We start from the raw sequence: 230,686 nt of genomic DNA on the forward strand, positions 1-230,686 counted from the left end.
TCGGCGAGACCGAGAATCGCGGCACCGAAGTGCACTTCATGGCCGACGAAACGATTTTCGGTTTGGTCGAATATCACTACGACATCCTCGCCAAGCGGATTCGCGAGCTTTCGTTCTTGAACAACGGCGTGCGGATTCGCTTGACCGATCAGCGTTCGGGCAAGGAAGACGATTTCGCGCTGGCCGGCGGCGTGAAGGGTTTCGTCGAGTTCATCAACAAGACGAAGCAAGTGCTGCATCCGACGATTTTCCATATCAACGGCGAGAAAGAAGGCGTGGGTGTGGAAGTGGCGATGCAGTGGAACGACAGCTACAACGAGAGCGTGCTCTGCTTCACGAACAACATTCCGCAGCGTGACGGCGGAACGCACTTGACCGGGTTGCGTGCGGCGATGACGCGCGTGATCAACAAGTACATCGGCGATCACGAGATCGCCAAGAAGGCGAAGGTCGAGACGTCGGGCGACGACATGCGCGAGGGTTTGTCGTGCGTGCTGTCGGTGAAGGTGCCCGAGCCGAAGTTCAGCTCGCAGACGAAGGACAAGCTCGTTTCGTCGGAAGTGCGTGCGCCGGTGGAAGAGGTCGTGGCCAAGGCGCTCGAAGAGTTTCTGCTCGAAACGCCGAACGACGCGAAGATCATTTGCGGCAAGATCGTCGACGCGGCGCGTGCGCGCGATGCGGCGCGTAAAGCGCGTGAAATGACGCGGCGTAAGGGCGTGCTCGACGGCGTTGGGCTGCCGGGTAAGCTGGCCGATTGCCAAGAGAAGGATCCGGCGAAGTCGGAGATTTACATCGTCGAGGGTGACTCGGCAGGCGGTTCGGCCAAGCAAGGGCGCGATCGTAAATTCCAAGCGATCTTGCCGCTGCGCGGCAAGGTGCTCAACGTCGAGAAGGCGCGCTACGACAAGCTGCTTTCCTCGGAGCAGATCGTGACGTTGATCACGGCGCTCGGGTGCGGCATCGGCAAGGAAGACTACAACCTCGATAAGCTGCGCTATCACCGCATCATCATCATGACCGACGCGGACGTGGACGGTGCGCACATCCGCACGCTGCTGTTGACGTTCTTCTATCGTCAGATGCCGGAGATGATCGAGCGCGGCTATATCTATATCGCGCAGCCGCCGCTGTATAAGGTCAAGGCCGGTAAGGACGAGCGGTATCTGAAGGACGGCGCCGAATTGAATGCGCATATGCTGCGGTTGGCATTGCAGGGTTCGGAACTGATGCCTGCGGAAGGTGCGGCGCCGATTGCTGGGGATGCGCTTGGGGAACTGGCGCGGTCTTACCTGCTGGCGCAAGCCGTGGTGGAGCGGTTGAGCCGGCTCTATGACGCGCAGGCGCTTGAAGCCGTGATGGACGGCGTGGCGATCGACTTGTCGAGCGAGGCGGGTGCGGAGGCTTCAGCCAAGGCGCTCGAAGCGGCGTTGCAGAACGATCCGTTGAAGCCGGAAGTGCGCGCGTATGCGATGTATGACGGCGTGCGCGAGTTGCACTCGATTTGCATCGAGCGCCGGCATCACGGGAATGTAAAGAAATCGGTTATCGATGCGGACTTCTTGCTGACTGCTGATTATCAGCAGCTTGTGAATACGGCGAATACGTTCAAGGGGCTTATCGGTCTTAATGCGCTGATCAAGCGCGGCGAACGCAGCATGGCAGTGTCGGACTTCAAGAGCGCGATGCGGTGGCTGATCGCGGATGCCGAGCGGAATGTTTCGAAGCAGCGGTATAAGGGGCTCGGCGAGATGAACCCCGAGCAGCTGTGGGAAACGACGATGGATCCGAACGTGCGGCGGTTGCTGCGTGTGCAGATTGAGGACGCGATTGCGGCTGACGGGATCTTTACTACGCTCATGGGTGATGAGGTTGAGCCGCGGCGCGCGTTTATCGAGAGCAATGCGCTACGGGCGGGGAATATTGATGTTTGAGGGGGAGGCGGGGGCCTTGAGTTGAGCGTTTGGGCAACCCCCTCAACCAACACCGGAAAGAACGGCGGCCGCCTCATCGAGGGTGGCCGTTTTTTTAATGACCCTGACCCAAGAAATAGGCCGGTTCAAAAGTGGAGAAATTCGGCATGATGTGTCCAAGTGGGAATCAGATTGCCGACTCCGCGAACCTATGAAAAGACGGTGGTGAAGCAACGCTTACGCCTCAGGTGTGGTAGGTACGGATGCGCGCAGCAATGTTGCGAGAAGACGACTAGCCGATTCGCTGACCATAGCCACTGAAGCCAACGGCCATCGGTCGATTCGATGTTACGGTGGGGGCTCGGTTTGCGCATTCGTCGTTATACGTCAGCATGGCTGTGGATTGGCTCATGGCTCTGGGCGGCGGGTCCGCTAACCATAGGACTGACCGTCCTGCTACCGTTATCCCCGCTCCCACCGCCTTCGCTTCATTGCCTCTTCCAACATTCCAAGTGTGAGTGACCGTCCACCCAGCGATTCGCGCGCTTTCGCACTGAACGGAGACTTCAACGCAGCCAGTACTACGTCGCGCGTTCGCATATTTGCCGATGGGACGTAGTAGGCAACGTCGAAATCGCTTAGGTCAACATGGAACCGCTCGCCCCATGTACGCATAACATCAACTATTTTGGGCGGCTCCCAATCGAGGTCGTGATATAGATCCATATCGCGAGTCAATTTTTCGTCTATACCAAGCACACCGGGGGCGCGTACTTCGCGTATAAACCGCTGTAGTTGTAGCCATGCATCGTCCATTACAAACGATCCTCTTGCTTCACACGCCGATTGTATTCGACGACCGTTTTGTACCCGATCATTCCTACGTCGGTAGCTGTAATGACCCACCCGACGCCAGGGATGGCCCGACCCACGAATACGCCGATATGGTTGGTAAGTTTCACTCGCAGTAGTGCCACACTGGTCCAGGACGTGAAAGTTGGCAAGATACGGTGCTTTATCTCGTAGGGCAACAGTGAGCGAGATAGCTTCGATGCAATCGAAGTACCTTTCACCGCGCCGGCGAATTTTCCTCGCGTGGAAAGGAGCCGTGAACCGGCGAGGATCATTGCGACGCCCACCGCGTCGCTAACTCCTAGCTCACTCATGGTTTCGTCCACCGCGATCAAGAAGAACAGCTCGACAGGCGAGAGATCAGTGTGTATTCCGAATGTATATGTGTTTGGCATATCGGCGCGCAGGGTTAAACGGATCGCGAGAATAGCGCAGAAACATAATGCCTACAATTGGTGCCGTGTCGATATTGCAGTTGCTAGCTGCCATATAGAGCGGTCAGAATATCTCATAAAAAATGACTATCTCGTTTGTCTCATTGAATCATATTGCATCTTTGCGCTGATGATCTCAATTAGTGATACGCCCATAGGTAAGCGATGAAGGTGCCCACGAGCACTGCCGTAGCGCCATAGATCGTCGGCTTGTTTCGTAGGACATCGAGCTTTGATGCAGACGGTTCATTCTCACCATCGAGGTCCCAGTAGTCGATGCCCGGGTCGCCGGTGAGATTGATAAGGAGCAACAAGGCTGCACAGATGAAGAGTACGAAAAGCACTCCGAGTATTGGCGATGACATTTTTCTGCATTTTTCTTAGTCGTTCATCCTGCGTATGAAAACAAGTAATTGTTCTTGAAGCAAGCCGGTTCGGACTTCAGTCGCAGATGCTCGCAGATCACCCCTCCCCCACCCTGGCGAAACGAGACAACCCCTGTTTCGCCAGAAACCGCTCGATCTCCACCAACAGTGCAAGCGGCGTTTCGTTCATCGGATAGTACCCGGTGTTTTTCAGTACCTCGACCGAGGCGCGTCGATACCGTCGCAAATACGTCTGACCTTGCCCCTGTTTCGCGAATCCCATAGCTGAGAGCTTTATGCGGCTCGCCCCTGCTGAGCGGCGAACCAGTTTTTCTCGAACGTCATGGGGCTGACGTAGTCGAGCGTCGAGTGTAGCCGGCGCGAATTATAAAAGCCAAGCCAGTCGACGATTTCATCCATTGCAGCACGCCGCGTCACGAAGTGCCGACCATGCAGGCGTGCGACTTTCAGCGAACCCCATAGGCTTTCGGTTGGCGCATTATCCCAACAGTCGCCACGCCGGCTCATTGAGGAACGCATACCGTACGCTCTTAGCGAGTCCTGGAAGAGCCCGCTGCAATACTGACTGCCCCTGTCGCTATGGACGATGACGCCAGCGTCTGGGCGGCGCCGGAACCACGCCATACGCAGCGCGTCGGTGACCAGTTCTGCTTTCATGTGTGACTGCATCGACCAGCCCACCACCTGTCTGCTGAACAGGTCGATGATGACCGCCAGATAAACCCAGCCTTCGGCCGTCGCACAGTACGTGATGTCGCTTGTCCAGACCTGATTCGGCGCCGTCGCCGTAAAGTTGCGCGCCAACAAGTTCGGCGCCACCGGCAGGTTGTGGTTCGAGTTCGTCGTCGCGATGTATTTGCGCTTGTGCCGGGCCCGGATACCATGCTGTGCCATCAGTTTGCGTACACGCTCCTTGCCAACGCGAACGCCGCGTGCAACCAGCTCTTTCCACATGCGCGGCCAGCCGTACTCGCCTTTGACCTCTGCGTGAATCGCCTTGATATGCGCCAGCAGCGCATCGTCGCTTACGCGGCTTCGGCGGGGCTTGTCCTGCGCGGTACGTTGCCGCCGCTGATGAAAGCCGCTAGGGCTCACATCGAGCACCTCGCACAGCACCGAAATCGGCCAGTGATGGCGATTGCGCTCGATGAACGCGTACTTCACGTCGACTCCTTCGCGAAGTACGCGCACGCTTTTTTTAAAATATCGCGCTCCATCTTTAAGCGTGCAACTTCGGCGCGCAGCCTCGACAGTTCCATCTGCTCCGGGCTCACCGGCTTTGTGCCGGCCCCGCCAAGCTTGCCTTCCTGCTCAGCCTTCAGCCAGTTGGAAATCGACTGCGCCGGTAAATCCAGCGTCGCGGCGACCGCCGCAACGCTCTGACCGGCCTTGACCAGCCGAACCGCTTCCAGCTTGAATTCGAGCGTGTAGCGCGCCCGCGTCGTCTTGTTCATCTTCTTGACTCTCCTTGCTTGAGTTTAAACGCTCAGCAAGGGATTCGTTTTGCGGGGGCAAGCTCAGTCTTCTCCATCAACGCCGCGTTGAACGTAGGATCGTGCTCACCGACGAGCACCAAGACCTGATGCGTCGCGGCGATTGGCTCGCTGAAGTCCGTACCGGCCCAAGCGTGAAGATAAGCCGCGAACGCATCGGGCGATGACGTTGCCATCGAATACGCCGCTTTCCATTCAATCCATGAGCTAGGCAACCTTCCGCCGGTACTCCGATCGATGATCGCTTTGCGAATATCTTTGCTACCAGCCGCCACCTCCAAGCAACGCGCGACCTCGTCTCATTCTGAGAAAGCCCCCATTGGCCACCCCCCTCAGCCATTGCATCCGAGCCGCGTCGATGCAATGATCCCCGACGCGAGCAACATCACCTTACCCGGAAAACCATCATGATTTCGCACGTTTGCCTCGGCGTGAACGAGTTCGATCGCGCTTTCGCCTTCCATTCGGCCGTCATGTCCGCGCTAGGGCATGAACTGAAATTTTGCGAGCGCGATAAACCGTGGGCAGGTTGGATGGCCAAGGATAAGCCTCGACCGCTTTTCGTGATCGGCCGCCCCTTTAATGGCGACGCGGCACAAGCGGGGAATGGGCAGATGGTGAGCCTGCTCGCGATCGATCGAAAGACTGTCGACGCCGCATATGACGCGGCCCTCGCGAACGGCGGAATCTGCGAAGGCGCCCCTGGCCTTCGGCCGCAGTACCACGCCGACTACTACGGCGCCTATTTCCGCGATCCGGACGGCAACAAGCTTTGCGTCTGCTGTCACGATCCGGTCTCCGAGTAGCGGTGAAACAAAGACCCGCATCGACCGCCTTCAAGAAAAAGCGACCCCCTTAAATCAAGCGCCCGCCGCCGTCCACGTGCAGGACTTCTCCCGTGATGAACCCGCCCGTGAGCAACAGGCCAACGGCTTGAGCGATATCGTCCGGGCAGCCGATGCGCCGCGTCGGCAAGCTCGCGGCGGCCGTCGCCAGTGCCTCTTGTTTCGCTTCCCCGAAAAAGCTATCGAGTAGCGGTGTATCCACGAGTCCCGGCGATACGGCGTTGACGCGAATCGGTGCAAGTTCGAGGGCAAGCGAGCGCACGATCGCTTCGACAGCCGCGACGGCGCCGGCGAGAATTGCGCCTCGATACGTGGGCCGTTCGGCCAACAAACCCGACGTCAACACGATCGACCCCGTCGGCCGTAGTCGGTCGAGCGCCGCGCGTACCATGGCAAGCGGCCCGACCAGCCGTTCCTCCGCCGCCCAGCGTAAATCTTCGGCGGTACTCTCGCGCAGCGTTTTTAGCGACGCGGTGCCGGCCGTAATCACCAAATGGTCGATCTCCGGCAGCGAACCGAAAAGCGCCCCAAACGTCGCGCTCTGGTGCAGATCGCCGACACACTGCCGCGCGCCTCCGATTTCGTCGGCCGCTCGCCGCAGTCGCTCCGCATCGCGCCCGATCAACGTCACTTCAGCGCCGGCACGCGCTACCAGCCGAGCCACGGCTAGCCCAATCCCGGACGTGCCGCCAACCACGGTCACATGCCGTCCCTCGAGCGCCGAACTCATGCCAATCATCTCGTCATTCATCATATTCTCCAATCGATAAAAGAAGAGAAGTCATGATGTGCGGTACCGGAAAGGAAGAGAACGCACCGATGATCAATGATCATCATCGATTTATTTGATAGATTCCGGCCTATGGACCTTCTTCTAGCCATGCGCGTATTCGTGCGCGTCGTCGAATGCGGAGGACTCTCCGCGGCCGGACGCGACTTGGGGCTCGGCCAACCCGCCGTCAGCGAGCGTCTGCGTCAATTGGAGCGGCACTTGGGCGCGCGGTTGCTCGATCGAAACACGCGCTCTGTGAACGTCACCGATATCGGCGCGGTGTTTTATACGCATGCCAAGACGGCGCTCGATGCCGCCGACGAAGCGGCGGCGAGCGTCACGTCGTTCAACCGCCAATTGCGCGGCACGCTGCGCGTCGCCGCGCCGCATGCGCTTGGCGAACTCTTGCTGCCGCCGTTGTTGGCGACGCTTCAGCAGCGGCATCCCGAGCTGTCGATCGACTTGATCTTGAACGACCGTTTCGTCGATCCCGTGATCGAGGGCGTCGATGTATCGATCCGAGTCGGCCGGCTCGGCGAGGGCAACTTCGTGGCGCGTCCGCTCGGCCACGTGCGTCGGCTCTTGCTGGCGTCGCCGACGTATCTAGAGCAGGCCGGCTCACCCGCGTCGCCGGCAGCGCTCGCCACCCATCCGTTCGTCCACATCGATGGACTCGCTCGCGACGGAAAGCTGCACCTCGAAGACCCCGACGGCACGCCCGTCACCGCGCACGTGCGCAGCGCCTGGCGTTGCAATCACTGGCGGCCGCTACTCGCGGCGTTGCTTGCCGGCAATGGAATCGGCGTGCTGCATCGGCCGGTGTGCCGCAGCGAAATCGCAACGGGACAGCTCGTGCCGGTGTTGCCAGATCATCGACTATCCGATCTCCCCGTGCATGCGATCTACCCGTCATCGCGGAGGGCGCCGGCTAAGACCGCCACCGTCGTGGCCTGGCTGGAGTCGCAGTTGCCGGCAATGCTCGCAGAAGACGGCCCGCTCGCGGAACGCGCTTAGCGAACAAACGAGGCGCACCGACGTGCATAGCGATCACCATCGATCAGACCCACAGCCGATACATCCAAAAGGACTCGTCTTCCCCGAAGCGCTCAGCGAACTCGCTCGGCGAAAACCCCGTGGTGCGTTTGACGGCACGGCTCAAATGCGCCTGGTCGGAGAAACCTTCGTCCAGGGCGAGCGTGGCCCAGTCCAACGGTTGTCCCGTCTCATAGCGTTCGCGCGCGCTGAAAAACAGGCTTTCAGTTTTGACGAGCGATTGCCACTCGCGCAATGAGCGTCCACTAAACGCTTTGACGCGTCGCTCCACCTGACGCGGTCCATGCGTCCGGCCCCACTCGCGGGCCTGCCAAGCAAGGCGCTGGACCCAGTAACGGCCCGCTTCCCGCAGCGACGAATGGCCCGAGCCGCCTCTGACCTTTCGCCACGGCTCTGCTAAATGCTGTTGCAGTACGGATAGCGAAGCGGCGTCGGTTTGCGTCGCCAAAAACGCGTCCAGAAACGGGCGCCACGCGGGTCCCATCAACGGCTCGGCCGGAACGACCGTATCTTGGATGACGGACAAGTCGATGCCAAACAATGCGCGCGCCGCATCGGCTTCGAAACAAATCATGCCGGCCCGTCCGCTATTGCGCGCCCAACTCGCCATCGGCCCGGACTGGCTTCCCGACAACGTGAAGGCGCAGTCGAACGGCCGCCAAGTTGCGGCGTTCGGCCCGCTCTCGATCACGCCGACGTCAACCCCTTGGTCCCAAGAAAGGCATACGAGCGGCGACGCAGGGAAGTGAGTCAGCCGCTGGGCATCGGTCAGCACGAAGCCGCGCGTGTCGCGGCACGCGATAGCCACAACGGCGCCTTGCAACGCGGGCGGCGGCGGGTAGAGCCGAGCATGCGGACGCTCGCGACCGTTGCCCGCAAGCGGCGCGCGCATCCACGGATCGGGGCAAAGCTGCGCGGTAGGTAAGTCGACAGGAAACATGAGCGCCGAGTATAGGGAAAGTGGAACATGCGCGTCCGTGACGTTTGCGTTCAAGACGCGGCGCGGCGCTTGGCTAATCATATCGGGCAAACGAAGCTACACTACAAACCGCGATCAAGAGGCCATCGGTAGACGACTATGAACTCGCCATCCTCCTCCCGCTGCCCGGTGCATCACGATGCCCCATCGTCGACGACGGCGTCCTCGCCGTCGACGCCGAAGCAACCGCTCGGCGTTTGGCCGCCCGGACCCTTCTGTATCACCGGATGGGGTCTATTAAACCAAATGTCGCGCGATATGCTCGGCACGCTATCCGAATGGAAGCGGCGGTTCGGCGATGTCGTGCATTTGCGCATTCTTCCTTCGCATGCCGTCGTCGTCACCGATCCCGAACTCATGCGCGATTTACTCGTTACGCATCACGACGCATTGGTTCGCTGGGAACGCGCAAGAAACGTGTTCGCTCAGGTGCATGGCAACAGTGTGCTCGTGGCCGAGGGCGAAACATGGCGCACGAAACGCCATGCCATGCAGCCGAGTTTTTCCCCGAAGGCGGTGCAAGTCTTTTTGCCGACGATCGCCGATACCGTCGCACAGACGCTTGCGCATTGGCCCGCGCGCGATTCGCATTGGTCGATCGAAAGCGAGCTCACGTCGCTCACGATGGACGTCATCATGCGGATGACGTTTTCGAGCGGCGTCGGCAGCGATGCGCGTATTGCGGAAGAAGCGATACGCGTGACGAGCGTGGCGGTGAACAAGGAATTCTTCTGGCCCGTGCGCTCGCCCGATTGGGTGCCTTGGAAGCGCGAGAAGCGGCGCGCGATTGCCGACTTAGATGGCCTGGTCAGACGTCACTTGCAGGCGCGGTTGATCATGCCGCCCGATACTTGGCCCGACGATCTGCTGACGATGCTGCTCAAACTGCACAAGGAAAATCCTTCGGCATGGCCGCTCGAAGCGGTGCGCGACGAATGTATGACGACATTCTTGGCCGGCCATGAAACAACCGCGGCCGCGCTCGTCTGGTGGGCCTGGTGCATGGCGTCGAATCCGGTCGCGCAAACGGCCGCGCGCGAAGAGGTTCGGCGCGTCTTGCAAGGCCGTGCACCCACGGCCCAAACGCTTCCGTCGATGCAATATCTCACGCAGACGATCAAGGAAGCCTTGCGTCTTTATCCAGTCGTGCCGGTGTTGCTGGGTCGCGTGACGACGAAGACGGTTCCGCTAGGGCAATGGCAGGTGCCCGCAGGCGCGATGTTCATGTTGCCGGTGCAACTCATGCATCACGATCCACGATGGTTTCCGGAGCCGGAGGTCTTTCGGCCCGAGCGTTTCGCACCGGATGCGCCGGAATTGCCGCGCGGGGTTTATATGCCGTTCGGCACGGGGCCTCGCGTCTGTTTGGGACAGAACCTCGCGATGGCCGAAATGACGGTGATCGCCGCCATGCTGTTGCAGCGCTTCGATCTATCGGTTCCGGAGGGAATGGCGGCGCCGCGTCCGACACATAATGTCACGTTGCGACCGGCGGAGCCGATGCAGTTGGCTATTACCGAAGTCGAATCGGCATAAGCGCCGATTTAAGCGCCGGCACAACGGCCTACTATCGACGGCGAGCATGCACGGGTTCACCGCGCGGCTCGCCATATGCAGAAAGCTCGCGGCAATCGCTCGCCGCGAGCATCGAGACGATCACTCGCCCGTCAGCGTGAACGTAGGTTGCCGATAGCCGATGCCGGCTCGCGACAACTTCGGCAGTTCGCGCTCTTTCAGCACGGTGGCAAAGCCGGCCCAGTCGCCATTGAGCGAAGCCATGTCGACGTGGTGCGTCACGCCCAGTTCATACGTGACGCCCGCCGCGTACGGCAACTCCCAGTCCGCCTGGTGCCATGCGCGCTCGGCCAACGCCAGCAAGCGCGGATACACCATGTATTCGAGGAAGCGGTCGTTGCGCATCACCTCGCCCCACGCTTGGCCCTGCATGCCGTGGATGGCCGGCGCGTCTCCCGTGCCCGTCACCGAGAACGGGGCGCCGTTGCGGTCGCCGAACACTTCGGCGTTTTGCGGCAGGTTCTGCGGCGCGAACGAGAAGACCTTGTACTCGTCGGTCGCGTGCGAACCCCAGTAATAGCCGCGTTCACGTGGATTGAGCGTGTACGGGAAGTCGAAGTACAGGTAATCGGGCAGCGCGAGCACCGGCTCGAACCCCTTCGCGGCGTAGTTGCGCGCACTATCGGCCGCGCCCCAGAACACCGTATCCCAGATCGCCGCAATCACATGACGCGTCGAGAAGTCGGACGCACCGTTGGCACCGCTCAAGCCGTCTTCCCACGCCGCCATCGTATCGATGCCGTTCGCGGCGACTTGGGCGCTCACTTGCTTCGCCATCCGCGTCGGCAACTCGTCGGTCGACTTGATCTCGCCACGCTGGATCAGTGCCATACAGGCCGGCGAACGTGCCCACGGTTTGTCCTGAATGGCGAGGTTGACGCGGCCCTTGCCGGGATCGGTGCCGTTCAAGGCTTGGAAGCCGCCGCCGAGGAAGATGTTCTTCGCCTCGTCGCCGCCGAACTGCCACGTGCGCAACGGCACCTGCGCATCCGCGTACATCGACGCAATCTCGTGGATCACCTTGCCCGTGAAGTTCAACGCGCCCGGCACGCACGGATTGATGTCGCTATGCCGATCGTAGAACTGCACGGTCGTCACGTTCGTCGTGTCCTGCGGATCGAGCAGTCGGTATTGCGTCGCCTCTTGTTCGCGACCTTGCGCATGAAGCCGGCGATAGCGCGCCTCCATCGACATCACGGCCGCGCGGGCATGCGCGGGCATATCGATTTCGGGGATCACTTGAATGAAGTGATCGGACGCGTAGCGCAGCAAGTCGACGAATTGATCGCGCGTCAGATAGCCGCCGCCCGATTGATTCTCGGGGCCCGACGCAAGCTCCGGCAGCAGGCATCGCGTTTCGCTCGGGTCGAAGCAGCGGCGTCCGCCGACTGCGGTCAACTCCGGCAGACCCGGGATCTCGATGCGCCAGCCTTCGTCGTCGGAGAGATGCAAATGCAAGCGGTTGAGCTTGTAGGCGCTCATTTGGTCGATGAGGCGACGCAGCGTCGGCGGATGCTTGAAGTTGCGTGCTAGGTCGACCTGCATGCCTCGATACGGGAAGCGCGGCGCGTCTTCCACCTGCATCGCCGGAATACTGCCGCCGCCGGCCGGCACCAAGGAGTACAACGTCTGCACGCCATAGTAGACGCCGGCCGGATCGTCGCCTTCGATGTATGCGCCGCGCGCGCTGATCGTGAGCCGATAGCCGCCGGAAATGGCGATGTCGGCAGGTAGCCGCTTCGGCGCGACGATGCCGACTACGGGCGTGCGCGAGTCGTCGAGACCGAGCGTCTGGGCGCGGTCGCGCAGCGCTTGCACTTGTCCCATCGAGAGACCCGCCAGCGTCAGTTGCACGCCGTGCAGGTCGAGCGCACCTGGCAGCGCGCGCTCGCGTTTCACGCTCGGCAGGGCGCGGTAGGCAACCGGCTGTGCCGCGACGGGCGGCGCATTGCCTGTCGAGTTGTTCTGCGCATCGGCGGGGAGGGAGACGACATAGCGCGTTTCGTCGTCGGTGTCGTTGAACGTGAGGATGGCCGGCGGCGCGCCGTCGACGGCGACGAACGTGCGCGGCAGCAGATCGCTGTAGCGCAGATACCAATATTCGGCGACGAACGGCAGCGTCACGCTTTGGCCGACCGGCAAAATGAGCTTGCCGGGCAGCGGCGTGATCGCATAGAGATCGCCGGTTAGGTGCTCCAGCTTGAAGGCTGGGTTATCCAGCTTCAGTATCCGGCGAATACTGTGGATGTAGAGCTTCCACCCGCCGGCCCAGATGGTCTTGCTGCCTTGGTTCGTCAGGATCAGCCGGCCCGTCGCACACGATGCCCCGTCCGCGCCGAGGTCGGCGCAGGGCACCCCGGCCGCGTTGGCGTGATTGTTGTCGATGGCCACGCGCAGCGCGAGACTGCTGGCGAGAAATGCCGTCAGCGCCGCGGGGCTTTTGGCGGTGTCGGCGGTAGGTCCTTGGCTCGTCGCGAGCGACGCCGCCTGGGCCACGGGCGGCAAGACCGCCGCGGCCGCGGCAAGCAAGCCGACGCCCACGAAATGCGCAATGCGATTCATAAAGTCTCCTCGGAAAAAAACGGCGATACGACGCCGTTCGATTACGTCGCTGCTATCGGGTCTTTCAAGGAAGCGGAAGCGCTACTGCTGAGATGAGGCGACGAGTCGTCCTCGTCCCGACCGGCCAAGGTGGGGGCGGTGACCGATCAATGCAGGATCTTAGGTGGACTTTGATTGGTATTCAAGTGGCATTAATTTGGAGGCAAATTGGTATTTAATGCCGATCGAACCGGAGGGTGCGCGCGGAGGGGATGTAAAAGAGTGGAACGGGCGTTTTAATGCAGCAGGGAAGGCGCCGGGCATGACGGCGCTCTGGAGCGGACTGCGTTGGCAACGCAGTCGTCCAAGATGGTGAGAGCGATCTGCCGGCGCCGGCCGGCGTCTCGACTGCCTGACTAAATCAATCCTCGCGCCGCCAGATTCCGATACAGCGCGCGTACGCCGAAACGCCACGGCGCGATGTCGGTCGAGAGCCGTACGGTATTGACGAGCGCACCCAACGCCGGCGTCGAAATCGTGACGAGATCGCCGAGGTGATGCGTGAATCCGCCGCCCGCCGTATCGCGATCTTTGATCGGCGAGAACATCGTCCCGAGAAACAGCATGAAGCCGTCGGGATACTGGTGATGCGCGCCGCAAGTCTGCGACACGAGATCCAACGGATCGCGGCTGATCTCGCGCATATGGCTCACACCCTCGAGCACGAAGCCGTCTTCGCCTTCGATCAGCAGCGAAACGCTGGCCTCGCGAATCGCGTCGATCGTGAAGTCGCCGTCGAACAAACGGACGAACGGTCCGATCGCGCAGGAGCCGTTGTTGTCTTTCGCCTTACCGAGCAGCAGCGCGGAACGGCCCTCGATATCGCGCAAATTGACGTCGTTGCCCAGTGTCGCACCCACCGCTCGTCCGGCCGCATTGACGGCCAGCACGACCTCCGGCTCGGGATTGTTCCAAGCCGATGTCGGGTACAAGCCCACTTCGGCACCGAAGCCCACCGCCGACATCGGCTGCGACTTCGTGAACACTTCGGCGTCTTCGCCGATGCCCACTTCCATATATTGCGACCAGGCCCCTCGGCGCTTGAGCTCGTCCTTGAGCCGCATGGCGGCCGCCGAACCCGGCTTGATCTTGGCGAGGTCGGTCCCGATCAACTCACGCAACGAAGAACGGATATCGGCCGCGCGGCCGGGATCGCCGCCGGCCTGCTCTTCGATCACGCGTTCGAGCAAGCTGACCGCAAAGGTGACGCCGCATGCTTTGATCGCTTGCACGTCGCAAGGCGCGAGCAAGCGCGTCGCGGTCTGCTCTTGCGGCTGCATCGCGTTTCGCAATAGTTCGTCGGCATGTCCCAGCAACTCGCCCGGGACCGAACGTGCAACGGCGGCGGCGTCGTCGCGGTCGAATAGGTCGCTTGTCGTCGGCGCGCTGGCCGTGATGTCGAAGACCTGTCCGTTGCGGATGACGACGACGGACGGCCCATTGTGGGGCGAGCCGCGCCAGACTCGCCCGACGAGCAGTGCGCGGCCGAGGTCCGAGGGCAGACAAGAAGCGGGATCGATGGGCATGGAGAGCAGCTCTCGCGGTAAAGGAAACGGTGGTCTCGGTATCAGTGCGAATGGCGCGGATCGCCGCGCGTCTCGATCACTTTCAGATAGAGCGTGGCGGGCTCGAGGCACCCGCCCGTCGAAAGCTGTCCGACGAATTGCCGGTAGATTTCTTGCCACGGGGTTTGCGACGGCGGCACGCTCGGCGCGGCCTCCTCGCGGCGGCGCGCGAGTTCGGCTTCGTCGACGAGCAGCTCGACGCGCCGCGCATTGAGATCGACGCGCACGCGATCGCCCGTGCGCATCAGCGCGAGACCCCCGCCGGCCGCCGATTCGGGCGACATGTTCAGAATCGAAGGGCTCGCCGACGTGCCGCTTTGCCGTCCATCGCCCATGCAAGGCAACGATGTCACGCCGCGCTTGACGAGCTCGGCGGGCGGCGCCATGTTGACGACTTCGGCGCTGCCGGGATAGCCGAGCGTGCCGCAGCCGCGCATGACGAGGATGCATTGTTCGTCGATGTTGAGCGAAGGATCGTCGATGCGGGCCCGATAGTCCTCGGGGCCGTCGAACACGACGGCGCGCGCCTCGAATGCGTTCTCGGCGCCCGGCTCGCTGAGGTATGCGCTGCGAAACGCCTCGCCGACCACCGACATCTTGATGATCGCGCTATCGAAGAAGTTGCCCGAGAGCACGATGAAGCCCGCGCCGTGTTTCAACGGTTCGGAGAACGAACGAATGACGTCGCCGTCGGCAGCGGGCGCTTGCTCGACAATCTCGCCGATGCGCAGGCCCGAGACGGTCGCGCACTCGCCATGCACCAGGCCTGCCTCGGCAAGCTGACGCAATACGGCCGGCACGCCGCCCGCGCGATGAAAGCTCTCGCCGAGGTATTCGCCGGCCGGCATGCAATTGGCGAGCAACGGCACATCGGCGCCGAGGCGCTGCCAATCGTCGAGCGAAAGCGGCACCCCGATATGCCGGGCGATAGCGATCAAATGCGGCGGGCAGTTCGTCGATGCACCGAGCGCCGATGCCACGACGATCGCATTCTCGAAGGCTTCGCGCGTCAGGATGTGAGAAGGGCGCACGTCGTCGTGCACGAGTTCGACGATCCGTTTGCCCGTTGCATACGCCATCTGTCCGCGTTCGCGATAGGCAGCCGGAATCGAGGCGCAGCCGGGTAGCGACATGCCGAGTGCTTCGGCAAGGCTATTCATCGACAACGCGGTGCCCATCGTATTGCAATGGCCGATCGACGGCGAGGCCGCCGCGGTGAGCCGCATGAAGCCTTCGTAGTCGATGTCGCCCGCGGCGAGCAAGTTGCGAGCGTGCCAAATGACGGTGCCCGAGCCGACACGCTTTCCCTCGAACCAGCCGTCGAGCATCGGGCCGCCCGACAGGACGATCGCGGGGAGGTCGACGGTGGCGGCGGCCATGAGGCAGGCGGGCGTGGTCTTGTCGCAGCCGGTCGTGAGCACGACACCGTCGAGCGGATAGCCGTGCAAGATTTCGACGAGCCCGAGATAAGCGAGATTCCGGTCGAGCGCGGCTGTGGGCCGGCGGCTCTGCTCGGCCAGCGGATGAACGGGAAACTCCATCGGAATGCCGCCTGCGTCTCGAATCCCGGCCTTCGTGCGTTCGGCCAACTCGATGTGATGGCGATTGCACGGCGCAAGATCGCTCCCCGTCTGCGCAATGCCGATGATCGGTCGGCCCGATTGCAACTCCTCGCGCGTTAGTCCGTAATTCATGAAACGTTCGACATACAGCGCCGTCATGTCGGCGTGACTCGGGTCGTCGAACCAGTTTTGGCTGCGCAACCTGCGCGAGGGTTTCGTTGACATAAACCTTTCGTTCTCCTAATCGTTACGGCGCGCGTTAGCCGGCACTCACGAGGCCGCGCGTGACGACGTTTTGCGGCAAGCCGGGCACGGGCGTGCGGAACATGAACAAGCCGCCGGCCAAGGTTTCGCGCTCGCGCTTGACCGGGCTCAATCCTTTCATCGCCGTCGTTACGTAGGCCGTGCGCAGATCGTCGCCGCCGAATACGAGCTTGGTGATGTTGGAGCAGGGGAAGGCGACAGTGTCGATCTGCTTGCCTTCGCGCGAGTAGCGTTCGATGCAGCCACCGTTGAAAAGCGCGACCCAGACGCATCCTTCGGCGTCGATCGCCATGCCGTCGGGATACGCGGATCCTTGCAGTTTCACGAATACGCGCTTGTTCGAGAGCTTGCCCTCGTCGTCCACGTCGGACGCGTAGATCGTCTGCCCGCGCGTGTCGGTGTGATAGAGCGTGCGTCCGTCGGGACTCATCGCCGGGCCGTTCGCGATGTCGTAGCCGTCGTCACGCCGCTCCAGCGTACCGGCGTCGTTCACGCGATAAAGCGCCCCCGTCGGCGCTTGTTCCTCGTCGTCCATCGTACCGAACCAGAGGTATCCACGCGGGTCGCAAAAACCGTCGTTCAGACGATTGGTCGTTCTTTCTCGTTCGACCTCCATGAGTTTGTCGAACGTGCCTACGCGCGCATCGAATCGATAAAGGCCTTTGCGCAGGCCGCACACGAACGTGTCATCGGATGCCGGAATGATGAAACCTGGTTCGCTCGGGGCGGGCCAGGTCATCGTCTCGTGCGTGGCGGCGATATAACGGTGTACCTGCTTGCGCTTGATGTCGACGAAATAAACGGCTTTCTCCGTCTTGCTCCAGACGGGCCCTTCGCCCAATTCGGCGCCCAAGGGCCAGATACATTCGGGTGAAATCATGAGGATGCTCCGTACCATCCCGCATCGACGAAGTACTCGCGTCCCGAGCATCGCGAGCCGTCGTCCGATGCGAGAAACAAGGCCATTCGAGCGACATGCTCGGGCTCGACCCGCTCGGGTAGGCATTGGTCGGCTACGAGCTTCGCCTCGCTTTCGGGCGATTGCCACAGTTTCATCTGCCTCGGCGTACGTACCGCACCTGGGATGATCGCGTTGACGCGAATCCCGAAGGGGCCGAGTTCACGGGCGAGTGCGCGGGTCATGCCTTCGATGCCGGCTTTGGCCGTCATATAAATCGAAAGACTCGGCAGCGCGCGGTGCCACGATATGGAACCGAGGTTCAGAATCACTCCGTTGCCCGCAGTCTTCATGCCGGACGCAGCGATTTGCGCGCAAAAAAATTGGTGCCGCAAGTTCACGGCGATTCGCTCGTCCCAATAGGCGGGCGTGATCTCGCCGAAGTCGTGACGGTCGTCGTTGGCCGCATTGTTCACGAGAACGTCGATCGTGCCGGCTTGCTCGCGAATTGAAGCAAATACTTGCTCGATCGCGGAAATATCGCGCAGATCGCACCGGTAAAAAGTGGGCGGATGTGCGCAAACGCGTAGCTTTTCGGCAAGCAACTGGGAATCGGCCTCGGCGATGTCGAGGAAAAACACGCGGGCGCCTTGCGCGGCGAACGCTTCGACGAATGCGGCGCCGATGCCGCTCCCGCCTCCCGTGACGACGACGGTTTTATCGACCAAGCTCGGATAGTGGGCGTACGACATGCGAAATTCCACGTTTGAAGAAAATGCCGGCCGTGCCTGATGCATTAGGCCCTATGCGTCATCCGCATCGTGGCCGGCCGGGCGAGTTTGGGATTGGGTCAGCGCCGGTTCGTGCGCGACACGACGTCGATCCATACGGCCACGACCAGGATCGCGCCTTTGGCGATCATTTGCCAGTAGGCGTCGACGTCGAGCATCGACATTCCGTTGTCCAAGCTGGCCATGACCAATGCGCCGACGAGTGCGCCGTAGACGGTGCCCGAGCCGCCGCGCATCGACGTGCCGCCGATGAAGCACGCGGCGATGGCGTCGAGCTCGCCCATGTTGCCCGCCGACGGCGAGCCGGCTGCGAGCCGCGCCGTATTGACGATCCCGGCGAACGCGCACATGAGGCCCATCAACGCGAAAATCGCGAGCTTGACGCGGTTCGTGTCGACGCCGGACAAGCGCGTCGCTTCGAGATTGGACCCGACGGCGTAAATGCGGCGGCCGAAGACGGTTTGCGTCGCCACCCAGGTGAAGACGCCGAGCATGACCAGCACGAGCAGCACGGGTACCGGGATGCCGCCGTAGTCGTTGAGCGTCGCGACGAACCCGACGATGATGGCCGCGGCGGCCGCGATTTTTGCGGCGTCTTGCCAGAGCGGGACTACCGGCAATTCATAACGGCGCCGGTTGCCGCGGTTGCGCACCGTCACGAACGCGAGCACGGCGATCAGCAGCAGAGCGAGGGCATTGCCCGCGAGGCGAGGCAGATAGCCTTGGCCGAGGAAGACGAATCCATCGGAGACCGGCGCGATCGTCGAGCCGCCCGTAATGCCGAGCAACACGCCGCGATAGGCAAGCATGCCGCCCAAGCCGACGATGAACGAGGGCACGCGCCGGTAGGTGGACAGCCAGCCGTTGAACAAGCCCGCCGCGATGCCGAGCACGAGCACGACGGGGATCGTCGCCGCGAGCGGCCAGCCATGGTTCATATCGAGGATCGCGGCGATCCCGCCGAGCAACCCTAGTAGCGAGCCGACCGACAAGTCGATTTCACCGGCGATGATGACGAAGACCATGCCGCAGGCGAGCATGCCGCTGATCGCCATTTGCCGCAGCAAATTCGATAGATTGCGCGGCGTGGCGAAGGCGCCGTGCGTGAGGACCGTGAAAAACAGCCAAATCAGCGCAACCGCGATGAGCAGCGCCAGGATCTTGTAGCGGGCGAACCATTGGCGAATGCGGTCGGCGCCGGCGGGGCCCGAAGTGCCGGCCGGGCGGGCGGGGGAAAGGTCCGGTGTCATACGGATGCTGTCTCGTTGGGTTGGGCGGCCCCGGCCCGGATGGCGGGCTCGATGGCGGCCGTCAGAATGGCCTCTTGCGTGAGGCCGTCGTTGGCGAAATCGCCGCGCAGTTCGCCCTCGCCCATGACGAGGACTCGGTCGGCGAGGCCGAGCACCTCGGGCAACTCCGACGACACCACGACGATCGCCATCCCTTGTTTGGCCAACGCGAAGATGAGCTTGTAGATCTCGAATTTCGCGCCGACGTCCACGCCGCGGGTCGGCTCGTCGAGGATCAGCACTTTCGGCTCGGTGAGCAGCACGCGTGTGAGCACGGCTTTTTGCTGATTGCCGCCCGACAGATGGGCGATCGGTAGCAGCGGATGGGCGGCGCGCACCGAAAGCTGCTTCATCGATTTGTGAATCGTGTCGAGTTCGGCGGCCGCATCGATCGCGCCGCGCTTGACGAAGCGTTGCAGCACGGACAGCGTGATGTTGTGCCCCACGCCAAGCTCGGGAACGATGCCGTGGGCCTTGCGGTCCTCGGGCACCATGCCGATCCCGGCGCGGATCGCGTCGCCGGGCGAGCGTATCGGCACGGGGCGGCCTTCGATCGAGACTTGTGCGTGGTGCGTGCCGGGATAGGCGCCGAAAATCGCCTGCATGAGTTCGGTGCGGCCCGAGCCAACGAGCCCGGCCACGCCGAGGATCTCGCCGCGCCGCACATGGAACGTGACGTCGTCCACCCGCTTACGGCGCGGGTTCGTTACATCGATGCAGGTGACGTTGCGCGCTTGCAGCACGACTTCGCCGACGACATGCGGCTCGCGCGGAAACAGATTCGTGATCTCGCGCCCCACCATCAGCGCGACGATGCGCGCGGACGGCATCTGCGAGAGCGGCGCCGTTTCCACATGCCGGCCGTCGCGGATCACGCTGACCGTATCGCAGACGGCTTGCACTTCCTCGAGCTTGTGCGAGATGTAAATGCAGGCGACGCCGCGCTGCTTCAGGTCGCGCACGATGTCGATGAGGACGCGCGTCTCCGCTGCCGTCAGCGAGGACGACGGTTCGTCGAGGATCAAGAGCCGCGCTTGCTTGTTGAGCGCCTTGGCGATTTCGATCAACTGCCGATGCCCGCCGCCGAAATTCATGACGGGCTGCGCGACGTTGATGCCCTCGATGCCCAGTTCTTTGAGCAATGCGTCGGCGCGCTGATGCATCGCCGCGTAGTTCATGCGTCCGCCGGGCAGCGTGATCTCGTTGCCGAGAAAAATGTTCTCCGCCACGGACAACTCGGGCACCAGCATCAATTCCTGGTGAATGATGACGATGCCCGCGCGCTCGGTATCGCGCACGTTCGATGCGCGCAACGGCTGACCGTCCCAGACGATCTCGCCGTCCCAAGTGCCGTGCGGGTAGACGCCGGAGACGATTTTCATCAGCGTCGATTTGCCTGCGCCGTTTTCGCCGCATAGGCCCAGGCATTCGCCGGGCCGAACCGACAGGTCGATGCCGTCGAGCGCCTTTACGCCTGAGAACGTCTTGACGATGCCGCGCAGCGACAGCAACGGTTCTGATTGCACCATGCGTCTCGTTCCTTTTCCGATTCGGGGATGCGCGGCGCCCGAAGGCGGGTGCCGCGCATGGTCCGGCGTTTATTGGCCCGAGAGCTGCGCTTGCGTGTAGAAACCATCTTTGACGACGACGTCGACGTTCTTCTTCGTCAACACGATCGGTTGCAGCAACACCGTATCGACCTTCTTCTTGCCGTTGTCGTACTGCGCGTTGAACGCGGGCTTGGTGCCCTGGGCCAGATCGACGGCAAGCTTCGCCGCTTCGGATGCGATCAGCTTGATGGGCTTATAGACGGTCATCGTCTGCGTGCCGGCGATGACGCGCTTGACGGCCGCGAGATCGGCGTCCTGGCCCGAGACCGGTACCTTGCCTGCGAGCTTTTGCGCGGCCAACGCCTGGATCGCGCCGCCGGCCGTGCCGTCGTTCGAGGCGACGATGGCGTCGATCTTGTTGTTGTTGGCGGTCAGCGCGTCCTCGACGATGCGCAGCGCCGTCGAAGCGTTCCACTCCGGCACCCATTGCTGGCCGACGACCTTGATCGCGCCGCTGTCGATCGCCGGTTGGAGCACCTTGAGCTGGCCTTCGCGCAGCATCTTCGCGTTGTTGTCCGTCGGCGCGCCGCCGAGCAGGAAGTAGTTACCCTTCGGTTGCGCGTCGAAGACGCCCTTGGCTTGCAGCTCGCCGACCTTTTCGTTGTCGAACGAAATGTAGGCGTCCACGTCGGCATCTAGGATCAGGCGGTCATAGGACACGACTTTGATGCCGGCCTTTTTCGCTTCCGCCACGACGTTGCCGAGCGTCTTCGAATTGAACGGCACGATCACGATGACGTCGACGCCGCGCGAGATCAGGTTTTCGATCTGCGAGATCTGCCGCTCTTCGCTAGCATCGGCCGATTGCACCGAGACGGTTGCCCCGAGCTTTTTCGCGGCGGCGACGAAGTAGTCGCGATCGCGCGCCCAGCGCTCGACGCGCAGGTCGTCGATGCAAAAGCCGATGACGGGATGGTCCTTGCTTGCGTGCGCGAGCGGCGCCGCGAGCGTCAAGCCCGCAAGAACCGCGCTCGCGACGAACGAGCCTAAAATGGAACGACGCTTTGCGAATGCCATGTCTCCACTCCTGTCTTATATATTGGGCGTCGCTGTTGGCCGACGATGCGGCGCGTGTGCGCGGCGACTCGCACGCACGCAATGAGGGTGCCGCCGGGACGCCGCGAGCTCGGGCGGCCGGTTGTCGGAGTGCGGCCATGGTGCAGCGGCGCGGCACGCGCCACAATTGCGAAATTGCGCAGCGGCGATAACGTTTCTTGCCGACGCGTGGCGAAGATGGCGGCAGGCGCACCATTCGCGCCTAAAATCGCGGAAGGCGTCGTGGGGACAAGCGGCGAAGCGAAAGCGGGCAGTAACAACCGGCATCGACCGGCAACGATCGATAGGAGACGACACCATGCTCTACGCCGCCAGGGCTGCGCGAGATAGCGCGAGCTTGCGACGATGACGAGGGCGAGCGCCCCCGCGCCGCAAAAGGCGCATCGCATCGCGCTGCTGTTCAATGCGAACAAGGTCTACGACCGCGAGATCATCACGGGCGTCGGCCAGTATTTGCTGTCGACGCGCGTCGGCTGGAATCTGTTTCTGGAAGAGGACTTCCGCTGCCGGCTCGGCGGTATCGAGCGCTTCGACGGCGACGGCATCATCGCCGATTTCGACGACCCGGCCGTGTGCGAAGCGTTGGCCGATTGTCCGCTCCCCGTCGTGGCCGTGGGCTCGTCGTTCGAGGATCCGTCCCACTATCCGGACAATGTGCCGTATATCGCCACCGACAACGTCAAGCTCGTTTCGCTCGCTTATACCCATTTGATCGGCGCCGGTTTGCGGCACTTCGCGCTTTATAGCCTGCCGCTTTCGAACGAACACCGCTGGGCGCACCAGCGCGAACTCGCGTTCGCAAGCCTGCGCGAAGCGGACGGCCGCACGCGCGAGCAGATCGATGCCGAGATCTATCGTGGACTGTCCACGAGCGCACCCACCTGGAATCAGGCGATCGAACAATTGACGAGCTGGCTTCATGCGCTGCCCAAGCCGGTCGGCATCATCGCCGTCACCGACGCCCGCGCGCGGCAGTTGTTGCAGGCTTGTTTGATCGCGGGCATTCCGGTGCCGGAGGACGTGGCGATCATCGGCATCGACAACGATCCGCTCACGCGAACGTTGACGCGCATTCCGCTTTCGTCGGTGATCCAAGGTACCGAGGAAATGGGTCGCACGGCCGCACACATGCTGCACCAGATGTTGCACGGCGCGCGCTTCCCGGGGCGCACGATTTTAGTGCCGCCCGTCGGCATCAACGTGCTCGATTCGACGAAGCATCAACCGCTTGCGAGTCCTTACGTGGCGAGAGCCCGGCATTTCATCCGCCAGTACGCCTGCCAGGGCATTCGTACGGAACAAGTGGCCGACTACGTTGGCGTATCGCGCTCCTCGCTCGAAGAGCATTTCCGCCGCGAGCTCAGTTGCACGGTGCATCAAGAGATTCTTCGGCAAAAGCTCGATGCGGCTAAGGCGCTGCTCGTCAAAGGCGACGTATCGAGCGCGGATGTGGCCGTTCGCTGTGGTTTCAAGTCGGTCCAGTATTTGCATGCGGTGTTTCGCCGCGAGCTCGGCTGCACGCCGCGCGAGTTCCAAGCGCGCTCGACCGCTCACGAGCCGGTTTGAGCGCATGGACCGCGCCTTTCGCCCTTCATTTCCAACTTCTCGAGCCTATGATCAGCACTGCTAAGTTGTCGCACGAACCTTGGGGCACGCTACCCGACGGACGATCTGTCCACCTGTTCACACTGCGCAACGCGCACGGCATGCGCGTGTCGATCAGCGAACTCGGCGCGACGCTCGTTTCGTGGCACGCGCCCGATCGCGCGGGACGGCTCGGCGACATCCTGCTTGGGCACGACACGCCTGCCGAATACTGGGACGCGAAAAGCTATATGGGCGCGCTCGTCGGCCGCTGGGCCAATCGCATCGCCGATGGGCGCTTCACGCTCGACGGCATCGCCTATACGGTCGATCGCAACGAGGGTAGCAATTCGCTGCACGGCGGAACGGCGGGTTTTCATCGCGCGTTTTGGACGGCGCGCGAGGACGACGGCGCGCTCGTGTTCTCGCTCGATTCGGAAGAGGGCGACGCGGGCTTCCCCGGCAATGTGCAGGCGCAAGTGCGCTACACGCTCGACGACGACGGCGAATTGACGATCGATTATTCGGCGCGTACCGACGCGCCCACGCCGCTTAACCTAACGAGTCACGGCTACTTCAACCTGACGGCGCAAGCGGGAGCCGACATCAAAGGTCACGTGCTCTCGATCGACGCCGATGCTTTCTTCGAGGTCGACCCCACGTTGATTCCGATCCGGCAAGTCGCCGTGGCGGGCAACGCGTTCGACTTTCGCGAGGCGGCGCCGATCGGGGCGCGGCTCGAGTGGCCGCATGAGCAGCTTTCGCTCGCGCGCGGTTTCGATCATTGCTATGTGCTGCGCGAGCCGCAAGGCTTGGGAGAGCGGGCCGTGCGCGAGGTGGCGCGGCTATACGATCCCGCAAGCGGGCGCGAAATGACGGTATCGACCGATCAGCGCGGCTTGCAGTTCTACACGGGCAATTACCTCGAGGGTGTCCCGGGACGTCATGCTCGCACTTATGCGCGCTACGCGGGCCTTTGCCTCGAGGCCGGCGGTTTTCCGAACCAAATCAATATGGCCGATCGCGAGGACGTCATCTCGCGACCCGAAAAACCGTATCGCCAGGTGACGCGGTATCGCGTCGGCGTCCTCGACTGACGGGCCATGCCCCGGCGGCACTGCGGCTACGAGACGCACACATACCGGCAGACTTCATGGTCCGTGCGTACGCCGGGATGCTCGCGCGTGGCCTGCCAAAGCGGCGAGGCGCCGACATTGCCGTCGTGTCCATGATGACCGCGCGCGGCGGCGCGGCGGTGCGCTTGGGCATCGGTCCAACGGGCGAAGTTCAACACGTGGGCTTCGTCGCGCGTGGCGAAGAAATTCGCTGAGATGAGACCGTCGGGCGGCTCGGCATCGCCGTTCAGGGCGAGCGTCACCCTATCGATCCAACTCGCTTGGATGATGGCGCTGGGCTTTTCGAGCGATTGCCGCACCACGACGAGGCATTCTCCGGGGCCGCTGCGCCCGGAACTCCACCCGCCGGCCGGCACGGCCACATCGACCCAGTGTGCGACGGCCTGCGCGGCCAGCGGTTCGATGGCGCGGGCAATGGCGTCGACGACGGTGCGCTCGGCCGCCTCGAAGCGACTGACGCGCCAAGCGGCGACGAAAAGTAGGGCGTTGGCGTCCGTATCTCGGTAGACATCGGCCAGTGTTCCGGTCGGCACGGTGCGGGCATGTTCGATCAACGAGGGCATCGCGCGCTCGAGCGCCTCGCGCGATGCGAAAACGACGCGGCCTGCGGCGAGCAGGCGGATATCCGGGTCAATAGGGTTGAAGCGGTTCGACAGGGGCGACATGAGCTTTTTCCTCCTCCGTTGCATTACGTTACCGCGTCTTGGCGATGCCTGCCGTACACATCGCTCGCTTTCGTTGACCGGCCCTCATTTGACAACCCTGTAACGCTCGCGTAAATTTCGCGCACGCGTCGGGAGAGCGCGCTCGCGGTAGGGTTTTTAGGCCCGCCGGGACGCCGCCGAAGGGGCACACCCACAAACTCTCAGGCAAAAGGACCGACCGCGTCGAAAGACCTGTTCGCACAGGTGTTTTCGCACTCTGGAGAGTGGCGGTAGTTCGTGGCGGCGCACCGGAAAAGACCGGCCCTTGCGCGCCTGAGCAAGCCGCCCACCGAAGGGGCGCGCGTCGAGCGGGATACGGAAATACGTCCCCGCCGGCGCAATCTCTCAGGTACCGAGGACAGAGGGGGCATGCATCGCATTCGTCGCAGGCATTTGAGCCCGCGCGCGTCGACTGGCATGGCCCTTTTTGTTTTCGCGAAACCTATGCGCGCCGAGGCTCCCATGACCGAACTGAAACAGACTCCCCTGAATGCCGCTCACCGTGCGCTGAATGCGCGCATGGTCGATTTCGGCGGCTGGGACATGCCCGTCAATTACGGCTCGCAGATCGACGAACACCACGCCGTGCGTACCGACGCGGGCATGTTCGACGTGTCCCATATGTGTGCGGTCGATGTCGCGGGCGCGCAGGCGCGTGCCTTCTTCGAATGCGCGATCGCCAACAACGTCGGTAAGCTCCAGACGCCGGGCCGTGCCCTGTATTCGTGCATGCTCAACGAAGACGGCGGCGTCATCGACGATTTGATCGTCTACTTTTTCTCCGACGATTTTTTCCGCGTCGTCGTCAATGCCGGCACGGCCGATAAAGATATCGCCTGGTTCAACGCGTTGAACGCCGAGCGCGGCTTCGGCCTGTCGATCACGCCCCGGCGCGATTTGGCGATCGTGGCCGTTCAGGGTCCGAACGCTCGCGCCAAGGTTTGGCAAGTGCTGCCGTCGGTACGCGAAGCGACCGAGCCGCTCAAGCCGTTCAACGCCGCGCGCGTCGACGCGGCGCCCTACGGCGAACTGACCCTGGCGCGCACGGGCTACACCGGTGAGGACGGCTTCGAGATCATCGTGCCGGCCGCCCACGTCGTCGCGCTGTGGCAAGCGCTGGCGGGCGCGGGCGTGCGGCCCTGCGGGCTCGGCGCGCGCGATACGCTTCGCCTCGAAGCCGGCATGAATTTGTATGGCCAAGACATGGACGAAAAGGTCTCGCCGCTCGACGCCGGGCTGGCCTGGACCGTCGACCTGAGCGCGCCGCGCGCGTTCGTCGGCCGCGCCGCGCTGGAGCGCGACGGGGCGCGTCAAGAATTCGTCGGGCTCATCCTACAAAAAGAGAACGGCAAGGCAGGCGGCGTGCTGCGCGCGCATCAGAAAGTCGTGACGCCGCACGGCGACGGCGAAATCACGAGCGGCACGTTCTCGCCGACGATGCAAGAATCGATCGCATTTGCGCGCGTGCCGAAAGGCGTGCGTCCGGGCGATGTCGTGCAAGTCCAAATCCGGGACAAAGCGTTGCCCGCAAGCGTGGTAAAACTGCCGTTCGTGCGAGGCGGCAAGGTGCTCGTCGCCTAAGGGGCGGCCCGCGCGCGAAGCTGAAAACCTTATCGATCCCATTCCAACGCATCCACCCAATCACTAGGAGTCCCAAATGAGCAACGTTCCGGCCGAGCTGAAATACACCGACGAACACGAGTGGATCAGAGCCGAAGCCGACGGCACCGTGGCGGTGGGGATCACCGATCACGCGCAAGCGACGCTCGGCGACATCGTCTTTCTCGAATTGCCCGAAGTCGGCAAGGAAATCAAAGCCGGCGATGCAGTCGGCGTCGTCGAATCGGTCAAAGCCGCATCGGACATCTACGCCCCCGTGACGGGCGAGATCGTTGCCGTCAACGACGAGATCGTCGACTCGCCCGAGGAAGTCAACGGGGACGCCTACGGCAGCTGGCTGTTCAAGGTGAAGCTCGCGGACGCGGCCTCGGTCGATAGCCTGCTCGACGCTGCCGCCTACGAAAAGCTTATCGGCTGACCCTTCCCCTTCGTTTTTGCCGCGCGGCGGTTCGGCGCGTTTGACGCCGAACCGCCGCGCACCACAAGCCGCCTTATCATGAAACTCGAACACCCGGATCGTCTGATGAACCGCTCCCCTCTCTCGCTTGCCGCGCTCGAAGTGCACGACGCCTTCGCCGAGCGGCACATCGGCCCGGACGGCGCCGACCAGCACAAGATGCTGGAGGTGCTCGGTTTCGAGTCGCGCGCCGCGTTGATCGACGCGGTGATCCCGAGTGCGATCCGTCGCACCGATCCGCTGCCGCTCGGCCCGTTCGCCGAGCCGCGCAGCGAGGCCGAGGCGCTTGCGCGCCTGCGCGAACTCGCGGACAAGAACGAGGTGTTCCGTTCCTATATCGGGCAGGGCTACTACAACACGCATACGCCGGCCGTGATCCTGCGTAACGTGCTCGAGAATCCGGCCTGGTACACGGCCTACACGCCCTATCAGCCGGAAATCTCGCAGGGCCGGCTCGAGGCGCTGCTCAACTTTCAGCAGATGATCGGCGATCTGACCGGTCTCGGCATCGCGAATGCGTCGCTGCTCGACGAAGCGACGGCGGCCGCCGAAGCCATGACGCTGCTGCAACGCTCGAGCAAGTCGAAATCGACCGTGTTCTACGTCGCCGACGACGTGCTGCCGCAAACGATCGAAGTCGTGCGCACGCGCGCCGAGCCGATCGGCATCGACGTGCGCGTCGGTCCGGCCGATGACGCGGCGAGCGCTGGGGCGTTCGGCGTGCTGCTCCAATATCCGGGCGCGAACGGCGACGTGCGCGACTATCGCGCGCTGGCCGAAGCCGTTCATGCGGCGGGCGGCCACGTCGTCGTCGCGGCCGATCTGCTCTCGCTCACGCTGCTCACGCCGCCGGGCGAATGGGGCGCCGACGTGGCCGTGGGCACGTCGCAGCGTTTCGGCGTGCCGGTGGGTTTCGGCGGCCCGCACGCGGCCTACATGGCCGTGCGCGACGAATTCAAGCGGCAAATGCCGGGGCGCCTCGTCGGCGTGACCATCGACGCCCAAGGCAAGAGCGCGCTGCGCCTCGCGCTGCAAACGCGCGAGCAGCACATTCGCCGCGAAAAAGCCACGTCCAATGTCTGCACGGCGCAAGCGCTGCTCGCGATCATGGCGAGCATGTATGCCGTCTATCATGGCCCGCAAGGCTTGAAGACGATCGCACAGCGCGTGCATCGCGTCGCCGCGCTGCTTGCAGCGGGGGTGAAGCAACTCGGTTACACGCTCGTCAACGACACGTTCTTCGATACGCTGACGATCGAGACGGGCGCGCGCACGGCGGCCGTCCATGACGCCGCGAAGCGGATGCGAATCAATCTGCGCCGCGTGAGCGATACGCGCATCGGCGTTTCGGTGGATGAAACGACGAAGCGCGCCGACCTCGCCGATCTGCTCGCCTTGTTCGCGAACGCAGCCGGCGCGATCGACGTGCCGCACGTCGATGCACTCGACACGGCGCTTACGCGTGCCGAAGAGCAAGGGCTAAGCGGTGCGTCGCTGCCGCCGTCGCTCGCACGCACGAGCGCTTATCTCACGCACCACGTTTTCAATCGTCACCATTCGGAGACGGAAATGCTGCGCTATCTGCGCAGCCTCGCCGATAAGGACCTCGCGCTCGATCGCTCGATGATCCCGCTCGGTTCGTGCACGATGAAACTGAACGCGACCTCGGAAATGCTGCCGGTCACCTGGCCCGAGTTTTCGCAGATCCATCCGTTCGCCCCGGCAGAGCAGACGGTCGGCTATCGCGAGATGATCGACCAACTCGAACAGATGCTCGTGGCGGCGACAGGCTACGCGGCGGTCTCGCTGCAACCGAACGCGGGCTCGCAAGGCGAATACGCTGGGCTGCTCATCATCCACGCCTATCACGCATCGCGCGGCGAAGGCCACCGCGACGTCTGCCTGATTCCGGCATCGGCGCACGGCACGAACCCGGCGTCGGCCCAGATGGCGGGTATGAAGGTCGTCGTGGTCGGCTGCGACGAGCAAGGCAACGTCGACATCGAAGACTTGAAGGCGAAGGCGGCCGAGCATGCGGCCAAGTTGGCCGCGATCATGATCACCTATCCGTCCACGCACGGCGTCTTCGAAGCCAACGTGCGCGAAATCTGCGAGATCGTGCACGCGGCCGGCGGCCAGGTGTACGTGGACGGCGCGAACATGAACGCGATGGTCGGCCTCACGGCGCCGGGGCAATTCGGCGGCGACGTGTCGCATTTGAATTTGCACAAGACGTTCTGCATCCCGCACGGCGGCGGCGGCCCGGGCGTAGGTCCGGTTGCGGTCGGCCCCCATTTGGCGCAATTCCTGCCGAACCAGACGTCCACGGGTTATCGCCGCGCCGACAGCGGCATCGGCGCCGTCTCGGCGGCCCCGTACGGCTCGGCTTCGATTCTGCCGATTTCGTGGATGTATATCGCCATGATGGGAGCGAAGAATCTGACGGCGGCCACGGAGGTCGCGATCCTCAACGCGAACTACGTGGCCAAGCGTTTGGCGCCGCACTATCCGGTGCTCTACTCGGGCCCCGGCGGGTTGGTCGCGCACGAATGCATTCTCGATTTGCGTCCGATCAAGGACGCGAGCGGCATCACCGTGGACGACGTCGCCAAGCGTCTGGCCGACTACGGCTTCCACGCGCCGACGATGAGCTTCCCGGTGCCGGGCACGCTGATGGTCGAGCCGACCGAATCGGAATCGAAAGAGGAACTCGATCGTTTCATCGAAGCGATGATTGCGATTCGCGAGGAGATCCGCGCCGTCGAAGACGGCCGCGCCGATCGCGAGGACAATCCGCTCAAGCATGCGCCGCATACGGCGGCGGTCGTGACGGCGAACGAATGGCCGCATGCGTACTCGCGCGAGAGCGCCGCGTACCCGTTGCCCTCGCTCGCCCAGCGTAAGTACTGGCCGCCCGTCGGCCGCGCGGACAACGCCTATGGCGACCGCAATTTGTTCTGCTCCTGCGTGCCTGTCGCCGACTACGCCTAACGGTGCAGCCGTGAGCCCCACGGCGCGAGCCGTCGGCGCGACGACGAACGATCGCAGCCCTTGCCGCGCCTCGGCGTGTGCTTGGGCGCGTCGTTCGTCGCGAATCCCGGTACCATCTCATCCCGCGACCAAGCCAACGAAGGAGCGACCGATGGGGCAAAAGGTGCCGACAGCGATGGCATGTCTGCCGAGCGTGCAACGAACAGCATTGAGTGTGCGTCGCCGCGAACGGACGGAGCCGGTGGGTGAACATGGCCCGACGCTCGTCAAGCCGCGGCCGGGCGGTGCGTCGTTCGCGGCCTGGCTGATCGCGTGCGCGGGCGTGCTCGCGCCGCTGCACGCCGCGCGTGCGGCGATGAACTTTTGCGCGGCGCCGGCCATGCAAACGAGCGAGCGCACGAGCGCCGCGCCGGCCGTGCAAGCGTTGATGAAGAGCGTGGCAGCACGGCTGAACGATCAGCCGAAGCCGCTTGCCCGTCTCCATACCGAAGGCACGCTGCCGCACGAAGGGATTTACGATCAGAGCGTCGAAGCGGAGAAAGAGCTCGAGCTCATGCGCGATGCGGCGCTCGTTTGGCGAGCGGGCGGCGACGAGCGGTATCTGCGCCTCGTCGATCGTTTCTTGCTGGCGTGGGCCACGACCTATCAGCCGAGTTTCAATCCGATCGACGAAACGCATTTCGATTCGATGATCCTGGCTTACGACTTGACCGCGAGCGCATTGCCCGTGAAAACGCGCAACGCGACGGCCGCGTTCATCGCGAAGCTCGCGAATGGGTATGTCGCGCAAGTCGATGCACAACCTCGGCCTTTAAGCGGGACTTATCGCAACAATTGGCAGAGTCATCGCGTCAAGCTGATCGCGATGGCGGCTTTCACGCTCGACGATCGCAAGCTGATCAACACGGCGCAGCGGCTCTTCGTCGAGCAGATCGGTACGAACATTGCGCCCGACGGCGCGACGGTGGATTTTGCCGAGCGCGATGCGCTGCATTACGTGGCCTACGACTTGCAGCCGCTTGTGGAGGCGGCACTATCGGCGCGGCGTCACAACCGCAATTGGCTCGCGCTGCGCGCGCCGAACGGCGCGACGCTTGCGCAAGCGCTCGATTGGCTCGTCCCTTACGCACTCGGCCAGAAATCGCACGAGGAATTCGTTCATTCGAATGTGCCTTTCGACGCCAAGCGGCGCCAGGCGGGCTTGCCGGGCTACTCGGGCGAATGGGACCCGAAGAGTTCGGCGCAATTGTTTCATCTTGCCGCGCGGCTGTCCGGCCGCTACGCGGGCGTCGCGCAGCGCATCGCGCCGATGCCGCCCGCCTGGCTGTCGGTCTGTCTGCCGTTGCCGGCGAGATAACGAATCCGCGCGCCGTGCCGGGAGCCGGGCTTGCCGCGTCTTGAGCGGTGCAACCGGCGCTTCGGGCGGGCGCGCATACTTATCAACCCGGGGCGCGTACATCGCCCCGATTAGTGTGTGGAGCAACAATGGCTGTTAGCGTTTTCGACCTCTTCAAAATCGGCATCGGCCCTTCGAGCTCGCATACGGTCGGGCCGATGCGCGCCGCGCTGCTGTTCGTGCAGGGGCTCGAACGCGACGGCTTGCTTGCCCAGTGCGCCTCGGTCAAGGTGGAGCTGTACGGTTCGCTCGGCGCGACGGGCAAGGGCCACGGGACGGATCGCGGCGTCATGCTGGGTCTGATCGGCGATGCGCCCGATACGGTCGATCCGTCGACGATCGCGGCACGGCTCGATGCCGTTCAGAAGTCGCGCCGGCTCGCCCTTCACGGCACACATGAAATCGGCTTCGTACCGAAGGAGCAGATCGCCTTTTATCGGCAGGCGCTGCCCGAGCATCCGAACGGGATGAAGCTGCGCGCGGCGGACGTGGCCGGCGCGGTGCTGCGCGAGGCGACGTATCTGTCGGTCGGCGGCGGTTTCGTCGTGACGGCCGGCGCGCCCAACACGAAGGTGCTGCAAGCGGCCGATCAACGCGCGCATCCGTTCAGCACCGGCAACGAACTGCTCGCCATGTGCGCATCGACAGGCAAGTCGATCGCGCAACTCATGTGGGACAACGAGCGCGTATGGCATACCGAAGCGCAAACGCGCGAAGGCTTGCTGAAGATTTGGGACGTGATGCAATCGTGCGTGGCGCGCGGTTGCGGGATCGGCAATGCCGATGCCGACGAGACGCTGCCCGGACCGTTCCAAGTCAAGCGCCGTGCGCCGCAGCTCTATCGCGCGCTCTCGGGTAATCCTGAGCAGGCGTTGCGCGATCCGTTGTCGATGGTCGATTGGATCAATCTGTACGCGATCGCCGTCAACGAGGAGAACGCGGCGGGCGGGCGTGTGGTTACGGCGCCGACGAACGGCGCGGCCGGTATCGTGCCGGCCGTTTTGCACTATTACACGCGCTTCGTCCCTGGGGCGAACGAGCAAGGCGTCATCGACTTCTTGATGACGGCCGCCGCGATCGGCATCCTCTACAAGTTGAACGCGTCGATCTCCGGCGCCGAAGTGGGCTGTCAGGGCGAGGTGGGCGTGGCCTGCTCGATGGCGGCCGGCGCTTTGGCCGCGGTCATGGGCGGCACGCCGAAGCAAGTCGAGAACGCGGCCGAGATCGGCATGGAGCACAACCTCGGGCTCACGTGCGATCCGGTGGGCGGCATGGTGCAGATTCCGTGCATCGAGCGCAACGCGATGGCGGCGGTCAAGGCCGTCAACGCCGCGCGTATGGCGCTGCGCGGCGACGGCAGCCACTACGTATCGCTCGATTCGGTCATCAAGACGATGCGCGAGACGGGCGCCGATATGAAAACCAAGTACAAAGAGACCTCGCGCGGTGGGCTCGCCGTCAATATCGTCGAGTGCTGAGTTCGGCGGCTCGGCTGGTGGCGGAAATCGCCTTCGGCCGATCGGCCTATCGTCGTTCCGCGTCCCTTTCTGGCTGTTCGGCCTCCGCATTCCCGCAGTGACAGCCCCGTCACGTCAGGCGTAAGCTGTCGGCGCCGTCTCTCGCGATTCGCTTGTCAGTCGTTCCCGATCGAACAACAAACTATAGCCAGTCAGGAGGTTGCCGCACTATGTCGAATGTCGCCGATACCGCCAACGTGACCGGAGCGCGGTTACTCGTCGATGCGCTCATCACGCACGGCGTCGACCGCGTTTTCAGCGTACCGGGCGAGAGCTTTCTCGCCGTGCTCGATACGCTCCACGACGAAACGCAGCGCATCAGTACGATCGTTTGCCGGCATGAGGCGGGCACGGCCAATATGGCCGAGGCGACCGGCAAACTGACGGGCCGCCCCGGCGTGGCCATCGTCACGCGCGGGCCGGGCGCCACCCATGCATCGATCGGCGTCCACACCGCATTTCAAGACTCGACGCCGATGATCTTGCTCATCGGCCAATGCGCGCGCGATCACCTCGATCGCGAAGCGTTTCAAGAGATCGACTATCGGCGCATGTTCGGCCAGATGGCGAAATGGGTCGCCCAAATCGACGATGCGCGCCGCATCCCCGAATATCTGAGTCACGCGTTTCACACGGCCTGCTCGGGCCGGCCGGGCCCCGTCGTCTTGGCGCTGCCCGAAGACATGCTCACCGACGTAGTGCCTCGCACAGCCGGCGCGCCGCGTTTTCAGCGCGTGGCTGCTTCGCCCTCGACCGCGCAGATCGAGCACCTTCGTCAGTTGCTCGACAAAGCGCAGCGGCCCATGGTGATCGCGGGCGGCAGCGGTTGGAGCGAACAAGCCTGTGCCGATCTGCGACGGTTCGTCGAGACCTGGCAGTTGCCGATCGGCTGCGCGTTCCGCTATCAAGATACGATCGACAACGACCATCCGAACTATGCCGGCGACGTGGGTCTCGGCATCAATCCGGCCCTTGCGCAGCGCATTCGCGACGCCGATCTCTTGCTCGTGATCGGTCCGCGTCTCGGGGAAGCGACCACGGGCGGTTACACGTTGCTCGATATTCCGAAAACCCGGCAAACGCTGGTGCACGTCCACCAAGGGGCGGAAGAATTGGGCCGCGTTTATGCGGCCGATTTGCCGATCGTCTCGGGCATGCCCGAAATGGCCGGCGCGTTGGCTGCGCTCGAACCGCGCACGGCGCCTGCTTGGTCCGGCACGGCGCAGCAAGCGCATCGCGCCTACCTCGAATGGCGCGCGCCGCGGCCGATGCTCGGCGACGTACAGCTCGGCGAAATCATGGCGCAACTGCGCGAGCGGCTACCGGCCGATAGCATCGTGACGAACGGCGCAGGCAACTACGCGATCTGGCTGCATCGGCATTTCGCTTATCGGCAGTGGCGCACGCAGCTTGCGCCGACGAGCGGGGCGATGGGCTACGGCGTGCCGGCGGCCATCGCGGCAAAAGCGATGTACCCGCAGCGGACCGTCGTCGCCTTCGCGGGCGACGGTTGCTTCATGATGTCGTCGCAAGAACTCGCGACGGCAATGCAGTACGGCTTGAACGTGGTCTTCGTCGTCGTCAACAACGCGCACTTCGGCACGATCCGCATGCATCAGGAACGGCACTATCCGGGGCGCACGCACGGCACGGGGCTCACGAATCCGGACTTCGCCGCGTTTGCGCGCTCGTTCGGGGCGCACGGCGAAACGGTCGAGCGTACGGCCGACTTCTTGCCGGCGTTCGAGCGATGCGTCGCGAGCGGTCTGCCGGCGCTGATCGAAATTCGCGTGCCCAAGGAAGTCAGTACGCCGGCGGCCACGCTCGACGACATTCGCGAGCAAGGCCGGCGCGCACGTGCTGCGACAGTGAAGTAGCCCGTGGGGCATCCTCGCGTTCGGCTATCGCGCGATTGGCTCGACGACGCGGTCAGTGCCCCCGATAAAGCGAGCGCTGATTGTCGGAGAGATCGAACGCACGCGAGGGCGCATGCGGGAACACCGGTATCCGCATCAGCGGTGCGATCAACAAGCGCGGCAGCGTAAAGACGATGGCCGGTGCGTGGACCGATGCGGCACGCGGCGGATGCCGCCGCCGATTCGCGGCTCCGCGCCGAACGGTGTGAGCGCGCGCATGTTGAACGCCCGCGCTTGGTGCTTGCCGAGAGACGGACGGCGGCTCGTTCGGCCGAAGGATCTCGGGCTGCGTAACCGGCGGCGGTGCGTCGGGCGGCTGCGGATCGCTTTGAGCCGGCGGCGCCGGGCGCTCGATTTGTCCGCTGAAGCTTTTGTCGGCCGATGGCTCGGGCTGGCGCGTCGTATCGCGATCGGCGCTTATCGCATCGCTCGTTGCCAATTCGACGGGCGTGGCATCGCTCTTGCCTGCTTGCTCCGGCGTGGAGGGCGCGCTGGCGGGTGAGAACGGAGTGACAGCGCCGGGCGCGGCTACGCTCGCCGGTCTCGTTTCGGCCGGATGCGCGCGTGATGGTTGACTTTGGCTAGGCAGCTGCCTAGCCGCGGGCGCGGCTTTCGCTCTTGGCGGGCTTGCAATCGAATGCCCAACGCGCGTTTGTCTTCTCGAAGCATGCTCGCGACGCAGCCGCGCCGCGTCGGCTTCGCCGTCCGCATGCGCGTTCGCGATCTGCTCGGACAGTAGCGGCATCAAGGCTGACGATAGCGGCACACGTGTCGTCGCCGGATCGGCCGGTACGGCATTCCCCGCTCCATCAAGCATGGGACTTGGGCGACCGGTCGCGCTCGCTCGATCGCCGGCTTCATAGTCAACCCGTTCCGTCACCGTCATGTAGCCGGCGAACGCGCCGACGATCACGGCCAGTAGCAAGCCGGTACCGAAGCTCAAGCCCCAGCGCCGGGCGCCGTTTGCATCGGCGCTCGTCCAATGCCTCGGCAGAAATTCTCCGAACGAAGATCGACGTGCGCGCTCGGCGTCGCGAATGGGCGGCGCGTCCGTCCGGGTCGGCTCGGCGCAGCTTGCCTTCTCCGAGGCGTCAGGCGGCAGGGCCGCGCGGCACGAGGGCTGTCGTGCGCGATCGGGAAATCGAGAAATCGGTGGGGGACGCATGATGTCGAATAAACGACCCGCCGGCCGCTGCGCAATCGCGCCGACGCGCCTATCCTGGCGACTATGTGGCGTTGCGCGCACGCCGGCAATCGGTGGCGGTGTGTCGGCGTGCGTTGGCCAACATACGATCGCGTCGCGACCGTTCTTCATGTGAGTGATCGACAGCCACTTGCCACGAGAAGACGAGCATGAACAACCGGTGCGCGCATCGATGGCTGACGAGCCTGGCGATGGCGCAGGTCCTCACGGCGTCGGCCCAGACGCCGGCTCCAGCCTCACCGCCGCCTTGCGCGCCGGCGCTTTCGGTGACGGATGTCCAACCCCGGTTCCGATTCGAACGAGATTGCGGTATCGACGCTCACCGGCTCGAACGCTTCGCGGCCGATGCCACGCGCGCGGCGTATCGTGCGCATCTGCCGGGAAGCCAGCGCGTCGCTTTCGCGAAGGCGGCCGATTGGCTATTCGACGCGATGCCCGAACAAGGATTCGACGCCGTCGCACCGATCGTGCTGGCCATAGCCACGCGAAGCAGGGCGGGGGAGGACGTCGATTTCGTCGGCCTTGCGCATGCCTGGACGGCACGATACGCGTTGTTGCGTTGGCGAACGCGCATGATGTGGACCGACGATCCGCTCGAGCCGCGCGTCGATGCCGCGCTCGCCGCGCTGGATTTGGACGGTGCGGCCAAGCTGATCGCCGCCGAGCTCGCCGAGCCCGGGGCGCCGGACGATCTGATTGCCGCGCGCAGCTTCGCCGCGGGGATCGTCGAGTGGTTGCGGTTCTTGCCCATGCGCGCGCTGACTTTCATTCGCGTGGCTCACGTGTTGCGGCCCGACGATCTCGGCGTCACCGAGCTCTACGGGGACCTACTTTTCGAGGCGCATCTACTCGAGCAAGGACAGCCGGTCTACGAATCGCTCGTGCTGCGCTACCAGGTGCTTGCGCACGGCAAGCCCGAGCGCTGGCAGCCCGCTTTTGCGGGCGCGCTGGCCAAGCTCGGGCGTTTATATGCCGCCCTATCGCTACCGGCCGACGCGGAAATGGCCGACTTGCGCGCGCTCGGGATCTATTGGCGCCTAGCGCGCGAGCAGCCTGGTCGCTTTGGGCCGACTGTCGCCGATTTGCTCGGCGAGTTGGGTGCGCTGTATCGTGATGCCGACCAGCCGAGCGATGCCATCGATGCCTACCGCGAGGCGCTCAAGCTCGAGCGTGTGCTCGTGCGGCATGACGCCCAAAACTTCACGGCGGATTTGGCGACGACGCTGAACGATCTCGGCGTCTTGTACGCGACGGCGCATCGCACCGACGAAGCACGCGACGCGTACGCGGAAGCGCTCGACCTGCAACGTTCGCTCGTCAGACAAAACCCGTTGGCCTATGAGTCTGCACTGGCTCGGACCTTAAACAATTTAGGCAACCTAGACAGCGACGCAGGCCAGTTAGCCCAAGCGGAGCAAGCCTATGGCGAAGCGCTCGCCATTCGTCGCAAGCTCGCGCATGAAAGCCCCACGCACGGTGCGCCCGAAGTTGCGCGCACGCTGACGAACCTCGGCGTGTTGTACCGACGACAGGGCAGATCGTTGCAGGCCGAGCGGGCGTACCGCGAGGCGCTGCGCACGTTGGCATCGTTCGAGACCGCAGCGCCGGGCACTTTCGATGCGGAGCGTGCCCGCACGCTGAACAATCTCGGCGTGCTTTTGAGCAAGGTGCGCCGTTTGCGTGAAGCGGAATCGGTGTACCGGCGCGCAGTTGCGCTCTACGGCACGCTCACGAAAAAGCAGCCGGCCGTCTATCGAAGCGACTATGTGCGCGTACTAGGCAATCTCGCGAAGCTGTACGACGAGACGGGACGCAAGCGCGAAGCACAAGCCGTGCTGAAAACGATGGCCAAGGTACAGCACGATGCGGCTGAATCGTCGTGACGCGCTCAAGTTTTGCGTCGGCGCTCGGCTTTGTCCCTAGGGGGTACGTAACGCCAGGTCAACAATACGAGAAAGGCGAATAGGACGTACGCCACCGTAAACACCCACATCGGCAATTCATAGTAGAGAAGCCGCCCGAGCCAGTACTGGATAAAGCCTTGCGGGCCCACGTGGCCCGTACGCAGCCAATCTTCGAGCATCGTCGACGGGCACGGGATGTCGAGCGCGGCAAGCAGGGCGACGACGCCGATCGCCGCCAGATGGACGAACCGAAAGCGCCGTTCTCGCACCCACGCCCAGCCGCACGCGGCGCCAAGCCAGATCGCGGCGAATCCCCCGACGATGAACGCCGCGAGGCATGCATGCAACACGAGGACGGCGTCGGCTAGGACAGTCATGACGGTCGAGACGATCGGCAGGAGCGACGGATGCCGGTCAGTATCGCACCGCGAGCGCCCGGCAATCCCGCCCATCCGTTGCGGCAAAGCGATTGCCTCGCGCGTGGCCATTGGCCATTGCGCGATCGCGCCGTCGCGGGTAGGCTGTCGAACAGTCGACTGTCCGCTTACGTGGCATCGACAATCGTCGGCCGCCGCCGTTCTCGGCGAGCCGCTCAACTCTTCACCGATTCGACATCGATGACTCATTGCATGCGCCCGCGCGGCCTCGTATCCCGCATCTCCGGCTCCAATGCCGGCGCGGGGCGCATCGCTTCGTCGAATGTCGTCGTGCATGTGCATGCCGGCTCGCCTCCCCCGCCGAGGCAAGTCGTAGTCGGCATCGCCGCGCCTCCGATGGCGCGCGGCGCTTAAACGCCGACTTTCCGGTTCGCCCACGCTCAAGCGTCGAGTTCCGCGTTCGTCCGAACGCCGGGCGCGCACGTGCGTGGGTCCGATGCACACTTGCACAGGTGACTTTCAGATGAATTCCATTCGGGCCGCGCTGGCGGCTTACGGTACGACCTCGCTTTTTGTTTTGCTATGGAGCAGCGGTGCGATCTTTGCCGAACTCGGCATCCGGCATGCGCCGGCCTTCGCCTTTCTGCTGATGCGCTTTGCGCTTGCCGGCGCCGTGCTTGGGCTCGTCGGGCTGTGGCGACGGCGCTGGCTTCCGGCGCGCGGGACGCGGTGGCGCGTCGCATTGACCGGCGCGCTGCTCACGGGCGGCTACTCGATCTGCTATTTGCTTGCACTCGCACGCGGGCTGACGCCGGGGCTTTTGGCGACGATCCTCGGCGCGCAACCGATCCTGACGATGCTGGCCACCGAGCGGCGTCACTCGCCGCGCCGGCTGGCGGGGCTTGCGATCGCGCTCGTCGGCTTGGCGCTGGTCGTTCATCCAGGCGGGAACGCGGCGGCGAGTTCGGTCGGCGGTGCGGTGCTCGGACTGGCGGCGCTCGGTTGCATGACCGTCGGCGCGATCTTTCAGAAGCGCATCGCCCAGGCACCGATCGACGTGCTACCGCTGCAAAACGCCGTCGGCCTGGTCATGTGCGCGGCGATCGCCCCGACCATGCCGCTCGCGTTTCGGCCGGACGCGACGCTCGTCGTGTCGGTGCTGTGGCTCGCGCTCGTGATCTCCGTTTTCGCGCAGTTGCTGTTCTATCGATTGGTGCAACGCGGCGATCTCGTGAATGTGACGAGCCTGTTCTATCTCGTGCCGATCGTGACGGCGCTCATGGACTACGTTTTTCTCGGCAATCGCTTGCGGCTCGGGGAAGTCGCCGGCATGGCGGCGATTTTGAGCGGGCTTGCGCTCGTGCTGAGTGCCGATCGCAAACTGAAGGCATCGGTCGGCACATAGTCGTTGTCTGACGAAGGACGGGCGCACCGCGGCGGACGGCTACAATGGCGCACCGGTGCGTCCCTCACTCATTCGATTCATGTCCAACGCTGCTCGCGCCGATCTGCTCGGCCCCCTGCTGAAAAGTGTTTCCCGCTCGTTTTATTTGACGTTGAACGTCTTGCCCGGGGCAATGCGCGACCCGGTCGGCCTGGCGTATCTGCTCGCGCGGGCCGCCGACACGATCGCCGACACCTCGCTCATCGAGCCCGCGCGCCGGTTATCGCTGCTGCTGGCGCTGCGCGCCGCCGTGGGCGGCGACCGCAGCGAGGAAACGGCCGCCGCGATTCGCAGCATTGCCGGCGAGGTGGCCGCCACGCAGGCACTGCCCGACGAGAAGCGCTTGCTCGAAACGCTCGACGCGGCGCTCGCGCTGCTCGACGAGCTCGAACCGGCCGATCGCGATGCCGTGCGCGACATCGTAGCCACGCTCACGACGGGCATGGAGTTCGACTTGCAAACATTTCCGTCCGAGGATTCGGGGGCGGTCGCCGCGCTGACGGATATGGCCGAGCTCGATCGCTACACGTACCTCGTTGCCGGATGCGTCGGGGAGTTTTGGACGAAGATGACCTGCGCGCATGTGCCGGGCACCTTCGCCGAACCGGCCGAGACTGTGATTGCGCGCGGCGTGCGCTTCGGCAAGGCGCTCCAGTTGACGAACATCCTACGAGACTGCGCGAAAGATCTGCGTATCGGCCGCTGCTATTTGCCCGAGCCGCTGTTGACAAGGCACGGGCTCACCGTCGAATCGATGATGGCGCCCGATGGTTCGTTGCGTGCGCGTCCCGTCCTCGTCGAGTTGATGGCGACGGCGCTTGCGCACTATCGCGCCGCGGCCGACTACACGTTCTCGATCCCGCGCCTGTCGGTACGCCTGCGTCTGGCTTGTTTGTGGCCGATTCTGATTGGACTCAAGACGCTGCGTTTGCTCGCGGCCAACGAAGCCTGGCTCGATCCGGCCCATATCTCGAAGGTGAGCCGCAACGACGTCTACCGGCTGGTCGCGGGCTCGACCGCCGTCGTTTGCTTCGACAGCGTGCTGCGCCGATGGATCGAACGCATGATGCGCGAGATCGAAGCGACGCTCGGTACGACCGTTATTGCGTGATTGAGCAGACAATGCGCGGTTTGCGGCGCATCACGACGAAGCATGAAATAATCGATTCATCCGCGCGACTGGCGCCGTGAGATGGAGCACACCATCGGGAAGCGCGGGGACGAAGGTGAATGCGCGTTTTTCGCGAGCGCCTTGGTCGACGGATCCGCCGCGCGCCTGGGCATGCAAGGCCTGCCATCAATCCATCGTCGATCGAGGAGAAGCAATGCCCACGTCCGGTTCTCTACTCGCGTTCGGTCTCGTCGCGCTCGGTATCGCGCTGACGCCCGGTCCCAACATGATTTATCTCGTGTCGCGCTCGCTTTGCCAGGGGCGAGCCGCGGGCATGATTTCGCTCGGAGGCGTGGCGCTTGGCTTCGTCTTCTATATGGTCAGCACGGCCTGCGGGATCACCGCGCTGCTGATGGCCGTGCCGTTCGCCTACGACGCGCTGCGTCTCGGCGGCGCGCTCTATTTGGTCTATCTGGCGTGGCAGGCTTTGAAGCCGGGCGGCCGTTCGCCGTTCGAGGTGCGGGATTTGCCCGCCGATAGCCCGCGCAAGCTTTTCGTCATGGGCTTCGTGACCAACTTGCTCAATCCGAAAATCGCCGTCCTGTACCTATCGCTGCTGCCGCAATTCATCGATCCGCACCGTGGCAGCGTGCTTGCGCAGTCGCTGACGCTCGGCAGCCTGCAAATCGCAGCGAGCCTCGCGGTGAACACGGTCGTGGCGATGATGGCCGGTTCGATCGCGGCGTTTCTCGCGGGCCGTCCGAGTTGGGTGATGGTGCAACGCTGGATCATGGGTACCGTGCTTGCCGGCCTTGCCGTTCGGATGGCGACCCAGGCGCGGCGCTGAGCCGAACGATCGAGGGGCCGGCCTTCGATTCGGCTCCCACGGTTGGAAAAAAACGCGGCACGCCTTTCGGCGATGCCGCGTTTTTTAATGGCAGCGCGTGCCGTTGCTACTTCAATAGCCAATCGCCCGTGCGGCGCCGTCCAGTTCTTGATTGATGACGCGCTGCTCGTCGGCTGAAATACCGCCACCGTGTTGGCCCGCCATGTCGCCCGTTTCTTGGCGGATTACGTCCAGCCGATGGTGCAGCGCAGCGCCGGTAGGCGGCGGATAGTAGCCCTGGTCGACGCGTTGATCGATGCGGCGGCTCAGATTGTCGATTCGCTCGTCCACTTCGGCGCGCCGTGCAAGTTCGGCCTCGTGCGGATTGGGCCGGACCACGGGGGGCGGCGGCGGCGGGGGCGGGGGATGCCGCCGCGGCGGCGGCGGTGTGACGACACACGCCGCTAGCGTGGAAACCAGCGCGCAATAAACGAGTGCGCGAATCGAGCGTTGCATCCCATTCTCCTTGTGCTTATGCATGGGTTTTAGTGTGTGGGCGGACCATCGTGGTCTCGCGATAACAAACGTCCGGCATGCCGAGCTCGATGACATACCGGCTCAAAATCTTGCATTGGCGGGTTACGCTCAAGCCGGCAGGCGTACGAAGGGCAGCCGCTTGCCTTCGCGCGCGCTTTCGTTTGCGAGTTCGATGATCGTCATGACGTCGACGGCGTCTTGCGGCGATACCGGGAACGGCGTCCCGTTCGTTGCGGCCGTCGATACCGCGCGATAGAAGTCGACATAGGCCCCGTCGCGCGTCGGCACGGTACGTTCGACTTCGCGTTCGCCCTCTAGTGCACGCAGCGTGCCCGCGGCGTTGCCGCCGCCGAAGCCCGGCTGGCCGGGCCGTAGCCCCGCTTTGAGTTGGTCTTCCTGCGTGTCGAGCCCTGTTTTTACATAGCTGCCGCGCGTACCGTGCACGGTGTAGCGCGGCGGCTCGATCGCCACCAACGCGCTCGCGTGCAAGAGGACTTCCTTGTCCGGATAGCCGAGCAGCACGTGCACGTAGTCGGGTGCGCTCGCGTGGTCGCGGTGTTGCTTGACCGTTGCGTAGACCGATTCGGGGGCGCCGAACAAGGCGAGAGCTTGGTCGATCAGGTGCGGGCCGAGGTCGAACAGCAGGCCGCCGCCGCGCGACGCTTGCTCGCGCCAACGCTGGCGTACTTCCGGCCGGAAACGATCGAAGTGCGATTCGAAGTGGACGACACGCCCCAGCGCGCCGCTTTCGATGAGCTCGCGCAGCGTCATGAAGTCGCCGTCCCAACGGCGATTGTGAAACGGTGCGAACAGGACGCCGCGCTCGCGCGCTAGCCGAGCGAGGGTGCGGGCTTCGTCGGAGGTGAGCGTCACGGGCTTGTCGACGACGACGTGCTTGCCCGCAGCGAGCACTTTCGCCGCAAGTTCGTAGTGCGTGTCGTTAGGGGTGGCGATGACGACGCATTCGACCTCGCTGGAGGCGATCAGTGCGTCGATATCGGCGACGATTTCGGCGTCGGGATAATCGGCGAGCGCGCGTTCGCGCTGACTGGTGGCGATTGCGGTGATGCGGGCGTAAGGCGTGGCGGGTGCCTCCGGCGGCGCCCCGCAGTGATCGATGACGGGCGCGTGAAACGTTGCGCCCGCGTATCCGTAGCCCATCAAACCGATTTTCAACGTGCAAGCCATGCGTGCTTTCCTCCGCGTGACGACATAGGGACGCCCCGGCGAGCCTGCGCTTCCGTCATCGAATGACGAGCGGCCGGCGAGCCGTGCGACGGCGAGAGAGTCGAACATTGTGGCACGCATCGGGACGGGGAGGAACCGATCCCATTCGGTCAGACCTGCCGACGCGCCCATCCGTGTTAACATCGCGCACTCGCCTTCACGGCTTCGTGCGCCGCATTCGCTACAGCATGGATGCGTGCTCCGCCAACCTCGTTACACCCATCCACAGACGATGTCCGCAGGATTGAATCCCGCCCAGAGCGAAGCGGTGCGCTATCTCGACGGCCCGTGCCTCGTGCTTGCCGGTGCCGGCAGCGGCAAGACGCGCGTGATCACGCAGAAGATCGCCCACCTGATCGAGAACAAAGGCTTCGAGCCGCGTCATATCGCGGCCGTGACCTTCACGAACAAAGCCGCCGCGGAAATGCGCGAGCGGGTCGGCAAGCTGCTCGAAGGCAAGACACTGACGACTCCCGGTAAAGAGGGTCGGAAAGTCCCCGTCAATCAGCTGACGGTGTGTACGTTCCACTCGCTGGGCGTTCAGATCTTGCGGCAGGAAGCCGAGCATTTGGGACTCAAGCCCCAATTTTCGATCATGGATTCCGACGACTGCTTCGGCATGATCCAGGAGCAGGTGGGCTCGACCGATAAGGGCTTCATTCGGAAGATCCAATCGATCATTTCGCTGTGGAAAAACGGCATGATCGATCCGGCCACCGCTGCGACGATTGCTGCGGATGAGGACGAACATCAGGCCGCGATCGTCTACCGGAACTACGTTGCGACGCTGCACGCCTATCAGGCCGTCGATTTCGATGATCTGATCCGTCTGCCTACCGAGCTGTTCAGACAGAACGAGGCCGTGCGCGACCGATGGCAGAACAAGTTGCGCTATCTGCTGATCGACGAGTACCAGGACACGAACGCGTGCCAGTACGAACTGGTGAAGCTGCTGGCGGGGCCCCGTGCGGCCTTCACGGCCGTCGGCGACGACGACCAGGCGATCTACGGGTGGCGCGGCGCGACGCTCGAGAACCTGGCGCAGCTCGGCAAGGACTTCCCGAAACTGCATCTGATCAAGCTCGAGCAGAATTACCGCTCGACGGTGCGGATTCTGACGGCGGCCAACAACGTCATCGCCAACAACCCGAAGCTGTTCGAGAAGAAGCTGTGGTCCGAACACGGCATGGGCGACACGATTACGGTGACGCAGTGCAACGATGAGGAGCACGAGGCGGAATCGGTCGTGTTCCGGCTGTCGGCCCACAAGTTCGAGCGGCGTACGCAGTTTCGCGACTATGCGATCTTGTATCGGGGCAATTTTCAGGCGCGGATCTTCGAACAGGTGCTGCGCCGGGAACGTATCCCGTATGTGATTTCGGGCGGCCAGTCGTTCTTCGACAAGGCGGAGATCAAGGACATCTGCGCCTATTTGCGGTTGATCGCGAACCCGGACGACGATCCTGCGTTCATCCGCGCGATCACCACGCCGCGGCGCGGGATCGGCAACACGACGCTCGAAGCGCTCGGCTCGTTCGCGGGGCAGGCGAAGGTGTCGTTGTTCGAGGCGGTCTATATGGGCGGGATCGAAGCGCGGTTGTCCGCGCGGCAGGTCGAGCCGTTGCGTGTGTTCTGCGATTTCATGCAGCGCATCGCCGACCGCGCGACGAAGGATGCCGCTACGACGTTGCTCGACGATCTCATGGACGCGATCCATTACGAGGCGTATCTCTACGATACGTTCGACGAGCGCCAGGCGCAGTCGCGCTGGCAAAACGTTCTCGAATTTCTCGAATGGCTCAAGCGCAAGGGTACGAAGCCCGAGCCGGAGCAGGCCGAGGACGGCGAAGCGAGCGGTTTCGACAATGCCGACGGCTTGGCCGACACGGGTAAGAACCTGCTCGGATTGATCCAGACCGTGGCGTTGATGTCGATGCTCGAAGGCAAGGAAGAGGATCCCGATGCCGTGCGATTGTCGACGGTGCATGCGTCGAAGGGGCTCGAGTACCCGCACGTGTTTCTCGTGGGGGTGGAGGAAGGGATCATGCCGCACCGCGGCGGCGCGGACGACGAGCCGATCGACGATTCGCGGATCGAGGAAGAGCGGCGCTTGATGTATGTCGCGATCACGCGTGCGCAGCGCAGCTTGCATTTGAACTGGTGCAAGAAGCGCAAACGGGCGCGCGAGACGGTGGTGTGCGAGCCCTCGCGGTTCATTCCCGAAATGGGATTGGACGAGGCGCCGCCGCCTACGCCCGAAGAAGCGCCGATGACGCCGAAAGACCGGCTGGCCAGCCTGAAGGCGTTGTTGCAGAAGCCTTGATGCGAGGCTGACGGGTTGCCCGTTTGGCGTTTTAGCGACGATAGAGAAAGTGCAGAAGGCCCCGATGCGTTCGTTCGCTCGGGGCCTTTCGCTTTCGCCGTCTACCTTTTGGCGCTAGGCGTTTCGCTGCCGTTTATTTGGCCGCGCTGACCATATAGTCGACGGCCGCTTTGACGTCGTCGTCGGAGGCGTTCGAGCCCCCTTTGGGCGGCATATTGCCTTTGCCGTGCAGGGCGTAGTTATAGACGACGTCCATGGGATCCTTGAGCCGCGGTGCCCAATCGTCCTTGTTCCCGAATTTCGGGGCGCCGAGCACGCCGGCGGCGTGGCAAGCCTGACACACTTGCGTGTAGAGCGCTTTGCCGGCTTGGGCCTTATCGGCTCCGCCCGACGCCGACGCCGGGGCGGGCGCACTGGGCAGAGCGGCGATGGCGGCGGCCGCTTGGTCGTTCACCATGCCGGTGCTGGCGACGGGACTTTGCGCCGCCGATGCGCCGGACGCCGGCTCGGCCGTCTGCGTGGCGGTCGCGCCGGCGGCGGGGGCGGCCGGTTCCGGGAAGCTGGCGCCGGAATGATCGGCCATGTAGACGACGGCGCGGGCGATCTCGTAATCGCTGTAGTCGTCGGGGCTCGTACCGCCGCGCGGCGGCATGGCGTTCTTGCCGTGCAGGGCGGATTGCAGCAACGCCGCGTAGCCTTGCGCGATACGCGGCGCCCAGTCGCCGTTGTTGCCGAACTTGGGTGCGCCGGCTGCACCGGGGGTGTGGCAGGTGGTGCAAACGGCCTTGAAGACTTCCTCGCCGGTTTTGTAGACGTGCGGTGCGTTCGGATTGCGCACGTCGACTTGGGCGAGAGGGGCGATGCGCTTGGCGACGGTGGCGTCGGCCAGGCCGTCGGTTCCGGCGCCTGAGCGTTCGGACTGATTGACGTAGTACGCGAGCAGCCAGATGACGATGATCGGGATGGCGAACGCCGCGATGACGGCAGCGATTAGCTGGCCGGGCGTTTTGATCGGGGCTCCGTGTGGTGCTTCGCTCATGCTTGTCTCGTCTCCCGGGAATATTGTTGGTGAGCGGTAACAGCGCGACGGCAACAGCAACAGCTAAAACCTGAAACGGCTAAGTCGGCATCGACTTAATTAATTCGATCAAACACGGGTCGATTATAGACTCAAGGTTTTGGCGTACGCGAGCGGGGCGGTGGGGGTGAGGGGGCCGCGTTTACCCGGGTTGGCACGTTTTTGCGATAAGGGGCTTGGTGGACGCGATAGGCGAAACCGGGTATCCTCTCGGTCTCGCTCGGCGCCGCGCTCTCAAGCTGCGACGCCGCACGCGCTGAAGCGCCCGTAGCTCAATGGATAGAGTACTGCCCTCCGAAGGCAGGGGTTGCTGGTTCGATCCCAGCCGGGCGCGCCAAAAGTCTTCGGTATATCAATGGCTTGGCGAATCGCGCGACATCTGCGTCGCTGTCGTACGGAAATCGTACGGAAATGCCCCGCCCTCTCATCCTTCCCATGAAGCCCGACTTTCCGCTACCCTCCGGCGACGAAAGCTGCTTTTTGCAACTGGTTTCAAAAAGCGTCGCAGTCCAAGAGATTGACCGGCGAGCCACGCTTCCATGACACGAAACTTGCCTTACGTCGGCCACCGCGAAGCCCCTCTACAGAGGTTAGACAAAGCTGCACAAATCCAGCGGGAACAGCGTACGAACCTATTGAGAGACAAGGCTCGAAAACTCGGGTTGCCGGAATCTGGCCTCGAAGGGTTCGTTTATAGCCTGGGTCCGTGTCTTCTCGGCGTCGAAAAACCGGCGTCACCGGAGGTTGTCGAGGCGCACCTACGGTTACAAAGCGCTGCGCACGAGCTGCACAGGGCAATCGACATCAAAATGAAAAGACAAACCACGATAGAAGTTCTATCGATGGCAGAAGGAGCACGAGAAAAAGAACGATCATCGATCTGTTGATCTTGTCGCGCAGAGAAAACCATACTGCGATAGCAATCGTCGCGAGCCACCCTGCTAGACAGTAAAAGGAAAGCTGCACGCTTGGTGACAACGTGCCTCCGCCAAAGTCGATTTCCCTCCAGGCTCCCCTTCGTAGCCATCCAGATAGCAGGATCAGCGCAAACTGACAAATGCATAGAGCAATGTAGCGCTTCTTCACTGGTCCGCCTGCTTCGGGTAGGAGTTCTTCGTTGCAAGCCGTTTAGACTTTTCCACGACGGCGTCCAACTCAGCCGGTGTTACCGGCGTCGGGAACCATCGCGGGTCATGGGCCAGAATTCCGATGGATTCGAGTACATCGGCTACGTTCGATGAGCAACTGTTGTTCACGATGCTGTACGTGCTGCTGTTCGGGTGGGCGCGCTTGAACTCTCTGTCCACAGCGACGCGCCGCTGTAACTCCGCCTTCATCTTTGCCTTCTCGGCGGGAGATACCCGAAGCACCAAGCCAACGTTATCGCGCCACAAGTTTCCGGCGGTGCGGATCGATCCGTTGGTCAAGTGAACAGTGCCGCCGTAGAAATACGTGTGCCTGTCGATCTCCACGTATTCTTCGTGCGCGCGGCTGTAGACGGTCCCATCGATGTCGATAGCTACGTGCCCAAACTGCGAGCCCATACTATGCAGGCGGGAATCGCTGACAATGACCTCGACGGTTGTTGAATCTACGGTAATAGCTTTGGCTGATGCGTCGGATCTCGGTGTCGTAGTTTTCGTTCCTACCAACCGATACTTCGCCCCGTCGGGGGACGCGTGAATCTGTTCAGGCATGGTTATCCTGCGAGGTATACGTTGACGTTTTCTTTGGCTGCCGTGGACGATAGCAAGTGCGTGTGCCCCTGCTGGTCGGTTACCCCGTACTCGAACTCGCCGTTCGTCCGTTCCATCGCATATGCCGCGCCGCTGATCGGCTCGCCGCGTTGATCTCGCAACACATACCGATCGTTGAACTCATTGAGTTCGCTTGATGCGGTGTCGCTGATCTGGCTTGCGAAGGCGGCCGCGCTAGTCGCACCGAACGCGGGGGACTCACATGTCCCCTTTGTCTCGACATCATCGTCGCACCAGGACTCGCCGGAGAGCGCTGCGACGATCTTTGGGGGCGTTGAGCATCGACACAAGACTATGTCGCCATGGGCGGCCGTTTCACCCATGAAGTTCAGCCGCGTGGGGCCGCCGGCTTTTGCGATGGTGCCAGTACTTTTACACGCCTGACAGAAAGCCGTCTTGCCGATCAACGCCACCTGATGCCCGGCATCGCCGAAGGTGAAGACGGGACCGGAATAAGCGAGGATTTCGCCTCCTCGTTCAAGTTTATCGCCTACGCAGGCGATTCTCCGCAACATAACTGATTCCTCGAAGCAGCATGAAAGCCATTGGAGTGGGGGCGGCGCTCCTGAGCGACGGACGGCGCCGCTGTTGAAGCCATCGTCGGATGGCTCTCCAACTGTGGCGTGATTTCTCTGTCGGATTTGCTAACGGGCCACTACATCCCCGTCATTCCTGACTTTCGGGAGGGGACGTAGTGCGGGTCGAGGAAACCTGGAATCGCGGGCGAGTCTTCATAGCGCACTATCTCAAATTCGCGATTGAGCGTATCGACTATCTGGTCGCCGTTACTTACATGACTGCCCACGATCGCGAGAGGCTTCCCGTTATCGATGGCCGCGAATCCGGCACCAGACGTGATGGTTGCGGTGGTGCCATCGGGATAGCGGACTTCGTCACCGACGCGCGCCACGCGGCAGTCTCCGCTGCAACAAATTTGCGACGAGGCAACGTGTACTGTGCCGCCGGCAATTGTTCGTGAACCAAGCGTCGCCACGAGGTGCCGGGCGACGATGCGTCGTGCGCTCGCAGGTTGGAATTCGTTGCTAGCAACGGTCGCCTCGGGGGCGACGTTATTGTTTTTCATCAGTTTCTCTCAGGTCGAAAACGCGGAGTGCCGGTCAGTTTGCCGGCTCTCTCGCGGTCAGGCAGTGAGAATTATCTCGGTGAGTGCCGAGAAGATGCAACTTGCCGAGTTGTGCCGATCGACGAATCATGCTGGAAGGTGACACGCAGCGTTGTTGGCTTGAAACGGGGTGATGTGCGAACTTATGTGACGGTGCGGCTTGCCGATGGTGTTCAGGAATCGACAGTAAAGCGGGAGCGAAGCTGTTTTCGGCCGCTATCAATTTCGTTCGCATCGAATACGACCACGTCGAGCTGGCGAATCCGGTTCAGCAACTCCGACTGGACGGTGGGTGGCATCGGGTTCGGTGGCTAACTCGATCTCAGGCTATGTCATTGATTTCTGCGGCCCAGGCGTACGCTCGGCGCCCACACTTGCCGAACTTCGTGCGTCTCGCCCTTAACACTGGTTGCCGGAAGAACGAGCCGCTGGGGCTTGAGTGGGAGCGCGTCGACTTTGAGCGCGCGTGCTTTCGTCTTGAGCCGGAACATACAAAGGGCGGCAAGCGTCGGCTTGTACCGTTAAAGGAAATGGCAATGTCGGCGCTTGCTGACCAGCGCGAATGGGTTGGACGGAATTTTTCCGGGTCGCATTGGGTGTTCCCATCGTCATGGGTCATTGGGCGTACTAGGACAATACAGAAGGGCTTCGCTGCCGCGTGCGAACGAGCTGGGATGGAAAACTTCCGCATCCATGACTTGCGACACAAATTCGCGTCCTGGTTGGTTATGGACGGCGTTTCCCTCTACGTCGTCAAGGACTTGCTCGGGCATTCGTCGATATCGGTGACGGAACGCTATGCCCAACTGTCCCCCGATCAGGGGTGGTTGGCGGTCCAGCAACTGCTGGTGTTCTGAGGATCTGGCGAGAAAGCGCCGAATCCCGTAATATGATGAAAGCACGTCTTTACACTATGTGTAAAGACTGTATTTGACTGTTTTGAAGTCTTGCCCTACACTGAGTTCCCATGGATGTTGAATTCGACGATGACGACCTAGACCGGCTTGAGACAGACGCCTCGTTCACCGCTGGGTTCGCGCAGGAGATCGTTCGCGCCTATCGAAAGCGCATGCAGCAGATTCGTGCAGCGCCTGACGAGCGCGACTTTTACGCGGTCAGGGCACTCAATTTTGAGAAGTTGCGAGGTAATCGGGAGGGACAGTATTCGATCCGGCTTAATTCGCAATGGCGGTTGATTCTTGAGCTTCGCGGGGCTCATCCATGCAAGATCGTCGCGATCGTTGAGATAGTTGATTACCACTAGTATTGGAGAGGTTATGAACGTACGCGTACCTGCTGAAGTGTTTCCGCCGGGTGAGTTCCTGCGGGAAGAGCTGGAGGCGCGGGAGTGGACACAACAAGAACTGGCCGACATTTTGGATAGGCCACCGCGTCTTGTTAATGAGATCATTGCGGGCCGGAGGGCGATTACGCCGGAAACGGCGCGTGGCTTGGCGGATGCGTTTGGCACGTCCGCAGAATATTGGATGAACCTTGAGAGCCAATACCAGCTTTCTAAGGTGAAAGTACCCAATGACAGTGTCGCACGTAAGGCGCGCCTATATGGCAAGTTTCCGGTCCGTGAGATGGTGCGTCGGGGCTGGATAATTAGTTCTGAGAATCTACAGCTGGTTGAGCGACGGTTCTGCGATTTTTTCGGCATCACGAGTTTGGACGATGATCCCGAGTTGTGCCACGCTGCGAAAAAGACTGACGTCGCTGCGGGGGTTAGTCCGCTTCAGCTTGCTTGGTTGTTCCGAGTTAAGGCGATGGCAGCGCAGCAAAAGGTCCCCACGTATTCGCGGGATAAGCTGCTAAGTGCGATAGAGCAAATGCGGCAACTCACGTGTGCCCCGGAAGAGGCTCGGCACGTTCCCCGCTTGCTGGCTGAGGCAGGTGTTCGGTTGGCCTTTGTCGAGCCTATTTCTGGGTCGAAGATGGATGGTGCTTGCTTTTGGCTTGATGATAAAAAGCCGGTGGTCGGTATGACGCTGCGCTTTGATCGCATTGACAATTTTTGGTTTGTTCTCCGACATGAGTTGGAGCACGTGTTACGTGAGGATGCGAAAGATAGCGGTGGCATAGTTGATAACGATGTGGGCGCGGCGGACGACGAGCTGCCAGAGTACGAGGTGCTTGCAAATAAAGCCGGTGCCGATTTTTGCGTCTCTACGGCTCAGCTCGATAATTTTGTCGCACGGGTGCAACCGTACTTTTCGGAGCAGAAGATTTTGCAATTTGCTCAGCGTATCGGCGTGCATCCGGGGTTGGTGGTTGGGCAGTTGCAGCGCAGGCTAGGACGGCACGACTTTCTGCGCAAACATCAAGTGAAGATACGTGCCTGTGTTCTTCCGTCGGCAGACGTCGATGGATGGGGTACTGTCTCTTAATTGATCGGAGCGGCGATGTCAGCGTACGCAAATCAGGTAAAAGCATTTCTGGAGCGCTATCAACGCGAAGTCGGTGGCGATGGGCTATTGGACTCGCACGAAGTTGCAGCCTGGGCCTATAAGAATGGTTTGTACAAGCCAAATGTCCGGACAGTCATTGATGCGATTGCTGCTGACATTGCGCAAGTGTGGCGCGAAGAGTACAGGACTGACGAGCTTGGACAACGCTATCGGGCTAAGCATGCGGTGCGGGGGAAGCGGGGTGACAAGAACTTGTCGCTTTGGGCCGACATCGACGACGATCGTGCGCCTCGCAGCCACTTTGTTCGGTCGTTTGCTCAGCGGCGGCAGCAGATTGTAGGGGACTGCTTTCAACTTCAGACGGACGTAGATGTTTATAACGCGAAGCACTCGGAGCAGGAACCGATCCAGCTAATTCTGGACTTCACGTACGACGTTGAGGAGTTGCAGTTGCCCTATAAGGGGAGCAAAGCGGCTTGACGGCACGCTAAACACGGTCGGCCGACGGAAGAAACGAGTAGCTAGGCGGGGGCGTCTATGGCACGCATTTATCGGACGGTAAGCCACGTCGACGGATGGACAGGGCTACCGCTCCGGCGGAGGCGCGGTTGGCAATGGGGAGCCGAATGCTACCGGTTGATTGCTCGCCAAGTACTGCGCGCAACGCGTGTGCTGCTACTTTTTTAAGCACGCGAAGAATTGCCGGACCGGAATACTGCCCTCCGAAGGCAGGGGTTGCTGGTTCGATCCCAGCCGGGCGCGCCAACTATGCTGCCACCATTCCCATTCGGGACCGCGTTTACCGATCAGTGTGGACCCAGTCTTCAACGCGTAAGCCGGGCACTCGCTCGAATTCCCGAACGTTATTTGTCACCAGGATCATGCCCTGCGATCGGGCATGACCGGCAATCATCTGGTCATAGGGGCCAATCGGTTTGCCGATCTTTTGCAACTCGGCTCTGAGTTGGCCGCTATGCATGGCAGCCTCGTGGTGATATGCCAAGACATCCAGCCGGGCCGCAAAACCTTCGACGACAGCCAGATTTTTCTCCGGCGACGCGGACTTTTCCGCGCCGTAGATCAATTCCATCAAGGTGATCGTGCTGATACAGAGCTGGCTGTGATGGCGATTGAACGCGTCGCGAACCTTGTGGGGCTTGTTCTTGATGGTGAAGATGCAAAATTTCGTATCGAGCATGTACTTGAGCATCACAAACCCTCGCGCTCCTGATCGCCCGGTTGGTCGCGCTCGGCCATGAAGTCTGCGCTCACTTCTTCACCATCAAACCAGCTATCCCACGATTCCCCAGCGGGCGTGAGTATGCGCGTGCGGCCGATGGCCACCACATCGACCCGCTTCACATCGTCAGGGAGCGCCACGGACTTGGGCAGGCGCACCGCCTGGCTGCGGTTGCTTTTGAAGATGGCACCTCGCTCCACGATCGACTCCTCCGTATATGTCAAGCGTATATCCAAGTGCAATGCTATATCGGCATATGTCAGTGGGATATACCATGCTGTTCTCGTAGATAAAACACCGAAGGCAGGGGTTGCTGGTTCGATCCCAGCCGGGCGCGCCAAAATTCGACGTGATTCCAGGCCGATGACACCTGGCGAAATCAAGGCCCTCAGGCGAACGCCAAGGGCCTATTTTCATTTCGGCCGCCGTCGGAAACCCCACCTCGTGCGCCGCGCGGCGGACAAAGCGGCGGAATCGAGAATGGTCCAGACGCAACCCGTACGAAGCGGTCAAGGCAAGTACCGATGAACTCGACCGTCAGTTCCACGGCGACCGGGCATCAAATCAGAACGAGTGGCTCATTCCGAGGCGCATAAGCGTCTGGCTGCGTGACGACGACGACAGTCCGTTTCCCGCATCGCCAACAGAGGCAGTCGCAGCGATCACGTTCCCATAGGCATCAAGCGTATTGCCGCTTGCACGTTGATAACCGACGAGAGCATACAGTTCCGTTCGCTTCGAGAGCGTGTAGAACGCGGCAAGGTTGCCCTGGTGATACGTTGCCGGCGAGGCGTTTGCAGCCGGCGCATTCGCATGCGTATAGCCGTACGAAATTCCGGTACGCAGGGTCGGCGTCCATTGATACATCGCCAGTACGGCGCCGCTATCGAACTTGATGGTCTTTGCGAACTGCGAGAACGAACCCGGCGTGTACTCGGTGTGGCTGTACTGAGCGCCAAGTGTCGTTGCGCCGATCCGGTAGGTCGCCGAGGTCGCGATGATCGAACGCGACTTCGCGCTTGCGTAGCCTGCGTTGATCGAAGAGCCGAATGCGGAATCAGACGATCCGGTCCACGCACCCACCGTCGAGCCATCGTTGCGTGCATTTGCGTAGGCAATGCCCCAGGTCAGCGGACCGCCTTTGTACTGAACGCCCAAGCCGAGCGAGCCTTGTTGCGTGAAGCTACCCGCGACGCCGCCGAGTGCGTAGAGCGCCTCGCCCGTCCAACCGCCAAAGGTGGGCGACCTGTACTTGATCGCGTTGTTCACACGTGAGCTGTGGTCGAGGTTGTCGACGTCTCCCGGCGTTGCAGCCACGCCGCTCATGATTGCCGTGCCCCCCACCGAACCGACCAGATCGATCAGTGGATCGTACTGGCGCCCGAGCGTGAGCGTGCCGTACGTCTTGTCTTTCAGCCCCACGTAGGCGTGACGTCCGAACATCCGTGAACCTTGGCCCAGTGTGCCGTTCGCGACCGAGAAGCCGTTTTCAAGGCGGAAAATCGCAGAGAGCCCCTGGCCGAGATCCTCTTCGCCCAGCAGGCCCCAGCGGCTGCCCGTCCAGGTGCCGCTATACAGGCCATATGCATCGTGGCCGGTGAGCACGGCGGGCTTGCCGGCCTTGCCCGCCGAGGTCGCGGTGGCCGCGTTGCTGACGTAGCCGAGGCCGGCATCGACGACCCCGTAGAGCGTCACGCTGGATTCGGCCTGCGCCTGCGACGTGACGAAAGCCAGTGCCGCGCCCGCGGCGAGCATGGAGAAACGGACGCGCAAAACGGTCTTGCTTTTCATGGTGGTCTCTTACGATCTAAGTAGTGCGGTGGTTGAGCGCTGCGGTTTATTCGTCGGAGGCATGCGGCCCGGTCGGCACCTGCGGCGCTGCGGTGAGCGCGGCGCGCAGGTCATGGGGCGAATCGGTCATCACGGCGTCAATGCCTAGCGCTGTCGCGCGCTCATAGTCACTAGGCGTCTCGATACCGAACGCGACCACTTTCACGTCGCCGCGGGACTTGAAGCATCGAACCGCGGCCTGCGTCCACCAATGCGCGTCGACCTTCGAGATGCCCGCGCCGAGCGTGTAATGCTCGACGACCTCGACTTGCCGATGAAACTCGATGCCAACCCAGGTGCCGGGAGCGGGCGGCGTGTCGCAGCGTTCGTTGAACGCCAACTGCACGAGGCGCTGTCGCGTCGCATCGCGCGATTCGAACAACCGGGCTTGCGGATAGCGGCTCATTAGTGCCGTGGCATCGGCGTCGGTCGAATACAGGCGCACGCGCGGCCACGCATGCGCCTCGTCGAGCACCCTCGCCACGGCCTCAACGAGGGGCGCGACGGGCGTCTGTTTCATGTCGAGCATGATCGGCACGTTCGGCGGGACGGCCTGGAGCGCCTCACGCAACGTTGGAATCGGCAAGGGGTGGGCGCGATACGGGTATTCGATCTGTCCTGAGGCGTCGGTTCGCTTGAATGCGTAGCCGGCATTCAGGCGTGAAACAGCCGCGTAGTCGAGCGTTCCGACGGGGCCGTTGCCGTCCGTCAGCGCAGCAAGGTCGGCCGGGCGGTACATGACGGGCACGCCGTCGCGCGTGACCTGAACGGTCATCCACAGCGCGTCCGCGCCATTGGCAAGCGCGTTGCGAAAAGCCGCGATCGTGTTTTCAGGCGTGTCGGCGGTGCCGCCGCGATGCGCGACGATGAGCGGATGTGCGGGCGCGTCGATCCGCGGCTGCACGGAGACGGGAGCCTGGCCGTGGGCCAGATGGCCCGCGCCGGGTACGAGCAGCACGCCAAGCAGCATTGCTAGCCGCCAGCGCGCGCGCGTCGCTCGATAGGGATACGAAGAAGGTCTCAAATACGGGGGATTCATCGAGTCATCATCCTTATCGATATGAATGGAACGACTAGCGAGTTGAGGGAACGCTGACGCGAATGGCGGCGTCCTCGGTGAGCGGGGATCACTGGGTCAACGGATAGGGATATCGCCGCGACGCATCGAGCAGATCGTGAAAATGAACGACGACGCCGCTTTCGCGAATGAAGATCACGGTGCAACCGGGTGGCTCCATCACGGTCGTCGCGGGTCCTGTATGACCGAATTCGAGAGCATGCTGGTGATTCGTCCCGCGCGTCGTCGAAAACGGAATGCCGTGCCAGGTGCCGGCCGAAGGGCGGTGAACGTGGCCCGAGAATAGATGGCGCACATTGCCCGAACGTGCGACGATTTCGTGCAGCGAAGCGAACTCCGCCAGCCGAATCCAATCCATCGACGGCAGCGCAATGTCGAACGCGGGGTGGTGCGAAAAGACGTAGGCGTCGCGGCCCTCCGCTCCTGCCAGCGCATCGCGTAGCCAATCGAGACGCGCCTCGCAGAGCCGTCCCTCGGCTGTACCCGGTTGCAGCGTGTCGAGGAAGATCAGCCGACCGGCTGCGCAATCATGAATCGATTGAATGAAACCATTCTCGTCGACGGGCGTATGCGGGAACGCATCCCGAAACGCGGCACGGTCGTCATGGTTGCCCACCAGCAAGCGAACAGGAACGCGCAGCGACGACAGACACGTCGCTAGTTCCGCGTAGGCCGCGGCGGCACCGTCGTGTGTCAGATCGCCGGTTACGACGCAAAGGTCGGCGTCCGCATGGTCGCGATTGATCGACGCGATGCAACGCGCCAGATGGTCGGAGGGATCCGCACCGAACAGCGTCTGCCCGGGCGCGGTAATGTGCAGATCGGATAGCTGAATGATTTTCATAAGTTAGTACTACTAATTACCTATCGGTCGAAGACGTCGTTCGACATCGGCTTTGCGATGAAGCGGGTGAATTACGGCATCGCGCCTGGACGCGATGCGGTTCGGCCAACGGCTCTTCCCGTTAGCCTTGTTCGTTGCGTTTAGCGAATCCCCGAGCGCAGGAAAGCGTCTACGAACTGACGCTGAAAGATCAAAAAACCGGTAAGGAGCGGAGCGATTGCGATCAGTGTGCCGGCGCTGATTACGGCAATGTCCACGCCGTTCTCGGGTGCGCCGAACAGCGATAGCCCGACCGTGACGGGCCGCGTTCGGGCGGAATTGGTCACGACAAGCGGCCAGAGAAAGTTGTTCCAATGCGATGCCACGGATACGAGTGCGTAGGCCAGATAGACCGGGCGCGCGGCCGGCACGTAGACGTGCCAGAGCACACCGAGCCAGCCGCAGCCTTCGACGCGCGCCGCTTCATCCAGCTCTCGCGGCACCTGCCGGAACGCCTGCCGCAACAGGAAGATGCCGAAGGCGCTGGCGACGTACGGCAGCGCAGTGCCAATGACGGAGTCGAACAGCCCGAGTCGCGTAACGGTCCGGTAATTCTCGACGAGCAGCACTTCGGGCAGGACGAATAGCTGCATGAGAACGACACCGAAGAGCAGGTGTTTGCCCGGCAAGCGTAGCCGGGCGAATGCAAAGGCGGCGAGCGTGCAGACGAGAAGCTGGCCGATCAGGATCGTGCCGGTAAGTAGCGTCGTATTGAGCAGATACCGCAGCCAAGGGGCCGCGCGCCACGCGGCAGCGAAGTTCGCGAGCGTGAGGGGGCCGGTGGCGTGCAAGGCACTGCCCGGCGGGTGTAGTGAAGCCCAAACGGCGAACGCAAGCGGTGCGATCCAGGCGAGCGCGAGTATCCAGGCGCCCATTGCATCGAGCGAGACGGCAGCCAACGACGCGCGTCCGAACGCGGCCGCACGCCGATGTAGACACCAGCCTCGATGACGAGCGGCGGGCAAAGGATGTCGTTCGCGCGATGCCGGCGATGTGCTCGTATTCATTGATAGTGCGTCCGTCGTTCGGCCCATCGCATCTGCGCGATCGCGGCCACCGCGAGCACGAGTAGGATGATGACGGTGAGGGCTGCCGCGCTTGCCTGATCGAAGTAGGTGAACGCGTTTTCCCACACCCAGTAGAGCAGCAGCTTCGACGCGTTGTCGGGACCGCCTCTCGTCAAGATGAACAGATGGTCGATCAGGCTGACCGAATTGATGAGCGCATTGACGGCGATGAATATCGTGGTCGGCATCAATAGCGGCCAGACGACGCGCCGCACGCATGTGAGGCGTCCCGCGCCCTCGATCCGCGCGGCCTCGCGTAGATCGGCCGGAATCGACTGTAGCGCGGCAAGATAAAAGATCATGAAAAATCCGGCCTCTTTCCAAACAGCGACGACGATGACTGCCCACAGCGCGGTCCCCGGCTCACCCAGCCAGTTGATGCGCCCTGCGCCGAACCAGCTGCCGATGCGATCGAATACACCGATGTCGGGCGTATAGAAGTAGAGCCACAGATTCGCCGCCGCGATCATCGGCAGCACGGTCGGCGTGAAGTAAGCAAGCCGCACGAGCGCGCGTCCAGGGAGCTTCGCGTTTGCCCAAAGCGCCATTCCGAATGCGATCGCCGTGGACAGGGTGATCGTCGATGCCGCGTAAATGAGGTTATTGCGCGCGACCTGCCAAAACACAGGGTCGGCGATCACGGATCGATACACGCCCAACCCGACGAAGCGCGGCGACCGCGTCGGCATCGCTTCGCGAAAGAAGCTGTCCCATAGCGTTGCCGCCGTGGGTACGAACGCGAAGACGGTAAGCAGGATCAGCGCCGGCGCGAGCAGCGCAGCGGCAATCCAGGGTTGCGCGAGGCGGTGGGTTGGGCGGTTCATGCTGACGTGTCTGCGTGTGCGAGTGTACAAACGATCAGCGATAGGCCGAGAGCAGGCGTTCTGCCGTCGCCTGTGCGCGATCGAGCGCCGCCTGCGGCGTTTGCGTTCCCGAGAGCGCGGCCTGCAACGCGTTGTTCAGCGCTTCGCGCACGCGCGCCGAATCATGCGACGACAACTCCGGGATAGCGACTTGCAACTGATCGTGCGCGACTAACGCCTGCGGGAATGACTTGCCGTACTGCGACAGCGCCGGTGTCCGGTAGGCGGATTCGCTCGTGCCGACGTAGCCCGTCGCGATCGACCAGCGCGCGGCCTGTTCAGGAGCGGTCATCCAATGGATGAAATCGAGTGCTGCGCGTTGCTCGTCGGCACTCGCGCCATTGAACAGATAGAAATTGCCGCCGCCGGTCGGCGAGCCCGGCTGCCGATTCGCCGGCAACATCGCGACGCCGAAGTCGAACTTCGCTTCGGCCTTCACTGCGGACAGGTTGCCCGTCGTGTGCCACATGATTGCGGTCTTGCCCTGTACGAATTGCTCGCGCAGCGTGCTCCAGTCGATCATTCCGGGCGGGCTTACATGCGCGTCGCGCGCGAGCGATACCCAGTAGTCGAGCGCGGCGACGGCGGCGGGGCTGTTAAACGTGGTGCGCAGGCCGTCGGCACTGACGAGGCTCGCGCCATTCTGGATAGCGAGTGCCTGGAACATCCAGTAGGGGTAGCCCGTCGACGGAATCATGAGGCCGTAGTGCTGCGGGGTCGTCAACTTCGCTGCTGTGGCGACGAGCGCCTTCCACGTCTTCGGAGGCGTATCCGGATCGAGGCCGGCTTCCCGGAACATCGCCTTGTTGTAGTACATGACGATCGTCGAACGCTGAAACGGCACGCCCCATTGATGCCCGTCGATCGCGCTGTTCGCGAGCAGCGCCGGGTAGAAGCTCGCGAGCCACGCCTTGTCGACACCGGCTATGGTGTCCATCGGCGTGATGAGTTTGTGGTCGATGAGGTCGTGAGTATCGAGCGCGCCCAGTACCGCGATCTGGGCGCCTTGGCCGCTTTGAGCGGCCGACACGGCTCGAGTGCGCGTCTGATCGTAGTTGCCCGCATAGACGGCCTTGATGTCCACGTCGGAATGCGCTGCGCGATACTCGCCGATCAGGCCGTCCATCACCTGCGTCAACGGACCGCCCACGGCGATGGGGTAGTACATCGTCAAGTGCGTTTCCGCGTGCGCCGCACCCCCGGCGGAAAGGCAAAGCGCACCGAAGAGCGCGTTGAGCAGGGTTCGTTTGAGCATGATCAGGTTCCCGGTCGGACAGTAACAAGTGAGCGATGGAGAGGGTGCGCGGCGGGTGCGTGGCTGGCGCATGTCGTCTCGGGCAGTCTTTGGCCGCTGTGCTTGTCGAACAGGTGCTGCGAATGCAGCCGCCACGACAGGCCGGTCACACTGCCCTCGCGGAGCGACGTGTCGCGTCCGCGCGCACTGATGCAGACCACGAACCGCAGACGCTGTTCGGTTTCGACATAGACATACGAGTCCGAGCCCTGGAATTCGATGCGGAGCACCGTGGCGCGAAGGCTGTTGGACGAAGGCGGTACCAACTGGAAATCTTCGGGGCGCACGCCGTAGAGCAATGGGCCTCGGGTGCCGGTCGGTTGACGCAGGGCAGCGGGAACGTCCGCTTCGGGAATCAGCACCATCGGCGGCATGCCGACGAAGCCGGCGACGAACGTGTTGGCGGGTTCCCGATAGATCGACTCGGGGGTGCCGGCCTGCTCGATGCGTCCGCTTTGCATGAGCACGATGCGGTCGGCCATTCCCATGGCTTCGGTCTGGTCATGCGTGACGTAGAGAACCGTGAGGCCGAGGCGCTGCTGCAATTCGCGAATCTCCAGGCGAACCGCGTTACGCAGCTTTGCATCGAGGTTCGAGAGCGGTTCGTCCATGAGGCAAAGCGAGTGACCTGCCACGATGGCGCGGGCAAGCGCAACGCGCTGGCGCTGGCCACCCGAGAGCGCGGCCGGCTTGCGGGCTTCGAGCCCGACGAGGCCAGTGGTCGCAAGCGCCTCGCGCACGCGGCGATCGCGCTCGTCGCGAGGCACACGCCGCACGCGCAGTCCGAATGCGATGTTTTCCGCGACGCTCAGATGAGGAAAGAGCGCATACGACTGGAACACCATTGAGAGCTTGCGGCCATCCGGCGGGACATCGCGCATGTCGCGCCCGTCGATTGCGACGGTGCCGCCGTCGGGCTGTTCGAGGCCGGCCACGATCCGAAGCAGCGTCGTCTTGCCGCAACCGGAGGGGCCCAGCAGCGCGACGAACTCGCCGCGGCCGATATCGAGATCGATCCCATGCAGCACAGGCTGAGCATGCCAGGATTTCACGATGCCGCGCAGGCTCACCGCCACATCAGACATAGCGAGGCGATCAACGCTCGACATGGACGGACTCCGCCTCTTCATTCGCAACGATGAGTCGAACGCGATCGCCGATCAGCTCTCGCACGCCGGTGGGCGGCTCGTCGTCCGTTATCAGCGTGTGTTGCATCAGGAGGTTGTCGTGTCGAACCGACGGGCGCCGGCTGAACTTCCATGTATCCGCAACGAGGATGCCCATCCGGCAACTGCAAAGCAGCGCCTCGCGCGAGGCGGCCTCCTGGCGGTCATAGTCGAGCAGCGTGCCGTCCTCGTCGATGCCGCCGACGCCATAGATGCCGAAGTCCGCGCGGTATTCGCGAAAGAGTGCATCCGCCGACGAGCCGAGGATCTCGGGATTCTGCCGCCGTAACTCGCCGCCGGGTACGATCACGCGATGGCCCGGCTGTGCGGCGAGTGCGAGCGCCGCGCGAAAGTTGTTCGTGACGACGGTGAGTCGCTGACGGGCCAGCAGGGCCAGCGCTACCTGCTCTGGTGTCGTGCCGATACCGAGCAACACGGTGCTGCCGTCCGGAATCAGTTTCGCGGCGGCGGCGCCGATTCGCGCCTTTCCGTTCAGATTGCGCACGCGGCGCAGCTCGTACGGCTGATTCGCGCCCTGCGTGATGAGCCGTGCGCCGCCATGTGTGCGACGAAGCACGTTCATGTCGCAGAGCACGTTGATGTCGCGGCGTATGGTTTGCGGTGCTAGGCGGAAATGGCTGGCGAGCGAGTCGATCGTCATTTCGCCTTGCTGACGAAACAGCGTGGCGATTCTTTCCTGCCGCGTCGAGAGAGTCATGAGCCCGATCCGGTTAGCGCGAAAACAAAAAACGATGCGCGGACTCGATGCGGGAGTCGGCGCTGCACGCAAGATATCGGGGCTAGGTTTCATTCGAATGACGACCCGGAATGTTCATTTGAACATTCCGGGGTGCGCGAGGTCCGCTGGCCGCGGCTATGCGGCGACCGGGCTCAGTGTGGTGAGGTGCAGCGTCACCCGTGCGCTTGCGGCATGACCCGGTGATGAGAGGGCGCGGGCGGGGAGCCAAGCGCGCCAAATTGTGTTTCCGCATTCCCGTCCGGGAACGCGCCTACCGAGGCGGCGTAGGCCCCAGTCGTTAATTCGTTAACCGGGCACCCCTTCGAATGCCCGATCCACCTATCGGTGCGTTCCGCTCACCCCGCAACCCGAAACACCCCCACCGCCTCCGACAACCTCCGAGCCTGCTCCTCAAGCGATCCCGCCGCGGCGGCGGCCTGTTCGACGAGCGCGGCGTTTTGCTGCGTCACCTGATCCATCTGCGTCACGGCGCGATTGACTTGGTCGATGCCCGTGCTTTGCTCGTCGGCGGCCGACGCGATCTCGCTCATGATCGAGCTCACGCGCGCAATCGAATCCACAATCTCCGTCATCGTCGTGCCCGAGCGCTCGACAAGGTGAGCGCCCGACTCGATGCGCACCGTCGATTCGTCGATCAGATCCTTGATCTCCTTGGCCGCCGCCGCGCTGCGCTGTGCAAGCGACCGTACCTCGCCCGCCACGACCGCGAAGCCGCGCCCTTGCTCGCCCGCGCGCGCCGCTTCCACCGCGGCGTTCAACGCGAGAATGTTCGTCTGGAATGCAATCCCCTCGATGACGCCCACGATCTCCCCGATGCGACGCGAATCGCCGACGATCCGCTGCATCGTATCGACCACCTCCCGGTTCAGATCGCCACCTTGCGTCGCAAGGCCCGACGCACCCTGAGCGAGCGAACTCGCGTGCTTGACGTTATCGGTCGTCTGCTTGACCGTCGACGTGAGCTGCTCCATGCTCGCCGCCGTTTCTTGCAGCGACGCGGCTTGCTCCTCGGTGCGCTGCGACAAGTCGGCGTTGCCTGCCGCGATTTCGCTGACGCCTGTGTCGATCGCCACCGTGCCTCGGCGTACACCCTCGACCGTGGCGATCAATGCCTCTTGCATCTTGCGCAACGCCGCTGAGAGCCGGCCCATCTCATTGCCGCTTGTCACTTCCACGCGCCGGGTGAGGTCGCCCGCGGCGATGCGCTCGAACTGCTCGATCGCGTCGTCGACAGGGCGCACGATCGCACGCATCAGCATCACGCGCGCGAGCCACGACATCACAAGGGCGAATGCCATGCCGATCGCTACGCCACCGGCGACGTAGGTAAAGCGTTGCTCGGCGTCGTTATAGCGCTCCTCGCCATGCGTGAGATGCAATTTCTCGAGCGCCTGCATTGCTTTTTCATAGCCGTTGTAGAGCGAGGGCAATTTGTGCGATTGCAATTCCAAGAACGTATTCTTGTCGCCGGCTTTAAGCGCAGCCATCGCCGGTTCGACGCCTTGATGCAAGAACGCATCGCGCTTGTCGTTCATCTGATCGAGCAGGCGCTTGCCGTCTTCGTCGTCGCCCGCGATGCTGACGTAATGCGATAGCAACTTATTCGATTGCTTCAAATAGCTATCGAAACGCGTCAATACGGCGGCGGCGCCGGTCGCATCGTTCAATTCCGTCAGAGACGAATAAGTCGCCAACGCCAGCCGCAAGCGCAGTAATTGCTCTGCGCTCCCTTCCAAATCGGCTACTGCGGGCGTATCGACTTGATACATCTGCTCGAGCGAATCATTGCTCGCACGCAGCGAAAGCAGGCCGCCCGCCGCGCCGATGAGCAGCACAATGGCCACAAAGACGACAAAATAGGTAAGCGATGCCCTAATCGACAACTTCTTCAACATGACTGGTTCCTCATAGGCCGTCGTCCGAGTGCAATGAAGGCACTCGCGGCGGGCGCGTTGCTGAGCGGATCGACCGCGGAGGCGGTTATAAGCTGATCGGCAGCGCAACTCGAAACTTAATGGTTAACGCGTAAAAAAAGTACTGAATTCCAATATGTGGAAGATGACGCTGAGATTTCAATGCGAATGCGAGCAATTGGTGCTACGGGTCATCGAAAAATTGTGGTTCTTGTAAGGAATCAATTGTTCGGAATCGGTAAATAAAAAGCCCCGAAATAATTCGGGGCGCCAAAATGTAAAGCAGCTACGCTGCCGGGGCGGCGCGACTCAAACGAAGTTGCCGATTCCCGACGCTTTGGTGCCGCCGTCATCCGTGCCGAGCGGACGATCGGGCGACATCGTGAACGACAGCACGATGCCGATCGCCATCAGCGCCATCGATACGATGAAGGGCAGATTCCAATTGCCGGTCTTGTCGATGAGCCAGCCGCCGATGACGGGGCTCACGATGGCGGCCAGCGCCGAGCCGCAGTTCATGATGCCGCTGGCGATGCCCGAGTGTTGCGGCGCGATGTCCATCGGCACGGCCCACATCGGACCGATCGTCATCTCGTTGAAGAAGAAGCCGGCGCTGAGGCAGAGCGCCGCGACCGTAATCGAGATGTTCGACATCAGAAGGATCGGGGCGAGGGAAATCAGTGTAAGCAACATGCAGACGCCCACCATGACGTTGCGCGCCATGCGCACGTTGCCGCTCCTGCGCAGGAGTGCATCGGTGACCGAGCCCCCGAGCCAGTCGCCGAGTACACCGGCGAAAAACACGCCCGAAGCGAACAGCGCCGATTGACCGAGCCGCAAGTGGTAGTTGTGCAAGAAGTACTGCGGGAGCCAACTCAGAAACAGCCAGAGAACCCACCCGTAGCAGAAGTAGACAGCCGTGACTGGACTCATGCGCGCGAACAGCAAGCGCCATGGCGCCCGCACGCGTGCTTTGCTGCCGGAATAGGCGGCGAGCTGGCCGCATTCGGTATCGGTGATGCGCGGGTGATCGCGCGGATCGTCACGGAAATACCAGACCCAGATGAGCGCCCAGATCAAGCTGCCGATGCCGGTAATGATGAATGCGCCGCGCCAGCTCGTCGACACCATGAGCCAGACGATCAACGGCGGGGCAACTGCGTTGCCGATGCGCGAGGCGGCGTGCGTGATGCCTTGCGCGAAGCCGCGCTGTCCGCTCGGCATCCAGTTCGACATGGCACGCGTGGCGGTCGGGAACGTCGCGCCTTCGCCGAGGCCGAGCAGCAGTCGCGCGGCGATCATCGACGCGAACCCCGTGGCCATACCCGTCAGGATCGTCGCACCGGCCCAGACGATGCCGCAGACCGCGAGCGTGCGGCGCGGACCGAAGCGGTCGCCGACCCAGCCCCCGATGATTTGGAAAAGGAGATAGGGGTAAGCGAATGCGGAAAATACTAGGCCGATCTGTATGTGCGTGAGATGCAACTCGGCGCCGAATGCGCTGGCTGCGGTACTCACGTTGACGCGGTCGACATAAGTGATGAGGTACATCACGCACAACAGCAACAGCACGCGCATGGTGGCTCGACGAAACATCATCGGTCTCCTTAGGTGGACGGGCGCAACGGGGCGTCCGCTACAACTCGATCGAGTACGTCACTGCTCGGGTACGGCTACGGCTCGGCGCTAGCGAATCGGCGAAGCGTCGTTGTGTTGCGAGTCGACTTGGGACAGGTCGGCCCAAGGTCAGATCAAGGTCAGCTCAAGGTCAGTTCGACCGTCGGCAGTCCTTCGATCTCTCCGCGCGCGACGCCCGCGCCCGCGGGAAAGTGAATGCCGGTGTACGAACCGCAGGTCAGCACGGTGCCCGGCGCGAGATCGAGCCCGCGCGCGACGCAGTGGTTGACGAGCCAGTGCGGCAGCCAGCGAGGATCGCCTGCGGGGTTGGCGGGAGGCGCATGCGCGATGTCGACGCCGTCGAACGTGAATCGCATCGGCGGCGAGACGATCGGAAAATGCGTGTCGAACTTGGCGTCGTACGGCACACCCTCGCCGACGACAAGCGCTCCGTTGTTCTGCAAGTCCGCGAGCTGCCATCGCTTGTCGATGTTCGGCCATTCCGTGAAGCGGCTCGCGACCACTTCGATCGCGGCATGCACGCTCGTAATGGCGTCGCGTACGGCCGCTTCGCTTTGCGGACCGTCCTTAGCGCGTAACCCGCGGCCGAGCATGAAGGCTACCTCGAGCTCGAGCCCCGGCTTTGCGTAGCGGGCGCGCGCAAGCGTCGGCGCCCCGCGATGGACGTCGCAAGCGGGCAGCGGCGCGCCTTGCGCGGGACCGGCGGCCGATTTGGCGCCGATCTTCCAGCCGCCCGCCACTTGCTTCATCTCGCGCAGCATCGCGTCCTGCACGGCATACGCATCGTCATCGGTCGCGGGCGTGAGACCGTCGGCCAATTCGACGATGCGCGCATCGGGACCCGACGCTCGTGCGCGCGCAAGCATGCGCGCCAATCGGACGATGCGTTCGTTGCGCCCGGCTACGAGCGCGACGTCTTTTGTGGGCGCCGTCATGCCGCCACCCCGTGTGCCGGCTTCACGGCGTGTTGCGTCAGATGATCCATCGCGGCCAAGACGCCGCTGCCGGCTAGCGTAACGCCTGCGAGCCGCAGGCCCATTTCGCAGCCCGAGAGCGTAGCCATCAGCGTGAGGTCGTTGCAATCGCCGAGGTGCCCGATGCGGAACATGCGCCCTTTGAGCTTGCCGAGCCCTGTGCCGAGCGACATGTCGAAGTGTTCGTAGATGAGCTTGCGCACGGCGTCGGCATCGACACCCTCGGGCATCACGACGCCCGTCAGCACGGGCGAGTAGACGGCCGGATCGGCGCACTGGATCTCGAGGCCCCACGCCGTGACGGCGGCGCGGCACGCGCCAGCGAGCCGTTGATGGCGTGCGAAGACGTTGTCGAGCCCCTCCGCGAGGATCATCTCGATGGCTTCGGCCAGCCCATAGAGCAGGTTCGTGCTCGGCGTGTAGGGCCAGTAACCGTGCTTGTTCATTTCGACGATCTCGCCCCAGCCCCAAAACGCGCGCGGCAGCTTCGCCGTCTTGCTCGCTTCGAATGCCTTGGGCGAAACGGCGTTGAAGCTGATTCCGGGCGGCAGCATCAAGCCCTTCTGCGAGCCGGATACCGTGACGTCCACGCCCCATTCGTCATGCCGGTAGTCAGCCGACGCGAGGCCGGAAATCGTATCGACGAGCAGTAGCGCAGGATGTCCGGCCGCGTCGATCGCGCGGCGCACGGCGGCGATATCGGAGGTGACGCCCGTCGAGGTTTCGTTATGTACGACGCACACGGCTTTGATCGCGTGGCCCGCATCGGCGCGCAAACGCGCTTCGATCTGATCGGCCTGCACGCCGCGACGCCAGCCTTCGGTTCCGGGCAAGCCGAGAAACTCGGGCTTAAGTCCCAAGTTCTCGGCCATCTTCTTCCAGAGGGTGGCGAAATGCCCTGTTTCGTACATGAGCACGGCATCGCCGGGGCTCAGCGTATTGCTGAGCGCCGCTTCCCACGCGCCCGTACCGGACGCCGGATAGATCACAACGGGTTGGCTCGTCTTGAAGATCTTGCGGATGCCTTCGAGCACCTTCAGGCCGAGCGCCCCGAACTCCGGTCCGCGATGGTCGATCGTCGGCAGGCTCATGGCGCGCAAGATGCGATCGGGCACGGGACTCGGCCCGGGAATTTGCAAAAAGTGGCGACCGGCAGGGTGGAAGTCGAGCTTCAACATGCGTCGGGCCCTCCTTTTGAATTTTGAATGCAAAAAACTTTAACCGATGTTTTCGTCTGAGGGAAGCAAAAAAGGGGACAGGCGAGGATCGGGACTCGGCTAGGCTAGAAAGGCGCCTGATGGCGGTTATGGGTCCTGTAAAATCCCTGTCATCGAAGTGGGGGAGGTTTGCATGCAAAATACGAGCGCACCCAGCGCCGACGTCGTGCCGCTTTTGCCGAAAGTCGAGCGCCAGCAGTTGCACGATACGGTTGTGGATCATCTGCGCACCTTTATCGTGGAGGGGTTGCTCGTGCCCGGCTTGAAGCTGAACGAGCGCGAGCTGTGCGAACGACTGGGCGTATCGCGTACGCCGCTGCGCGAGGCGTTCAAGGTGTTGGCCGTCGAAGGCCTCGTCGAGTTGCTGCCCAATCGCGGTGCGATCGTGTCGCAAATGAGCGAGGCTGAGATCCGCGAGATGTTCGAGTTGATGAGCGGGTTGGAGGCGTTTTCGGGCGAACTGGCTTGCGAACGCATTACGGCCGCGGAATTGGCCGAGATCAAGGCGTTGCACTATGAAATGCTCGCCTGCCACGCGCAGCACGACCTGCCGGGCTACTACGCGCGCAATCGCGCGATTCACGATCGCATCAACGAGGCAGCGCGCAATTCGGCGCTGCGCCAGATCTACGTGTCGACGAATCGTCGTTTGCAGGCTTTACGGTTTCGTTCGAATTATTCGGCGTCGAAATGGGAAAGCGCGGTCCGCGATCATGAGGAAATGATTCGGGCGCTCGAGGCGCGCGACGGCAAAAAAATGGCCGCGATCCTGCGCGGGCATCTGCTTGCTAAACGCGACGCAGTGCTGGGGCAGGCAGCCGCGCAGCAGGCGGCTGAACGCGCTGAGGGGTAGCTCGGGCGTTGTGTTGCTTGGCGCCGGGCTCGTCGGGTGATGGTCTACGCTACACCGCGGATACTTAGTCGTCGATCTTGAGATGAGTACGATCCAACGGAACGAATCGGGTAAAGCGCTCGACATTGCGAGCCGGCGCGATGAAGCAGTTACGCATCTGCTTGCTGCCGCTGGGGCCGAGGCTGAACTCCCTGTGTCGCGCCGCGCCCTGCATACAAAGTCACCGCACTATGGGCCACGAGTGCCAGAACAACTATTCCACCCCCCACCAGGGCATAGCGCGTAGGGGTTTCTCCGAGAACGGCCCATATCCAAAACGGCCCCAACGTCGTTTCCAGCAATAGAAACAGTCCGACCTGGGGCGCCGGCAAATAACGCGCCGCCGCTGCGATCAGGCCGAGGGCCGAGGGAACTAGCAGCGCACCCTCTCCAATCATCAAAATCAACTTGTGAGCGCTCGAGAAATGGAACACTGGTACAAAGGGGGCGAGCGTGAGCGCTACCAGCAGCCCACCCCATGCGGGGGTAAGCGCCAAATTTGCTTGCGAGCGTCGTGACAATAGAAACGCGCCCGCCATAGATAAGGCCGTTACCAAAGCGAGGCCGTCGCCCAGGCCAACGTGTGCCTGCTCGGAGAACGTTGGCCACACTACAACAATAATTCCGCCCAATGCACCGGCGCAAGCCAGCCAGGTTCTAAGTGGCGGCCAGTCTCGATAGAACACGCCGGCACCTATTGCCGCCCAAAATGGCGCAGTTGCGATGATCGTCAGCATGTTCGAAATGCTGGTCGTCATCGCGCTTAGGACGAAAGTCACCGATGACAATCCGTAACACGCGGCTATCGCCAATTCGATTCGGCCCAGCGCGATACCGATGCACCCGGACCTTCGACGCATGACGAGCGCTCCGATGGCACCGGCGACAAACATCAGCCCCCCCCGCCAAAAAGCGACCTGGAGCGATTCGCCATCGATCGAGCGCAGCAGCAATGTATCGAAACTCAGCAGCATCGCGCCGAGCAAGGCGAAATAGAGTCCCTTCCGAGACTGTGCTGCGTTCATGGCTTTCCCCCTATAAGAATTGATATCTGTCGCTTAAGGACGGGGGCGCAATCGATTGGCGTGTCATCGATAGCACCGCGTATGGCGCCGGAAATTCGGACGACGTTTTGCTCGCGAAAAAACTTCACATGGAGTCCGACGCTAGCGCAGGCGGTTGCAGCACGTACGGGATCGACACCGCGCATGCAAATGAAAGGCAATCTCGCACCAATGGGCGTCAATACGTCTATTTCTGCCGTTTTGAGCGCCGCTCGATCGGCTTCGTCGATCTCGAGAGTCATCAAGTTTGTGAGCCGGCCATCGAGTAGTTGAACACGGGCAATCGCATGCTCGAGCAAGGATAGAGAGCAAGCTCCCGCCTCCGCGACTTCGGCGTACGTCCGCAGGCCGGAAAAGGGCACGTCTCTGCGAATCGCCAACAGGCCTAGGCCCGCGGAGATACCGGCATGTTTATGTAGTGAGCAAAGAACGATATCGGCATGCAAGCCTGCCCGATGGTGGACAACCGTAGCGAAGGATTGCGCTGCATCGAGAACAGACGGCGCCGCTGCGACGGAAGACACAGCCGAAACCCTTCCCGAAAGGGGATCCACGTGTGTCAGCAGCGATGTTTTCAGCATGTCTGCAACACATGGCCATGACGGCAACGCCATATATGGCGAATACGCATTCGGGGCGATGCGCAGCGCAATGCCATCTGACGCGAGCCCCGCCATGGCTGTCATTACTCCTTGCGTAGTATTCGAGAGCAAAAACAGATCATGCTCGATGGCCAAACTCTTAGCGACCAAGGCCTTCAATTCGTTTCGCAGTGCCGAGCAGGCGCGGTAGTAGCCTCGCTGATCTCCGCCTTGCAAATCGGGATGGAGCGCAGCCGCGTCTTCGTGCCGAGTCGCTTCGCCACGGTGGGGCGTTCTATCCATCAAGCAGCCCGTCACGGATAAGTTTGGGGATGACGCAATGGGCGAAGACCGAGCCGACGGCCTCTGTCTCGCTGCCGCGTATCCATTTAAGCTCCTCGATTTCTGAACTGGGCGCGCATGCGCCGGAGACCGCGACAATCCAGGTGTAAATCCGGATCATGGAGGCCTCATCCGCAGCGGGCCGCTCGTATGTGCCGAAGGGCTCAGCATCGACCAACTCAACGCGGAGTTCTTCGCGTAACTCGCGGCGCAAGCAAGCGATAGGCGCTTCCCCCGCAGAAATTTTCCCCCCAGGCGAAATAAAGATCGATGCGCCCCGCTTGCGCACGACTAGAAGGCGGCGCTCGCTTAGGATAATTCCCGCGCACTTCTCGATCATACGAGTTCACTCAAGGAGTGACCGACGACAGTGTTCTGCGCCGGCGATCCGCTCATCATGCCCGGGCCAATCGTCTTGCGGTGTTCGCCTGCTTGACCAATAAGCAACTCGATGATGTCGCGACAAATTCCCTCTTTTCTTTCGAGGTACGACAGAATGATCTCATCCGATGGCGTCGAAAAGCTGTCGGCAAAGATCGAAATGCCCTCAAGCGATTTCGTCGAAACACCAAGCTGCAAAAGGCGGTACTTCACGTCGTCGACAGATTGCGCAAAATCGTAAATCGGGCTTCGGTAGGAAATTCCGTATTCTTTCATGAAGTTGACGAAATAATCTTTCGCAATCATGCGCTGCTCAGGGAACTCCTTTTGGTAGGATGCTATCCCATCGTTGATTACGCTGATATTGTTTCTCTTGCAATAGTTAATGACGTGTGCATGTATGGCAATCTTTTCGCCGAGAAGAACCAGATTCTTCTTGTCCCTGATGATGTCGTCTTCTAGGGTAGCGATGGCAATGCTGCGAAATGCACCGCTTATGTCTTCAACCACATGCTTAATGACCAATTCGCCGAATCGGTGCTTCAGCTCCTCGACCCGATACGACAAAATGCCGCGATGAATCGAACACCCGCTGTTTGCACTAAATAGATGGACAGGGATTCCCCGCAACATCAACAAGCAGGCCGCGAGTGTACTATCACGGCCACCCGTAAACATAACCAACTGAGGTGATGTAGTCGTCATCAAAAAACTCCATTTTTCGATTTTTAAATATGAATACCTTCTCTCTCTAGAAGGTCTTGATGAAGATAGATCCGAAACCGCTAGTCGCTTAGCTGACCAGAAAGGAATGCGACTACCTCGTCCGCATTATCGCAAATACCAATCGAATCGATTTCATTTACTGCGATTAACCCGGATGAAACCGGATGGGTTCGGAGCCACTGGAGCAGCCCACCCCAAAAAACGGAGCCCACTAAGGCGACCGGCCTCGCCTCCAATTTCCCGGTTTGCATAAGCGTTAGAATTTCGAATAATTCATCGAGGGTGCCCATTCCACCCGGCATGATGACGAACGCATCCGAGCATCGGCAGAAAGCAAATTTACGTGTAAAAAAGTGCTCGAACGTCAGAGAAATATCCTGGTGCTCGACATCGAGCGGTTCGAATGGCAGCTTAATGTTGAATCCGATGGCTGGCGATCCCCCGGCACGCGCGCCTTCCAGTGCCGCCCGCATGATTCCAGGGCCGCCGCCCGAAATGACGGCGTATCCCAGAATGGCCAATTTATACGCAACCTCTCGAGCCAACTCAAACACACTTGAAGTAGTAGCGACGCGTGCACTACCGAATATGCTGATAGCAGTGCCCAATCGCGCAGAGACTGCGTGCACATCCCGGAGTTCCTGCACGACTTCCGAATACATTCTTCCTCCACGTGAAACGCATAAATTCCTGTAGAAGCTTGAATGTTAAAATGAGCGCCCGTCTGTACGTGAACGAAATTTCTAAACATGTGCTGTGAAAAAAATTAACAATCCAATAATGCGCCTGCCTGTGATCCGAGCTTTGTTGAGTTTCGAGGCGGTCGCGGAATATTCGAGCTTTTCTAGTGCGGCGGCATCGATCGGGATGACCCACGGAGCAATTAGTCATCAGATGCGCACGCTCGAGGAGTGGCTCGGGCAGCCTGTTTTCGAGCGGCACAGTGGGGGCGTGCGACTCACCCATAACGGCGAACGCCTTCGTCAAGCATGCAAGGAAGCGTTTTCCATCTTAGAGCAAGAGTGTCGGCAAATCCGATCCGGTGCCGCCGCTCAGTCTCTATCGATCGCGTGTTCGACAACGTTTCTCGCTCAGTGGCTGCTACCGCGCATCGACCAATTTGCGAAAGAGCAACCGAATCTGCTGCTGCATTTCCAGACCCGGACGACGGTCGATGCGCTCCTAGCGGGTAAAGTCGACGTCCTGATTTTGAGCGGACACACTTGCTCTCCGGCGCCGGGTGTTGGCATTAAGCCATTGGCAACGGACCACATAGGCCCGGTCTGTTCGCCAAGTTGGCCGACTCCGCCTACTACCCTCGCGCAGATGGGCGACGTCCCGCTTCTGCACGCGACATCGCGGTTGGATGCGTGGAGCGAATGGGCCGATGCCGTCAGCCTCAAGCGAGATCTCTCTGGCGGCACTGTATTCGAATCGCTGTCGTTATCAATTGAGGCCGCGAAAGGGGGGCTTGGCTTCGCGATCGCACCTGAGTTCCTCGTTCGGCACGAGATTTGCAGCGGCACGCTGCTCGCTCCGTTCGGCTTTTCGGCCGTTGACCGAGGCACATGGATTTACACGCGAGAGGCTGAAGGGCAAAGCTCGAAGAGTGCCGCCTTCGTCGATTGGCTACTCACTGCCGAACGGCCTCCGAAGCAGGAAAGTCCCTGATGCGGAGGCGGTGGCGACAATGGACCCGCTCTTCAACGTGGAGGCACCCGAAGGCAAAACTGCGGCTCGGGGTGGCGAAAACCGCTTCGTGTGTAGCGGATTTTGCTGCGATTATGCTTTTGCGTTTGTGATTGCAGGGCCAAGGACGACCATGTGCCGTTTGTCGTCCAGGCCAAAACGCAACGAACGACGAGGCAGTTGTGGGCTGTAGCAGAAAAAGCTACGTCTGTAGCCATATATGCTTCAATCACTTTCATCGATCCTCTTTAGCGAATATCGCCGGCGTGTGCTGGGCCTCTTGCTCCTGCATCCCGAGTTGCGCTGTCACGTCCGCGAACTCGCCCGGCAGACGGGGACTTCCGCCGGGACGCTGCACAAAGAGCTATCGCGACTCGCCCAGGTAGGCATTTTGAAGCGGACGGAGGAAGGAAAGCAGGTCTACTACGGTGCAGACCGCGACTGTCCGATTTTTGAAGAGTTAGCGAGCATTCTGCGCAAAACATCCGGCGTGGCAGATATTCTTGCGCAAGCTCTAGTACCGGTCGCAGGCAGGGTGAAGGTAGCGGTTATCTTCGGTTCGGTCGCGAGACGCACGGAGCAAGCGGGCAGCGACGTAGACGTTCTCTTGATCGGCGATGTCGGTTTCATTGAGGCTGTACGCCTCTTCCATCCGGTGCAATCCACGCTTGGCCGTGAAGTCAATCCGAAGATATATAGCTTGGCCGAATGGCGAGCGAAGCTGACCTCCGGTGATACTTTCGCTCGTGATGTACTAGCTAAGCCAAAGATTTTCCTGATTGGAAGTGAGCATGACCTTACAGAACCTCCTGGGTAGAACGCTAGACTCCGTGGTGCCGAGCCGTGACGCGGTCACGCGTCTGCTCTGCCGCCGAACGTAACCCGACCGACGCCGAGCTCCCGGCGTTGAGTGCTGAGAACCGTTTCGACGCAGCCGGCATTGATCCGCGATAACGCCGATTGCCCCCGCCGCCCTCCAAGGAGGGCGGCGGGTCCCGCTACTTACTCTTTTAATGCCAGTTGGCGGCCAACACCGGCTGCAACGCTTGCCGCTCGTTAGGCGTCAGCGCCGTTTGCCCAGCAGCCGGCGGCCCGAACGCCGCCATTGCCTGCACGAGCTTGTCGACGTTCACGTCCGAGAGGACCTTCCCGTCGCCCGCCGCGATCTGGCAGTGCTCAGGCGCGCTCGCATACCAGTTCTTCAGCCGTACCTTCTCGCCCGAACCGATCACATCGATCTGCAAATCTTGACCGATGTGCTCGAACCAGAGGCGATCGGAAGCCACATCTGCGCCAAACGCCAACTTCGATCCGAACCCGGACCCGAACGCCAGATCGTAGTGCCCATGTCCGACGTTCACGGTGGTAAAGCCGCTCTTCATCGTCACCGTGTCGGTCCCGTCGCCGAGGTTCAGCGTCGTGAACGTTCCCGCCGTCGCGATGGCATTGGTGCCGGTGCCGACGGAGACGTTATTGAACGTGCCCGTCGTCGCGATCGTGTTGTCGCCGTTGCCGACGGTCAACTTCTCCGACGAGCCCCCGAGCACCACCGAGTTCTTGCCGTTGCCGAGCACCGCCGTGGTCGACCCGCCCGTGAGCAACACAGTGTGATCCCCATCGCCCACGGTCATGTGGTTCATGAAGCCGCTTTCGAAGATCGCAGCCTGTTGCGCTGCCGGAACGGAAATCGTCTGGAAGTTGCCCGACGCATTGGACACGTTCGGCTCTAACAGCAAGTTCATCGTCGTATTCGCCGAGAGCCCGCCCATATCGGTCGCTGTGATCTTCACGCCTAACATGAGCGCCTGTTGACCAGTCGGCGTGCCGCTGAACGTATGCGTCGTGGGATCGAACGCAAGCCAGCTCGGCAGCGGACTGCCGTCGGCCAACGACGCAGAGTACGCCAACGTATCTCCCGCGATCGGTTCGTTGAACGTCGTCGCGGGCAGCGTGAAGGTCCACGCTTTGCCGAGTTGCGCCATTTGATAGACGGGCGCTCCGGCCGTCGGCGCCTGATACGTCCCGTTGATCTGCATATTCAACGTCGTGCTCGCAGCGCGGCCGCCTTGGTCGATCACGGAAATACGCAGCGTCAAAGGACCCGTCGTTTGGTCGGTCGGGGTACCGACGAACGTCTGCTTCGCCGGATCGAACGTCAGCCAGCTAGGCAGCGGTTTGCCGTCCGCAAGCGTCGCCGAGTAGGTCAACGTATCGCCCGGCGCCGGCTCCTTGAACAGATTCGCCGGCAGCGCATAGTGCCAGGCCGTCCCTGCCGCAAGCGTCTGCGAGGAGAGCGTCTGCGTCACCGTCGGATTTTGCAGCGGCGCATTCGTCGTGACGTTCAGCGTCGTGCTGGCCGAAAGTCCGCCCAAGTCCGTTGCCGTCACGCGGATCGCCAAGTCGCCCGTCATGCTGGCGGGCGGCGTGCCGGCGAAAACCTGCTTCACCGGATCGAACGTGAGCCAAGCGGGCAGCGCCGTGCCGTCACCGAGCGTCGCACGGTAGCTGAGCGTGTCGCCGGCGACGGTCTCGGTAAAGAGCGAGGACGGCAGCGCGAACGTCCACGCGGAGCCGGCCGTGATCGTCTGCGCGGCAACCGTCCCACTCACCGTCGGGGCGGTATAAGTAGGTCTGACCTGCAAGCTCAACGTCGTGCTTGAGGCCATGCCGCCCATGTCGGTCGCCGTAATCTTGACGCTCAAGCTGCCCGTGCTTTGGTCCGTCGGCAAGCCCATCAGCGTCTGCTTCGCCGAATCGAACGTCAACCACGCAGGCAACGGCGAACCGTCCGCCAGCGTCGCGCTATAGCGCAGCGTGTCGCCCGCGACGGCTTCGCTGAATAGTCCAGCCGGCAGCGCGTAGGCCCACTGCGCTCCGGCAGCAACCGTCTGCGGCTGGAGCGATTGAGCCACGGCCGGCGCTTGATACGTCGGCACGACATTGACGCCGAACGTCGTGCTCGTGAAGAGCCCCGTGCCTTCGGTCGCAGTGACCTTCACCGAGAGGGCCTCCGTCGTCTGATCCGTCGGCGTGCCGCCGAAGGCTTGCTTGATCGGATCGAACGTCAGCCAAGCCGGCAGCGGATCGCCGTTTGCCAACGTAGCCGTATAGGTGAGCGCATCGCCTGTATGGCCGGGACTGAACAGCCCCGCCGGCAACGCATATTGCCAGGCGCCGCCGGCTGCAACGGTCTGCAATGCGGGTGCCGTCCCCACGCTCGGCGCCGACGGATTTTGCGTGACGTGCAATGTCAGATTCGAGCTCGCGCTCTTGCCCGCCATATCGGTCGCGGTCACTTTTACGACGAGATTGCCGATGTTCGCAGCATCCGCCTTGCCCGCGAACGCTTGCGCGATCGGGTCGAAGTGCAGCCAAGAGGGCAACGGATCGCCGTTCGCAAGCGTTGCCGAGTAGCTCAACGCATCGCCCGCAATCGTCGCCGAAAACAGCGCGGCAGGCAGCGCATACGACCATGCGGTGCTCGTCAGTACCGACTGTTCGATCGAGCCGGCGGTCGCCGTAACGGCACCTTGGTTGACGATCGTCGCAATTGCCGATGCGGTGAGAGTCTGCGATCCGATTGTCACGGAGCCCACGCCCTTGCCGCCGAATTGACCGGAAACGATCACCTGCGTGGCATCGGGCTGGCCGGCATCGAGTGTGATCGAAAGATCGTTCCCGAGCACCGCGAAGCGAACGCCGTTCGCCTGCGCGCCTTGAAGCGTCAGCGTGTCGTGTTGACCGGCAACGGTCTGAATCGTCTTGACGCCGCCCACCTTGCCGACGACGTAGGTGTTGTTACCTGCGCCGCCGATCAGGATGTCGTTGCCGCTGCCCGCGATAAGCGTGTCATTGCCGTCTCCGCCCAGCAAAACGTCGTTGCCGGCATTGGCGGTCAAGACATCGCCGTTGTTGTTCGCGGTGCCGACGATGTCGGCGTTGCCCGTCAGCGTCAGACGATCGATGTTGTCGCCGAGCGCATAGTCCACTGACGATTGGACCGTCACGGCGCCATTGGTGTCCCGCGTCGTCGTGATCCCCGTATTCGATCCGATGACGTTGGCATCGGTGCCGAGCGTCGTCGGCACGGGCGCCGGTGAAGACGAGTTCGGCGTAACGGTCGAGCTGACCGGCGCAGTCACGACGCCGGCCTGGTTGGGCGCGGGCGGCGCGAACACGAAATCCGACGCGCTCAGTTGCGACGGATCGAGCGCATCCAGATAGGCGAGTTCCATCGGTGCGCCCGCCGTCCCGAGCGACACGCTGCCGATGCTCGTACCGTGGATCTGCACCACACCGTTGATCGTCGCGCGGTTCTTCTGCGCAATGACGAGGTCGCCGAAGCTCGAGATTCCGAGTTGCGAAACGTCGATCTTGTCGATGCCGTGCTTGAAGCCGCGCAACGCATTTTGGTAGTTCGCCACGCCGCTTTGCTTCGCGACGACGAACAAATCCGATGTCGCCGAATCGTGGCTATAGACGGTGCCCGCCAGCGAACCGACCATTTGACCGTTGACCGTCGCGTAGCTCACCCCCTTGGCGCCGCCCGAAAGCGTGACCACGCCGTTTCCGCTCGGCGGCGTCGTCGCCGAGCCGCCGGCGGTGACATAGGCCGACGGTGCGACGAACGTGTCTTGGAACGTGAACTGCGCGGCACCCAAATTGGCCAATGTCTGATTGGTCAGCACGATGCGTTGGCCGTTGCCGAGATCGACCTTGACGTCGGCGCCTTGCTGCGTGAGCACAAGGTCCTTGAACGATTTGCCCTTGAAGCCGACGAGGTCGATGGTCTCACCGCGGCTCGCGGTGAAATTATCGATGGTGTCGAGCCCAGCATCGCGGCGATGGACGACGAACAAATCCTTGCCGGCTCCGCCTACGAGCCGATTGCTGCCGCGCCCGCCGTCGAGCATCGCATCGGCATCGCCCGCGACGAGCGTATCGTCTCCGTCGCCGGTGACGATGTTTTGAATCGTGCTCGGGTTCTTGATCGTCAATGCCGATCCGCCCAGGCTCGCGACGCCCGTCTTCAGGTTGATCGTCGTATTACCCGAAACAGCCGCCGCGTCGATCGTGTTACGGCCACCAGCGACGCCGTTGAGTGCATCGTCGAGTACGCCATGGCCGGCATTGGCGAGTACGGCGCTCTTGTACTCGTCGGTGTAGAAGTACGTGTTGTCCGCGCTGGCCTTGCTGCCGTAAAGCCGCAGCGACCAGTTGTTCAGCGTCACAGGCTGACCCGTGGCCGTATCGGTGACCTGGAGCGTCCAATTGCCTGCCGACGTTTCGCCCCAGTCGTGCGTCGACATGAACGTGTACTTGAACGCGCCCGTTTGCATGCTGCCGACGTCGCTCGCCTTCGCCCCGGCCGTGCCGTCCGGCACCTTGCCTTCGCGATCGAGCAGCACGCTTTCGGTCCCGTTCGGTCCGATCAATTTGACCGTCAGATCGCCGAGGCGGCCGATGTTCGCGTCGAAGTCGATTTCGGCATGCTCGACGCTGAGTCCGCCGTTCATCGCGATCGACGACGATAACGTCTGACCGGCCGTCACGGTCTTCGCGAGCGCGCCGCTCGATGCCGAATAGACCATCTCGTTGGCACCCGTGCTTTGCGTCATCCACGTCTCGGCGAGCCGGACCGCGGCGCGCGCATCGACTTCGCCGAAGCCGTAGTCGTTGCTCGCGTGCATGCCGCCGCCGTTCCAGTTGTGCGCGCCGTTCTCGCTCCACCGGGTGTTCGGATCGTTCACCTTGCGCGCCGACAAGGCAAGGATCTCTTGCACGTCGCGATAGCCGAGATTGGGATTGGCCTGCAACATCAGCGCGGCGATGCCCGAGACGATCGGCGTGGCGAAGCTCGTGCCCTGCATGTCGCTGTAGTTGCTGCCGAACGTCGAGCCTTGATCGGTGACGACGATTTGGCTCGTGCTGACGACGTTGCTCCCCGGCGCCGACACGAGCAAGCTCGCCCCCGGATTCGAAAACGGCGCCGAACCGATTTGTAGCGTGGAGAGATCGCCCTGCGCATTGATAGCGCCGACTTCGATCGAGAAGCGGTTGTTGTTCGTGAGCGAGCCTTCGGCGCTGCCGCCCGTTGCGCGCGCATTGCCGCCGGCCGCGACGATCACGGTGCCCAGTCCGCCGCGGCCATTGTCGGCCGCGTACTGCGCGTTCGACAGCAGCGTGCCGGCCACGTCGAAACTGCTGCTCGGCAGATTGCTGAGGCCGAAGTCTTTTTCGAAGTCCCAGCTATTGTTGGCGATGTCGTAGCTGACCATGTGGCCCAGGCCGCTCAGATCGCTGCCGTTGTTGGCCAGATAGTAGCCGGCGAGCGTCGCGTCATAGGCCACGCCCACGCCGCCGCTGCCGTTTTTGGCGGCGACCATCACACCGGCGACCATCGTCGCGTGGTTGGAAGTGGCCGTCGGCAGCGTTCCGTTCGCACGTTGCGTTTCGAGCCACGCCGGATCGACGTTCGGTGCGAGATCGGGGTGGTTGTAATCGAAAATCTCCGGCCCAACCGCGAATTTGCCACCCGGTTCGAACTGGCCGATATGCACGCCCTTGCCGGTGTAGTCCTTCCATACCGGCAGGACGTTCGTGTCGCTCAAATACCATTCCTGCGCCGCGAGCGGATCGGTCGGCACCTCCGGCGTCAGCAGCGTGGCGGTAGCGCGCATCGGTGCCGTTTGACCGTTCGCGAGGCTTTGGACCGTAGCCGAGCCGTTGCCCGCGGCATCGGCCACGCTGTACTTGAAGCTCATGATGCCGGTGAACGTCGCGTCGGGCGTGAACAGAACGTCGCCCGCTTGCGTGAGTTGCACCGTGCCGCCGATTGCGTCGCCGATGGCGGCGATATGGAGCGGCCCGTGGCTGTTCAGGCGCTGATCGTTTGCCAGCAGTTGCGCCGCCGCGATAAGGTGCGGCTGGGTGCGGTCGAAGACGTGACCGCTCTTGTCAACGGTCAGCGAATCGGCGACGGGCATCGGATTGGGCAAGGTCAGATCGACCGCCGAGATATCCGAGAAATTGAGCTTCTGAATGTTTTTCAGGAAGACGGTGCCGTCGCGGTTCGGGATCTTGTCGGCGACCCAGTAACCGTCGTCGGTCTTAACGATGCGATAGTCGCCGTAGCTGCCGTGGAAGCTGACGACGTTCGTTCCGCCGCCGCCATCGATGATGGCGTTGCCTCGGCCGACCGTGATGACGTCGTTGCCCGCGCCGCCGAAGATATGGTCGGCGCCGCCGCCGGCGTTGATGATCGTGTCGCCGGACGCTGCGTAAATCGTGTCGCCGCCCGGGCCGGCGTAGATGACGGCCTTGCCGGTTCCGCCGATGATCGTATTGTGGCCCGAGCCGCCTACGATGACGTCGTTGCCGGCGCCGCCGATCAACGTATCGGTGCCGGAGCCGCCTTTGATGAAGACACTCTGGCGGCCGCCCGAGACGATGACGTCGTCGCCGCGTCCGCCTTCGGCGATCGTCAAGCCGGCTTGCGCCATGTTCAGCGTGACGCCTCGGTCGCCGACGATGATGGCCGTATCGCGGCCGCCGTTGCCGTGAATGTTGCGCGCGTCGTCCTTAGCGCTGATGACGAAGACGTCGTCGCCCGCGCCGCCGATATACGTGTTGCTGCCGCCGCCGCCCACGAGCCAGCTGCCGGTTGCGCCCGCGATCAGGGTGTCGTTGCCGCTGCCGGCGTAGAGGTTGCTGACGCCGAGTTTGCCCGCATCGAGCGTCTCGTTGGCGGTGCTGGTACTGGTGTATGCGGTGGTGGTCGTCTTTCCGGTGGTCGACGTGACGACCGTGCCCATCCCTTGAGTATTGAATGTGCTGCTGACCGGGTCGCCGAGAAAGTCGACGGCCAGTGCCTCTTGCGTCTTGCCGCCTATCGTGAACGAGCCGTGCGCGAGCACTTCGTTGCCGTCGCGCGTTTCGCCCGTTGCGGCAGCGGCGGCTTTCACGTTGATTTGCGTGATGCCGAGTTCGTCCAGCGTCTTGAATTCGCCTGCTTCGACCTTGCCGTCGTGGTTCGCGTCGACCCACACGCGCAGCTTGCTCCAGATCGCATCGTTTTTGTCGATGATGCCGTCGCCGTTCTTGTCTTCGCTCGCGAGCGCGGCGAATGCGTCCTTGAACGGTGTCTGGCCGGGGCCGCCGTTGCTGCCGGCCTTTCCGCCGTAGTACTCGGAGAACATCTGACTGATGTCTTTGATCTGACCGCTGCCGTCGTCGACGACTAGCATGCCGGTCTTGCGGTCGGCCCAGCCCGTACGTTTCAGCGTGCCGCTGTGATCGGTGTCGAACAGGACACCGTCGCCGATGTTGGTCATGTGTGCGCCGTTACCGCTTAAGTCGAGCAGCAGCGGATCGACGTAGGTGTTGTACGTCGTCATCGCCGATAGGCCGTTGAGCGTGGCGGCGTTGATGAGTCCCGCGTTCGGATTCGTCAGCTTTTCCGGGTCGACGTAGAACTGCGAGAGGTAGGTGTTCGGACGCGCGTTCGGATCGAGCTGAACTTCGCCGGGACGCACGCCGCCGGAAGCGAAGCTCGCCATCTGCGACGAAGCGAAGTCCGTCTTGTTCAGCGTGTTGTTCCAGAAGGCGATACTGCTCGTCGGGCTGACGGAGACAAAGCCGTTCGAAGCGCTTTCGGCGAGCTGGTTTTCGTTCTGGATCTGCGTCTGCGGTTGCGGGTTGGGGTTGGTGTTGATGTCGATGAGGTTGGTCGGCGCCACTAGTGCCGACGCCGGCCGATTGATGACCTGGCCGGCCTGGATGTAGTTCGGATCCGTAATCTGCTTGTTCGCATCCAGATAGTCTTGCAGCGGTACGTTGTCGCGTTGGGCCAGCGACCACAAGCTGTCGCCGGCCTGAACCACGTAGCTCGCGGACGAGCTCGCCACATCCGGGTCGCGCTTGTGCGTGATCGTCGTCACGAGCGGCGCGCCGCCAGCCTGTGCGACCGCGGACGTCTCGACCGTGCCGGTATTGTCGCTTACGAAACTGCGCGTCGAAACCGGCGCTCCCGCGGACGTATAGCTAATTTGAAACTGGTAGGTCTTGCCCGCGCCGTCGGCTTGCGAGATGACCTGTATGAACTGGCCCGTTTGGGTGTCCCGCGTCCATACCATTTGACCGCTGGGTCCATTCGGCAGCACGATGCCGAGTGGGTTGCCGTCCGGCGCATTGCCGGCCGCCAAGTTCCTCGCGATCGTGGCGCTGGTATCGCCGGACGGCGTTGTAGTCTGAGAAAACTGACCCAAGGTGGGCTGCGTACCCGCTAGCGCACCGCCGCTTTTGTACGTCGGGTCGTTTGCTTTGATCCCCGATTGCAGCAGGGAGATTTGCCTTGTGATCTGGTCGGAATAGGCGCCGGACGTATCGGCGCCCGTACGCTGATCCGAAGATTTAAGACCGTACTGTGCAAGCAGGCTCTGCGGGAGCATGTTAGAAGTGAATCGTCCGCCCAAAGGCTGTATGCCGCCTGCTTCCAGTACGCTACGCGCGAAATCGGTGCAAACGTTCGAGCCGGAGCCGACGAACGCAGCGAGCGCAGGATCCAACAACGTCGGCAAGCCGCTCAATCCGTTGTATGTCGTGGTCGTGTCGTTGGCGGCCTTCGAGGCATACGTCAACATGTCCAAGTACTGCTTTTCAGTCACTTGAAACGTGTTGGACCACGTAAAGTCGTGCGGCGCGGCGGATGACGTGCCGTTTTGGTTGATCTGTTTCGAAGCGCTGTCGTCTCGGACGACGCCGACACCATAAGGCGCCGTATGGACGGGGTAATAGCCGATCGTGATGTCGGCGCGTCCAGGCGCACTCAACGTAACGAAGGCATGGCCAATCTCGCCTTTGAGTAGCGTTGGCTCGATCTTTAGCGTTGCTGTGTAGGAATTGTTGCTCAATTTGATTTCTTTTTATTGATGTAGTTGATGCGGCTCTCGAGGGTTACTGCACTCTAGTAATCTTGTAGATCGGTTTTCCGTTCTCCTTATCGTAGAGGTAGATCACATAGTCAACCGTGTCCGTCGTTCCGTCTTGGAGCGATGCGCCGAAACAAACGGGGTCCTCGGTGAGAAGCTTTATATCGATGATCGAAGTTCTAAAGCTCTGAAGCAGAAACGGATTGCTCTCGCCGTAACGAACGACAGGCTCGCCGTGATATCGGGTCTCGGGACCGAGGTAGTACGGGTCTCGCACCGGGTAGCGTCGTGTGCAGCCGGCGCTTGTTCGGGCTTGAATCGATGCATGGGTCTCCGCGACTTTTCCCTTTTTGTATAGCGCGTTAAAGACCAACCAGGAGTAGTCGAGAAGCGATACCGCCATCACTGCGCAGCAAGCGATTCGCACGCCGATATAGTGATCCGCTAGCCATTGCCACTGTTTTTTTGAAAGCATGAGTGTCAGTCGATATCGTTAAGATGTGTCGTCCATTCTTCGCTCTAACGGCTACGCGGACTTAAAAGATCGAGCGCGCGGCAGCTGCCGGGACCTGGAGGCAGCCGCTCTCGCTCAACTTGCGCGCCCATGCAGCGCCGAACATCACCGCTCTCTCAAACTCTCCGACCCATACTCGACAAGCGGGCTCAGGAAGTACTCGGCAACGCGCCGCTTGCCCGTCTTCACCTCAACGGTCACGGCCATCCCCGGCGACAGCTTCACCCACTGCCCTTCGATACGGAGTCGATTCGTCGGCAAACTGACGCGGATCGGATAGATCAACCCTTGCTTCTTGTCCTGCGTCGCGTCGTTCGGCACCTTCGTGACCTTCCCCGTGAGATAGCCGTAGCGCGTGTACGGAAACGTGTCGATCTTCACGACAGCGTCCTGCCCAGGCTTCACGAAGCCCACATCCTTGTTCTCGAGATTGGCTTCGACCTCGAGCGTGTCGTCGGGGACGACCTCCATCAATGCCTGAGCCTGCGTCACGACACCGCCGGTCGTATGCACGACGAGCTGTTGAACCGTGCCGTCGACGGGCGCCGTCAGCAGCATGCGCTTCACTTGCTGCCCGGCCTTCGTCTCTTCGGCAACGTATTGAGGCAACTGCTGCTGCGCTTGATTGAGCGCGTCGAACTGCTCGCGTCGAAATTGTTCTTCGGCGGCCTCGATGGTATGGCGTTGTTCGGCGATGGCCGCTTTCAACTCGTTGGCGTGACTTTGCTGGACCCGCAGCTCCTGCTCTTGTTCGATACGCGTTTGCTCCTTCTCCAGATAATCCTGGCGAGAAACGTATTGCTGAGCGACGAGCGCGCGATACGCCTCGGCCCGCTCCCTTGCCAGCGGAGCAGTCTCGCTGAGTTTCTGAATTTGCCGCTCGGTCGTATCGAGTTCTGCGGTGCGTTTGACGAGTTCCGAATTCATCTCGTCGATCTTTTGCCGGTATTCGCCGTATTGGCTGTCGGCGAATCGCTGCGCTTCGGAAAAGCGCGCCTCGGGCACGTCCGCCATCGGCGCGAGCGTCGGATAGGTGCCGGCCTTTTGAGCCGCGAGCACCGCCGTCGTCCGCGCGATCGTCAACTGGGCGTCGACTCGTGCAGCGTGGGCCTTGGCCACGTCGGCCTGGGCTTGCGTCACGTCGAGCTCGATCAGGCTTTGCCCCGCTTTTACGCGCTGACCATCCTCGACGAGGATGCGCCTGACAATGGCCGTATCGAGCGGCTGCACGATCTTCACGCGATCGTTCGGAATGAGCTTGCCCTTGGCCGTCGCCACGATGTCGAGCTTGCCGAAAATCGACCAGACGAGCGCAAGCAACGCGAACGCCAACAGCGCGCGCATCGTCCACTTCGGCGCCGGATGAACGGGTGTCTCGGCCAGTTCGAGATGCGCCGGAAGAAACGCGAGTTCATGCGCAAGCCGCGACTCGCCGTCGAGCTCATGGCGCACCCGCCACGCGGCGTGCAGCACGCCGCCGTAACGCTTGAGAAGTTCTTTGAAAGCCAGAAATCGTTCGCTCATGGTTGCTCACGCCGCTTGAAGTTCGACAAGGCGTGCGTAATAGCCGTCTTGCTGAAGCAGTTCTTCGTGCGAGCCCATTTCGACGATCTGGCCTTTATCCATCGCGACGATCCGATTCGCGTCGCGAACGGCAGACAGCCGGTGCGCGATGACGATAACCGTGCGCCCGGCGCAAATGGCCCGCATGTTGTTTTGAATGGCGCGCTCGGATTCATAGTCGAGCGCACTGGTCGCTTCGTCGAAAATCAAAATGCGCGGGTTGCCGATCAACGCGCGCGCAATCGCGATCCGCTGGCGTTGGCCACCCGATAAGCCCGAGCCGTGCTCGCCCACGACCGTGTCGTAGCCCTGCGGAAATTCGACGATGAAATCATGGGCGCCAGCGAGCTTGGCCGCCGCGATGACGGCATCGAGCGACTGCGAGGGATCGCTTAGCGCGATGTTCTCGCGGATGCTTCGGTTGAAGAGCAGGTTTTGCTGCAAGACGACGCCCACCTGTCTGCGCAACCAGGTGGGATCGGCGAGCGCGAGATCGATGCCGTCGATGCGAATGCGTCCGCTGTCGGGCACATAAAGACGCTGGAGCAATTTGGTCAGCGTGCTCTTGCCCGAGCCGGAGCGGCCGACCACCCCGATGACTTCACCGGCGCGGATGTCGAGCGATACGCCTTTGAGCACTTCTTGACCGTCGGCTTTGTACTTGAAGCGGATCGCTTCGAACGAGATATCGCCGCGCAACTGCGGCAGCGTTTGGCGGCTCTGCGGCGTTTCGGTGCGCGTATTCAAGATGTCGCCGAGACGCTGCATCGAAATGCCCACCTGCTGAAAATCCTGCCAAAGCTGTGCGAGGCGGAGCACGGGCGACGCGACGTGACCGGCCAGCATATTGAAGGCGACGAGCTGTCCCACGGTGAGCTTGCCGTCGATGACGAGGCGTGCCCCGATCCACAGCGTCGCGAGCGTCACCAGCTTGCCGATCAGCTGAATGGCTTGTTGGCCGAGATTGGCGAGGGTGCTGACGCGGAAGCCCGCGCTGACGTAGCTCGCCAATTGCTGATCCCACTTGCGCGTGAACTGCGGCTCGACGGCCATCGCTTTCACGGTTTCGATACCGGAGACCGTTTCGACGAGGAACGACTGATTGTCCGCGCCGCGCGCGAATTTCTCATCGAGGCGATGTCGCAGTACCGGTACGAGCAGGCCGGAGATCGCGGCATAGCAAGGCAGCGAAAGCGCGACGACGACGGTCAGCCGGACGCTATAGACACACATCGTGGCCAGAAACACCAGCGAGAAGACGATGTCGATCACGGCCGTCAGCGCTTGCCCGGTCAGGAAGTTGCGGATGTTTTCGAGTTCGCGCACGCGCGCCACGGTGTCGCCGACGCGGCGCGCGGCGAAGTACGGCAGCGGTAGATCGAGCAAGTGCCTAAAGAGCCTGGCGCCGAGCTCGACGTCGATCCGGTTCGTCGTATGCGAGAACACGTAGGTACGCAGCCCCGTCAGCAAGATCTCGAACACGGAGCAGACGAAGAGGGCGATGCAAATGACATCGAGCGTAGTGAGTCCGCGATGCACGAGCACCTTGTCCATCACCACCTGGAAGAACAGGGGGGTGACGAGCGCGAAGAGCTGGATTGCGAACGAGACGCCCAGCACTTCGCCCAATAGCCGCCGGTATTTGACGACGGCCGGAATGAACCATGTGAAATCGAAGCGCTGCAACTGGCCGACGAGCGAGGCGCGCGATGCGATGAGGACGACGCGCCCCGTCCAGCGCGAACACAAGGCGTCGAATTCGAGAATCTGAGGTCCGCTGTCGCGCGGATCTTGGATAAGGACCTTGTCGGCGTCGGCCTTCGCAATCACGAAGTGATGCCCTTCCTTGTCGAAGGCGATACAAGGCAAGGAGGTCTTGGCGAGCCGCGCCGGCTCAACGGTGACGCTCCTCGCCTTCAGTTCGAGGGAACGTGCCGCGAGCAGCAGGTCCGATTCGGAAAGGGGCTGGCCGCCGGCGCTGAAGCGATGACGGAGGGTGTTAGGGTCGGCGGCGATTCCGTGGAAGCGGGCGAGAACGACGAGGGCCCAGAGTCCGGCGTCGTTCGGCGTGGCGTCGTGTTCGGCCATGAGTGACGTGCGATGGTTTGACGTGTTGTTGTGCAAGGAAGGGGCTGCGCCTGGCATCGCTCGGTGCGATCAGTATCCGGCGACCTGCCACATCCCCAATGTCCCAAGCTTCGACGCAAGTTGCAGTCTCGATGCTCGCCAGTCGGTTAGGGCGCGGACGCGCTCTTCCTTGGCCGTGGCGAGCGACGATTGCGTCGACAGCAACTCGAGCAATGCGCCTACCCCGGCCGTGTACCGGTGCTGCGCGGCGACATACGCGCGCTGCGCGAGGTCGAGCAACGTCGCGCTGTTGGCGACGTTGGCCGTGGCCGTTTGCACGGCTTGATAGGCCGTCCAGACGTCGAGCCCGGCTTGAAGCTGCGCTTCGTCGACGCGGTACCGCTCGAGATCCACCTGCGCGCGCGCTTCGCGAACCGTATAGACGCGCCCGAATCCCTCGAAGAACGGAATGGTGAGTTGGACCCCGACATACCAGTCGTGGCCCGTGGCGGGATATTGCGGTACGCCGAGCCCGAGGCTGGCCGGCTGGTTGTTACGCGTGTATTTGGCGACGAGGCTCAGGCTCGGCAGACCTTCGGCGAGACTTTCGCGTTCCTTCGCGGTGGCGGCATCGAGTTGTGCCTGCGCGGCGCGCACGCTTGGATGCGTGCGCCGCGCTTCATCGATCAGCTCGGCAATCGATTCTTTGAACTGCGCATCGGCCGCCACACCGCGATCGACGGCCGGCAGGGCCATCGGCGTGTCGGGCCGCATGTCCATGTCCGCGGCAAGGGTACCCAGCGCGGCTTGTAACTCGCCTTCGGCTTTTGCCCTGTTATAGACAGCCTGAGCGAGCGAGGTGCGCGCTTGCAATTCGTCGCTGATGGGCGCGACGCCTTTGTCGACGCGAGCGGTGGAGGCCGTCACGGTATCGTCGGCGGTGCGCTCGATTTCCCGCGCGGCCGTGACGTTGCCCTGCGCGGCTTGCGCGGCGTAATAGTCTTTGCTGACCTGGGCGAAAACTTCTTGTAAGGCGGCCTCGTGCGAGGCCGTCGCGGCTTCGAGCAGCGCCTTCGCATTGTCGAGCGCGGCGCCGCGTGCGCCGAAGTCGAAGAGCACCCAGTTCAGCGACACGCTTTCCGTACGAATCGTCGCGCGTTGGCTCGAGCTTAGCGTGGGGTGCCCCGTTACGTCTGTGACGGAGTCGTCGCGCACCCCCTGCCAGGAACCCGTCATCGTCGGCAGATAGGCGGCGCGTTTCACACCGACTTCCGCCGCTTGCACCTTGATGCTTGCCCACGCTTCGCGCGTCTTCGGATTGCCGCACAGCGCGCGCTCGACGGCATCTTGCAGCATGAGCGGCTCGGGCAAAGCGTCGAACGTGCACGGGCGAGCCGATTGCAGCACGGGTTGCGCCGGTGTGGCGGGCGTATGGCGCGATGTGAGGAGTACGTCGAACGCATCGAGCGCGTTCGCGGGAGCGGCGGCAAAAGGCAGCAGCGCTAAGCATGCGAGTACGACGGCGTGCTTGATCCGATCGCCGGCGGGACGACGCTGCGATCTAAGCGGTGGGACTTGATGCTGCAAGCGCGCCGCGACGTTCAACAATCGTGAAACAAAACGACGCCCTGCCTTAGGACTAGGCAATACCGACAAGATGAGCTTCCCCGTTGCGACGGCCCGCGAAACTTGGAAAAAATTTGTAATATTTATCTCGAGCGCGAGTATGGGGCTTTTATCAGACAAATTTCAAGTGAAATTTTGTCGTGCGATTGCGTAGTTTTGTCTAGTGCGCTCGGGCGCCTCGCCGTTGCGCTTGTGGGCGAAATGGGCTCGCTTCGAGCCCATGTTCGAAGGATGGGCGGATGACATTCGGATAAACTATGCGAAAGCTTGTTGAGTACCCCTAACTGCTGCTCTCCCACACGCCTGGGCATCGACGGATTGTTGGGGATCATCCCAATACGAACAATAAGTCGGTGAAGGTTGGTTCATGCCAGTGCATATCGTTTATCTCTCTCACGGCGGCAAGAAGTATTACGATCAGGCGCGTTTCAGCGTCCTGACCCTGCTTCATCTGCTAATCGAACAGAAACGTACCGACGTGCGTATCGTCGTCTATACCGACGACCCTACGACGGTGCCGGAGCATGAGCTTGTCATTTGCATGCCGCTTACGCGTGCCCAGCTTTCGGCGTACCGGGGTCCGTTCGACTACGTTCACCGTATCAAATTGATGGTGCTCCGGGAGGCGGCGCGCCATTTCGGCTCGGCTTTGCTTTACGTCGATTGCGACACGCGCTGGTTGGCGCTGCCCGACGACGTCTTTGCCCTGCTGCAACAAGGCGGTCGCGGTTGCATGCACGTCCAGGAGGGGCGCTTCAATGCGAACTTTTTCCCGACGTATATGGCGGCGATCGAGCGATTCGCCCCCCAGCTACACGCGCTCGGCGTACGCAATCTGCGCAGCGATTTGATGATGTGGAACGCCGGGGCGATCGGCACGCCGGCCGGCTCCGAGTCGTTTTTCGCGAAAGCCATCGCAGTCAACGACTTTCTGCTCGAGCGCGTGAAGCCACGCAATTGGGTGGAGCAGCTCGCGATGTCGCTCGTTGCCGAGAGCGAGTTCGACATGACCGCGCTCGGCGATCGCCTGCATCACTACTGGAATTTCAGTTACGAGGCGCCCATCTATCTGGCTCGGATTTTTGCCGAGATGGGCTCGGCGAGATCGGTCGAAAGCCAGGCGCGATACTGCGCGGAGCATGAGTGGAGCATATCCGAGCTCAAGGCGCTGCAAGCGGCGCCCGAGCATAAGCGGCGGCGCCGTTTCAACAAGTGGCGCAATTCGGTCGCCAAGCGAAAGATCGACTTGCGCGTGATGATCGCAAGGCTGCGCAAGCTAGGCAGTCTCTCGCGCACCTGATCGGGCGAGCTGCGATAGGCTCAGATGCCGCAACAGTTTCGTGACCATCGCGACGACCGTCACCGCGAGGATCACGAAGAAGATCGCGAGCGGCATCAACGCATGCACCGACACGAAACCGGCCAACCCCATCATGGCCGACGACACGAGCAATAAGGCGCAGCCGAGCACCGCACTCGTCAACCCCGCGATGTGCGGGAACAGCGAATTGCCCTTGGCCATCAACGTCGGATACATGGCGCCGGCGCAAAACCCCATCACGAGCACGGGCGCCGAGAGCGTCCAAACCCGCAGACCGACCGTCGACGCGAGCGCGAGCATGGCGAGCGAGGCGGCGACCATCGTCCATGCGCCCACACGCAGGCGGGTTTCGGCCGTCGGAAAGCGCGGACCGTGCAGCCGGTTCGATAGTCCGCCGAGGAAATACATCAGTCCGATGCCGAGCGCCAGGTAGCCGAAATACGTCGGATCTTTGTGCAGCGTGATCTGCACCATGAACGGTCCGACGATGTTGAACACGAGCAGAATGCCGTAGCACAACCCTTGCGCGAGAAAGCAGCTTTGGAACACGGGGCTCGACAAAACCATCCGTGCATTCTTGACGAGCGTGCGCGGCTCGAGATGCACCGGCGCCGGCAGCGTCTCGCGATAGCGCCAGAGAATGGCCCACATCAGCAGCGAATAGACGAGCAGAAAGACCAAGCATGATTTCCAGCCGAACGCCGTCTGCAAATGCGCACCGATAACGGGCGCGACGATCGGCGCGAGTCCCCAGGCGATCGACATGTAGGTGAACGCATGCATCAACGCCTGGCCGGAAAACGTGTCGGTGATGATCGCCTTGGCAAGCAAGTTCGTCACTGCGATGCCGAAACCCTGTAGGCAGCGGGCGAGAATGAACGTCTCGAGATTCGGCGCCGCAAGCGATAGCGCGCAACCGATCGTATAAATAATGAGGCCGAAGGCTAGGACGCGCTTGCGTCCATAAGCGTCCGCGACGGGGCCGAAAATCAGTTGGCCGAGCGCGTACGCCGCCATATAGCCGGACACGCTCGACTGGATCGCTTGCGGCGAGGTGGCGAAATAGCGGGCCATGGCCGGCAGCGCCGGAACGTAAATGTCGATGGCGAGTTGCCCGGCTGACGCGAATAGGCAAATCAAAAGCAGTAGAAAGCGCGGGGAGTTGCGCCGACGAACGGCCGCGCGGGCATCAAGGGAAAGATCTGAAGTCATCTCGGCATCGAAAAGCGGGGACAGGTGCGCCGGCGGCGGTTCGCGCAGGGCCCGCGGGCCCGCTCGGGAAGACGGTCGTGCGCTATTGTAGTGACTACTGATAAGGCTTGCTTGCCGTGGGGATATCGGCGATTTAGGTGTCTATCGCGCGGCGCTCGGCGCGGATGAGTTGCGGTGAGCGCATCGCGGACCCCGGCTATCATGTGACGGAGAGCTAGAAGGCAGTTTCCGGAGCGCGTTTCGAACTGACACGGCGGCAGGCTCCATGCTGCCTTTGCGGCCATGCGCCGATTAGGCACGCCGCTTTGCCCAAGGATGGCTGGGATTGACGATGCGGATCGATGAGGACCGGTTTCAAGTTTGGTTGACTCAGATGAGCGGCGCTATCGAACGGCTTCGCCGATCGATCCCCGCCGACGTCGCGGTCCGTTTAGATTTTTCCGGCGATTCGCTGAACGCAATCGAGCAATTCGCGTTGGCGCGTTTCCCCGCTATCGACGATGTCAAACGGCGGCGCGAAGCCGACCTGGTCGACGGTATGGCGCGCTATGTCGGAGAGGTTTTCCGAAAACATCTTGGCGGACAGTGGATTGTCCATTCCGATACTTGCAATGCATTTCACGGATTGCCCCAACTTACCGGTATGACCGGGCAGTGTTCGCCATTGTGTCCGCTGACGCTTGTCACCGCTTCGGTCGATCGTCGAGTCGGAAACTTCATCCGAACCGTGTTCGATAATGCCGTGCGTAACGCAGTCGACACATTGCGGACAAGCTGAGGCATGCGCTTTCCGCATGCCGATGGTTGAATCGTTTGCGCGATCGCGCCTGACGAATTCTTAATTTTTATTACATCGGTTTCGTCGGCGATTATGTCATTTGTAACATACGTATTTGGCGCGAAATGATCTGACCTTTGTTGCTGTTTTAAGTCGATTTGCTCGCGTCTTTACATTATGTGCAGCTGTCGCGGATATGCGACATCGATCCTGAAGCATTGGTCAGTCAATCGTTTGCGCCCCGGTATTTACGATTGTTTGCGAAGAATTTAACGATTGTTTGCATGACTTCTTCTAAGATTTCAGAAAATTCGCTCCCGGTGCGATAGCGCGGCAATCCATTGCGAGAACGACTCTGCGTGAGTCGTTCGATTTTCGCCTGCGCGCCCCAAAACCATACGACCACGCCGCCATTTCAACCGCACACAGCGTAGACCTCGTCCGCGCAATGCGTGCTGCGAGAACGCGCGACACATGCATTCACGGGGAAGTCATACGATGTCGTTAAAGATCCTGTCCGTTTTCGGCACCCGTCCCGAGGCCATTAAGATGGCGCCCGTCATCAAGGCGCTCGAAGACACCCCGGGTCTGGAGTCGATCGTCTGCGTGAGCGGCCAACATCGGTCGATGCTCGAACAGGTGCTGGAGCTATTCGACGTGCGTCCCCGCTACGACCTCGCGTTGATGACGGCGAACCAGACGCTCAACGGTCTCGCATCGCGGTTGATCTTTTCGTTCGACGACGTACTCGCTCAAGAGCGTCCCGACTATGTGCTCGTCCATGGCGACACGACGACGGCGTGCGCCGCCGCCATGGCGGCCTTCCATCGGCGTGTTCCGGTTGCCCACGTCGAGGCGGGACTGCGCACGGGCGATTTGTCGAGCCCGTGGCCCGAGGAGATGAACCGCCGCATCGTCGATGCGATCAGCGATCTCATGTTCGCGCCCACTCAGAGCGCCAAAGCCAATTTGATGGCCGAGGCGTTGCAGGGACGTATCGTCGTGACGGGCAACACCGTCATCGACGCCCTCTACGCGACGACGGCGCGCATCGATGCGGATGCGGCGTTGCGTGCCAAGCTCGACGCGCAATTGCCGTTGCTCGACCCGGCGAAGCCGATCGTGCTCGTGACCGGGCACCGCCGCGAGAGTTTCGGCGACGGTTTCGCTTCGATCTGCACCGCCATCGACGAGCTCGCGCGCAGCGGCGACGTGCAAATCGTCTATCCCGTTCACCTCAATCCGAATGTGCGGGCGCCCGCACGTGCTCGCATCGGCGCCACGCCGGGTGTGCATTTGATCGAGCCGCTGGACTATCTCGGCTTCGTCCGCCTCATGCAGCGCGCGGCGATCGTCTTGACCGATTCGGGCGGGGTGCAGGAAGAAGCGCCCGCGCTCGGCAAGCCCGTGCTCGTCATGCGAGATGTGACCGAACGGCCGGAGGCGCTCGAGGCGGGAGCGGTCCGGCTCGTCGGCACACGCACCGATGCGATCGTGAACGGCGTGCACGAGCTGCTCGATGCCCGCCGCGCGGGTGAGCGCGGGCGGGAGCCCATCAGCCCCTACGGGGATGGCCTCGCCGCGAAGCGCATCGTCGCCGCGATCGCGGGCACCCCGTTCGATGAGTTCGCCACCACGGTGCGATCGAGCGAGGACGCGAGTTTGCCCGACGCCGTCGAGGCGGCCGCGCAGCTCTGACGCCGGTCCGCGGTCGGCTCGCGGCGGTGCAGCGGTTTGCGCTGCCGCGACTCCCGTCCGCCCGAGCCCTTTCAACTTTGCGTATTCAATCCGGTACCCCGTGATGCCCACTCTCACCCCGCGCGCCGTCGTGCGCCTTAGGGTCGCCTTGTGCGCCGCACCCGCTTTGCTGCTCGCCCATTTAACGCCCGCGTTGGCGCTCGATACCGCATCAAGCGCGCTGGCCGATGCTTTTGCGCATATGGGCGAGCATCGCGTCGTCGCGCGTAGTGTGTCGCTCACCGATCTCGGCTTGCACGAGCCGCTTGTGCTGTCCGCGCCCGATGCGCGTCACGAGTTGTACTTACCGGTGCCCGCGGGCTTGCCGATCGACGATGCGACGCTGCAATTGGACGGTGGATATCTGCACGCCGACGGCGGCCGCACGACGATGCTCGTCTCGCTCGACGGCTCGCCCGTGCTGGCTCGCGGCTTCACGGACACGCAAGGCACCGCGCAAGCGAGCGTCGGCGTGGACGGCGCGCCGCGTCAGGGTGGCTTCGTGCGCGTGGGACTGCAATGGTCGTCGATCATCGACGATAAGCTGTGCACGGACCAGACGGCCATCGGCAACGTGCTGCGCGTCGCACCGAGCACGCGCCTGACCTACCGGTTCGATCCGAGCGCCGTTGCGGACGTGCGCACCGCATGGAGTGCGCTGCCGATGGCGCCTGTCATCGCGATCTCGGGCGAGCACCTCGGCAGCACGGCCTTCGATACGGCCTGGCGAGTGGACACGCTGATGGAGCGCGAGGGCCGTCGCCCCGTCGTGCACGCCTGGCCGCAGTTGGGCGAGGCCGTCGAGGTCGATGCGGCCGACGTACCCGCGGCACTGCGCGCGGTGCCGGCGTTCGCGGCGCTCGCCGGCGGCGGTCACGTGAAGCTCGCCGATCCGGCGCAGGTCGGCGCCGCCCTCGTACTCGCCGCGACGAGCGCCTTCGCACCCGATGTGATCGTCGCGGACGACGCGTTGCGTCAACAGGCGAATGCGGCGCTCGATGCGCTGCGTCAGCAGATCGCCGCGCTGTCGCCGGCCGGCGCCACCGCGTTCGATGCGTGGCGTGCGCGTGCGTTCGCGCCGATCACGAGCGCGCTCGCGGTGGGCGAACTGCGCCTTGCCCATCTACCGGGGCGTGTGGCGATCGTCGTGGGCGATCCCACCTCGGCGCAAGCGCTCGTGCGCGACTGGAAGCCGATCGGCGTCGCCGATCGTTATGTCGTGCACCGGCTCGACGAGGGGCCCGGCCCCGACGTGAAGCGGATCTCGCTCTCGGCACTGGGCGGAGAGCCTCGCACGCTGGACGTGCTCGGCCGGGCGACTTGGGACGCGAGCTTCGATCTCGCATCCGTGGCCGCGAACGGCAAGCTGCCCGACGAGGTTGTATTGGATGTGGCCGCGGCGCCGACGCCCCATCGCGACGGCAACATCGCCTCGGTTTATTTGAACGGCGTACTGATCGCCTCGAAGATGCTCGACGAGAACGGTAAGCCGCAGCGAATCGCCGCGCACGTGCCGCGCTACGCGCTCGCTCCGACGAACGTGCTGCGCATCGTCTTCCAACGTCGTCCCGACGGCGCTTGCGAAGCGCGCTCGCAGGGCTATCCGGTCGCCGTTTTGCCGACGAGTCATCTCACGCTCGCCCGTGCGGAAACCGACGACGACTTCATCGGCATGCTCGCGCGATTTGCGACGACGGCGAACATCGTTGTGCCCGCGGCCTATCTCGACAATGCGACGCAAGCCGTATCGCGTGTGGGACGCTTGGCCGAGGTGGTCGGCATCGCGCCGACGCGTGCAACGCTTGCGGTCGTACCGGCGGGTGCCGGCGCGGCCCCGAACGGGCCGTTCCTCGCGATGGACGTCGCGCTGCACGACGAGCAAGCGAGCCGTGCCCGCTTGTCGGCAAACCGCCTGACGCTCGTAGATGGAGCGGGGCATACGTATGCCGATGTCTCGGGACTCTCCAACCTCGCCGTCATCGATGTGACGAGTGCGAACGGGGCGGCCGGCATCGCCTATCGAACGCTGGGGCAGCAAGCGCCGCAGGTGCCGGCTACGCTGCGTCTCGCGCGCGGCGACGTCGCGCTCGTTGCGTCGGATGCGGTTGCGCGCTTGTTCGATTCGCGCCATCCGGGCGAGGTCGTCACCGACCGCGCCGCCGACGATGCCTTCTCGCGCCGCTTGCCCTGGCTCGTTGCAACGGGCGTCGTAGCCGCGCTACTTGCCCTGTTCGCCATCGCCGGCATCGAGCGCCGCCGCCATCGCGCCAAGGGCGACGCACAATGAATCTCGCGGCGTGGACTTGGTACGGCGGCTATGCCATGGGCCGCTACTTCACGGTGCTGGAGTTGCTGGCCGCCGTGGTCGCCGTCGCCATTTTCGTGTCGAGTCTCGACGATCTGTTCGTCGATCTTTGGTATTGGTCGCGCGAGACGTATCGGCTCATGACGGTTAAGCGCCGCTACCGCCCGCTCACGGCCGAGCAACTGCAAGCGCGCGAGGAACAGCCGATTGCGATCATGGTGCCGGCCTGGCTCGAGTACGACGTCATCGCGGCCATGCTCGAGGATTTGGTGCGCGTGATGGATTACCGGCACTACGTCGTATTCGTCGGTACCTATCAAAACGATGCGCGCACGATCGAAGAAGTCGAGCGTATGCGACGCCGCTACCGGCAACTGCGCCGCGTCGAGGTACCGCATGACGGTCCCACCTGCAAGGCGGATTGTTTGAACTGGGTCATTCAGGCGATCTTCAAGTACGAACGCGAGGCGGACATCGAATTCGCCGGTGTCGTGTTGCATGACAGCGAAGACGTACTGCATCCGCTCGAATTGAAGTTCTTCAATTATCTGCTGCCGCGCAAAGACATGATCCAGTTGCCCGTCGCCTCGCTCGAGCGGCACTGGTTCGAACTCGTCGCGGGCACCTATATGGACGAATTCGCGGAGTGGCACGCGAAGGATCTCGTCGTTCGCGAAAGCCTGGCCGGCGCGGTGCCCTCGGCCGGCGTGGGGACCTGCTTTTCTCGGCGGGCGTTGCTCGCGCTGATCGCACAGACCGACAATCAGCCGTTCAACACCGAGAGCTTGACCGAGGATTACGACGTGGGCGCGCGCCTGGCCAAGCTCGGCATGCAGTCGATCTTCGCGCGCTTTCCCGTCACCTTCGCGGCACGCCGTAAGACGTGGTTCGGCCTCGGCCCAGTCCGGGAATTTACGCTGACGATGCCGCTTTGCGTACGCGAGTTCTTCCCCGATACGCTGCGCACGGCATACCGGCAGCGCGCACGCTGGACGCTCGGGATCGGATTGCAGGGGTGGCGGCAGACGGGTTTTTCGGGCTCGCTCGCCAATCGCTATCTCTTGCTGCGCGATCGCAAGGGCACGGTGACCGCGATCGTCGGCATGCTCGCGTATGTGCTCGTCGCGCAGTTTCTGCTCTTCGCACTGGCCGATGCGCTCGGCGTTGCGCCGCCGTTCGCCGCCTCGCCGCTCGCGGACGCGGGTTGGTTTCGCGCGCTGCTCTGGATCAACGCGTTTGCCTTGATGCTGCGCACGGTGCAGCGCATGTATTTCGTGACGCGTTTATACGGCTGGGAGCATGGACTGTTGTCGGCGCCGCGCATGGTGGTGGCGAACTTCATCAACTTCCTGGCCGTCGCACGCGCCTGGCGCCTATTTCTCGTGCACGTCGCCACGGGCAAGCGGTTGGCTTGGGACAAGACGATGCACGATTTTCCGTCGGCCGATGGCCTGCTCGATCGACGCCAGCGCCTCGGCGAGCTGTTGATTTCCTGGCAGGCGATCGACGCCGAACAACTGCAAAGCGCGCTCGGCGAGGCGCATGCGCGCGAAGCGCCGCTCGGGCGCGTGCTGATGGCCAAAGGTTGGCTCGACGACGAGACCCTTGCCGAAGCGATCGCTTTCCAAAGCGAGCTGAGTCGCGGCACGCTGGATGTCGCCGCACTCGAGCGTCATCGCGATCAACTGCCGCTCGACACGATCGTGCGCTATCGCGTCTTGCCGCAAGGCGTGAGTGCGGATGGGCTCGCGATCCTGCTCACGGCCAGTCCGCTTGGCGATGCATTGATCGCCCAATTGGAGGCGCAGCTCGGCGTCGGCGTCGAGCAACGGATCGTGCGCGAAGGCGATATCGCCTCGGGGTTGCGGCGCTTGCGCGGTGTTGCCGACACGCAAGCCGGCGAGCGCGCACGCATCGACGACATGGCGGTCCACGATGGACAAACACAAGGCCAGGCGGCACGTGTTCCGCTGCTCGGCGACTTGCTGATCGAGCGCGGCTATGTGCGCCGGCAAGCGTTCGAAGCCGCGCTGACCGACTACCTTCCCGACCGGCATGGCCGCATCGGCGACTTCATGGTGGCGCGCGGTGTCGTCTCGCGCGAAGCCATCGAGGATGTCGTGCGAGAGCAGCGTCGCGTCAGCGGGATGCCGGGAGCGCTGGCATGAGCGTGCGTCTACAGTCACTCGTTTGTGCCGCATGCTTGACGTTCGTGCAAGCCGCTGCGCACGCCGCCGACGTCGCACCGCCGCCGCTGACGGGCGCCGCCTACCGCGTGGCCGAGCAAGCCTACGCCGAGTACGGCCGTCACGACTATGCGCAAGCCGTCGCGTTTGCGCGCGAGGCGATTCGGCAACGGCCCGACGTGCCCGAGCTGCGCCTGTTGCTGGCCAATGCGCTGGCCGCGCGCCATAGCTACGCCGCGGCGAGCGGCGCGCTTAGCGACGCGATCAAGGCATTCGGTCCGCTGCGCCCGCTCGTCAAGCGCCGGGCTCAGATCGATGCGTTGACGGCGGCGGCGGCGAAGATCGTCCGTGCGCAGCCGCTGCCCGCGGATGCGCTGACCGGCGATGCGTTCGCGGCGGCGCAAGGTGCCTATCGCGCCTATGCCGAGAAGCGCTATGCCGATGCGGCGCAAAGCGCTCAGCAGGCGATCGCGCTCAGGCCCGATGTGCTGCGCTTGCGTCTATTGCTCATCGATGCGGCGAGTGCGGCCGGTAACGATCTGCTCGCTTGGCAAACCGACGTGCAGGCCGTCAAGCAGTTCGGCGATAGCGAGGATCTGCGGCTGCGCCGCACCTTCATCGGCAACGGCCTCGCTCCGCAAGCGTCCAAGCGCGCGTTCGCCGCGCGCGAAGCCGGCGATTTGAGCGCCGCGATCGCGGCCGGACGAGAAGCCGTCGCCTATGCGCCCGACAACACCGACTATCGCGTTGCGCTCTTCGACAAGCTCGCTACCGCAGGCGATTGGGCGGGGCTCGAAGCGGCCGCGAGCGATGCGATCGCCTACGACGACACGGCGGTGCTGCCCTACGTGTTCCGCGCTTATGCGCGCGTGGCGCAGCAGCAGACGGAGCAAGCCGACGCCGATTTGGAGGTCGTCTTCCGCGACCACGACGAGACGCGCGCTACGCTCAATAGCGCGCGTGCGATCGCGGCCGACGTCTGGATGGCCGAGGATCGCACGCGTCAAGCGGTGGACCGGCTAACGGCCGTGCATCCGACCGGGGACGATACCGACGCGTTCGTCGCCGAACGCTTGGGGCGTGCGCGCCGGCGCCTCGCAGCCGCACATGCTGCCGCGCTGACGCTTGCAGCCGCGCGTCCCATCGTCGATTGCGAGAACGACCCCGACTTCGGAGAAAGCTGCGACGTTTGGCCGGCCGATCCGGGTTATGCGGCGGGACGTGCGCTGGCGCGCGCGAGCGAGCGCGGCGACAAGCAAGCCGCCTTGCGCGATGCGCGCGAAGCCGTCGCCGCGGCGCCCGATAGCGCGCAGCATCGCGTCGAGCTGGTCGATGTGCTCGACGATGCGGGCCGCACGGGGGAGGCGGCCGACGTGGCGCGGGCGCTGATCGCCGACGGCCTATTGGATTCGCTGCCGCCGCTCGAAGCCGGCTACGTCGCATTGCGTGCCGGCAATAACGCACAAGCGCTTGCGGCGTTCAAACGGGCCGAGGCGCAAGGCAAGCTCTCCGCGACCGAGCTCGCCGATGTCGGTTTCGCCGCCGAGGCCGCGAACCACGATAAGGAGTCGGCGCGCTACTTCGAGCAGGCCATCGACAAGCTCGCGGCGGAAAACCGCCGCCCGTTGCGCGGTGCGGCGAAGGGCGCGGCCGCTCAGCAGCTCGAAGATTTGCGCGCGGCGCACTCGGAGGCCACGCGCCGGTGGGGCTTCGACGCGACGCTCGACTATCGCGGCGCCGGTTTGCAATCGGGCTACGCGAGCACGCCGCGTCCCACCACGAGCAATAGCTGGCAAGCGGGCAGCGAAGTGTACTGGCGTCCGTTCGGTAGCCTTGGCGATCGTATGTTCGAGCTTTATGCGCGCGGCTACGAGACGTTCGGCGTGGCAAGCGGCGGCGGAGCGAGCGGCGCGAGTTCGCTTGAAGCGGCGTTCGGTGTGCGCGGCAAGCCGTTCGCCAACATCGACGCGATCGCCGCCTTCGAGCGCATCGTGCCGATCGGCTCGCAAGCGCAGGGCGATTGGCTCGCGCGGCTCGCTTATTCGGGCGGCATCGGCACCGAGCGGCGCATCGACGTGCCGTCTTGGTGGACGCTTTCCGCGTATGCCGAGGGCGGGCATTACATCGTCCACCCCTCGAATTACGCAACGGCCGTGCTCGAGGCGGGACGCACGTATCGGATCGACCGGGTGAGTCCCGGCTTCACCGTGTTCCCGTATCTCGTGGCCGGCGCCGATTACGACACGGCGATCGATCGAAGCGTGCCGGTCGGCACCGGGGTAGGCATGACGGCCCGCTATGCCTTCCGCGACGGCCACTACGACACGCTGCGTTCGTCGGTCGAATTGTCGGTCCAGTACCGCTGGAAAATCTCAGGCGACGATCGTGCGCGCGGCGTGTTTTGCGGCGCGGTCTTCTCTTACTGAAGCGGGCCGCCCGAGCACATTCGATTTTATTCAGGACAACTTAGAAAGATCGAAACGATGATGAAACGAACCTCAGGTCTGCCCCGATGCGTGCTCGCGACGGCGGGCCGCGCGACGACGTATCGAGCCCTTGCCGTTGCATTGATCCTCGCGGCCGCCTCCACCGAGGCCTATCCCGCCGCGGACGATGTCGCGAGCTTGTATGGGCCCCAGCCGCCGGCCGATGCGACCTATCTGCGCGTCGTCAACCTGTCCACGCATACGGCGAAGCTCGCGCTGCCGAGCGGGGCGCAGCCGATCGAGCTTGCGCCCGGTGCGGCGAGCCGCCTCGATGTCGTGCGCCCCGGCACGGCGCTGAAGGTGCGCGTCGACGGCGGCATACCCACGGGATCGGAGGGCGCGGCACCGGCAGCCGGCGCCGATACGGTGGGCGAGACCATCACGGTGGCGCTCGAGCGCGACGCGTCGGGCGCCTGGCGGGCGACGCCCATCGCCGCGCCGGCGGCTAGCGCGGACGCGCTGCGGGCTCAATTGCGCGTGTTCAATTTCGTCGAGGGATGCGACGGCAAGATCGCGCTCGAGCGCAGCCCCGCATCGGCCGTCTTCACGGGCGTCGCCACGGGCCACGCGGCCTCGCGCTCGATCAATCCCGTCGCGGCCTCGCTTGTCGCGGTATGCGGGCAAGCGGTGTCGCCGCCGTTCGAGCTGCCTCGGCTCGCGGCCGGCCAAAGCTTCAGCCTCTTTCTGTCGGGCTTAGCCACGCATCCGGTGCTCAGCGGCGCGTTGGACGCGCTGAACTGGCCCGCGCGATGAGCCGCGCCGTCACGCGCCATTTAGATTTCTAGAGGTCACTTCAGCGATGCAATCGAATCATCTTTCACTTGCGGGCAGCGTGCCCGCTTTGCGCCGGCGACGCTTGCTACTCGCCCTGGCGGCCGCGCCGTTCGCGGCCGGGCTGTCGTTCGTCCCGCGCGCGGCGCTGGCGGCGCGGCAAGCCGTGATCGAGGGGCGCGACCGCTGGTTGTTTCCGGGCTGGGAAAGCTATGTGGACGACGATACGGCCGCCTGTCTCAAAGTGGTGGACCTGATCGGCGCGGCCGCCGCCAAACTGAAGGCGCACGGCATTCGCTGCACGATCATCGTGGCACCGCTGAAGGCGCGAGCCGCCGCCGACAAGCTGCCCGAGGGCACCGCGCTTTCCGCTGCGGTCGCGCAGCGCTACGCGGCGATCCTCGCGCACGGCAAGGAAGCCGGTATCGATTTTGTCGATGCGGTAGCGGCGCTCGCGAACGTCGATACCAGTCAAGACAGCACCTACATCCGGGCGGACTACCACTGGTCGGCGCATACCGCCGAGGCCGTTGCCGATGCGACGGCCGACCGGCTGTCGGCGGCCGGTGCGTTGCCGGGCGAGATGTCCGCGCCTCCCGCGCTCGGCGAATGGACCGAGGCAATGGACTTCGGCGATCTCGCCACGTTGCTGCCGCCCGAGCGCCGGCGCGTGATCGGCAAAGATCGCTTCATCGTGCGCGAGCAAGCCGATGACGGCGGCTTGTTGGCCGATGCGGTTCCGGTCGTGCAAGTGGTGGGCAACAGCATGGTGCAGCCGTACCTCGGCTTTCCGCAGCGGCTCGCGCATACGCTCGCGCGCCCGGTCGGGTTGACCTGGACGTTCGGCGATACGGGGCCGTGGAAGACGCTGCTGAACTACCTCGAGTCGCCGGCCTTCGCGAAGCAAAAGCCGCAAGCGTTGGTGTGGCAGTTCAACGAAGGGCAGATGGCTTACGGGCCCGGCGCGTCGGGGCAGTGGGACGCCCCGTCGATCATTGCCGAAGGGGCGTGGCTCGACCGCGTCGAGAAGGCGCTGGCGCGATGAGCGAGGTCGCGCACCGGCATGAATCCGGCTCCGACGGCGAGCGCGAGCAGGAGGCATCGCGCGCGCGCGCCGTGTTGCGGCAGGGGCATCGCGCGATGTCGGCGTGCGTGGCCGCGCTGCTCCTCGCGGGATTTGCGCTGGCGCTCACCTCGCTCGCCAAGCATGCGAAGACCGACTCGACGCCTACGCTCGAGGATGCCGCGGCGTGGCGTAGCGGCGACGCGATACGCGCCGTCGATCGCGCGATCGACGTTCCTTATGCGGCGGCCTTGCGACGGGCGAGTGCTGCCGTGCGATACCGCCTGTTGGGCGACTTGGGGCCGCAAGTCAGCGAGGGTTGTCCCGGTTGGCTCTTTTATACGAATGGACTGCGTCCGCCGCCGCAAGCACTCGCGCCGGCAGAGGCCAAGCTGCAAGCGCAAATCGCCACGATGCGCCGGTATGCCGATGCGCTCAAGCGCCAAGGCGTGATGCTCGTCGTTGCGACAGTGCCCGATAAGGCTCGCGTCGAAACCGAGGCGCTGTGCGGTTTGCATCAGGACGCACGCATGACGTCGCGCTGGAACGCGTGGCGCGATGCGCTCGCGAGCGAGGGCGTCGCGCAGGTGGACTTGCTCGGTCCGTTGACGGCCGCGCGCCCGGCGTTTTATCGCACGGACGTGCATTGGAACGCGCGAGGCGCGCAAGCGGCTGCCGATGCGTTGGCCGCCGCCCTTTTGCCGCGCGTCGGCGGGCGCGGGCCGACGCGTTTCACGACGACGCAAGACGCGGGCGTGCGCCCGCGCGTGGGCGATCTGCTGCAACTGGCCGGACTGGCCAACGTACCCGACGGCTGGCGGCCCGCCATGGACGTCGAGGTCGCCGAGACGATCCGCGCCGAGCGCGCCGGCGGCTTGCTCGACGACACGCCGCCGGCGCAAGTGCTGCTCGCCGGCAGCTCGTTCTCGCGGCGCAGCGGCTTCGCCGATCGTTTGGGGCGAGCACTAGGCCAGGAGGTATGGAACGTGAGCTTGGACGACGGACGATTCGATCGGGCGCTCGCGGCAATCTGGGCGCAGCGCGCCACGTGGCCGCGCTCGCTGCGCGTCGTGGTCTGGGAGATGTCGGAGGACGGGTTGTCCGAAGCCCCTGTATCGGCAGCGGCGCCGACCGGCAAGGCCGGCGACTCGAGCCGCCGAGACTGAGAGGAAGATACCGATGCTGTTCAACTCGTTCGTCTTCCTGACGCTCTTTTTGCCGATCGCGCTGACCGTCTACTACGCGGTGGGCGCTCGCTCGCCGCGCCTTGCCGCATCCTGGCTGTGTCTATCGTCGTTCGTCTTTTACGGCGCATGGGCGCCGGCGTTCGTGGCCTTGCTCGCGGCGTCGATCGCTTTCAATTACGGCATGAGCCGCGCGATCCTCGCCTGCGCGCCGCGCTCGCGCGGCCGACGCGCATGGCTCGCGACAGCGATCTGTATCGATATCGGCTTGCTCGTGCGATACAAGTATTGGGCGGTGACGGCCGGTGCGCTCATCGAGTGGTTCGGCTTGTCGCCGCACGGCTGGCTTGCGCATACGTCGGCGAGCGTCGTGCTGCCGCTCGGCGTGTCGTTTTTCACGTTCACGCAAATCGGCTACCTGCTCGATTGCAATGCAGGGATCGTCAAGCGCTCCGATGCGCTCGGGTTCGTGCAATTCGTCACGTTCTTCCCGCATCTGATCGCGGGGCCGATCCTGCATCACAAAGAGATGATGACGCAGTTCGCTCAGGGCGAGACGTATCGGTTGCGGGCGGAAAACATCTCGATCGGCGCGAGCGTCTTCACGATCGGTTTGGCCAAAAAGCTGTTGCTGGCCGATCCCATCGCGCCATATGCCGACGCCGGCTTCGCGGCGCCCGGCGCGTTGGGCGCGTTGCCGGCTTGGGGCACGGCCCTCGCTTACGCGCTGCAACTGTACTTCGACTTCTCGGGCTATTCGGACATGGCCGTCGGTCTGGCGAAAATGTTCGGCGTGCGCTTCCCGTTGAACTTCAACTCGCCGTTCAAGGCCGCTAGCATCATCGACTTTTGGCAGCGCTGGCATATGACGCTCACGCGTTATCTCACCGCGTATCTGTACTACCCGTTGTCGATGCGGATCAATCGCCGGCGAGCGTCGCGCGGCTTGCCGATCGGGCGCGCGGCGCAAGGCTCGCCTTCGGGCTTCGCGGCGACGATTGCCGTGCCGACTTTCTACACGATGGGCCTCGCGGGGATTTGGCATGGCGCGGGTCTTCAATACCTGATCTACGGCCTATTGCACGCGGCGTATCTGACCGTCAATCACGCTTGGCGCAACTGGCGCGCGTCGCGCGGCGGGCCGGCGCCGTCCTCGACCGGGTTCGGTGCGCGGGTGCGCCATGTTGCGGGCGTATCGACGACCTTCGTCGCCGCGCTGGTGGCCTTCGTCTTTTTCCGCGCGCATGGCGTGAGCGATGCGCTCGCGATGCTTAAGGCGATGGCCGGCATGCGAGGCCTGGGTGCGAACGCATGGCCGCCGCTCGACGCCGGCGTGCACGGGTTCGCTTGGCTGCGGCTCGCGTTGGGCCGGACGATGCCGGCGCCGCTCGTGGCGCTAGCGCTTGCGATCGCTTGGTTCGCACCGAATTCGCATGAATGGATGGGGCGCTTTTCACCCGCGCTCGAGCGCGCGTCGGGTGCGGTGCCGGCGCGGCTCGCATGGTTCCCGTCGTGGCGTTGGACGGCGGTGGTGGTGCTGCTCGTGCTCGTATGCGCCGCGCAATTGCACGGCGAAGTGCGGTTCCTGTATTTCCAGTTCTGACTCAGTGACTGTTTCTATTCGAAGGGAGATCTCGATGACGTCAACCCAAACCCCGGCGGCGCCGGCCGCTTCCCTGGAGCAAGTCCGGGCGCTCGTGGAATCGGTCGTGATGCGCCGGCTCGAGGCGGATACCCCGTTGATCGAATCGGGTCTCGTGGATTCGGTCCTTGCGGTCGAGATCGCTCTGCGCGTCGAGACGATGTTCGGCGTGCAGGTGCCGCCGACCGAGATCGGCGAACATCTGGCGAGCGTGACGGCGTTGGCCGCCTATATCGCCGACAACACCCCGACTCGATAGGCGGCCAAGATGCGTTTCGATTTAGTCGAGAGCCGTTTCGTCGATACGGATGTGCGTCCCGACGCGCCGGCTGTCATCGCCGCGGACGCCGAGCTGAGTTGGCGCGAGTTGGCCCGCGCGGCGGCCGCTTGGTGCATCGCTGCGCGTGCCGAGGGCTTCGATCGCGATACGCCCGTGATCGTGCGTGGGCATAAGGAAGCCGAGTTTTTCGTGGCGATGACCGGTGCGCTGCTGCTCGGTGCGCCGTTCGTGCCCGTCGATACGGTCTATCCCGACGAACGTATGCGGCGCATCGCTCGGACGCTGGGCGCCTCGACTTATTTCGATGCGCGCCGCGCGCGTTTCGAGCGCTTCGACGCGGATGGCGAGTCGACGGGGGACGGTGCCCGCGCGTCGACGCTGCGCGAGAAGGATCTCGCCTATGTGCAATTCACCTCGGGGACGACGGGCGATCCGAAGGGCGTGCAGATCGGGCGTGAGAGCGTCGCCTCGTTGGCGGAGTGGATGCGCGAGGACTTCGCCCTCGGCGACGCGCCGGTCTTTCTCAATCAAGCGCCGTTCAGTTTCGATCTGTCGATGTACGAGGTGTTCGGCACGCTCGCGCTCGGCGGCACGATCGTGATGATGTCGCGCGCCGCCTGCATGCCGGGTACCGCCTTTGTCGAAGCGCTGGCGAACGCGCGCGTAAGCACGTGGGTGTCGACGCCGTCGTTCGTGCAGCAACAGTTGCTCGACCCGCGCATCGCTCAAGCGTCGTTGCCCGCGCTAACGACGTTCCTGTTTTGCGGCGAAATGTTGCCCGTGTCGCTCGCTCGTCGTTTGCGCGAGCGTTTTCCCGGTGCGCGGATCATCAACACCTACGGCCCGACCGAAGCCACGGTGGCGGCGACATGGATCGTCGTGGACGATGCGGTGCTTGCCGCTCATCCCGATCGCTTGCCGATCGGATACGCGCGGCGCGGCGGCGAGGTGTTCGTCGAACGAGACGAGCTTTGTATCGCGGGTCCGTATGTGATGCGAGGCTATGTGAATCGCGGCGATCTGAACGCGACGAAGATGTTCGAGCGCAACGGCGCGCGGGCATTTCGCACGGGCGATCTGGGCCATGCCGATGCCGGAGGCCTGCTCTTTTGCGATGGCCGCATGGACGACCAAGTCAAACTGAACGGCTATCGCATCGAGCTTGCCGAGATCGACGCCGCGCTCGCGGCGTTGCCGGGTGGCGCGTATGCGGCGGCGGTGCCGCTGCGGCGCGCGGACGGCACCGTTGCCCGCATCGTCGCATTCGTCGAAACGGGCGCCAACGACGAACGCGGTGCGCAACTGGCACTGCCGCCGGATTGGCGTGCGCGGCTTGCCGAGCGCTTGCCACCCTACATGATTCCGTCGGAGCTGATCGCCTGCCGGCTGCTGCCGTTGACGATCAATGCGAAGATCGACCGTGCGCGTCTCGCGGACGATTATCGCCTTGCGATGCTCGATTCGGTGGTGCCCGGCGATGGGCGATAGGTCGAGGGCACGGACGATCGGTGGCGGTGCCCCGATGGAGGCTGCCCGCCCGCTTGCGTGGCGGTGGCGGCGACGGACTGCGCTCGCAGTGTGGATGCTCGCGCTATCGAGCACGGGGCTCGCGATCGCCGCTCCGTTGCGCCTCGAGCCGCTCGCGCCGGCGCAGGCACTGGCGCAAGGCATCGTTTGGCAACCTGACGAGGATCATGCGAACCCGCGCGGCGACTGGGAGGCGCTTGGCGTTAGCGATTTGCTCGTGCAATGGACGGCCGTCGACGATGAAGCGCTCGTGCCGATGCAAGGCTTTGACGAGGCGGCGCGGCTGCCCGATTGGCAACGTATCGGCCAGGAGCCTTGGGCGCGCGACGTCATCGTCGGTTTAGCAGGGCGATTCGACGAAACGCAAGCGCGCACGCACCTGCCGCGTCTCGCGGCCCAATCGATCGCGCTGGCTGCGGCGCCTTGGCCGATGCACGTCGCCGGTTGGTATTTTCCGGTGGAAGTCGATCCGACTTGGAGCAATGCGCGCGCATTGGCGCCGGTGCTGGAGCGGTTGCCTAAACCGCTGTGGATTAGCGTCTACGACAACTCGAACATAGGCGGCGCGGCGCTCGCGGCGTGGTTGGATGAGTGGTTGCCGCGCGACGTCGGCGTGTTCTTTCAGGACGGCTGCGGCGATTACGTGCGCGAACCCGCGGTGGCGCGCGCTTATGCGGATGCGCTCGTTCAGCGCTTGGGCGCCGATCGGGTCCGCATCATTGCCGAGGCGTTTCGCGGTTTGCCGGGCGGCGGATATCGCGCCGCGAAGGCGGCGGAATTGACGCCGCAGTTGCAGGCCTATCGCGGGTATCGCGTTTATCTCTTCGACGGCCCGCATTACGTTTCGTCGAAGCTCGTGCGTCAGGTGGTGGAGCGGGCGGGGGAGTAGGGCGGGCGTTTGGCTGAAAATCTCGGGTAGATGGGGTGCTCAGTGAAATCTGGGGCTGCGCGCTACGCCAAAGCGTGCTGCCAAATCGGCCAGACGCTTGTCCAGGGTCCAGAGCTGCGCGCCAGGAGTGATCAATGTCGAAGCCAGTAGCGCCATATCCATTAACCCGCACCCAAGTCCGAATAGTTTTTCTCGTTCGATGAACTCTGCTACTTCACCCAAACTCGCCTGATTGGCTGGCTGCAAGAGCCCGATATCGCCAAGTATCTGCGCACGCGGGGCAGGGGGAGTCCCGCAGGCAAGCTCGACTACGACCATCGGATGAGTCAGTGCTAGGTCCAACGCGATCAAATCAACTAGCGCCTCGTTCCGGTCCCTAAAATGGCTTACCCAGACCGAGGTATCGATGAGAACGCTCATTGAGAAACGGGCCCTTCACGACGACGCGGCACGTCTCGAATCTCCGGCATCGTACCGCCCAGAGCCGCGAGTCGCTTGGCGGCTTGTACCCGCACGAACGTTTTCATCGCTTCACGGAAGATCTCCCCTTTGTCCATATTGGGGTCCGCCATTTCTAGCGCTTTCTCGTAAAGCGCGTCGTCTATGGTGACAGTGGTGCGCATGATGTGAGCCCCTGCATCTGATTTGATGTAAGTATGCATCTATTGACTCATCAAATCAATGCCTATCGTTTGCGTCGCGAAGCACCCGCACCCTTCAGCGTCTCGTCCAGATACAGCGTCATAACACGTTCGAGTTCGTCGATAGCCGCCGCGCGGTGCGAAAACGAGGCCTCGCTTTGGATCGCCACCGCCGCTTTCATGAGTTGTTGAACGACAGCGGCGCACACCTGCGCCTCCACGGCTTTCATACCCGGCGCTTTCGCACGCAGCACCGCGGCGATATCCGCGCGAAGCCGCTCTCTCACGCCCGCTGCCGCCGGTAACGACCGGCCCGGCGTCTCGACGAGCGGTGCGAATGCCGGATGCGCCGCGCGGAAGTCGACGAACGCACGCGCGAGCCGATGCGCCAATACCGCGATATCGAGCGCCGGCGCCGCCTCGCGCAGCCGGCCGAGGTCGTCGATCAGCGTCGTCAGATACGCTTCGAGCAACGCATCCGCCAGCACGTCTTTGGTCGGAAAGAACTGATAGAGCGAGCCGATCGACGCTCCCGCGCGCGCCGCGATCGCCGTCATCGTCGCTGCGTCGAATCCCTTCTCGGCAAACTCCGCCCCGGCCGCATCGAGCAGCGCCGCCACGCGTGCGCGGCCCCGCTCGCGGCGAGGCGCCTTCGCGTCCGCACGAATGTCGTCGTCCCCGCGACTTGCGTTTTGTGAGGTCATCCTCATATACTCCGTTTTGTGAGGGTATCCTCGTCTTTGAGGGGTGTCGCTCCCATTAGACCCGTTTTGCCGTCCATGCTCAATGGGCGGCCGACGGACATACCGCCCTGCGATCTCCAAGCGAGACGTATTCGGACCGCTTTCGACTCATCGCGTTCAACGTCGCATCAACCGGACTTCAAGCACCCATCATGGACATCATCGATCCACGTAGCACCGCGCTCGTTCTCATCGATTTGCAAGAAGGCATCTTGCCGTACGCGAAAGGGCCGCGCACGGCCGACGCCGTGTTGGACGCGAGCGTGCGGCTCGCCAAGCGCTTTCGCGAAGTGGGCGCGCCGGTCGTGCTCGTGCGCGTCGGGCCGAGCCCCGATTTCGGCGACGTTTTGCGGCAAAGCGTCGACCAGCCTACGGCCTTCCCGCCCGGTGGACTGCCCGACAATTGGTGGACCTTTCCCGCCGAACTCGAGGCGAGCGAGCGCGATATTCTGATCACGAAGCGGCAGTGGAACGCGTTTTACGGCACCGAACTCGATTTGCAATTGCGTCGGCGCGGCGTTCAAACGATCGTGCTCGGCGGCATTTCGACGAACATCGGTGTCGAGTCGACCGCGCGCGCCGCATTCGAGCACAACTATTCGATCGTTTTCGCGGAAGATGCCATGGGCTGCGCATCGACCGAACAGCACGAAGCGTCGATCCGCTTCATCTTCCCGCGCCTCGGACACGTTCGCCAAACCGACGACGTCCTTGCGGCAATCAAAGGGTAACGCGCGAGGTTGGGCTCGACGCATCGCGTCGCCGCAAAGGCGCGATGCGCCGATTCGGTTCAGATAGCGGGACGCCGGACACGCTGAGCCGGTATTGAGTGGTCTCTTCGTTTCGCATACCGGTCAGGCAATCGACTCACGCCGATATACGGCAGACTGCGATGTGGCGCGCTCATACTATTGGCGTTTCGCCTTTACCAGTAAGGCCTATCCGCAGCGATGCCGCAAATTGCCGGCCATCCCAAAGCGATTCGTTGCAGTCCTCCAATCGGCCGTTTAAGTCGCGTCTACCTACCAATTTTGGTGGGACCTATTTAGTACCAATATCGCTATAGATCTCCTACGATACGGAGCGATTCATCGCCGCCGGACTCGAGCGGAAGGATGCACGGCTCGCTTAACCGGCACCTTCAAACGTAACGAGGGCAGATCCATGAAGCGAACACTCACGAAGGTACTCGCGGTAACGGCTTTCTCGCTGGCCGCGATGACTTCGCACGCGAGCAACATCTACGCGCCGTACGTCGACATGACCGAATGGCCCACGCCGATCCTCGATAACATCGGCGTGCAGCAAGGGATCCAGCAGTTCACGCTCGCGTTTGTCGTGGCCGGCTCCGGCGGCTGCGTGCCCTCATGGGGCGGCGTGCAGGCCATTGGGCCCGGCAACACCTCAGACCTTTTGACCGCGATTTCCGGCGGCATCAATAACTATCGGGCGAAGGGCGGCGAGGTTGCCGTCTCGTTCGGCGGCGCGAACGGCACGCCGCTCATGCAAGCGTGCTCCGACGTGCCCTCGTTGCAAGCAGCCTTTCAAACCGTGGTGGACACCTACAGCCTGACGCATATCGACTTCGATATCGAAGGTTCGGCGCAAGACGATCTGGCCGCGCTCGCGCGCAACTTCCAAGCGGTCGCGCAAATGCAGACCGCGATGGCCGCGAAAGGCAAAACGTTGCACGTGACGCTTACGCTTCCGGTGCTCGCCTCGGGATTGACCGACGAAGGCTTGAACGTGCTCAACGCGGCCATCCAAAATCATGCGGCGTTCGATGTCGTCAACGTGATGACGATGGACTACGGCCCCTCGGGCGTAGAGATGGGGCAGGCTGCGATACAGGCGGCGCAATCGCTCTACTCGCAACTCGATACGGCTTTTAAGGGCGTCGGGCAGACGAAGACCAGCGCGCAACTCTGGCAAATGGTGGGCGTGACGCCGATGATCGGGGTGAACGATACCCAGGGTGAGACGTTTACGCTCGACGATGCGCAGACCGTGACCAATACCGCCGTCACGAACAATTACGGAATCCTCAGCAATTGGTCGGTCGGACGCGACCTGGCTTGCGCGACACCGGGCGGATCCGCTTCCTCGAGTTGTTCGGGCGTCGCGCAAACGCCTTACCAATTCGCTTCGATCTTCGAACGGTTCGCCGATCACTGGGGTGCGGGCGTGACGAAGGATCCCTCGTACGGCGGCGGATCGAGCGGAGGAACGGGCGGGTCGGGGCCTGCGCCCTGGTCTGCGTCGCAGGTCTACACCGCAGGCATGCAAGTGACGTATCAAGGGTCGACTTATCAAGCGCAGTGGTGGACGCAAGGCGACGTACCGGGGCAATCGTCGGTATGGAAGCTCGTATCGGGCGCGACGCCGAATTGGTCCGCTTCGGTGGCTTATTCGGGCGGAAGCTGCGTGATGTACCAAGGCGCAAAGTATTGCGCGCAGTGGTGGACCCAAGGGAACGTGCCGAGCGACGGCGGCGTGTGGGTGAAATCGAGCTGACGAAACGCGATACCGGAGCAAGCGGGCGAACTTGATGTAGATCAATAAACGTGCGCGATCGGCGGGGCGAGCCGGTCGCGTACATCGCGACCATGTGACCCTTTTCCTAAATTTTGTTGAGCGCCCTTTAGCTATTGTGTTTTCAAGCCGTTAGCCAGGCATGAACGAATACGAGGCCGCATCGCAGCCCTCGTCGCGATCGGTCCTTCAGCAGGGCTCTACCGAGCCGTCTTCCGCTACCCAACCCGATAGGACTACGAACTAACCGTTCGTCGCGACGTTGCACGCGGATGCCTGCGCATGGGCGGCCCAGTGCTTTGGATTGGAGAGATTCATGTTTGTCGCAATCGGTTGGCTCATGGTGTTGGGCGCTGTGATCGGAAGTTTCGTCGGCGAAGGCGGGCACTTGTTTGCCTTGCTTCAGCCGTTCGAGTTGCTGTGCATCTTTGGCGCGGCGTTCGGCGCGTTCGTTGTCGCCAATCCCGTCGCCACGCTGAAAAAGACGATCAAGAGCTTGCCCGCCTGCTTCAAGGGCCCGCGCTACGACAAGTCGAAGTACTTGGAGTTGATCGCGCTGCTCTACGAGCTGATGCAAAAGGCCCGTAAGGAAGGGATGATGGCGCTCGAAGCCGACGTCGACGCCCCCGAGCAAAGCCCGCTGTTTCAAAAGTATTCCGTGATCGCGGGCGATCATCATTTGCTCGACTTCATCACCGACTACCTGCGCATGATGTCGACGGGGAACATCAACGTCCTTGAAATGCAGGACCTGATGGACGAAGAGCTGACGACGCATCATGCCGAGGAATCGGTCGTCGCCAACGCGCTGCAAAAGATGGCCGACGGTTTGCCGGCATTCGGGATCGTCGCGGCCGTGATGGGCGTCGTGCATACGATGGCTTCGGTCGGTGCGCCGCCCGCGGTGCTCGGCGAGATGATCGCGGCGGCGCTCGTCGGCACGTTCCTCGGTATTTTGCTGTCGTACGGCTTCATCGGGCCGCTCGCCGATCTGCTGCATGCGAAGGGCCGCGCGGCCGCCAAGCCGTTCCAGTGCGTGAAGGCCGTTCTGCTCGCATCGTTGAGCGGCTATGCGCCGTCGGTGGCCGTCGAGTTCGGCCGCAAGGTCCTGTTCACGAGCGATCGCCCCACCTTCCAAGAACTCGACGACACCGTGCGCGCGACGAAGGTCTCGAAGCCGGCTGCCGCTTCCTAATCGAAGGACGAGGAAGCGATGGGCGATAGACTTTCCCGCGAGACCGCCGAAAAGCGGCCGATGAGCATCGTCGTGCGCCGCAAGCGCGGCGGCGACCATGAGGGCCATCACGGCGGCGCATGGAAGATTGCGTACGCCGACTTCGTCACGGCGATGATGGCGTTCTTCTTGCTCATGTGGCTGCTCGGATCCACCTCGAAGTACGACAAAGAGGGGATCGAGAAGTACTTCAATACGCCGCTGTCCGCGCTGTTTTCGGGTTCGGAGTCGAGTCCCGCGACGCCCTCGAGCATCGTGCAGGGCGGGGGCAAGAACATTGCGGATACGCGTCCCGGCGTGGGCGCGATGACGCAGCCCAATCCGCCCGTGCAGACGACGACACCGCAACTCGCTTCCGACGAAATGCAGCGCTTGCAGCAGTTGAAGCAGAAGCTGACGTCGTTGATCGAACACGTGCCCGCGCTCAATGCTTTCAAGGATCAGATCCGGATCTCGATCACGAGCGAGGGCTTGCGCATCGAAATCGTCGATTCGCAGAAGCGGCCGATGTTTGCATCCGGCAGTGCGCGGATGCAGCCGTATGCGGCGACGATCCTCACGCAGATCGGTTCGGCGCTGAACGATGTCGAGAACCACATTTCGATCGCGGGGCATACCGACAACGTGCCGTATCAGGGTAACGAGGACGGCTATACGAACTGGGAATTGTCATCCGACCGGGCCAACGCGGCACGCCGCGAACTCGTATCGGGCGGCATGCAGATCGAGAAGATTTTGCAGGTGCGCGGGCTGGCCGATGTCCAGCCGCTGCAAGGCAACGATCCCGATGCGCCGACGAACCGCCGCATCAGCATTCTGGTCATGAACCATGCGGCTGAGATGGCGTTCTACCGCGACGGCGGGCGCACGACGACGATCAGCGACGCAACGCCCACGGCGCCGGCGCTACAAAATGCCGTGAAGCCGATCGCGATGCCGGCCCCTGTGACGCCCATCGCGACACCGCCGGCGGGTACGGCGGCGGGCAAGTGATCTAGCGTTAGACGTTGTACGTTATACGAGGCACCGGTGCCGGACTATGTGGTCCTGCACCGGTGTTTTGCTATTGGCCGTTGCGGCGCCACCGCGTCGAAGCGGGGAGATGGCTAAGCGAAGTGCGCGAGGCAGGCTTGCAGCACCGCTTCGATGGGGGCCGACCAATTGCCGGCGCGCGGCTGCCGAAAGACCCGCATCGTTCCCGGGTACCACGGCGAATCGCCGCGTCCGAGCAGCCAGCGCCAGTCTGGGTCGTGATGCGGCAGCAGCACGTAGCACGGCTTGCCCAGCGAGGCGGCCAGATGCGCGGTCGACGTATCCACGCAGACGACGAGATCGAGTTGCGCGATCACCGCGGCCGTCTCGGCGAAGTCGTTTAACTCGTGCCCAAGTGCGAGCAGGGGCTGAAACGGTTGCGGGCGCTGCGCCTCGTCTTCGTCTTGCCCTTTTTGCAGGCTCACGAACGATGCCCCGGGAATGCTCCAGAGCGGCAGCAATTGCGCCAGCGAACTGAGCGATCGATGCGCATCGTTGTGATGGCGCGGATTGCCCTTCCAGACGAGGCCGATGCGCGGGCCCGGCGGCAACGTACTCGCGAGCCGTTCGCCCCAATAGGCGGGCCTTGTTGCGTCGATCGTAAGGTAGTTCGCGCTGGGAATCGTATCGAGCGTCGTGCCCAAATGCGTGGGGGCACTGAGCACGCTCGTCCAGCAATCGTAATCGCCGAACTTCATCTTTGCTTCGTCGTGCGTGAGCAAAGCATCGATGCCGTCCACACCCGCGAACAGACGATGCAGCGACGGAGCGCAAACCATTCCGACGTGCGCCGCACCAGAGGCTTTGAGGTGCGGCAGATAGCGGCCGAACTGGATCACATCGCCAAGTCCGTCCTCCTGCCATACGAGCAACGCGCGGCCTTCAAGCGATTCGCCGCCCCATTGTGCGAGCGGCAGCGACGCCTTCGTTCTATGGTGCAGAAAGCGCGGCAACATGTAGCGCGATTCGAATAAAGGCCACCCCTCCTCGAAGGCCCCGAGGCTCAGCAATAGCGTTCCGAGGCCGAATCGGGCATCGAAATAGTCGGGCTCGAGCGCGAGCGCTCGCCGGTAATGCGGCTCGGCCTCGTGCGTGAGATCGAGCGCACGCAGGGCGGTGGCGAGGTTGTAGTGGCTCGGGGCCACGTCCGGATTTAGCGAGAGTGCGTGCCGGTAGAGATCGGCGGCCTCTTGGGGGCGGCCCGTCTGATGCAGCACGTTGCCGAGATTGTTGTAGACGGCGACGGCGTCGGGACGCAGCTTCAGCGCGTCGCGGTAGGCGAGCTCCGCTTCGTCGAAACGGGCGGCCTTTTCCAATACGACGCCTAGTTCGAAATGCGCATCGGGATACTCCGGCCGCGATGCGATGGCCGTGCGTAGTGTCGCCTCCGCTTCGGGCAGACGGCCCAGATCGCGCAAGACGGACGCGAGATCGACGCGCGCTTCGATGTACTCGGGGCGAACGGCAACGGCAAGATGCGAGGCGAGCGCGGCTTCGGGGAGCCGCTCTTGAGCATGCAGCACGCGGCCCAGATTCGCGAGCGCGTCGGCGTCTTGCGGGTGCAGCGTCAGGGCTTGTTTGTAGGCGTGTTCGGCGTCGGCGTATCGACGCAGTTGCATCAGCAGGTCGCCGAGGCGCTTATGGACATCGGCTTGATCGGGACGCAACCCAAGCGACGCACGATAGGCGGACTCCGCGTCAAGTAATTGAGACCGAGCGTGCTGTACCAGTCCTAGGACGAAGTGAGCCTCGGCGTGGGTATGTGGGTCGCAGCCCGAAGTATCTTCGATGCGTTGTTTCGCAAGTCGCAGCGCATCGGTGAGTTTCCCGTCGGCGCATAGCGCGAGTATCGCCTGCGGCGTGATAGCGGAGGGAAGAGGTGTCGGTTTGGCGGACATCTGTGGTCTTCGCGGGCGGCAGGCGGATAGGCTCCCGGCGGTTCATTCGTGGGGGCTGGCCGGTCTCCAGCGCACGCCGTTGAGAAGGTTTGACCGACAGCTTACATTCAGCGGCCCGTTTGTAAAGGCGTGAATAGCGTGCGATGAGGGCGGTAGTTCATCGCTTTGTGGGGAGATGTCTGCGCGCAGCGATAGCTGCTCGCCTCAAAGTGAGGCCACGATGAAGCCGATTTGTTTTACCATTACGGCGCTTTGAGGCTCGATACCTCAATAGCCATCGAATAACATTCGATTTCAAAGACATAAGCGCCCGGGGTCACGGCTCGTCGATGTCTTCGGAAGATAAATTTAAAAGGGATCGGGGAATGCGTTTCGGTAAGCACGGCAGGCTGCGCGGCGTGTCGCGCATAGAGGGAACCTCGTGTTCCGGGCAGAGGGGATTCACCCTGCTTGAGTTGCTCGTCGTGCTGGTTATTATCGGCATGTTGGCCGCAATTGTCGGTCCACGTTACTTTTCGCAACTCGGGAAATCGCAAGTCACGATAGCGCGGGCACAGATCGATGTGCTGACCAAGGCGCTCGACAATTTTCGACTCGATGTTGGACGTTATCCGACGGTCCAAGAGGGACTTGCCGCGCTTGTAACCAAACCGGCCGGCGTTGATAAATGGGCCGGGCCTTATTTGAAAAAGGACGTCCCGCTCGACCCATGGGGGCATCCTTACGCGTATAAGGTTCCCGGCACGAAAGGGGACTATGCCGTGATTTCGTACGGTCGCGATGGGCAACCCGGAGGCGACGGAGAAGATGCCGACATTACAAGTGAGTGACGTGGCGGCATTAACGTCGAGGTGCCATCGAAGCTCGGTAATGGACTGCGCCACGGCATGCAATTCGAAGTAAGGGCGCTTTCAGCCGAGAATCGAATCGTTTCGATCCTGATCGATGCCTCGGATGAGGCTGACGCACGACGCCAAGTTGAAGCGCGTGGCTTACTTGCCACGCGCGTTGCGCCGCAGCGCAGTTTGCGACGGCCGGCCGCATCGCGCGGCCGCTTTTCGCTCGTACTTTTCAGTCAGGAGCTGCTTGCTTTGCTGACGGCCGGGCTTTCCCTTGTCGAAGGAATAGATGCATTGCTTGAACGCGAGCGTGGCGTCAGATTGCGCGCCATATTGGAGCGCCTGTTGACGGGGCTTAAAGAGGGCAAGCGCCTGTCTCATCTCCTTTCCGAGCAGCCAGACGTTTTCCCCCCGTTGTATGTCGGAATTGTGCGTGCTGCGGAGGGTACGAGCGATTTGCCACGTTCTCTCCAGCGCTACGTGGACTATCAATCGCGCGTAGATACGGTCCGTAACAAACTGACCAGTGCGGCGATCTATCCGAGTATCTTGCTTGTCGTAGGCGGTGGTGTGACTTCTTTTCTCATCGCTTACGTCGTTCCGCGCTTTGCGACTATCTATGAAGGCACCGGGAGATCGCTCCCGTGGATGTCTCAAGCACTCCTCGACTGGGGGAAGTTCGCCGCAGCGCACGGCATTGCGTTTTTTGCGGCAGCAATCTTCGGTCTGGGCGGTGGCGGTATGGTTCTGCGAGCCGCGATTTCCAAATTCGGGATCATTAGCCTGTTAGCCCGAATTCCGATGCTCGGTGCGCACTTGCGCATCTATCAGTTATCGCGTCTTTATCTGACGCTCGGCATGCTGCTTGAAGGCGGCATTCCGATTGTCACCGCAATGGCAACGGCTGCCGGCACCATTTCGCCAGAATTGAACGAGCGCCTTGCTCGTGCGCGTGCCGCAGTGCAGGCGGGCGGGACCCTGTCGAATGCATTTGATGCCGAAGGTCTTGCAACGCCTATTTCGTTGCGGATGCTGCGCGTAGGAGAGCGCTCTGGAGAGCTCGGCAATATGCTGACGCAATCGGCCGCTTTCTACGACGGCGAAATCAGTCGCTGGATCGACCGCTTTACCAGACTTTTTGAGCCGGTGTTGATGGCGGTGATTGGCCTCGTCGTTGGGGCGATCGTTGTACTCCTTTATCTACCGATTTTCGATCTTGCGGAAGCCTTGTCGTGAACATCCACGCGGCCGCGTCCTTGGTGCTTGACGCTTCGTTGCTCTCTCGTGCGCGTGCTGCCGCATCCGCATCGCACCGCGATCTGTTCTCTGAGTTGCAGGCGCTAACCGGAGGGGAGCCGCGCGAGCTTTTGCGGGCGCTGGCAGATGTGCTCGCGATGCGGATCATCGAAACGCCCGAGATGCTGAGGTTGGCGCCGGTGTTCGGTCGTGTTTCCCTTTCCCATGGTATGCAGCGACGGTGCGCTTTGCTGCGTGAGCCCGGCGGAACTTTGATTGGTGTCTCGACAGATCCATTCGATGTCGATCTGCACACTTGGCTAGTCACTCGGGCAAACGCAGCCGTCGACGTGCGGCTCGCGCTCCTACCGGACCTTCAGGCATATCACATCCGAATGGAGGAATCCACGCGCGCGGTCGATAACGTCGTTACATCCACTGATGAAGTGCGTGGGGATGGGCGTGCAGCGCAAGTGCTCTCCTTCGAGACAGTGAGCGAGGCGGCTAGCCCCGCGGTCAAGCTGGTAAATTCGACGCTCTACGACGCGCTCAAGGCGGGGGCCTCGGACATTCACCTCGAGTGCACGGCAAGCGGGCTCGCGTTGAAATATCGTGTGGACGGTGTGCTCGATTCGGCTGCAACGATCCAGGGCATCGAAATCGCGGAACAAGTGATATCTCGGCTGAAGGTGCTCGCAGAACTCGATATCGCCGAGCGCCGCGTGCCTCAAGATGGCAGCTTTCGAGTAACGGCTGGCGGGCGTGATATCGATTTGCGTGTCTCCATCATGCCGAGCATCCACGGCGAAGACGCGGTGATCCGGATTCTCGACAAGCGCGCGATGATCGAGGCACATGGAGCATTGACGCTGGAGGCGCTGGGCTATGACGCCGAGTCGTTAGTATCGCTGCGCCGTCTGGCGGAAGAGCCATATGGAATGCTACTCGTGACCGGCCCCACCGGCTCTGGCAAGACGACCACGCTCTATGCTGCCTTGACGGAAATTCATAATGGTCGGGACAAGATCATTACGATCGAGGACCCGGTGGAATATCAACTGCCTGGCATATTGCAGATCCCCGTCAATGAAAAAAAGGGACTTACGTTTGCACGCGGGCTTCGATCCATCTTGCGACACGATCCAGACAAGATCATGGTGGGCGAGATTCGAGATCGTGAAACGGCCGAGATCGCGGTTCAATCTGCATTGACCGGTCACCTGGTACTGACGACGGTACACGCAAACAACGTCTTCGACGTGTTCGGACGCTTCAATCATATGGGTATCGATCCGTATGCTTTCGTTTCGGCACTTAACGGCATATGGGCACAGCGCTTACTCCGTGTCAATTGCACTCATTGCGCGGCGCCCTATGTCCCTAGCGAGTTCGAACTCGAGCGACTTGGCCTCGCGCGAGGCGATGTTGTCGGCTTCAACTTTTTGCAGGGCGCCGGTTGCGGCGATTGCCGCGGCACGGGGTACCGAGGGCGGCGCGCGATCGCGGAAATCTTGATTCTGGACGATGAGATTCGCGACATGGTGGTGGAAAAGCAGCCAACTAGACGTATCAAGGAGATTGCGCGTCGGAACGGCACGCGCCAATTGCGCGAGGTGGCATTGACGATGGTCGAACGCGGCGAAACGACCTTGGCCGAGGTAAAGCGGGTGACTCTAAATGCTTGAACGGCTCTCGCGATTTATGAGGCGCAAGTACTACCAACTCGACGTCGAACAGCAACTGATCCGTTTGACGTGCGTAAGCGCTTCCGGCGATACATTTCCGCAAGCCGTAGAACACGCGTTGCCAGGGCCATTGGAGGTAGAGCCGGACGAACTCCAAGCGGCAACGTCAACGCTATTTGCCTCGCTCGGCGGCGGTCTGCGTGTTCAGGTGAGGTTGAACGACGATATTGTCCGTTACTTTATGGTGGTGCCGCCTGTGAACGGTATCCGTATGCAGGATTTAGAAGCATCCGCGGCAATGCGCTTCCAGATGCTCTACGGTGAATTGGTGTCGTCATGGAGGTTGATTGCAGATTGGCAGGTCAACCGACCGTTTCTCGCTTGTGCGGTCCCTCGAAGCTTGCTGGGTGCACTCAATGCAGCGGCAACAGCTCAGCGCACCAGCCTGATCTCCGTTATGCCGATTTTTGTTGACGCGTGGAATCATTTTTGCAAAAACCTCTCGCCGGACGCTTGGCCGGCAACGCTAAATGACCGTACGTTGACGTTGGGCGTGGTCGCCGGATCGGTGCGGCCAGGTCTCTCTGCCGTTCGCACGTTGAAACGTCGGGGCGATAGTTGGTCCGCAGCTTCTTTGCGCCAAGAGATTGTTCGCGCAGCTTTGATCGACGATGTGCCGCCGCCAGCCGTAGTGCATATTCAGAGCCGATCGAGTGAAGCGTTCGAGGCCGAGTTGACGCCAACCCAAGGGGTAATCGATCTGCGAGTGCATCGCGTTGATGTCGGTGCGCAGCAAAGTCGGAGCGACGGCGCGTCGACACATACTGAGTTCGCGCAAAACGGAGCGATGACGTGAGGCGTCTCAGTATCGACTTTGCGCCGTTCAGCGTGCGGCGAGAGTTATCTCGAGTGCATCCATTTGCGCTATCGCTGGCGGTGGCCGGGCTACTGTTTTGCCTGCTTGCGGGCGTTCGCATCCATAGGCTTCTGAGTCGTCTCGATTCACTTGACCGCGAAGCTGCGCATCTTGCGGCAAGAGCTATGCGAGTGAACCGGCGCACAGCTGCGGCCTCGGGTGAACCGATTGATCCGAAGCTGGGCAGTGCCGTTAACTCGGCTATAGCGCGATTGAACGTGCCTTGGTCGGATGTTCTCGATGCCCTGGAAGCTGCAACACCGCCCCAGGTATTCATATTGTCTGCAACGCCGGAGGCAATCGGTGAAAAGCTCAAGATCGAAGCGCAGAGCGGTAGCCCCGAACAAATAGTCAGCTATATCAGCGCTCTCGAGCAGCAGCCACGCTTTTCCAGCGTGTATTTGATGAAACACCAACGGGTTCGCGATGGCTCCGCAGACGTCATACGTTTCCAGATCCAGGCGCAATGGCGGGAGAGCGAACATTGAGGCTCGAATCTCTCGCGCGAATCGTGCTTCGAGCTCGTTTGCGTTCGCGACAAAGCAGCCGGGGTATCGTTTTAGTCTCGGCAATGTTGATCTTAAGCGCCGGTATGTGGTTCGCGATAGTGCCAGGTATCTCGGCACGCGCCGATCGTGAGACTTTGAGGGTGGCTCAAATCCGTTCTGCCCCACAGCGGCCCGGAGCGATCTCGCCTCAAGCTCTCGCCGCGGAGCGCTTGAGCGCCTTTTACTCGGCGCTAGGCAATGCCGGACACTCGGAGCGGATCGTAGCGCGTTTGTTCCAAGCTGCTTCCGATACAGGGGTGACGTTAGATAAAGGCGAGTACGCGCCGGGTCACGATCCCGTAGGCCGATTCGACACGTACTCGATCACACTTCCCGTAAAAGGTGGATATCCCAACATTCGGCGTTTCTGCGAAAGCGTTCTGCTGGCGATGCCCTATGCAGCGCTCGATGAGCTCCAGTTCAAACGCTCGTCCGCTAGCCAGCAGGACGTCAGCGCCAAGGTGCGATTCACGATGTTTATTCGGCCTGACGCGCAGGCGCCTGCGCGCTTAGCGGCTAGTGGGGCGAGGCAATGAAGCGCAGGCATATTGGACTTGCGCTGACCTTTGTCTCTAGCGCGCTGCTGCTCGTTCTCTCCACTAAGCAATCGAGGAATGAACTCGTCGAAGCGGTCCCTCGCCGTCAATCGGTTGCCGCGGCAGAGATAACGACCGGAGCACTTGTGTCGTCCGTCGGTATAGCCGCACTGCGTTCACGCAAGGAACTCTTCGATACTCGGGGCGGCGGTCATCACGATCTCTTCGGCACGCAAGTGGTGGAATTGCCTCTACCTTCCGTGGCCCCCCCGCAAGCGGAAGTACCGCCATTGCCGCCACCCATACCCCCGATGCCCTTCACCTATATCGGAAAGAAGGCGGCAGAGGGCGCTTGGGAGGTCTATCTCGCACGCGGAAACGAGACGCTTATTGTGCGCGCACAGACCGTTATCGACTCTACATACCGTGTCGTCTCTATCGAGCCGCCCACGTTATCGCTGCTCTATCTTCCCTTGAATGCCGTACAGACATTAAACATCGGCAGCGCCGACTAAAAAAGATGCAAACGATGGAAACGAATGTGCGTAACTCATCCGGCGTGCCGCGTAGACTACGATCGGCTTGTCGCTGCGCGGTCGACGGCGCACGATTCTCGTTGCTGTTGGTGCTCCCGGTACTGCTCGCTGGATGTGCGGCTCAGTTCGCGTATCGCGACGGCCGGAACTTGGTCGCTCAAGGCAAGATCGATGAAGGTCTTGCCAAATTGAGTGAAGCGGTCACGCGCGATCCGCAGGATGCTCGATATCGCCAAACGTGGCTCGCGGTGCGCGAAAGCACCGTCGCACGCTATGACGAGGAAGGGGATCGTTTCGCCGCCAACGGCGCTCCCGTCGACGCGCGCAAAAGCTATCAGCAAGCGCTCGTCGTCGACCCTCAGAACGAGCGTGCGCTGGAAGGCTTAGCTGGCCTCGAGAAGGCGGCACGTCGTGATGCGCTCATCGAGCGAGCGGAAGCCGCGGCGGCAAAGAACGATACCGCCGATGCGCGTCGTTTGCTTGACGAGGTACTGACGGAAGTGCCGGGGCAACCTCGTGCCTTGGCGTTGCAACGCAAGCTGAATGCAATCGATGGGGCTTCGAGCGTCGAGGCCGCACTTGCGCGCGCGTATCAAAAGCCAATCCAAATTGACTTTGGCGATGCCACATTGAGACAAGCATTCGAGGTCATTTCTCGAACTGCGGGACTCAACTTTATGTTCGACAAGGACGTGAGGACCGATCAACGCGTTTCCATTTTCCTTAGGAATAGTACGATTGAGGCGGCCGTGCGCTATCTGCTCGCGACGAACGAACTCGCTCAGCAAGTAGTGGATGAGAATACGGTGTTGATCTATCCGAACACAACCGCTAAACAGAAAGAGTACCAAGAGTTAGCGGTCAGGACGTTTTTTCTTTCGAATGCCGAGGCCAAGGCTGTCGCGAATACGTTGAAGACAATCCTCAACGTACGCGACATCGTCTTCGACGAAAAGCTCAACATGGTGGTTGTGCGCGATACCCCAGATGTGATTAGGATGGCCGAAAAGCTTGTCCAGCTCCAAGACGTCCCAGAACCGGAGGTGATGCTCGAGGTGGAGGTGTTGGAGGTGCAACGTGACAGTTTGCAGCATTTGGGTATCGCATGGCCGGGGGCTGTTACCGTTACTCCCCTACCCCTCGGCAGCGCGGTAGGGGCTGCGGGGGCTGGGTTCGGCAACTCGAGTTTGTCTTCCACGGCCGGTTCACCCGCTTTGTCGTTAAGCGATCTTCTGCATCAAACGTCGCGCTCGCTTGGTGTGTCGACGTTGCAAGCGACTGCGAATGCAAACGTTCAGGACTCAAATGCGAAGCTGCTTACCAATCCTCGCATTCGCGTGCGTAACCACGAGAAAGCAAAAATTCTGATTGGCGAGCGCGTGCCCAACATCACCTCTACGGCGACATCGACCGGGTTCGTTTCTCAGTCGATTAACTATCTCGATGTTGGCCTGACACTTGAGGTAGAGCCGACTATTCATCTGGACGATACCGTTGGCATCAAAGTTTCACTGGAGGTCAGTAGCCTACTCAACCAGATCACGGAATCGTCCGGTACCACTGCCTATGAGATCGGTACGCGCACGGCCAGTACGGTACTGCAATTGAAGAACGGCGAGACGGACGTACTCGCAGGTCTAATCGATAGCGAAGAAAGGACGTCGGGCAACAAGGTGCCAGGATTCGGCCAGGTGCCGGTCCTAGGACGTCTGTTCGGGGCGAGCACCGACGATGACAAGAATACTGAGATCGTCCTTGCGATTACGCCCCACCTCGTTCGTAACATTCGACGGCCGGATTCCGCGCTCGCATATTTTTCGTCGGGGACAGAAACGGGTATGCAAAGCCTGATTCGCTCTAACGGGCTTCAAGGGTCGGCTGCTATTGCTCCGAGTGTGCCTTTGTCGAATGTCGCTGCGCCGCCGCCGGTTCAAGTGCAGCCTGTATCGACTCCGGCCGTTGCTCCGCATTCGATGCCGGCGGCGCAGCCGAAGCGCGAAGCTGCCGAGAGCGAGTCCGAAAGGCTACCGGTTACGGAGGCGGCGACCCCTCGCGCAGCCAGCGCCCCTGCGAATGCGACCAATACTGCCGCGAAAATAACGATCGAGGGTCCTCAACAGGCTAAGGTCGGCGATACGGTCGCGCTGACGCTGACTGCCGAGGCGCATGAGCCAATTTCAAGCATGTCGACGATTCTTAGCTATGACGACGGCAAATTGCAGTTCATCGATGCGGGCGAAGGAGATTTTCTGCGGCACGGCGGAGCGCCGACGCGGTTTTCTAGTGGCGTCGCGCCGGGAGGCAAGGTGATATTGGCCGATTCGGTCACGGGAGGCGTCGGCTCGTCGTCCAGGGGCGCATTCGCATTGTTGCACTTCCGGGTACTCGCAAACGCACCGCAAACGACAGTCAACATGCAATCGGGCGAAGCAACGGGTATTGGCGGTCGACCCGTTACATTGGCGCCAAGTGCTTCATACAACGTCTTGGTGCATTAGCTATGCGCCGAGAAGACGCGAAGCGGACTTTCCGGGGCCGCGCTGGGGCGCGCGGCTTTACGTTGATTGAGCTATTGGTCACGCTGGCCATCCTAGGCGTCCTTGCGACGTTAGTCGTTCCGACCGCGCAGGTCATGAGACAACGAGAGCGCGAACAGGAACTGCGACAGGCATTGCATGAGATACGCCGTGCAATCGATGCCTATCGGGCCGCGAGCAAAGAAGGCCGTGTAGCGGTAAGTGCAGAAGCAAGCGGCTACCCTCCGAATCTCGACGTGCTCGTGCAGGGAGTACCGGATCAATCCGATCCGAAGCAGGGCAAGCTGTACTTTTTGCGACGAATCCCGCGTGATCCGATGAACGAGGACACTGAATTGAATAACGCCGCCACGTGGGGCAAGCGTAGCTACGCGAGCGAGCCGGATGATCCGCAAGAGGGCGATGACGTGTACGACGTCTATTCGATGTCCAAGGGAACAGGCTTGAACGGCGTTCCTTATCGTCAATGGTGATACAAGTGGAAAGGTATCGACGCGCGCAAACGGGTTTTACGTTGATCGAGCTGTTGATTGTGCTGTCGGTCATCGCGCTGATGTTGACGCTTGCACTGCCCGAGTACTTTCATTCGATAGATCGGTCGAAAGAAAAGGTGCTCGCGGAGAATTTGCATGTGACGCGAGATGCTATCGATAAATTCTACGGCGACACGGGTAGGTACCCCGAATCTTTGCAGGAACTCGTCGATAAGCACTATCTGAGGTCGCTTCCAGTGGATCCGGTCACCAATAGCGTCGAGAGTTGGCATATCGTGCCACCGGGCGACGAGGCGCAAGGCAACGTGTATGACGTAAAGAGCGGTGCGCAGGGCAAGAATAGCGAAGGAAAAGCATACGGAGACCTTTAGGCGTGCGAAGGGCAAAGCACATTCGATGCGATCGGCAGGCCGGGTTCGCATACCTAGCATTGATGATTTCCATTGCCATCATGGCGGTCGCGGCTGCTGGAGCCGCAGAACTTGGGGCGATTTACCAAAGGCGGATGGCAGAAAAGGAGCTTCTCTTTATCGGCGACGAATTTCAGCGTGCATTGGTTAGTTATGCACAGGCGACGCCCATTCTGCAAGCGACACAGCCACGTACACTTGATGACCTCTTGCGTGATCCTCGCTACCCGAACGTCGTTCGGCATTTGCGCAAAATCTATGTGGATCCGATGACCGGAAAGGCGGATTGGGTGCTCGTTATGGCACCCGATGGACAATCGATCGTGGGAATTCACAGTGCTTCGAAGGAGCATCCCATTCAGATCGCCCGATTTCCATTGCAATTCCAAGAATTCGACGGTAGACGAAGCTATGAGGAATGGGTCTTCGCACCGCCGCAACGGGGCGGCGCGGCGGGTCTTGCTTCACCTGGGATTTTAAAGTGAAAAGTCGTGCTCCGGGTAAGGTAGGGCGCTATCGTTTCGGTGTTTTGCAACTATGATGTCTTGAACTGAATTTAGTAACTTTTGCTCCGTCTTGGCCATTGGCGGAAACGGCCTTGCGTACCCCATGAAGCGCGGGGTACGTGGCGTATTAGGTGTTGTTAATTTGAGAAGTCGTAATTGCAATAAATCGACCCGCCTGTGCCACTCGTATATCCCCACAGTCCGTTACCGGCCGGAACGTAGACGGGGTGCGACAACGTTGCGACGGTAATCGGCGGCACCAGGACCGAAAACAGGATGATGGTTCCCGTAGCTAAGGGTGTTGGCTGAGTGGGGGAGGCGATTACGAGTGTGTTGGGCCCCCATGAGCTGCCCCATACAGTCTCGCTACAGCTTTGAACGATAATGCCGTGCGTATTGGAACTGGCAGGAACGATATTGACAACCGTGTTGACGGGCATGCCTCCCGGGGTCATGCCTTGGCTGTTGTAGCTGTTGTTACCCATCGGGTAGACTTGAGCGCTGGCCGGGACCGCGGTCAGCATGGCCGCAGCGGTGCTCAGTGCCGCCCCGAAGATCTTCAAATTGGTCTTCATATAAATGTCATTGGTTTTAGTTTCATTAAAATGCGAGTTCATTTTGATCGATGCTTGATGTTATTTCAATATTCCATGCTTTTTTTTGGTTGCGTGGCATGGGACTTTGGTATCAAGTGTTGTTGAACAAAATGAAAATGCATCATACACGATGCAACGCCTCGTTGCGTGTGTCCAAATGAATTGACCGAACATGCGAAGTCGACCGGATCGGAATAGTCGGTGGTCTAGATCTTTTGATGGGGCGACAGAGTCGGCGAGGCGACGACCACTGTGTTATATCCCCAACTAGTACCCCACGCGGTCCCGGCGCAAGTATGGACCATGGCACCTTGTGCGTTGTCGCGCGGTGCAAGATCATGCGCACTTCGGCGAGCGAGCAGGACGTCGAGGCCAAATTGCGTTTCACGATGTCTCTTCGACCTAATACGCCGGTACTCGCGCGCGCTGTTACAGGCTAGGCGAACCAATGAAGCGCTTTCATGTTGGGCAAGCGCGGGGCTTCGTCTCCAGCGCCTCTCGTCGCTATTGCTGCCCTGCGGCCGCGAAAGGAACTGTTCGGGCCGCCGAGCGGTGCAAATCACGACCTTTTCGGCGGGCGGGCAGCGGCGCCGCTACTGCCGTCGGCAGTCTGAGTTCATCCGCCGACCAAAACGAATTGTTCAGGGCCGACTGTGTAGGCATAGTTACAGAAAGCCGGATTGGTTTCTTGTCACGTTGCCCGATGAATGCCTCCTGGCAGAGCCGCCGCCGTTCACGGGCGCGCGGCGGCTGTCCAAAATGTCGCGAACGAATGTTCGCGACGGGGGCCGCCAACTGCTAGCTCATTAAGTCATAGTTGCAATAGATCGAGCCCTGGCCGCTTGTGTAGCCCCACAGCCCCATGCCAGCCGGGATGTAAACCGGATGGGGGAGGTGTGAAGACGAAATAGGCGGCACAAGAACCGAGAAAAGTACGATGTTCCCTGTCACGAACGGAGTCGGCTGAGTCGGCGAGGCAATGACGAGGGTGTTTAACCCCCAGCTGGAGCCCCAAATCGTTTCGGCGCAACTCTGGATAACCGCGCCGTGCGCATTGTCGCTCGCCGAAAAAATCTGAATAACAGTGTTCGTCGGCATCGAGTAGCTCGTGCTGTTATTGTAATAACGGCTACCGACGGGCGAAAGCTCGGCGCTGGCCGACGAGGAAATGAATGCGGCAGCGGTAATCAATGCCACCCCGAGAGCTTTCAACTTATCTTTGTTCATCATCGTCCTATTGAATTTTCGCAATGCGGCGGGCCGCAAAATTTCACTACAGCAGCGGCGTTCAGTCTTGGATGGTTTCGTGGAGTACTCAGCCTATTTTTCGGATGCCATAGCGTTGTAGTAACGAGCTATCCAGCACAGTCTGGCCACAAATTTTTCGTGTTTATAAAACTGGGTCTTAGCTCACGAAATCATAGTTGCAATAGATCGAACCTTGACCGCTGGTGTAGCCCCATAGCCCCTGACCGGCGGGGATGTAGACTGGCTGTGTTAGCTGTGACGACGAAATCGGCGGTACAAGAACCGAGAAGAGAACGATGTTTCCGGTCTTGAACGGCGTTGGCTGAGTTGCGGAAGCGATGACAAGGGTGTTTAAGCCCCAACTGGAACCGTAGATCGTCTCCGCGCAAGTCTGGACGATGGCGCCGTGCGCATTATCGCTCGCGGAGAAAATGGGCACGACTGTATTCGTTTGCATCGTGCCACTAGTCCCGTTGTTGTAGTAGTGGGTGCCCACCGGCGAAACTTGAGCGGTTGCCGATGTTGCAGTAACCGCGACTGCGGCGATCAATCCCAACCCTAGTGCTTTCAATTTATTGCTCTTCATCATGGTCCTATACGAAGGTAAATACGCATCCATGAATTGGATGATTTGTTTAGGGTCGGAGTCTAATTTATACCACTTCACTTAACAAGACAATTTATGTTGTGTCTAGCAAAGTCGCAATGCTTCTTCGGGCGCACCACGTTCGATTGAGGTGCTCTCAGTTGGGTCGTCCGGACGTTCTACCGCGCTCGGGGCAGCTTCAATCAAGGCTGGAATTTTCAAGCTTGGACCCGATGCGGCCTCGCAACCGTACAATTGACGCCCAATTTCGGGTCTATTCCGACAATCGTTCCGCCGCCGCTACCGCTACTCTCACAGCATCGGAAGACCGCGTACGCAGCGGGCACGATGCCTCGAAAGGTCCGAGGAACTTGCCCCTGCGTGCGCAACCCAGAAAGGCCGCCAATGAACACTTGGAAGTTTGTCCCTATCGAAACCTTGGTGAGCGACGACACGCTTGCTCGTGCACAGGCTTTCGATCTGGATAGTTACACCTACGAGAGTCGCGTTCGCGGCCTCTCGCTGCGCTGGCTTGCGCCCAGCAAGCGGCTCTTGTGGATGGCCGCAGGGTTGGATTACATCGAACCCGAGTTGCTCGACTGGATCGACCAACTGCCCAAAGGTGCCGCTTACTACGATTTCGGGGCCAGCAACGGAATATTCGCGCTATACGCGGCGAAGCGTGGCCTGAAGGTTACGGCGGTCGAGCCCGATCCTTCCAACTACTTTCTGCTGTCGTGGAATGCGTTCCTCAATCGAGCGGAGGACGTCGAGATCGCCGCGTTCAACGTCGCGGCGTCGGATCGCTTCGGAATCGACAAGCTATACATCCATAAAATGGAACTCGGCGCGCACGAGAAAATCGTCGGCTCGCCCACTGCCGTGTCAGGCGACCATTTCGCCCCACAGCACGTGCATCCGATCCAGCTCGTTCATTTCGATCGCTGGCGCGAACAAATGGGCCTACCCGCGCCGGAATACATCAAGATCGATGTCGACGGCCACGAAGTGCCGGTGCTCGCGGGTGCGCGCGAATCGCTGTCCCGCTGCAAGGAAGTCTTCATCGAGATCGAAGAAGCGAAGCTCGATGAACTTGCCGGCACGCTGCACGATGTCGGGCTCGAGCTAACGAGCCGGCACCCGGTGCAGAACTATGCCGGACTTTGGAACTGCATCTTCAGCCGATGAGATCGCTACATGGCGTGGCCGCGCATCCACCGGCCGCGCCACGCCACGCCGCTACTCGCACCCTTGCAAGTACACGCCGCGATCGACCGCCGTTCGATAGGCGCTGACGAAATTGCGGCGATTCCAGGTTTCACAGGCGAAGTCGTCGAAGCGGCAGGACAGCGAGAGCTTCCATCCGGGCTCGTCGGAAACCTTCGTTTTGTGAACGAGAAACGGCGACATCAATAGAATTTGGCCGGCCTGAACTTCGACGTCGAGCGCACCGGTCACCTCCTGATCGTCGAGGACGTAGCCGGAGTCGGTCTGCTTGCCGGGCCACAAACCGCGCGCCTGACTACCGGGCACGATCCGCAGTCCCGGGCCCGCGCGGCTGATATCGCCGATCGAGGTCCATGCGATCACGCCCCTCGTCGAGGTGCCCATGCTCGGCCAATCTTGGTGAAACGGAAGGCCGTAGTTGTTTCCGGTCAAATCGCTTGCCGTGTAGTGCGTGACGACGGGTCCGGTCTGCACGGGTTCGACGATGCTCACATGTGCGCGCAGCGCATCGACGAGTTCTTCCGAGCTGAAGAACCGCTTGACGTCGATGTCTTCGGCAAGCAACTTGACGATATGTCGATTGCGGACAGCGTCGGTCGTGAATTGGGCGAGAAAGCGTTGTTCGAAGCGTGCCTTGACAGCGCGCATGCGAGCCTGCAATGCCTCGGACGCCAGCACGACATAGCCGAGGCGCGCGAGATCGCCTTGGACGATGCTCATCGGTTGCATGTTCGATTCCTGAGCCTAGGCGTCGACGGCTTCGGCGTAGCCGAAACCGCTCGCGCCGAATCCGTTGCCGTTATAAAAGCAATATAGCCGGCCGCCGACTTCGGCAACCTCTGGGTATGCGACCATGAACGAGTCCCAACCGGTTTCCGATACGTCCAGTCCCGCGCGTTCGTCGAATCTCCGCCAAACAAGACCGTCGTCGGATTCCGCGTATCCCATGCGATAGCTGCCGGCACTGCTTTCGCGGTACCCGCTGTAGCTTCGACGGCAGTACCACATGCGATAAAGCTTGCCGTCGAAATGAACCGAGGCGCGCACGAGACCGCCTTCGGAATCGTCCGCATAGTCGATCGCGACGAGTCCTTTTCGCGTCCAGTGGATACCGTCGAGCGACTCGGCATACTTGAGGTGATAGCGCGGTTCCGGTTTGCCGTCCACCAGCATCCAGCCCGTGCACGACAGATACCAGTTGCGCCAAATGCCGTTCTCGATGCGCACGCAGGTCGTGCCGCAAAAGTACGGCTCTTCCGCCGTACGGTCCATCACGGGCCCCTCGAACAGCCGCCGGTAGGTGCGGCCGTCATCCTCGCTGATCGCGAGTCCCACCGAGTTGTGATACGGGATCGTATTGCGAACGTTCCAGCCGATGTAGTACAGATATCGGATGCCGTCGCGCTCGACGACGGACGACGGCATCATGCCGCAGTCGTCGAATGTCCCGAGCTTGCCGAGTTGCATAACCGGGTCGCGCTCGACGTTGACGACTCGACCAGGGTTGTCGATCGCGACCTGGAGCGATGCGATCGCGCTGCGGTTATGCTCGTCGCGACTGCTGAACAGCACTTGCAGCGTCCCGCCCTGCACACCCGCCACCGTGGGAATCTGAGCATGCGATTTCGCCCATGGCAGCCGGTCGTCCACGTTGTAGACGAGAGCGCGTTTTTGCCAGCGAATGTTTGCCATCTACGACCTCTTACAGCTTCAAATCCGTGCTCGGCATGGCCAGCTTCGTCGCGGGGTTGCCTTTGTAGACGGACCAAGGCTCGGTGCTTTTCATCACGGCGGCGGCCATGGCGATGAATGAACCTTCGCCGATCTTTATGCCGTCGCGCAACGTTGCGTTTACACCTAGGAAGCTGTAAGCGCCGATCGTGCAGTGGCCGGACATGACGACATGCGAGGTGACTGTCACATGGTCTTCGATGCGTCCGTGATGCCCGATGTGATTGCCGCTCCACAGCACGACGTTGTTGCCGATCGACGTGAACGGTTGCAACGTGTTGTCTTCGAGGATGAAGCAGTTATCGCCGATCGGGTTATCGAAGCGCGTGGCTTTCGAGCTCACGTAGCTGACGAGCGTGTAGCCGCGTTGCTTGATCTCGAGGTAGACCCGTTCGCGATCGCGATTCATGTGCTTGGGCGACATCGGTGCGAAAAAACTGAAATCCGACGGCGGATGCGATTCGCTCACGTCTTCGAATGCGACGACCGGCAGCCCCCTGAAGGTACCGCTCTCGGGCAGATAGTCGCGATTGACGCAGAACGCGACAACCTTGTGCGGCGAGTCGTGCTCGAGGTAGTAGTGGGCGAGCTCGGCATAGTCTTGAATGCCGAATATGACGACGTTTGCCATCAGTTGGACTCCTTGTAGACGTACGTCGTGTACTCGTACAGTCCATAGTCATGCCGCACGACGTAATGACGCGAGAGCTCCCGAGCTAGAAAGTGAGTCAGGTCGGTGAGCGGGACATGGAAGAGATCGTCGCGCTCCCAATCGACCTCTTTCGACATCACATTGAAAGCGATCCCTCGGCGAGTCTTGGCGAATACGGCGCGCAGCATCTTCCCGAAGTAATCCCACATCGCGTCGTACGACATCTCGCGTTTCTCGGTGAACACACCGTTCATCACGACGTAGTCGAACGTGCCGAGCCGATCAGGTTCGCTCAAAATGTCAACGCACAGGTATTCGTTCTGAGGGTACTTCGTGCTCGACAATTCGCAAAAGGCCGGTGAGGCATCGAGGCCGGTGTAACGCACGTCGGTCACGCCGCGCTCCAGCATGTACTGATACAGATGCGAGGCGCCGCAACCGAAATCGAGCAACGTGGCCGGACCATGGCTCGGCTTGATGACGTCGAGCATCACCTGGTAGCGCTTGGCGGCATCGTCCGCGTTGGGCCAATCGACGCCGCGATGCGTATCGCCATGGCGGGCGAGGCAATCCTCGTAATGACTGATCAGAGAGTGGTAACCAGAACTCATGACAAAGTGGCGCAACGAAGCATTTGATCGACAACCGCCGGGTCGTTCCACATCATCGCGTCGATGATCGACAGTCCCGGGACATAGGCAAGCCGGCCGCACTCATACGGAGTGAGTACCGGTTGCAGGAACTTCAGTTCGAGCCCTTTATCGGCGAACTCGCTTCGCGTGTAGAGCTCCATGCCCCCAATGGCATTGACGTATACGCTCGTGCGCTCCTGAAGGCAAATATCGATGATGCGATCCTGGCCCTTCAATGCGGCATTCGCATATTGGCGGGACGTCGCGACGATATCCGTGGATAGGCGCAAATAATCGCGCACCGCGGTGAGACCATGGAGCAGGTAATCGGCCAGATTCGACGCGTCATGACGGACGACCCGCTCGACGAGCGGAAATACGTGCTGAAATTGCGGCGCGCGTGTATAGCTCTGCTCGATGGTCTTGAGCATCTTGTCGCGCCAACTCGGTGTTGCCTCGAGTTCGATGTCGCAGATCAAGCGGTTTTGGCTCGCTTGTTGCAGCGGCACCGTGACCATATGGGCTACGCCCGCGACATTAATGCGATTGCGATTGATCCAACCTTTGTTGATGTAATTCACATCGTCGTACACGACAAACGCATCGACTTTCGCCATCAGCTGAAAGTAGCCGATATAGGGAAAGAAGTAAGGCTGCATGATCGCCAGCCGGCGTTCAGCTTGCATACTGCTGCCGCCCCGCGAAAGTCATGACGAGATCGATGATGCGATCCTGCTCGGCCGGCGTCAGCGCGGGGTAGATCGGCAAGCAAAGGACTTGCTCTGCGATTTCGCTGGCTACCGGCAGATTCGAACGCCCGGCGGACGGCAATCCGCGGTAGGTCGGAAACTCGCTGATAAGCGGGTAAAAGTAGCGGCGCGCCGCGATGTTGTGCGTGCGCAATTCGTTATACAGCGCATCGCGGCTGATCGGAAAGTCGCGCGTGATGCGAACGGGGAAATACGAATGGTTGCGCGTGCAGTCGGCAGGCGTTGCCGGAAGCACCAGGCCTTCGACATTGGCAAGCGCTGCCCGATAGCGTTCGTCGACGCGCGCCCGCTCGGCCTGGATTTTCTCCATATGCTGCAACTGTAGCAGGCCGAAGGCGGCCTGCACTTCGTTCATTTTGCCGTTGATACCCGGCGCAACGACGGTGACTTCGTCGACGAAACCGAAATTCTTTAACTGGTCGATGCGGCGTTTTGTCTTCGCGTCATGGCTGATGATCGCGCCGCCTTCGAATGTGTTGAAAATCTTGGTGCCGTGGAAACTCAACACTGACATGTCGCCGAACTCGAGCACAGATTTGCCGTGCTTGCGCACGCCGAACGCATGCGCCGCGTCATAGAGCACGCGCAGGCCGTAGGTGTCGGCGATACGTTCGATTTCCTCGACCTCGCACGGCGAACCATAGACGTGCACGGGCAAGATGGCGGTGGTCTGCGGCGTGATGGCCGCCTCGATCTTCCTCGGATCGAGATTCATTGTCACGGGGTCGATGTCGGCGAAAACAGGGCGAATGCCGTTCCAATGCAGCGCATGCGTCGTGGCGACGAAACTGAACGGCGTCGTAATGACCTCGCCCGTGATCTTCATCGCCTGCAACGCCGTGATGAGCGCGAGCGTACCGTTCGAAAACAGCGACAAAAACTCGACGCCCAAGTACTCGCACAGCGCTCGCTCGAGCTGCGCGTGAAACTTGCCCCCGTTGGTGACCGTCTTGCTGTCCCAGATCGCCTCCAGATAGGGGACGAATTCCTCCAGCGGCGGCAGGTACGGTTGGGTGACGGGAATCAGTTTGTCCATTGGGTCTACACCTAGGCGCATTGGGGTTCGGCGCAGCGCGGGCGTGGCTTGCGACCATTGCTGTGAAGTCTAGTCGCGCCGCCGGTTTCCCTATCTGTCGATCAGGGGGCGGAATCCGGGCCATTTCGAATGAATGCCGGGAGAGACGGAGAAATTGGGCCGTAAAACCGTCCCTTTTCAGCAAATCGAACCGCGGCCCCGACCGGTAAGCTTGCGGCAATCGAAAAATGCCCGTCGTGCGTGGGATAGAGGACGCCGCCCGCGCAATGTGGAGAAGTTGGTTTGCCGTCGTGCATACCTGACTCGTACCGTTTACCGAAGGATTCGCATCAATGGCAACTGTCAGCATTCTCATCCCTGCGTACAAGCCCGAGTATCTAACGAGGGCCCTGGTGAGCGCGCGGCAACAAACCTATACGGATATCGAAATCCTCGTGGGCGACGATACGGTCGACGGCGCGCTTGCCGCCCTCGTCGCGCAGCAAGGCGATCCGCGCATCCGCTACTTCCATCACGGTTTCCAAAACGGGCTTCGCAATTCGCAGCGGTTGTGGGAGCGGGCCACGGGCACCTATGTCAAGTGGCTTTACGACGACGACGTGCTGATGCCGGAATCGGTCGAAGCGCTCGTGTCCGCGCTCGAGGCGAACCCGCAGTCGGCGCTCGCGTTTCATGAGCGCGTGATCATCAATGAGAACGATGAGGTGACCGCGACGCCCGCCCCGTTGCTCGAACCGGGCCAGCGCGCGCTGGTGGACCGCGGTACGCTCGTGCGCGGGATGATCGGACAGATCCACAACTTCATCGGCGAACCCACCAACGTTATGGTGCGCCGCGCGTTCGTCGATGAGGCGAACGTGCTCGACTATCGTTCGCTGAAGCTAGACTTCCTGAACGACGTGGCGATGTATTTGAACCTGGCAGAGCGCGCGCCGATCGTGGCTGTGGGCGGCTATCTGAGCGCGTTTCGCCGGCACAGCGGACAGCAATCCGATGTGGGCAGCGCCAACTTCAGCGCCGGTATGTACGAGTGGGAAATTTTCGTGCGCGCCGAAGGGGCGGCCGGCAATTTGAATACGTCGGAACTCGCCCATGCGGGCCGACGGCTGGCCGAACTGTACGCGGGCTACCCGGGCAATCAGAACGGCCGCAACGAATTGCCCGAGATCAAGCGTTTGCTCGCGGATTTGCCCGATTTGGTCGAGCGCGATTCGAGCGAGTTGTTTAGCTCGCCGCGCTTCCAGGCGAACCTCGAATTTGCGCGTAGCGCCGTCGCAGGCCGAATCGCGCAGCGTAGTGCGGCGGCAGCGGCTGCTGCCGCGGCAGCTGCGGCGGCCGCGCGTCCGGTCGTCAAGCAGAACATTTGCGTCGTATGCGAGAAACCGGTCGATCGTTGGTTGCCGTTTCCTCATGCCGTCGATCTCGAATTCCTACAGCAGATCGAATCGGTCGGCTCGACGCTCGAGCGCCACTCGTGCCCCCATTGCTACAGCAATGACCGCGATCGCCATCTCTGGCTGTACATCGCATTCACGGGCTTGCTCGAGCAGGCCCCGGCGATGCGGATCTTACATGTCGCGCCGGAGCCCAAAATCGAAGAGCGGATTCGCCGGCTCGGGCCGCTCGAATATATCGCGGGCGATCTGTATCCGCGTTCGCCGGCGCATCGCAGGCTCGATGTCGAAGCGCTCGATTTCCCCGACCACTATTTCGATCTGATCATCTGCAACCACGTGCTGGAGCACGTGGCGCAGCCCGATGCGGCGCTCGCCCAATTCAGCCGCTGCTTGAAGCCGGGCGGCCACCTGGTCGCGCAAACGCCGTATTCGCCGGTTCTCAAGTACACGTTCGAGTTGAACAAGGCCCCGAGCGAGCCGTTTGCAACGCGCTACTTCGGCCAATCCGACCACGTTCGCTTCTTCGGCGCCGATATCGCCGAGCACTTCCATGCGGCGGGTTTTAGCGGCGAGTTGCTGCCGCACGCGGCCGTACTTGGCGATCTCGATGCCGACATGGTTGGGTGTAACGTGCGCGAACCGTTCTTCCTCTTCACGAAAGAGAGCGCACCTCAAGCTGCCGCATCGGACCCGATCATCGTGGGGACCGCGGTGTGGCGCGGTAACGCGAGCGATTTCAGCGCCAAGCCGATTCGGCTCGTCTGCGCGACGCGCCACTCGCAAGAGAGCTTCTTGCGCGAAACCGCTCTCGGCCGTTCGCTAGCCGTCATGCATCAAGCCAAGATGCCCGAGCTGCTGCTATTCGACAGCAACACCACCGGTCTATCGACGCTCTACAACGCTGCAATCGAACAGGCCGCGGGCAACCCGGCCATCCTGGTCTTCGTGCACGACGATGTGTCGATCAACGATTTCTTTTGGATGGATCGCGTACACGAAGGGCTGCGGCAGTTCGACGTGCTGGGCCTGGCCGGCAACCGCCGCCGCTCGCCGCAACAGCCGGCGTGGGCCTTCGCCACGCCTCAATTCGCTTGGGATACGGCCGAATATCTGAGCGGCTCGGTGGGACACGGGAAGGGGCTGGCGAGCGACGGCATCTCGTACTTCGGGCCGACCGGCGTCGAGTGCAAGTTGCTCGACGGTCTCATGCTCGTTGCCGATAGCGCGCGTTTGATCGAGAGCGGCGTGCGCTTCGACGAGCAATTCGACTTCCATTTCTACGACATGGATTTCTGCCGCCAAGCCGAGTTGAAAGGCCTGAAGATGGGTACGTGGCCGATCAGCGTCGTGCACGAGAGCGCCGGTGCGTTCAATACGCCGCCGTGGCGCGCGGGTTACGAGCGCTATCTGCGCAAGTATGGCGAATGAGCGTGGCTCGATGACGGGGCGTCTATTCACCAATCCGGTCGAGCAGCTAAAGCAAGGCTTGGGCGGGCAAGGGCTCGCGTCAACACAGGCGGGCCCCATCGTCACCACCCAAAGCTCATCGGGCGGGATTCGATTCGTGACACCGCCCCTCATCGGCGCACAGGCGACGTCGAGCAACGATGCGGGGTCTGTGGCGCCGACCGTGCCCGTCGTGCGAGCGGCATCGATCGGACTTAGCGCGCCCCCCATCGAAACCGGCTTAGCCCATCAACAGGCGGGCCGCTTCGCCGAAGCCGAAGCGATCTATCGCCAAATCCTTGCCGTCGATCCGAACCATGCGGACGCGTTGCACTTGTCGGGCCTGATCGCCTATCACCGGGGCGAGTACGTACGCGCTTGCGAACTGATCATGGCCGCTTTGGCCCACCGCGAAAGCGAAATCTTCTACGGCAACCTGGGCAATGCGCTAGCGGCCCGCGGCATGCGTGCGGCGGCAATGGAAAGTTTTCGGCAAGCGATCGCGCTGAAGCCGGGGTATGTGCATGCGCATAACAACTTGGGCAACTTGCTGCGCGAGGCGGGCCAGCTCTCGCAGGCCGTGGAATGCTTCAAGACCGTCATCGCGTTGCAACCCGAGTACGCGGAAGCCCACAACAATTTGGCCAACGCGCTGGTCGACCTCGGCGATCTCGACGCCGCGATCGAAGCCTATCGCGCTGCAATCGCACTCAAGCCCGGCCTCTTGGAAGCGCGCAGCAATCTGCTGTTCATCCTCAGCTACCGCGAGGACCTGGACCCATCGGCCTATCTTGCCGAGGCCAAGGAGTTCGGGCGCATCGCCACGGCCGCGGCCAAACCCTGGCGCGACTGGCTTGTCTCGACCGAGCCGCGGCGCAACGGCCCGTTGCGCGTCGGGCTCGTTTCGGGCGATTTGAAGATTCACCCGACAGGCCATTTCCTCGAAAGCCTGCTGGCCCACATCGACCGCAGCCGGATCGAGCTTGTTGCCTATCCGACTCGTCGCTTCGAAGACGCACTGACCGCACGCATTAAGCCGTATTTCTCGGCGTGGACGCCGCTTGCCTCCATGAACGACGAGCAGGCAGCCCGGCGCATTCGCCACGATCGCATCGACTTGCTGCTCGATTTGTCGGGGCACATGAACTACAACCGGTTGCCGCTGTTCGCTTGGCGCGCGGCCCCGGTGCAGGCGAGCTGGCTCGGCTATTTCGCGAGCACGGGTTTGCCGGCGATGGACTATCTGCTCGGCGATCCTCACGTGTTGCCGCGAGATGCGCAGGATCATTACACCGAGCGGCTCTGGCGCTTGCCCGATAGCTATCTATGCTTCACGCCGCCAGCGGAGCGGGTCGACATCGGCCCCTTACCCCTCGAGCGCGAAGGCCATGTGACGTTCGGCTGTTTCAATCATCTGATGAAGATGAACGATAGCGTCGTCGATGTCTGGGCGCGCATCCTTCATGCGGTGCCCGGCTCCCGTCTGTTTCTCAAGGCGAAGCAACTCGACGATGCACCTACATGCGATACCACGCGCGAGCGCTTCGCGGCCCGAGGCATCGATCCGTCGCGCTTGACTCTCGAAGGCCGCTCGCCGCGCGCCGAGTACTTCGCGGCGTACAACCGCGTCGACATCGCGTTGAGTCCATTCCCCTACCCGGGCGGCACGACGAGTGTCGAGGGCTTGTGGATGGGCGTGCCGGTGCTGTGCCGGCAGGGCGATCGCTTCTTGTCCAACATCTGCACGAGCATGCTGCATTCGGCGGGTTTGGCTGAGTGGATCGCCAAGGACAACGACGACTACGTCGCCAAGGCTGTCGCCTTCGCGGCCGATCCGCCACGCCTTGCCGCGCTTCGCCGCGACGCGCGCGCCTCGTTGCTCGTATCGCCGCTGTGTGACGCGGCCCGCTATGCGCGCCACCTGGAGGCGGCTTTCGTGGGGATGTGGCATGACGGCATCGCCCGCTTGATCGGCACGCCGCGCGCGGCCACGGTATGACGACGCGCTGATGCGCGTTGCCGCTTCTTTTCCACGATCGGGTCGACCATGCAAGACACCGCCCAACTGCTGAACAAGGCATTGGCACACCATCAAGCGGGACGTCTTGCCGATGCGAAGACGCTTTACACGCGCATTCTGGCTGCGCAGCCGAAGCATCCCGACGCGCTGCATTTCATGGGGTTGCTAGCTTGCCAGATCGGTCAAAGTGAGGCCGGCATCACGTTGATGCGGGAGTCGATCACCTTTCATGCGAGCCCGATCTACTACAACAACCTCGGCAACGCGCTACGCGACACGCGCAAGCTCGACGATGCGATCGCCGCTTACCGTCGCGCGGTCGAACTGAAGCCCGACTACGCCGAAGCGCACAACAACCTAGGGAACGCATTGCGTGAGACGGGGGATGCGTCCGCGGCGCTTCTGAGTTGCGCGCGTGCGATCGAATTGAGGCCCGGCTATGCCGAGGCGTTCAATAACTTGGGCAACGCGCTGAAGGATTTGGGCGAACTGGACGCCGCGACCCTCGCCTACGGCAAGGCGACTGCGGCGAAGCCGACGTTCGCCGAAGCGCATCTGAATTTGGCGGTGGTCCTACAGACAAAAGGGCACGGCGACGCGGCGCTCGAATGCTTGCGCGATGCGGTGGCGGTCGCGCCGCAACTGGCGGCCGCGCACGACAAGCTTGCGACGCTGCTCATGCATCGAGGCGATATCGCCGGTGCTATCGATGCCTATCGACGCGTCGTGGAACTCACGCCGGAATCGGCCCAAGCGCACAACACGCTCGGCAACGCATTGAACGGCGCCGCGCGCGTGCCCGAGGCGGTGCCGTGTTATGAACGCGCGATCGCGCTCGAGCCCGAGTTCGCAGACGCCTATCACAACCTAGCCAATGCGCTACGCCGTCTGGGCGCACCCGAACGCGCGCTCGGCTATGCGCGTCGTGCGATCGCGTTGCGCGGCGACTCGCCCTCGTTCCATAACAATCTCGGAACGATCCTCGCCGACCTCGGTCAGCCCGACGCCGCCCTGCAATGCTATCGCGACGCCCTCGCGCTCAATCCCGATTTCGGCGAATCGCACACCTGCGTGCTGTTCGGGCAATCGTACGCATCGAACTGGTCCGCCAGTACGCATTTGGCCGATGCCCGCTATTTCGGCGAACGGATGCGAGCGCGCGCGACGCCCTATACCCAATGGCCCGCATTGAGCGATCCGTCGCGCGCGGGGCGTCCGCTGCGCGTGGGCTTCGTGTCGGCCGACTTGCGCAAACATCCCGTCGGCTATTTCTTCGAATCGGTTTTGGCGCAACTCGATCGGAGCCGCATCGAGCCGATCGCCTACTCGAACGCGGTGCACAGCGACGAGTTGACGGCGCGCATCAAGCCGCGCTTCGCAACTTGGCGCCACGTGGCGGAGATGGACGACGTCGAGCTCGCTCAGCGCATCCATGACGATCGGATCGACGTGCTGGTCGACCTATCGGGTCATACGGGCCGTAACCGTCTGGCGATGTTCGCGTGGCGGCCTGCGCCCGTTCAAGTGAGCTGGCTTGGCTACTTCGCGACGACGGGGCTCGCCGAGATCGACTTCTTGTTGGCCGACCCGCATGTGGTGCCGCCGGGCGAGGAAGGGCAGTACACCGAGCGCATCTGGCGGTTGCCCGATAGCTACTTGTGCTTCACGTTGCCGACAGAGCCCGTGCCGGTCGCGCCGTTGCCTGCGCTTGCGAACGGCTATGTCACGTTCGGCTGCTTGAATAACCACAAGAAGCTCAACGACGGCGTGTTTGCCGTCTGGTCGCGCATCTTGCAGGCGGTGCCGCATTCCCGTCTGCTGCTGAAGAACCATCAACTGGCGGAGCCCTCGATTCTGCGCGATACGTATGCGCGTTTCGCGGCGCACGGTATCGACGAGACGCGCTTGATGCTCGAGGGACCGTCTTCACGCGAGCAATACTTCGCCACCTACGGGCGCGTGGACCTTGCACTCGATCCGTTCCCTTATCCGGGCGGCACGACGAGCGTCGAGGGCCTTTGGATGGGCGTGCCGGCGCTGACGCGGCGCGGCGACCGCTTCCTCTCGCATCTGGGCGAGCTTGTTGCTAATACGGTGGGACTGCCCGAGTGGATCGCGGCCGACACCGAGGACTACGTCGCACGCGCGATTGCAGCCGCGGCCGATCTGCCGGCGCTGGCAGCTTTGCGCGCCGGACTGCGCGAACGCGTCGAGCATTCGCCGCTCACCGATGCGCGAACTTTCGCGATGCATTGGATGACGGCGATCGAGGCGATGTGGCAAATGAAAACGAAGGAAATCACACAATGACCGCGACGGATCAAGGTGCTTTCGCGCTTGTCGAGGACGGTCTCGTCCATCACCGCGGCGGCCGTTTGCAGGAAGCGCGCGTTCGCTACGAAGCGGCGCTCGCCCAGATGCCGCGTCATGCCGACGCCTTGCATCTGCTCGGTGTGATCGCGATGCAAGAGCAGCGCTTCGCCGACGCACTCGATATGATCGGACGAGCGATCGAGATCAGCCCGCAGGCGACATACTTCGACAATTTGGGCAGCGCGCTGCGGGCCTGGGGCAAGCTCGAGGCGGCGGTGGAAAGCTACGAACAGGCGCTTTCGCTCGATCCGCATCACTTCCGTGCGCATAACAATCTCGGCATGGTGCTGCTGCAAATGCGGCTGCCGGCCGCAGCCGCAAGCAGCTTCGGCAAAGCGGTTCAGATCAATGCGCAGTTCGCCGAAGCGCATAGCAACCTCGGCAATGTATTGCGCGAACTCGGCGACGCGCAGGCGGCCGAAACGCATTGCCGTCGGGCGATTGCACTACAACCGACGTTCGGCGAGGCGCACAACAATCTCGGCAATGCGTTGAAGTCGCAACGCAGATTGGCGGAGGCGGGTGCCTGCTACCGCGAGGCGCAACGCTTGCTGCCGCACGAGCCGCAAGTCGCACTCAATCTCGGCATCGTGCTGCGCGAGACCGGCGAACATCACGCGGCGATCGCAGCGTTCAGGCGTGCGATCGCATTGAGGCCTGCGTGGGGCGAAGCATGGAGCAACTTGCTGTTCACGTTGAGCTTCGCGCAAGACGTCGCACCGCGCGAGTACTTGGCCGAAGCGATCGCCTTCGGCCGTCTTGCGAGCGAGTCGGCTCGGCCGCATACGAATTGGCTGGTGAACCGAATGCCCGGCGCGCCGCTGCGCATCGGTTTCGTCTCGGGCGATTTCCGTACGCACCCGGTCGGCTTCTTCCTTGAAAGCGTGCTTGCGCATTTGGATCCGACGCGCGTGCAGCTCGTGGCCTATTCGACGCGCCCGTACGAAGATGCGGTGACGCAGCGGCTGAAACCTCGCTTTGCTGCTTGGCGCAGTGTCGTCGGCCTCACCGACGAAGCGGCGGCCACGATGATCCGCAACGACGGCATACATATCTTGTTCGATATGTCGGGGCATACCGATGCGAACCGCTTGCCCATCTTCGCGTGGAAGCCGGCTCCGGTGCAGGTGAGCTGGATCGGCTACTTCGCGTCGACGGGGCTATCGGCGATCGACTATGTGCTCGGCGACGAATGGGTGCTGCCGCGCGATGAGGAGAGTCATTTCGTCGAGCGGCCGTGGCGTCTGCCGCACGGCTATCTGTGTTTCACGCCTCCGGAGCCGGCCGTCGCGCTCGATACGGCCGCTTTGGGCGATATGACTCGCCCACTGACATTCGGTTGCTTCAGCGATCTCGTGAAGGTCAACGATCGCGTGGTCGCCGTGTGGTCGCGCATTTTGCAGGCGGTGCCCGGCGCGCGGCTATTCCTGAAGGCGCAGCAGCTTGCCGACGAAGCGCAGCGCGCCACGACGATAGCGCGCTTCGCCGCGCATGGCATCGCTGCCGATCGGCTGCTATTGGAAGGGCCTTCGCCGCGCGACGAATATCTGGCGGCATATCACCGCGTGGATATTTCGTTGAGTCCGTTTCCTTATCCGGGCGGGACGACGACGGCCGAGAGCCTGTGGATGGGTGTGCCGGTGCTGTGCCGTCACGGCGATCGCTTCCTCGGCCACCTGTGCGAGAGCGTCGTTCAAAGCGTCGAGCTGGGCGATTGGATCGCACGCGACGATGACGACTATATTGCGAAAGCGGTCGCGTTTGCGAGCGATCGAACGGCATTGGCGACGTTGCGCGGCGGATTGCGTGAGCGCGTATCCAACTCGTCGCTGTGTACGCCCGACCGCTTTGCGCGTACGCTCGAAGCGCAATTCGCTCAGATGTGGCGCGCGCACTGCGAGCAGCCGCAACGGATGCCTCATTCGATCTGAAGCACTGTGTCCGCCGCGAAGAATCCGGGGCGGACGATCTCAATCAGGAAAGCGGTTCGACTAGATGACGGCGATTGGCCGGTGCCGGGGCAGCCTACACCATCCCGTTCGCCCGCCTTGCCGTATCGAGCAGCGTATTGCGGACCTGCTGGAACATCTTCAAATAGTTCTGGCTGCCGTGCTCGATCGCGGCCGTCTTCAGCGCATCCAGCACGAGCAGATCGGCAGGATACGGGCTGACGATCGAGCCCGACATCGGCAGGCGCAGCGGATCGAAATGCCGTACGCGCCAATGCCGCTCGCCGAGCAATAGGAGGGAAACGACCCGCTCCTGAACGAATACCTTGGCCGGAACGAATCCGCTGGCATAGGGAATCGAGCTGTTCAGCAATTGCGCGAGAGCGCTCGTGCCGGCTTCGGCCACCGCGAACAGCACTTCGTTGACGGCCAGCCAACGTCGCCAAAACGGCGGCGTCGCCACGAAGTAATTGCAGAAGATCGTATGCCGCGAATCCATCACGGCGTTGTGCGGGTCGATGCCGGGCGCGACAAAGGCGACCGCTTGCTCGAAGACGGGCCAACTGTTCGCATGATTGGTCGCGGCCTGCTCGAATGCATTCAGATGTACCGCGCCCTGATCGAAAAACGGCGAGAAGCCGATGACGTCGATGTCGCGCGGAACCGTGGCGATGAACTCGTTGACTGCCTTCGCGTCGAGCGTGGTCTTTTTGCCGAACTTGGGGGAAAAGAACCCGTAAAGCGTGTTCTCGTCGAGCGTGTGCTTTTGCAAAAACGCGCGGATCGGCCAGTATTCGCGCCAATCGGGCCGCTGACCGCAATTGTCGAGCGGGATGAAACCGGGATCGAGTTGCGCTCGCGTCTCTTCCGAATAGAAGATCTGACGAATTTCGACGCGGCGGGGGCCGGCAAGGGGGCTCGACGGTAAATGCATGATCAATCTCGATCGATTAAACGTGGCGCGGCTACTGCAATCTACAGACTGCGCAGGCGCACGGCGGCGAGTAGATAGTGTGCCACCGCGCGCGTGCCGGGAATGGCTCGAACAGCGCGGCATTTCCCGCCCAGTTTGGGCGCTGCTGCAACGGTGGCAAAAGCTCGTCCAAAAAATAAAGCCGCATTGCTGCGGCTTGAGGGTGACGCACCGCACTAGCTTTCATGCGGTTGTTCTTCGTTATCTCGTATAGCGTTCGGCGCGTATCGGCGCCGTTCAGCGCAGCTGTCCTGCTGCGAGATATTCGCGGGCCGCCGATACGCGCTGACGCGCATCGGTATGGTTCGCCGCAACGGCGTCGCGTGCGGCCGACGCCTTGTTCACGATCGATTCGTTCATCACCATGATCTCGTGGATCAACGCGAGCGCTTCATCCGTTTGCTCGGCTGCGAGCGACATCAAAAGCGGCGTACGTTCCTCGGCCAGATCGGCGGCGAACGCGAAGTCGCCGGCATCAAGCGCGGCGACGAGCGTGCGCGTCATCTCGTAGGCGCGCGAAAGAGATTCGTTCGACATGGCGGCGAACTCCTATTTCCAATACTTCGATTACGACGACTTGTTCAACGTGCCGGCGCTGCCGTTGCCGCCGAACAACTGATTCAGATAGGTCGTGTTGTTCTGCGTCTGGGACATGATCGTATTGAGCTGAGTGAATTCAGCCTGATACTGCGACGTCAGATTCGCTTGATACGCGGCCAAGCTCGATTGCGCCTGCTGTTGCGCCGTCAGGTCCGATTGCAGCGTCGTATTGCGCTGCGCGATCTGGCCCGTCACGGAGGTGGTGTAGGAACTGATGAACGAGCTCAATTGCTCGCCGATGCCGTTCGTGCTGTTGAACGTGTTCGACACCATCGATGGCGAAGACGCGAGCGTCGATTGCAAGGTCGACGAGCTCAGCGTGACCGTGCCGTCATCGTTCAAGTTCAAACCGAGCTGAGCAAGGCTGTACGTCGTACCGCCGACACTGACGCCGCTTGCCATGATCGAGGCGATCCCGTTGACGGCCGAGTTCAACATCGCGTCGCCGAGCAACGGGCCGGCGGCGTGTGAGGTCGAGTCGTACGAGGAAAGCGAGTTCACGGTCGAAATCCACGCGTTGTATGCCGTCGTGAAGTTCTGTAGCGTCGTCGTGATTGCCGACGTGTTCGTGGCGACGGAGAGCGTCTGCGACGTGCCGACGGAGGCCGACGTGAGACTAAGCGTGACGCCCGACAAAGCCGTGGTGACGTTATTGCTGGCGCTCGTGACCGCGTTGCCGCTGATCGTGAGCTTGGCGTCCTGACCGGCCGTGACTTGCGAGAAGTTGGCCGTGGCCATACCCGAGTCGACCGTAGGATCCGCGCTGACGGTGACGGTGTTGGCCGCACCCGTTTGCGTCGAAGTCAGCACCAAGTGCTGACCGTCGGTGGCCGTAACGACGGAAGCCGTCACGCCGGGGTTGTTCGATGCGCTGTTGATCGCCGAGGCGATGCCGGCGAGCGTATTGTTCGACGACGTCAATGCGACCGTCATCGTGCTCGAGCCGACAGCGATGTTCAGGTTGCCCGTGCCGAGCGTAGCGTTGCTCGCATAGGCTTTAGACGAAATTTGGTTCGCGGTGGCGATCTGCTGGACGCTGACCGAATACGAGCCCGCGGCCGCACCGGTTGAAGTCGTGGCGGTGATGCCGGAGCCGCTCATGGTGGCGGCGAGTTGCGAAAACGCGCTGCCGTCGGCGAGGCCGCCGAGCGAAGTCAGCAGGTTCGACATCGACGATTGCATAGAGCCGAGTGCGGACAACTGCGTGTTGTCGCTATTCACGGCGACTGCGATCGATTGCGCTTGTGCGGCGGTCGCACCCGTCACGAGCGCTGAAACCAGCGTGTTCACGTCGAGTTGCGAGTTCGTCACGCCGCTCAGAATGGACTGCGCTGCTTGCTGAAGGACCGAACTGGTGCTGCTCGAAGATACTGTGCTCATGCGAGGCTCCGTCTGTTGCCGCGGAAAGAGTAATCCAATGGATGCCGCCGATTGAAGCTGCGGCCAACTACCAATGCGTAGCGGGAGGCATGCCTCCCGCTGCGTTCACATCGTGTTGCCAGGCCCATGCGAGATAAAGCCTTCGTGTGGGCCGGGCCGCACGGCGAGATCGAACCGCACCTCGCCGCGCGCGACTCAAGCCTCTTACTGGAGGAGCTTGAGCACTTGTTGCGGCTGCGAGTTCGCTTGTGCGAGCACCGAGATACCAGCTTGTTGCAGCACTTGGGCCTTCGACAGGTTGGCCGTTTCTTGCGCGAAGTTGGCGTCTTGCAGTTGCGATTGAGCAGCCGACAGGTTGGTCGACGTCGTTTGCGTGTTCGTGATCGCAGCCGAGAACGTGTTTTGCGTTGCGCCCAGCGTTGCTTGGAAGTTGTTCACTTGCGACAGCGCTGCGTCGATTGCCGTGATCGCGTTTTGCGCGCCCGACGTCGTCGAGATGTCCACACCCGACACGCCCAGACCCGTCGTCGTCCACGACGTCGTGCCGAAGTTGGCCGTCAGCGTTTGGTTGGCGCTTGCGCCGATTTGGAAGTTCACGCTGCCCAGGCCGCCCAGCACGCTTTGGCCGTTGAACTGGGTTTGCGATTCAACGCGGTTAATTTCCGTCAGACGCGTCGTAACTTCCGTTTGCAGGTTCGCTTGAGCGGCCGTGCCGAGCGAGCCGTCGCCCGACTCAACTGCGAGCTGGCGGATACGTTGCAAGTTGGCAACCGTCGATGCGATCGCGCCGGAGGCGGTTTGCACCATCGAGATGCCGTCGTTCGCGTTTTGCACGCCTTGGTTCAGCGCGTTGATCGAAGCTTGTTGCGTCGTGACGATCGCGAGACCTGCCGCATCGTCAGCCGCGCTGTTGATGCGCTTGCCCGACGAGAGACGGTTGATGGCTTGCGACAGGGCGCCTTGCGAACCTTCGAGGTTCGTTTGCGTCTGCAGCGACAGAATGTTGGTGTTGATGTTCAGCATTTTGCTTTCCTCGTTTGGAAATACGTCCAGGGACTTGGCTGGTTCGGGGTTCGGCGTCGCGCTTTCGCGAGTGGCGCTGCCCGCCTGTCCTGGTTGTCGGCGAGGGTGGGAAAAAACTTTAGGGAGCGAACGACGAATTCATGTGTTTTAACTCCCAAATCGCCTGGCGAGCCTTATGGAATAAGGCTCAAAAGAAAAACTAAACGTTTGCGAAATCGTTGCGGCGAGCACGCGTGAGGGGGTGAAAGCGATCGAAAAAAGGTGCTCGGACGCATAAGGAATCGACCCCGAGGCATGCGCGCGACGTCCCTATGAGGAGAACGGGCCGATCGCGGTATTTTGTTGGGGCGTCGGTGAAGAGGGTGGTCCGCTGCGAGTTTACCTGCTATCATCGCGGGTCGAATTGAGATCGCTGCCGTTTTCATTTGAGATCTGCCGCCTTTCGTCGCACCAGCTTGGCCCATACGGCCCTGTCGCGTCGGGCTCGCGGTGCTTCGCGAGTGGTATTGGCAAAGGCAGGTTCAGCTCCGGCAGTCAAACGCGGCGTCGGCAACATGTGCCGGCCGGCGTGCGCGGTGAACTCTCCGCTCTCTCTTTTCAGGCCTGTCCGGCCATGTCAATGGCCGCACCGCCCATCATGAGGTGAGCGGCATGGCGGCGATACCGCCGGACCGGCGCGTGCGCGAAAGCGCGCTACGCATTTGAACGTAACTTTGGGAAATCCATGACGACCATTCTTCTGAAGGAAAACGAGCCGTTCGAAGTGGCGATCCGCCGCTTTCGTCGTGCCATCGAAAAGAACGGCTTGATCGCCGAACTGCGCGAGCGCCAATGCTACGAGAAGCCGACGGCTGTCCGTAAGCGCAAGAAGGCTGCTGCCGTGAAGCGCCTGCACAAGCGCCTGCGCAGCCAAATGCTGCCGAAGAAGCTGCACTAAATCTCGCGGCGCTGCCCAGATAGGGCGGCGCAGCTGGAAAGACGAACGGCGGTGGGCTTCGAAAGAAGCCACACCGCCGTTTGCATTGGGCGTTACCGGCGCGAGCCGGTGCGATCCGGGCTGATTTAGGCCGCGTGCTTCTCGAGCCGCACGGCGGATAAGGCGAATTGCCGTGCGATCGACGTGAGCCGTTCGCGCCACTCCCAGACTCCGAACGCGTCGTGCACGTTCTGTAGGCAACTGAGCAGACTGACGGTCGTCGGATCGTAGATGTTGATGCGCGCCTTAAGGAGCGCCTTCTTCAGCGCGGCGACACCGGCATCCATATAAGCGGGCACTGCCGTGGCCGGCTTATCGATGTAGCGAACCGGAACACCTTCCATCGCGCTCATATAGTCGCGCGGATGGATCAATTGTCCGATCGGGCAACCGCCACGATAACCGTGATAGGCGCCGCCGCCACGGGGCAGCAGCGCCGCTTGCCGTTGAGAGAACAGATGGTCGACCGCATGGTCGAACAGTTCCTGATGCGTACGGAAGTGCAAATTTTTCATGATCTTGATCGAGCTGCCGGGATGCAGCACATATTTCGTGGCTCGTGACTGCTATAACGGCTACGCTGGGAAAAATTGCAGGTTTTCTGGGATATTCCCTATGCCTTCTGCCTCGATCAAGCATTTTTTTGCCAGGTGTTGCGCGAAACTTACGCAGGGTCCCGTACGAGCCTCATGCAGCGGTCGTGCGCTTGGGCTTGGATTTGCGTTTGGCGAGCGCGGCGCAGCGCGCGCGTGAAGCACAGTTCGTTTGATGGTCGTTGACCATGCCGATGGCTTGCATGAACGCGTAACAGATCGTCGAGCCGACGAATTTGCAGCCGTAGCCTTTGAGCGCCTTGCTCAGCGCATCCGAGGCCGGCGTGGAAGCGGGCGCATGTTCTTTATAGAGCGCCCAATCGTTTTGTACGGGTTCGCCGCCCACGAACGACCAAACGAAATCGGCCAGCGAGCCGTGTTCCTCGCGAATGCGCAAAACGGCGCGCGCATTGACGACGGCCGCTTCGACTTTAGCGCGATTGCGCACGATGCCCGGATCTTGCAAGAGGGCTTCGATTTTCGTGGGTGTGAAACGCGCAACCGCTTCGACGTCGAAGTTATCGAACGCACGGCGATAGTTTTCGCGTTTGTTCAAAATGGTCGACCACGACAAACCGGCTTGCGCGCCTTCAAGTACGAGCATCTCGAACAAATGGCGCTCGTCCCGGGACGGCACGCCCCATTCGGTGTCGTGATAGTGCTCGTCGGCAGCGGTTCTTACCCAGTTGCAGCGCTCGGTCATGGATACCTCTTGTGGCTCGGCGCGCGAGGCGCGGCCTGTGGATTATCGGGGGCCGCCCGCGTATGAAGCGTCGCGCCAACGCACGGCCATTGCAATTGCAGGCAAGCATAGCGGATCGCCCGAAAGCGGCAACTCGGCCGTTCGGGAGATTGGCGGCGCAGCTCGAAGCCGATAATCTTCGGGCGTTCGATATTTAAGCGAGGCGGCGTAATGCCGCGGGTGGCAAACATGGAAGCAACGCAGTATTGGCTTGGCGTCGACGGCGGCGGCACCGGCACGCGGGTGGTGCTGGCCGACGCGCGCGGTGTCGAACTCGGGCACGCGCTGGGCGGGGCCTCGGGGCTCGCGCTCGGGGTGTCCCGTGCATGGGCGGCGATCGAGGCGGCATGCGCCCAGGCCTTCGAATCGGCTGGATTGACACTGGACTGGGCGCACAGCGCGCTCGGTTGTGGGCTCGCCGGCGTGAACAACCGCGATTGGCTGGCCGAATTCGTCGCGAGCGCGCCGAAGCTCGCGGCGCTCGACGTGCAAAGCGATGCCTATACGACGCTGCTTGGGGCGCACGGCGGTGAGCCGGGTGTCGTCGTCGCCGTCGGGACGGGCAGTATCGCCGCGGTGCTCGACCGCGACGGGAGCAGCAACGTTGCAGGCGGCTATGGGTTTCCGTCAGGCGACGAAGCGAGCGGTGCATGGCTTGGGCTGCATGCGGTCGTTCACGCACAGCGCGCGCTCGATGGCCGGGTTCGGCCCGATGCATTCTCGGACGCGCTACTCGCGCGGATGGGGGCGGGCGATCGCGACGGGCTTGTCGTCTGGCTTTGCGAGGCCAACCAGACGGCCTACGCGGCGCTCGCGCCGGTCGTGCTCGATCATCGCACTCACCCTGTGGCCGCTGCTCTGCTCGCGCAAGCGGGCCGGGACATCGCCCAGCTCGTCGATGCGCTCGACGCATCGGGACAGTTGCCCGTCGCGCTCTGCGGCGGGTTGGCCGCGCCGCTTGCCGAATATGTGCCGGATTCGCATCGCGCCCGGCTGCGCGCGCCGCTCGCCGATTCGGCGCACGGGGCTTTGACGCTTGCGCGACGCGCGAATGCGGCCGCCGCGCAAGGTTCGGGCGGGGCGGCATAAAATAGCGGCCGTATCCTCGTTTTTCTCACCGCTCACCCATCGCTTTGTTTTCCGCCATGTATAAGCTTGTCGCCACCGATCTCGATGGAACGCTACTGAACAGCAATCATCAGTTGGACCCGTTCACAGTGGCAACCGTGCGCCGGCTCGAGCAATCCGGCGTTCAATTCGTGATCGCGACCGGCCGTCATTACTGCGACGTCGCCGGCATTCGAGACATCCTGGGCATTCGCTCGTATCTGGTGACGTCGAACGGCGCGCGCGTGCATGCGCCCGACGACACCGTCGTCCACGCGCGCGATCTGCCGAGCGAGGTCGTGCGCCGGCTCGTGCAGCCGGAAATCGTCGGAACGCACGGGCGCGTGATCGTCAATCTATTCGCGGACGACGCTTGGTACATTGATCGCGATGCCCCCGAACTGTTGGCTTTTCACCAAGACTCGGGCTTTCGCTACCGGGTGATCGATACGCTCGCGCACGACGGCGGCGATGTCGCGAAGGTGCTTTACATCGGCGAAGCCGCCGATCTCGCGCGAATCGAGGCCCGCTTGCAGCAAGAATTCGGCGATACGCTTTATGTCACCTATTCCTTGCCCGATTGCCTCGAGGTGATGACCGCGAACGTATCGAAAGGGCGTGCGCTGCAAGTCGTGCTCGAGCGCCTCGAGATCGATGCCTCGCATTGCGTCGCCTTCGGCGACAACATGAACGATATCGATTTGCTCGAGACCGCCGGGCATCCGTTCATGATGAACAATGCCAATCCCAATCTGATCACGCGGCTACCGAACGTGCCGCGGATCGGGAACAACTTCGAGGCCGGCGTTGCGCATCATTTGCGCAAATTGTTCTCGATCGCCGACGAACTCACGCCGAGTTGAGTTCGGTGCATCGGCGATTCGCTCAGCGTGCGGCGGCCGGCGCCGCATCGGGCAATGCCGCGCACGGGCAATCCGCGGAGCGCCCGTCGAGTCCTTCGCGATCGAGCGAAAAGGTGGCGTGCGGCATCGTGCTTTGCGGATCCCAATCGAGCTTCACGACATAAATACTGTCGAAATCGCCGCTGCGCCAATGCGGCACTTTTTGCCCCGCGTCGCCGTATTGCGTCACGATCTCCTGCACCAGATCCTCGATTTCATGATGCTCCCAAGCCGCAACGATTAGCTTGCCCGCTTGCTCCGGCTTCACGAGTTCTTGTTTCAGTGCATCGATTTGCGCATATCCGTAGGTTGTGTCGACGGGCAAGCCGAATTGGATTGCCGTCGGCTCGATCGTCGCCAATGGACGGACATAGTCGTATCGCACCCCGGCGTCCTCCTTTCGTATAGAAGGATTCGGCGCATAGATTGCATTGGGCTTGCCGAATTTTGCCGCGACGACCGCGGGCAAGGCCAATGCGCGATTCAGGCCTTGGCAGTCGAGTTGCCCATAACCGCCGGCAGGCTTTTCGCCGTGCCGGACGAATACGAGCGTTTCCGTCCGCGCCGATGCGCCCGATGCCGCGAATGCGCTGGATGCGCCCGACAGGCTTGAGAGAAGGGCGGCGGCAGCTGCGGCAAAGACGAGCGCGCGTTCGGTGCGGCCACGATATCGCCTATCGAATAGGCGGCGGCTTTGCCGATTCGTGGTTGATTCGCTATTGCAATGAGAGCGAGGGCCCATGGTGAGGCATCCTTTCCATAAGGCGCGGCGAACCCGGAATGGGCCCTTAATCGCAAGCCGATTCTAGCAGCGGCCCAGGCTCGCGCATCGAGCCCGCTTCTTGCTGCACGCTTGGTGTCGCATTATTTCGGAATGCTAACGACCTAGAAGGTAGGGTGCGGGTTCGTTTCGACGCGGGAGACAAATGGCCAATGGCGAGTAGCGAATGGGGAATACCCCGAGCTATGCGTTCTTATTCGTTGTTTGTTACGGCCCGTTACGGCATCGGCCTATGTCGAGCGGGATTCACGCCCCATTGGCGTGCGCGGGAGGCGCGGCTATTCGATCGAATATGAGGGATTACGCACTGTGAACGTGCTTTTAAGAATTATCATACGATTTCGTGGCATATCGGGTAAATTCGGCATTGCCAGTGACGTTCGTTCCGACTAACCTCGGAGCAACATGTTTTTCAATCAAGGGAGACCACGATGTCCCAATACGCGGAACTGAAGGCGCAGATCGCCAAACTGCAAGCTCAAGCAGACGAGGCACGCCGTGCCGAAGTCGCGAATGTAATTACGGAAATCAAGCAAAAGATCGTGGAGTTCGGTCTGACCGCCCATGACCTCGGCTATGCCGAAGGCGCGCGGCGCGGCCGTCCGCCGAAGAAGGCACCGTTGCCGCCGAAGTACCAAGACCCGAAATCGGGTAGCACGTGGAGCGGCCGCGGTAAGCCGCCCAAGTGGATCGCCGGAAAAAACCGCGATCGCTTTCTTATCGCTCAATAAGGTTTAGCCGAGGTTAGACCGGTTGCCGATGCGGCTTGCCGGCGCTGCGTCACCGGCTCGAGTCAATCGAACTAGCCCTCGGGGCTGCTGTTGAATCGAGCCGGTTTCGATGCGAAACAAAGGCATAGGCGCCTGGCAATGGCGAAGACGTTTTTTTCCGAATTTTTTTACGTCTCTAATTGATGGCTTACGATTCCATTCAAGCCGCATCGTCGCTTTGACGCATTCGGGTTATCCCGCGGCGACGCTGCGCAGATGGGTTCGTCCGGCGCCTTGCTCGAGTAGCGTTTGATAGCATTTCACGTAGTTGCGCGCCATGGTATGAGCGGTGAAGCGCCGCTCGAATTGCGCGCGAATTTCGTCGCGGGAGAGTTCGTCGAGGTGCTCTAACGCCGCTACGGCGCCTTGGACGTCCTCGACGATATAGCCCGTCACGGCATGATCGATCACTTCAGGCACCGAGCCGCGATTGAAGGCGATCACGGGGGTGCCGCAGGCCATTGCCTCGATCATGACGAGACCGAACGGTTCGCACCAGTCGATCGGGAATAGCAGCGCTTTGGCGCGGGAGAGAAATTCGGGTTTGCGCGCTTCGTCGATCTCTCCGACGAATTCCACATGCGCTTGCGAAAGCAAAGGCTCGATCTCTTGCTTGAAGTAGTCGCGATCGACCTTGTCGATCTTGGCCGCGATCTTCAGCGGCAGCCCGCTCATGGCCGCGATCTTGATCGCGGTGTCCACCCGCTTCTCAGGGCAGATCCGTCCTAAGAACGCCAGATACTCAGGCTCGCAGTGGGGCTGCGGCGTAAGTAAATGCTCCGGCAGGCCGTGATAGACGGTGTCCCGCCAGCATGCTTGCGGCAAAGGCATGCGTTGCGATTGCGAAATCGAAATGACGTTCGCCTGCGAAAACGTGTCGAAGACGGGTTGGAGCTCAGGTAAATCGAGCCGTCCGTGCAATGTCGTCACGGCCGGCGTACTCGCATCGGCGAACAGCGAAAACGGCAAATAATCCAAATGGAAATGCAGGACGTCGAAGTCTGCCGCGACGCGGCGCACTTTTTCGAGCAGCAGCATATGCGGCGCAAGCGGATCCCGGATCGTCGGGTCGAGCCGCAACGCGCGGGGCCATGCCGCATCCAGTTTGGCCGACGTAATCGAATCGCCGCTTGCGAACAACGTGACGTCGTGTCCGAGCTCGACAAGCGCGTCGGTCAAATACGACACGACGCGTTCGGTGCCGCCGTAAAACTTCGGCGGTACGGCTTCGTAAAGCGGCGCGATTTGAGCGATTCGCATGGGTCGTTCTCCTTTCGAGCGGGCGTGATTACGTAGGGGCGCAGCGTTGCCGCCGGCCATCCCCGGGCTGCCTTGCCATTATCGGGAACGAGGCACGGCCCTCTGAGCGGGTTTTCAAAGCCTTAATCCTTGTTACAGCCCGAAACAGCAAGTACTGCCTGATTTCGTGCATTTCGGTAAAAACACGCACTCCCATTTTTGGGCGGCCGGCATTTGTTGCGGCGTGATGACGCGGCTTTCTATAATTCAAACCGTGTGCAGCGGCGCAACGCCGCCTCCTTGAGCGTTTCTCGTGCCTGCTCCCCGCCCGCGCGCCGCCTCGCCCGCAGACCCGCGCCGGCGCTCAATGTCAGAAAAATTCCTACACGCTTTCAAGACATTTCCGGCATGTCCCGGCGGTGCTCTTCCTATTTCCACCCTTTTTACAATTCGACACAATTTGCTCAAGACCAGAGAGCGGTGGCATCGCGCATCGACAAAGCGCGCAGCCGAGCAAACGTTTCCGGGCCACCGAGCCTTGCATTGGGACTCGCGCGCAAGTGCTGCTGCACGCGCCAGAGTCGACACTATCGATTGACCGGGGGAATCATGAGCGCCACAAGCGAAATGCTCAGCGAGATCAAAGAAGTCAATCTCTCGTATCTGTTGCTTGCGCAACGCCTGTTGCGAGAGGACAAGGCGATGGGCATGTTCCGCATGGGTATCAACAATCAGTTGGCCGATGTGCTTGCCAACCTTTCGTTCGCACAGACGGTGAAGCTTGCCGCCTCCAACCAACTGCTTTGCCGCTTTCGTTTCGACGACCACGCCGTGCTCTCGGCGCTCGCCGACAAAGGCAAGGCCGCATCGCTTACGGGCTCGCACAGCGCCATTTTGATGGCGAGCCAGCCGGTGGAATCCGTCAGTTGACGGCTCGGACTCACACGAGCCGGCTCGAGCGCGAGCCCGCTTACCTATCAGCCATCAGTTAAGCGGGGCAAACGGCCGATATGGCAACCAAGAGCGTCGTGCTCGAAGTCAAGGAAATCACCTTGGCGATCGAGCTGATCGAATTGGGCGCGCGCCTGCAATTGCTCGAAGCGGAAACGAGCTTGTCGCGCGACCGGCTCATCAAGCTATACAAGGAATTGAAAGGGGCGTCGCCGCCCAAGGGCATGCTGCCGTTCTCGACCGATTGGTTCATGACCTGGCAGCCGAACATCCATTCGTCGCTTTTTTACAATATTTACCGGTTCATGGCCGAGCACGGCGGGTGCGAAAGCATTCAGTCGATCGTGAAAAGCTACCGGTTATACCTCGAGCATACGGCGCTGAACGGCGACGAGCCGCTTTTAAGCCTCACTCGCGCTTGGACGTTAGTACGTTTCTTCGAATCGGAGATGCTGCAACTGACGTCGTGCTCGCGTTGCCGCGGGCAATATGTCGCCCATGCGCACGATCCGCAGCACGGCTTCGTCTGCGGACTTTGCCAACCGCCCTCGCGGGCCGGCAAGACCAAGAAATCCGCCGCCGCCAAGGCTGGACAAGGCGCCGCGGACGACGGCCCGGACGTCGCGGAACTGGCCGCCTAGCCTCAAAGGCGGCCAACCGGGGTGCGGGCCGGTCGCGGCCCCGCCCGCCAGCTTCGCCGGCCGCGCATCGCGGGTCTCGGCGTCCTGGTTTACGCGACGTCACCGATCCCTTTTTCCCCCCAAAGTTTTCGGCCTACCTGCCGTAAACCAGATTAACGACGGTCTCCCCGTCGCTCTTGTGAGGACCCGGCAGTGCTGATTTTCGTTGGAACACTCGTAACCGTGTTGTCCGTCTTCGGCGGCTATGCGCTCGCGGGCGGCCATCTAGGCGCGCTAGTGCAGCCCGAAGAGGGGCTCATGATCGCCGGCGCCGGGGTCGGGGCGTTCATCCTGGGTAACGGGATGAAGACGATCAAGGCGACCATCAAACTGCTGCCGACGCTCTTCAAGGGCTCCAAGTATACGAAGGACGTATACATGGAACTCATGGCGCTGCTTTACGTTTTGCTTGCAAAGGCGCGCAAAGAAGGGACGTTGACGCTGGAAGCCGATATCGACGACCCCGAAAAGAGCCCGATTTTCACGCAATACCCGAAGATTCTCGCCGATCATCATATCGTCGAGTTTCTCACCGACTACCTGCGGTTAATGGTGGGCGGCAATATGAATGCGTTCGAGATCGAAAGCCTCATGGACGAGGAGATCGAGACGCACCACGCCGAGGGCGAGGGCCCGGCGCATGCGCTGATGCGCGTGGGCGATGCGATGCCCGCATTCGGGATCGTGGCCGCCGTGATGGGCGTGGTCCATACGATGGCGTCGGCCGACAAACCGCCCGCGGTGCTCGGCGCGATGATCGCCCAGGCGCTGGTCGGCACGTTCCTCGGCATTTTGCTTTCGTACGGCCTGATCGGGCCGCTCGCGAGCCTCGCGGAGCAGCGCGTGGCCGAGTCGACGAAGATGTTCCAGTGCATCAAGGTCACGATTCTCGCTAGCCTGAACGGCTATGCGCCGGCGATCGCCGTGGAATTCGGCCGTAAGGTCCTCTTCTCGCCCGAGCGGCCTTCGTTCGCCGAGCTCGAAGAGCACGTGCGTCGCGTCAAGGCAAAGTAAGCGGCAAGGCAAGGCAAACGAGGACAGCGCCCCATGACTAAAGGCAAGGACCGGGCAATCGTCGTCAAACGCGTGGCGCCCTCGAAGAAGGGGCACCACGGCGGTGCGTGGAAGCTCGCTTACGCGGACTTCATGACCGCGATGATGGCGTTCTTTCTGTTGATGTGGCTGCTGAGCGCGGTCACGCCGGTGCAATTGAAGGGCATCGCCGAATACTTCAACCAGCCTTTGAAGGCGGCCTTGCTCGGCAGCGGACAACGCAGCGCGCAGGAGTCGAGCATCATCGAAGGCGGCGGCCGCGACATTTCCACGGAGATGGACGGCGTGACGCGCCGCTCCGACGGAACGACGGCGCAGGCGACGCACTCGGCCACGAAAGCCGACGACGAGGCGATGAACCAGCTCCAAGGCGCGCTCGAGCGTCGCGAGCAAGTGCGGTTGCACGATCTACAGGTCAAGCTGATGGCCGCGATCGAGGCCAATCCCGCGCTGCGCCAGTTCAAACAACAAATTCGGATCGATTCGACGCTGCAAGGCCTGCGCATCGAAATCGTCGATACCCAAAAGCGGCCGATGTTCGCAACGGCCAGCGACGAAGTCGAGCCTTACATGCGCGACATCTTGCGCGCCATCGGCGAGACGCTGAACGACGTGCCGAACAGCATCGTCGTCCAGGGGCATACGGATGCCGTGCCGTACGCAGGCGGCGGCAAGGGCTACAGCAACTGGGAGCTCTCGGCCGATCGTGCGAACGCGTCGCGGCGCGAGCTGATCGCGGGCGGCATGGACGAAGCCAAGGTGATGCGCGTGTTGGGGCTCGCCTCGACGCAGAACCTGAACAAGGCCGATCCGCTCGATCCGGAGAATAGACGCATAAGTATCATCGTTCTCAACAAAAAGTCCGAGGACGCGCTGATGCATGATGACACGACGGCAACGACGCTGTCGGACAACGCGGCGAGCGCCGCGCCGATCGTCGGCAAGATCGCGCCGGGCGCGGCGCCTTCGGTTGGCGCGGCGAAACCGGCGGCTGCGGCGGCCAACGTCGCCGCACCCGCGGCGGCGAAATGAACATGCGCGCGCAAGCCGCCCAAGCTTGGGCCGGGCGCGCGGCGAACGCGAGTGCGGTGTGAGGCATTCATGATCAGAAACATTTTGGCGATCGACGATTCGGCCGCGATGCGCGAAATCCTCGCGGCGACGCTGCGCACGGCCGGCTACGAAGTGACCGTGGCGGCCGACGGCGACGAAGGGCTCGCGAGCGCGCTGGCGAGCACGTTCGATCTCGTGTTGACGGACCAATACATGCCCAAGCGCAGCGGGCTCGACGTGATCGCGGCGCTGCGCTCGCAACCCGCTTACGCGGCCACGCCGATTTTCGTGCTGACGACCGAGGACGGCGTCGCATTCAAGGACGCGGCGCGGGCGGCAGGCGCGACGGGCTGGATCGAGAAGCCGCTCGATCCGGATACGTTGACGGAACTCGTCGACGCTCTCAATGCGTAGGGTGCACGCGCGAGGCGACGACAACGAACGGCGGCGACGCACGCAACTAGCGAAGGCGGCGCCCCTAGGCAACAGATAGGGCATTTGCGACGCCGCGCGCGCGCATGCACATGGATAGACAACGCGCTACCTGCGAAGCACGACTCTTAGCGGTGATTGAAGCATGACACTCGACATTACCCAGTTTTATCAGACGTTCTTTGACGAGGCGGACGAGCTGCTCGCGCAAATGGAGCAGCTCCTACTCAACTTGGACGTCGGCACCCCCGATCCGGAGGATCTGGCGGCCATTTTCCGCGCGGCCCACTCGATCAAGGGCGGTGCGGCGACGTTCGGCTTCACGGCGCTGACCGAGACGACGCACATTCTCGAATCGCTGCTCGATCGCGCGCGCAACAACGAGTTGACGCTGCGCAAGGACATGATCGACACGTTCCTTGAAACGAAGGACGTCTTGGCCGACCAGCTCGCCGCGTATCGCGCGAGCGCCGAGCCCGATGCCGCCGCCGCCAGCGCGATCTGCGCGAAGCTCGAACGGCTGCGCGACGAGGGCAACGGCGCGCCCGCCGCGGCCGCACCTGCTCCCGCTCCCGCCGAGGCGGCGCCGAGCGCGCCGGCCGTGGTCGAGCATCCGAGCGGCACGCCCGAGCACGTGGTCGAGCAAGCCGTCGAAGTCGCCCACGGCTCCACGGCGGCGGCCGCGAGCGAATCGAACAAAGAAGGACCTCACCTGAAAGTTACGCTACGGGGGGTGGGGGAGAAGGACCAGGCGCTCCTAATCGAAGAATTGGGTAACCTGGGTCACATCGTCGGACAGGTGAAGAGCGGCGGCGACTTGATCGTCTACCTCGAGACCGACGTGCCGTCCGACGACATTACCGCCGTGTGCTGTTTCGTGATCGACGAAAGTCAGATCGTGCTCGGCCGCGGCACGGCGCCCGGCGCCGGCGAAGAGCCTGCGGCAGCGGCGGCAAGTACGCCTGCTGCCGCTGCGCCCGCCGCACCGGCGCCCGCACCGGCAGCGCCTGCCGCACCCGCGGCCAGCGCGCCGGCGGCACCTGCGGCTGCGCCCGAGCCCAAGGCCGAACCGGCCAAGAGCGTCGTGGCCAGCGCACCGGCGCCGGCCGGCGAGGACAAGAAGGCGCGTCCGGCCGCGGCTGCGGCCGGCGCCGAAGGCAGCTCGATCCGAGTGGGCGTCGAAAAGGTCGATCAACTGATCAACCTCGTGGGTGAGCTTGTCATCACGCAAGCGATGCTCGCGGAAACGACGAGCACGTTCGATCCCGCGCTGCACGATCGTCTTTACAACGGCATGGCGCAGCTCGAGCGCAACGCGCGCGATCTGCAAGAGGCCGTGATGTCCATCCGGATGATGCCGATGGACTACGTTTTCAGCCGTTTCCCGCGTCTCGTACGAGATCTCGCGGCCAAGCTAGGCAAGGAAGTGGAGCTCGTCACCTTCGGTCAAGCGACCGAACTCGACAAGAGCCTCATCGAGCGGATTATCGATCCGTTGACCCACCTCGTGCGCAACAGCCTCGACCACGGTATCGAAACGGTCGAAGCGCGGCGTGCGGCGGGCAAGGACGGCACGGGCCAACTCGTGCTGTCGGCGGCGCATCACGGCGGCAACATCGTGATCGAGGTGTCGGACGACGGCGCGGGTCTGCGCCGCGACAAGATTCTCGCCAAGGCCATGAAGCAAGGCATGCAGGTGAGCGAGTCGATGTCCGACGAGGAAGTTTGGAACCTGATCTTCATGCCGGGCTTCTCGACGGCGGAGCAGGTGACGGACGTCTCGGGCCGCGGCGTGGGGATGGACGTCGTGAAGCGGAACATCCAATCGATGGGCGGCCACGTCGAGATTACCTCGCACGCGGGCAAGGGCACGACGACGCGAATCATCCTGCCGCTGACGCTCGCGATCTTGGACGGCATGTCGGTGAAGGTCGGCAGCGAAATCTTTATCTTGCCGCTGAACTTCGTCATGGAGTCGCTGCAACCGGTGGCCGAGGACATCTACACGGTGGCCAACGGCGAGCGCGTGGTACGCGTGCGCGGGGAATACCTGCCGCTCGTGGCGCTGCATGAAGTGTTCTCGGTCGACGGCGCGCGCACGGAGCCGACCCAAGGCATCGTGACGATCATGCAAACCGAGGGCCGCCGCTTCGCGATGCTGATCGACGAGCTCGTCGGCCAGCAGCAGGTGGTCGTGAAGAACCTTGAGACGAACTACCGCAAGGTGCGCGGCATTTCGGCAGCGACGATTCTCGGCGACGGCAGCGTCGCGCTGATCGTGGATGTGGCGGCATTGAACCGTGAAAGCCGTGCATCGCACGGCGCAATGAATTTTTCGTAATTCCCAACCGTTTGGGGGCTAACGTGGCAGAAGTCCAATCCAATACCGCGAACGGTTTGACCGTCGCGGGTAGCCGTCGCGATGCGCTGCAAGCCGACGCGACCGGTCAAGAGTTCCTGATCTTCACGCTCGGCGCGGAAGAGTACGGGATCGACATCCTGAAGGTGCAGGAGATTCGCGGTTACGACAGCGTGACGCGGATCGCCAACGCACCGGAGTTCATCAAGGGCGTCATCAACCTGCGCGGCATCATCGTTCCGATCGTCGACATGCGGATCAAGTTCCACTTGGGCCGCGTCGAGTACGACCATCAAACGGTCGTGATCATTTTGAACGTCGCGCATCGCGTCGTCGGCATGGTCGTGGACGGCGTGTCGGACGTGCTGACGCTGACGGCGGATCAGATCATGCCCGCGCCCGAATTCGGCGCGACGTTGACCGCCGAATATCTGACGGGCCTCGGCACGGTCGAAGGCCGCATGCTGATCCTGATGGATATCGAAAAATTGATGGTCAGCAAGGAAATGGCACTCATCGAAGCGTTCGCGCAGTAAGGCTGCGGGCTCGAGTGCACCCCACCGGAGATTTATGATGTTGCAGAACTGGTCGATCCGCACGACGTTGACGGCCATCGGCGCCGTGTTCGTCGCGCTGACCGTCGCGGTCGGCGTGCTTGGGCTCACCGCGCTTTCGAGCGCGAATCGTTCGCTCGATACGCTTGCGCGCGGCGATTTGCCTTCGATCCACGCGCTCGACGACGCAGGCAGCTACTTGCTGCGTTCGCGCGTCGCGCTCGATCGCTTCCGTGCGCTTTCGGAGGCGAACAACGCAGACGAAGCGAAGAAGGTTCTCGCGCGCGCGCAAGAGCTGCTCGCTTCGTCGAACCAAGCTTGGCAAACCTTCATGAGCGCGCCGAAGGACGGGCTCGATCAGTCGCTCGTCGATGCGCTTAATACGCAGCACGATGCGCTGTTGCATGAAGGGGTCGAGCCGGAATTCGCGGCGGCGCAGGCGGGCGATCTCGCCGGCTATCACGCGATCGCCGACACGAAGATCAGCCCGATGTTCGTGGCATTCGACAACGCGGCGGCGCGCGTGCTCAAGGACCGGCAAGAGCATGCGGAGGCGTTGCACGCCCAGTCGTCGGCGCACGTGAGCTTGATGAGTTCGCTGATCATCGCCTTCGCCGTGCTGGCGATCGTGCTGGTGATTTTCGTGCGCTTCGCGCTGCGCGGGCTGATCGTCCAGCCGATCAACGATGCCGTCTCGCACTTCGAGCACATCGCGAACGGCGACTTGACGCGCACGGTGCGCGGGGCCGGCACCAACGAAATCGGTCGGCTCTACGCGGGTATCGTCCGCATGCAGCAGGCGATGACGGCGATGGTCAAGGCCGTACACGCCGGGACGGAGTCCATCGACGTCGGCGCGCGCGAAATCTCGATCGGCAATACCGATCTCTCGCAACGCACAGAAGAGCAAGCCGCCTCGCTGCAACAAACGGCAACGAGCATGGGCCAGCTCACCGGCACCGTGCGCCAGAACACCGAAAACGCACGCCAGGCGAGCCAGCTCGCGATCAATGCGTCCGATATCGCGGTGCGCGGCGGCGACGTCGTGAGCCAAGTGGTCACGACGATGCAAGACATCGCGGCGAGCTCGGGCAAGGTCGTCGACATCATCGGCGTGATCGAGGGCATCGCGTTCCAAACGAACATTCTCGCGTTGAACGCAGCCGTGGAAGCGGCGCGGGCAGGCGAGCAAGGCCGCGGCTTCGCCGTGGTCGCGGGCGAAGTACGAAGCCTCGCACAGCGCAGCGCAGGGGCCGCCAAGGAAATCAAGGCGCTGATCGGCGACTCGGTGGACAAAGTGGCGAGCGGCTCCGAACTCGTGGGCCGCGCCGGCACGACCATGGACGAAATCGTTCAAGCCGTGCGCCGCGTGACCGATATCATGGGTGAGATCAGCGCAGCCTCGGAAGAGCAATCCACGGGGATCGAAGGCGTGAATCGCGCCCTCACGCAGATGGACGACGTGACGCAGCAAAACGCCGCGCTCGTCGAGCAGGCGGCCGCGGCCGCGGCATCGCTCGAGGAGCAGACGCGCCAACTGAAGTCGATCACTGCGCAGTGGCGTATCGACGGCACGCACGCGCCGGCGGCTCAGCTCGCACGCACCGCGGCCAAGCCCGCCGCGAAATCGAGCGCAGCCGTCACGCACAAGAAGCCCGCGATGTCGCGCACGTCGGCCAGCTCGAGCGCACCGCGCTTGATGCGCCCGGCGGTCGAGGTCCCGCATGCGGCAGCCGCGCCGAGCGCACCGGCCGCAGCACCGGCGGTAACGGCCGAGCCGGTCGCTCCGGTCGCGAAGAGCGTCCCGGCAGCGAAGAGCGCTCCGGCTGCGAAGAGCGCTCCGGCTGCGAAGAGCGTGCCGCCGGTTGCGGCTAAGCCGCTCAAGCCGGCGGTGAGCGTTAGCGCGGCAGCGAGCAAGTCGGACGACGACTGGGAAACGTTTTAAGGCGGTGGCGCGCTTGAACAAGGCGCGCTGCCAGTAGGAAAGGCAAAGAGCATGTGGCGTTTCGGCACCCCGCCCGCGATCGGGCAACTCGATGCGCCGCGCGGGCCCACGCGCGGACGGGGAGCGTCAAACGCTAGGCGCGCGAGCGTCCGTGCCGGTGGCCGGTGCATCGTCGCACCGGCGCTCGCCGGCCATCACGAAGTGAGAGAAGCACCATGACGACAGCGCGCGCATTCTTCCGGCCCGAGCGGGCCGAGCCCGGCGGTCTCGGCGATCGTGCCGACGACCGGCCGGGCGTTGCCGACCGGTCCGGTTTCGCGGATCGCGATTTCGAATTCACCTCCGCCGATTTCGCCCGGATCCGCGAGCTCATCCACCGGCGCGCCGGCATTTCGCTGTCCGAACACAAGCGCGACATGGCCTATAGCCGTCTCGCCCGGCGTCTGCGCGCACGCGGTCTCGACAGCTTCCGTCGCTATCTCGACTTGCTCGAAGCGGAGAACAGCGCCGAGGAGTGGGAGGCGTTCACGAACGCTTTGACGACGAACCTGACGGCCTTCTTCCGCGAATCGCATCACTTTCCGATCCTCTCGGAATTCGTGAAGCGTCGCCAACAGCCGGTCTCGATCTGGTGTTCGGCGGCTTCGACCGGCGAGGAGCCGTACACGATTGCGATGACGCTCGTCGAGGCGCTCGGCGAGTCGCAGGCGCGTCAGGCGACCATTCTCGCAACCGATCTCGATACCCAGGTGCTCGCGAAGGGCGAGGCGGGCGTCTACTCGTTCGACCAGGTCAAGCAACTGAGCCCCGAGCGTCTGAAGCGCTTCTTCTTGAAAGGCACCGGCCCGCATGCCGGCTTGGTGAAAGTGCGTCCGGAATTGCGCTCGATGATTCGCTTCGCGCAGCTCAATCTGACGGATGCCGATTACGGGCTGCGTCAGCAGTTCGACGCCATCTTTTGCCGCAACGTGATGATCTACTTCGACAAGCCGACGCAGTCGCAAGTGCTCTCGCGTTTCGAGCCGCTCGTGAAGCCGGGCGGGCTCTTGTTCGCCGGTCACTCCGAGAACTTCACCTACGTCACGCAGGCGTTTCGTTTGCGTGGCCAGACAGTGTACGAACTTGCGCGCGACGCGCAGGCGGGCGGCCGCGCATCGCGCTCCCAAGCGCACCAGGAGGTGACGGTATGAGTGCGCTGCCGATCGCGACCAATTTGTACTTCGACAATCACTTCGGCCGGCGCGGCGTGAAGCTGTTGCCGAACGAGTTCTATACGACGCGCGAGGACATGGTGCTCGTCACCGTGCTCGGTTCGTGCGTGGCGGCGTGCATCCACGATCGCACGGCCGGTATCGGAGGCATGAACCATTTCATGCTGCCCGACGACGGCGAGCAGCCGAATCAGGCCGCGTCCGATTCGATGCGTTACGGCGCATACGCGATGGAAGTGCTCATCAACGAACTGATTAAAATGGGCGGCCGCCGCGAGCGTTTCGAAGCGAAGGTGTTCGGCGGGGCTGCCGTGCTCGCGGGAATGACGACGATCAACATCGGCGATCGCAATGCCGAGTTCGTCCGTCGTTACCTCGGGCTCGAGAAGATCCGCATCGTCGCCGAGGATTTGCAAGGCGTGCATCCCCGCAAGGTCGCCTTTATGCCCACTACGGGTCAGGCGATGGTGAAGAAGTTACGGTTGCAGCAGGACCCGACCGTGGCCGAGCGCGAACAGGCGCTCGCCAAGCAAGTGGAGCAAGCGCGGGCGGCCCGTCACGCTCGCGCGGCGCGCGCGACCGGCCATGCCGAGCTCTTCGCAACGAACGGCCAGGCGCAAAAGCCGCGTATCGAGCTGTTCGGCGCGCCCGCCGCTAAAACACGTTTGGAGATCGTGCGCGGCACGACTCCGATCAACAGCGCCAAGACCGTAGAGGAGGCGTAGTACCTGTGCAGAAAATCAAAGTATTGTGTGTCGACGACTCGGCGCTGATTCGTAGCTTGATGACAGAGATCATCAACAGTCAGCCCGACATGATGGTCTGCGCGACGGCGCCGGACCCGCTCGTCGCACGCGAGCTAATTAAGCAGCATAACCCCGACGTGCTGACGCTCGACGTCGAAATGCCCCGCATGGACGGGCTCGATTTCCTCGAAAAGCTGATGCGGCTGCGGCCGATGCCGGTCGTCATGGTGTCCTCGCTGACCGAGCGCGGTTCGGAAATCACGCTGCGCGCGCTCGAGCTCGGCGCGGTCGATTTCGTGACCAAGCCGAAGGTCGGGATTCGGGAAGGCATGCTCGACTACGCCGAAAAGCTCGCCGATAAGATTCGGGCTGCCGCGCGCGCTCGGGTGCGGGCCCGCTCCGCCGCACAGGCTCCGGCCGCGGGTAGCAACGCGACGCACGCGGCGGTCGCACATGCACCGATGTTCAACAACCCGCTTGTCAGTACCGAGAAGCTGATCATCGTCGGCGCGTCGACGGGCGGTACCGAAGCGATCCGCGAAGTGCTCGTGCCGCTGCCGCCCGATGCGCCGGCTGTTTTGATCGCGCAACATATGCCGCCCGGCTTCACGAAGTCGTTCGCGCAGCGTTTGAACGGGCTGTGCCGGATTACGGTGAAAGAGGCGGAACACGGCGAGCGGGTGCTACCGGGCCACGCGTACATCGCGCCCGGCCATGCACATCTGTTGCTTGCGCGCAGCGGTGCCAACTATATCGCGCACCTCTCCGACGATCCGCCCGTGAATCGGCACCGGCCTTCGGTCGACGTGCTGTTCCGCTCGGCCGCCCAGCATGCCGGCAAGAACGCCATCGGCGTGATTCTGACGGGTATGGGACGCGACGGGGCAGCAGGATTGTTAGACATGAGAAATGCAGGCGCATACACTCTCGCGCAGGATGAGGCGAGTTGCGTCGTTTTCGGCATGCCGCGCGAAGCTATTGCGCTCGGCGGCGCCGATGAGGTCGCGCCTTTATCGGAAATGAGCCGCAAAGTCATGACGAGACTGGCGGCGATGGGCGATCGAGTGCAGCGCGTGTGACCGGCCGCGATCCGGTTCTTGCGCCGACCAATTAAGGTTAAAGGGAAGAAAGATGGACAAAAGCATGAAAATTTTGGTCGTGGACGATTTTCCGACGATGCGCCGGATCGTCCGCAACCTGTTGAAAGAGCTCGGCTATGCGAACGTCGACGAAGCCGAAGACGGCGCGGCCGGCCTCTCGCGCCTGCAAGGCGGTGGCTTCGATTTCGTGATTTCCGACTGGAACATGCCGAACATGGACGGTTTGGAAATGCTCAAGCGCATCCGTGCCGATGCCGCGCTTTCGCATTTGCCGGTGCTGATGGTCACGGCCGAGTCGAAGAAGGAAAACATCATCGCGGCGGCACAAGCCGGCGCGAGCGGCTATGTCGTGAAGCCGTTTACCGCCGCTACGCTCGACGAAAAGCTCACGAAGATTCTCGAAAAGTTGACGAAGACCGGGAGCTGATGTGGATCAACCCAGCAATGTGCAGTCGGACGGCTCGGACAGCCCAGACCTGACAGCCGACCGGATCCTCGCGCGGATCGGTCAGCTCACGAAGACGCTGCGCGATTCGATGCGCGAGCTCGGATTGGATAAGCATATCGAGCACGCCGCCGAGGCCGTGCCCGATGCGCGCGATCGCCTGAAGTACGTGGCGAACATGACCGAGCAGGCGGCGGAGCGTGTCCTGTGCGCGATCGACATCGCCAAGCCGCTGCAAGAGCAGTTGCAAAGCGACGCCGCCGACCTCGACAGCCGCTGGGAGCGTTGGTTCGCCGCGCCGATCGAGCGCGAGGAAGTTCGTACGCTGATGACCGATACGCGCGCGTTCCTCGCCCGTGTTCCCGATACGACTGCCACGACGAACCAAAAGCTGCTGGAAATCATGCTCGCGCAGGACTTCCAGGATCTGACGGGGCAGGTCATCAAAAAGATCATGGACGTCGTGTACGTGATCGAGCAGCAGTTGCTGACCGTGCTGGTCGAAAACATCGCCCCCGAGCGCCGCGAACAGTTCGCGCAAACGGCGGCATCCCTCGCTGCGGATCCCAATTCGACGGCGACGCCCGATCATTTGCTGAACGGGCCGCAGATCAATCCGGAAGGACGCACCGACGTGGTGCAAGATCAATCCGACGTCGACGATCTGCTCGCAAGTCTTGGTTTTTGACATATTTCCGGCGCGCTCGCGCTAGTACCCCGACGAAAGGTCGCCTGCGCAATCGCAGGCGGCCTTTTTTCGATTGGGCGGGCGCGTAGGGAAGGATGTACCCGCTGAGCGGCGCCGAGGGGCGCTAGAAGATCAACCAAAAAAAGGGGTTCTTTCCAGATGTCGAATCGAATCATGCGCGCCGCCGTTTGCGCGGCGTTCGGATGCGCGTTGCTCTGCGCCGCGCTGCCTGCGTCGGCCGTCCTCGGCGGCGCGCCTACGCCGCCGAGCGGCGGGGCCGTCGCTACGTCGCGCACGCCCGTCGCCCATGTCGCGTCGAGCGGGGCGAGTGCGGCTAGCGCCGCGGCATACACCGTGACGCAAACCACGCTGAGCACCGGCACGGTCGTGCGCGAGTATGTCTCCAGCGCCGGCACGGTCTTCGGCATCGCGTGGAGCGGACCGATCATCCCTAATCTGCCGGAACTGCTCGGCACTTATTTCCCGCAATACGACAGCGCTCGCGCGGCCGCGCGCGCTGCGCAGCCGGGTCGCGGTCCTCTCAATCTCGAAGCGCCGGGCCTCGTGGTTCGCTCGGGCGGCCACATGGGCGCCTTCGCGGGTCAGGCTTACCTGCCGCAAGCGCTGCCGGCCGGCGTCGGCGCCGGCGATATCCGATAACGAACGAAAAACGAGGGGAAACATGTTGGGTATCAACGGGAAATGGATCCGAGCGCTCGGCGCTTTCGGCTTGGCCGCGGCGATTGCATTGGTGGCGGGTTGCGGCGGGGGAGGCGGAGGAGGTGGCGGCTCCGGCGGATCGAGCGGCACGAGCAGCAGCACGAACGGCACGTCGAGTTCGACGTCGAGCGTTGGCGGGACGGCGGCGAACAATCAAATCGCCGTGACCGTGTCGTCGGGGCTGAACCTGGCGCTCAAAGCGCCGAACATTCCGATGGTCAGCGTGACGGTGTGTCAGCCCGGAACCAGCATCTGCCAAACCATCGACAACATCCAACTCGACACCGGCTCCTACGGCTTACGTCTGACGAAGGATGCCTTGGGGACGTTCCTTTCTTCGTTGCCGGCGGAAACCGTGTCCGGCGGCAAAACCCTCGCCGAATGCGCAGGCTTTGCCGATGGGTTCAGCTGGGGCTCCGTGCGCCTGGCCGATGTGAGGCTCGGCAGCGAGTTGGCGTCGAATCTGCCGATTCAAATTTTGGGCGATATCTCGCAATCGGCGTTCGGTAGCGGCGCCGGCGCCACGCCGAGCAATTGCAGCAGCGGTACGCTGAACGACACGCCGTCGAGCCTCTCGGCCAACGGCATTCTCGGCGTCGGTACCGCCCGCTACGACTGCGGCAGCAATTGCGTGACCAACTTGACGAATGGGATGTACTACGCGTGTTTCAGCACCCCAAGCTGCGCGCAAACGACCGTTCCCCTGAATCAGCAGGTGGGCAACCCCGTTCGGTCGTTTGCCGCGGATAACAACGGGATTGCGCTCACCATGCCCACGGTCACCTCGACCGGCGTTTCGACCGCCACGGGCGTGTTGACCTTCGGCATCGGGACCCAGACGAACAACGTCCAGCCGTCCTCGGGATTGGTCCGATTCCAGACCGACGTCTACGGCGACGTCCCGCAGGCCATGATGACGAGCATCGGCACGCAGACGTATGCGTTCTTCGATTCCGGGTCGAACGGATTGTTCTTCCCCGATACCACGATCGCGCAATGTTCCGGCAGCAGCTTCTTCTGCCCGGCGACGACGACTACGCGCGTCGCCAATTTGACCGGATATAACGCCGCCACGAGCGCAATCACGCTGAATATCGCCAACGCTTCCACGCTGATCGCGAGCAACGGCTTTGCGTTCGACGACCTCGGGGCCTATCTCGATCCGGCGACGAGCGGCATTTTCGCGATCGACGTCGGCATGCCGTTCTTCTACGGGCGTACGTTCTACTTCAACTACGACGCGGTAGGCATGGGCAATCAGGGTGTCGTGTCCAATACGTACGTGTCGTTCTAAAAACCTTTTCTTCCCTCGTGCAAGGCAGGTGGCTCGCCCGCCGCGCCTTGCCGCGTATCCGGGCGGCCTATCATAGATTTGCCCGATATTTCCCGTCTTTCTATTCCATTTCACCGATAAATCTAGTCCCGCGGCAGGCAGTTGCACCTGGCGGTTGTGGGGCGTTGCCTCGCCGTAATATCGGAACGATGCGATTCGGTACGAACTTTGCACGAGGATCGCGCTCATATAGCACCGCCAGATGTACTAGATTTTTAGAGCAGCCACGCCCGATCGGCGGCGTGGCCTTCCGGCGGTCGCGCCTACGCGCTCGAAAAAATTCAATTAGGGAGGCACCGATCCGATGTCGAATCGTCCGAATTCTCCTTTACGCGCCGGCGCCCGAACGGCTCTCGCATCCGCTCTCGCAGCGCTGACCTTGCCGGCCTGGGCGGCGCTCGGCGGCGCACCGATGACCGTGCCCGTCGATGCGACCACGACCGCCACAGCCGCCCCCGTCGCCCATGCCGCATCCACCGCGGCTTCGGCATCCGGTACCGCGCCGAACGCCCAATACACGGTACGGGCGACGAAATTCTCGAGCGGCACGACCGTGCGCGAGTACATCGGCGCGGACGGGAACGTCTTCGGGATTGCCTGGAACGGCCCCAGCATGCCCGACCTCCAGGCGCTCCTCGGCAGTTATTTCTCGCAGTACGCAAGCGGCGTCAAGGCGATCCATGCGGCCCGCCGTAGCCGAGGACCCGTTGCCGTCGAGGCGTCCGATCTGGTCGTCCATTCGGGCGGCCATATGGGCTCGTTCTTCGGACAGGCCTGGCTACCGAGCGCGTTGCCGGCCGGTTTGACCGGCGCCGACATCAAGTAACCGAACGAACGAGGAGAACCATCTTGCGTACTCAAAGCAGAGTCGTTCGGGCGCTGGGCGCGCTCGGGATTGCCGCCGTCGCCGTGCTTCTCGCTGCCTGCGGCGGGGGCGGAGGAGGGGACAATTCGGCCGGCTCGGGCAGTGGTGGCGGCGGTGGCCAGGTGGCCGCGAATCAGGTTGCCGTGACCGTGGGTCAAGGCGTGCAAAGCGTGGCGAATATTCCCACCGTCAGCGTGACGATCTGCGTGCCGGGCTCGAGCGTCTGTCAGACGGTGAACAACGTTCAAGTCGATACCGAGTCGTTCGGCCTGAGGCTCGCCAGCTCGGCGATGAACCAGGTACTGGGATCGTTGCCGCAAGAAACGGTCGCCGGGCTCCCGATCGCGGAATGCACGGCATTCGCGGACGGTCATACCTGGGGTTCGGTGCGTACCGCCGACGTGAAAATCGGCGGGGAAACGGCCGCGAACTTGCCGATACAGGTTATCGGCGATTTGTCGCCGAGCGCCGTCGTCACCGGCGGCTGCTCGTCGGGCATCCTGGAGTTGACACCCGCCGACCTGAGCGCGAACGGGATTCTCGGGATCGGCGTGGCGACGAGCGATTGCGGGACGCTTTGCGCAACGGCGCCTGTGGGCAACAGCTACTACTACGCGTGTCCCGGCAACGCCAACTGCACGCAGACCCTAGTCCCTCTCGCACAGCAAGTCACCAATCCCGTCGCTAAGTTCGCCTCCGACAACAACGGCGTCATGTTGTCGATGCCGGGCATCGGGCCGAGCGGGCAGTCCACTGTCACCGGAACGCTCACGTTCGGCATTGGGACGCAGTCGAACAACGCGATGTCCGGGACGGCGACGAAGCTCACGACCAACCAGTTCGGCGATGTCAACGCGACTTTCGCCGGCAACGCGACGACAGCCTTCTTCGATTCGGGATCGAACGCGTATTTCTTCACCGACGGCACGCTGTCGAACTGCTCGGGGGCTGCTTCGTCGTTCTATTGTCCGGGCTCGACCGTCACGCGCACGGTCAACGTCGCCGATTACAACGCATCGACCTTAGGGGCGCCGAGCGGCCTTGCCGTGTCGATGGCGGTCGGTAACGCGACGTCGTTGCTCGCGAACGGCAATTTCGCCCTCAACGATCTGGCCGGTAACCTCGGCGGCGCGACGTTCGTCGATATCGGCATGCCCTTCTTCTACGGCCACAACGTCTACTACGGACTCGACCAGTCGGGCTCCGGCGGCCCCGCGCCGTTCGTCGCTTTTTGACCCGCGGCCCCGAGCAATTCGGGGCGCGATCATCCGCCGCATTCCTTCCCAAGGTGGCGCGCCCGGCACGCGGCGCGCCCACCGTCTCTCGCGAGCCTTGAGCGCCGCCGATTCCGCGCGCGGCCGGCCGGGGCGCCGATCACTCGAAATGCACCCGTTTCCCCCGCCTTATCCGCCGATCGTCCGTTGACCCATCCGGGAATAATCGCTCTCACTGGATAACGGCATGTCGCCAAGTTTCTTGCGGAGAAATTTCCTGTGGCAGAGGACAGCGACCTCGACAAAACCGAAGCAGCGACCCCCAGGCGCCTGGAAAAGGCGCGCTCGGAAGGGCAGGTCGCACGCTCGCGGGAATTGGCGACCTTCGCGTTGCTCGCCGCCGGCTTCTTCGGCGTTTGGGGCCTTTCCGGCCCGATCGGCATGCATTTGCAGCACTTGATGCGCGGCGCATTCATGTTCGACCACGCCACGCTGCTCGACACGAACCGGATGTTGATCGGCGCGGCCAACGCAGGCCGCGAAGGCTTCATGGCGGTGATGCCGATTCTCGCGTTGACGGGCTTGGCGGCGATCGTCGCCCCGATGGCGCTCGGCGGCTGGCTGCTCTCGCCGAAAGTCTTCGAAGTGAAGCTCGAGCGCTTAAATCCCGTCGCCGGCATCGGCCGCATGTTTTCGATCAACGGCGTGATCCAGCTCGGTATGTCGCTCGCCAAGACGCTGCTCGTCGGCGTGATCGGCGGCACGGCCGTGTGGCAGCGCAAGGATCAAATCCTCGGGCTCGCCGGCGAGCCGCTCTTTCGGGCACTCGGCCACGGTATGTCGATCGTCGCCGTGTGCTGCGCAACGACCGTTGCCGGCATGTTCCTCATCGCCGCGGTCGACGTCCCTTATCAACTTTGGCAGTACCACAAGAAGCTGCGCATGACGAAGGAAGAAGTGAAGCGCGAACACCGCGAAAGCGAAGGCGACCCGCACGTGAAGGGCAAGATTCGCCAGCAGCAGCGCGCCATCGCCCGCCGCCGCATGATGGCCGCGGTGCCGACGGCCGACGTGGTCGTCACGAACCCGACGCACTATGCGGTCGCGTTGCAGTACGCGGACGGCGAAATGCGCGCGCCGAAGGTCGTCGCCAAGGGCGTGAACCTCGTCGCGGCCCGTATCCGGGAGATCGCCGCGGAGAACAACGTCGCTCTGCTCGAAGCGCCGCCGCTCGCTCGCGCCCTTTATCACAACGTCGAATTGAACCGCGAAATCCCCGGCTCCCTGTACAACGCGGTGGCCGAAGTGCTCGCCTGGGTCTATCAACTGCGCCGGTTCCGCGAGGAAGGCGGCGACGTTCCGGCCGCCCCGACCGAGCTCGAGGTGCCGGCGGAGATGGACAAGAAGGGCCCGATTTCCGAGGCCGACGAACGCGAAGAAGCCGACGAAGCGCTCGGCGACGCAAATGAAGGAGCATCGGCATGAACGCGCGCGTCGGAAGCCTTTTCGGCAAGGGACAAGCACTGAGCGGCACGAACCTGCGCGCGCTCGCAGGTCCGATCCTGATCTGCATGATCCTCGGCATGATGATTCTGCCGTTGCCGCCGTTCCTGCTCGATCTACTGTTCACGTTCAACATCGCGCTGTCCGTGATGGTGCTGCTCGTCAGCATGTACACGCAAAAGCCCCTCGATTTCGCGGCGTTCCCGGCCGTGCTGCTGTTCTCGACGCTCTTGCGCCTGTCGCTGAACGTGGCCTCGACCCGGGTCGTGCTGCTCGAAGGCCATACGGGCCCGGGCGCTGCGGGCCAGGTCATCGAATCGTTCGGGCACTTCCTCGTCGGCGGCAACTTCGCCGTCGGTATCGTCGTGTTCGTGATCCTGATGGTCATCAACTTCATGGTGATCACCAAGGGTGCCGGCCGTATCGCCGAAGTGGCCGCTCGCTTCACGCTCGATGCGATGCCCGGCAAGCAGATGGCGATCGATGCCGACTTGAATGCGGGCCTCATCGACGAAGCCGGCGCGCGTAAGCGTCGCCAGTCCGTGTCGCAAGAAGCCGAGTTCTACGGCGCGATGGACGGTGCCTCGAAGTTCGTGCGCGGCGATGCGGTCGCGGGCCTCATCATCATGGTCGTGAACGTGCTCGGCGGGCTCATCGTCGGCGTCGTGCAGCACGGCATGGATTTCGGCGCGGCCGGCAAGACCTACACGCTGCTCACGATCGGTGACGGCCTGGTCGCGCAGATCCCCTCGCTCGTGATCTCGACCGCGGCCGGCGTCATCGTCTCGCGTGTCGCGACCGACGAGGACATCGGCACGCAGCTCACGGGGCAACTGTTCACGAACCCGCGCGTGCTGATGATTACCGGCACGATCATCGTGATCCTGGGCCTGATCCCGAACATGCCGCACTTCGCCTTCCTCCTGCTCGGCGGCGGTGCGATCCAACTCGGCCGCACGATGAAAAAGCGCGCCGAAGCCGCGAAGAGCGGAGCCTCGCTCGTCGATGTCGCGCCGGCCGTCACGGCCCCCGCGGAAAACAACGAAGCGAGCTGGGACGACGTCACGCTTATCGATACGCTCGGCCTGGAAGTGGGCTACCGCCTGATTCCGCTCGTCGACAAGAACACCGACGGCGAATTGCTCAAGCGCATCAAGAGCATCCGCAAGAAGTTCGCGCAGGAAATCGGCTTTCTGCCGCCCGTCATCCACATTCGCGACAACCTCGAGCTGCGCCCGAACGGTTACCGGATCGCGCTCAAGGGTGTCGAAGTGGGCGTGGGCGAGGCCTACCCGGGCCAGTGGCTCGCGATCAATCCGGGCCAAGTCTCGGCCGCGTTGCCGGGCCAGCCCACGCAAGATCCGGCCTTCGGTCTGCCGGCGATCTGGATCGATACGAATTTGCGCGAGCAAGCGCAGGTGTACGGCTACACGGTGGTCGATGCGAGCACGGTCGTCGCCACGCACTTGAACCATCTCGTCGTGCAGCATGCCGCCGAATTGCTCGGCCGCCAGGAAGTGCAAGCCCTCGTTACGCGCACCGGTAAGGATGCCCCTTCGCTCGTCGAAGACCTCGTGCCGAAGACGCTGCCGCTCACGACCCTGCAAAAGGTCCTGCAAAACCTGCTCGAGGAAGGCGTGCCGATCCGCGATATGCGCACGATCCTCGAGGCGCTCTCCGAGCACGCCGGCAAGCTGACCGACGCGCACGATCTGACTGCTTGCGTCCGTCTGGCCTTGGGCCGTGCGATCACGCAACAGTGGTATCCGGGCGCCAACGAAATGCAGGTCATGGGTCTCGATTCGAACCTCGAGCGCGTGCTGTCGCAAGCGCTCGCGACGGGCGCCAACCCCGGGCTCGAGCCTGGCCTCGCGCACACCCTTCTGACGGCGACGCAAAAGGCGATCAACCGTCAACAAAATGCCGGGCTGCCTCCGGTGCTGCTCGTGCAGCACGCGCTGCGCGCGATGCTTGCGCGATTCCTGCGCCGCAGCCTGCCTCAGTTGAAAGTGCTCTCGTACGCCGAAGTGCCCGAGACCCGCACGATCAAAGTCGTTAACCTCATCGGGGGTCAAGCTTGAACATTCGTAAATTCATCGGCGCAACGAGCCGCGACGCGCTGCGTCTCGTGCGCGAGGCCCTGGGTGCGGACGCAGTCGTGTTGTCGAACCGGACCAATGAAGACGGCAGCGTGGAGATCGTTGCGCTCGCCGATACCGATTTCGCGCAAATTGCCCCCGATGCGGGCGAAGCCGCCTCGCACGGCGCGCTGCAAGGTTTGCCTTCGCCGGCGGCCAATCCCTACGCTGCCGTCGGTATGACGCAGCCGGCCGGCTCGTATGCGAGCACGGCGCCGGGTGCGATGGCTTCGAACCCCTACGCGAATGGGATGCCGGACGTGTTCTCCGCCGTGTTCGGCGCGAGCCCCGAAGTGGGTGCCGCGGCATCCGACGAAGGCCGCGCGCCGTTCTCCGACGCCGCCTCGATCGCGGCCCCGCGTTTGCCGGAGCGCGACCGCGCAAGCTTCGCCGCGCGCTCGGCCGCGCCGAGCCTGCCCGCATCGACGGGTACGATCGGCGGCGCGAGCACCGGCGAAGCCGATCCGTCGCTGACGATGGCCGAAACGAATCCCTGGTTGATCGATCATGCTCGCCGTATCGCCGCGCAAAACGAGCGCGCCGCCCACAGCTCGCGCGCGCAAACGATGACGCCCGCCGCGGCGGCCGCCAAGGGTCTCGGTACGCCGGGCCGCGTGCTCGCCGGCGAAGAGCTCGAGACGTCCCAACTGCCCGATTGGGCGCATGAAGCCGCCCGCGTTGCCGCGCGCCGCGCCGTGCCGCGCGTGAAGCCGGCCTTTGAAGGGGCGAGCGAGCAAGACGCGCAAGCCATGGCCGACGCCGTGCGCTCGCGTGTCGAAGAGATCGTCAACCAAACGGTGATGAGCGAGTTGTCGGCGATGCGCGGCATGATGGAGGAGCAGTTCGCCGGCCTGGCGTGGGGCGAGCGTCAACGCCGCAGCCCCGTCAACGGCGAAGTGACGAAGGCGCTGTTTTCGGCCGGCTTCTCCGCGCAGCTGGTGCGCATGGTGGTGGAGCACATGCCCGAAGTCGAAAACTTCGACGCGGGGATGGACTGGGTGAACCAGGTGCTCGCCTCGAACCTGCCCGTTCTGGAAAACGAAGACGAGTTGATGGAGCGCGGCGGTGTGTTCGCGCTGATGGGCCCGACGGGCGTCGGCAAGACGACGACGACGGCCAAGCTCGCCGCGCGCTGCGTCATGCGTTTCGGCGCAAGCAAAGTGGCGCTTCTGACGACCGACAGCTACCGGATCGGCGGCCATGAGCAACTGCGCATCTTCGGCAAGATCCTCGGCGTATCCGTGCATGCGGTGAAGGACGCGGCCGATTTGCAACTCGCGCTTGCCGAGCTGCGCAACAAACACATCGTGCTGATCGACACGATCGGCATGAGCCAGCGCGATCGGACCGTATCGGACCAAATCGCCATGCTCTGCGGGGCGGGTCAGCGGGTTCAGCGACTGCTGCTGCTGAATGCGACGAGCCATGGCGATACGCTCAACGAGGTCGTGCAAGCCTATCGCAGCGCGCCGGGGCAACCCGAGCTGGCCGGCTGCATTCTGACCAAGCTCGACGAGGCGACGAACCTCGGCGGCGTGCTCGATACGGTGATCCGCTACAAGCTGCCCGTGCACTACGTGTCGACCGGACAGAAGGTGCCCGAGAACCTGTATGTCGCCGCGAAGAAGTTTTTGATCAAGAGCGCGTTTTGCATTCCGCGCGACGGCTCGCCGTTCGTACCGCACGACGACGATATTCCCGCCTTGCTCTCGGCGCTGTCGAGCCGCTCGAGCGCCGAACTTCACGAGGTTCGCTTTGGTTAAGCAAGTGACCGATCAGGCAGAAGGGCTGCGCCGGCTGCTCGCGAAGAGCGGGTCGCGCGTGGTGGCCGTCACGGGCGGTCCCGTGGGCGTCGGCTGTACCTCGACCGTCGTGAATTTGGCGGCGGCGCTAGCTGCGCTCGGTAAGGACGTGCTCGTGATCGACGAGCGCCTCGGCAGCCGTTCGGTCTCGGCGATGCTGGGCGGCTTGCACAGCGCGGGCTCGCTGCGCGCGCTGATGGACGGGGAGATCTCGCTGGACCAGGCGTGCGCCCGTCACGAGTTGGGATTTTCGGTGCTCGCCGCTTCGCGCGAGAACTGTGCGGGCTACAGCGCGGCGCAACTCGGTTTGCTGCTGTCGGGGCCGGCCGACGTGGTGCTCGTCGATGCGCGGCTCGACCGTCAAGGCGCGTTTTCGCTGCTCGCCTGCCAAGCGCACGACGTGATGATCGTCACGCGCGTGGCGGCCAGCGCGATTACGGAAGCGTACGCCTGCATGAAGCGCTTGCACTTCGAACATGCGATCGCGCAGTTTCGCGTGCTCGTCAATCACGTGTCGAGCCTCGCCGATGCGCACACGACGTTCGAGAACCTCGCCGAAGTGGCGGCGCGCTATCTGACCGTGTCGATCGAGGATGCCGGCTGCGTGGCGGCCGATCCGCTGATGGAGCGGTCGTTGGAATTGGGGCGGTGCGTCGTCGATGCATTCCCGTCGACACAGTCGGCGCGGGATTTTCGGCACGTTGCCGCGGAAATGTTGTATTGGCCGATGCGCCCGGCGATGGTTTCGCCGCGCTCTGATGCCACGGTGCGCTCGGCCATGCCGGCGTCGGCGCTCGCCGACGCGGGCGTTGCCGAACGCCAACATGCTTGAAACGTTAGGGACAAGGAGAAGGGGGCCCTCGATGTACAACGCTCAAGGGAAAATGTCCCAGAAGGATGTGTTGACGCAATACGCGCCGCTCGTGCGCAGGTTGGGTTTGCAGCTCGTGGCAAAAATGCCGGCGAGCGTCGATTTGGACGATTTGATTCAGGCCGGCATGATCGGCTTGCTGGACGCGGCGAGCCGCTACAAGGAAGATCAAGGCGCGCAATTCGAAACTTACGCGAGCCAGCGCATTCGCGGCGCGATGCTCGATGAGCTGCGCAACAACGATTGGTTGCCGCGCAGCTTGCGCAAGACGTCGCGTGAAGTGGAATCGGCCGTGCACCATGTCGAGCAGCGCCTCGGCCGGTCCGCGAGCGAGACCGAGGTAGCCGATCATTTACAGATGCCGCTCGACGCATACCAGTCGATGCTGCAAGATCTGCACGGCAGCCAGCTCATCTATTACGAAGACTTCGACCGCTCGGCCGACGACGAGCCGTTCCTCGACCGCTACTGCGTCGATCACGCGGATCCGCTCTCGGCGCTGCTCGACGAGAGCTTGCGCGCGGCGCTGGTCGAGGCGATCGATAAGCTGCCGGAACGGGAGAAGCTGTTGATGTCGCTGTACTACGAGCGCGGGATGAACCTGCGCGAAATCGGCGCGGTGATGGAAGTTAGCGAATCGCGCGTCTGCCAGTTGCATAGCCAAGCCGTTGCCCGGCTGCGTGCGAAGCTGCGCGAAATGGCTTGGGCGAGCGTCGACTGATTTCGCTCGAGCAGCGACGAGTTCTCTGGCGGCAGCCTACGCCCGCCAGCCCCACGCGCTCGGCAAGAAAGCGATCGACCCGCGTTTGACGTCTGCGCAACGCACGTCCGATCGAGCCTCGCGTTAAGATCTCCCGCATCGCCGCTTCATCAAGAAGCCGGCTTCGCCGCGGGAGCAACGCATGCCTGTCACGGGCTTTAGCCATTACAACCTACGCGCCGATCGAGCGACGCTCGATGTCTTGCGCGATTTCTACGTCGATGTCGTCGGTCTGCGTTTGGGCTCGCGCCCGCCGTTCCGCAGTTTCGGTTATTGGCTTTATATCGGCGAACAAGCCGTCTTGCACTTGTCCGAAGCTGGCCCGCTCGAGCAGCGCATGGCGCATGTGACCGGTACGTTCGATCATGTGGCGTTCGAATGCGTGGATATGGCCGCTTTCGAGGCGCAGCTACGGGCGCGCGGGATCGATTTTCGGCGCGGCCACGTGCCGGTGCTCGATCAATGGCAGCTATTCTTCGTCGATCCGGCCGGTAACGGCGTCGAGTTGAATTTTGCCGTTTCGCAGGAGCGATAGACGATGCATGCACTTGCGCTAAATGCCGCGCTTGTCGTCATCGACATGCAAAACGGCATCAACCGGCCGGCCCTCGGCCGTCGTAACAATCCCGCCGCCGAAGACAATATCGACGCGTTACTGACTGCCTGGCGCGCAACGCGCAGGCCGATCGTGCATGTCCGTCATATTTCCCGCTCGCCCGAGTCGATCTTTTGGCCTGGCCAGAGCGGCGCCGAGTTTCAGCCGCGCTTTGTGCCGCTGGCGCATGAGCACGTCGTCGAGAAGAACGTTCCCGATGCTTTTGCCGCGACCGGGCTTGAGCGGTGGTTGCGCGTGCGCGATATCGCCCAGCTCGTGATCGCCGGCGTCATCACGAACAATTCCGTCGAAGCGACGGCGAGAAGCGCGGGGAATTTGGGATTCGAGACGATGGTGGCGTCGGACGCGGCCTTTACGTTCGATCTGCACGACCTGAACGGACGGCTATGGCCGGCCGAGGACGTGCATGCGCTGTCGCTGGCGAACCTCGCGATGGATTACGCGGTGGTGCTGACGACCGAGGCGATCGTGGGCGGTATGCAACCGGTTGACGCACTGTAACCCGTTGGGTTGCAGTGTCTGAATGATCAAGTCCTTTGCACACAAGGGCCTTGAACGTTTTTTTGCGTCTGGCAGCATGGCGGGAATTCAGGCGATGCACGCCCGACGACTGCGCCAAATCCTTTTGCTTTTGAATGACGCAGTTCGAATCGAGGATATGGATGCACCGGGTCTTCGCTTACATCCGTTGAAGGGCGATAGGAAAGGGTTCTGGGCTGTAACCGTCCAGGCGAATTGGCGCGTCATTTTCCAGTTCGAGGGCGGTGATGTTTATATCGTCGACTACATTGATTATCACTAAGGGCAGGGTCGCCATGCGTATGCATAATCCGCCGCATCCCGGCGAAATCCTTCATGACTTATGGCTCGAGCCGCTCGAGCTTTCGATCACGCGCGCCGCCGATGCGCTCGGTGTGTCGCGTAAAACGCTTTCCGAGATCGTCAACGGTCGAGCTGCGATCAGTCCGGAGATGGCCGTGCGTCTGGAGATGGCATTCGGTAAGAGTGCAGAATCTTGGCTCGCGCACCAAGCTGCGTACGATCTATGGCAGATCGAGCAACACAAGGAAGAATTACACGTGCATTCATTTAAGCACGCTGATTAGCGCGTGCAGCGGCGCGAGCGTTGCCTGTATGGCGGGCGCTCTAAATTGCAGCGCCAGCGACGGCACCAAAAAAATCGGACGCTTCGAAGCGTCCGATTTTTTGCTCCACTCTTGGGCAACTCAAACCGTCGCCATCCGCCCGTCGGGTCCATAAACGCTGGCCGGGGCGCGTGAGCCGGCGCCGCGCAAGATGGCGAGCGCGCTCTGGTTGTAGTTCATCCGGATGCGGATCATCAAACCGTTCGTGGCGTTCGCGCGGCGCGCCCGTTGCACGACCGCTTGCAGCAATTGCCATTGCTTGCCGAGCCGCGGATCGTCCGCGATCGCGAGCTCCATGCCCTTCCAGCCGGTGGGCAAGCCCATCTGGCGAAGCTGATCGTCGCGCGTCTTCTCGAGCGACGCGAGCTTCTCGGTCAAATCCGTCTTCTTCTCGACGATGTCGGGCAGCGTCTCGAGCGGCGATACCGCGGCGAGTGCCTTTTCCTCATACATCAGCAAGGACGCGAACGCTTCGAGCGTCGCGTGTTCTTCGGTCACGGTGGCAAGTAGGGCGTCTCTCATCTCATCCGCCAAAAACTCAGGTGCGCGTGCGCGCGCTCAAACAAAGCCGATAGGCCCGCACGGCAGCCGGTGCCGCCGCGTCAGCCGCCAGTCGACTGATTCTTCATCAATTCGCGAGCCGTCGCGAGAATGCCGTCCGCGATCTTGCCCGCATCCATCGTCAACGTACCGTTGGCGATCGCCTGCTTGATCGACTCGACGTGCGCGACGTCGATGTCGGCTTCGCCCGATGCTGCCAGCGAGCGAAGTTGCGACGACAGCCCCGATAGGCTGACATTGGAATCCCCGCCGGCGTTTTGAGCCGGCGCGGCGTTACCGCCCGTCGGCGCGGCGCTGGCCGCGGCTTGGCCGCCTTGACGGGCACCCTGCACGCCACCCTTGGGCGACGTCAGGCTCGAAGTGGAGGTGGAATCGACTTTCACGATAGCTTCCCGAACGATTTCGATTTGAGTGTGATAACGGCGACACTCCACGAAACTTTAGCGCAATCAGGAAGAACACCTGTCGACGCTGCCCCGGATTTTGGGGTCGATCCACCCGGCGCCTCCACGCACCGGCCGTCTCAGCCCAAATCGGCCCGGTCAGCCCTGCCACTGTCTACATCTGCACTTGCACGGTCGCGCCATCGACAACGGTGCCGGAAATGATCTGGCCCCCAGCCATCTTGACGCGAACCTGCTGTCCCGGCGACGCGTTGTTCATGACGCTGCCTTCGGACGAAATCGTGAAACCTTGGCCTTGCGCCACGACCTTGACCGTTTGGCCGATCGTGACCGCACTGGCGCTTTTGAGTAAATCTTGCCGCAGCGGCATGCCGGCGCCGATGCGGACGATGGCCGTCGACCCGACCGCTTGCGACGGATCGGTAATGATTGCGCGCGGCAGATTCGAGAGGTCGCCGTTGCGAGCCAGAAGATCCTGCGCCGTGATGAGGCTGCCCGGATCGATCTGGCGGGCTGCGAGGTAGTACGTCGACTCGATCGCGATGCGCGCCTGCAAGTAGAGCGTCCACGGCTTGGCGCCGGCGCAGCGCACGCCCACCGACGTCGTGCCCCACAGCCGCGCGCCCGTCGGCATGAAGGGCTCGAGCGTCGTGCAGGCCGCCAGGCCGCGCGGGAAGCTCGGTGCAACCGTAATCGTGATCTTGCCGGGCAAGCCGACCGTTTGTTGCTGAAGGAACGCGAGTGCCGCACGGCGGATGGTTTCGCCGTCTTCTTGGCCGGCAGGGGCGTTCGAGGCAGGCGCAAGTGCCGCCGCGACTGGGGCGCCCGTCGATGCCGCCGCTACGCCCGCGCTGGCCGGCACGTTAGCCGCGACGGCGTTCGTATGTGAATTGGCCGGTTGTTCGATAGCGATCGGCTGCACCGAGCGAACGGTGCGCTGCGGCGCGGTGACGAGCACGGGCATGACGCGGGCGGCGGCCGGCATCGTCGAGGGCCGGGGCTGCGCGCTAATACGGGGCAATTCCGACGCGGCGTTCGCGGCCCCGGCTTCGCCGGGACCCGGGATGACGATCATTTGGCTTGTCGGCGTACCGGTCGCGGCCGTTGCCGTTGCTGCCCGCGCTTCGCCGGGCCCTGGGATCGAAATCGCCGCGCCGCTCGGGGCGCTCGCGTGTGCTTCGCCCGGGCCGGGAATATAGATCTGTCCGCTCGCGCCTGCGCTTTGCGCTTGCGCCGCACCGAAGGGCGCCAGCACCGTGGCCAGCAGCAAGCCGGCCGCACCTCGCGCGAGGCGCGCACGCCGCTCGCCCAGGGCGCGCGGGCCATGGCGGCGCGCGGAATCGGGGGCAGCGAATACGGACATCGATTTCTCCATCGAAACAATTCGAACGACGAATCGAATTCTAGGGCTCGCGCGAGGCGCGCAAACGTTGAATAGAGGGCGGCTTCCCCGGTTATTCGTCCGATTGGCTCTTGCCGGCCGACCCTAAGATGCACGTCATGCAAAAAAGTCTTCCCGGCGGCCCCTTGTCCCGAACCAAGGTGAGGCCGAGAAGCGGCACCAAGCGGCCGACGCTTGATTACGGAGAAACCCGATGCTGGACAAACTCGATGCCGAATTTGCCTTCGGCCGTGAAGCGCTCGATGTGCGCGCCTATCGGCAGGAGCTGCTCTCGTCGAACATCGCCAACGCCGACACGCCCGGCTACAAAGCGCGCGACGTGAACTTCGGTTCCTCGCTCGCCGTCGCCTTGAAGCGCAGCGGCGCGGCGCAAGGCTCGAGCGCGGTGGCCAGCTCGGGCACGGCACCGCTGCCGATGGCCCAACCGGCCGGTGTGACGAGCGGCATGACGATGGCATCCACCGAGCGCGGCCATATGACGGGCAACGTTCAGTTGATCCCGACGGGCGGCCAAAGCCAGGACTACGGCACGCTGGCGTACCGGATTCCGACGCAGCCCTCGCTCGACGGCAACACCGTCGATCTCGACTCGGAGCGCGTGCAATTCGCCGACAACACCGTGCATTACCAATCGGGCATGACCGCCATGACGCAAGAGATCAAACAGATGCTCGCGGCGATCACCTCGGGCGGTTAAGGCGCCCGGTCCCGTTTTTGTAGTGACGAGTTTTCGAATCGTTCAAGCGTCAATCGAAAGAGGCAAATAAGCCATGGCATTGATGAACATTTTCACCGTCGCGGGCTCGGCGCTGTCGGCCGAATCCGAGCGGCTCAACGTGACCGCGTCGAATTTGGCGAACGCGAACAGCACGACGGGCCCGGACGGTCAGCCGTACCGCGCCAAGCAGGTCGTTTTCGGAGTCAAGCCGCTCGGCGGCGAGAAGACCGCGAGCGGCCAGCAAGTGGGCGGCGTGCAGGTGACGAACGTCATCGACGATCCCACGCCGATGAAGACCACCTACGACCCAAGCAATCCCGCGGCGGATTCGAACGGCTACGTGACGATGCCGAACGTCGATCCGGTGCAGGAAATGGTGAACATGATCTCGGCCTCGCGCTCGTACCAGGCCAACGTCGAGACGCTGAACACCGCCAAGAACCTGATGCTGAAAACCCTGACGATCGGCACCTGAGGAGATATTGAGTGACGTCATCCAACACGACCATCGCCAGCGGCGGCACCGTTTCGCAGCAGCTGCTCGATACCATCAACGGCACTTCGTCGAATTCGAGTTCGTCGTCGAGCTCGTCGTCCCCCAACTCGGCGAGCTCGTTGCAAACGACCTTCCTGAAGCTGCTCGTGACGCAGTTGCAGAACCAGGACCCGACCAATCCGATGGACAGCACGCAAATGACTTCGCAGCTGGCCCAGATCAACACGGTGACGGGTATCAGCCAGCTGAATACGACGCTGACCTCGCTGGCCTCGCAGCTCTCGGCCGGACAAAACGCGCAAGCGTCGCTCTTGATCGGACAGAACGTGCTCGTGCCCGCCGCCTCGACGGGCGCGACGACGACCGTGGGCAACGGCGCCTCGACGGGCTTCGGCGTGTCGCTGTCGTCCGCCGTGTCGGACCTGAAGGTCACGGTCAAGGACAAGTCGGGTGCCATCGTCAATACGCTCGATCTCGGCGCCCAGCAGGCCGGCACGGTACCGGTCACCTGGAAGCCCGTCGACTCGTCGGGCAAGACGTTGCCCGACGGCACCTACACGCTTTCGGCCACCGGCACCAGCAGCAACGGTACGGCGGCGACGGTCACCGCGCTCACGGGGGCGCAAGTGCAGAGCGTCGTGCAGCAAAGCGACGGCAGCACGGGCCTGATGCTCAATAACGGCACCACGGTGGGCATGACCAGCGTGTCCGCCATCCTGTAACTGTAACGAACTCACGAATTCATCCGAAGGGAGACCGCTAAATGGGCTACCAACAAGGCTTGAGCGGATTGTCCGCATCGTCGAACGACCTCGACGTCATCGGCAACAACATCGCCAACTCGAACACCGTCGGCTTCAAGCAAAGCACGGCGCAATTCGCCGACTTGTACGCGAATACGATCGCGACGTCGGTCAACGATCAGATCGGTATCGGCACGCAGCTCTCGGGCGTTCAGCAAGACTTCAAGCAAGGCACGTTCAACACGACGGGCCAAGCTTTGAACGTCGCGATCAACGGCACGGGCTTTTATCAGATGTCGAACAACGGCACGCTCACGTATTCGCGTAACGGCGTGTTCCAGCTCGACAAGAACGGCTTCATCACGAACTCGCAAGGCCTGCAACTGATGGGCTACGCCGCCAACGCGAACGGCGTCATCAATTCGGCGCAAACGGTGCCGATCCAAGTGCCGACGACGAACATCGCACCGATCGCCACGCAAAACATCACCGCGCAGCTGAACTTGAACGCGCAGGATGCTGTGCCCACGGTCACGCCGTTCGTCTCGACGAACTCGCAGACGTACAACTACTCGACGTCGATCCAGACCTACGATTCGCTCGGCGGCTCGCAACAGGTCAACATGTACTTCGTGAAGACGGCGACCAATAGCTGGGACGTCTATTCGGGACCGGCTTCGGGCGCGATCAGCAAGGTCGGCACGGTCGGCTTCAGCACGGCCGGCGCGCTGAACTCGACCACGGCGACGGCTCCCGCGAGCTCGCCCGCCACGGGCCAGATCACGTTCACCGTGCCGAACACCGACGGCAGCGCGACGCCGCAATCGCTCACGCTGAACCTGGCCGGCACGACGCAGTACGGCGGCACCGATGGCGTGAACAACTTGAAGCAAGACGGCTACGCCTCGGGCCAGCTCACGAATTTCGCGATCGGCGCCGACGGCACCATCTCGGGCACGTACTCGAACGGCCGCACGCAATCGCTCGGCCAGATCGTGCTTGCGAACTTCAACAACCCGAACGGGCTGCAAAACCTCGGCGGCAACGAGTACGCGGAAACGTCGGCTTCGGGCGTGCCGCAAATCTCGGCGCCGGGTAGCACGAACCACGGCACGCTGACGGGTGGTGCGGTCGAAAACTCGAACGTCGATCTGACGAGCCAGCTCGTCGATCTGATCACGGCGCAGCGCAACTATCAGGCGAACGCGCAGACGATCAAGACGCAGCAGACCGTCGACCAAACGCTGATCAACCTGTAAGCGCGCGAAGCCGCCAGTACCGCAGAACAAGGCGAGTCATGGACCGACTGATCTATACCGCGATGACGGGCGCCTCCGAGGCGCTCGAACAGCAGGCCGTCGTGGCCAACAACTTGGCGAATACGTCGACGACGGGTTTTCGCGCACAACTCGCGAACTTCCGCAACGTGCCACTCAGTTTCGGCGACGGCTCGACGGTCAACAACGACACGACGCGTACGTTCGCGCTGACGGCGACGCCGAGCTCGGACTTCGCGCCGGGCCCGATCTCGCAGACGGGCAACCCGCTCGACGTCGCGATCGCCGGTCCCGGCTGGCTGTCCGTGCAAACGGCGGACGGCAACGAGGCTTATACGCGCGCCGGCAACTTGCACGTCGACGAAAACGGCCAACTGGTTACGGCCACGAACCAGCCGGTGCTCGGCACGGGCGGCCCGATCGCGATTCCGCCGGGCGCGACCGTGACGATCGGCAAGGACGGCACCGTATCGGCGCTTGGCGCGGGCGATTCGCCTTCGCAGATCGTCGTGCTCGATCAGCTCAAGCTCGTGAATCCCGAGGCCGGCACGATGACACGCGGCGACGACGGCATGTTCAGGACCGCCGACGGCCAGCCGGCCGATGCCGATCCGACCGTCACCGTGACGCAAGGCGCCATCGAGGGCAGCAACGTGAATTCGGTGGCGGCGATGGTCTCGATGATCACGAACGCGCGCCAGTTCCAGATGCAGACGAAATTGTTGCAGACCGCAGACCAGAACGATCAGACGGCCAACCAACTGCTGTCGTTCACCTGACCGGTTTTCGGCTAACGCCCGAACCGGATTGAAATTACCAGGAGATTCACCATGAACCGCTCGCTTTACATCGCCGCAACCGGCATGAACGCGCAGCAGGCGCAGATGGACGTCATTTCGAACAACCTCTCGAACGTGAGCACGACCGGCTTCAAGGGCTCGCGGGCGGTGTTTCAAGACCTCATCTATCAAACGCTGCGCCAACCGGGTGCGAACTCGACGCAACAAACCGAGCTGCCCTCGGGCCTGCAAGTCGGCACGGGCGTGCAACAAGTCGCGACCGAGCGTCTGTACACGCAGGGCAACATGCAGCAAACCGGCAACTCGAAGGACGTCGCCATCAACGGCAACGGCTTCTTCCAAGTGCAAATGCCCGACGGCACGACGGCCTACACGCGCGACGGTTCGTTCCAGACGAACGCGCAAGGCCAGCTCGTGACCTCGAGCGGATATCAGGTCATGCCGCAGATCACGATTCCGCAAAACGCGACGTCGCTCACGATCGGCAGCGACGGTACGGTCAGCATCAAGGTGGCCGGCTCGACGAACAATCAAACGATCGGCACGATCCAGCTCGCGACGTTCATCAACCCGGCCGGCCTCGAGTCGAAGGGCGAGAACTTGATGGAGGAGACGACCTCCTCGGGCGCGCCGAACGTGACGACGCCGGGTCTGAACGGCTCAGGCACGCTCAACCAGGGCTACCTGGAAGCGTCGAACGTGAACGTCGTGCAAGAACTCGTGAACATGATCGAGACGCAGCGTGCGTACGAGATCAACAGTAAGGCGGTCCAGACTTCGGACCAAATGTTGCAGACCTTGAGCCAGATGTCGGTTTAAGGACAGTAGTAGCACTTTGATGAGCAGGCGGTAGACGAAGATGTCGCAGACGAGCCGAATCCCCTTTCGCGTGCGCGGGTTGCGCGCGGCAGCCACGCTGACCTATGCGAGCGCGCTCGCAGGGGTGCTGACGGGCACTTTCGCCGGTTGCGCGCAGATCGAGCACCGCCAGCCTATCGTGCAGCAACCGATGACGGCGGCGCCGCCGGTGCCGCCGCAGTTGCAGCCGCCGGGCTCGATCTACAACCCCGGCTATGCGGGCCACCCGCTATTCGAAGACCAGCGGCCGCGCAACGTCGGCGACATTCTCACTATCGTCATCGCCGAAAACATCAACGCGACGAAGTCTTCGGCTGCCGCCGCGGGACGCAACGGCACCACGAATCTGTCGGTGCCGACGGCGGGCTTCTTGAAGGGCCTGTTCAATCACGTCGATCTGAGCGCAGCGGGTGCGAATACGTTCGGCGGCTCGGGCGGCGCCAACGCGTCGAACACATTCAACGGCACCATCACGGTGACCGTCACGAACGTGCTGCCCAACGGCAATCTCGTCGTGAGCGGCGAGAAGCAGATGCTGATCAACCAGGGTAACGAGTTCGTGCGATTCTCGGGCGTCGTCAATCCGAATACGGTGTCGGGCGCGAACACGGTGCTCTCGACCCAGGTGGCCGATGCGCGGATCGAATACTCGGCGAAGGGCTACATCAACGAAGCGGAAACGATGGGATGGCTCCAGCGTTTCTTCCTCAACATAGCCCCTTGGTGATTGCGATGACGACTTCGATCCTGCGCGCGTGGCGCACAGTCCGCCGCGCACTCGTACTCGCCGGCTTGCCCGTCATGCTGGCGTGCGCCGGCACGGCGCATGCCGAGCGTTTGAAAGATCTGGTCCAGATCCAAGGCGTGCGAGACAACCCGCTGATCGGCTACGGTCTCGTCGTCGGCCTCGACGGCACGGGCGACCAAACGACGCAAACGCCGTTCACGACGCAGACGCTCACGAACATGCTGGCCAATCTCGGCATTTCGCTGAACAACGGTCAAGCGGGCGGCGGCGGCTCCGCCTCGAACATGCAGCTCAAGAACGTCGCCGCCGTGATGGTCACGGCGACGCTGCCGCCGTTCGAGCGTCCGGGCGAGGCGATCGACGTGACCGTGTCGTCGCTCGGGAATGCCAAGAGCCTGCGCGGCGGCACGCTGCTCCTCACGCCGCTGAAGGGCGCCGACGGGCAAGTCTATGCATTGGCGCAGGGCAACGTCGCGGTGGGCGGCGCGGGCGCGAGCGCCAACGGCAGCAAAGTGCAGGTGAACCAGCTCGCGGCTGGCCGTATCCCGTCCGGCGCCATCGTGGAGCGCGCCGTGCCGACGCAAGTCGCGCAAGCGGGCGGCACGGTGCAGATGGAGCTGAACGACATGGACTACGACACGACGCAGCGCATCGTGGCGGCGGTCAACAACGCATTCGGCGAGGGCACGGCGATGCCGCTCGACGGCCGTACGATCCAGTTGCGCGCCCCGATCGATCCGAGTCAGCAAGTCGCCTTCATGGCGCAGCTCGAGAACTTGGATGTGCGTCCGGCGCAAGCGGCCGCGAAGGTCATCCTCAATTCGCGCACCGGCTCGATCGTGATGAACCAGATGGTGACGCTGCAAAGCTGCGCAGTGGCGCACGGCAACCTGTCGGTCATCGTGAACACGCAAACGGCCGTCAGCCAGCCCGGTGCGTTCTCGAACGGCACGACCGTGGCGACGCAGCAGTCGCAGATTCAACTGAAGCAGGATAACGGCGCGCTCAAGCTCGTCACGGCGGGGGCGAATCTGGCCGAGGTGGTGAAGGCGCTGAACGCGCTCGGCGCGACGCCGGCCGATCTGATGTCGATTTTGCAAGCAATGAAGGCCGCGGGTGCGTTGCGCGCGGATCTCGAGATCATCTAAGCGTAGGGTGTCCCGATGAACGCGAACACGGTTTATAACGGCAAGGTCGATACCGGCAGCGACGTCTCGCAGCGCTTCGCGCTCGACGTCCAAGGTTTCGACGCCTTGCGCGCTCAAGCGGGCGCCGATCCTCAGAAGGCGTTGAAGTCGACGGCGAAGCAATTCGATGCCGTGTTCATCCAGATGATGCTCAAGAGCATGCGCGACGCGACGCCGCAGGACGGCATCCTGGATTCGAACGACAGTAAGCAGTATCAGTCGATGCTCGATCAACAGCTCTCGCAGCAGCTTTCGTCGAAGGGCGTCGGCGTAGCCGATGCCCTGATCAAGCAGCTTTCGCGCAACCTGGGCGGTGCGAGCACCGGTGCCGGCGCGGGCGGTACGACGTCGTCCGATGCGCTCGGCAGTTTGCTCGGCGGCGGTAGCGCCGCGGACGGCAGCGGCAACGAAGGCGATGCGGCGATGATGGGAGCGCTCGCGCGCGCCTATTCGAACGCGCAAGCGAACGGCTCGCTCGCCTCGGGCAAGGGCTATACGGCGCAAAGCGCACTCACGCCGCCGCTGCACGGCAAGGGCGAATCGACGAAGGTCGACGCATTCGTCGAGAAAATGGCGGCGCCGGCCCAGGCCGCAAGCGCGGCGACCGGTATCCCGGCGCGCTTTATCGTCGGCCAGGCCGCGCTCGAAACGGGCTGGGGCAAGGGCGAGATCAAGAACGCGGACGGCTCGCCGAGCCATAACGTGTTCGGCATCAAGGCCACGAGCGACTGGACGGGCAAGACGGTTGCAACCGTGACGACCGAATATATCCACGGCGTCGCGCACAAGGTCGTCGAGAAATTCCGCGCCTACAGTTCATACGCCGAAGCGATGACCGACTACGCGAGCATGCTGCGCGACAACCCGCGCTACGCCTCGGTGCTCTCGACGTCGCACGACGCCGCCAGCTTTGCGCACGGCATGCAAAAGGCCGGCTACGCCACGGATCCGCACTACGCGAAAAAGTTGATTTCGATAATGAAGCAAATGGTTTGATCGGCGCGGGTGGCGCGCCGGTAGAACCGGTAATGGGTATATCACGGGGAGCGCAATAAAGCGCGACGGGGCCAAGCGAGAAGTAGACGGTACAAGGCCGGCCGCCGAAAGGCGGTCGGCCGAGCCGCGATGGACAGAGCCGCATCGGTCGCATCATAATGGCGCCGATCGTCAGATTGGGCTTAAGAGGGACGGTTGCAGGCACAAGCCGATAACCGAGTGTTTGCTCGAAAACTAAAAAAATATTTCGAGAATACCTCTAAACTTTGCACGTCCGATGCCGCTAATCAGACGAGACCCTGTTCGGATCGCTGTAATGCGTCCGAAAGCATTGGCGTCGGTGCGTATGTCGCGCCGCGCAAGTTTGCATACCCGAGCCCATGGATACCAATCAGTCGAATGGCCCGACGGAGGATTCCGCCGAAAGCGATTATGATTTCGGGCGCCGCAATCCGCTTGAAATCGGCGTTCAGCTCCGCAATTTGGCCAATCGCGGCGATTTTCTGACCGTTCAATACAAGAACGGCCAACTCGTTACGAAGATTCTCGATGTCGACGTGCGTGCGCGCACGTTCTCCTTCGATTGGGGCGCGCTGCCCGAGCAGAACAAAGGCGTACTGGCTTCGCCGAGCTGCACGTTCCGCGCGTCGCCCGACGGCGTGCGCGTCGAGTTCACCACCGTGACGCCGCAAGAAACGCGCTTCGAGGGATTACCCGCATTCGAAGCCCCTTTCCCGGAAGTCCTGTACTACGTGCAGCGGCGCGAGTATTTTCGCGTCGATGCGCCCGTACTCGACCCGTACTTCTGCCGCGGCCGATTGCCCGAGGGCGATACGTTCCGCTTCGAGGTGCATGACATCTCGCTCGGCGGGATCGGCTTGCGTACGATGGACGAGCGCGTGGCCGAACTGCCGATGGGCGCCATGCTGCCGGACGTCGAGGTCCATCTGAACGGCCATGGCATGCTCTCGCTCGATCTCGAACTCGTTTCGATGCGCGCGACCGAGCTGCCGAACGGCAGCCGCCGCTTCCAGCTCGGCATGCGCTTCGTCGCGCTGCCCGGCAGCGCCGAGAACACATTACAGCGTCTGATCACCCAGCTGGAGATGCGCCGGCGCTCGCTCGTCAAAGCGTAAAAAAAATCGGGGCCGGTGCACGCCGGCCCCTTAAATTTCCGCGCGCGCGGCCGTTATACATGTGTTCCCTCAACGAGGCGGGCAGCCCCATGGCGTCCGCCCTTCAGGAAGACGCATGTCCAACGATATCTTCACCATCGGGTTGTCCGGGCTGAATGCCGCCCAATGGGGCCTCCAGACGACCAGCCAAAACATCAGCAACGCGGCGACGCCCGGCTATACGGTCGAGAACCCCGTTTATGCCGAAGCCAGCGGCCAGTACACCGGCTCGGGTTACCTCGGCACCGGCGTCAACACGGTCACGGTCCAGCGCAACTACAGCCAGTACTTGAGCACGCAGCTCAATACGGCCACGTCGACGAACAGCGCGCTGTCGGCCAACTATTCGATGGCGTCTCAGTTGAGCAACCTCGTCGGCAGCCCGACGGCCGGTATCTCCTCGGCGATCACGGCCTATTTCACGGGCCTGCAAAACGTCGCGAATACGCCGAACAACGTGGCCTTCCGCCAGACGGCGCTCAGCGCCGCGCAAACGCTCGCGTCGCAAATCAACGCGGCCGGCGCGCAGTACGATCAGCTTCGCACGAGCGTCAATCAGCAGTTGCAGACGGCCGTGGCGTCGATCAATACCTACTCGTCGCAGATCGCGAATCTGAACAGTCAGATCGCCGCGGCGTCCGCGCAAGGCCAGCCGCCGAACCAGTTGCTCGATCAACGCGACCAAGCCGTGGCGAACCTGTCGCAGCTCGTCGGCGTGTCCGTCGTGCAAAACTCGAGCGGCTATAGCGTGTTCATCGGCAATGGGCAGCCGCTCGTCGTCGGCAGCAACAACTTCAAGCTCGGCACGGCCAACTCGCAAAGCGATCCGAGCGAGCTTTCGGTGACCTACAACGGCTTGAACGGCGCGACCACGCCGCCGCCGGTCGAATATCTGCCGTCGTCGGCGATCACGGGCGGCACGGTGGGCGGCTTGCTCCAATTCCGTACCCAGACGCTCGATCCGGCCGAGTCGCAACTCGGCGCGATCGCGACGAGCTTCGCCTCCCAGGTGAACGCGCAAAACGCGCTCGGTATCGATCTGGGCGGCAACAAGGGCGGCAATCTGCTCACGATCGGCTCGCCGACGGTCTACTCGAATCTGGCCAACACCGGCAACGCGAATCTGTCGGTGAGCTTCGCCAATAGTTCGCAGCCCACGAACGACGACTATGCGCTTTCGTTCGCGGGCGGCACCTATACGCTGACCGATACGACGACGAATACGGTGGTGGGCACGTCCGCGACGCCGCCCAACGGCACGACGGCGATGGGCGGGCTGATGCTGAACATCACCTCGGGTTCGATGAACGCGGGCGATTCGTTCACGATCCAGCCGACGCGCGGCGCGTTGAACACGTTCGGTCTCGCGACGTCGAACCCTTCGGCGATCGCGGCCTCCGGGCCCGCGCTCGCCTCGGCGCCGAGCACGAACACGGGCACGGCTTCGATCACGCAAGGCACGGTGACGGCGGGCTACCAGATTTCGAACACGACGACGCTGACTTACAACTCGTCGACGAACACGCTGAGCGGCTTCCAGGTCGGCACGACGATCACGGTTGCCGGCACGCCGCCCACGACGATTCCGATTACCGCGCCGACAACGACGGTCCCGTACAACCCGGCTCAGGGCGCGACGCTCACGATCAATAGCACGACCACGCCGGTGCCGGCCGGCATCACGAACGGCGTGACCTTCGGGCTGAGCGGCACCCCCGCGAACGGCGACACGTTCACGATCGCGCCGAACACGGGTACGTTCGACGGCCGCAATGCGCTGGCGATGTCCAAGCTCGTCTCGAACGCATCGATGAACGGCGGCACCTCGACGATGACCGCCGCTTACGCGTCGTACGTGAACAACATCGGCAATGCGGCGAGCCAGCTCAAGGCCGCGAGCACGTCGCAATCGGCGCTCGTCACGCAAATCACCTCGGCGCAGCAGGCGGTGTCGGGCGTGAACCTGGACGAAGAAGCGTCGAACTTGTTGCAATATCAGCAGGCTTATCAGGCGAACAGCAAGGTCATCCAGACGGCCGAGCAGATGTTCCAAACCCTGATGGGCATCTTCCAATAAGGTGGTGAGCGATGATGCGCATCTCGACTTCGCAGTTCTATAACCAGAACATCCAGACGATGGATAGCCAGCAGAGCCAGCTGGGCACGTACTATCAGCAGCTCTCGAGCGGCACGGCGCTCACGACGCCGGCCGACAATCCGCTGGGTGCGGCGCAGGCCGTCCAACTGACGATGACGTCGGCGACCCTGACGCAATATCAGTCGAATCAGAACTCGGCGCTCTCGTCGTTGCAGCTCGAAGACAAGACGCTCTCGAGCGTGACGAGCACGATGACAACCATCGTGTCCCAGCTCACGCGGGCCGGTGACGGTACCTTGAACGATACCGATCGCTCCTCGATCGCGCAGGCGCTTCAGGGCTATCGCAGCGAGCTCTTGAACCTGGCGAACACGAGCGACGGCGCGGGCAACTATCTGTTCTCGGGCTTCCAAGCGACGACGGCGCCGTTCACGAATGCGACGGGCGGCGGCGTGAATTACCAAGGCGACAACGGGATTCGCGAAGCGCAAGTGACGGATACGCGCCAAGTCGCGACGAACGATACGGGCTCCAGCGTGTTTCTGACGGTACCGTCGGTCGGTACCTCGCCCGTGGCGGCCGGCGCCGCGACGAACACGGGCACCGGTTTGATCGGTGCGCCGTCGATCACGAACCCGGCCATTGCGACGAACAGCGACAATTACACGATCACGTTCGGCGGCACGCCTGCGGCGCCGACGTACACGGTGACCGACAACACCGCGGTTCCGCCGACCACGACGGCGGCCACCGCGTTCAACGCAAACACGCCGATCGCGCTCGGTTCGGGCATGCAAGTGGCCATCAAAGGCGCACCCGCTCCCGGCGATACGTTTTCGGTCACGCCCCCGACGGCCCCGCAAAACAGCAGCGTCTTCGCGACGCTCGATTCGATCATCTCGGCCTTGCAACAACCGGCGAGCAACAACCCGGCGGCAACGGCAACGCAATCGAATGCGCTGACGACCGCGGTGTCGCGCTTCCAAAACTCGTTGACGAACGTGGTGGTGGTGCAGGCGTCGGTGGGTGGGCGCGAGCAAGAATTGCAGGCGCTGCAAACGACGACGCGGACCAATTCGACGCAAATCCAAAGCAACTTGGCGGATCTGACCGGCGTCGACATGGTCACGGCGATCAGCAAGTTCGAAGAGACGCAAAACGCGTTGCAGGCGGCTCAGCAGACGTTCGTGAAGATGCAGGGGATGTCGCTGTTCCAGTACATCGGCGGTTGACGCGTGACGCTTAACGTTTGACGAAGCCACACGCCCGAGAGGGCGTGCGATAAGGCCGAAGCCCCATCTCCTCGGGACTTCGGCTTTTTTTTCGGCTGGAGATCACTCGCTGCGCGGGAGGTGCGCAAGATCGTGGCGTTGGCTGAATCGATTGGTCGGCTGAGCGGTATCGTTAGGTGCGGTGGAGAAAACGAGGCCGGCTACTCGAGCAACAAGTAGTCGACGCATTCGCCCGCGGCGAGAGAATCCGCGCCGCTGCGAATGGCCACCAACACGTTCGACACCGCGAAGCTCCTCAAGCTCTGGCTGTTCTGATCGTCGCGCGCCTCGATGACGACACGGCCTTTTTCGTCGGTGCGCGCCACGCCCCAGATAAAGCGATGTTCCTTGCCGTGCCTGGTGAGCGGGGACGCCAACGTGCCCCGTCGCCATACGGGCCCCGGGTGTGCGACGTATTCCATCGAATCGAGGATGCGGCGGATGAACAAGTGCATCACGGCGCCAACCTCGGGTGTCTGCCCCGGAACGTTGAACACGATCGCCCTATCATAGATATAAAAGCCGTCGTACCGGAATATCTCGTTCGGCGAGTCGGGCTGGTAATACGGGTGCTTCCCAAGCACGGGCGAGGTGCGATCGTCACCAAGACCGCATATGAAGCCGCGATCTTTCGTATTGTCGAAATGGACACGCTCTTGGCCGTGAGGAAAGCAGGAAACCGGTCCGCCAAGACCGTTGCCGAGCATTGTTCCGTCCACCGGCATACCGACGCCGATCAGCAAGTCGTAGGCCGACATCAGATCGAGCAGTCGATCGCGATAGACCTCTTGGGCGTCGTGAGCGGTATTCGGAGAATCCGTTGGAGGCAGTGGAGTCAACAGTTCGACCGATGGCATCACGTATCCCCAGCGGGCAAACATCGAGCGTACGTAGGCGCTCATCGAATCGGGCTGCTGCCAGGCATGCTCTACATTGGCTGGCGGCACCGCGTCGTAACTGCTCAATACCACCCCCACACGCGGGCTTCTATATACGGGCACCGTGAATACCCCGGCGGCAATCAGCACGGCTTGTATCTGCGGCGTGATACGTGTGCCGCGAGCGACGAGCGTGGCGCCGCGTTCATAGTCTTGCCCAGCCAATCGGGCGTTGTCGCCCTTGGACACCGGGGCGGTGACTTTTAGCGTCGACTCTATAGGAAGGGTGACTTCGTCCGTCTCCACCGGAGGGGTATAGAGGACCGCATCGGCGTCTTCAGGTAAGGGGATGCCTGCGGGCAAGTACTCGCATTGGCCCCGCTCTAATGCGCTCGCGGCTGGGTCGCCTCCGGTTTCGATGAAGTTGCGGAGCCCCCCGCAGTTCTTTTCCAGTTCCACGGGATGGGCCCTTGATGCGCCGGCGGTATCGGCCGCTCGCACCGCGTACCCACGGCGCAGCGTGTACGGCACGCGCGGGACAGGGCCCGGTGCTTTCACGTCCTCGGCGGTGACGCGCATGCAGGCGTCCTCGACGGGGATGAGCTCAGTATGCGGCTCGCCGCGGACCGCCCCGCACAAATCGTCGTAGGCAGATCTGAGCCACGACGGGCATTGACGGTCAGCGTCCAATGTGTATTTAGATGAGTCGATCATAGGATGAGAGTGCGCCGAGGAGGCGGGCGAATGAATATCGAGTCGCGGTAGGGCGCTAGTCGAGCGATAAGTAATCGACGCATTCGCCCGCGGCGACCTGTCCGGCACCGCTGCGGATGGCGACCAATGCGTTCGACGTCGTGAAGGTGTCCAGGCTGAGGCTGTTTTGAAGGTCGTCCACCTGAATGACGACACGGCCGGCTTCGTCGGTGTGCGCGATTCCCCAGGGAAAACGGTGCTCCAACGGATGTCGCGTGATCGGTGACGCTAATATGCCCGTGCGCCAAACGGGCGCCGGCTGTGCGAGCCCTTCCATTGAATCGAGGATGCGGCGGACGAACAGATGCATAATCGCCGCCATCTCGGGCGTGTGCCCGGCAACGTTGACCACGGCTGCCCTGTCGTAGTAGGTAAAGCCGTCGGATCCGCAATTGCGGCTCAACGATCCTGGGCGGAAAAGGCGGCGATAGAGAACGATGGGCCGCGTTCGGTGATAGCCGAGGCCACATATGAAGCCGCGTTCCCGGGTGTTATCGAAATGGACGCGTTCGTAGCTCTCCGGAAAACATGAAATCCCATTGCCTAGGCCTACCCCGTGGGAAAGCATCCAAGAGTCAGCCGGCATACCGACGCCGATCAAGAGCTCGTAGCGTGACATTAGATCGAACACGCGCTTGATGTATGCTGTGCGCGCCTCTTCGCAAATCGTCGGCTGAAACGGTGCCAACGGTTCGACCGCAGGCCTCACGTAGCCCCAGCGCGCAAACAGCGAGCGCACGTAGGCGCTCATTGAATCGGGTCGCTGCCAGTCGTACTCCACGTCGGCGGGTGGCGCTGCGTCGAAACTGCTCAAAACCACGCACGCGCGCGGGCGCCTGTATACGGGGATCGTGGATACGCCGGCGGCAGTCAACAGGGTTTGCACGCGTGGCGTGATGCGTGTGCCCTGCGGAATAAGCGTGGCACCACGTGCGTAGTCTTCGCCGCGCAGCCGATGGTCGGGGGCTTTTAGTTCGTCTGCGCTGACGCGCATGCTGGCGTCGTCGACGGCAATGAACTCCTTATGGAGTTCGCCCCGGACGCAGTCACAACTGCGCTCGTAAGCGGAAGCAAGCCACGACGGATCGCCCGGCTCGGCAGCCCTACCGAACCAGGAGGGGCGCCGGCGGGTGGCGTTCGTTGAGGTTTTAGAAGAATCTGACATGCGATGAGCGTCGGTTCGATACAAAAACGTTCGGCCGTTAGTCGGTGATGTTCACGAAGAACTTGTCATCCTGTATCACGCGCTGTGACGTGAAGAAGTTGCCCAGGCGGGCGCCGGCTCGCTGATTGTCCTTGGCGTCGATGCGTTTGACCGAGAAAGGTCCCTGTGACGCGCCTTCGTTTGTAGAGGCGAACGGGTACTCGTCGCAGTTGCATGGGCCCGGAGCATCGTCTGGATCAGTCGTTAGATCGCATACGGGCTCCTCCGCATATTGCTCCACGTACCGCTTCCGCGCTTCGTCTCGGTTTTCCTTAATGCGTGTTTGACTGCGTGTCCGCGTCAGCGGCTTCGCGTCGGAACCGTCAAGGATGCTCCCGTCGCCGGCCCCAACGAACTTGCCCGGTATACCGGTCGTCGCCTGCGCTTCCCGGATGTGAATTGCAGACTCATCGACGTCGGGATCGCTCATGCTAATTCCGCTGAATATCGCGGGCGCTTCGAGATAGACGCAGCCTTTCGTACCACGACGCGCGAGGCCGATATCGCAGCGAATTTTCGGAACGTGTGAGTACGTACCGCTGGGGAAGTTAGCCATCGATTGCCCGTCCTCTAATGACTCTCCGGTGCGCACGATTCGGTACTCGAAGAACGGCTGAAATTCCACAAGATTATTGCCTTCCATCATGGGCGTTAGCGTAATGGTGACTTCGTTCGTGAGTCCACCCGGCACCAGATCGATTGTCGGTGCTGAGGTCGCCGTGCATTTACTTCCGCACTCGATGTACGGCTTCAGTTGTAGCGGCACCCATTCGCCTTCGCGTGGATTGGTACGAAAGCGCAATTTGATGTCCCACGACAATTGATTCAGGGCATTGTCTGAGTACATGTAGGCCTCCACGTCGGCCTTTGTTGGGTTCGTTCGCTCGGGGTTGTTACTTGCGAAATCCATAACGTTCGAGCGAAAGCAATGCGAGCCGCGGCTTAACAACGTTCTCGGGCCGGCTTCACTGAAGACCGTAGTACATATCGGCGACACGTCAGTCGCGCTCTCGGCGGCTGTAGCGGGCGATCCGGCAAGCACGACGAAGTACGCGCCGACATAAGCAGCAGCTCTCAGGTTCATTGTTCGTCCTTGTTTTCCTAGTTCGCGCTTCATCGCGCGGCGTGATCGTCGCCGCGGATGAACGGTTAAACCCAGATCGAACGGTTTTTCGGACCTTTTAACGCCGCACGCCGGGAGAGGAGGTACCCGGCTAGTTTTTTTAAGCGCTACGTTGCAAACGCGATTCAGCTAAAAATCGCGGTTACTTGAGAACTGTTTTGAACGGCCGCGAACGCCAGCACAAGGCGCTGCGGCACTAAGAGAAATGAGACGACCTAGACAAAACAAGAGTCGTATTGGCTACCGCAGCGCCGCGGCCACCCGCCCCATCTGGTCGATGCCCGTATCGACCAGATGAGCGAAGAACGGAATCATGTTCGGCAGCATCAGCATCAAAAGCAGCATGCCGACCATCAGCGTGACCGAAAAGCCGATTTGAAACACGCCGATCTGCGGCGCCGCGCGATTGAGAATGCCGAGCGACAGACTGGCGACGAGCAACGCGACGACGACAGGGAGCGAGAGCAGCAACCCCGCGGTAAAAATCGAGCCGCCCCATTGCACGAGCGTCCGGAATCCCGGCGGCCCGTACATGGTCGCCGCGATCGGCACCGATTGGAACGACTCGATGAGCGCCGCGATGATCTGCGTGTGGCCGTTGTAGGCGAGGAAGGCCAGCATCGCGATCATGTTCAAGAAGCTCGAAATGACCTGCGAGGACGCGTTGGACGTCGGGTCGAAGAACGTCGCGAAGCCGAGCCCCATTTGCAGACCGACGAGCGTGCCTGCCATCTCGACGGCAGTGAACACGAGTTGCATCGTGAAGCCGAGCGCCGCGCCGATCAAAAACTGCATGACCATGATCCAGACGCCCGCGGCGGAAAACACCGTCGCCTGCGGCATGGCGGGCAATGTCGGGGCGACGACGAGCGTGATGAACGCCGCGAGGGCGATTTTGACGCGTGCGGGAATCGACCGATGGCCGAGCATCGGCGCGGCCGCGATCAGCGCGGCGATACGCGAAAACGGCCAGAGAAAGGCCGTGAGCCAGACGTTAAGTTGTGCGTAAGTGACGGTAAACATCGGCGGATCGAGGGGCGAGCCGGCGCGCTACCCCGCGAGCGACGGGATGCTTGTCAGCATTTCCCGCATGTAATCGAGCACGATGGAAAGCATCCACGGTCCCGCGATCACGAGCGTGATCGTCACGGCCATCAGCTTCGGAATGAACGACAGCGTGGACTCGTTGATCTGGGTGGCGGCCTGAAAGAAGCTCACGAGCAAGCCCACCACGAGCGAGACGATCAGCGGCGGCGCGGTGAGCAGCAGGGCCACGTACATCGCGCGGTGCGCGAGGGTGAGAACGGATTCGGGCGTCATGATTGAGGCGCTTCCTCGGATAGCTTGGGGCGAACTCAGGTAAAGCTCTGAGCGAGCGAACCGATGAGCAACTGCCAGCCGTCCACGAGCACGAACAGCATGAGCTTGAACGGCAAGGAAATCGTAATGGGCGAAACCATCATCATCCCCATCGACATCAAGACGCTGGCAACGACCATGTCGATGATCAAAAACGGAATGAAGATCGTGAAGCCGATCTGAAAGGCCGTTTTCAGTTCGCTGGTGACGAAAGCCGGTACGAGCAGCGAGAGCGGCACGTCCTCCGGACCTTGCAGCGGCGGCGAGTGCGAAATCTTCGCGAACAGGGCGAGATCCGATTCGCGCGTTTGCTTCAGCATGAACTGCTTGAACGGCGCCACGCCGCGCGTCACGGCGGTCTCCATCGAGATCGTGCCGTCCGAGAACGGCTTGTAGCCGTCGTTGTAAGCCTTGTCGATAACAGGCGACATCACGAACAGCGTCAAAAACAGGGCCAGGCCGACGAGTACCTGATTGGGCGGCGTCGTGCTCGTGCCCATTGCCTGGCGTAGCAGCGACAGGACGATGATGATGCGCGTGAAGCTCGTCATCATCAGCACCATGGCCGGCAAAAACGACAACATCGTGAGCAGCAGCATCGTCTGCACGCTCAACGAGTAGGTAGTGCCGCCGTTGGGGCCGGGACTCGTCGTGAATGCCGGCAGGCCGTTCGGCGCCGTTTGCGCGTGGGCGAGGTGGGGCAACAGCGAGAAGATCAGCAATGGCAGTGCGGGCGCCACGGCGCGTGCGAGCCGCACGATGGGACTGGACGACATTTACTTGCCTCCGCCCGAAGGCCGAGAAAACCGTTTTTTGGCTTCGTTGCCGAGCGCGGAGCGAAAACGCGCGCCGAACGTGCCGGATAGGGTGCCGCCGGCGATATCGGCTTCGCTGCCGGGGGTGCCCGGCGCCGGCGCCGGCATCGTATGGAGCAGCCGGACGCTACCGGGGGCCGCGCCGAGCACGAGCCAGGTGTCGCCGATTTCGACGACGGTCACGCGTTCCTTGCCGCCGAGCGACACGCCGCCCACGGTGCGCACGAGCCCGCCGCGCCCGGAGGGCTGCAAGCCGAGGCGCCGGGCGAGCCAAGCGCAGGCGAACACGAGGGCGACGACGATGGCCAAGCCGACGAGCGTTTGCAGCACGGCGCCCACGCCGACGGACGGCACGGCGGTGCCCGCCCCGACGCTCGAGGCGATCTTCGCGGCGTTGTTCACCGCGTTCATGTCGGCAGCCGCTGCCGCCGGCGCGAAAGCCGCGAGTGCGGCGGCGGCTGCGGCCGCGCACGCCGCGGGAAGGATTGCTGCCACGCGCCGCTCAAGCGGCGCACGGTGCAAGCGTGATTTCATCAACGGTTCAGTTTTCGAATGCGTTCGGCCGGCGTAATGATGTCGGTCAGCCGGATGCCGAACTTGTCGTTGACCACGACGACTTCGCCTTGGGCAATCAAACAGCCGTTCACGAGCACGTCCATCGGCTCGCCGGCCATCCCGTCGAGTTCGACGACGGAACCTTGCGCAAGTTGCAGCAAATTGCGGATCGCAATTTTCGTGCGCCCTAGCTCGACCGTCATCTGGACCGGGATGTCCAGGATCATGTCGATGTCGTTGCGCGTCGTGGTCGATTCGACTTTCGACAGCGGCTGGAACACGCCGGCGGCGGCAGGCGCCGGTGCCGGGTTCGTGTTCTGCTCGGCCAGCGCGGCCGCCCAATCGTCCAAGCTCGCTTCTTCGTCGGCGGCCGGCGCCGCGCTCTTGGCGGTTTCGGCGGCCATGGCGGCCATTTGCGCGTCGAGTTCGGCCGAGCCTTGTCCCGGCGTCGCGTTCAGATCACTCATAATCCGTTTCCTTAATCGTGTTTTCCGATGCGCTGATCATTTTTTGCACGCGCAACGCATATTGACCATTGAAGATTCCGTAGCCGCATTCCATGACGGGCACGCCGTCGACCTTGGCAACGATGTTTTCGGGAATATTGATCGGCAGGACATCGCCCGCGCTCATATTCAGGATGTCCTCGAACGTAACCGGGATATGGGCCAGATCGGCTGTCAGCTCGACCTCGGCCGCCTGCACCTGTTTCGACAGCACGCGGATCCAGCGGCGGTCGACTTCGAGCGCTTCGCCTTGAATCGGCGAGGTCAGCACGTCGCGAATCGGTTCGATCATCGAGTACGGCATGCAGATGTGCAGCGTGCCGCCCGTCGGTCCGAATTCGATCGAGAACTGCGTGACGATGACGATTTCGTTCGGCGTCGCCACGTTGGCGAACTGCGTATGCATCTCCGAACGCATGAATTCGAACTGCAACGGCCGAACGCTCTTCCAGGCCGTCGTGTAGTGCTCGAACACGAGGTTCAGCAACTTCCCGATGATCCGTTGCTCGGTCGCCGTGAAATCTCGCCCTTCGACGCGCGTATGAAACCGGCCGTCGCCGCCGAACAGATTGTCGACGACGAAGAACACGAGGTTCGGATCGAACACGAACAACGACGTGCCGCGCAGCGGCTTGACGTGAACGAGGTTCAGGTTCGTCGGAATCGGTAGATTGCGCGTGAACTCGCTGTACTTCAGCACTTTGACCGGACCGACCGAGATCTCGGCGGTGCGGCGCATGAAATTGAAGATGCCGAGGCGCAAGAGGCGCGCGAAGCGCTCGTTGATGATTTCGAGGCCGGGCATCCGGCCGCGAACGATCCGTTCTTGCGTCGCGATGTTGTACGGGCGTACGCCCGTCTTCTCGCGGTTTTCGGTGTCGGCATCGGATTCGCCGGTTACGCCCTTGAGGAGTGCATCGACTTCCTCTTGGGACATGAACTCTTCGTGGCCCATCGCTTTGCTCGTCCCTGTATTGCGGTTGTGAGTAACGCCTAAAGTGGCACGTTCAGCCCGGCGAAACGCCGGGCATCCCGCGCTACTGGACCACGAATTCCGTAAAGAGCACGTCTTCGACGTGCACCGGCGGCTCGCTCGCGTCCGTCGGTTTCTCGATCAGTGTCTTCAGCTCGCGCGCCAGCGCGTGCTTGCCCTCGAGCGTTTGCAGATCTTCCGGATGCTTGTTCGACAGATCGAGCAAGATGCGGCTGCGGATCTCGGGCATGTGCTGCGTGAGCGCCTCCTGGATCTTCGCATCGGCAAGCTTCAGCGACAGACCGACGCGCAGGTAATGCTGGCCGTCGTCGGACAGGAGATTGACCGTCATCGGGTCGAGCGCGAAGAAGACGGGCGGCGGCGGCGGGGGCGGCGGCACCGGCTTGCCGTTACCTAAGCCGTTCTTGAGCAGGAAGAAGTACATGCCCGCGGCGGCGGCGCCCGCTGCAACGAGCGCGATCAAAACGATCAGCACGATGCGTTTGAGCTTGCGCGATTTCGCGGGAACGTCGACGGTTTGCTGAGCTGCGGTCGTGGATGCCATGACAATGCTTTGCGTGAGTGCGGTAGGGTGAATTGTTGGCTATACCGGGCTCTAGCGATAAGCCGAAAAGAAGGGACATTCGACGCCATCTCATCCGTTTAAGCCGGAGGCGCTCGCGCTGAGGCTGAAAAACGGGGTGCGATAGGGTAGCACCGCGCAGCGACTGTGGGCGTCCGTGGCCGGATGCCCGAACGCATAGCGCTCGGCGGTCGCCCGCCGAGACTCGAATCGCGCCTGCTCGAGCGTTAGGCGAACGTGTCGACGAGACCGACGGTGCGCCGGGCGGCAATCGAGGCCGAAGCCGTCACGGTGGGGTCGGCGCCGCTGTCGCCTAGACCTGAGCCCCCGCTGCCGCGCCGGCCCGATCCGTTGCCGCCTTGATTGCCGGCTTGCTGCTGATTCGCTTGACGCGCGAAACCGTCGCTGACGCTCGCGCTGCCGAGGCCGAGACCGCCGGCCTCCAACGCGTCGCGCAGCTTGGGCAGCGCGGCCTCGACCGCCTCGCGCACCTGTTGGTGCTGCGAGACGAACAGAGCGTGCGCATGGTTGTCGGCCACTTGCAGCACCACTTGCAGCGGGCCGAGATCGGGCGGGTTGAGCGTCAGTTCGGCGCTTTGCTGGTGCGCATTCGATAGGAAAACGACCTTCTGGCTGAGCGCATCTTCCCAATCGGGGGTGCCGACCTGGGGCGCGAGCGAAGCCGCCGCGGCCGCTGCCGCGTTCGGGGTCGTCGCGGCCGCCTGGGCGCTTGCGCTGGCCAGGCTCGCGGCCGTGGCCGCTTGGCTTGCGGCGAGCGTCGTGCGGGCCGCTTCGGCGTTGTCCTTGAGCGTGGCGATCGCCGCGGTCGCATCGCCGCCGCTCGCGAGTGCTTGAGCCGTGGCGAGCGCTGCACTGTCGGGCGAGGCCGTCGCGCCCGCGCTCGCTTTGGCGGCTTGCTCCGTCGCGGCGCCGATCGCCTGGGCGTTGGCGTTCTTGGCGTCGCCCGTCAACGTCCCCACGAGTTTCGAATTGAGCGGCAACGAGCCCATTCCGTTGGTGAGGTTGCCGGTGCCGGCCGTATTGCCGCCGTTGCCGAGCACCGGCGTACCGGTGGCGCCTGCCGTGGCGCCGGTCGCCGTCGCGCCTTGCGTGCCCATCTGGGCTGCGAGCGCCGCTTCGAGCGCAGCGCGCACCGTCTTCGGCTCGCTGCCCTTCGTCGATTGGCCGACGGCGGCGGTCGCGTCCGGGGTCCCGCTAGCGGTTGCACCCGTGCCGGCGGTGGCTTGCGCTTGTTGCGCCGCGGCTTGAGCGGCTGCTTGAGCCGCGGCCTGCGCCTGCGCTTGCGCACTACCTACCGCGGCGGCGGCCGCCGCTGCGTTTTGATCCTGACTCGCTTGCTGCTGTGCGTTCGACGACGCATCGCTGCTCTTAGTACCCGTGCTCGCTTGCGAGGACGACGTGCCGTCGCTCGGAGCCGTACTCGACGATGCGTCGGCGGTGCTATCGGCACCGTCCGCCGCCCCGCCGTTCGCGGGAGACTTGGGCTGCGTCGACTGCGACGCGGCGTTGTTCTGCGTGGAAGCGTTCGCGGCGGACTGCGCCGATTGAGTCGACTGGGCGGCCTGTTGCTGCGCGTGCACGCTTTGTTGCAGGGCCTGCGAGAACGGCGCGGCTGTCTGCGCGTTTGCGCCCGAGGAGGCGCTGGCGGACGAGGTGCTCGGCGTTCCCGAGAGAGACCCGAGAAGAGAAATGGGCGACATGGCTATGCCTTAGTGTGCGTCGGCCGAGCGGTGCCCGAGGGGCGCGTGCCGGCCGATTCGATTCCGGTTCAATTCAATTCAAGCTTTCACGACGCATACGCAGTATCTTGGCGGCGTGCTCGTCGGCGTCGCGCTGCTCGCGCCGCGCGGCCACACGTGCCTCGGCCGCTTCGCCGCGCGCCTGCAAGACTTCGTACGATCCTAGCTTTTGCTTCTGACGCTGCCACTCGGGCTTAGCCGCCTCGACACGCGAAGTGGCCGCCGTGAGCAGGCGTCGCTGCTGTTCGATCGCCGCGTCGAGCGTATCGATGAACGCCTGAAAGTTGCGCCAATTGCCGGCGGGCATGCCGGCCTGGGCCGAAGCCGAGAAGTTCGCGTGATACTCGTCGCGATAGCGCACCAGCGATTCCAACTGCGTCTGCACGTCCGCGCGCTCGCGTTGCGCCCGGCCGAGCTGCTTGGCCGCCGCATCGACGTCGTTTTGCGCGAGATCGATTAGCGTTTTGATTGGAAAATGATTCGCCATCGCTTAGGACTCCTCATTGGAACAGCGCATCAAGCATATTGAGGCTTGAGTCGAACGGTGCACATTCGCGAAAGCCCTGCTGTAAAAATGCCTCGATGCGCGGATACAGCGCGATCGCCCGGTCGAGCAGTGCATCGCGTCCGCTCGAGTAGGCCCCAACGTTGATCAAATCGCGATTGCGCTGATAACGCGACAGCATCTGCTTGAACAGCCGTACACGTTCCAGATGCTTCTCGTCGATGAGCGCCGTCATCGCCCGGCTGATCGACGCTTCGATATCGATCGCCGGATAGTGGCCGGCCTCGGCGAGCGCGCGCGACAGCACGATGTGGCCGTCGAGAATCGCTCGCGCCGAGTCGGCGATAGGGTCTTGCTGATCGTCGCCTTCGGTCAGCACGGTATAGAAGGCCGTGATCGAGCCGCCGCCTGCCGGGCCGTTGCCGGTGCGCTCCACGAGCGCGGGCAGTTTGGCGAACACGGAGGGCGGATAGCCTTTCGTGGCGGGCGGCTCGCCGATCGCAAGCGCGATCTCGCGCTGCGCCATGGCGTAGCGCGTGAGCGAATCCATCAACAACAGAACGTGCTTGCCTTGGTCGCGGAAGTACTCGGCGAGCGAGGTGGCATACGTGGCGCCTTGCATCCGCATGAGCGGGGAGACGTCGGCCGGCGCCGCCACCACGACGGAACGGGCGAGCCCGTCTTCGCCGAGGATCTGCTCGATGAATTCCTTCACTTCGCGGCCGCGCTCGCCGATGAGCCCGATCACGATCACCTCGGCGCTCGTGTAGCGCGCCATCGTGCCGAGCAGCACCGATTTACCGACGCCCGAGCCCGCGAACAAGCCCATGCGCTGGCCGCGTCCGACGGTGAGCAGCGAGTTGATCGCGCGCACGCCGACGTCGAGCACCTTGTGAATCGGCTCGCGTTGAAGCGGGTTGATCGAAGGCGCCGAGAGGGGCGCGTCGGCGCCGGTATTAAGCGGGCCCAGCCCGTCGAGCGGGCGGCCCGACGAATCGACCACGCGCCCGAGCATGCCCCAGCCGACCGGCAGGCGCTTCGCGCCCGCGAGCGGATCGGCGAGCGGGGCGCTTTCGCGCGGATAGACGCGCGCGCCGGGCAACAGGCCCGCGAATTCGGTCGTCGGCATCAAAAACAGCCGGTCGCCGGCGAAACCGACGACCTCCGCCTCGGCCGTCGGCAACGTGCTGCCGGGCGGCATTTCGATCAAACATTCGGCGCCCACGGCCATGCGCATGCCGACCGCCTCGAGCACGAGGCCCGCGGCGCGCGTCAGACGCCCGCAGGCGGACAGCGGCCGGGCGAGCGCGCTGCGCTCGCGCAAGCCATCGAGGCGCGTGCGCCACGCCGACAAATGACGGTTATTCGCGAGCGCGGGGTCGGGCGTGAACGGCGCGAGCGGTGCGCCGGCGCGCGATGCGGCGGGCTGCGGTGCGTGCACGGCCTGCTGTGCGTCTTCGCCTGCGGCGACTTTGGTGATGGCGTCGATCGCATCGATCGCGGCCCACTCGTCGGCCGGATCGAAGCCGCCGTGGGCGGACTCGCTCGTCTTCGACTCGAGCGCCGGACGCGCTTGGCTCGCGGCCTCGGGACCGAACGAGGCAAGCGCCAGTTCGACTTCGAGCGGCGAGAGCCCGCTTGCGCGCAGCGATTCGACGGTGGGGGCGGGGTTTACCATTGACTTACCTTACCGAGCGCCGCCACGACGCGTTGCCAACGCGTGCCGATCGTGGCGTCGATTTCACCGGTCGCAGCCTGGGCGCGGCATCCGCCACGCTCCACCGCGACGTCGGTGCGTACATTCCAACCGAGCGTATCGAGCTCGTCTTTCAAATAGGCTTCGACGATCGGCAAGTCGGCGGGATTGACGATCAATTGCGGCGCGCCGGAAAGCGCCGGTTCGGCCGCGAGCACTTCGCGGGCGGCGGCGATGACGGCGGCCGGGTCGTGCGCGACGTGCTGGCGCACGACTTGTTGCGCGATATCGATCGCCAGCGCGACGAGCGATTCCGCCATTTCCGCTTGGGCGCCGTCGAGCGCGGCCTTGAACGCATCGGCGAGACCGGCGAGCCGCGCGGCTTCGGCATGCGCTTCTTGCCGGCCTTTTTCGAGACCTTGCGCATGACCTTGATCGAAGCCGGCCTGGTAGCCGATCGCTTGCCCGGCGACGTGCCCCGATGCGAGCCCTTGCTGGTGGGCCGCGGCGCGAATGCGTTGGATTTCCTGCGCGAGTTTGTTCTCGCGGACGGGATCGGGCGGCGGCGGCGGGTCGAACGAAGCCATCTCCCAGCGCTGGTACGCCGAGACGGGCTTCTTGTCCGAACGGCCTGAATCAGACATATGCATCTTCCGCCTTTCCACCGATCACGATCTGGCCGCTTTCGGCCAGGTTGCGCACGATCTGCAAGATACGGCGCTGTTGCGTTTCCACTTCCGAGACCCGCACCGGACCGCGCGCGTCGAGGTCTTCCGCGAGCAGCTCGGCCGCACGCTGCGACATGTTCGAGAGGAACTTCTGACGCAGCGCGGGCGGCGCGCCCTTGAGCGAGATGATGAGCGCCTCCGACTCGACTTCCTTGAGCAGCAACTGAATCGCGCGGTCTTCGAGGTCGAGCAGGTTTTCGAACACGAACATCTGGTCGATGATCTTTTGCGCGAGATCGGCGTCGTACTGGCGCACGTTCTCGAGAATCGATTCCTCGTGGATGCTCGGCATGAAGTTCAGGATTTCGGCCGCCGTGCGGATACCGCCCATCGGGCTGCGCTTCAGGTTGTCGCTGCCCGAGAGCAAGCCCGTGAGGACATCGTCGAGTTCGCGCAGCGCGGCGGGCTGAATCCCGTCGAGCGTCGCGATCCGCAGCAGCACGTCGTTACGCAGCCGCTCCGTGAAGCAAGCTGCGATTTCCGAGGCTTGGTCGCGGTCCAAGTGCACGAGAATCGTCGCGATGATCTGCGGGTGCTCGTTCTTGATGAGCTCGGCCACGGCGGGCGAGTCCATCCACTTGAGCCCTTCGATCCCGCTCGTGTCGCTGCCTTGCAAGATCCGGTCGATCAGCACGCCGGCCTTGTCTTCGCCGAGCGCCTTCGTCAGCACGGAGCGAATGTAGTCGTTCGAATCGAGCGACATCGCCGTGTGCTGCTCGGCCTCTTTGACGAAGTCTTGGAGGACGTTCTCGACCTCTTCGCGCGTCACGTTCTTGAGCGCGGCCATCGCGGCGCCGATCTTTTGCACTTCGCGCGGCGCGAGAAACTTGAAAACTTCAGCGGCTTCTTCCTCGCCGATCGACATCAGCAGAAGCGCGCTCTTCGTGACCCCTTCAGCGCTCATCGGACACCCAATTCTTGACAACCGTCGCTACGATCTTCGGATCCTTGCGCGCGATGGTCCGCGCGTAATCGAGGTTCCGTTCGAACTTGTGCTTCTCGTTCTCGAACGCGAGGAGGTTTTGCTCCATGTCCGTATCGAGTTCCATCGCCGTCGTGACCGGCGAGGGCGAGCCGCCGTCGAGCAGCACGGGCTCGCCGGGGCCGTCCAGCATGCCGGCGGCGCCCGAGCCGTCGGCGGCTTGCGTCTCCGACGGCGGCGGGAACGCGCGCCGCAGTGCGGGCTTGATCATCATCAGATAGAGGACCAGCGCCACGAGGCCGATACCGAGCCACTTCGCCGCCGACATCGCGAGCGACATGATCTGCGGCTGCTTCCACCACGGCAGGTTCGCGAGCGGATCGACGTCGGTCGTGAACGTCGAATTGACGATGTTGACCGAGTCGCCGCGCTTGGCGTCGTAGCCCATCGCGTCCTTTACGAGCTGCGTGACTTGCGCGAGCTTTTCGGGCGTGAGCGGCTGCATGCTCGCGTGGCCCTTGGCGTCGACGACGCGCTGGTAATTGATGACGACCGCGGCGGACAGGCGCTTGACGCCGCCCTTGGCTTGTTCGACGTGGCTCACGCGCTTGTCGAGCTCGTAGTTCGTCGTGGCGTCCTTGCGCTCGCTGATCGGCGTCGTCGTCACGCCCGCGGCTTGCGCGCCGCTCGCCGCAACGAGCGGGGCGGACGCCGGTTGCGGCGGCGTGTTCGACAGTGCGCCCGGTACGCCCGAGGCACCGCCTTGCTGCATGTCGGTCGCTTGGCTCGTTTGCTGGCTGCGAATCGAGGCCTGCTGCGGGTTGCCGTTGGGGCCGTAGGTTTCCGACGTCTGTTCTTGCTGCGTGAAGTCGATGTCGGCGCTCACTTGCGAGTGGGCGTTGCCCGCGCCGAACAGCGGCGCCAAGATCGCGTCGATCCGTTGCTGCGTGTTGTGCTCGACTTGTTGAACGTATTTGAGCTGCGTGGCGTCGAGGCCGGCGAGCGAGGCGGCTTGCGTGAGCAGCGTGCCGTCCTGGTCGACGATCGTGACGTTCTTGACCGGCAGATCGGCGACGCTCGAGGCGACCATATGCGTGATCGCCGAAACTTGCCCTTCGTCGAGCACCCGTCCCGGGAACAGATTCACGAGCACCGACGCCGTCGGCGCTTCGCGATCGCGTACGAAAACGGTGGGCTTGGGAATCGCGAGGTGTACCCGCGCTTGGCGCACCACCGAGATCGATTGAATCGTGCGTTCCAGCTCGCCTTCGAGTGCGCGCTGGTAATTCACTTGCTCGGCGAACTGGCTAATGCCGAACTTTTCGTTGTCCATCAATTCCATGCCGACCGAACCGCTCTTGGGCAGGCCTTGCGAGGCGAGCTTCAGGCGCACGTCGTTGACTTGGTCCGACGGCACGAGAATGGCGGAACCGCCTTCCGACAACTTATAGGGCACGTTCGCTTGTTGCAGTGCGGCAATAATAGTGCCGCCGTCCTGATCCGACAGCCCGCTATAAAGGACGTGATAGTCGGGGGTACGGCTCCAGAGCACCAGCGCGGTCACGACGGCGATGAGCACGGCCACGGCGACGATGAGCGGCGCGCGCGGGTTGCCGCGCATCTGCGACAGCGTCGAGAGCCGCTGCGCGAAGCCGCCGAATTCGGCGCCGCCGGCCGAGCCCGCGCCTTGCAGGGCGCCGGCCGCTGCCGCGCCGGGCTGCGCGCTCGCGAGGCCCATTCGGGCGTCGGGGTTGATCAAAGAGTTAGCCTGCGAATCCATGCGTCGGGTTTCTCCGGAATGCGGGGGTGTCCGGCCGGCGAATCCTATCGGGCTGGAAGCCGCGTCGGGACGGGCGGGACACTTTCACGATGGGGATTATCCATGTCGGTACGCAACTGAATCAGTCGAATAGAAGCGGGTTTTCCCCCTAGTTTCACGGGTTTGCGCGAGGGCCCGCTGCTATGCTCACTCTCCGTGATGGGTCAGTGCGCCGCGCATTCCGACGGCATCAGCCTTTGGCCCTTTTTATGGAGAAACCATGACCGTTCCAGTCAATCCGCTTACATCGGCGCTGCAACAGATGCAGTCCATGGCGGCCGAAGCAGCCGGCGAGTCGAAGGCCGCCAACCTCGGCCAGGCATCGGGGGCGGCGACGGCCGGCAGCTTCGCCACCGCGCTCAAGAGCTCGATCGACAAGATCAGCGACGACCAGAACAAGGCGGCCGGGGAGTCGCAGGCGTTCGAACTCGGTTCGCCGAACGTCTCGCTGAGCGACGTCATGGTGGACATGCAAAAGGCGAACATCGGCCTGCAATTCGGCTTGCAAGTCCGAAACAAGCTGGTTGCCGCTTACAACGACATCATGCAGATGTCGATTTGAGGCCTGGCCGGCTGTCGAGGGTTTCATCTTCGCGGGTGGCTAAAGCTTTGCCCGAGGCGATCCGATAACCGCGATAAGACCTGCGCGTTCGTATCGAGGACGCGCTCGGCAGGGACGGGTCGGGAGTGGTCAGCGCCCGTTTTGCCGATTTGAGTTTCGCTAATTCACGACCAACAAGGAGAAGCGCCGATGTTTTCCCAAGGACACGCTGGAGCGGGTGCATATGCGCGCGTCGGCGTCGAGACAGGGGTGATGGGCGCAAATCCGCATCGATTGATCCTCATGCTGTACCAAGGCGCGCGCAAAGCCATCGCGCAAGCGCGCATGCATTTGCAGCAAGGCAACATCGGCCCGCGCGGCGAGGCGATCAGCAAGGCCATCGGGATCATCGGCAGCGGCTTGCAGGCATCGCTGAACAAGGACGTCGGCGGCGACATCGCCCAGCGGCTCGACGCCCTTTATAGTTATATGACGCGCAGATTGCTCGAGGCGAACATCGCTGGGAGCGAAGCGATGCTGATCGAAGTGGACGGTCTGCTCGCGACGCTCGAGGAAGCATGGATCGGCATCGGCGTAGAAGCGGCGCGGATCATGGCGCAGCAGGGGCAGGCGGACGCGCAGCGATGAATTCCAAAGCAGACTATTTTGCTCGCTATGAGGCGATCGCCGCTGTCTCGGCGCGCATGCTTTCGGCGGCCCGCGACGCGCTCTGGAACGAACTGACGGAACTCCAGGAGGAGTACCGTGCGCTCGTCGATGCGCTGTGCGAGGTGGACGCGGGGCTGTCGCTCGACGAACACGAAAGATTGCGCAAATACGATTTGATTCGCCAGATTTTGGCCGACGATGCCGCGATTCGCGACCTGCTCAACCCGAGCGTGGCGCGCTTGTCCGCATTTTTTTCGGCACGTCGCCCGGCGCACGTGCTCAAGGAACTGTTCGGCGCGCGCTGAGCGCCCACGGTTGATCCCACGATTTTTCCCGGCCCGCGGCGCACCGCCCGCGCAATGAGGGTAGGCGCCTGAACGGCGGCGCAAGGACGCGGCATGACAGGAATCGACTCAGCTCTCGCCTCAATGCTCGTCGGCCGCATCGAAAGCGTGCTCGACAGCGTGAGTGCGGGGGGGCGCACGAGCCCGACGCAATCGGGGGCGACGGGGTTGACCGTCGACGTGCCGGCGCCGGCCAATGCGGCCGCCGCGCTGCTCGATGCCCCGCCTCCCGCTTCCGCGCAGGCCATTTTGTCCGAAGTCGCGCTCACGCTCGACGCCATTTCGCGCTTCGGCGGAGAGGCCACCCCCGCCGTCATCGGCGAGGCGCCGATTTGGCCCTCGCCACCTGCGATCGATACGCCTTCGGGCGGGCCGTCGGCTCAAGGCGCTCCGACCGATGCCGCGGCTACGGCAGGCGCAGGGACAGCCGCCGCAGGCACGCCTGCCGCAGGGGCGCCTGCCGGCACTTCCGCCGCTGCGCAAACGGAATCGGCGGGCGCATCGAGCGCGGTCGGCGCGGCCGCCACGGCGATGCCGGTGCAGGCGTTGGCCGACGCGCTCGAACAGACCGTCAACGGATCTGGACTCTTTTACGAATCGCATCTCGCGCAGTGGCTAAGCGGCGGGTATCCCGCCGACGCGCTCGCGAGCGAACCCCAAACGCGGCTCGCCGCCGAGGCCATTCAACTGCCGCTCGACTGGGATACCCCGGCGGACGGCGGTGCGGCCCCCGGTACGCCCGGTTGGCCGGGATCCGGGGCTTCGGTGCCCGCCGGCGGCGGCTGGCTGCCGCATGAGTTGCCCCCGCAGTTGTCGCTACCCGTCTTCGGCGCCGCGGCGCACCCGGGCGCGAGCGCGGAAGGCGCCGCTTGGCGCGGGACACAAACCACGCTTCTCGAAGAAGCAGCCTTCGGCGGCTCGGGCGCCGGGCACGCGGTGAACTTACCGCCGGACCTGCGCGCGTCGATTGCCGCCTCGATCCATCCGGCTACGATTCCGCTTGTCCGTCAGCAACTCGACGTGCTCGCCACGCAGCAATTTCGCTGGACCGGCGAGGTGTGGCCGGGCGCGAAGCTCGACTGGACGATCGAACCCGAACGCGAGCGGCGCGCTCAGTCGGGCGAAGCCGAAGACGCCGAGCAGACTTGGCGCACGCGCGTGACGCTTGCGTTGCCGACGCTCGGCACCGTCGACGCCGATCTCGTCTTGACCGGCACGCAGCTGATCGTGCGTGTGCAGGCGAGTCCCGGCGGCGCGGCGCGGCTCGCTTCGGGCGGCGCATCGTTCGGCGAGCGGCTGCAAGCCGCGGGGATCGAATTGGCGGGACTACAGATCCGCGAGATAGGCGGGACGGCGCCGGCGGCGCCGGGCGGGGGGGCGTCGGCCGCGACTTCGGCTTATGCGCGTGCCGCGGCGCAGGCCGAGACCGATGCGAGCCAGGCCGGAAAAGGCGTCTCAACCGAATCGGATATGTCGGATGTCTCGGACGTGGAAGTGCGTGACGGCGGCCTCGATCCGGCCAGGAGCGGCGGCGCGCAACCCGGCGATGCCGAGGCCTCAGCCAGGCGCGGTCCGGTGCCGTCGCCGATCGATCGTCTGTTCGACGATCCGTTTGAATGGGGTGGATCATGAGCCGGCGCGAACGGCGCGTAAGCGCGGCGGCGCTCGCCTACGACGCGAAAGGCGGCGATAAAGCGCCGCGCGTCGTTGCGAAGGGCTATGGGCTCGTCGCGGAGATGATCATTCAACGTGCGCAGGAAGCCGGCCTCTATGTCCATCGGGCGCCGGAGATGGTGTCGCTGTTGATGCAGGTCGATCTCGACTCGCGTATTCCTCCGGAGCTTTACAAAGCCGTAGCTGAGTTGTTGGCTTGGCTGTACCGCCTCGAGAGCGGAATAGCCGACGACAGCGCCGGCTCCGATGCGGCCGCCACGACGGCATCCGCGAGCGCCGAGCCGAATAGCCCGCCGCTATCCGCCTCCGACTATCCGTTATTGCCCCGTTAGTTCAGGCGCCTCGCACGCTAGCGCCGCCGCTTCGAGGCGAGCGCCGAGGGCTTGTCTTTATTATCCGGCCAGCGCCTGTTCGCGCGCCGCCTTAGCGCCTTCCACTTGCAGCATGGTCGGCAGCGAGATGCCGTTTTTTGCCGCCGTCACTTCGGCAAGAATCGAAATGGCGATCTCCGGCGGGGTACGGCTGCCGATATAGATGCCCACGGGCCCATGAAGCCTCGCCAATTGTCCCTCGCTCAAATCGAACTCGCGCAGGCGATCGCGCCGTGCCGCATTGTTGCGGCGAGAACCCAGTGCACCCACGTAAAACGCCGGCGTCCTGAGCGCCTCCATCAGTGCGAGATCGTCGAGCTTCGGATCGTGCGTCAGTGCAACCACGGCCGAGCGCCGGTCGAGCTTCATGTCCAAGACCGCATCGTCGGGCATCATGCGCACGATTTCGGTGCCGGGCACGTTCCACTCTTCGGTATATTCCTCTCGCGGATCGCAGATCGTCACGCGATAGTCGAGCCCGACGGCCATCGATGCCAAGTAATGCGATAGCTGCCCCGCGCCGATGACGAGCATGCGATAGCGCGGGCCGTGGACCGTCACGAGCCGCTCGCCGTCGAACCGCACGCCGTCCGTGGCGGCGGCCGGCGACAGCGTCGCGCGTCCGCTTGCCATCTCGAGCGTGCGCGTCACGAGCGCGCCGCCCGCGAGCGCCTCGCAAAATGCGTCGATGCCGCTTGCAGCGCTCAGCGGTTCGAGCACGAGTTCGAGCGTGCCGCCGCAAGGCAGCCCGAAGCGATGCGCCTCCTCGGCCGCCACGCCGTAACGCGTGAGGCTGGGCCGCGCCAGGTCGATTTCGCCGCGCCGCAGGCGCTCGATCAGGTCGTCCTCGATACATCCGCCGGATACCGAGCCGACGACGAGACCATCCCCCCGGATCGCGAGCATCGCGCCCTCGGGACGCGGCGAGGAGCCCCAGGTGCGAACGACGGTAGCGATCAGCACGCGCTGGCCCTCGGCCAGCCAGCGTGCGCTCGTATTCAGGACCTCGAGGTCCATGCTTTCCACGACTTTCCTCCCTTGCCGGCCGGTGCCGACTCGAACACGGCCGCATGTTGCCCCGACGGTCCGGCCGGCTGCGGCGCATCGCTCGGTAGCGGTTTGTCGAACGCGCTCAAATGCGCCGTGAAGCGCTTGAAGAATTCGTCGGCGACGTGGCGCACGACGGAATCGGCCGGGCTTGTCCCGTCGGCGTGCAGCGTTTGCGCGTACGCCGTATAGAGCAGCGTGCTCGACGCATCCCCGTCTGCTTCGAGCCGCAGCCTTGCCCCGTGCGGTCCGCCGCCGTTGCCGGCGCCCGCAACCGGCGAATCGAGCTCGAACAGCAACGTGCGCGCCCCGGGCGAATCCACTTCCGTCAGTCGTACCCGGCCCTTGAATCGGGTGCCGACCCCATCTGCGCCCAGATTGACGGCCAAGGTGAAGCCGTTTTCCCCGTCGGCTTGAATGTCTTCGCAGCCGGGAATCGACGCGCGCAAGATGGCCGCATCGGTTAGCGCTTCCCACGCCCGTTGCGGCGGCACAGGTAGCGTATAGCTTTCCGTCAATTCCATTGCGTTGCTCCTCCTTCAATAGGGAAGGCCGGCGCTCGTCAACTGAGCGTCGGACGTTGTTAGCGGAACTTAGTCATTATGGACCGCGCAGCGCGAGCAAGTTCACTCGGCCGCACTCGCGTGGGGCCAGCAAGCCGTGTGCAAAGAAAAACGGCATCGGGGATGCCGATGCCGTGGGGAGAAGCGGGGGGGCGCTTAGCGCTTGTCGCGGGCCAGCAGCGAATGCTTGCGCGAGTAGCCGAAATAGACGGCCAAGCCGATCGCGAGCCACACCACGAAGGCGATCCACGTGATGAGCTGCAAATTGACCATCAGGAATACACATGCGGCCACGGCGAGCAGCGGCACGACGGGCACGCCGGGGCAGCGGAACGAGCGCGGCAGATGGGGGTGCGTGCGACGCAGCACGAGTACGGCGATCGATACCATCGAGAAGGCCGCCAACGTGCCGATGTTGATGAGTTCGGCCAGCACGTTCAACGGCACGAGGGCGCCGATGAGGCCGAAGAAGATGCCGACGAGCCAGGTCGTCGTCACGGGCGTGGCGAACCGGGGATGTACGCGCGAGAGCACCTGCGGCAGCAGGCCGTCACGCGACATCGCGAAGATGATCCGCGTTTGACCGTAGCTCATGACCAGGATCACGGTCAGCATGCCGAGGACGGCGCCCAGATCGATGAAGCCGGCCACCCAGTTTTCGCCGGCGACTTGCAGCGCGTACGAAACCGGATGCGCGATGTTGTCGGCGAAGCGCGGCGCCGGAACGATGCCCGTCACGACGGCCGCCACGGCCACGTACAGCACGGCGCAGATCGCGAGCGACGCGATGATGCCGATCGGCAGGTCTCGCTTCGGATTTTTGACTTCCTCGGCTGCCGACGATACGGAATCGAAACCGATGAACGCGAAGAACATCACGGCGGCGGCGCCGAATACGCCGTGCCAGCCGTGCGGCATGAACGGATGCCAGTTGGCCGGCTGCACATGAAATACGCCCACGGCGATGACGGCCAGCACGACCAAGACTTTGATCCCGACCATGATGTTGTTCACGCGAGTGGATTCGCGCACGCCGACGGAAAGCAGCGTCGTAATGACCATCATCACGAGGAATGCGGGCAGGTTGAACAGCGTCGTCGCGCCTGCGACCGCGCCGGGCGCCGCCGAGAGCGCCACCGGCAACTTGAGCCCGAAGCCGGCCACCAGCGATTGGAGATAGCCGGACCAGCCGACCGAGACGGCCGAGGTGGCCAACCCGTATTCGAGCATCAAGTCCCAGCCGATGATCCAGGCGGCGAGTTCGCCGAGCGTCGCGTACGAGTAGGTGTAGATGGAGCCGGCGACGGGGATCGTCGACGCGAATTCCGCATACGCTAGACCCGCCAATGCGCACGCCACCGCGGCGATGAGAAAGGCAATCATCAACGCGGGGCCGGCTTGCACGGCGCCCGTGCCCGTCAGCACGAAAATGCCGGTGCCGATGATCGCGCCGATACCGAGGAACGTGAGGTCGAGCGCGCCGAGCGCCTTCTTCAGGCCGGTGCGCTCGGCACTGGCAATCATCTGCTCGACGTTTTTCTTGCGGAAGAGGGACATAGGGCGAGGGTCTCCAAGTGGTTGCACCCCATGGTGCAACTCTGTGCGGAAAAACCCTAGATTCTAGCTGATCCGGCCGTCGATACCGGGTGCAACCAGCGGAATCGGAAAAGTCTGAGGAACAGTGGGTAACGCCCTAATTTCAGCCCGTCATGGCCGGATTGAGATCGACAAGCCGGTTGCTCATCACGTAAAAGGTCAATTCGGCGTTGTTGTTGAGCTTCATCTTTTCGAGCAGCCGGGCTCGGTAGACGCTGACCGTCTTCACCGACAGCGAGAGGGCATGGGCGATATCGGTCAGTCGCTTGCCCGAGGCCAGCATGCACAGCGTTTGATACTCTCGGTCGGAGAGCTTTTCGTGCGGCAATTGATCGCTGTCGAACGAAACGTAATCGGCCAGCGCTTCGGCGAGCGCCGGGCTGACGTATTTGCGGCCGGCCGCCACTTGACGGATCGCGTCGATCATCTGCGAAGCCGTGACGGTCTTGGACAGATAGCCGGACGCGCCGGCCTTGAGCGAACGCACGGCGTACTGATCTTCGCGGTACATGGAGAACATCATGACCGGCGTACGCGGTTGCCGGCGTTTGAGCCGTTTGAGGACTTCGACGCCGTTCATGTCCGGCAACGAGATGTCGAGCAAGATGATATCGAACGGGTCGATGTCGAGGCTCGCCAGCGCTTGCGCGCCGCTGTCCGCTTCGACGACTTCGCGTGCGACGGCATGGTTGAGCAGCAGCTGACGAACGCCTTGGCGGACGATGGCATGGTCGTCGACGAGCAAGATTTTGAGCGTCATCGCCTTACCTCGCGCGCGTCACGCGGGTTGCGGCGCGGCCGGTCGAGGCGTCGCGGTCGTGTGCCATCGCGGCCCACAGGAAATGGGCGCGTACGGTCGTGCCCGAGCGCGCGGCCGGCGCGTTTTCGTCGGCCGGCCGCAGCGCATGCCACGGCGGCGAGGATTCGTCGCGCAGCCGCGAGGCGATGCGCAGCGCGCCGCCGAAGCCTTCGCATCGGGCCCGCATCCCGGGCAGGCCGAAACCCCGCGCGTTGATCGAGTCGGGCGCACCGGCGCGGCGCGCTCTGGGCGGCATGCCGCGGCCGTCGTCCTCGATGATGAGCACTAAGCGCTTGGCGTCGGTTTGGATGCGGACGTCGGCGCAGTGCGCATCGGCGTGCTTGGCGACATTGTTCAGCGCTTCTTGGGCGACGCGCATCACGGCAAGCGCGGCATCGTCGGGTAATTGCGTGAGACGCACGTCGGCTGCGCAGACGAAGCTCGTGGCCAAGCCCGTGCGCTCGGAGAAGGCGCGTGTCCATTGCGCGAGCGCGGCGACGATGCCGCCTTCGACATTCGGTTCGTGCAGTTCTTGGACCAGGCGGCGGCCTGCTTCACAGGCCGCGTCCAGCGACTGCTGCGCCAGCGCGAGTGCGCTAATCGCGGCAGCCGTGGCCCCGCACTGAGCAAGGGCATGTTCGACGTTGGCGAGCGCAAAGCGCGCCGCCGTCAACTCGGCGCCGAGACCGTCGTGCAGTTCACGAGCGACGTGGCGTTTGATTTCCTCGCGCGCCTCGGCCATATCGGCCGTGTGCTCACGTTTGCTTCGATCGGCGCTGTCGCTCTTGCGCTCGGCCGAAAAATCGGCCGGAGCGGCCTGGGCGACGTGAAGACGGTCGCCGCGTCGGCGGGGACGATCCGCCTCGCGTGCCGCCGCCGATATCGCGCCGGCGACAAGCGGAACAACCGTCGAAACGTCCGAGGGCGGGCGTTGCCGGGCGGAATTAGCCAGACGTTGACTCATCGCGAAGAACACAACCTCAAATTTTGTACATCGCGGCGCCGGAAAAGACGACGTACCGCGTAACGAAACTTACATCTGGTAACACATGAATCGCCGTGCCGAACCGATTCCATTCGACCCTTCTTCGGGGCGGATCATATCCCATAATTGGCGAAAATTCCCGAATGTTGAGCGTTACAACGGTTCAGCACGCCCCGATTGACAGGCTTGGCGTTTTTGGCTGTAGGAAAAATTCCTACGAAGGAATGCGGGTGACGCGCAGGTAAATGTAACAACAGAGGCGAGGCGATTTGCCGCCTCCAAATGAAAAAACCGGAGCACGGAAGCTCCGGTTTCGGTGCCGGGAACGCCGAGCGGCGTGCCCGAGAGGGGAGGCCGGGCCGCACAGCGGCGCGCTCTCGTTTAGCCGACGAACGCCTTTTCGACGACGTAGTGTCCCGGCTCGTTGTTGCTGCCTTCCTTGAAGCCCAGGCCGTCGAGCAGCTCGCGCGTGTCGCGCAGCATGTGCGGGCTGCCGCACAGCATGACGCGATCGTTCTCGAGCGAGAACGGCGGCACGTTCAGGTCTTCGAACAGCTTCTTCGTATCGATGAGTTCGGTGATCCGGCCGCGGTTGTGGAACGTCTCGCGCGTGACGGTCGGGTAGTACACGAGCTTTTCGCGCACGAGCTCGCCGATGTCCTCATGGGCCGGCAAGTGGTCGGTGATGTATTCCTTGTAGGCCAGCTCGTCCACGAAACGGCAGGTGTGCGTCAGCACGACCTTCTCGTAGCGGTCGTAGACGCCCGGGTCCTTGATGATCGACATGAACGGCGCGAGGCCGGTGCCCGTCGAGAGCAGCCAGAGCGTCTTGCCGGGCAGCAGGTTGTCGGCCATCAGCGTGCCCGTGGGCTTCTTGCCGATCAGCACTTGGTCGCCGACCTTCAAGTGTTGCAAACGCGAGGTGAGCGGGCCGTCGGGCACCTTGATGCTCAAGAATTCGAGATTTTCTTCATAGTTCGCGCTCGCCATGCTGTAGGCGCGAATCAAGGGCTTGCCGTCGACTTCGAGCCCGACCATCGTGAATTGCCCGTTTTCGAAGCGAAACGACGCGTCGCGGGTGCAGGTGAAGCTGAACAACGTATCGGTCCAGTGGTGGACGGAGAGGACGGTTTGCGGGTTCAGGTTGCTCATGGCTACGTGAAAGTGCGAAGGGGTGGCACCAAAGCGCTCGGCACACGAACGCTCTGGCCGGCGGGGGCTAGGCTAGGGCGAAGGGCTGACGCGGGATGCGTCTCGCGACGCTGAAAACCCGGCATTTTACCGCGCCTGAGACACACCGGTGTCGCGTAGGGTTTTTGGGCCCGGATTGCTGGCGCAAGCGAGGCCTTGTTGCGGGTGGATGCGCGCGACGTTACGGCTTCGCGCTCAACGCTCGGCGACGAGCTTCGCGCCAAGCCCGACGAGCGCCGCACCGCAAAACCCGTCGATCGGGCGGCGCAGCTTGCGGTAGCCGCGCTGGGTACGCTCGGTGGCGAACATGAACGCCATGCCGCAATACCAGCCGGCCGAAAGCGAGCCGATCGTCGCGAAAACGGCGCCGTAGAACCACAGCGGCGGGTGCTTCGGAAACATCGCCGCGAATACGCTCGTCCAGAACGCGCACGACTTCGGGTTCGTGACGCACGTGACGAAGCCTGAGCGATAGGCGCGGAGCCACGCGGCGGCGTCGTGCGGGATGTTTTCGCTCGCGTGTTCGGACGCCTGCGGCGCAACGCCGCGGCGGGTGCTCGAACGCAGCAGCTTGAGGCCGAAATAGATCAGGTAGAGGGCACCGGCCACGCGTACGCCCGTATCGAGCCATTCCAAGCGTTGCAGCACGGCGGCCAAACCGAGCATCGCGAGCGTGACCCAGAGCATGGATGCCGTGCACACGCCGAGCGCCGATGCCGCGCCCAGGCCGCGTCTGCCCGCGAGCGACAATTGCGTGACCATGAAAAAGTTCGGCCCGGGGCTGGCCGCCGCGATCAAATAAATGACGGCGATTTGCGCGAGGATAGGCAGGTAGTGCATCACTTTGACACGCGGCAAAAACGCTTAATCTAACGCAACTCGGCCGCTTAGTCCTGCAATTCGAGTCGAGCGATATAAGGCAGGTGATCCGAAAGCCACGCCGTTTCCTGCGCGGGTTGCACGCAAGCGATAGGGTGCATGCCACGCACGAACATTTTGTCGAGCGCAAGGGCCGGCGAAAACGCCGGGAACGTGCGGGCAGGCTGTCCGAGGAGTGTCGAGACCTCTACGAGCCCGTGTTCGCCGAAGATCGGAACCGAATCGTTGCGCCAATCGTTGAAGTCCCCGGCGAGTACCAGGGGCCCATCCGGTGCCTCGCGGGCGATCCAGTGCGCGATCCAATTCATCTGACGAACGCGCGCCGAGCGCGTGAGCGCAAGGTGCGCGCATAGCAGCGTCACCGAGCGCCCGGCGAAGCTCGCGCGCGCAACCAGCAGGCCCCGGCGTTCGAACCGGTGCGCCGAGATATCCCAGCGCCCGCCCAGATCGAGCGGATGGGGCGAGAGAATCGCGTTGCCATGTCGCCAAGAAGGCTTGAACACATTCGGACCGAGTGCGATTTCGAGGTCGAGCGCGTGCGCGATCTCCGTCGCCTGACATTGCCAGACGTCGGCCAGCGGTTCGTGCACCGGCGCACCGAAGCTCGTCGCGAGCACGGGGCCCGGCATGCGGCGCGCCATGGCTTCTTGTAGGAAGTAGACGTCGGCATGCGTCGATTCGACCCAGCGCTGCATCGCCTTCCATGCCGTGAAGCCTAGCGGCGAGCGGCCCTTGTGCAAATTCCAGCTTACCGCGACGAACTCTTTCTTATGCGGGGTGGCCGCCGTCAATTCTTCGGGGTTTCGCATGCAGCGTCCGTTCCAACCGTTAGTGTGACGAGACGCTCGCATGCACGCGATAGACGAGCGTCGGATTCTTATCGATCAACGTCCAATCGGCCGCTTCGCCGACCGGCACGAAAAGACCGGGATGGCTCGCGTTCAGGCGCCGCGGCTGCGGCGGCAGCGCGCAGCCTTCCGGTGTAGTGGGTGCCGCATCGTCTTCGATCGTTTCGTCGGCATCGATGGCGAGCGTCACGCCGCCGACATCGGCGGCCACGGGCGAAACCGATACCGTCCGTGCAAGATCGATGCCGCCCGCGGGATTGTCTTTGCAGCCGACGCGATGTTGCATCTCGTGATGGTGGGTGTCGCTGAACGTTTGGCCGACCATCGTCGAGGCTTCGAACGTGTCGATCGTCTGCCCGTCGCGCAGCACGTCGAGTTTCCAGCTGACGGCCGTAGGGGTGTCGTCGACGCTGCCGGCGGCGGGAGCAGCCGCTGCACCGCTGGATGCGCCCTGATCGGCCGCCGCTGTCGCGTTGCTCGCGGCCATGGCGCTTGCCAGCGCAAGCGCCGCGAACATGCCCATCATGCGGGCGAGGGGGCCGCCGAAACCGGCGGTCATCCGGGTAAAACGCGCCATCGAACCCTTCTCCTTCGCGCGAGAACGAATACTTCAGCGCGAGACGACAAGCGTCCATCTTACGCCTATCGGCATACCCGGCGCACGGACGGCGCCGGCGCGCCCGATTCGCTTGCGCGGCCGATTGCTACCGATTGCAACCGATTGCCGCCTATTGTTTGGGTTCGCGCCGCTCAGTTCGTTATTAGCAGCACGCCCGACGCGCTGCTGGCTTTTCGCATGGAACTTGCTTGATTACACTGAAATCGCGAAGTAGCGAACGATGCGCCGCCTCAAGGCCGGGGACGGATGAAAGCACCATGGAACCACGGGGCGCGCTCGATCAGTACATGCGCTTGGCAATGGCATGGGAGGTGAGCGATGACGACAGCCGTGGTGAAACAAGAGATCGCAGTGGCGTCGTTCAGCAAGGTGTACGACCTGGATCGGGTCGAGACGGCGTTGAGCGAATTGACCGATGGGGCGAACGAGGCACTGCGTACGACTTACGAGAAAATGCTGAAGGTCGGGAATTTGCGGTTTTGCGTGAAACCGACGCGCATGCCCGCGATCGATGCGCTCATCGATGCGCTGCCGAACTTCGCCGATCCGCTCGAGGACGTGCGCCGGCAAATGGCGCTCTGCGTCGAAACCGACGACCGCCTCGAGTTGATGCCGATTCTTTTGCTCGGCGATCCGGGCATCGGCAAGACGCATTTCGCCAAAGCGCTCGCGCGATTGCTCGGGACGTCCCATCAATACGTCGCGATGAGTTCGCTGACGGCAGGCTGGATTCTTTCGGGCGCCTCCTCGCAGTGGAAAAACGCCAAGCCCGGCAAAGTCTTCGAAACGCTCGTGAACGGCAGTTATGCGAATCCTGTGATGGTCGTCGACGAAATCGACAAGGCGAGTGCCGATTCGCAATACGATCCGCTCGGCGCTCTCTACGCGCTACTCGAACACGAGACCGCACAGGCTTTTATCGACGAGTTCGCCGAAGTGCCGATCAATGCCGGCCAAGTTATTTGGATCGCGACGGCCAACGACGAGCGCGGCATCCCCGAGCCCATCTTGAGCCGCATGAGCGTCTACGAAATCGCACGGCCCGATCGCGACGGGGCTCGCCGAATCGCCCAAACGATCTACGATGAAGTGCGCACGGCCCATGGATGGGGCCGGCGCTTTCCCGAGCGGCTGGACGACGATGCGCTCGAAGCGCTCTCGCGTGCGTCGCCGCGTGACATGCGCCGCGCGATTTTGCATGCATTCGGCGAGGCGCGGATCGACGGACGAGACGCCGTGCGCGCCGACGATATCCGCCCCGAACGCGGCGCGCGCCGCCGGCCGATCGGTTTCTGAAACCCGTTTCTTTCGGCCTTTAAGACGGCGCTTTGCTCCGCGTGCGGGGTGCCGGCACGCCGTAGCGTCGTACAATGATCCTTACATATCGTTGTCGCGCGAGTCGCGACGATGCGAGACAGGACGTTCTTACGCTCGCGAAATGTTCCCACCGAAGTTGCAAGCGGACGGAGAAGCGCGGCCGAACGGGTCGCGACGACAAAATATGGATGAGATCGAATGTGTGGTGATCGGCGCGGGCGTGGTCGGTCTAGCGATCGCGCGTGAGCTCGCCGAGCGCGGCCGCGAGGTGATCGTACTGGAAGCGAGCGAAGCGATCGGCACCGGCACGAGTTCGCGCAATAGCGAAGTGATTCACGCAGGCCTGTACTATCCGCGCGGTTCGCTGAAGGCGACGCTTTGCGTACGCGGCCGCGAAATGCTCTATGAGTATTGCGCGGCGCGCGGCGTGCCGCATCAACGCTGCGGCAAGCTGCTCGTCGCAACGGCACGCAATCAATTGCCCCAACTTGCCGCGATCGAAACGCGCGGCAAAGAGAACGGCGTCCTCGATTTGATCCGGCTCACCGGCGCCGATGCGCAGGAGCTCGAACCGGCCTTGCAGTGCGAAGCCGCCGTGTTCTCGCCGCAAACGGGCATCGTCGATAGCCACCAGCTCTTGCTCGCGCTGCAAGGCGACGCCGAGCGCGCCGGCGCCGTCTGCGCATTTCACTCGCCCGTCGAATCGGTCGAGGCGCGAGCCGGGCGTTTTGTCGTGACGGTCGGCGGCGAATCGCCGACGACGCTGTCCGCCGCCTGCGTGATCAACAGCGCCGGCTTGCATGCGAATGCGCTGGCCCGCAAGATCCGCGGCCTCGATGCGCGGCACGTCCCGCCGCTTTATTTGGCTCGCGGCAATTACTTCAGCGTGTCGGGGCGCGCGCCGTTCTCGCGTCTGATCTATCCGATGCCCAACGAAGCGGGCCTCGGCGTGCATTTGACGATCGACCTCGGCGGCCAAGCGCGCTTCGGTCCCGATGTCGAATGGGTCGATATGATCAATTACGACGTCGATCCGCGTCGCGCCGATTCGTTTTACGCGGCCATTCGCGAGTACTGGCCCGAGCTGCCCGACGGTGCGCTACAGCCGGCCTATGCCGGGATTCGGCCGAAGCTGTCGGGGCCGGGCGAGAGCGCCGCCGATTTCGTGATCCAAGGTCCGGCCGCGCATGGCGTGCGCGGGCTCGTTAACTTGTTCGGCATCGAGTCGCCCGGGTTGACCGCATCGCTGGCGATCGCGCAGCGCGTCTGCGAGCTGGTCGGCCGCGCCTGAGACGCAGGCGACACGAGGGTTCGGCGCATCCACTTATCCGCGACATTTGGTCAACCCGGGTGCGTTATTCGTGCTTCGTTGCTATGCTTGCCCCCTGCTGCCGCAAGAAGCAGCGGTGAGTAGGACCATATAAAGGAGAGTCCCCCATGAAATCCTCCCGTCGCACGTTTTTGATTACGAGTCTGGGCGCGGTGTCCGCGCTGGCATTGGCTTCGCGCGAGGCGTTGGCCGATGCGCCGCACGTTGCGGAAAACGATCCGACCGCCGTTGCGCTTGGCTACAAGATGGACGCGACCAAGGTCGACAAGGCCAAGTATCCGAAGTACGCCGCAGGCGAAACTTGCAGCAACTGCCAGTTCTATCAAGGCAAGGCGGCAGATGCCTTCGCGCCTTGTCCCATGTTCGGCGGCAAGCAAGTGGCCGGCAAGGGCTGGTGCAGCGCGTATTCGAAGAAGGCCTGATCGAGCCTGCGCTCACGCGAAATATGAAAATATCGGCGCGGTTTCCCGCGCCGATATTTCGTCGCTTACAAACTAGACGAGAGAAACACCAGCGTGCGGCCGTGCGCGAGTGCCGACGCATGCTGATCGTAGGCGGAGCGGTCTGAGCAATTGAAGCCGTGTCCCACGCCCGCGTAGTCGTGAAATTGCGCGTTCGCGTGACCCGCGAAGTGTCGCTTCACTTCGGCGACAGCTGTTTGCGGGATCGACGAGTCGTGCTCCGCATAATGAAACATCATCGGCACGCGGATGTTGGCCGCTTCGTCGAGCTTGTTTTGAATCCCGCCGCCATAGTAGGCAACGGCTGCGTCGACGGTGCCGCGCGCCGCCATCAAGTACGCGAGTTGTCCGCCGAAGCAAAAGCCCACGGCGCCGATTTTTCCGATCGTTTCAGGTAGCGCGCGCAGCGCCTTTGCCGCCGCACCGAGATCGGCCACGGTCTGGCCGGCATCGACTTGCTTGAGCAGCGCGAGGGCCTTGTCACGGTCGGCACCCTCGTAGCCGAGTTCGACCCGCCGCTCGCTGCGCCAGAAGATATCTGGCGCGAACGCGACATAGCCTGCAAGGGCGTATTGTTCGGCCACCGACCGAATATGCTCATTCACCCCAAAGATCTCTTGCACGATGACGACCCCAGGGCCTTTGCCCGCGCGCGGCAGCGCCAAGTAGCCGTCGTAGCGTTCGCCGCCGCCGGCGTCGATTTCCATCCATCGCGTCTTCACGTTCATTCGGGACTCCGGTTTCGCAATTTCGTTCGGGTCGCCAGTGTCGCATCGATTCGCGAATGCTGCTGAAGGCGGCCGACGCGCGCTTGTGCGGCCGAGCGGCGCGACGGAGCTTGGCGGCTCGTTCACCGAATGCGAACGAAACGATCTCGATAATTCATTTTTCGGGCGAGGGGGCTCGGCGTACAGTGGCCCCACTGCGGCGCGGTAGCCGGCGCGCATATCGAACGGAGCCAGGAGAGTCGAGATGAACACGAGAGCAACGAGCCGTTACCCCACGGCGTTCGCCGAACGCTTCGATCTGCGCCTGCCGCTCGTGCAGGCGCCGATGGTGGGGGCGACGACACCCGCGATGGTGATCGCATCGAGCAACGCGGGGGCGCTCGGTTGCCTCGGCGCCGGCGCGATGACGCCCGAGAAGCTGGCGGCTCAGGTGGCTGAGATCCGAGCCGCGACCTCTCGCCCGTTCGGCGTCAACCTCTTCGTGCTCGATTCGCAAGCGGTCGACGAAGCCGCGGTGCGCCGCGCGCTCGATGCGATCGACCCGTTACGCGCCGAGTTCGGATTGCCGCCGGGCCGCCTGCCCGAGCGATGCGCGCCGGCGTTTCGCGCCCAGCTCGATCGGCTGATCGCGTTGCGCGTTCCCGTCGTGAGCTTCACGTTCGGGGTGCTCGACGCGGCCGACGTGGCGCGTCTGAAGGCCGCGGGCAGCTATGTGATCGGCACGGCGACGCACGTGGCGGAGGGACTCGCTTGGCGCGATGCGGGTGCCGATGCCGTCTGTGCGCAAGGCGCCGAGGCGGGCGGCCATCGGGGCACGTTTATCGACGCCGATCGCAATCCTCTGATCGGTACCATGGCGCTCGTGCCGCAGCTCGTCGACGCGCTGGATATTCCGGTGTTGGCGGCCGGCGGCATCATGGACGGGCGCGGGATCGCGGCTGCCCTCGCGCTCGGCGCACAGGCCGCGCAACTCGGGACCGCGTTTCTCCCGTGCGCGGAGAGCGCGATCGCGCCGGATTGGCGCCGGCGGCTTGCCGCAAGCAGCGATACCGCGACGTCGGTGACCCGCGCGATAACGGGGCGCTATGCGCGCGGCATACGTAATACGTTGATGGAGCGGCTCGAGGCGGAGCCGGCACGCGTCGCGCCCTATCCCGTGCAAAACGCGCTGACGCAGGAATTGCGGCAAGCGGCCGCCAAAGCCGATCGAGGCGACTACCTCTCGCTGTGGTCGGGGCAAGGCGCGCCGCTTCTGCGGGGAAGACGTGCGCTTGGCGGGGCCGCCGAACTCGTCGACGC

206 protein-coding genes, 1 tRNA gene, 1 pseudogene and 3 riboswitches (2 of these 211 only partly in view) are annotated in these 230,686 nt (G+C 62.8%); of the genes and pseudogenes, 108 read left to right on the plus strand and 100 right to left on the minus strand.

Going from position 1 to position 230,686, the window contains the following annotated elements; translation table 11 throughout:
* Positions 1 to 1,931, plus strand: the 3' portion of a protein-coding gene (gyrB, locus tag AB1286_RS11770; protein ID WP_430363452.1) for a DNA topoisomerase (ATP-hydrolyzing) subunit B. 541 nt of this gene lie to the left of the window's left edge; the window shows 1,931 of its 2,472 coding nt (coding positions 542–2,472); its start codon lies off the left edge, out of view; the stop codon is at positions 1,929 to 1,931.
* 441 nt (positions 1,932 to 2,372) lie between these two features.
* Here the strand turns inward: gyrB and AB1286_RS11775 are convergent, their stop codons facing one another.
* The 5 genes and pseudogenes from AB1286_RS11775 to AB1286_RS11795 all read right to left on the minus strand — a co-directional run.
* Positions 2,373 to 2,726 (minus strand): DUF1493 family protein, encoded by a 354-nt coding sequence (locus tag AB1286_RS11775; protein WP_430363453.1) that lies wholly within the window; start codon positions 2,724 to 2,726, stop codon positions 2,373 to 2,375.
* Positions 2,726 to 3,157, minus strand: a complete 432-nt coding sequence (locus AB1286_RS11780; RefSeq protein ID WP_430363454.1) for an STM2901 family protein — start codon at positions 3,155 to 3,157, stop codon at positions 2,726 to 2,728. The genes AB1286_RS11775 and AB1286_RS11780 overlap by 1 nt, the downstream gene beginning before the upstream one ends.
* A gap of 501 nt (positions 3,158 to 3,658) precedes the next feature.
* Positions 3,659 to 3,844 (minus strand): hypothetical protein, encoded by a 186-nt coding sequence (locus tag AB1286_RS11785; RefSeq protein WP_430365142.1) that lies wholly within the window; start codon positions 3,842 to 3,844, stop codon positions 3,659 to 3,661.
* Positions 3,845 to 3,855: 11 nt separating this feature from the next.
* Positions 3,856 to 5,036 (minus strand): IS3 family transposase gene (locus tag AB1286_RS11790; RefSeq protein ID WP_430361773.1). Its coding sequence is split into 2 segments (ribosomal slippage): positions 3,856 to 4,784 and positions 4,784 to 5,036, totalling 1,182 coding nucleotides; the frame shifts between segments, so codons are not numbered across the junction.
* Positions 5,037 to 5,095: 59 nt separating this feature from the next.
* Positions 5,096 to 5,374: pseudogene (locus AB1286_RS11795) on the minus strand (alpha/beta fold hydrolase); the annotation flags it as partial.
* A 108-nt stretch (positions 5,375 to 5,482) separates the two neighbouring features.
* Here AB1286_RS11795 and AB1286_RS11800 point away from each other — a divergent pair.
* A complete protein-coding gene (locus AB1286_RS11800; RefSeq protein WP_430363455.1) occupies positions 5,483 to 5,881 on the plus strand; it encodes a VOC family protein in 399 nt (132 codons plus the stop codon).
* A gap of 49 nt (positions 5,882 to 5,930) precedes the next feature.
* Here the strand turns inward: AB1286_RS11800 and AB1286_RS11805 are convergent, their stop codons facing one another.
* Positions 5,931 to 6,671 (minus strand): SDR family oxidoreductase, encoded by a 741-nt coding sequence (locus AB1286_RS11805; RefSeq protein WP_430363456.1) that lies wholly within the window; start codon positions 6,669 to 6,671, stop codon positions 5,931 to 5,933.
* Positions 6,672 to 6,782: 111 nt separating this feature from the next.
* Between AB1286_RS11805 and AB1286_RS11810 the strand changes: the two genes are divergently transcribed.
* Positions 6,783 to 7,706 carry a LysR substrate-binding domain-containing protein gene (locus tag AB1286_RS11810; RefSeq protein WP_430363457.1) on the plus strand — a complete coding sequence of 308 codons (924 nt, stop codon included), beginning with the start codon at positions 6,783 to 6,785 and terminating at the stop codon, positions 7,704 to 7,706.
* A 43-nt stretch (positions 7,707 to 7,749) separates the two neighbouring features.
* On the opposite strand, the gene AB1286_RS11815 is transcribed toward AB1286_RS11810, so the two are convergent.
* On the minus strand, positions 7,750 to 8,685 hold the full coding sequence (locus tag AB1286_RS11815) for a helix-turn-helix domain-containing protein (protein ID WP_430363458.1): 936 nt from the start codon (positions 8,683 to 8,685) through the stop codon (positions 7,750 to 7,752).
* 138 nt (positions 8,686 to 8,823) lie between these two features.
* Here AB1286_RS11815 and AB1286_RS11820 point away from each other — a divergent pair, with 138 nt between their 5' ends.
* Positions 8,824 to 10,260, plus strand: coding sequence for a cytochrome P450 (locus AB1286_RS11820; protein ID WP_430363459.1), 1,437 nt, complete (start codon positions 8,824 to 8,826; stop codon positions 10,258 to 10,260).
* Positions 10,261 to 10,380: 120 nt separating this feature from the next.
* Here the strand turns inward: AB1286_RS11820 and AB1286_RS11825 are convergent, their stop codons facing one another.
* The 8 genes from AB1286_RS11825 to xylF form a co-directional block, all read right to left on the minus strand.
* Complete coding sequence (locus tag AB1286_RS11825; protein WP_430363460.1) at positions 10,381 to 12,861, minus strand: family 20 glycosylhydrolase; 2,481 nt, start codon at positions 12,859 to 12,861, stop codon at positions 10,381 to 10,383.
* Between the two features lie 395 nt (positions 12,862 to 13,256).
* Positions 13,257 to 14,426, minus strand: a complete 1,170-nt coding sequence (locus AB1286_RS11830) for a fumarylacetoacetate hydrolase family protein (protein ID WP_430363461.1) — start codon at positions 14,424 to 14,426, stop codon at positions 13,257 to 13,259.
* Positions 14,427 to 14,467: 41 nt separating this feature from the next.
* The gene (locus tag AB1286_RS11835) at positions 14,468 to 16,252 is read right to left on the minus strand and encodes an IlvD/Edd family dehydratase (RefSeq protein WP_430363462.1); all 1,785 of its coding nucleotides are present in this window, start codon (positions 16,250 to 16,252) and stop codon (positions 14,468 to 14,470) included.
* A gap of 34 nt (positions 16,253 to 16,286) precedes the next feature.
* A complete protein-coding gene (locus AB1286_RS11840; RefSeq protein ID WP_430363463.1) occupies positions 16,287 to 17,171 on the minus strand; it encodes an SMP-30/gluconolactonase/LRE family protein in 885 nt (294 codons plus the stop codon).
* The gene (locus AB1286_RS11845) at positions 17,168 to 17,941 is read right to left on the minus strand and encodes an SDR family NAD(P)-dependent oxidoreductase (RefSeq protein WP_430363464.1); all 774 of its coding nucleotides are present in this window, start codon (positions 17,939 to 17,941) and stop codon (positions 17,168 to 17,170) included. The genes AB1286_RS11840 and AB1286_RS11845 overlap by 4 nt, the downstream gene beginning before the upstream one ends.
* 98 nt (positions 17,942 to 18,039) lie before the next feature.
* Positions 18,040 to 19,230, minus strand: coding sequence for a sugar ABC transporter permease (locus AB1286_RS11850; RefSeq protein WP_430363465.1), 1,191 nt, complete (start codon positions 19,228 to 19,230; stop codon positions 18,040 to 18,042).
* Entirely contained in the window at positions 19,227 to 20,798 is a 1,572-nt protein-coding gene (gene xylG, locus AB1286_RS11855) for a D-xylose ABC transporter ATP-binding protein (protein WP_430363466.1), read from the minus strand. Before xylG ends, AB1286_RS11850 begins: the two co-directional genes overlap by 4 nt.
* 69 nt (positions 20,799 to 20,867) lie before the next feature.
* Positions 20,868 to 21,896, minus strand: coding sequence for a D-xylose ABC transporter substrate-binding protein (gene xylF, locus AB1286_RS11860; protein WP_430363467.1), 1,029 nt, complete (start codon positions 21,894 to 21,896; stop codon positions 20,868 to 20,870).
* Between the two features lie 384 nt (positions 21,897 to 22,280).
* Here xylF and AB1286_RS11865 point away from each other — a divergent pair, with 384 nt between their 5' ends.
* Positions 22,281 to 23,501 carry a XylR family transcriptional regulator gene (locus AB1286_RS11865; protein ID WP_430363468.1) on the plus strand — a complete coding sequence of 407 codons (1,221 nt, stop codon included), beginning with the start codon at positions 22,281 to 22,283 and terminating at the stop codon, positions 23,499 to 23,501.
* Positions 23,502 to 23,548: 47 nt separating this feature from the next.
* Complete coding sequence (locus AB1286_RS11870) at positions 23,549 to 24,616, plus strand: aldose epimerase family protein (protein WP_430363469.1); 1,068 nt, start codon at positions 23,549 to 23,551, stop codon at positions 24,614 to 24,616.
* Between the two features lie 26 nt (positions 24,617 to 24,642).
* Here AB1286_RS11870 and AB1286_RS11875 read toward each other — a convergent pair whose 3' ends face one another.
* Complete coding sequence (locus AB1286_RS11875) at positions 24,643 to 25,320, minus strand: hypothetical protein (protein ID WP_430363470.1); 678 nt, start codon at positions 25,318 to 25,320, stop codon at positions 24,643 to 24,645.
* 119 nt (positions 25,321 to 25,439) lie between these two features.
* Positions 25,440 to 25,546: riboswitch (glycine riboswitch) on the plus strand.
* A gap of 20 nt (positions 25,547 to 25,566) precedes the next feature.
* A riboswitch (glycine riboswitch) is annotated at positions 25,567 to 25,731 on the plus strand.
* A 90-nt stretch (positions 25,732 to 25,821) separates the two neighbouring features.
* Between AB1286_RS11875 and gcvT the strand changes: the two genes are divergently transcribed.
* From gcvT to AB1286_RS11905, 6 genes are all read left to right on the plus strand, one after another.
* Complete coding sequence (gene gcvT / locus AB1286_RS11880; protein WP_430363471.1) at positions 25,822 to 26,940, plus strand: glycine cleavage system aminomethyltransferase GcvT; 1,119 nt, start codon at positions 25,822 to 25,824, stop codon at positions 26,938 to 26,940.
* Between the two features lie 76 nt (positions 26,941 to 27,016).
* Positions 27,017 to 27,397, plus strand: coding sequence for a glycine cleavage system protein GcvH (gene gcvH, locus AB1286_RS11885; protein ID WP_430363472.1), 381 nt, complete (start codon positions 27,017 to 27,019; stop codon positions 27,395 to 27,397).
* Positions 27,398 to 27,475: 78 nt separating this feature from the next.
* Positions 27,476 to 30,427, plus strand: coding sequence for an aminomethyl-transferring glycine dehydrogenase (gcvP, locus tag AB1286_RS11890; RefSeq protein WP_430363473.1), 2,952 nt, complete (start codon positions 27,476 to 27,478; stop codon positions 30,425 to 30,427).
* Between the two features lie 355 nt (positions 30,428 to 30,782).
* Entirely contained in the window at positions 30,783 to 31,784 is a 1,002-nt protein-coding gene (locus AB1286_RS11895; protein WP_430365043.1) for an alginate lyase family protein, read from the plus strand.
* A 128-nt stretch (positions 31,785 to 31,912) separates the two neighbouring features.
* The gene (locus AB1286_RS11900; protein ID WP_430363474.1) at positions 31,913 to 33,301 is read left to right on the plus strand and encodes an L-serine ammonia-lyase; all 1,389 of its coding nucleotides are present in this window, start codon (positions 31,913 to 31,915) and stop codon (positions 33,299 to 33,301) included.
* Positions 33,302 to 33,510: 209 nt separating this feature from the next.
* Complete coding sequence (locus AB1286_RS11905) at positions 33,511 to 35,217, plus strand: thiamine pyrophosphate-binding protein (protein ID WP_430363475.1); 1,707 nt, start codon at positions 33,511 to 33,513, stop codon at positions 35,215 to 35,217.
* Positions 35,218 to 35,269: 52 nt separating this feature from the next.
* Here the strand turns inward: AB1286_RS11905 and AB1286_RS11910 are convergent, their stop codons facing one another.
* Positions 35,270 to 36,199 carry a hypothetical protein gene (locus AB1286_RS11910; protein WP_430363476.1) on the minus strand — a complete coding sequence of 310 codons (930 nt, stop codon included), beginning with the start codon at positions 36,197 to 36,199 and terminating at the stop codon, positions 35,270 to 35,272.
* Positions 36,200 to 36,609: 410 nt separating this feature from the next.
* Between AB1286_RS11910 and AB1286_RS11915 the strand changes: the two genes are divergently transcribed.
* Complete coding sequence (locus AB1286_RS11915; protein WP_430363477.1) at positions 36,610 to 38,343, plus strand: tetratricopeptide repeat protein; 1,734 nt, start codon at positions 36,610 to 36,612, stop codon at positions 38,341 to 38,343.
* A gap of 5 nt (positions 38,344 to 38,348) precedes the next feature.
* On the opposite strand, the gene AB1286_RS11920 is transcribed toward AB1286_RS11915, so the two are convergent.
* Positions 38,349 to 38,741, minus strand: a complete 393-nt coding sequence (locus AB1286_RS11920) for a DUF2784 domain-containing protein (protein ID WP_430365044.1) — start codon at positions 38,739 to 38,741, stop codon at positions 38,349 to 38,351.
* A gap of 523 nt (positions 38,742 to 39,264) precedes the next feature.
* Here AB1286_RS11920 and AB1286_RS11925 point away from each other — a divergent pair.
* The 3 genes from AB1286_RS11925 (at position 39,265) to AB1286_RS11935 (ending at position 42,143) form a co-directional block, all read left to right on the plus strand.
* Complete coding sequence (locus AB1286_RS11925) at positions 39,265 to 40,146, plus strand: DMT family transporter (RefSeq protein WP_430363478.1); 882 nt, start codon at positions 39,265 to 39,267, stop codon at positions 40,144 to 40,146.
* 79 nt (positions 40,147 to 40,225) lie between these two features.
* Positions 40,226 to 41,296 (plus strand): phytoene/squalene synthase family protein, encoded by a 1,071-nt coding sequence (locus tag AB1286_RS11930; RefSeq protein ID WP_430363479.1) that lies wholly within the window; start codon positions 40,226 to 40,228, stop codon positions 41,294 to 41,296.
* 54 nt (positions 41,297 to 41,350) lie between these two features.
* Positions 41,351 to 41,474, plus strand: a riboswitch (ZMP/ZTP riboswitch).
* A gap of 36 nt (positions 41,475 to 41,510) precedes the next feature.
* Positions 41,511 to 42,143, plus strand: a complete 633-nt coding sequence (locus AB1286_RS11935) for a LysE family translocator (RefSeq protein ID WP_430363480.1) — start codon at positions 41,511 to 41,513, stop codon at positions 42,141 to 42,143.
* Positions 42,144 to 42,254: 111 nt separating this feature from the next.
* Here AB1286_RS11935 and AB1286_RS11940 read toward each other — a convergent pair whose 3' ends face one another.
* Together AB1286_RS11940 and AB1286_RS11945 are read right to left on the minus strand one after the other, a co-directional pair.
* Complete coding sequence (locus AB1286_RS11940) at positions 42,255 to 42,638, minus strand: hypothetical protein (protein WP_430363481.1); 384 nt, start codon at positions 42,636 to 42,638, stop codon at positions 42,255 to 42,257.
* Positions 42,639 to 42,767: 129 nt separating this feature from the next.
* Entirely contained in the window at positions 42,768 to 43,847 is a 1,080-nt protein-coding gene (locus tag AB1286_RS11945; protein WP_430363482.1) for an oxidoreductase, read from the minus strand.
* Between the two features lie 271 nt (positions 43,848 to 44,118).
* Here AB1286_RS11945 and AB1286_RS11950 point away from each other — a divergent pair, with 271 nt between their 5' ends.
* On the plus strand, positions 44,119 to 46,209 hold the full coding sequence (locus tag AB1286_RS11950; RefSeq protein WP_430363483.1) for a UvrD-helicase domain-containing protein: 2,091 nt from the start codon (positions 44,119 to 44,121) through the stop codon (positions 46,207 to 46,209).
* Between the two features lie 133 nt (positions 46,210 to 46,342).
* Here AB1286_RS11950 and AB1286_RS11955 read toward each other — a convergent pair whose 3' ends face one another.
* Entirely contained in the window at positions 46,343 to 47,248 is a 906-nt protein-coding gene (locus AB1286_RS11955) for a c-type cytochrome (RefSeq protein ID WP_430363484.1), read from the minus strand.
* A 300-nt stretch (positions 47,249 to 47,548) separates the two neighbouring features.
* On the opposite strand from AB1286_RS11955, the gene AB1286_RS11960 reads away from it, so the two are divergent.
* Positions 47,549 to 47,624: transfer RNA gene (locus tag AB1286_RS11960), tRNA-Arg, on the plus strand.
* A 745-nt stretch (positions 47,625 to 48,369) separates the two neighbouring features.
* On the opposite strand, the gene AB1286_RS11965 is transcribed toward AB1286_RS11960, so the two are convergent.
* The 3 genes from AB1286_RS11965 to AB1286_RS11975 form a co-directional block, all read right to left on the minus strand.
* Positions 48,370 to 48,984 carry a hypothetical protein gene (locus AB1286_RS11965; RefSeq protein ID WP_430363485.1) on the minus strand — a complete coding sequence of 205 codons (615 nt, stop codon included), beginning with the start codon at positions 48,982 to 48,984 and terminating at the stop codon, positions 48,370 to 48,372.
* 2 nt (positions 48,985 to 48,986) lie between these two features.
* Entirely contained in the window at positions 48,987 to 49,559 is a 573-nt protein-coding gene (locus AB1286_RS11970) for a PAAR domain-containing protein (RefSeq protein WP_430363486.1), read from the minus strand.
* A 140-nt stretch (positions 49,560 to 49,699) separates the two neighbouring features.
* The gene (locus AB1286_RS11975; RefSeq protein ID WP_430363487.1) at positions 49,700 to 50,128 is read right to left on the minus strand and encodes a PAAR domain-containing protein; all 429 of its coding nucleotides are present in this window, start codon (positions 50,126 to 50,128) and stop codon (positions 49,700 to 49,702) included.
* A 368-nt stretch (positions 50,129 to 50,496) separates the two neighbouring features.
* On the opposite strand from AB1286_RS11975, the gene AB1286_RS11980 reads away from it, so the two are divergent.
* From AB1286_RS11980 to AB1286_RS11995, 4 genes are all read left to right on the plus strand, one after another.
* The gene (locus AB1286_RS11980; RefSeq protein WP_430363488.1) at positions 50,497 to 51,024 is read left to right on the plus strand and encodes a site-specific integrase; all 528 of its coding nucleotides are present in this window, start codon (positions 50,497 to 50,499) and stop codon (positions 51,022 to 51,024) included.
* Positions 51,025 to 51,134: 110 nt separating this feature from the next.
* Positions 51,135 to 51,431 carry a type II toxin-antitoxin system RelE/ParE family toxin gene (locus AB1286_RS11985; protein ID WP_430363489.1) on the plus strand — a complete coding sequence of 99 codons (297 nt, stop codon included), beginning with the start codon at positions 51,135 to 51,137 and terminating at the stop codon, positions 51,429 to 51,431.
* Positions 51,432 to 51,444: 13 nt separating this feature from the next.
* On the plus strand, positions 51,445 to 52,557 hold the full coding sequence (locus AB1286_RS11990) for a HigA family addiction module antitoxin (RefSeq protein ID WP_430363490.1): 1,113 nt from the start codon (positions 51,445 to 51,447) through the stop codon (positions 52,555 to 52,557).
* Between the two features lie 15 nt (positions 52,558 to 52,572).
* Complete coding sequence (locus AB1286_RS11995; RefSeq protein ID WP_430363491.1) at positions 52,573 to 53,058, plus strand: hypothetical protein; 486 nt, start codon at positions 52,573 to 52,575, stop codon at positions 53,056 to 53,058.
* Positions 53,059 to 53,377: 319 nt separating this feature from the next.
* Here AB1286_RS11995 and vapC read toward each other — a convergent pair whose 3' ends face one another.
* From vapC to AB1286_RS12065, 14 genes are all read right to left on the minus strand, one after another.
* Complete coding sequence (vapC, locus tag AB1286_RS12000; RefSeq protein WP_430363492.1) at positions 53,378 to 53,788, minus strand: type II toxin-antitoxin system tRNA(fMet)-specific endonuclease VapC; 411 nt, start codon at positions 53,786 to 53,788, stop codon at positions 53,378 to 53,380.
* On the minus strand, positions 53,788 to 54,003 hold the full coding sequence (gene vapB / locus AB1286_RS12005) for a type II toxin-antitoxin system VapB family antitoxin (protein ID WP_430365045.1): 216 nt from the start codon (positions 54,001 to 54,003) through the stop codon (positions 53,788 to 53,790). The genes vapC and vapB overlap by 1 nt, the downstream gene beginning before the upstream one ends.
* 379 nt (positions 54,004 to 54,382) lie before the next feature.
* The gene (locus AB1286_RS12010) at positions 54,383 to 55,573 is read right to left on the minus strand and encodes a porin (protein ID WP_430365046.1); all 1,191 of its coding nucleotides are present in this window, start codon (positions 55,571 to 55,573) and stop codon (positions 54,383 to 54,385) included.
* Positions 55,574 to 55,655: 82 nt separating this feature from the next.
* The gene (locus AB1286_RS12015) at positions 55,656 to 56,687 is read right to left on the minus strand and encodes a glycerophosphodiester phosphodiesterase family protein (protein WP_430363493.1); all 1,032 of its coding nucleotides are present in this window, start codon (positions 56,685 to 56,687) and stop codon (positions 55,656 to 55,658) included.
* Positions 56,688 to 56,775: 88 nt separating this feature from the next.
* A complete protein-coding gene (locus AB1286_RS12020; RefSeq protein ID WP_430363494.1) occupies positions 56,776 to 57,570 on the minus strand; it encodes a phosphodiesterase in 795 nt (264 codons plus the stop codon).
* Between the two features lie 140 nt (positions 57,571 to 57,710).
* Entirely contained in the window at positions 57,711 to 58,484 is a 774-nt protein-coding gene (locus AB1286_RS12025) for a carbohydrate ABC transporter permease (protein WP_430365047.1), read from the minus strand.
* 128 nt (positions 58,485 to 58,612) lie between these two features.
* Positions 58,613 to 59,500 carry a carbohydrate ABC transporter permease gene (locus AB1286_RS12030; protein ID WP_430363495.1) on the minus strand — a complete coding sequence of 296 codons (888 nt, stop codon included), beginning with the start codon at positions 59,498 to 59,500 and terminating at the stop codon, positions 58,613 to 58,615.
* A gap of 34 nt (positions 59,501 to 59,534) precedes the next feature.
* Entirely contained in the window at positions 59,535 to 60,794 is a 1,260-nt protein-coding gene (locus AB1286_RS12035) for an ABC transporter substrate-binding protein (protein ID WP_430363496.1), read from the minus strand.
* 2 nt (positions 60,795 to 60,796) lie between these two features.
* Positions 60,797 to 61,942, minus strand: coding sequence for an ABC transporter ATP-binding protein (locus AB1286_RS12040; protein ID WP_430363497.1), 1,146 nt, complete (start codon positions 61,940 to 61,942; stop codon positions 60,797 to 60,799).
* Positions 61,929 to 62,717 (minus strand): DeoR/GlpR family DNA-binding transcription regulator, encoded by a 789-nt coding sequence (locus AB1286_RS12045; RefSeq protein WP_430363498.1) that lies wholly within the window; start codon positions 62,715 to 62,717, stop codon positions 61,929 to 61,931. The genes AB1286_RS12040 and AB1286_RS12045 overlap by 14 nt, the downstream gene beginning before the upstream one ends.
* A gap of 377 nt (positions 62,718 to 63,094) precedes the next feature.
* Positions 63,095 to 64,654, minus strand: a complete 1,560-nt coding sequence (locus tag AB1286_RS12050; RefSeq protein WP_430363499.1) for a methyl-accepting chemotaxis protein — start codon at positions 64,652 to 64,654, stop codon at positions 63,095 to 63,097.
* 327 nt (positions 64,655 to 64,981) lie between these two features.
* Positions 64,982 to 66,271, minus strand: coding sequence for an MFS transporter (locus AB1286_RS12055; protein WP_430363500.1), 1,290 nt, complete (start codon positions 66,269 to 66,271; stop codon positions 64,982 to 64,984).
* Positions 66,272 to 66,429: 158 nt separating this feature from the next.
* Positions 66,430 to 67,245 carry a fumarylacetoacetate hydrolase family protein gene (locus tag AB1286_RS12060; protein ID WP_430363501.1) on the minus strand — a complete coding sequence of 272 codons (816 nt, stop codon included), beginning with the start codon at positions 67,243 to 67,245 and terminating at the stop codon, positions 66,430 to 66,432.
* Positions 67,242 to 68,462 (minus strand): pyridoxal-phosphate-dependent aminotransferase family protein, encoded by a 1,221-nt coding sequence (locus AB1286_RS12065; protein WP_430363502.1) that lies wholly within the window; start codon positions 68,460 to 68,462, stop codon positions 67,242 to 67,244. The genes AB1286_RS12060 and AB1286_RS12065 overlap by 4 nt, the downstream gene beginning before the upstream one ends.
* Positions 68,463 to 68,634: 172 nt before the next feature.
* On the opposite strand from AB1286_RS12065, the gene AB1286_RS12070 reads away from it, so the two are divergent.
* A complete protein-coding gene (locus tag AB1286_RS12070) occupies positions 68,635 to 69,354 on the plus strand; it encodes a GntR family transcriptional regulator (protein WP_430363503.1) in 720 nt (239 codons plus the stop codon).
* 149 nt (positions 69,355 to 69,503) lie between these two features.
* On the opposite strand, the gene AB1286_RS12075 is transcribed toward AB1286_RS12070, so the two are convergent.
* From AB1286_RS12075 to AB1286_RS12095, 5 genes are all read right to left on the minus strand, one after another.
* Complete coding sequence (locus AB1286_RS12075) at positions 69,504 to 70,418, minus strand: DMT family transporter (RefSeq protein WP_430363504.1); 915 nt, start codon at positions 70,416 to 70,418, stop codon at positions 69,504 to 69,506.
* Entirely contained in the window at positions 70,415 to 71,341 is a 927-nt protein-coding gene (locus AB1286_RS12080; protein WP_430363505.1) for a DUF6024 family protein, read from the minus strand. Before AB1286_RS12080 ends, AB1286_RS12075 begins: the two co-directional genes overlap by 4 nt.
* Positions 71,334 to 71,720 (minus strand): NUDIX domain-containing protein, encoded by a 387-nt coding sequence (locus AB1286_RS12085; protein ID WP_430363506.1) that lies wholly within the window; start codon positions 71,718 to 71,720, stop codon positions 71,334 to 71,336. Before AB1286_RS12085 ends, AB1286_RS12080 begins: the two co-directional genes overlap by 8 nt.
* Entirely contained in the window at positions 71,717 to 72,466 is a 750-nt protein-coding gene (locus AB1286_RS12090; RefSeq protein WP_430363507.1) for a hypothetical protein, read from the minus strand. Before AB1286_RS12090 ends, AB1286_RS12085 begins: the two co-directional genes overlap by 4 nt.
* Before the next feature lie 80 nt (positions 72,467 to 72,546).
* Complete coding sequence (locus AB1286_RS12095; protein WP_430363508.1) at positions 72,547 to 73,149, minus strand: TIGR00730 family Rossman fold protein; 603 nt, start codon at positions 73,147 to 73,149, stop codon at positions 72,547 to 72,549.
* Positions 73,150 to 73,243: 94 nt separating this feature from the next.
* Here AB1286_RS12095 and AB1286_RS12100 point away from each other — a divergent pair, with 94 nt between their 5' ends.
* The gene (locus AB1286_RS12100; RefSeq protein ID WP_430363509.1) at positions 73,244 to 74,158 is read left to right on the plus strand and encodes a LysR substrate-binding domain-containing protein; all 915 of its coding nucleotides are present in this window, start codon (positions 73,244 to 73,246) and stop codon (positions 74,156 to 74,158) included.
* Positions 74,159 to 74,396: 238 nt separating this feature from the next.
* Positions 74,397 to 74,993, plus strand: coding sequence for a nucleotidyltransferase domain-containing protein (locus tag AB1286_RS12105; protein ID WP_430363510.1), 597 nt, complete (start codon positions 74,397 to 74,399; stop codon positions 74,991 to 74,993).
* A gap of 193 nt (positions 74,994 to 75,186) precedes the next feature.
* Here the strand turns inward: AB1286_RS12105 and AB1286_RS12110 are convergent, their stop codons facing one another.
* The 5 genes from AB1286_RS12110 to AB1286_RS12130 form a co-directional block, all read right to left on the minus strand.
* Positions 75,187 to 84,087, minus strand: coding sequence for a putative Ig domain-containing protein (locus AB1286_RS12110; protein ID WP_430363511.1), 8,901 nt, complete (start codon positions 84,085 to 84,087; stop codon positions 75,187 to 75,189).
* A gap of 43 nt (positions 84,088 to 84,130) precedes the next feature.
* Positions 84,131 to 84,580 carry a hypothetical protein gene (locus AB1286_RS12115; RefSeq protein WP_430363512.1) on the minus strand — a complete coding sequence of 150 codons (450 nt, stop codon included), beginning with the start codon at positions 84,578 to 84,580 and terminating at the stop codon, positions 84,131 to 84,133.
* 144 nt (positions 84,581 to 84,724) lie between these two features.
* On the minus strand, positions 84,725 to 86,143 hold the full coding sequence (locus tag AB1286_RS12120; RefSeq protein ID WP_430363513.1) for an HlyD family type I secretion periplasmic adaptor subunit: 1,419 nt from the start codon (positions 86,141 to 86,143) through the stop codon (positions 84,725 to 84,727).
* Positions 86,144 to 86,149: 6 nt separating this feature from the next.
* Complete coding sequence (locus tag AB1286_RS12125; protein WP_430363514.1) at positions 86,150 to 88,270, minus strand: type I secretion system permease/ATPase; 2,121 nt, start codon at positions 88,268 to 88,270, stop codon at positions 86,150 to 86,152.
* Positions 88,271 to 88,339: 69 nt separating this feature from the next.
* Positions 88,340 to 89,836, minus strand: a complete 1,497-nt coding sequence (locus AB1286_RS12130; protein ID WP_430363515.1) for a TolC family protein — start codon at positions 89,834 to 89,836, stop codon at positions 88,340 to 88,342.
* Between the two features lie 406 nt (positions 89,837 to 90,242).
* Here AB1286_RS12130 and AB1286_RS12135 point away from each other — a divergent pair, with 406 nt between their 5' ends.
* The gene (locus tag AB1286_RS12135; RefSeq protein ID WP_430363516.1) at positions 90,243 to 91,175 is read left to right on the plus strand and encodes a hypothetical protein; all 933 of its coding nucleotides are present in this window, start codon (positions 90,243 to 90,245) and stop codon (positions 91,173 to 91,175) included.
* Here the strand turns inward: AB1286_RS12135 and AB1286_RS12140 are convergent.
* Both AB1286_RS12140 and AB1286_RS12145 read right to left on the minus strand, forming a co-directional pair.
* Entirely contained in the window at positions 91,152 to 92,408 is a 1,257-nt protein-coding gene (locus AB1286_RS12140; protein WP_430363517.1) for a multidrug effflux MFS transporter, read from the minus strand. The two genes, AB1286_RS12135 and AB1286_RS12140, sit on opposite strands and share 24 nt — an antisense overlap.
* Before the next feature lie 430 nt (positions 92,409 to 92,838).
* A complete protein-coding gene (locus AB1286_RS12145; RefSeq protein ID WP_430363518.1) occupies positions 92,839 to 93,006 on the minus strand; it encodes a hypothetical protein in 168 nt (55 codons plus the stop codon).
* Positions 93,007 to 93,684: 678 nt separating this feature from the next.
* On the opposite strand from AB1286_RS12145, the gene wecB reads away from it, so the two are divergent.
* The 11 genes from wecB (at position 93,685) to AB1286_RS12200 (ending at position 109,256) form a co-directional block, all read left to right on the plus strand.
* Positions 93,685 to 94,884 (plus strand): non-hydrolyzing UDP-N-acetylglucosamine 2-epimerase, encoded by a 1,200-nt coding sequence (gene wecB / locus AB1286_RS12150; RefSeq protein ID WP_430363519.1) that lies wholly within the window; start codon positions 93,685 to 93,687, stop codon positions 94,882 to 94,884.
* Positions 94,885 to 94,987: 103 nt separating this feature from the next.
* Positions 94,988 to 97,210 carry a cellulose synthase gene (locus tag AB1286_RS12155; protein WP_430363520.1) on the plus strand — a complete coding sequence of 741 codons (2,223 nt, stop codon included), beginning with the start codon at positions 94,988 to 94,990 and terminating at the stop codon, positions 97,208 to 97,210.
* Positions 97,207 to 99,396 (plus strand): glycosyl transferase family protein, encoded by a 2,190-nt coding sequence (locus AB1286_RS12160; protein ID WP_430363521.1) that lies wholly within the window; start codon positions 97,207 to 97,209, stop codon positions 99,394 to 99,396. Before AB1286_RS12155 ends, AB1286_RS12160 begins: the two co-directional genes overlap by 4 nt.
* Complete coding sequence (locus AB1286_RS12165; protein ID WP_430363522.1) at positions 99,393 to 101,840, plus strand: NfrA family protein; 2,448 nt, start codon at positions 99,393 to 99,395, stop codon at positions 101,838 to 101,840. The genes AB1286_RS12160 and AB1286_RS12165 overlap by 4 nt, the downstream gene beginning before the upstream one ends.
* A gap of 60 nt (positions 101,841 to 101,900) precedes the next feature.
* Entirely contained in the window at positions 101,901 to 102,653 is a 753-nt protein-coding gene (locus AB1286_RS12170) for a hypothetical protein (protein WP_430363523.1), read from the plus strand.
* Between the two features lie 46 nt (positions 102,654 to 102,699).
* Complete coding sequence (locus AB1286_RS12175) at positions 102,700 to 103,716, plus strand: alginate O-acetyltransferase AlgX-related protein (RefSeq protein WP_430363524.1); 1,017 nt, start codon at positions 102,700 to 102,702, stop codon at positions 103,714 to 103,716.
* Entirely contained in the window at positions 103,713 to 104,900 is a 1,188-nt protein-coding gene (locus AB1286_RS12180) for an alginate O-acetyltransferase AlgX-related protein (RefSeq protein WP_430363525.1), read from the plus strand. The genes AB1286_RS12175 and AB1286_RS12180 overlap by 4 nt, the downstream gene beginning before the upstream one ends.
* Before the next feature lie 13 nt (positions 104,901 to 104,913).
* A complete protein-coding gene (locus AB1286_RS12185; protein ID WP_430363526.1) occupies positions 104,914 to 106,521 on the plus strand; it encodes an MBOAT family O-acyltransferase in 1,608 nt (535 codons plus the stop codon).
* Between the two features lie 34 nt (positions 106,522 to 106,555).
* On the plus strand, positions 106,556 to 106,819 hold the full coding sequence (locus tag AB1286_RS12190; protein WP_430363527.1) for an acyl carrier protein: 264 nt from the start codon (positions 106,556 to 106,558) through the stop codon (positions 106,817 to 106,819).
* A gap of 9 nt (positions 106,820 to 106,828) precedes the next feature.
* Positions 106,829 to 108,328: an AMP-binding protein gene (locus AB1286_RS12195; protein ID WP_430363528.1), complete on the plus strand. Its 1,500-nt coding sequence runs from the start codon at positions 106,829 to 106,831 to the stop codon at positions 108,326 to 108,328.
* A gap of 34 nt (positions 108,329 to 108,362) precedes the next feature.
* A complete protein-coding gene (locus AB1286_RS12200) occupies positions 108,363 to 109,256 on the plus strand; it encodes a hypothetical protein (RefSeq protein WP_430363529.1) in 894 nt (297 codons plus the stop codon).
* A gap of 39 nt (positions 109,257 to 109,295) precedes the next feature.
* Here AB1286_RS12200 and AB1286_RS12205 read toward each other — a convergent pair whose 3' ends face one another.
* From AB1286_RS12205 to AB1286_RS12215, 3 genes are all read right to left on the minus strand, one after another.
* Positions 109,296 to 109,676: a type II toxin-antitoxin system VapC family toxin gene (locus AB1286_RS12205; RefSeq protein WP_430363530.1), complete on the minus strand. Its 381-nt coding sequence runs from the start codon at positions 109,674 to 109,676 to the stop codon at positions 109,296 to 109,298.
* Complete coding sequence (locus AB1286_RS12210) at positions 109,673 to 109,879, minus strand: type II toxin-antitoxin system VapB family antitoxin (RefSeq protein ID WP_430365048.1); 207 nt, start codon at positions 109,877 to 109,879, stop codon at positions 109,673 to 109,675. The genes AB1286_RS12205 and AB1286_RS12210 overlap by 4 nt, the downstream gene beginning before the upstream one ends.
* Before the next feature lie 62 nt (positions 109,880 to 109,941).
* Positions 109,942 to 110,601 (minus strand): TetR/AcrR family transcriptional regulator, encoded by a 660-nt coding sequence (locus tag AB1286_RS12215; RefSeq protein WP_430363531.1) that lies wholly within the window; start codon positions 110,599 to 110,601, stop codon positions 109,942 to 109,944.
* Positions 110,602 to 110,792: 191 nt separating this feature from the next.
* Here AB1286_RS12215 and AB1286_RS12220 point away from each other — a divergent pair, with 191 nt between their 5' ends.
* From AB1286_RS12220 to motB (AB1286_RS12235), 4 genes are all read left to right on the plus strand, one after another.
* Positions 110,793 to 111,371, plus strand: coding sequence for a hydrolase (locus AB1286_RS12220; RefSeq protein WP_430363532.1), 579 nt, complete (start codon positions 110,793 to 110,795; stop codon positions 111,369 to 111,371).
* Positions 111,372 to 111,858: 487 nt separating this feature from the next.
* On the plus strand, positions 111,859 to 113,154 hold the full coding sequence (locus AB1286_RS12225) for a chitinase (protein ID WP_430365049.1): 1,296 nt from the start codon (positions 111,859 to 111,861) through the stop codon (positions 113,152 to 113,154).
* Positions 113,155 to 113,488: 334 nt separating this feature from the next.
* Entirely contained in the window at positions 113,489 to 114,367 is an 879-nt protein-coding gene (gene motA / locus AB1286_RS12230) for a flagellar motor stator protein MotA (RefSeq protein WP_430363533.1), read from the plus strand.
* Positions 114,368 to 114,385: 18 nt separating this feature from the next.
* A complete protein-coding gene (gene motB, locus AB1286_RS12235; RefSeq protein ID WP_430363534.1) occupies positions 114,386 to 115,399 on the plus strand; it encodes a flagellar motor protein MotB in 1,014 nt (337 codons plus the stop codon).
* Positions 115,400 to 115,512: 113 nt separating this feature from the next.
* On the opposite strand, the gene AB1286_RS12240 is transcribed toward motB (AB1286_RS12235), so the two are convergent.
* Positions 115,513 to 117,336, minus strand: coding sequence for a tetratricopeptide repeat protein (locus tag AB1286_RS12240; protein ID WP_430363535.1), 1,824 nt, complete (start codon positions 117,334 to 117,336; stop codon positions 115,513 to 115,515).
* 329 nt (positions 117,337 to 117,665) lie between these two features.
* On the opposite strand from AB1286_RS12240, the gene gspG reads away from it, so the two are divergent.
* The 11 genes from gspG (at position 117,666) to AB1286_RS12295 (ending at position 127,558) form a co-directional block, all read left to right on the plus strand.
* Entirely contained in the window at positions 117,666 to 118,166 is a 501-nt protein-coding gene (gene gspG / locus AB1286_RS12245) for a type II secretion system major pseudopilin GspG (RefSeq protein WP_430363536.1), read from the plus strand.
* A 57-nt stretch (positions 118,167 to 118,223) separates the two neighbouring features.
* Positions 118,224 to 119,411, plus strand: coding sequence for a type II secretion system F family protein (locus tag AB1286_RS12250; protein WP_430363537.1), 1,188 nt, complete (start codon positions 118,224 to 118,226; stop codon positions 119,409 to 119,411).
* 182 nt (positions 119,412 to 119,593) lie between these two features.
* Positions 119,594 to 121,096 carry a GspE/PulE family protein gene (locus AB1286_RS12255; RefSeq protein ID WP_430365050.1) on the plus strand — a complete coding sequence of 501 codons (1,503 nt, stop codon included), beginning with the start codon at positions 119,594 to 119,596 and terminating at the stop codon, positions 121,094 to 121,096.
* A complete protein-coding gene (locus AB1286_RS12260) occupies positions 121,089 to 121,952 on the plus strand; it encodes a hypothetical protein (RefSeq protein WP_430363538.1) in 864 nt (287 codons plus the stop codon). The genes AB1286_RS12255 and AB1286_RS12260 overlap by 8 nt, the downstream gene beginning before the upstream one ends.
* Entirely contained in the window at positions 121,949 to 122,500 is a 552-nt protein-coding gene (locus AB1286_RS12265; RefSeq protein WP_430363539.1) for a PilN domain-containing protein, read from the plus strand. Before AB1286_RS12260 ends, AB1286_RS12265 begins: the two co-directional genes overlap by 4 nt.
* Before the next feature lie 104 nt (positions 122,501 to 122,604).
* On the plus strand, positions 122,605 to 123,096 hold the full coding sequence (locus AB1286_RS12270; RefSeq protein WP_430363540.1) for a GspMb/PilO family protein: 492 nt from the start codon (positions 122,605 to 122,607) through the stop codon (positions 123,094 to 123,096).
* A complete protein-coding gene (locus AB1286_RS12275) occupies positions 123,093 to 123,611 on the plus strand; it encodes a hypothetical protein (protein WP_430363541.1) in 519 nt (172 codons plus the stop codon). Before AB1286_RS12270 ends, AB1286_RS12275 begins: the two co-directional genes overlap by 4 nt.
* A 170-nt stretch (positions 123,612 to 123,781) precedes the next feature.
* Complete coding sequence (locus AB1286_RS12280) at positions 123,782 to 126,130, plus strand: secretin N-terminal domain-containing protein (protein ID WP_430363542.1); 2,349 nt, start codon at positions 123,782 to 123,784, stop codon at positions 126,128 to 126,130.
* 2 nt (positions 126,131 to 126,132) lie between these two features.
* Positions 126,133 to 126,642, plus strand: a complete 510-nt coding sequence (locus tag AB1286_RS12285) for a type II secretion system protein (RefSeq protein WP_430363543.1) — start codon at positions 126,133 to 126,135, stop codon at positions 126,640 to 126,642.
* Positions 126,636 to 127,034 carry a type II secretion system protein gene (locus AB1286_RS12290; protein ID WP_430363544.1) on the plus strand — a complete coding sequence of 133 codons (399 nt, stop codon included), beginning with the start codon at positions 126,636 to 126,638 and terminating at the stop codon, positions 127,032 to 127,034. The genes AB1286_RS12285 and AB1286_RS12290 overlap by 7 nt, the downstream gene beginning before the upstream one ends.
* Positions 127,035 to 127,096: 62 nt before the next feature.
* Positions 127,097 to 127,558 carry a type II secretion system protein gene (locus tag AB1286_RS12295; protein WP_430363545.1) on the plus strand — a complete coding sequence of 154 codons (462 nt, stop codon included), beginning with the start codon at positions 127,097 to 127,099 and terminating at the stop codon, positions 127,556 to 127,558.
* 158 nt (positions 127,559 to 127,716) lie between these two features.
* Here AB1286_RS12295 and AB1286_RS12300 read toward each other — a convergent pair whose 3' ends face one another.
* The 3 genes from AB1286_RS12300 to AB1286_RS12310 form a co-directional block, all read right to left on the minus strand.
* Positions 127,717 to 128,196 carry a hypothetical protein gene (locus tag AB1286_RS12300; protein WP_430363546.1) on the minus strand — a complete coding sequence of 160 codons (480 nt, stop codon included), beginning with the start codon at positions 128,194 to 128,196 and terminating at the stop codon, positions 127,717 to 127,719.
* 777 nt (positions 128,197 to 128,973) lie between these two features.
* The gene (locus AB1286_RS12305) at positions 128,974 to 129,402 is read right to left on the minus strand and encodes a hypothetical protein (RefSeq protein WP_430363547.1); all 429 of its coding nucleotides are present in this window, start codon (positions 129,400 to 129,402) and stop codon (positions 128,974 to 128,976) included.
* A 178-nt stretch (positions 129,403 to 129,580) separates the two neighbouring features.
* Positions 129,581 to 130,009: a hypothetical protein gene (locus tag AB1286_RS12310; protein WP_430363548.1), complete on the minus strand. Its 429-nt coding sequence runs from the start codon at positions 130,007 to 130,009 to the stop codon at positions 129,581 to 129,583.
* Between the two features lie 405 nt (positions 130,010 to 130,414).
* Between AB1286_RS12310 and AB1286_RS12315 the strand changes: the two genes are divergently transcribed.
* The gene (locus AB1286_RS12315; RefSeq protein ID WP_430363549.1) at positions 130,415 to 131,197 is read left to right on the plus strand and encodes an FkbM family methyltransferase; all 783 of its coding nucleotides are present in this window, start codon (positions 130,415 to 130,417) and stop codon (positions 131,195 to 131,197) included.
* A gap of 51 nt (positions 131,198 to 131,248) precedes the next feature.
* Here AB1286_RS12315 and AB1286_RS12320 read toward each other — a convergent pair whose 3' ends face one another.
* From AB1286_RS12320 to AB1286_RS12345, 6 genes are read right to left on the minus strand one after another with little or no spacing between them, the layout of a single operon-like run.
* Positions 131,249 to 131,965 (minus strand): phytanoyl-CoA dioxygenase family protein, encoded by a 717-nt coding sequence (locus tag AB1286_RS12320; RefSeq protein ID WP_430363550.1) that lies wholly within the window; start codon positions 131,963 to 131,965, stop codon positions 131,249 to 131,251.
* A gap of 15 nt (positions 131,966 to 131,980) precedes the next feature.
* Positions 131,981 to 132,928 carry a hypothetical protein gene (locus AB1286_RS12325; RefSeq protein ID WP_430363551.1) on the minus strand — a complete coding sequence of 316 codons (948 nt, stop codon included), beginning with the start codon at positions 132,926 to 132,928 and terminating at the stop codon, positions 131,981 to 131,983.
* 10 nt (positions 132,929 to 132,938) lie between these two features.
* Complete coding sequence (locus tag AB1286_RS12330; RefSeq protein WP_430363552.1) at positions 132,939 to 133,598, minus strand: acetyltransferase; 660 nt, start codon at positions 133,596 to 133,598, stop codon at positions 132,939 to 132,941.
* Entirely contained in the window at positions 133,598 to 134,230 is a 633-nt protein-coding gene (locus AB1286_RS12335; protein WP_430363553.1) for a class I SAM-dependent methyltransferase, read from the minus strand. Before AB1286_RS12335 ends, AB1286_RS12330 begins: the two co-directional genes overlap by 1 nt.
* A complete protein-coding gene (locus tag AB1286_RS12340; RefSeq protein WP_430363554.1) occupies positions 134,227 to 134,937 on the minus strand; it encodes a WbqC family protein in 711 nt (236 codons plus the stop codon). The genes AB1286_RS12335 and AB1286_RS12340 overlap by 4 nt, the downstream gene beginning before the upstream one ends.
* A complete protein-coding gene (locus tag AB1286_RS12345) occupies positions 134,927 to 136,093 on the minus strand; it encodes a DegT/DnrJ/EryC1/StrS family aminotransferase (RefSeq protein WP_430365051.1) in 1,167 nt (388 codons plus the stop codon). The genes AB1286_RS12340 and AB1286_RS12345 overlap by 11 nt, the downstream gene beginning before the upstream one ends.
* A 296-nt stretch (positions 136,094 to 136,389) precedes the next feature.
* Here AB1286_RS12345 and AB1286_RS12350 point away from each other — a divergent pair, with 296 nt between their 5' ends.
* From AB1286_RS12350 to AB1286_RS12365, 4 genes are read left to right on the plus strand one after another with little or no spacing between them, the layout of a single operon-like run.
* Positions 136,390 to 138,882, plus strand: a complete 2,493-nt coding sequence (locus AB1286_RS12350; protein ID WP_430363555.1) for a glycosyltransferase — start codon at positions 136,390 to 136,392, stop codon at positions 138,880 to 138,882.
* Between the two features lie 10 nt (positions 138,883 to 138,892).
* Complete coding sequence (locus tag AB1286_RS12355) at positions 138,893 to 140,899, plus strand: tetratricopeptide repeat protein (RefSeq protein WP_430363556.1); 2,007 nt, start codon at positions 138,893 to 138,895, stop codon at positions 140,897 to 140,899.
* Positions 140,900 to 140,947: 48 nt separating this feature from the next.
* A complete protein-coding gene (locus AB1286_RS12360) occupies positions 140,948 to 143,230 on the plus strand; it encodes a tetratricopeptide repeat protein (protein WP_430363557.1) in 2,283 nt (760 codons plus the stop codon).
* Positions 143,227 to 145,224, plus strand: a complete 1,998-nt coding sequence (locus AB1286_RS12365) for a tetratricopeptide repeat protein (RefSeq protein ID WP_430363558.1) — start codon at positions 143,227 to 143,229, stop codon at positions 145,222 to 145,224. Before AB1286_RS12360 ends, AB1286_RS12365 begins: the two co-directional genes overlap by 4 nt.
* Positions 145,225 to 145,318: 94 nt before the next feature.
* Here the strand turns inward: AB1286_RS12365 and AB1286_RS12370 are convergent, their stop codons facing one another.
* The 4 genes from AB1286_RS12370 to AB1286_RS12385 form a co-directional block, all read right to left on the minus strand.
* On the minus strand, positions 145,319 to 146,176 hold the full coding sequence (locus tag AB1286_RS12370; protein ID WP_430363559.1) for a hypothetical protein: 858 nt from the start codon (positions 146,174 to 146,176) through the stop codon (positions 145,319 to 145,321).
* 276 nt (positions 146,177 to 146,452) lie between these two features.
* Positions 146,453 to 146,752 (minus strand): flagellar protein FliT, encoded by a 300-nt coding sequence (locus AB1286_RS12375; RefSeq protein WP_430363560.1) that lies wholly within the window; start codon positions 146,750 to 146,752, stop codon positions 146,453 to 146,455.
* Between the two features lie 30 nt (positions 146,753 to 146,782).
* Positions 146,783 to 148,195 (minus strand): flagellar filament capping protein FliD, encoded by a 1,413-nt coding sequence (gene fliD, locus AB1286_RS12380; RefSeq protein WP_430363561.1) that lies wholly within the window; start codon positions 148,193 to 148,195, stop codon positions 146,783 to 146,785.
* 204 nt (positions 148,196 to 148,399) lie between these two features.
* A complete protein-coding gene (locus AB1286_RS12385; RefSeq protein WP_430363562.1) occupies positions 148,400 to 149,218 on the minus strand; it encodes a flagellin domain-containing protein in 819 nt (272 codons plus the stop codon).
* 724 nt (positions 149,219 to 149,942) lie between these two features.
* Between AB1286_RS12385 and rpsU the strand changes: the two genes are divergently transcribed.
* Complete coding sequence (gene rpsU, locus AB1286_RS12390) at positions 149,943 to 150,155, plus strand: 30S ribosomal protein S21 (protein ID WP_102644112.1); 213 nt, start codon at positions 149,943 to 149,945, stop codon at positions 150,153 to 150,155.
* Positions 150,156 to 150,280: 125 nt separating this feature from the next.
* Here the strand turns inward: rpsU and AB1286_RS12395 are convergent, their stop codons facing one another.
* Entirely contained in the window at positions 150,281 to 150,709 is a 429-nt protein-coding gene (locus AB1286_RS12395; RefSeq protein WP_430363563.1) for a hypothetical protein, read from the minus strand.
* Positions 150,710 to 150,881: 172 nt separating this feature from the next.
* Entirely contained in the window at positions 150,882 to 151,490 is a 609-nt protein-coding gene (locus AB1286_RS12400; protein ID WP_430363564.1) for a DNA-3-methyladenine glycosylase I, read from the minus strand.
* Between the two features lie 228 nt (positions 151,491 to 151,718).
* On the opposite strand from AB1286_RS12400, the gene AB1286_RS12405 reads away from it, so the two are divergent.
* Both AB1286_RS12405 and AB1286_RS12410 read left to right on the plus strand, forming a co-directional pair.
* Positions 151,719 to 152,618, plus strand: a complete 900-nt coding sequence (locus AB1286_RS12405; protein WP_430363565.1) for a BadF/BadG/BcrA/BcrD ATPase family protein — start codon at positions 151,719 to 151,721, stop codon at positions 152,616 to 152,618.
* A 56-nt stretch (positions 152,619 to 152,674) separates the two neighbouring features.
* Positions 152,675 to 153,499 (plus strand): Cof-type HAD-IIB family hydrolase, encoded by an 825-nt coding sequence (locus AB1286_RS12410; protein ID WP_430363566.1) that lies wholly within the window; start codon positions 152,675 to 152,677, stop codon positions 153,497 to 153,499.
* Positions 153,500 to 153,521: 22 nt separating this feature from the next.
* Here the strand turns inward: AB1286_RS12410 and AB1286_RS12415 are convergent, their stop codons facing one another.
* Positions 153,522 to 154,280 (minus strand): histidine phosphatase family protein, encoded by a 759-nt coding sequence (locus tag AB1286_RS12415; protein ID WP_430363567.1) that lies wholly within the window; start codon positions 154,278 to 154,280, stop codon positions 153,522 to 153,524.
* A 470-nt stretch (positions 154,281 to 154,750) separates the two neighbouring features.
* Between AB1286_RS12415 and AB1286_RS12420 the strand changes: the two genes are divergently transcribed.
* Positions 154,751 to 155,050 (plus strand): H-NS histone family protein, encoded by a 300-nt coding sequence (locus AB1286_RS12420; RefSeq protein ID WP_430363568.1) that lies wholly within the window; start codon positions 154,751 to 154,753, stop codon positions 155,048 to 155,050.
* 231 nt (positions 155,051 to 155,281) lie between these two features.
* On the opposite strand, the gene AB1286_RS12425 is transcribed toward AB1286_RS12420, so the two are convergent.
* On the minus strand, positions 155,282 to 156,349 hold the full coding sequence (locus tag AB1286_RS12425; RefSeq protein WP_430363569.1) for a glycosyltransferase family 4 protein: 1,068 nt from the start codon (positions 156,347 to 156,349) through the stop codon (positions 155,282 to 155,284).
* Between the two features lie 588 nt (positions 156,350 to 156,937).
* Between AB1286_RS12425 and flhD the strand changes: the two genes are divergently transcribed.
* The 26 genes from flhD to AB1286_RS12555 all read left to right on the plus strand — a co-directional run bounded on the left by flhD (position 156,938) and on the right by AB1286_RS12555 (position 182,473).
* Positions 156,938 to 157,258, plus strand: a complete 321-nt coding sequence (gene flhD, locus AB1286_RS12430) for a flagellar transcriptional regulator FlhD (protein WP_430363570.1) — start codon at positions 156,938 to 156,940, stop codon at positions 157,256 to 157,258.
* Between the two features lie 80 nt (positions 157,259 to 157,338).
* Positions 157,339 to 157,920: a flagellar transcriptional regulator FlhC gene (flhC, locus tag AB1286_RS12435; RefSeq protein WP_430363571.1), complete on the plus strand. Its 582-nt coding sequence runs from the start codon at positions 157,339 to 157,341 to the stop codon at positions 157,918 to 157,920.
* 192 nt (positions 157,921 to 158,112) lie between these two features.
* On the plus strand, positions 158,113 to 158,973 hold the full coding sequence (motA, locus tag AB1286_RS12440; protein ID WP_116137875.1) for a flagellar motor stator protein MotA: 861 nt from the start codon (positions 158,113 to 158,115) through the stop codon (positions 158,971 to 158,973).
* Positions 158,974 to 159,006: 33 nt separating this feature from the next.
* Positions 159,007 to 160,044, plus strand: a complete 1,038-nt coding sequence (gene motB, locus AB1286_RS12445) for a flagellar motor protein MotB (protein WP_430363572.1) — start codon at positions 159,007 to 159,009, stop codon at positions 160,042 to 160,044.
* 69 nt (positions 160,045 to 160,113) lie between these two features.
* Positions 160,114 to 160,479, plus strand: a complete 366-nt coding sequence (locus tag AB1286_RS12450; protein ID WP_430363573.1) for a response regulator — start codon at positions 160,114 to 160,116, stop codon at positions 160,477 to 160,479.
* A gap of 163 nt (positions 160,480 to 160,642) precedes the next feature.
* Positions 160,643 to 162,838: a chemotaxis protein CheA gene (gene cheA / locus AB1286_RS12455; protein WP_430363574.1), complete on the plus strand. Its 2,196-nt coding sequence runs from the start codon at positions 160,643 to 160,645 to the stop codon at positions 162,836 to 162,838.
* A gap of 23 nt (positions 162,839 to 162,861) precedes the next feature.
* Positions 162,862 to 163,392 carry a chemotaxis protein CheW gene (gene cheW / locus AB1286_RS12460; protein ID WP_430363575.1) on the plus strand — a complete coding sequence of 177 codons (531 nt, stop codon included), beginning with the start codon at positions 162,862 to 162,864 and terminating at the stop codon, positions 163,390 to 163,392.
* A 37-nt stretch (positions 163,393 to 163,429) separates the two neighbouring features.
* Positions 163,430 to 165,355 carry a methyl-accepting chemotaxis protein gene (locus tag AB1286_RS12465; RefSeq protein ID WP_430363576.1) on the plus strand — a complete coding sequence of 642 codons (1,926 nt, stop codon included), beginning with the start codon at positions 163,430 to 163,432 and terminating at the stop codon, positions 165,353 to 165,355.
* A 215-nt stretch (positions 165,356 to 165,570) separates the two neighbouring features.
* The gene (locus AB1286_RS12470) at positions 165,571 to 166,545 is read left to right on the plus strand and encodes a CheR family methyltransferase (protein WP_430363577.1); all 975 of its coding nucleotides are present in this window, start codon (positions 165,571 to 165,573) and stop codon (positions 166,543 to 166,545) included.
* Positions 166,542 to 167,291, plus strand: coding sequence for a chemoreceptor glutamine deamidase CheD (gene cheD, locus AB1286_RS12475; RefSeq protein WP_430363578.1), 750 nt, complete (start codon positions 166,542 to 166,544; stop codon positions 167,289 to 167,291). Before AB1286_RS12470 ends, cheD begins: the two co-directional genes overlap by 4 nt.
* A gap of 5 nt (positions 167,292 to 167,296) precedes the next feature.
* Positions 167,297 to 168,391 carry a protein-glutamate methylesterase/protein-glutamine glutaminase gene (locus AB1286_RS12480; RefSeq protein ID WP_430363579.1) on the plus strand — a complete coding sequence of 365 codons (1,095 nt, stop codon included), beginning with the start codon at positions 167,297 to 167,299 and terminating at the stop codon, positions 168,389 to 168,391.
* Between the two features lie 52 nt (positions 168,392 to 168,443).
* Complete coding sequence (gene cheY, locus AB1286_RS12485) at positions 168,444 to 168,839, plus strand: chemotaxis response regulator CheY (RefSeq protein WP_430363580.1); 396 nt, start codon at positions 168,444 to 168,446, stop codon at positions 168,837 to 168,839.
* A 1-nt stretch (position 168,840) separates the two neighbouring features.
* On the plus strand, positions 168,841 to 169,545 hold the full coding sequence (cheZ, locus tag AB1286_RS12490; RefSeq protein ID WP_430363581.1) for a protein phosphatase CheZ: 705 nt from the start codon (positions 168,841 to 168,843) through the stop codon (positions 169,543 to 169,545).
* Positions 169,546 to 169,704: 159 nt separating this feature from the next.
* On the plus strand, positions 169,705 to 170,205 hold the full coding sequence (locus AB1286_RS12495) for a DUF2844 domain-containing protein (RefSeq protein ID WP_430363582.1): 501 nt from the start codon (positions 169,705 to 169,707) through the stop codon (positions 170,203 to 170,205).
* A 22-nt stretch (positions 170,206 to 170,227) separates the two neighbouring features.
* Positions 170,228 to 171,559, plus strand: a complete 1,332-nt coding sequence (locus AB1286_RS12500) for a DUF3443 family protein (RefSeq protein WP_430363583.1) — start codon at positions 170,228 to 170,230, stop codon at positions 171,557 to 171,559.
* Positions 171,560 to 171,902: 343 nt separating this feature from the next.
* The gene (locus tag AB1286_RS12505; protein WP_430363584.1) at positions 171,903 to 172,424 is read left to right on the plus strand and encodes a DUF2844 domain-containing protein; all 522 of its coding nucleotides are present in this window, start codon (positions 171,903 to 171,905) and stop codon (positions 172,422 to 172,424) included.
* 23 nt (positions 172,425 to 172,447) lie between these two features.
* Positions 172,448 to 173,698 (plus strand): DUF3443 domain-containing protein, encoded by a 1,251-nt coding sequence (locus AB1286_RS12510; protein ID WP_430363585.1) that lies wholly within the window; start codon positions 172,448 to 172,450, stop codon positions 173,696 to 173,698.
* A 258-nt stretch (positions 173,699 to 173,956) separates the two neighbouring features.
* A complete protein-coding gene (flhB, locus tag AB1286_RS12515) occupies positions 173,957 to 175,162 on the plus strand; it encodes a flagellar biosynthesis protein FlhB (RefSeq protein WP_430363586.1) in 1,206 nt (401 codons plus the stop codon).
* Positions 175,159 to 177,261, plus strand: coding sequence for a flagellar biosynthesis protein FlhA (flhA, locus tag AB1286_RS12520; protein ID WP_430363587.1), 2,103 nt, complete (start codon positions 175,159 to 175,161; stop codon positions 177,259 to 177,261). The genes flhB and flhA overlap by 4 nt, the downstream gene beginning before the upstream one ends.
* Positions 177,258 to 179,081, plus strand: coding sequence for a flagellar biosynthesis protein FlhF (gene flhF, locus AB1286_RS12525; protein ID WP_430363588.1), 1,824 nt, complete (start codon positions 177,258 to 177,260; stop codon positions 179,079 to 179,081). Before flhA ends, flhF begins: the two co-directional genes overlap by 4 nt.
* Positions 179,074 to 179,952, plus strand: coding sequence for a MinD/ParA family ATP-binding protein (locus tag AB1286_RS12530; protein WP_430363589.1), 879 nt, complete (start codon positions 179,074 to 179,076; stop codon positions 179,950 to 179,952). The genes flhF and AB1286_RS12530 overlap by 8 nt, the downstream gene beginning before the upstream one ends.
* 31 nt (positions 179,953 to 179,983) lie before the next feature.
* Entirely contained in the window at positions 179,984 to 180,712 is a 729-nt protein-coding gene (locus AB1286_RS12535) for an RNA polymerase sigma factor FliA (RefSeq protein ID WP_430363590.1), read from the plus strand.
* A 181-nt stretch (positions 180,713 to 180,893) separates the two neighbouring features.
* Positions 180,894 to 181,286 carry a VOC family protein gene (locus tag AB1286_RS12540; protein WP_430363591.1) on the plus strand — a complete coding sequence of 131 codons (393 nt, stop codon included), beginning with the start codon at positions 180,894 to 180,896 and terminating at the stop codon, positions 181,284 to 181,286.
* Positions 181,287 to 181,289: 3 nt separating this feature from the next.
* Positions 181,290 to 181,868 carry a cysteine hydrolase family protein gene (locus tag AB1286_RS12545; protein ID WP_430363592.1) on the plus strand — a complete coding sequence of 193 codons (579 nt, stop codon included), beginning with the start codon at positions 181,290 to 181,292 and terminating at the stop codon, positions 181,866 to 181,868.
* 22 nt (positions 181,869 to 181,890) lie between these two features.
* Positions 181,891 to 182,169: a type II toxin-antitoxin system RelE/ParE family toxin gene (locus AB1286_RS12550; protein WP_430363593.1), complete on the plus strand. Its 279-nt coding sequence runs from the start codon at positions 181,891 to 181,893 to the stop codon at positions 182,167 to 182,169.
* Positions 182,135 to 182,473, plus strand: a complete 339-nt coding sequence (locus AB1286_RS12555; RefSeq protein WP_430363594.1) for a HigA family addiction module antitoxin — start codon at positions 182,135 to 182,137, stop codon at positions 182,471 to 182,473. The genes AB1286_RS12550 and AB1286_RS12555 overlap by 35 nt, the downstream gene beginning before the upstream one ends.
* A gap of 120 nt (positions 182,474 to 182,593) precedes the next feature.
* Here AB1286_RS12555 and AB1286_RS12560 read toward each other — a convergent pair whose 3' ends face one another.
* The 3 genes from AB1286_RS12560 to flgA form a co-directional block, all read right to left on the minus strand.
* A complete protein-coding gene (locus AB1286_RS12560; RefSeq protein ID WP_430363595.1) occupies positions 182,594 to 183,034 on the minus strand; it encodes a flagella synthesis protein FlgN in 441 nt (146 codons plus the stop codon).
* 80 nt (positions 183,035 to 183,114) lie between these two features.
* Positions 183,115 to 183,456 (minus strand): flagellar biosynthesis anti-sigma factor FlgM, encoded by a 342-nt coding sequence (flgM, locus tag AB1286_RS12565; protein WP_430363596.1) that lies wholly within the window; start codon positions 183,454 to 183,456, stop codon positions 183,115 to 183,117.
* A 175-nt stretch (positions 183,457 to 183,631) separates the two neighbouring features.
* Positions 183,632 to 184,840: a flagellar basal body P-ring formation chaperone FlgA gene (flgA, locus tag AB1286_RS12570; protein ID WP_430363597.1), complete on the minus strand. Its 1,209-nt coding sequence runs from the start codon at positions 184,838 to 184,840 to the stop codon at positions 183,632 to 183,634.
* A 232-nt stretch (positions 184,841 to 185,072) separates the two neighbouring features.
* Between flgA and flgB the strand changes: the two genes are divergently transcribed.
* The 12 genes from flgB to flgL all read left to right on the plus strand — a co-directional run bounded on the left by flgB (position 185,073) and on the right by flgL (position 197,207).
* Positions 185,073 to 185,576 (plus strand): flagellar basal body rod protein FlgB, encoded by a 504-nt coding sequence (gene flgB, locus AB1286_RS12575; RefSeq protein WP_430363598.1) that lies wholly within the window; start codon positions 185,073 to 185,075, stop codon positions 185,574 to 185,576.
* 73 nt (positions 185,577 to 185,649) lie between these two features.
* The gene (gene flgC / locus AB1286_RS12580; RefSeq protein WP_102644083.1) at positions 185,650 to 186,072 is read left to right on the plus strand and encodes a flagellar basal body rod protein FlgC; all 423 of its coding nucleotides are present in this window, start codon (positions 185,650 to 185,652) and stop codon (positions 186,070 to 186,072) included.
* 11 nt (positions 186,073 to 186,083) lie between these two features.
* On the plus strand, positions 186,084 to 186,815 hold the full coding sequence (locus AB1286_RS12585) for a flagellar hook assembly protein FlgD (protein WP_430363599.1): 732 nt from the start codon (positions 186,084 to 186,086) through the stop codon (positions 186,813 to 186,815).
* Between the two features lie 41 nt (positions 186,816 to 186,856).
* A complete protein-coding gene (gene flgE / locus AB1286_RS12590; protein ID WP_430363600.1) occupies positions 186,857 to 188,095 on the plus strand; it encodes a flagellar hook protein FlgE in 1,239 nt (412 codons plus the stop codon).
* 38 nt (positions 188,096 to 188,133) lie between these two features.
* Entirely contained in the window at positions 188,134 to 188,892 is a 759-nt protein-coding gene (gene flgF, locus AB1286_RS12595) for a flagellar basal-body rod protein FlgF (RefSeq protein WP_430363601.1), read from the plus strand.
* Positions 188,893 to 188,943: 51 nt separating this feature from the next.
* The gene (gene flgG / locus AB1286_RS12600) at positions 188,944 to 189,732 is read left to right on the plus strand and encodes a flagellar basal-body rod protein FlgG (protein ID WP_430363602.1); all 789 of its coding nucleotides are present in this window, start codon (positions 188,944 to 188,946) and stop codon (positions 189,730 to 189,732) included.
* Between the two features lie 40 nt (positions 189,733 to 189,772).
* Positions 189,773 to 190,498, plus strand: coding sequence for a flagellar basal body L-ring protein FlgH (flgH, locus tag AB1286_RS12605; protein WP_430363603.1), 726 nt, complete (start codon positions 189,773 to 189,775; stop codon positions 190,496 to 190,498).
* A 5-nt stretch (positions 190,499 to 190,503) separates the two neighbouring features.
* Complete coding sequence (locus tag AB1286_RS12610; RefSeq protein WP_430363604.1) at positions 190,504 to 191,667, plus strand: flagellar basal body P-ring protein FlgI; 1,164 nt, start codon at positions 190,504 to 190,506, stop codon at positions 191,665 to 191,667.
* A 15-nt stretch (positions 191,668 to 191,682) separates the two neighbouring features.
* Complete coding sequence (flgJ, locus tag AB1286_RS12615) at positions 191,683 to 192,702, plus strand: flagellar assembly peptidoglycan hydrolase FlgJ (RefSeq protein WP_430363605.1); 1,020 nt, start codon at positions 191,683 to 191,685, stop codon at positions 192,700 to 192,702.
* Between the two features lie 380 nt (positions 192,703 to 193,082).
* The gene (locus tag AB1286_RS12620; protein WP_430363606.1) at positions 193,083 to 193,838 is read left to right on the plus strand and encodes a flagellar brake protein; all 756 of its coding nucleotides are present in this window, start codon (positions 193,083 to 193,085) and stop codon (positions 193,836 to 193,838) included.
* Between the two features lie 115 nt (positions 193,839 to 193,953).
* Positions 193,954 to 195,954, plus strand: a complete 2,001-nt coding sequence (flgK, locus tag AB1286_RS12625) for a flagellar hook-associated protein FlgK (RefSeq protein WP_430363607.1) — start codon at positions 193,954 to 193,956, stop codon at positions 195,952 to 195,954.
* A 14-nt stretch (positions 195,955 to 195,968) separates the two neighbouring features.
* Positions 195,969 to 197,207, plus strand: a complete 1,239-nt coding sequence (gene flgL, locus AB1286_RS12630) for a flagellar hook-associated protein FlgL (protein WP_430365052.1) — start codon at positions 195,969 to 195,971, stop codon at positions 197,205 to 197,207.
* Positions 197,208 to 197,407: 200 nt separating this feature from the next.
* Here flgL and AB1286_RS12635 read toward each other — a convergent pair whose 3' ends face one another.
* The 16 genes from AB1286_RS12635 to fliF form a co-directional block, all read right to left on the minus strand.
* Entirely contained in the window at positions 197,408 to 198,838 is a 1,431-nt protein-coding gene (locus AB1286_RS12635; RefSeq protein WP_430363608.1) for a hypothetical protein, read from the minus strand.
* Between the two features lie 55 nt (positions 198,839 to 198,893).
* Complete coding sequence (locus tag AB1286_RS12640; protein WP_430363609.1) at positions 198,894 to 200,042, minus strand: hypothetical protein; 1,149 nt, start codon at positions 200,040 to 200,042, stop codon at positions 198,894 to 198,896.
* 37 nt (positions 200,043 to 200,079) lie between these two features.
* Positions 200,080 to 201,165: a NucA/NucB deoxyribonuclease domain-containing protein gene (locus AB1286_RS12645; protein ID WP_430363610.1), complete on the minus strand. Its 1,086-nt coding sequence runs from the start codon at positions 201,163 to 201,165 to the stop codon at positions 200,080 to 200,082.
* A 279-nt stretch (positions 201,166 to 201,444) separates the two neighbouring features.
* On the minus strand, positions 201,445 to 202,227 hold the full coding sequence (fliR, locus tag AB1286_RS12650) for a flagellar biosynthetic protein FliR (RefSeq protein WP_430363611.1): 783 nt from the start codon (positions 202,225 to 202,227) through the stop codon (positions 201,445 to 201,447).
* A 27-nt stretch (positions 202,228 to 202,254) separates the two neighbouring features.
* Positions 202,255 to 202,524: a flagellar biosynthesis protein FliQ gene (gene fliQ / locus AB1286_RS12655; RefSeq protein ID WP_430363612.1), complete on the minus strand. Its 270-nt coding sequence runs from the start codon at positions 202,522 to 202,524 to the stop codon at positions 202,255 to 202,257.
* 35 nt (positions 202,525 to 202,559) lie between these two features.
* Positions 202,560 to 203,339: a flagellar type III secretion system pore protein FliP gene (gene fliP / locus AB1286_RS12660; RefSeq protein WP_430363613.1), complete on the minus strand. Its 780-nt coding sequence runs from the start codon at positions 203,337 to 203,339 to the stop codon at positions 202,560 to 202,562.
* Positions 203,340 to 203,912, minus strand: coding sequence for a flagellar biosynthetic protein FliO (gene fliO, locus AB1286_RS12665; protein ID WP_430363614.1), 573 nt, complete (start codon positions 203,910 to 203,912; stop codon positions 203,340 to 203,342).
* Complete coding sequence (gene fliN, locus AB1286_RS12670) at positions 203,912 to 204,400, minus strand: flagellar motor switch protein FliN (protein WP_430363615.1); 489 nt, start codon at positions 204,398 to 204,400, stop codon at positions 203,912 to 203,914. The genes fliO and fliN overlap by 1 nt, the downstream gene beginning before the upstream one ends.
* On the minus strand, positions 204,393 to 205,394 hold the full coding sequence (gene fliM / locus AB1286_RS12675) for a flagellar motor switch protein FliM (protein ID WP_430363616.1): 1,002 nt from the start codon (positions 205,392 to 205,394) through the stop codon (positions 204,393 to 204,395). Before fliM ends, fliN begins: the two co-directional genes overlap by 8 nt.
* An 82-nt stretch (positions 205,395 to 205,476) precedes the next feature.
* The gene (fliL, locus tag AB1286_RS12680; protein ID WP_430363617.1) at positions 205,477 to 205,977 is read right to left on the minus strand and encodes a flagellar basal body-associated protein FliL; all 501 of its coding nucleotides are present in this window, start codon (positions 205,975 to 205,977) and stop codon (positions 205,477 to 205,479) included.
* A 245-nt stretch (positions 205,978 to 206,222) separates the two neighbouring features.
* Entirely contained in the window at positions 206,223 to 207,716 is a 1,494-nt protein-coding gene (locus tag AB1286_RS12685) for a flagellar hook-length control protein FliK (protein WP_430363618.1), read from the minus strand.
* Positions 207,717 to 207,789: 73 nt separating this feature from the next.
* The gene (gene fliJ / locus AB1286_RS12690) at positions 207,790 to 208,242 is read right to left on the minus strand and encodes a flagellar export protein FliJ (RefSeq protein WP_430363619.1); all 453 of its coding nucleotides are present in this window, start codon (positions 208,240 to 208,242) and stop codon (positions 207,790 to 207,792) included.
* Positions 208,243 to 208,255: 13 nt separating this feature from the next.
* Complete coding sequence (gene fliI, locus AB1286_RS12695; protein ID WP_430363620.1) at positions 208,256 to 209,938, minus strand: flagellar protein export ATPase FliI; 1,683 nt, start codon at positions 209,936 to 209,938, stop codon at positions 208,256 to 208,258.
* On the minus strand, positions 209,932 to 210,600 hold the full coding sequence (gene fliH, locus AB1286_RS12700; RefSeq protein WP_116137410.1) for a flagellar assembly protein FliH: 669 nt from the start codon (positions 210,598 to 210,600) through the stop codon (positions 209,932 to 209,934). Before fliH ends, fliI begins: the two co-directional genes overlap by 7 nt.
* The gene (gene fliG / locus AB1286_RS12705) at positions 210,593 to 211,588 is read right to left on the minus strand and encodes a flagellar motor switch protein FliG (protein WP_430363621.1); all 996 of its coding nucleotides are present in this window, start codon (positions 211,586 to 211,588) and stop codon (positions 210,593 to 210,595) included. The genes fliH and fliG overlap by 8 nt, the downstream gene beginning before the upstream one ends.
* Positions 211,578 to 213,386 carry a flagellar basal-body MS-ring/collar protein FliF gene (fliF, locus tag AB1286_RS12710; RefSeq protein WP_430363622.1) on the minus strand — a complete coding sequence of 603 codons (1,809 nt, stop codon included), beginning with the start codon at positions 213,384 to 213,386 and terminating at the stop codon, positions 211,578 to 211,580. The genes fliG and fliF overlap by 11 nt, the downstream gene beginning before the upstream one ends.
* A 259-nt stretch (positions 213,387 to 213,645) precedes the next feature.
* On the opposite strand from fliF, the gene fliE reads away from it, so the two are divergent.
* From fliE to AB1286_RS12735, 5 genes are all read left to right on the plus strand, one after another.
* Positions 213,646 to 213,987, plus strand: a complete 342-nt coding sequence (gene fliE, locus AB1286_RS12715; RefSeq protein ID WP_430363623.1) for a flagellar hook-basal body complex protein FliE — start codon at positions 213,646 to 213,648, stop codon at positions 213,985 to 213,987.
* A 189-nt stretch (positions 213,988 to 214,176) separates the two neighbouring features.
* Entirely contained in the window at positions 214,177 to 214,614 is a 438-nt protein-coding gene (gene fliS / locus AB1286_RS12720) for a flagellar export chaperone FliS (protein WP_430363624.1), read from the plus strand.
* Positions 214,611 to 214,940 (plus strand): flagellar protein FliT, encoded by a 330-nt coding sequence (locus AB1286_RS12725; protein WP_430363625.1) that lies wholly within the window; start codon positions 214,611 to 214,613, stop codon positions 214,938 to 214,940. The genes fliS and AB1286_RS12725 overlap by 4 nt, the downstream gene beginning before the upstream one ends.
* A 93-nt stretch (positions 214,941 to 215,033) precedes the next feature.
* Positions 215,034 to 216,611, plus strand: a complete 1,578-nt coding sequence (locus AB1286_RS12730; protein ID WP_430363626.1) for a flagellar hook-length control protein FliK — start codon at positions 215,034 to 215,036, stop codon at positions 216,609 to 216,611.
* A complete protein-coding gene (locus tag AB1286_RS12735) occupies positions 216,608 to 216,985 on the plus strand; it encodes an EscU/YscU/HrcU family type III secretion system export apparatus switch protein (protein WP_430365053.1) in 378 nt (125 codons plus the stop codon). The genes AB1286_RS12730 and AB1286_RS12735 overlap by 4 nt, the downstream gene beginning before the upstream one ends.
* A 60-nt stretch (positions 216,986 to 217,045) precedes the next feature.
* Here AB1286_RS12735 and AB1286_RS12740 read toward each other — a convergent pair whose 3' ends face one another.
* From AB1286_RS12740 to AB1286_RS12780, 9 genes are all read right to left on the minus strand, one after another.
* Positions 217,046 to 218,050 carry an XdhC family protein gene (locus tag AB1286_RS12740; protein WP_430363627.1) on the minus strand — a complete coding sequence of 335 codons (1,005 nt, stop codon included), beginning with the start codon at positions 218,048 to 218,050 and terminating at the stop codon, positions 217,046 to 217,048.
* The gene (locus AB1286_RS12745) at positions 218,023 to 218,595 is read right to left on the minus strand and encodes a CoxG family protein (protein WP_430363628.1); all 573 of its coding nucleotides are present in this window, start codon (positions 218,593 to 218,595) and stop codon (positions 218,023 to 218,025) included. The genes AB1286_RS12740 and AB1286_RS12745 overlap by 28 nt, the downstream gene beginning before the upstream one ends.
* Before the next feature lie 195 nt (positions 218,596 to 218,790).
* Positions 218,791 to 220,191 (minus strand): amino acid permease, encoded by a 1,401-nt coding sequence (locus tag AB1286_RS12750; protein ID WP_430363629.1) that lies wholly within the window; start codon positions 220,189 to 220,191, stop codon positions 218,791 to 218,793.
* A 142-nt stretch (positions 220,192 to 220,333) separates the two neighbouring features.
* Positions 220,334 to 220,990 carry a response regulator transcription factor RqpR gene (gene rqpR / locus AB1286_RS12755; protein ID WP_430363630.1) on the minus strand — a complete coding sequence of 219 codons (657 nt, stop codon included), beginning with the start codon at positions 220,988 to 220,990 and terminating at the stop codon, positions 220,334 to 220,336.
* A gap of 4 nt (positions 220,991 to 220,994) precedes the next feature.
* A complete protein-coding gene (locus AB1286_RS12760; protein ID WP_430363631.1) occupies positions 220,995 to 221,993 on the minus strand; it encodes a sensor histidine kinase in 999 nt (332 codons plus the stop codon).
* A gap of 402 nt (positions 221,994 to 222,395) precedes the next feature.
* On the minus strand, positions 222,396 to 223,166 hold the full coding sequence (locus AB1286_RS12765) for a ferredoxin--NADP reductase (protein ID WP_430363632.1): 771 nt from the start codon (positions 223,164 to 223,166) through the stop codon (positions 222,396 to 222,398).
* A 234-nt stretch (positions 223,167 to 223,400) separates the two neighbouring features.
* Positions 223,401 to 224,045 (minus strand): LysE family translocator, encoded by a 645-nt coding sequence (locus AB1286_RS12770; protein ID WP_430363633.1) that lies wholly within the window; start codon positions 224,043 to 224,045, stop codon positions 223,401 to 223,403.
* A 47-nt stretch (positions 224,046 to 224,092) separates the two neighbouring features.
* The gene (locus AB1286_RS12775; RefSeq protein WP_430363634.1) at positions 224,093 to 224,893 is read right to left on the minus strand and encodes an endonuclease/exonuclease/phosphatase family protein; all 801 of its coding nucleotides are present in this window, start codon (positions 224,891 to 224,893) and stop codon (positions 224,093 to 224,095) included.
* Between the two features lie 19 nt (positions 224,894 to 224,912).
* Positions 224,913 to 225,509 carry a hypothetical protein gene (locus AB1286_RS12780; protein WP_430363635.1) on the minus strand — a complete coding sequence of 199 codons (597 nt, stop codon included), beginning with the start codon at positions 225,507 to 225,509 and terminating at the stop codon, positions 224,913 to 224,915.
* 360 nt (positions 225,510 to 225,869) lie between these two features.
* On the opposite strand from AB1286_RS12780, the gene AB1286_RS12785 reads away from it, so the two are divergent.
* The 3 genes from AB1286_RS12785 (at position 225,870) to AB1286_RS12795 (ending at position 228,620) form a co-directional block, all read left to right on the plus strand.
* On the plus strand, positions 225,870 to 226,847 hold the full coding sequence (locus AB1286_RS12785) for an AAA family ATPase (RefSeq protein WP_430363636.1): 978 nt from the start codon (positions 225,870 to 225,872) through the stop codon (positions 226,845 to 226,847).
* A 205-nt stretch (positions 226,848 to 227,052) separates the two neighbouring features.
* Positions 227,053 to 228,159 (plus strand): NAD(P)/FAD-dependent oxidoreductase, encoded by a 1,107-nt coding sequence (locus AB1286_RS12790; RefSeq protein ID WP_430363637.1) that lies wholly within the window; start codon positions 227,053 to 227,055, stop codon positions 228,157 to 228,159.
* Between the two features lie 146 nt (positions 228,160 to 228,305).
* Positions 228,306 to 228,620, plus strand: a complete 315-nt coding sequence (locus tag AB1286_RS12795; RefSeq protein WP_430363638.1) for a high-potential iron-sulfur protein — start codon at positions 228,306 to 228,308, stop codon at positions 228,618 to 228,620.
* Between the two features lie 65 nt (positions 228,621 to 228,685).
* Here AB1286_RS12795 and AB1286_RS12800 read toward each other — a convergent pair whose 3' ends face one another.
* Positions 228,686 to 229,381, minus strand: coding sequence for a dienelactone hydrolase family protein (locus tag AB1286_RS12800; protein ID WP_430365054.1), 696 nt, complete (start codon positions 229,379 to 229,381; stop codon positions 228,686 to 228,688).
* 250 nt (positions 229,382 to 229,631) lie between these two features.
* Here AB1286_RS12800 and AB1286_RS12805 point away from each other — a divergent pair, with 250 nt between their 5' ends.
* Positions 229,632 to 230,686, plus strand: the 5' portion of a protein-coding gene (locus AB1286_RS12805; protein ID WP_430363639.1) for an NAD(P)H-dependent flavin oxidoreductase. Its footprint extends 61 nt past the window's final position; the window shows 1,055 of its 1,116 coding nt (coding positions 1–1,055); it begins with the start codon at positions 229,632 to 229,634; the stop codon falls past the right edge of the window.

The organism is Trinickia sp. NRRL B-1857 (assembly GCF_050470685.1).
In the GTDB taxonomy this organism is placed as follows: domain Bacteria; phylum Pseudomonadota; class Gammaproteobacteria; order Burkholderiales; family Burkholderiaceae; genus Trinickia.

Bases quoted from the DNA above. Each gene is read 5' to 3' on its own strand.
- AB1286_RS11775 (WP_430363453.1), bottom strand. From the start codon at position 2,726: ATGGACGATGCATGGCTACAACTACAGCGGTTTATACGCGAAGTACGC.
- AB1286_RS11780 (WP_430363454.1), bottom strand. From the start codon at position 3,157: ATGCCAAACACATATACATTCGGAATACACACTGATCTCTCGCCTGTC.
- AB1286_RS11785 (WP_430365142.1), bottom strand. From the start codon at position 3,844: ATGGGATTCGCGAAACAGGGGCAAGGTCAGACGTATTTGCGACGGTAT.
- AB1286_RS11800 (WP_430363455.1), top strand. From the start codon at position 5,483: ATGATTTCGCACGTTTGCCTCGGCGTGAACGAGTTCGATCGCGCTTTC.
- AB1286_RS11805 (WP_430363456.1), bottom strand. From the start codon at position 6,671: ATGAATGACGAGATGATTGGCATGAGTTCGGCGCTCGAGGGACGGCAT.
- AB1286_RS11810 (WP_430363457.1), top strand. From the start codon at position 6,783: ATGGACCTTCTTCTAGCCATGCGCGTATTCGTGCGCGTCGTCGAATGC.
- AB1286_RS11815 (WP_430363458.1), bottom strand. From the start codon at position 8,685: ATGTTTCCTGTCGACTTACCTACCGCGCAGCTTTGCCCCGATCCGTGG.
- AB1286_RS11820 (WP_430363459.1), top strand. From the start codon at position 8,824: ATGAACTCGCCATCCTCCTCCCGCTGCCCGGTGCATCACGATGCCCCA.
- AB1286_RS11825 (WP_430363460.1), bottom strand. From the start codon at position 12,861: ATGAATCGCATTGCGCATTTCGTGGGCGTCGGCTTGCTTGCCGCGGCC.
- AB1286_RS11830 (WP_430363461.1), bottom strand. From the start codon at position 14,426: ATGCCCATCGATCCCGCTTCTTGTCTGCCCTCGGACCTCGGCCGCGCA.
- AB1286_RS11835 (WP_430363462.1), bottom strand. From the start codon at position 16,252: ATGTCAACGAAACCCTCGCGCAGGTTGCGCAGCCAAAACTGGTTCGAC.
- AB1286_RS11840 (WP_430363463.1), bottom strand. From the start codon at position 17,171: ATGATTTCACCCGAATGTATCTGGCCCTTGGGCGCCGAATTGGGCGAA.
- AB1286_RS11845 (WP_430363464.1), bottom strand. From the start codon at position 17,941: ATGTCGTACGCCCACTATCCGAGCTTGGTCGATAAAACCGTCGTCGTC.
- AB1286_RS11850 (WP_430363465.1), bottom strand. From the start codon at position 19,230: ATGACACCGGACCTTTCCCCCGCCCGCCCGGCCGGCACTTCGGGCCCC.
- xylG (WP_430363466.1), bottom strand. From the start codon at position 20,798: ATGGTGCAATCAGAACCGTTGCTGTCGCTGCGCGGCATCGTCAAGACG.
- xylF (WP_430363467.1), bottom strand. From the start codon at position 21,896: ATGGCATTCGCAAAGCGTCGTTCCATTTTAGGCTCGTTCGTCGCGAGC.
- AB1286_RS11865 (WP_430363468.1), top strand. From the start codon at position 22,281: ATGACGAGGGCGAGCGCCCCCGCGCCGCAAAAGGCGCATCGCATCGCG.
- AB1286_RS11870 (WP_430363469.1), top strand. From the start codon at position 23,549: ATGATCAGCACTGCTAAGTTGTCGCACGAACCTTGGGGCACGCTACCC.
- AB1286_RS11875 (WP_430363470.1), bottom strand. From the start codon at position 25,320: ATGTCGCCCCTGTCGAACCGCTTCAACCCTATTGACCCGGATATCCGC.
- gcvT (WP_430363471.1), top strand. From the start codon at position 25,822: ATGACCGAACTGAAACAGACTCCCCTGAATGCCGCTCACCGTGCGCTG.
- gcvH (WP_430363472.1), top strand. From the start codon at position 27,017: ATGAGCAACGTTCCGGCCGAGCTGAAATACACCGACGAACACGAGTGG.
- gcvP (WP_430363473.1), top strand. From the start codon at position 27,476: ATGAAACTCGAACACCCGGATCGTCTGATGAACCGCTCCCCTCTCTCG.
- AB1286_RS11895 (WP_430365043.1), top strand. From the start codon at position 30,783: ATGAACTTTTGCGCGGCGCCGGCCATGCAAACGAGCGAGCGCACGAGC.
- AB1286_RS11900 (WP_430363474.1), top strand. From the start codon at position 31,913: ATGGCTGTTAGCGTTTTCGACCTCTTCAAAATCGGCATCGGCCCTTCG.
- AB1286_RS11905 (WP_430363475.1), top strand. From the start codon at position 33,511: ATGTCGAATGTCGCCGATACCGCCAACGTGACCGGAGCGCGGTTACTC.
- AB1286_RS11915 (WP_430363477.1), top strand. From the start codon at position 36,610: ATGAACAACCGGTGCGCGCATCGATGGCTGACGAGCCTGGCGATGGCG.
- AB1286_RS11920 (WP_430365044.1), bottom strand. From the start codon at position 38,741: ATGACTGTCCTAGCCGACGCCGTCCTCGTGTTGCATGCATGCCTCGCG.
- AB1286_RS11925 (WP_430363478.1), top strand. From the start codon at position 39,265: ATGAATTCCATTCGGGCCGCGCTGGCGGCTTACGGTACGACCTCGCTT.
- AB1286_RS11930 (WP_430363479.1), top strand. From the start codon at position 40,226: ATGTCCAACGCTGCTCGCGCCGATCTGCTCGGCCCCCTGCTGAAAAGT.
- AB1286_RS11935 (WP_430363480.1), top strand. From the start codon at position 41,511: ATGCCCACGTCCGGTTCTCTACTCGCGTTCGGTCTCGTCGCGCTCGGT.
- AB1286_RS11940 (WP_430363481.1), bottom strand. From the start codon at position 42,638: ATGCAACGCTCGATTCGCGCACTCGTTTATTGCGCGCTGGTTTCCACG.
- AB1286_RS11945 (WP_430363482.1), bottom strand. From the start codon at position 43,847: ATGGCTTGCACGTTGAAAATCGGTTTGATGGGCTACGGATACGCGGGC.
- AB1286_RS11950 (WP_430363483.1), top strand. From the start codon at position 44,119: ATGTCCGCAGGATTGAATCCCGCCCAGAGCGAAGCGGTGCGCTATCTC.
- AB1286_RS11955 (WP_430363484.1), bottom strand. From the start codon at position 47,248: ATGAGCGAAGCACCACACGGAGCCCCGATCAAAACGCCCGGCCAGCTA.
- AB1286_RS11965 (WP_430363485.1), bottom strand. From the start codon at position 48,984: ATGCCTGAACAGATTCACGCGTCCCCCGACGGGGCGAAGTATCGGTTG.
- AB1286_RS11970 (WP_430363486.1), bottom strand. From the start codon at position 49,559: ATGTTGCGGAGAATCGCCTGCGTAGGCGATAAACTTGAACGAGGAGGC.
- AB1286_RS11975 (WP_430363487.1), bottom strand. From the start codon at position 50,128: ATGAAAAACAATAACGTCGCCCCCGAGGCGACCGTTGCTAGCAACGAA.
- AB1286_RS11980 (WP_430363488.1), top strand. From the start codon at position 50,497: ATGTCATTGATTTCTGCGGCCCAGGCGTACGCTCGGCGCCCACACTTG.
- AB1286_RS11985 (WP_430363489.1), top strand. From the start codon at position 51,135: ATGGATGTTGAATTCGACGATGACGACCTAGACCGGCTTGAGACAGAC.
- AB1286_RS11990 (WP_430363490.1), top strand. From the start codon at position 51,445: ATGAACGTACGCGTACCTGCTGAAGTGTTTCCGCCGGGTGAGTTCCTG.
- AB1286_RS11995 (WP_430363491.1), top strand. From the start codon at position 52,573: ATGTCAGCGTACGCAAATCAGGTAAAAGCATTTCTGGAGCGCTATCAA.
- vapC (WP_430363492.1), bottom strand. From the start codon at position 53,788: ATGCTCAAGTACATGCTCGATACGAAATTTTGCATCTTCACCATCAAG.
- AB1286_RS12010 (WP_430365046.1), bottom strand. From the start codon at position 55,573: ATGCTCGCCGCGGGCGCGGCACTGGCTTTCGTCACGTCGCAGGCGCAG.
- AB1286_RS12015 (WP_430363493.1), bottom strand. From the start codon at position 56,687: ATGAATCCCCCGTATTTGAGACCTTCTTCGTATCCCTATCGAGCGACG.
- AB1286_RS12020 (WP_430363494.1), bottom strand. From the start codon at position 57,570: ATGAAAATCATTCAGCTATCCGATCTGCACATTACCGCGCCCGGGCAG.
- AB1286_RS12025 (WP_430365047.1), bottom strand. From the start codon at position 58,484: ATGGGCGCCTGGATACTCGCGCTCGCCTGGATCGCACCGCTTGCGTTC.
- AB1286_RS12030 (WP_430363495.1), bottom strand. From the start codon at position 59,500: ATGAACCGCCCAACCCACCGCCTCGCGCAACCCTGGATTGCCGCTGCG.
- AB1286_RS12035 (WP_430363496.1), bottom strand. From the start codon at position 60,794: ATGCTCAAACGAACCCTGCTCAACGCGCTCTTCGGTGCGCTTTGCCTT.
- AB1286_RS12040 (WP_430363497.1), bottom strand. From the start codon at position 61,942: ATGTCGAGCGTTGATCGCCTCGCTATGTCTGATGTGGCGGTGAGCCTG.
- AB1286_RS12045 (WP_430363498.1), bottom strand. From the start codon at position 62,717: ATGACTCTCTCGACGCGGCAGGAAAGAATCGCCACGCTGTTTCGTCAG.
- AB1286_RS12050 (WP_430363499.1), bottom strand. From the start codon at position 64,654: ATGTTGAAGAAGTTGTCGATTAGGGCATCGCTTACCTATTTTGTCGTC.
- AB1286_RS12055 (WP_430363500.1), bottom strand. From the start codon at position 66,271: ATGATGTTTCGTCGAGCCACCATGCGCGTGCTGTTGCTGTTGTGCGTG.
- AB1286_RS12060 (WP_430363501.1), bottom strand. From the start codon at position 67,245: ATGACGGCGCCCACAAAAGACGTCGCGCTCGTAGCCGGGCGCAACGAA.
- AB1286_RS12065 (WP_430363502.1), bottom strand. From the start codon at position 68,462: ATGTTGAAGCTCGACTTCCACCCTGCCGGTCGCCACTTTTTGCAAATT.
- AB1286_RS12070 (WP_430363503.1), top strand. From the start codon at position 68,635: ATGCAAAATACGAGCGCACCCAGCGCCGACGTCGTGCCGCTTTTGCCG.
- AB1286_RS12075 (WP_430363504.1), bottom strand. From the start codon at position 70,418: ATGAACGCAGCACAGTCTCGGAAGGGACTCTATTTCGCCTTGCTCGGC.
- AB1286_RS12080 (WP_430363505.1), bottom strand. From the start codon at position 71,341: ATGGATAGAACGCCCCACCGTGGCGAAGCGACTCGGCACGAAGACGCG.
- AB1286_RS12085 (WP_430363506.1), bottom strand. From the start codon at position 71,720: ATGATCGAGAAGTGCGCGGGAATTATCCTAAGCGAGCGCCGCCTTCTA.
- AB1286_RS12090 (WP_430363507.1), bottom strand. From the start codon at position 72,466: ATGACGACTACATCACCTCAGTTGGTTATGTTTACGGGTGGCCGTGAT.
- AB1286_RS12095 (WP_430363508.1), bottom strand. From the start codon at position 73,149: ATGTATTCGGAAGTCGTGCAGGAACTCCGGGATGTGCACGCAGTCTCT.
- AB1286_RS12105 (WP_430363510.1), top strand. From the start codon at position 74,397: ATGCTTCAATCACTTTCATCGATCCTCTTTAGCGAATATCGCCGGCGT.
- AB1286_RS12115 (WP_430363512.1), bottom strand. From the start codon at position 84,580: ATGCTTTCAAAAAAACAGTGGCAATGGCTAGCGGATCACTATATCGGC.
- AB1286_RS12120 (WP_430363513.1), bottom strand. From the start codon at position 86,143: ATGAGCGAACGATTTCTGGCTTTCAAAGAACTTCTCAAGCGTTACGGC.
- AB1286_RS12125 (WP_430363514.1), bottom strand. From the start codon at position 88,270: ATGGCCGAACACGACGCCACGCCGAACGACGCCGGACTCTGGGCCCTC.
- AB1286_RS12135 (WP_430363516.1), top strand. From the start codon at position 90,243: ATGCCAGTGCATATCGTTTATCTCTCTCACGGCGGCAAGAAGTATTAC.
- AB1286_RS12140 (WP_430363517.1), bottom strand. From the start codon at position 92,408: ATGACTTCAGATCTTTCCCTTGATGCCCGCGCGGCCGTTCGTCGGCGC.
- AB1286_RS12145 (WP_430363518.1), bottom strand. From the start codon at position 93,006: ATGGACAATCCACTGTCCGCCAAGATGTTTTCGGAAAACCTCTCCGAC.
- wecB (WP_430363519.1), top strand. From the start codon at position 93,685: ATGTCGTTAAAGATCCTGTCCGTTTTCGGCACCCGTCCCGAGGCCATT.
- AB1286_RS12155 (WP_430363520.1), top strand. From the start codon at position 94,988: ATGCCCACTCTCACCCCGCGCGCCGTCGTGCGCCTTAGGGTCGCCTTG.
- AB1286_RS12160 (WP_430363521.1), top strand. From the start codon at position 97,207: ATGAATCTCGCGGCGTGGACTTGGTACGGCGGCTATGCCATGGGCCGC.
- AB1286_RS12165 (WP_430363522.1), top strand. From the start codon at position 99,393: ATGAGCGTGCGTCTACAGTCACTCGTTTGTGCCGCATGCTTGACGTTC.
- AB1286_RS12170 (WP_430363523.1), top strand. From the start codon at position 101,901: ATGAAACGAACCTCAGGTCTGCCCCGATGCGTGCTCGCGACGGCGGGC.
- AB1286_RS12175 (WP_430363524.1), top strand. From the start codon at position 102,700: ATGCAATCGAATCATCTTTCACTTGCGGGCAGCGTGCCCGCTTTGCGC.
- AB1286_RS12180 (WP_430363525.1), top strand. From the start codon at position 103,713: ATGAGCGAGGTCGCGCACCGGCATGAATCCGGCTCCGACGGCGAGCGC.
- AB1286_RS12185 (WP_430363526.1), top strand. From the start codon at position 104,914: ATGCTGTTCAACTCGTTCGTCTTCCTGACGCTCTTTTTGCCGATCGCG.
- AB1286_RS12190 (WP_430363527.1), top strand. From the start codon at position 106,556: ATGACGTCAACCCAAACCCCGGCGGCGCCGGCCGCTTCCCTGGAGCAA.
- AB1286_RS12195 (WP_430363528.1), top strand. From the start codon at position 106,829: ATGCGTTTCGATTTAGTCGAGAGCCGTTTCGTCGATACGGATGTGCGT.
- AB1286_RS12200 (WP_430363529.1), top strand. From the start codon at position 108,363: ATGGAGGCTGCCCGCCCGCTTGCGTGGCGGTGGCGGCGACGGACTGCG.
- AB1286_RS12205 (WP_430363530.1), bottom strand. From the start codon at position 109,676: ATGAGCGTTCTCATCGATACCTCGGTCTGGGTAAGCCATTTTAGGGAC.
- AB1286_RS12210 (WP_430365048.1), bottom strand. From the start codon at position 109,879: ATGCGCACCACTGTCACCATAGACGACGCGCTTTACGAGAAAGCGCTA.
- AB1286_RS12215 (WP_430363531.1), bottom strand. From the start codon at position 110,601: ATGACCTCACAAAACGCAAGTCGCGGGGACGACGACATTCGTGCGGAC.
- AB1286_RS12220 (WP_430363532.1), top strand. From the start codon at position 110,793: ATGGACATCATCGATCCACGTAGCACCGCGCTCGTTCTCATCGATTTG.
- AB1286_RS12225 (WP_430365049.1), top strand. From the start codon at position 111,859: ATGACTTCGCACGCGAGCAACATCTACGCGCCGTACGTCGACATGACC.
- motA (WP_430363533.1), top strand. From the start codon at position 113,489: ATGTTTGTCGCAATCGGTTGGCTCATGGTGTTGGGCGCTGTGATCGGA.
- motB (WP_430363534.1), top strand. From the start codon at position 114,386: ATGGGCGATAGACTTTCCCGCGAGACCGCCGAAAAGCGGCCGATGAGC.
- AB1286_RS12240 (WP_430363535.1), bottom strand. From the start codon at position 117,336: ATGTCCGCCAAACCGACACCTCTTCCCTCCGCTATCACGCCGCAGGCG.
- gspG (WP_430363536.1), top strand. From the start codon at position 117,666: ATGTCTTCGGAAGATAAATTTAAAAGGGATCGGGGAATGCGTTTCGGT.
- AB1286_RS12250 (WP_430363537.1), top strand. From the start codon at position 118,224: ATGCAATTCGAAGTAAGGGCGCTTTCAGCCGAGAATCGAATCGTTTCG.
- AB1286_RS12255 (WP_430365050.1), top strand. From the start codon at position 119,594: ATGCTGAGGTTGGCGCCGGTGTTCGGTCGTGTTTCCCTTTCCCATGGT.
- AB1286_RS12260 (WP_430363538.1), top strand. From the start codon at position 121,089: ATGCTTGAACGGCTCTCGCGATTTATGAGGCGCAAGTACTACCAACTC.
- AB1286_RS12270 (WP_430363540.1), top strand. From the start codon at position 122,605: ATGTGGTTCGCGATAGTGCCAGGTATCTCGGCACGCGCCGATCGTGAG.
- AB1286_RS12275 (WP_430363541.1), top strand. From the start codon at position 123,093: ATGAAGCGCAGGCATATTGGACTTGCGCTGACCTTTGTCTCTAGCGCG.
- AB1286_RS12285 (WP_430363543.1), top strand. From the start codon at position 126,133: ATGCGCCGAGAAGACGCGAAGCGGACTTTCCGGGGCCGCGCTGGGGCG.
- AB1286_RS12290 (WP_430363544.1), top strand. From the start codon at position 126,636: ATGGTGATACAAGTGGAAAGGTATCGACGCGCGCAAACGGGTTTTACG.
- AB1286_RS12295 (WP_430363545.1), top strand. From the start codon at position 127,097: ATGATTTCCATTGCCATCATGGCGGTCGCGGCTGCTGGAGCCGCAGAA.
- AB1286_RS12300 (WP_430363546.1), bottom strand. From the start codon at position 128,196: ATGAACTCGCATTTTAATGAAACTAAAACCAATGACATTTATATGAAG.
- AB1286_RS12305 (WP_430363547.1), bottom strand. From the start codon at position 129,402: ATGAACAAAGATAAGTTGAAAGCTCTCGGGGTGGCATTGATTACCGCT.
- AB1286_RS12310 (WP_430363548.1), bottom strand. From the start codon at position 130,009: ATGAAGAGCAATAAATTGAAAGCACTAGGGTTGGGATTGATCGCCGCA.
- AB1286_RS12315 (WP_430363549.1), top strand. From the start codon at position 130,415: ATGAACACTTGGAAGTTTGTCCCTATCGAAACCTTGGTGAGCGACGAC.
- AB1286_RS12320 (WP_430363550.1), bottom strand. From the start codon at position 131,965: ATGCAACCGATGAGCATCGTCCAAGGCGATCTCGCGCGCCTCGGCTAT.
- AB1286_RS12325 (WP_430363551.1), bottom strand. From the start codon at position 132,928: ATGGCAAACATTCGCTGGCAAAAACGCGCTCTCGTCTACAACGTGGAC.
- AB1286_RS12330 (WP_430363552.1), bottom strand. From the start codon at position 133,598: ATGGCAAACGTCGTCATATTCGGCATTCAAGACTATGCCGAGCTCGCC.
- AB1286_RS12335 (WP_430363553.1), bottom strand. From the start codon at position 134,230: ATGAGTTCTGGTTACCACTCTCTGATCAGTCATTACGAGGATTGCCTC.
- AB1286_RS12340 (WP_430363554.1), bottom strand. From the start codon at position 134,937: ATGCAAGCTGAACGCCGGCTGGCGATCATGCAGCCTTACTTCTTTCCC.
- AB1286_RS12350 (WP_430363555.1), top strand. From the start codon at position 136,390: ATGGCAACTGTCAGCATTCTCATCCCTGCGTACAAGCCCGAGTATCTA.
- AB1286_RS12355 (WP_430363556.1), top strand. From the start codon at position 138,893: ATGACGGGGCGTCTATTCACCAATCCGGTCGAGCAGCTAAAGCAAGGC.
- AB1286_RS12360 (WP_430363557.1), top strand. From the start codon at position 140,948: ATGCAAGACACCGCCCAACTGCTGAACAAGGCATTGGCACACCATCAA.
- AB1286_RS12365 (WP_430363558.1), top strand. From the start codon at position 143,227: ATGACCGCGACGGATCAAGGTGCTTTCGCGCTTGTCGAGGACGGTCTC.
- AB1286_RS12370 (WP_430363559.1), bottom strand. From the start codon at position 146,176: ATGCATTTACCGTCGAGCCCCCTTGCCGGCCCCCGCCGCGTCGAAATT.
- AB1286_RS12375 (WP_430363560.1), bottom strand. From the start codon at position 146,752: ATGTCGAACGAATCTCTTTCGCGCGCCTACGAGATGACGCGCACGCTC.
- fliD (WP_430363561.1), bottom strand. From the start codon at position 148,195: ATGAGCACAGTATCTTCGAGCAGCACCAGTTCGGTCCTTCAGCAAGCA.
- AB1286_RS12385 (WP_430363562.1), bottom strand. From the start codon at position 149,218: ATGCTGAACATCAACACCAACATTCTGTCGCTGCAGACGCAAACGAAC.
- rpsU (WP_102644112.1), top strand. From the start codon at position 149,943: ATGACGACCATTCTTCTGAAGGAAAACGAGCCGTTCGAAGTGGCGATC.
- AB1286_RS12395 (WP_430363563.1), bottom strand. From the start codon at position 150,709: ATGAAAAATTTGCACTTCCGTACGCATCAGGAACTGTTCGACCATGCG.
- AB1286_RS12400 (WP_430363564.1), bottom strand. From the start codon at position 151,490: ATGACCGAGCGCTGCAACTGGGTAAGAACCGCTGCCGACGAGCACTAT.
- AB1286_RS12405 (WP_430363565.1), top strand. From the start codon at position 151,719: ATGGAAGCAACGCAGTATTGGCTTGGCGTCGACGGCGGCGGCACCGGC.
- AB1286_RS12410 (WP_430363566.1), top strand. From the start codon at position 152,675: ATGTATAAGCTTGTCGCCACCGATCTCGATGGAACGCTACTGAACAGC.
- AB1286_RS12415 (WP_430363567.1), bottom strand. From the start codon at position 154,280: ATGGGCCCTCGCTCTCATTGCAATAGCGAATCAACCACGAATCGGCAA.
- AB1286_RS12420 (WP_430363568.1), top strand. From the start codon at position 154,751: ATGTCCCAATACGCGGAACTGAAGGCGCAGATCGCCAAACTGCAAGCT.
- AB1286_RS12425 (WP_430363569.1), bottom strand. From the start codon at position 156,349: ATGCGAATCGCTCAAATCGCGCCGCTTTACGAAGCCGTACCGCCGAAG.
- flhD (WP_430363570.1), top strand. From the start codon at position 156,938: ATGAGCGCCACAAGCGAAATGCTCAGCGAGATCAAAGAAGTCAATCTC.
- flhC (WP_430363571.1), top strand. From the start codon at position 157,339: ATGGCAACCAAGAGCGTCGTGCTCGAAGTCAAGGAAATCACCTTGGCG.
- motB (WP_430363572.1), top strand. From the start codon at position 159,007: ATGACTAAAGGCAAGGACCGGGCAATCGTCGTCAAACGCGTGGCGCCC.
- AB1286_RS12450 (WP_430363573.1), top strand. From the start codon at position 160,114: ATGATCAGAAACATTTTGGCGATCGACGATTCGGCCGCGATGCGCGAA.
- cheA (WP_430363574.1), top strand. From the start codon at position 160,643: ATGACACTCGACATTACCCAGTTTTATCAGACGTTCTTTGACGAGGCG.
- AB1286_RS12465 (WP_430363576.1), top strand. From the start codon at position 163,430: ATGTTGCAGAACTGGTCGATCCGCACGACGTTGACGGCCATCGGCGCC.
- AB1286_RS12470 (WP_430363577.1), top strand. From the start codon at position 165,571: ATGACGACAGCGCGCGCATTCTTCCGGCCCGAGCGGGCCGAGCCCGGC.
- cheD (WP_430363578.1), top strand. From the start codon at position 166,542: ATGAGTGCGCTGCCGATCGCGACCAATTTGTACTTCGACAATCACTTC.
- cheY (WP_430363580.1), top strand. From the start codon at position 168,444: ATGGACAAAAGCATGAAAATTTTGGTCGTGGACGATTTTCCGACGATG.
- AB1286_RS12495 (WP_430363582.1), top strand. From the start codon at position 169,705: ATGTCGAATCGAATCATGCGCGCCGCCGTTTGCGCGGCGTTCGGATGC.
- AB1286_RS12500 (WP_430363583.1), top strand. From the start codon at position 170,228: ATGTTGGGTATCAACGGGAAATGGATCCGAGCGCTCGGCGCTTTCGGC.
- AB1286_RS12505 (WP_430363584.1), top strand. From the start codon at position 171,903: ATGTCGAATCGTCCGAATTCTCCTTTACGCGCCGGCGCCCGAACGGCT.
- flhA (WP_430363587.1), top strand. From the start codon at position 175,159: ATGAACGCGCGCGTCGGAAGCCTTTTCGGCAAGGGACAAGCACTGAGC.
- AB1286_RS12535 (WP_430363590.1), top strand. From the start codon at position 179,984: ATGTACAACGCTCAAGGGAAAATGTCCCAGAAGGATGTGTTGACGCAA.
- AB1286_RS12540 (WP_430363591.1), top strand. From the start codon at position 180,894: ATGCCTGTCACGGGCTTTAGCCATTACAACCTACGCGCCGATCGAGCG.
- AB1286_RS12545 (WP_430363592.1), top strand. From the start codon at position 181,290: ATGCATGCACTTGCGCTAAATGCCGCGCTTGTCGTCATCGACATGCAA.
- AB1286_RS12550 (WP_430363593.1), top strand. From the start codon at position 181,891: ATGATCAAGTCCTTTGCACACAAGGGCCTTGAACGTTTTTTTGCGTCT.
- AB1286_RS12555 (WP_430363594.1), top strand. From the start codon at position 182,135: ATGTTTATATCGTCGACTACATTGATTATCACTAAGGGCAGGGTCGCC.
- AB1286_RS12560 (WP_430363595.1), bottom strand. From the start codon at position 183,034: ATGAGAGACGCCCTACTTGCCACCGTGACCGAAGAACACGCGACGCTC.
- flgA (WP_430363597.1), bottom strand. From the start codon at position 184,840: ATGTCCGTATTCGCTGCCCCCGATTCCGCGCGCCGCCATGGCCCGCGC.
- flgB (WP_430363598.1), top strand. From the start codon at position 185,073: ATGCTGGACAAACTCGATGCCGAATTTGCCTTCGGCCGTGAAGCGCTC.
- flgC (WP_102644083.1), top strand. From the start codon at position 185,650: ATGGCATTGATGAACATTTTCACCGTCGCGGGCTCGGCGCTGTCGGCC.
- flgE (WP_430363600.1), top strand. From the start codon at position 186,857: ATGGGCTACCAACAAGGCTTGAGCGGATTGTCCGCATCGTCGAACGAC.
- flgF (WP_430363601.1), top strand. From the start codon at position 188,134: ATGGACCGACTGATCTATACCGCGATGACGGGCGCCTCCGAGGCGCTC.
- flgG (WP_430363602.1), top strand. From the start codon at position 188,944: ATGAACCGCTCGCTTTACATCGCCGCAACCGGCATGAACGCGCAGCAG.
- flgH (WP_430363603.1), top strand. From the start codon at position 189,773: ATGTCGCAGACGAGCCGAATCCCCTTTCGCGTGCGCGGGTTGCGCGCG.
- AB1286_RS12610 (WP_430363604.1), top strand. From the start codon at position 190,504: ATGACGACTTCGATCCTGCGCGCGTGGCGCACAGTCCGCCGCGCACTC.
- flgJ (WP_430363605.1), top strand. From the start codon at position 191,683: ATGAACGCGAACACGGTTTATAACGGCAAGGTCGATACCGGCAGCGAC.
- AB1286_RS12620 (WP_430363606.1), top strand. From the start codon at position 193,083: ATGGATACCAATCAGTCGAATGGCCCGACGGAGGATTCCGCCGAAAGC.
- flgK (WP_430363607.1), top strand. From the start codon at position 193,954: ATGTCCAACGATATCTTCACCATCGGGTTGTCCGGGCTGAATGCCGCC.
- flgL (WP_430365052.1), top strand. From the start codon at position 195,969: ATGCGCATCTCGACTTCGCAGTTCTATAACCAGAACATCCAGACGATG.
- AB1286_RS12635 (WP_430363608.1), bottom strand. From the start codon at position 198,838: ATGATCGACTCATCTAAATACACATTGGACGCTGACCGTCAATGCCCG.
- AB1286_RS12640 (WP_430363609.1), bottom strand. From the start codon at position 200,042: ATGTCAGATTCTTCTAAAACCTCAACGAACGCCACCCGCCGGCGCCCC.
- AB1286_RS12645 (WP_430363610.1), bottom strand. From the start codon at position 201,165: ATGAACCTGAGAGCTGCTGCTTATGTCGGCGCGTACTTCGTCGTGCTT.
- fliR (WP_430363611.1), bottom strand. From the start codon at position 202,227: ATGTTTACCGTCACTTACGCACAACTTAACGTCTGGCTCACGGCCTTT.
- fliQ (WP_430363612.1), bottom strand. From the start codon at position 202,524: ATGACGCCCGAATCCGTTCTCACCCTCGCGCACCGCGCGATGTACGTG.
- fliP (WP_430363613.1), bottom strand. From the start codon at position 203,339: ATGTCGTCCAGTCCCATCGTGCGGCTCGCACGCGCCGTGGCGCCCGCA.
- fliO (WP_430363614.1), bottom strand. From the start codon at position 203,912: ATGAAATCACGCTTGCACCGTGCGCCGCTTGAGCGGCGCGTGGCAGCA.
- fliN (WP_430363615.1), bottom strand. From the start codon at position 204,400: ATGAGTGATCTGAACGCGACGCCGGGACAAGGCTCGGCCGAACTCGAC.
- fliM (WP_430363616.1), bottom strand. From the start codon at position 205,394: ATGGGCCACGAAGAGTTCATGTCCCAAGAGGAAGTCGATGCACTCCTC.
- fliL (WP_430363617.1), bottom strand. From the start codon at position 205,977: ATGGCATCCACGACCGCAGCTCAGCAAACCGTCGACGTTCCCGCGAAA.
- AB1286_RS12685 (WP_430363618.1), bottom strand. From the start codon at position 207,716: ATGTCGCCCATTTCTCTTCTCGGGTCTCTCTCGGGAACGCCGAGCACC.
- fliJ (WP_430363619.1), bottom strand. From the start codon at position 208,242: ATGGCGAATCATTTTCCAATCAAAACGCTAATCGATCTCGCGCAAAAC.
- fliI (WP_430363620.1), bottom strand. From the start codon at position 209,938: ATGGTAAACCCCGCCCCCACCGTCGAATCGCTGCGCGCAAGCGGGCTC.
- fliH (WP_116137410.1), bottom strand. From the start codon at position 210,600: ATGTCTGATTCAGGCCGTTCGGACAAGAAGCCCGTCTCGGCGTACCAG.
- fliG (WP_430363621.1), bottom strand. From the start codon at position 211,588: ATGAGCGCTGAAGGGGTCACGAAGAGCGCGCTTCTGCTGATGTCGATC.
- fliF (WP_430363622.1), bottom strand. From the start codon at position 213,386: ATGGATTCGCAGGCTAACTCTTTGATCAACCCCGACGCCCGAATGGGC.
- fliE (WP_430363623.1), top strand. From the start codon at position 213,646: ATGACCGTTCCAGTCAATCCGCTTACATCGGCGCTGCAACAGATGCAG.
- fliS (WP_430363624.1), top strand. From the start codon at position 214,177: ATGTTTTCCCAAGGACACGCTGGAGCGGGTGCATATGCGCGCGTCGGC.
- AB1286_RS12725 (WP_430363625.1), top strand. From the start codon at position 214,611: ATGAATTCCAAAGCAGACTATTTTGCTCGCTATGAGGCGATCGCCGCT.
- AB1286_RS12730 (WP_430363626.1), top strand. From the start codon at position 215,034: ATGACAGGAATCGACTCAGCTCTCGCCTCAATGCTCGTCGGCCGCATC.
- AB1286_RS12735 (WP_430365053.1), top strand. From the start codon at position 216,608: ATGAGCCGGCGCGAACGGCGCGTAAGCGCGGCGGCGCTCGCCTACGAC.
- AB1286_RS12745 (WP_430363628.1), bottom strand. From the start codon at position 218,595: ATGGAATTGACGGAAAGCTATACGCTACCTGTGCCGCCGCAACGGGCG.
- AB1286_RS12750 (WP_430363629.1), bottom strand. From the start codon at position 220,191: ATGTCCCTCTTCCGCAAGAAAAACGTCGAGCAGATGATTGCCAGTGCC.
- rqpR (WP_430363630.1), bottom strand. From the start codon at position 220,990: ATGACGCTCAAAATCTTGCTCGTCGACGACCATGCCATCGTCCGCCAA.
- AB1286_RS12760 (WP_430363631.1), bottom strand. From the start codon at position 221,993: ATGAGTCAACGTCTGGCTAATTCCGCCCGGCAACGCCCGCCCTCGGAC.
- AB1286_RS12765 (WP_430363632.1), bottom strand. From the start codon at position 223,166: ATGAGCAACCTGAACCCGCAAACCGTCCTCTCCGTCCACCACTGGACC.
- AB1286_RS12770 (WP_430363633.1), bottom strand. From the start codon at position 224,045: ATGCACTACCTGCCTATCCTCGCGCAAATCGCCGTCATTTATTTGATC.
- AB1286_RS12775 (WP_430363634.1), bottom strand. From the start codon at position 224,893: ATGCGAAACCCCGAAGAATTGACGGCGGCCACCCCGCATAAGAAAGAG.
- AB1286_RS12780 (WP_430363635.1), bottom strand. From the start codon at position 225,509: ATGGCGCGTTTTACCCGGATGACCGCCGGTTTCGGCGGCCCCCTCGCC.
- AB1286_RS12785 (WP_430363636.1), top strand. From the start codon at position 225,870: ATGACGACAGCCGTGGTGAAACAAGAGATCGCAGTGGCGTCGTTCAGC.
- AB1286_RS12790 (WP_430363637.1), top strand. From the start codon at position 227,053: ATGGATGAGATCGAATGTGTGGTGATCGGCGCGGGCGTGGTCGGTCTA.
- AB1286_RS12795 (WP_430363638.1), top strand. From the start codon at position 228,306: ATGAAATCCTCCCGTCGCACGTTTTTGATTACGAGTCTGGGCGCGGTG.